Here is a 230,686-nt window from a genome sequence, read left to right as displayed (position 1 = left end):
AAAGGGAACTAACGGTAATTTGTACATAGATTTCTACAAAGATGGTGCTGTTTCATTCGGTAATAACGAGTAAAAGTAATCATAATTGGAGGAGACTGCATGGATTTTCCTGTTGTTCATACAAATTTTTGGGATGCTGTACTTGCTGTGCCAGTTGTACTTGTGTAAAGCAAGAACGAGGAAGCAGGGAGGGAACGGTTTAGGCTTAGCTATTGCGAAAAGACTCGTGAATAAGTATGGAGGTCATATATCACTGAATAGCGTAGAGGGAGAAGGGACAACGGTATCATTCTCGTTTCCTGTTTTGTAATACATCTGAGGGCGATTGTTACTTGTTGAGCAGGTGTTTTGTAAAAGAGGATTGGTACTTGATTTACGCTTATATGTTTGCTGAAAAAATGAACGAGAAACGCAATAGATTTGTATAGACAACAAGAGAGCTTGTGTTATTAGCTTTTTCTTGTTGTCTTATTTTTATTTGCTCATACGGCTTGCAGGGAGATATAGGTTGTATTCTACATTTGTTCAGTGTTTTTAGCAGCTCTTTTTCCTAGAGGAGTAAGCGAAAGCAGCTTTCCATACGTATTTAGGATAAATTCATTTTCACACACCTCGTAAAATTATAGTTAATCCTAATGTAGGGATGAAGTATTTGACAAGCGTGAAAGAATGATAATGAATTCATGAGAAACAGATAAGAACTCTCTCATTTTTTCATGATTTACAAAAACAATATATGGTGTAAAATATAGGAAAAAATAATATGATTATGAGAGGGGAGCAAAATATGGGCGGGATTGTAAAAACGCCTCAACCACCATATTATGCAGTGATTTTTTCTTCGCAGCGGACTGAAGGTGACAGAGGCTACGGTAAAATGGCAGATCGGATGGTGGAGCTGGCTTCTCAGCAAAAAGGTTTCTTAGGAATAGAAAGTGCCCGTGATGAGGGGATAGGAATTACTGTTTCTTATTGGGAATCCTTGGATGATATAAAAGCTTGGAAGGAACATGCAGCACACAAAGCGGCACAGAACAGAGGTAAAACAGAATGGTATAAAAACTTTTCACTAAGAGTTTGTAAAGTGGAAAGGGATAGCTTTTTTGAAATGTAATCATATTATGAGCCATAGCAGCCTTTACATGCTGCAGAGAATGGGTTCATATGTCATACAAAAAGGATAGAGGCAGCAACCCTCGCTGCCTCTATCCTTTTTGTTATAAGGTAGCCGATTTCTAAATCGGATAGTAGGTTAATGTAAAAATAACATTGGATCAACTGCATTAGATTTATCGATATTCCAGCTGCCGTCATGAATTTCGAAGTGTAAATGCTGTCCGCGTGACGCTCCTGTGTTGCCCATGATACCAATTGGCTGACCTTGCTGCACGACTTGTCCTTGCTCAACAGAACGGCTTTGCAGGTGAGCATAAACAGTAGTGTATGTTTTTCCATCTATTTGATGGGAGATAAACACTACATTTCCGTAGCTGTCTGAATAGTCCGAACGGATAACTGTTCCTGCCGCAGCAGCCACAATGGGAACAGTGCCGGAAGCAGCGATATCAATACCTTTATGATTTTCATGTCCTCTCATGCCAAAGCCGGATGTAAATGCACCAGCTGCTGGCTTGATAAAGGCCTCTGAACCTATTAGGAGTTGTTCTTGCCCCTGATTTGTCGCTTGATTCAGTTTTTGCTCTAAAGCTGCTATGGCATCGGCCTTCTCTTTTTGGTTTTTTTCTAATTGCTGCTGTTTCTCTTGGATAGAGGCTTCATATGAATGCAATGCAGCTTCCTTATTTTCTAGGCTGTTTTTTTCTTTTTCAAGTTGTTCTTGGTCTAATTGCTGCTTAGTGATCATGCTCTCATCGGACTGGAAAATAAGGTTGAGTGAATACATGCCATCTAATAAATCAGTCATACTGTTTGTTTGAGTTAATAAATCTGTTACAAGGTTTTCTTTTGGCTGGGATTGTAATGTTACCAATCTTTTCTTTATTATTTCTTGCCGTTGCTGGGTTTTTGTCTCAAGTGTTTCAATGGATTGCTTTTTTAAAGCAATCGCTTCTGTTGTTTCTTGAATTTGCTGCTGTGTAGCTGCTAATTCTGTTTGTGTATTTGCAATCTCCTGATCAAGCTGCCCAAGCTGCTGCCTAAGCTGCTCGAGTTGCTGTTGTTCTGTTATTTCTTCAATTGGTTCATCTGTATGTTCGTGCAATGTATTTTGAAGGGTGTCTAGATCTCCTGAAGCGGTTTCGGCATATGTAGGCATTGTAGCAGCCCCCATTATGATACTTATCAATAGCGCAATACGTATTGCTCTTTCTTTCCTCATTATGATAATCCTCCCCTATATTCTCCATATAAAGTTATAGCATGCCGGGAAGGGACTCAGCCGATTGTAATAGAAGTGTAAATAATCTTTAAAAAAGAAAGAGTATTTTGTCGTTACGTTTACAAATTGATTGCAATTTGTCTAATATGGAAGTAATTATTATAGAATAAACTCTAGAATGGTAAAAAAATAAAGATTTTTATCACGATGTAAGCAGTGCTTAGTGGCTGCTTGTTACATTTTGCATATGCTCCTTCATGGATACAATGATAAAAGGCTGCCCCTATTCGTATAGAAGGGCAGCCTTTTTATGGAGCATTTTTGTTTAAAGAAATAATTCAGAAAGCCATCTCTATCTATTTCAACAACTGTTGGAACATATCAAGATTTTCTTTAGATCCAATATATCTTTGTGATGAAGTCATGTATCTCCGCGGGGAATGAGAGAACTCGTTCCTCGCATCACTTGCAGAATAAGTACGTCTTCAAGAGATGGCAAATTTCTAATTGCAACTCCATCATATTTGTGTTTTGTTAATCAAATTTCCACGTAAGATATTGCCGAGCTATTGTCGCTGTAAACCTATAGCCGAAGCTTTTAGATATTTATGATCAAAATCGATTGTAAAAGGAAATCTAGGAAAGAAATACATAAAAAAATATATTTTCAAACCACGATATATATTGTATGATAATAATCGTCATCGAACAGAACATGTCAATTTGGCAACGCCGGGGTGGCGGAATTGGCAGACGCACAGGACTTAAAATCCTGCGGTAGGTGACTACCGTGCCGGTTCGAGCCCGGCCCTCGGCACTGTTTCATACAATAATATGTTTAATAACATGCGCCCGTAGCTCAATTGGATAGAGCGTCTGACTACGGATCAGAAGGTTATGGGTTCGAGTCCTTTCGGGCGCGCTTAAACGAAAAGTACCTGTTTTGCAAGCGGGAGGGCATCAGTTCCGCTGGGCTTTATTTTCATTTAATGGCGGTGTAGCTCAGCTGGCTAGAGCGTACGGTTCATACCCGTAAGGTCGGGGGTTCGATCCCCTCCGCCGCTACCATACTTAGTTATTCCGCAATAGCTCAGCGGTAGAGCACGTCTGAATTTACTTCGGAGCTTTACATCAGCGCACCGATTGAGCCGCTCCTTGAATCAACATTCTGAAATCGGGGCGATCGTGGAGAAGCAATGTCACAGATCTATGTTTAATTATTCCGCAATAGCTTAGCGGTAGAGCAATCGGCTGTTAACCGATAGGTCGTAGGTTCGAATCCTACTTGCGGAGCCAAATAGAGAAGTACCCAAGTGGCTCAAGGGGCTCCCCTGCTAAGGGAGTAGGTCGGGTAACCGGCGCGAGGGTTCGAATCCCTTCTTCTCTGCCATACATATGGTGAGATTTTTAAGAAGTTCACTCTAAAAGCTACATAGGAATTACGTATATGTAACAAAAGGATAAATTAAAACTTGTTACATGCGGTTCAAGATGGCCGCTGCATCAAAAGTGTTAGCCGAATCAAAGAAAATGTTCTTTCTATTGAGCTATGGTCTTTACATGATCAAGATACCGTATAAATAATATACCCCAATTGGTTGGATAACTAATCTTATATTTAAAGTAGAGGGCAAAAGAAAAAGAGTTGGCTGTACAAGCTGGCTCTTTTTTTATGTTTGATGGAGAATCGATGAAAAAAATTAACCTTTTAAAAATATAAAATAATAATTGAGAAAGAAAACGTTGACAATCAGCTAATCAAAGAATATAATTCAAATTGAAACCGGTTCCGAACGCCGGTTGTTATTTATAACGATCAATGAAACCGGTTCCGAATCTATGGGATGTCCTGTTATTTATTTTTTATTTGTTAACGGAACCGGTTCCTTTGAAAGAATAAAAATGGAGGGGGATTATTATGAACTACAAACACATTGCACAAGATATCTTGGATGCAATCGGCGGCAAAGAAAACGTTTCAGCTGCAGCACACTGCGCTACTCGTTTACGTTTAGTTTTACATGACGAAGGAAAAGTGGATCAAGCTAAGCTTGACAGCATGGATGTTGTTAAAGGAACGTTTTCAACTGGAGGGCAGTTTCAGGTTATTTTAGGATCGGGAACTGTAAATGAAGTATACAAGCAGTTTGCAGGCTTAACAGGGTTGGCTGAAATGTCCACAAAGGATGTGAAAGACGCTGGCGCGAAAAAATTGAATCCGCTTCAACAATTTGTAAAAATGCTTTCTGACATTTTCGTTCCAATTATTCCGGCTATTGTTGCGGGCGGGTTATTAATGGGGATTAACAATCTCCTAACAGCAAAGGATTTATTTGTTGCAGGAAAGTCGCTAGTAGAAGCAAATCCGGAAATGGCAGATTTAGCAGCACTTATTAATACATTTGCCAACGCGGCATTCGTATTTCTTCCAATCTTAATCGGCTTCTCGGCAACACAGCGCTTCGGAGGAAACCCATATCTTGGGGCAGCGCTTGGTATGCTGATGGTTCATCCAGACTTGTTGAATGGATGGGGATACGGCGGAGCTTTAGCAGAGGGCAAAATTCCTGTATGGAAGATATTCGGTTTTGAGATTGAAAAGGTAGGCTATCAAGGTACAGTATTACCAGTCTTGGCAGCATCATTCATCTTAGCAAAAACAGAAACGTATTTACGAAGAGTGATTCCATCAGCTCTCGATAATCTTTTAACACCATTACTAACAATTTTTATTACAGGATTATTAACTTTTACTGCAGTAGGACCTATCACACGTACTGCTGGTAATTTGTTATCAGACGGATTGGCTTGGTTATACGATACAACTGGTTTTGTTGGCGGTGCACTATTTGGTCTTGTCTATGCGCCAATCGTTATTACAGGTATGCATCATAGCTTCATTGCAGTAGAAACGCAATTATTGGCGGATATGGCAAAAACGGGCGGTTCATTTATCTTCCCGATCGCAGCGATGGCAAACGTAGCACAAGGTGCAGCAACACTTGCTGTTCTTCTTATTACTCGCGACGCAAAAGTAAAAGGTGTTGCATCCGCAGCAGGCATTTCGGCACTTTTAGGTATTACAGAGCCAGCGATGTTCGGTGTTAACTTAAAGCTTAGATATCCGTTTATCGGGGCAATTACTGGTGCGGCAATAGCTTCTGCATTCATAACATTATATAAAGTGAAAGCAATTGCGCTAGGTGCAGCAGGTCTGCCGGGAATTATTTCTATCAAGCCGGGTGGAATTGTTCCTTACGTAATTGGCATGGCAATCTCTTTTGCAGTTGCTTTTGCAGTAACAATTTTTTTAGCAAAGCGAGCAGATAAGAAAGCAGCTAATTCTTCTGAAAAGAACGCAGCTTAATTCATGATAACGGAAGAAGGAGAATCTTGAAGGAGAATCTTTTGATTCTCCTTCTTGTTTAAGGAGGTTTGAGAAAAATGATATGGACAAAGGAAAGACGCTATCGCCGAATTGAAGAGGTGAGGCAGGAAGAACTTCAAGAGCTGCAAGCAAGAGTGAATGACTGCTCGTGGCGGCAAACGTTTCATATACAGCCGGAAACAGGTCTCTTAAATGATCCAAACGGGTTTTCTTATTATAACGGCGAATATCATTTATTCTATCAATGGTTTCCGCTTGGACCGGTGCACGGTTTAAAATATTGGTATCACACGAAATCAAAGGATCTTGTTCACTGGGAGAACGTGGGGATAGGAATTGAGCCAACGGACTATTACGATAGCCATGGCGCTTATTCTGGCAGTGCAATTGAGCATGATGGGAAATTATATTTATTTTATACCGGCAATACCCGTGATGAAAATTGGGTAAGGCATCCTTATCAGTGTATTGCCATCATGAATGAAACAGGGGAAATTGAAAAGCTCGAACAACCTGTTATTCACGAAGTTCCAGACGGGTATACAGACCATTTTCGCGATCCTAAGGTTTGGAGGGAAGGCAACACGTTCTATGCAGTGATCGGAGCACAGCGGGAGGATGAGACAGGCTGTGTTGTGCTGTATAGTTCATCAGATTTACTACATTGGAAATTTGAAGGAGAGCTGCAAACAAACCTGAAGACATTTGGATATATGTGGGAATGCCCGGATTATTTTGAACTGCAAAACCAAGGTGTTTTGATGTTTTCACCGCAGGGGCTAGAGCCGGAAGGAGACAAATATCATAACATTTATCAATCTGGTTATATTCTAGGAGACAAGCTGGATATTAACCAAATGTCTATGGCACATGGTCTTTTTCAGGAATTAGATAAGGGATTTGATTTTTATGCACCTCAAACCATGATGGACCCAGACGGACGAAGGATCTTAGTTGGATGGATGGGCTTGCCAGAAATCGATTACCCCACTGACAAAAATGGATGGGCACATTGTTTGACGTTGCCAAGAGAATTGACCTTTCGAAATGGGAAGCTTATTCAACAGCCGGTAAAAGAGCTTCAATCGCTTCGCAAGCAGCAATATGAAATACAAGATGTGATTCATAGCGAAAAGAAAATGTATGATGGATTTACCGGAACAGCATATGAGATGATTTGTGAGTTTGAAAATGGAAATGCAACTGAATTCGGAATCGAATTCAGGGCGAGCGAGACTGAGAAAACCATTATTAAATATGATGCTATCGAGAGAAAAGTAATACTAGACCGTACATCTTCAGGGGAAGCTGTGGGCGAATCCTACGGAACAACGAGAAGGAGCTCTGTAGAAGCAAAGAATATCAAGTTTCATATGTTTATAGATACATCCTCTGTCGAAATTTTTGTAAATGATGGTGAAGAGGTATTTACGAGCCGTATCTTCCCGCAAGCTGAAAGTGAAGAAATTCGTTTCTTTGCGGTAAACGGCAGTGTATCGTTCCAAGCAACAAAATGGGATTATAAATAAAAGTTATGTTATTTATACAGGGGGAATTGAGATGTTTAAGAATTTATTCAAGCGCAAGAAGGTCGAAATAGATGCAGCTATTTTAGCGCCATTAGAAGGAGAGCTGCTTCCGATAGATGCAGTTCCAGATCCAGTATTTTCCCAAAAAATGATGGGGGATGGCTTTGCGGTAAATCCAAAAAATGGAACGGTTGTATCACCGATAGATGGAGAAGTGGTTAGTGTATTTCCTACAAAGCATGCGATTAGCTTGCAGGATGCCAATGGGCGAGAAATCTTAATTCATGTAGGGCTGGAAACAGTTAAGCTAAAGGGCGAAGGGTTCACTGCGTTTGTAAAGGATGGACAGACTGTCAAAAAAGGACAAAAGCTACTGGAGGTCGACTTTGCGTCCATAAAAGATAAAGTACCTTCCATCATTACACCAGTAGTCTTTACAAACTTGAAAGAAAATGAAAAAGTAGTTATAGATGAACAAGGGGTAAAGATTCTTTAATATATCATAATAACTCGGATAGCAATACATGGCAGGAATATAGAAAGGCAATAGCCTGTTAGTAGGCAGATAATCCAAGACAGCTGTATAAATCAGCTCAACCTCATTTTGGGCAACTTCACTTTTTGGTGGAGTTGCCTTTTTTGATGATACGCATAGCCTCGATACCTTTCAAAATTAGGGCAGCCATTTCAAGTCTTAACTAGATTGAAATCTTCCCTTAACTTGTTTTATGTAAGGGAATGAGAAGAGATAGTTTTATGATTAAGCCGATGCTTTCTCCACTACCTTAACTTCCCTTACAAAAATGAATGCAAAGACAATAAAAGTAGCAAATGCTACAATAGCATTATATAAAAATACTTCCCGCATTCCTACATACTCACTGGCAACCCCGCCAGCCATACTTCCTATTATACGGGCTATTCCCAAACTGATTAAGCCATTCAATGTCTGGCCAGATGCCTTCAGTTCTTTTGGAACCTCTTGATTAATGAATATTGCGAGCGTTACCATTAATACGATAAAAATGAAGCCGTGAAGCATTTGAATCGGTAGTACCAGATACGGATTATGGACAAAATAAAGGAACAGCCAGCGAAGTCCTGCGAAGAATGCAGTACTCAGTAATATAGCGGGAATTCCAAAGCGTCGAATGATTTTATGTCCGAAAAGCAAGAAGGGCAGCTCACTCATTGCTGAGAAAAGCATGGCCCAGCCGAGTAATCCGTTATCAGCCCCTAGTTGATGGAAGTAGATCGGAAAAAAAGCATAGTAATACCCCAGGGTAACTTGAACAATGAAATTTAATAGCATAAATTGCATCAGTTTGCGATTTTTCAGTAAGACAAGTATGGAGACCTTGTTGCTATGAGACTGATGGCCCTTTATTTTTGGTAATTGAATACAGATCATGATTGTTAACAGCATAATGATGCAATAGACGAGAAAAATACTGCCGATATGCTTTTGAGCAATTATACCGCAAGCAACAGACATAAAGGCAAACCCAATAGTTCCTGCCAATCGAATTGGACCGAAAGCCCACTTTGTTTTAGAGAGATATTCCAAAGTAATCGCATCACTTAATGGATAAATGGATGTTTGAAAGAATGTAGTAAGACATATAATTATCAATAAATGTATGTATTGATTTGATAGCGGAAACAGCAATACAGAGACAGCGCTCCCCAATAAAAGCATTTGCAGGACTCTATTTTTATTCGCTGAACGATCTCCTATACTTCCCCAGACAGGTTGAGCCAGAATAGCGACAAGCGGACCGAAGCTCAATAAGGTAGCAATGGATGCCTGGCTTAAACCAATATGTTTTAAGTAGACGGGCAGAAAAGTACCATATATAGCATTCCCCATATAAGAAACCGCATACAAACCAAGAAATAAAAGATAAATGCGATTGGAGTTTTCACTCAAGCCACTCACCTCAGCATGCAAAATAATAGTAACAATAATACTACACTCTAAACTAGAAACAGTCTATGTCCTTTTAGAAATTTACAGCTAATAAAATGGAATATTACCTATGGTAATCATAATACAGGTTAAAAAGAAACCGAGTGTATTATTTGTAATGAGTGTACCAACCGAAACGTGGATTGTAACCCAGGCCGAGGATAAAGAGTTTATCATCTTTTTACTATTTTTTAAAATTCGCTATTGAAAAAGCGTTTTCATAGAATTATAATCTAACTAAACCGTTTTACTAAACCGGTTTATGAAAAAGGAGGGAGGGTGTGAATTGAAAAAAGTTATAATACCGTTAAATGCCTACAAATCAGACAGGATGACAGAATTAGAACAGGAGGAGCTGATCTCCGCTATTGCAAAGGCAGGTGCAGATGGAGTAGAAATTCGCCGGGAGTTATTGCCGCTTGAGGCAATTTCTTTTTCGAGGTTAAGAAGCTATATTAGCTTTCAACACTTATTTGCTATCTACTCTGTTCCAATTGAATTATGGAAAGAGGATGGCCGTTTTAATTATGACCTTGTAACGTTGGCGTTATATGAAGCAAAGGAACTCGGTGCAAGCATGATTAAGTTTCCATTAGGACATTTTCAAAACGGAATTTCTTGCCTGCAGGAGTTGAGTGAGGTATGGGAGGAGTATGCTGATTGCATGCTGCTTGTAGAAAACGACCAAACAATGCACGGCGGCAGCATCAACCGTTTGGTAGACTTTTTTGAAAACGCTTCTACTTCTGGTATACCTGTAAGGATGACCTTTGATGTTGGGAATTGGACGTATACGAGGGAGGACGTGTACGAAGCATTAGAAGTTTTGCTTCCTTATACGGTATATGTACATCTGAAGCATGTAGAGAAGAAGGAAGAATCGCTTGTAACGTTGCCTTTGCCGCTTGATGCGGGGGCGGAGTGGAGAACCATCTTAAGTCAGCTCCCTGACAGCACCTGGGTAGCTTTAGAGTTTCCGCTTACAGCTGGGGAGATGACGCAGCGCTATATAGACACAATAAAAGAACAGGAAAAGCAAGGAGAGGCAATATGACAAAACTTGATGTAGTAACATTTGGAGAAGCGATGGCGATGTTTATTGCTAATCAAACAGGACCGTTGCATGAGGTGCAGCATTATACTAGGTCGCTGGCTGGAGCAGAGATGAATACAGCAATTGGATTTTCAAGATTAGGACTGCAGGCAGGTTGGGTTAGCAAGGTTGGAGATGATGCTCTTGGAAAGTATATTATGCAAGCTTTGCGAAATGAACGTGTTAATATTGATCAGGTTTTAGTTGATTCCCGATTTCCGACAGGCTTTCAGTTAAAATCGAAGGTAACAAAGGGAGATCCAGAGGTGCAGTATTTTAGGAAGGGCTCTGCAGCGAGTTATTTAAGTGTTGAGGATTTTAATGAGGAGTATTTTCTGTCAGCCAGACATCTGCACATGTCAGGGATTCCGCTCGCACTTTCCTCTCATACGAGAGAATTTGCCAAGCATGCACTTTATTTTATGAAGAAAGCAGGAAAAACTGTTTCCTTTGATCCGAATTTGAGACCATCTCTATGGAATTCGCAAGAAGAGATGATCCAGGTTACGAATCAAATCGCTTTTCAAAGTGATTATGTGCTTCCAGGCATTGGGGAGGGAAGAACTTTAACAGGATATGAAAAGGCAGAAGATATTGCAGCGTTTTACCTGGAAAAGGGGGTAAAGCTGATCGTTATCAAGCTTGGTGAAAAGGGGGCGTTTTATAAAACGGCGCAGGAAGAAGGGATAGTGGATGGGTATAGAGTAGAGCAGGTTGTTGATACAGTCGGTGCTGGTGACGGCTTTGCTGTAGGAGTTGTTAGTGCTTTGTTGGAGGGGCTTTCGGAGGCGGAAGCTGTTGCACGCGGGAACGCAATTGGTGCGCTTGCAGTTCAGGCAGCTGGAGACAGCGACGGTTATCCGAGCCGGGAGAGATTAGAAGCGTTTATAAAACAAATTCTAACAGGGGTGAGATAATATGCAAAATACAATTGCAAAATCACGTTGGTATCGTTTGATTCCGATTGCTTTTATCACATATAGCTTAGCTTATCTAGATCGTGCCAACTATGGCTTTGGAGCTGCAGCCGGTCTGGCGAAGGATTTGCATATTACAGCTTCTATGTCTTCACTCCTTGGGTCATTGTTTTTCCTAGGTTATTTCTTTTTCCAAATTCCTGGTGCTCATTATGCGGAAAATAAGAGCGCAAAAAAGCTTATCTTTTGGTCTTTAATTCTTTGGGGCGGTTTGGCCACTGCAACCGGCATGGTCAGTGATGTAAAATGGCTTATGGTTATCCGTTTCACATTAGGTGTTGTAGAAAGCGCTGTCATGCCTTCTATGCTTGTATTTTTAAGTCATTGGTTTACGAAAGCAGAGCGGTCTCGCGCAAATACATTTTTGATTCTAGGGAATCCGGTAACAGTATTATGGATGTCTATTGTATCAGGCTATCTAGTCGAGTCTGTGGGATGGAGATGGATGTTTATTATTGAGGGGCTTCCAGCTGTACTTTGGGCATTTATTTGGTGGAAAGTTGTAAATGATCAACCGAAGGATGCGAAATGGTTAACAGATAGAGAAAAACAACAGCTGCAGGAGCAAATGGAGAAAGAACAGCAGGGCTTAAAGCCTGTAAAAAACTATGCGGAAGCATTTAAATCAAAAACAGTTATTTTGCTAAGCTTGCAATATGCGCTATGGAGCATTGGTGTATATGGATTCGTGATGTGGCTGCCTTCTATTATTAAAGCAGCACCTGATATGGATATTGTGAAAACCGGCTGGCTTTCATCTGTTCCGTATGTATTAGCAGTTATTTTAATGCTAGTATCTTCTTATTTCTCTGATAAAACATTAAATCGTTCTGGCTTTGTTTGGACATTCCTTTTCATTGGCGCTTTGGCATTTTCGGCATCTTATATTGTTGGAACAAGCAATTTCTGGCTGTCTTTCATCCTTCTGATTATTGCAGGCGGAGCCATGTATGCACCATATGGACCATTCTTTGCTATTATCCCAGAGATTTTGCCGCGTAATGTAGCAGGCGGAGCGATGGCTTTAATTAATAGTATGGGAGCTTTAGGATCGTTTGTAGGATCATATATTGTAGGATATTTAAACGGAGCAACAGGCGGATTTGGTGCCTCTTATATATTCATGGCAGGTTCCTTATTCCTTTCAGCTTTCTTAACGCTTATTGCAGTAAAAGGATCTGGCGCAGCAAAAGCGAAAAAAACAGCAGAAAAAAGTGCTTGATGAACCGGCATTCACCAAGCACCAAAATAAATAAAACACTACCTATCTAGTATTATACTATAGAATATTGATTTCGGTACAGAAGTATCTTCTCATCTTTGATCATCTATATCCTAGATGATCAAAGATGTTCTTAGTGTATTTGATTTCTTTATACAAAAATAAAATATTGAGCGGAAAGTGAAAATGAATCTGTCTAAGGGGGAGAATGGATGCCCATCTATGAAATAAAGAAACGGAAAATTGTTGCGGTAATTCGGAATGCGGCAATGAATACGATTGTTCCAATTGCACAGGCATTGCGCCTAGGCGGTGTAACGGCCCTGGAGATTACGATGGAAACACCGAAGGCGCTGCAAATTATTGAAAGGCTGCGGATGGAATTTGCACAGGATGTTTTAGTAGGGGCGGGTACTGTATTAGATGCGGAAACAGCAAGAGCAGCTATTTTATCAGGAGCACAATTTATTTTTTCTCCAACCGTAAATAAGGAAACCATTGTCATGACAAAACGATATGGTGTGATAAGTGTTCCTGGTGCGATGACACCAACTGAGATTCTTCAGGCTTATGAGGCTGGGGCTGATCTTATAAAGGTGTTTCCAGCTAACATTCTCGGACCGGAGTATCTCAGAACAGTGGCTGGACCGCTTCCGCACATTCTACTCATGCCGACAGGAGGTATTCATCTTGGGAATGCCAAAGAATATATAGAAGCTGGCGCCGTTGCATTAGGAGTGGGCAGTACCCTAGTAAGTGCAAAGCAGGAGATAGATTCAGCATCTTTGCTTCGTCTGACAGAGAGGGCTCGATGTTTTCTGGAACAAGTTGATGCCGCTAAGCAAATGGTACAACAATGACCCGCCTGCTCCTCGTGCTGGGCAGCTAGATAATGCCATATATAACTGCTACAATGGCTATAGACAATATTTCAGTTAAGAGGAAGAGGTATATATGAAGACAGTGACAATGGCTGACGTAGCCAAAGAGGCGGGGGTCTCTAAAAGCACCGTGTCTCAATTTTTAAATGAGCGTTATGAATACATGGGTGAGGAAACAAAGGAGAAAATCAAACGAGCGATAGAGCTGTTAGGCTATCGTCCGAACTATGTAGCGAGAAGCCTGAAGCAAAAACGGACATATATGATTGGCATCATTGTCGCTAATATTATGCATCGTGTATCTACTGAAGTAAGCAGAGCTATTGAGGACTATTGCCATGAGCATGATATGCATGCGATTGTTTGTAATGCTGATGATAATCCAAGTAAGGAAAAGAAATATATTGAAATGCTGCGGGCAAGGCAGGTCGACGGTTTAATTATTTTTCCGACTGGCGGAAATACAGAGCTGTATACACAGATGGAGCAAGAACGATATCCGGTTGTGTTTGTAGATCGAAAAGTGGATGGCGTCCATATTGATACCGTTGTAGTGAACAATAGGGAAGCAACCTGCGAGGCAGTGTCGCATTTGATTGGAAATGGACATCGAAATATAGCAATTGTCACTCCGCCGCTAACAACTCATCCTCGTAAAGAGCGGTTAGCCGGATATAAACAGGCATTAGAGCAGCATGGTATTCCTTTAAACGAAAATTATATGAAATCTGTGGAGATTAAATCTATTTCTTTCGAGCTGGAAAACATGTTTTCTCTTGCAGAAAAACCCACAGCTTTAGTAGCAGCGAATGATTTATCATTTTTTGAGGCGATGGCGTTTATCAAGAGAAAGCGGATTCGGATCCCAGAGGAGCTGGCAGTCGTTGTATTTGACAATATCCCATTTGCTGATATTGCTACACCGACGATCACAACGATTGCTCAGCCTGCATACGAAATCGGGAAACGGGCATCAGAGCTGCTTATTCGGCAAATTAAGCAAGAAGCGCTGGAGCCTGAGCTATATACATTTCCGTGTGAGCTGATTATACGTGAATCTTCTGTAGGTGGACAATAGTCCTCCTAACAGAAGGGCCGTATTTCTTTTTCATATTTTACTAAATCGGTTTAGTAAGGAGAGTTAAGGTGAAGATACAATTAGCACTTGATCGGATGACGATAGAAGAAGCACTTGAAATAACAGGAAAGGTACAAGACTATATAGATTGGATTGAGGTAGGGACCTCTTTAATTAAAGAATTTGGGATCAATAGTATTCGGGCTTTGAAGGAAGCTTTTCCGAATAAAGTAATAGTTGCTGATATCAAAACCATCGATAATGCGAAATACGAGTTTCAGCTATGCTTTGAGGCAGGAGCTGATATAGCAACAGTCATGGGAGTTGCGCCTCTTGTTACGATTGAAACATGCTTACACGAAGCCGCCAAATACGGGAAGAGAGTGATGGTAGATTTATTGAACACAAATGAGGAGCATATACAACGACTACAGCAATACTCTGCAGCGATTTTTTGCGAGCATGTTAGCAAGGATCAACAAGAGATTGCGGGAAAGCAGACAAGTATGCATACAGGTATCTTGAAACATTCGTCTGTAGAATGTGCTGTCGCTGGCGGTATTTCATTAGATTCACTTGATATGCTAGCAGAGCTGTCACCAACGGTTGTTATTATTGGCTCCGCCATTACGAAGGCTGCTAATCCGACAGAAGCAGCAAAGAAAATAAAAGAGTACATTTTATCGATAGAGGAGAAAGCACATGCATAACGATACAAAAAACATTTTAAATGAAATTCAAGAGGTTTTAGGTCTAGTAGATCCAAATGTAATTGAGGATGCAAGCAGAGTGCTGCAGGAGCACGCACGTATTTTTGTTATAGGGGAAGGGCGTTCTGGGTTGATGGCTAAATCATTTGCGATGCGTCTTATGCATTTGGGGGCACATGTATTTGTAATGGGAGAAACCATTACTCCCGCCATTGGGGAAGGTGATATTCTTATTGCCGTGTCGGGTTCGGGGAAAACGAAAAGTGTGTCCTGGGCTGCAGAGAAAGCAAAGGAATGCGGCTGTCGTGTAATTGTATTTACAACGAATTTAGAGTCCGAGTTGGCTTCTTATGCATCTTTGCCTATCCACGTACCGGCTGCCACGAAATACCGCCGTCAGGATGAAATGAAAAGCATTCAGCCGTTAGGCTCATTATTCGATCAATGCATGCATATTATTTTTGATACAATCTGCCTGCGTTATGCTGCGCTGCAAAAGATAGCACATAGCGATGCTTTTCGTATGCATAGCAATGTAGAATAGCGATTTGGCTTGTCAGTCCTTAGATCAACAATAAGATTCAGACGAATTTCGGTTAGGTCGCGTCCTAACCGTTTTTTTGTTTTTGCTTTCTTAACTATACAAGAAGGAATATATGTTAAAATATAAATCAATTACATAAAAAAGGAAGGGGTTATAGAGATTTAATGAAGTTCCTTTCTATAAAGGCCTAAAAGTCATGGCGAGAATGAGATGTAGCTTCATAGAATGATAGTTCTTTATTCGCTTGATGAAAAAAGGGAGATTTATTTATGGATCGAAGAATAGCGATGTTTTTTCTTCCTGAAGAATAACGAATGTTATTGTATTCTAAAATATTGAAATAACCGGAGGACAAGTTAATGAATAAAATTGTAGAGGCTGCTGTTGCAGATGCTGCGGATTTACAAAAGTTGGCCTTCATAAGCGAAGCTGAATTAGCAGGAGATTATAATATCCAGCCCTTGACACAAACGCTGGAGGAACTAGAGAAGGAATTCGATAATAACCTAATTTTGAAGTATGTATATGAAGATAAAGCAATTGGATCTGTAAGAGCTCGTGAAAAAAATGGAACATGTTATGTAAGTAAACTAATGGTTCATCCTGATTTCCAAAACAGAGGTATCGGTAAGGAGTTAATGAAAGCAATCGAGAGTATGTTTACCAATGTTCGATATGAATTATTTACTGGAAGTGAGAGCAAGAGAAATATTTCGTTTTATGAAAAGATAGGATACAAGAGCTTCAAAACAGAAAGATTAGCTAGGGAAAATACGATATTTATTTTTATGGAGAAACTTTATTAATCCGCACAGACCTATGCATAGGGTGAACCCTAAGAGACGCTTACTAACGCAATTTTTTACATTAATGAATTCAAACAGTTGCTTTCCTCTTTGACAAATGGCAAACTTAAGAAAACAAAGCAATTCATAGAAAAGGATATATAGGTGACTAACATGATTGAGATCAAGGCTTCTACACTTAGCGACGGGGATTTTAATAGAGGAGTATTTGCGACACGCGATATAAAAAAAGGTGAGCTTATTCATGAAGCGCCAGTCATTGCTTATCCGAATAACGAGCATGTTTTTATAGAGAAAACAATACTTGCCGATTATGCATTTGAATACGGTAAAAATCATTCGGCTATCCTTTTAGGATATGGCATGCTGTTTAACCATTCATATAAGCCGAATGCCGTGTACGATATTAACTTTGATAATCATACGTTTGACTTCTACGCTTACACAGATATAAAAGCGGGTGAAGAGATATTAATTAACTATAATGGTGATGTCGATAATGAAGATCCGCTTTGGTTTAATAGTGAAGAGAAGGATAACAGCGACGAAGAAAGCAATTAACGGTTTGAAAGTTGACCAATTGCTTACGTAAAACCATTATATTAGACCGAATCCTCCTTTCCTTAGGTAAAACAATTGTGTATGAGTAAAAACAGGTGATTATAAATAATGACCAATGTTTCTAGAAAAGATGGAACCAAGTGCGCACTTTAAGACAGAGGTTTTTCATCCATAGACACATAATCCTAATAAACTTAGCACATAATACAAGCGTTACAAAAGGAAAGGAGGGTTTTATATGGAACAGCGTACAAATCCAGACAATCGTGCAGATAACGCGGCTCATCTTGCGCAGCATATCCATAACACAGAAGAAAATATGGGGAAAGCGCAAGAAACCATGAGAAATACTGAAAGTCCAACCATCAAAGCACAAATCCAAGCAAAGAACGAACGCAGAGAAGAAGCTATTGAAGGCATGAGACACGAATTGGAAGATGAAAAACAGCATTGAGGCTCCGTGAAAAGGAGTCTTTTTTGCTTCTTATTATTCAAAAGAACGACTTTCTATGTCCTTATGCTGCACATCTTTTTGTAGATTTATTTCTTTTCCGGGTGCAGCAAGCGAGTTAGTTCCTCTCTATCCTGACAGGAAAAACAAAGAATTTCCCCTTGCTCTAAAATAACTCCATTCAAAAATCCATCCAAGCAATAAACATCCTTTTGGCAGCATTTGCATTTTCCGACAAGTTCCCTCATCCAGTTTCCTCCCCTGAGTGAAAATAAAAGAGCTTCTATTTCCTCTGAAGCCTTTTTTGTTATGTTTAAGTGTTTAGAAAGGTCTATTGGTATTATATATTGTATTTTGCATAAACGACACAATATGTAGGAACATAAGGATTTTTAAGTGAACAAAGAGAGAAGGTTTGCTTAACGAAAATTATAGAAAATTCTCTATCGAGTGCAAAGGAAGTCCCTTTAGGGAAAAATCAATGAATGGTATGCTGAACAAACGATTTTTACTTCATGGTGATTTCCATCATTACAATATTCTAATGGCTAGCAGGGAACCCTGGTTGGCGATTGACCCTAAAGGGTTAATCGGGGATAGGGAATATGATGTCATTCAATTTTTACTAAATAAATTGCCAAATGAAAATGCAGCAGCAGTGATTGAGAAGCGTATTAACATATTTGTAGAAGAACTGAACTTAGACAAAAAAAGAATTCTCTCATGGGGGGTTGCGCATGCTGTTCTAGCAACATGTTGGACTATTCAGGAAGATGGTAGTTATAATGAGCCTTTTTTTAATACAATAAAAATTTTTAAGAATTTATATACATCATAATGTATAGTCCTTGGTTAGTTCTTCAGGAGAGGAGTTTTCAATGAAGAGCGGACCTGGGATTAAATATTTTTATTAAAGTTTCTGCATTTTAACTTAAGAATTTTATCAGCTGCATATTTTTCCGGTATTGATGACAATATAAAATGTAAATCAATATGTGGAGGTATAAACAATGTCTAATAGTACTCAACCCCCAAATAATATCGTGGAAAACAAAACGGAAATCTTTAAAAATGGGGTTCAATCGGCAACAAATTATGTACAGGCCGCTATCGAAAATACGGCTGAATTAACCCGAGATGCAACGCAAAACCTGGTAAATAACGTAATGAAAAGACAACGAAATGAAAATGATAAGTAAGTGTATTGAAGGAAATCCAAAGAGTTCTCAACTTGGGGAAACAATGACAGTAGCAACCCGTACTGTAATTAATCAGGAAACAAAATAAAAAGGGAAAGGAGCTTTCCGCTCATTTTGGAGGTTTCCCGTGCAGGAATTCCCTCATTCCCTTAAAAAGTTGTTCTTTGGATTATATATCGACCAAGGTGGTCTCAGCAATCGATTGGTTTTTCGTCAAGAAGATGATTAGAACACATAAAAGCATTCCAATACAAAGGAATGCTTTTATATTTAATTTGTTAATTTTAGATCGTAAATCCTTCTGTAGGCTAAAGGGTGTGTTTCTTTAATAAAGAATGCCTTTTTTAGAAGATAAGAAAACTTTTTGGGTTTTGTCTAACTCCCTTCCTCAGAATAACCTTCCTGATAAATAGAAAAGGCACCTTTTGTGAGGAAGAACACAAGGTCAAATAATTTTGAATTATAGTTGTAATCTTCTCCCCCATAACATCCCGCTAATGATGAGTATACCACCCGTGATTGAAAGAACTGAAAGATGTTCCCCCATAATTAAGATAGAGAATATAGCGGCAAACAGTGGTTCGCTGCTTAGTAATAAAGCAACCCGCGATGGGGAAGTTCTGCGAATCATTGTTAACTGAATATAGAAGGCAAAAATAGTTGCAAAGATCACAAGATAACCAGTGGTAAACCAGAAGGAATATGTAGAAGGTACAGAAATTGGATGCTGAAAAATAGAGAATCCTCCGGCACCGATGGCAACAACAAATAGTTGTATTGTCGTTAAGGCACCAGAATCTAGTTTTTTACCTTCTGTTAATTTCTTCGTAATCGTCATGTGAATAGCTCTACAGATAGCGGCACCAAGGATAAGAACATCACCCGTATTAAAGCCGTATCCTCCTTTTAATGTTAGCAAAGCAGTTCCTAGAATAGATATGAACACAGCACCTAGTAAAGAGAGCTTAGGAAGTTTACGATATATAACACTGTCAATAATAGGGACGAGTACAACACATAAGCTGATAATAAATCCAGCATTGGAGGCTGTTGTATATGCAACGCCAAAGGTTTCTAACATAAATATGGCGAAAAGAAGCAGTCCGAATATCCCTCCATTGATCCATGTTGAGCGATTGGCGGTGCGTATAGCATGGAAGGTAAAAGGAATCATGAATAGAACAGTAAGCGTAAAGCGTATAAATAAAAATTGAAGTACAGGAACTGTATCTACCACACTTTTTGTTGCTGCGTATGTTGTTCCCCAAATAAGAGCGACAAGTAGCAATAAAACATCAGCAGTCCAATGTGATTTCCACATTCGATTAGCAGCTTTAAACCATTGTTGGTACGTATTTTTTTTCTTTACTGAATGCAAAGATGCTTTCCAAATTGGAACCCCCATGTAAAACCCCCTCCCATTGTATAAATATAAATTCCAATTGCTGACCATAAGGTTGGTAACTAGAGGAATAAGAAAATATGCAGCTTATTAGTATTACTTTACAGGTCATTTGGTATGTGGTATACCAGTTATAGAAGAGTATATTGCCTTATTCCATTCTTTGTCAATATATAGGAGTGAAGAACTTGAGTATGGAAAAAATTAAAAAACCCCAATCTTATAAGGAATTAACCTATCAAAAATTGAAACAAGCCATTATCACGCATGTCTTTTATCCAGGAGAGATGCTGTCTGAACGAGATTTATCGGAGCAACTTGGAATTAGTCGTACTCCTCTTCGGGAAGCTCTTTTACAATTGGAGTTAGAGGGATGGTTGTGCTCCATTCCTAGAAAGGGGATTATAATTTCTGTAATTAGAGAGAAAGATGTTATAGAAACCATGCAAATTCGGCTGGCTTTAGAGTTGCTTGTAGTGGATTTATTAATTCCCGTCATTAAGGATGAGCACATAAAAGATATTGAACAACGATTTTTTCTTCCTTTACAGGAGGAAGAAATATTTGAGATTAACGCAGGGGGAGATTTACATATTTACATGGCAGAACTTTGCGGGAATGAACGCCTTCTCCGGTTACTTCAGCTATATAGTGATCAGATTAAATGGTATGGAACGAGTGCTTTGTCACTTCCGGGACGACTCAATGAAGTGATGGAGGAGCATAAGGCTATCTTAGATGGGCTCAAAACAAAAAATGTTAATGCTACCAAGGAAGGTGTCATAAGGCATATTATGAATACACAACAAGCTATTCTTCAAACCTTAAAGATGTAAATGGCGGTTTTGGCATAAGAAACCAGAAGCCTGACTCTGTTTATAAGAGACACCAAATGTAATGTTCTTGTGTCACCACAATTTTGCCGTGAAAACCAGAGGATTGAGATCCAGAACTGTGGGTGCATTCATTGGTGCAAGAACATAGCAGCAAGTATAGGATGAAAAAAGAGAAGCAGAGCTCACACTTCCCCTAATGAACAAAGCCGCTTTGTGTCTCAGAGTCATTACAGGAAGTGTGGGATCTGCCTATTTGTTCTATGAGAAGCCTGTTGAATGGCTCTATATTTCGTCTCTCAAGAGGCAGGTATAGAATCCCGCATTTGACTAACAGAAGTCCCCTGTGGAAAGGGAGTGTTAGCGAGTAGGTGGCGGGCAGTTCAATATTAAGTTTCCTCTCGTAAAATTGGAAGTGTACAACAACGAAAAGAACCTCCAGATTTAATAATTTCTGTAATGTCTACCTCGATGACTGTATATCCACGGTTTTGCAGCTGTTTGTTTACCTTTTCATTGATTGGCAGGCTCAGCACCTTTTTATTGCCGATTGACAGTACATTCGTCCCCAGTGTGAATTGTTCCTCTTCTGTTACTTCAATCAAGTCATAACGGGATGCTAACAAATCTGTCTCTTTTTTATTAATGACTCCAGGGAAAATTAATGCTTCATTGGGAGATAAAATATTAAATACACAATCCAGATGTAAATACTTTTCGGTGAAAGGAATAGGAATTACCTCGTACTCAGGTAACAAGGTTTGTAAATGATGGATTGCCTTTTTATTTGTTCGATTACTTATTCCTACATAGACGGTGTTACGATCAATTATTACATCACCGCCTTCGATATGATCTTCTTTTAAGTTATCAAAGACGATTTGTTCTTTTTCTAACCATTCTTTCAATAATTCTTCTTCTCCTTGTCTAATATGACTTGCCATTTCAGCGACAAACACCTTTTGTCCAATCGTAAAACCGATATCCCGGGTAAATACTTGTTCTGGATATTTTTTCAGTGAAGGAAGAAGAATGACTTCAACCTTATGATCACGTAATGTTTGAACAAATTGTTTGTGTTGTTCCATAGCAAGTGCAATGTGAATATTTTCGTCTTTAAAATGTTTCTGAGTTTCATTTATGACTTCCCGTATTGTCATATACTGAGGCTGGCATAAAATCACTCTAAGTAACCTGTCATATTCGCTGGAGCAAGATGCTTTTAGCGCTGGTTCTGGAATTGTCGGCATAATAAGTCCTCCTGAAAATATTGTTAGTAATACTATTCCCTATAATAGGATGGACATAAGTGAATATAGCACATGTAAACTAAATATATCGGTGATTCAAAAGAGTATTGAAAAATGTTCTGTTCTTATTTGTATCAAGACTGAATGTATCAGTGGCTTCCTTTGGCGCTTTATTGTTTAATGATTCCGTTTTTCACTAAATAACTTTATATGTATAGTCTGGGAGGAGATAAGGAAATTCTTGTTGAACGTTACTTCTTTTGAAAGAAAACACGAGTTTTAGGTGGAATTGTCATGGCAGGAGCGAAGCAAAGTTCCTGCTCTGCTTCATATCATAGAAAAATTACATGTGCTGGTAAAATTTATACTTGTGAAACGATATTCAAATAATGTAACATGTGTATATAAAAAATATATACATAGAATGAGAGGTTAAACATGGCTAAACAAACGAAGAAGCGTACATCAAGATTCAGGATGAATAGTGTAAAAACAAAATTAATTGCGGGTATGGCTGCTTTGGCTCTTATACCAACAATCATATTGGGAATCATTTCTGCTTTCTACGCCGAGAATGTGGTAACGAGAGAAATCAATCAATCTTCTCTCCAAATTACAACAGAAGTGAATCGTGGAATCGATTACTACTTGTCAGGAGTAGAGGGGCAAATTAAACAAATGGCAGATAATCAAGAATTTAAGGAATACTTTTCTAAGCCAGAGAATCAAGCCTACAGGCAAGCTTTATTAGACAGCATGCAATCAAGTCGCAAGGAATATTTGAGTGTATATTTTGGTGCTTCTAATAAAGACATGATGATTTCTCAAAAACAAAAGTTACCTGAAGGTTTTGATCCTACCCAGCGAAGTTGGTATAAGAATGCGGTACAACACATTGGACAGCCCGTTATAAATGAACCATATAAAGATGCAGTTACAAACAAAATGGTGATCGCTATATCCCAGGCGGTAGTGGACAATGGAAAAGTCATCGGAGTATTTGCAGTGGATATTAATATCAATGATTTGAGTGAAGCGACGAATAGAATTGTAGTAGGAAAGAAAGGTTATGCTTTTATTCTATCCTCCGATGGAACAGTTATCTCCCATAAAGATCCGTCTATCATTGGGACAAAAGAATTAACCAAATTATCATTATGGACAGATGTACAGTCAAAAAAACAAGGACGCAGTGAATATGTTTATAAGGGAAAAGAAAAGTTTTCTTCCTTCTATACAAATGAACAAACAGGCTGGAAGATTGTAGCGGCATTAGAAAAGCAGGAGGTGGAAGATACCTCAAAAGGAATTAAGGATATTGCTATTATTCTTATAGTTGTATTTGGATTGACTTCTATGGCGATTGCCTATATATTTGGTCGCAGAATTGCTAAAAATGTTCAAATTGTTCAAGAATCATTGGAGCAAGCAGCTGATGGAGATTTAACAACAAGGGTAACTGTAACATCAAAAGACGAGTTTGAAGATTTAGGAAATAGTTTTAATGTTATGATGGAAAACCTATCAGGAGCATTGCAAAAAGTTGAAACATCCTCAAAAACCGTTTTGCAAACATCTTCTTCTTTATCAGATATGACAGAAGAAACGCTGGCATCTGTTTCAGAAGTGGCACAAGCTATTGGTGAAATTGCAAGCGGGGCAGTCTTGCAAGCAAAAAATATTCAAACAAGCTCTGACCAAATGAATGAGCTTTCTCATAAACTCGATAGTATTTCGCATTTCACGTCTGATATGAATGATGTCTCTAACAACTCTTTTGAGCTCAGCCGCAAAGGATTAGAACAAGTTGTTCTTTTAGCCGAAAAATCAGCTCAAACAAAAGGTTCTACAAGCGAAGTAACAAAAATTGTAAAAGAAGTGGAAGTCAGAATGGGAGAAATCAATACTATTCTTGAAGCTATATCCAATATCACTGATCAAACAAACCTATTATCACTGAATGCTTCTATTGAATCTGCTAGAGCAGGAGAGCATGGCAGAGGATTTGCTGTCGTAGCTAACGAAGTGCGTAACCTAGCAGAACAATCTAAAGCATCTGCTGTTGAAATCCAGCAGATTGTAGAGAATATTAAAGATGTTGTACAAAAAGCAGTGCAGGCTATGGAGAAAACAAATCAAGTCGTAGGAGAACAAGAACAAGTAGTAGGAGAAACGAAAGAAATCTTCACGGAAATCTTATCTTCTGTAAATAACTTGGTACAAAAAGTTGGGCAAGTGAAAGATTCTGTTACAGAAAGCCAGGAGAACAAAAATGTAGTCGTACAAGAGCTAGACAGTATCACGGCAGTTTCCCAACAGACAGCTTCTGGAACGGAGCAAGTATCTGCTTCTGCCGAAGAAATTTCTGCTACTATGGATGAGTTTACACGATATGCAAGCGGATTGAGGGACTTGTCTCAACAGCTTGATGATGAAATCAAAAAGTTCAAATTGCATGAATAGATAGTCGGGAGAGGGTATAGCCTCTCCTTTTTGCATTTTTATCATTTTTAGCTAAGAAGGCTCCCCCCTAATTTGTGTGAAGGTGCGACAGCACTAACAAATCTTTGCTGTTCCCACAATAGAAATAAAAATAACCCCAAATGGGGCTATTTTGTTTACATAAGATTCGATATAGGAAGTCGATCTGTTTAGAAATCTATGAAGTCTTTTCAATTTTGTTGTTTTAACACCCAGTAAGAGATAGAAGCAAAAGAAGCAACAGCGAAATCAAAAGAAACCGTACATTGTTATAATTTTACTCCATGCTTCCTCTTTTTCAATCTCAAGATGAGCAAAAGTAGCAGCGGTTGTAAACCAAATAAAAAGAACGCAACATTGCCCATCATATCCCCGAGTTTAAATACTTCATTGATGTTTTTTGGAGTCATGGCAATGATGTAAATAATCGGAAGTAAGCCATACATAAATAGATGAATGTTCTTTTTAAAGAGTTGCGCGAGCCCCAAAGAAGCAGCATAGTGGCCAAAGGTAAAACAAGTAAACATTTGCATAATCCATATCGCGAATAACAAAGACTCAAATCGTTCAAATAGCAGACCAGGCATTTCAAAACTTCGTATAAGCTCAAGTGTCGGCCAGGTTCGCATTATCACTCCATCGATGGATAACACGCTAATGACCATCACGACAGTAATCACGTAAAAGATCAGTGGGATGGACATTCCAACTAGAACAGCTTTTATTGCTTTGTTTGGCTGTTTCATAAATGCTATTATAATTAACATGCTTTCAAAACCCGTATAGGAGAGAGCTGTTGTTTTGATTCCTTTTAGTACTGGTATGATCCCCAACCCCAGTACCGGACGCAAATTATCCACCTCAAATATTTTGAAACTCATAAAGGTAATCACCAAAAAAATGCCGACCGTAATGGGGAGGATTATTTCAAATAGACGAGCAATCGGATTTATGCCGCCTATAATCAAATAGAGACTCGTCCACATGAATGGCATCAAAACCGCCCAGGATGGAGTGTCCTCCAACAAAAAGAAATTTGTTACTTCTGCTAATGAACGAGCATGAAACCCACACATTATTAAAAAATAACATATAACTAGCAGACTTAGTAACCCGCCCACCCATTTCCCTACAATTTCTTGGCTGTATTGATAAAAGGTTTTTCCTGAGAACTGTTGGCTTAATTTGACTAGGATAATCCCTGCCATCATCGCGATCAACCCACCTAAAATCACAGCTAGCCAGCTATCTGGTGTTTGAATCATCTCTGTGGATGTTCGTGGCAAGGTCAAAATCCCCGTTCCAAGTACATAATTTATGACGATAACAGCTGCTTGAGGTGTCGTAATACGGTCTTTGGAGCTAGTAATCATCGCAGGTCACTTCCTTATTTACAATTCAGGATTACTACTTCCAGAAGATTCATTATGTCTCATTTTCCCACGCTTTCTCTTATAAATGGTATAATTTTACTTTTCCAAAAAAGAGCAAAAATTATGCATACTTCATACTTGTTAAGTTTACATAACACGACATTATCGGAATTCAATGTATTTAGTAGACTACCAAAAGCCCTCCGGTCAAGCGACATGAAAGGCTTTTGTGTTCACATAATCATGTGTTATCGGTAGCTATTAAAAATGACAAAGACGTTTTGTCGGTGTACCCCTTATTGATAGTATAATTGAGGTACAGACAACATTTAGGAAAAAATGTACGTTAAGGCTACAAACCTTGATACGAAAGGAAAGTACCAGTAACGTGCGTTTTTGGAACAAAGAATCGCCCAGTTTAAAATGTCCTGAAAATCGCTAGTTTTTAGAACCAAAACTCATTCCCAAAATCAAAGTTCCGTTAAAACGACTTAAAATCATTTTTGGGAAAGGCTTAGCGTACAAAAATTCCGAAATGTTAGCGAAGCCCCTAATTGTACTTGTTACGATACATTATTCAGTTGAGATTTTTTTGCCATTTCTGTAGTCAAGACAAGAAACCTCAATTAACAATTCGTTAAGTGCCATAAAATAGAAGCCATAACTACTTCCTCTCATCTTGTAAGGCTTTTTATCTATCTCAATTCCTCCTTCAACTAAGCGATTATATACCTGATCAACTTCATTTGAGGATTCCACTAAGAAACCTAAATGAAATGCTTTCGGGTATGGTTCATCCTTCCCACCTTTAAATGCTTTTGGATCACTTAATGCGAGAATAAATCCATCTCTATCACTCATAACGATAAGAGCTTTTCCCTTTTGCTCCAAAAACTTAAAATTAAAATATGTTTCAAAAAAATCTCTCGCTTTTGACAAATCATTTACACATAAATTCAAGTGATTTAGCTTCATTTGTTTCCCTCCAAGTTTGGAAATGGCTTAATCATGTTTCTTGAAAACTAATATTGTTTCTAGGAAACAATATTAACATCTTATTCCCATTTCGTCAATATTGTTTCAAGGAAACTTTATTTAGCTGTCTTTTCTTGTTATACTGGACACAGCAGAAAATGATAGGAGATATTATAATGAATGATTCTACAGAAAAGTCCTTTAGTTTTAACAACTCTAATAAAGATGTATTGATAAAGACACTATTAGATACCACTTCAAAATTGCAGAGGAAATTCCAAGCAGAAGATGACGAAGAGAAACAGTGGATGATACGAAACTGTAAAAATCCTGTTATCATCCAATTGCTGAAAGAAATGACGCTCATGATGTTGCATGTATTGGATGCTATTGGACGACTTGAACCAGTTAATGGTATAACGATTTCGAAACAATTCGATATTCCCAAAGGAAGTGTTTCCAAAATCACCAAAAAGTTAGTTGAAAAACAAATCATTCGAACAGAATTTCTTCCAGGAAACAAAAAAGAAATACTTTTTCGGACTACCTCCTTAGGCAAAGAAATTTTCCATTTGCACGAAGCTCTCCATCGTCAAATCAATATTGGGGTCCGGCAGTTCTTACAAAGATATGATACCAATCAATTACGCTTTCTTATCCAATGCCTTGAGGATACTTTGAATGCTTCATGGGTTAGTTTAGAAGTTCAAGAGGGACCAATTGTAAAGACGGAAGAAGGGCGTACAAACGATTCTAACGCTTTAATTAGAGAACTGCAATCATCAATGGATTCGGAAGAAATGGATGAAATCATAAACATGCTTAAAAAACTCGATACTCGCAGCTTAAAAAAAGCAAAAGTTATCCTAAAAGATGTGTTTTTTACTTCTTTTAATGATTAGTAAAGTGTTTATATATTCGGCTATATTTCTTCCAGCTAAGCTTACTAAAGTATGGTCTTTAGTTGAGCAGGAGGGTGTTCGTGTTCACATAATCCGTGTTATCAGAAGTTGTTTAGTGTTAGTCAAATTCACTGTTTGGGAGGTATTATAATCTCCCGTCCTCTGGTGGCAGGGAGATGAATGGATAAACCTTTCTACTTGCTGCTAGAGGCTTGTTTGCCGCTATTTCGAATTACAGATTATTTCATATAGATTACTGCAAGCATCCATAAAGCCAAAGCACCAATGATAGCAAGTACTATACGCGTAGATAATATCCGTACTTCAAAGTTAGTTTTCTTGGATGGTTCAGGATATGCAATTATGTAAATTCCCTTTAATAGTGCGAGCCATGCAATGACTGTAATGAATCCCTGCCAGTTGAGTGCCCATACACTATGCAGGATAACAGTACCTAACCCTAGGAAAATCGATAGAAAGCCATACATAATCCCAAATCCTCTGTCTTCGACCACTAATTTTTTCAGTTCACGTAGTACCGATGGACGTACGAAAAGTATTCCCGATACAATAACTATCATCCATCCCCAAAACAGTCCTAGAAAGGTACTTGCTTCCATTGTTATCTCACTCCTTTCAGTTATATTTATATTTCAGGCACTGTCCCCTTTAGAATTGAATCTGAAGGGAATTTTCATATTGCGAAAGACCTAAAGCTCTTTCTAGACGCTATTGGAGAAAGAAAGGTACATGTCATCGGCGTGTCCCAAGGGGCACAGTTAGGAACGATTCTTGCCTGGAATCACCCAGAGCATGTCAGGAAGCTTGTTGCTGTTAATTCGTATAGTGAATTTCCTTCCTTGGCTTCCGAATGGATCTTAAAATTATCCAACTTTATATTCTCCCTTCTGCCTATGAAAGTCATATTCAATATCATGATGAATGTGTATAAGGAAGATCCCTACACCCAAGAAATTCTCCGAAAGACTCTCAGCATTGACAAAAAAACGTTAATTGCTATGAAAACCGTACCTTTTCCAACTCATACTCATTTGTTGCCTCAAATCACAGCACCTACATTAGTGATGAGTGGCGCAGGCAAGGTAGTTACAGGTATTGATGAAGGGGTAGGGGCGACTATTATTTTTAATAACGTAAAATGTGAATCCACACTAGCACTTTTCAAGGATGCTTTTGACCCGCTAAATACGATGAGGAAAGATATGGTTCCAGATTTCCTTGAGGGAAAGAAGCTAAGAATGTATGATGGAGTGACATATACATTTAAAGAGGCTGTAGCTGACCCTATAACCGTATTAAATTAAGACCTAAAAATGTTGCAAAGAAGAATGTATAGGCATCTTGTCCAATCTTGCTCTATTGCTATCTGAAGCGTAGTTAATCTCAATGTATATTACATAAATAAATATAGATGAATGAGAGGAAGAATCAGTATGAAAATGAATCATCTTGACCATCTTGTGCTAACAGTAAAAGATATTTTGGCGACATGCGATTTTTACAGCAAGGCTCTTGGTATGAAGGTGATTACTTTCGGAGAAGGACGGAGGGCGTTACAATTCGGACAATATAAAATCAATCTTCATGAGGCAGGGAAAGAGTTTGAGCCCAAGGCATACAACCCAACTTCAGGTTCAGCTGATTTATGCTTTATAACAGATGTACCAATTGAAGAAGTAGTGAAACATTTAGATGCATGTGCGGTAAAGATTGTGGAAGGCCCAGTGTATAGAACTGGAGCTGTCGGTAAAATCCTTTCTGTTTACATAAGGGATCCCGATCTTAACCTTATTGAGATAGCAAACTATGTGGAGTGATATAGCTCAGCAGGCAAAATAGTTATCTATATGTGGTTGAATTTTATCTTCTTGGTTATTTAAACCTACAGGCTGTTGGAAATTTCATATAGTTATGTTGTTATAAAAATAGGAACATACGACTCTATGTACGGAGGAATAAAAAATGGATAGTTCTTTTTTAAAATATCACCATTGGGCTAATATAAAACTAATTAATCATTTAGGTACGATGCCGGAGACGATATTGAATGAAGAGATTCAGAGTGTATTTCCAAGCGTCATGAGAACTTTGCAGCATGTTTATGAAGTAGATAAGATTTGGCTTTATCGAATAGATCAAAGCCTTCCGAATCGTAATGTTCTCCTATTCAATTCAATACTAGAAGCAAAAAATAGCTTTCTTGAGCTGCAACAACAATATCAAGAAATTTTAGAGAACAAAATCAAAATAAACAGCCCTGTTATATACACTAACTCTAGTGGAACTGAATTTACGAACTCTCTTGAAGAGATTGTGATTCACATCGTAAACCATGGTACTTACCATAGGGGGAATATCTCCGCTATGTTACGACAGTTAGGCACAAAGTCTGTATCTACTGACTATATACTTTACTTAAGAGACAATGTGTCGAACGATGCTTAAATAGAAAAATTATAAAAAATCTATACCCGAAACATAAAGATCGTGAAGAGAATGTGTGGTTTGTCTTTGTTTGTCATTTAAATGTCGATTGGATAAAATAAAGGGTCTGTAAGCAAAGAAAAATACGATGCACGATATTCCATCGTGTTTTTCTTTGCTGCTATTTGTAGTGGTTTAAGTACAATTAATTTTTTGCAAGCTGTAATGCTTGCTCCACAGTATTCATGTCTACTTGAAGCTGCTTAGAGGTATCAAGAGGATAATAATATTCTTCACTTATCATATAATCGGAAATTTGCTTATGAAATTTGATACAATCCTCTAAATGCTGAATTAATGTGTTACGCACCTCTGGGGTAGCTGTTTCTGTAATTGCCAATGCATACTGTTTAATTGCAGACTTAGCAGCAATGAGTATATCTGTTGCGATGACTTGGTCTGTTAATGCCGTCATTCCAGTTAGTTTTTCCATAAATTGATTCATTGTAGGCGTCTCCCGTTTGTTAAGTGATTTTTGATATCTTCAGCATGTCGAGAAGACATATCGACATCCTGCTGCATAATTTTCTTTAGTTTTTCGTCTGTTACCAGCTTTTGCATTACAGATGATTTTGTAACACATAGGCTTTTAAAAACTAGCAGCTCATGTAATTCTAAGGATTCATGTATTCCTAAATTTTCCTGCATGTATTTCACCCCAAGTTCATTTAGAATTTTACCTGCTAATTACTGTTGCAAAGCTTCATCCGCGTATACAATATCCTTTTGCAGCTGTTCGGAAACATTGTACGCATCGTAAATTCCTCTATCCTGAAGAAAGTTATAAATCTTCTCATGCTGCGCAATTGCTTTTTGCAATTCCTCATGAAAAAACGTATGGATCTCAGGTGACGCAGCCTCTGTAAGAGCAGCTGCAAAATCTTTAATCGCTGCCTTGGTTTCGAACAGCATATCCGTTGCGATGACTTGGTCTAGAAAGCTTATTTTTCTTTTATTAGGCATCTTTCTTTCCTCCTACTGTTTCATTTGCGCAGCTGCCGTGCGAAGAAATGGTTGCATCTTGCTGATTGTCGCTGTTCCTTGTTCAATCCCTTGCTGGATAAGCTTCTTTAACTCCACATTCTCCGTCTGTTGCAGCCGTGACTTTGCTTCTATTAAACAAGCCGCTTTAAAATTCATCATTTCACGCATATCTGTAATCTCATGTACACCAAAATGCTGACTTTCCATCGTGAACGCTCCTTTGCTTACTGGATGAGTGTAGTTTTTGTTACGGGTAAGGAAGCTATTCTTATACAGGCTATTTTTTCTTCTAAACTGCGGATATACATGCTGTAGTAAACAGTAGTTGTACAACATCCCTCATATCTGCAAAAGAAACATAATTGATCATAATTCAACAATTAGAAGTGCTTTATTGTTTTTTCATCTGTTATTACATTCTGCTTTGATTGATATTTAGCTACCATGGGCTTGATTGGCAAATAAGGACAATAAAAAAGTAATTTATGTTATATTTTTAAACATGCATTTGCTGTATGCTTAAAACCATAATGAAAATAGGTTTATTTGTTTCTACCCTATCTGGTGCTGTATTGCTAATAGCTCTTATTTTAAAAGCGCCGCTGCCAGCCGTCCTTGTTCCTATATTCTTTTTAGTAAGCTCTCTTGGAGTTATTGCTACAACTTCTTTTTCATTAGCGATGGAGACACAAGGACATATTGCGGGAAGCGCCTCTGCATTATTAGGTTTATTGCCATTTATACTTGGCTCATTAGCGGCTCCGCTTGTAGGAATAGCAGGTGAACATACAGCCGTTCCAATGGGAGTGGTTATTTTTTCAGCCAGTTTTTTGGCACTGGCTTCCTACTATGGATTAGTCCGAAAAGCTTCTTTAGCAGTACAAGCTTCAAGGTAATCTGCAGCAAAATGTGTTTTGCGCTGGCATTTACGTTGCTAGCGCGGAGATGTTAGACAAACGCAAAAGGGAATGAAAGTAGCTTGGCGGAGAACTGCACACGCAGCTCTCTTTTTTTGTCACCGAATCTTACTAGAATCCTATCTCTTATTAACCAAAATAAGGTAAAATTTAGGTGTGGAGATATAAAATGAAGGGGGAATACGGAAATGGAAAAAGTGATTGAACGCAGTCCCGCTCCAAAGCTGCTAGAGAAACATTGCCCTAGCTGCGAAAGGACTACTCAGCATGAATGTAGTACCTGGTACCCTAGTGATTTAGAGGTACTCAGTACCTTCAACGCCTGCGCTGTATTAGTCGTTTGCAAGCATTGCGGCGGAACAACTGTACAGATGGAATTTGTTGAAGGGTTACTTTTGCCTTAATTAGATTGGCAGTTCTCCTATTCCTTTCGGACGCGAATAGGGAAAGCTGCCATATTTAGATGTAAACGAAAAAAGGATCCTTTTCAAAAGAGAAAAGCCTTCCAATATGGGAACAAGAGTTGATACTCTATTTCCAACTTTCGTTAATAAATAAACTTAATTATGATAACTAACAAAGTTAGTTGTTACCAAAAAGTACAAATCATGGGGAGCGAAGGAAGAGATATGTGGGAGAATGCTATAGTTATTGGAGGAGGTATTGCTGGTAAATTAGCTGCTAAAGCTTTGTCTCATTCCTTTCAACAAGTGACAATCTTGGAGGCAGGTCAGGAGCATAAAGAAAAAGTTCCTAGAAGGAGGGTTCCACAAAGCTATCATCCACATGTCTTATTAAAAAGAGGAGAAGAAGCAATTGAGGAATTATTTCCGCAGTTCATCGATCAATTGATAGAGGATGGAAGCATTGTAACTGATTTTACTAGGGATCTGAAGTGGCATCATTTTGGTGTCTGGAAGCAACGATTTTCAGGAGAATTCATAATGATTCAACAAAGTCGTCCTATGCTTGAGTTTCATTTGCAAAGACGTGTTGATCAAGCCGTCAATATTGTGACTAGATATGAAACAATGGTTGAGGAACTGTTAGTAGACCATCAGGACAATAAAATACGTGGAGTGCGGGTACGCTGCTTGAAAACAGGAACAGAAGAGGAACTTCATGCATCTTTAGTTGTTGATGCCAGTGGATTCGGTTCAAGGAGCGTGGAGTGGTTAAAAACATATGGTATAGAAGTTAAAGAAGAAAAGGTGTGGATTCAATTATTCTATGCCACTAGATTATTTCATCTAAATCATCAAGAAGATTTGGAATGGGATAACCTTCTTATTTCGCCAAGTTTCCCTGAAAATCCTTACGGCGCATATATCCAAACCATTGAAGAGGATCGATTCTCTGTGACTTTTAGTGGTTATGCCAATGAACGTGCGCCGCAAACTAGTGAAGAGTTTTTGGCTTATGCCCAAAGGTTACCTGTTCCTGATGTACTTCATTTTCTCGAACAAGCAGAGCCTATTACAAGCATAAAAATACATAAGATTCCTTACCAAGTCCGCCGGCGCTTTGACCTAGCAAGGCGCGTACCAGAAGGCTTCTTAGTAATTGGAGATGCGCACTGCCGCTTCGATCCTCTTTTTGGACAAGGGATTTCTGTCGCTGCAATGGAAGTTTTAGAGTTACAAAGATGTCTTCAACAAATTGTACATCTCGATAAAGGCTTAACTCAAAGATTTCATAAGAGGATTGCAAAGTTGATCGCAACTCCATGGGAGATGGCTACCACAGAAGCGTTTCGTCATCCCAATGTAAAAGGGAAGAGGTCTCCTGTACTCCCAATTAAACAGTGGTACAGCAAAAAGATATATCGACTTTCAGCTTTTGAACCAGAAATTTATATCCGATTGGTAAGGGTGATGAATTTAATCCGCACCCCTTTTCATCTTTTTCATCCTAAAGCATTGTTCGCGATATTCACTAGTCAGCGGAAATAGATAGTTTAATAGGCAGAAATGTTCAACTTTTGTTATCCAACTTTAATCGTATACAACGAGCAGTCGATGTAGCTTTAAAAATGAATGGAAAGCTTGTCTTGCTTGGACGGAGTATGGCAGGTTCTGATGCAATGAAAAACCTTCAGGACAGTTGTAATTCATTCTCTAATTCTTAGATATACTTACTGATGCTATTACTCTAAAAAAGCGTAGGGTCAGTATGAAGAAGTAAAATTTATTTAAGTGGAAGCAATAAACAGGAATGCCAAGAAAACGCCCTTTGTATGCAAAAACAAAGGGCGTTTTGTGTCGTGTTTATTCAATCCTAACGTTAGTTTTAGTTATGGCATTATAGCCGTAGCCTTTTCTATTCCAGAATGGGCTGGCAGGTTGGCTTTGATTATATGAATCAGTTGCTTTTGCCATAATTGTGTACTCTCCTTTTTCCAATACAACCCATTCATATGACCAAGAAGACCACCCGTATATGTTTGTATCTTGATTCATAATACTTGCGTCTGACCAGGTGTTTCCAGAATCTGTACTAATCTCAACCTTTGAAATAACCCCTTTACCAGTCCAAGCAATACCTCTAATGATATGCTTACCGGTATTGAGAATTTTCATGTTTAGCGGTTGCTGTATAGTAGAATTCACATTTATTGTTGTAACAGGGAAAGAATCAGCATCATTTTCTTTATTCGGATAATACATATAATCAATCGACTGAAACGGCCCTTTAAATGTAGAATTAATGATGCTAATTTGCTTAACCCATTTTACAGAGGCCATTCCATACCACTGTGGAACAATTAATCTTAACGGATAACCATGCTTAAAAGAAATAGGTTGATTGTTATATTCATAAGCAATTATGGTATCAGGGTGAAGGGCTTTTTCCAAAGGCAGGCTTCTAGTGTAAGTATAAACGTTATCCAAATCAGTTCTTCTTCCATAATCATACCCTTCCACTACAACCTCTTTTGCACCTGTTTGTATTCCTGTTAATTCAAGGAGGGCTCTTAGGGGAACCCCTTTCCATTGTCCCTGACTCATACCGCCATTTTCCCATTGCTCGCCAAATACCTTCGGCTCGAATAAACTGCGCTTATTTCCAGCGCATTCTAGGACAACTTTTATCGTTTTTGAAGGTAACTTAAGGATGTCCTGCATGGAAAATACTCTTGGGATTACAACTGAACCATTTATGGGCAGCCAATAGTTTGAATAAGTAAGTGCTGGATAAGAAAAATGGTTTCTTCTGTAGAACACTTTATGATCAGTTAGAGCTCCCGTAATAAAATGTATCGGTGTTTCTTGATTCTCAGGCTGCAAGCTGCGTACAATGAGAGATGGTTTTGCCAATGGATAGCGTTCATTTGACATGGTTGCCTCCTAGGTAAAAAAGTTGTTGGTTATATATATGCTGGTGAAGCTATAGATTTGTGAGCAGCTTCGTATTTAAAAAAATAATATTTGCTCTTAGTGCAGCTAAAACAGTAGGGTGTTAAAGAAACATAATCTTGTTTTTTATTTTATCTATGCTTTTAAACCCGCCTCCACTTAGCTTTGCTTGAAGTGAAGGAGTCTATTTCCTAAGAACTTCGCTCTATTGAATAGATTTGGTTACTAACATTAGACAACAATTTGGGAAAGCACTCCCTGGCTGTATTCTAAAAACTCTTGGTATGTAAGGGCTTTGGGCTATGAAATTGATTGAATTAAGAAATGTATACAGAATTATTCTGCATTAATTTTAGATTTTCTCCCAACGTGTACAACATATTTCATAAGTTTCCGGTGCAGACTTGGGAATAAAGCGAAGAGGATATCAGTTGTTTTCTTTAGCCCAACGGTAGTTATAATCAGTTTTTGTTTCTCAATTCCCTTAACGATAATTTCTGCACACTTTTCACTGCTAATATTGTTTTTTTGATTTTTATTGAAGATGTTCCTGTCAAAGTCAGACATATCCATTGTTTGAGCTATAGGTGTTGTGACAAAGGCAGGGCAGACTGCACTTACTTTCACACCAAACTCTTCTGCTTCATAGTGTAATGAAGTGGTTAAGGCTAGGACAGCATGTTTGGTGGCTCCATAGGATGCTGTTAGAGGAGCGGGGCCGAATGCAGCAGCAGACGAAGTATTAATAATATAACCATGCCCCTGCGTCCGCATCAATTTATATGCGGCGGTTGTCCCGTAGACAACTCCTAGTAAATTAACGTTTATCATCCTTTTCCATTGTTCGGACGTAATGTTATAAAATTCACTCATGGAAGAAATACCTGCGTTATTAAACATGAAATCTAGATGACCATGTACATCATGCACCTTTTGAACCAGTTCGTTAACCATACTTTCATCTGTTACATCAATGTACTGGAAAGATGCTTTTCCTCCTGCATCATTAATAGAACTGACCACGTTGTTGCCTCCGGTAATGTCTATGTCAGCGATGACAACATGTGCTCCTTTCCGTGCCAACAATTCTGCCAAGGATTTTCCTATCCCGGATGCTCCGCCTGTTATTATTGCTACTTTCCCTTTAAAAGTAACCATGATTGCTCCTCCTAAAAATTATTATCCGCTCCCAAAGAATCGGCTTGTGATGATTTAAAGATTTAAAATATCGAAGTAACTTTATAGTATCATTAGGTTTAAGATATAATAAATTATATAACATTCGAATATTTTTTTGTTATATTATAAAGTGTTGCCGAATTATAGATTAGACAGATTTTTAGGTGAAGCAGTATTGGCTAAAGAATATACAACATGGCGGGAAGGGATCAGGAAGAGTCAACTATATAGATATGGTTTATTTACAGAATGATGATTAAAAGAAGGTGTTGGCAAAGCAGCAGTGTAATAAAGGAGCCGAATAGGAGAAGAGGTCTCAGATCTAAGCAGGAAGAAATAGTCCTTTTTAGATCTGATTTTTTTAATTGTTAGCATCTCTGGGACATCACAACTGGTCATCGACGAATCTGCTGTAAAATGAATCCTCGGGTATAAGATAAGCCAAGGATGCTTGAGCTTTATAAAAAGCAGACAGCACTCGGGTGCCTATCCAACTTGGCGGAAGAAATTCCGGAGGCAGCATCGGGTCAATAGATAATAGTGCCTGGATAGCCTCACGGATTTCTAGATAGCAAATAAATGTAGTCAGGGTGTTATGACTTTGCCTGTTAAAAAGTTGGTAAACTTGAGGTTCAAACTCATCATTAAACCATTTGAATTTCTCTTTATAAAGTTCATTGATATTCTCGAGATCCCATATACTTGCTGCTTCATTTGGTCCTCTAGCACCTGCATTATGTATTTTGTTTAGGATAAACTCATGACTTGCAAGAAGCGTAACATACTCCTCGATTTCTAGGTTATCAACTAGCTTTATAACTTCGGTTGTAATATCCCATGGGTAGACATAAACACTTTTATATAGTGATCCAAACCCTAATTGTATTAGACCGCGCCTAAATGAATCTCTTTTCTTTCTTTCGGTTTCCGGTATTTCCATTAAAACCATATACCACTTTTTATCCCACAATCGGTTATAAAAGTTCTCTTTGTTGTACATAGAGCGTACTGATGCTCGACCTGAAGGGGTTATGGAATAAATAGAACGATCAGGAGAAGTTACATAATTCAGTTTTTTCAACTTTGACAATAGGTTTCTTATGGTCTGAGGTGTATAATTCCTTGCTTCGTATATTTTTATTAGTTCTTTTCCCTCAAGTTGTTCTACTTTTGATAATAAGTATAATATTTGGTTTTCAACAGTCATGAAATGTTACCTCCAAGTGCATGTAGGAACAGAAGGAATATAAATTAAGATACTGATTCCTTACCCTATTGTACTAATCTCTTTTACAATTATCAAAAATACATGTAGGAGACAACGCTTCTTATTGACAAGAAGATATTGGAAAAATATAATTAAGTTATTAACATTCGTTTAATTTTTTGTTATAAGTGATAAAGAGCACTTCAAGTTTACAAAATTAGGGGGGGATTATGAACACTATTCGAGTTCTCAAACAATATGAAGAAGAGTACCTCGAAACATATAATAAGAGCTTGCGGCTTTGGCCTGTAGAGTATTCCGTTTATTATGTTAAAACACCCTTTGGAAAGACGCACATAGTTGAATGCGGAAAACAATCTGCTCCGCCTCTTATTTTGTTGCATGGTGGAAGCATGAGTTCAACGATGTGGTATCCAAATGTATTAAAGTGGAGTAAACATTATCGTGTAATTGCCATTGATATAATGGGAGACAAAAATAAAAGTATTCCTGCAAAAAACTTTTCTAATCGTAAGAGTCATGCACAATGGCTGATGGAAGTTCTTGACGAAATGTCTATAGAAAAAGCAGATTTCGTAGCGTTATCATTTGGTGCACTAAATATTGTTAATTTTCTTTTACACGCTCCTGAACGAGCAAATAAGGCAGTCCTTATGAGTCCGGCAGAAACATTCGTGCATTTCAATCCAGCCTTCTACTCATACGCTTTTGGCATGGTTCAAAATAAAGAAGGTGTTGATAGATTCTTGCAATGGCTTTTTCATGATCGATACGTTTTACATCCGTATATTAAAGAACAATTGGTAGCTGGAATGATGTGGATAGATACGGTGCGAAGCAGTAAACCAAATCATTCAGGTTTTCCTTGTGTCTTTACTGATGAGGAATTAGGCTCCATTCAAACTCCTGTTTTACTGTTATTTGGAGAAAATGAAGTAATGTATGATGCTAAGGAAGCCTATGTCCGAGCTAGCAATACTATCAAAGGTGTAACTGTTGAAATAGTGAGAAATGTAGGCCATTTAATGTCAATGGAAAACCCATCATACATTTCTGATAGAGTGCTAGAATTTTTGGTTGATGAAATGGACTAGGATAAGATTCACCAATTACTTAGATCGGAGAAGAATTGTAATGCAAAAAGGGGATTTATGTATAGTTTTTGAAGCAAGTCCTTTGGGAATAGCAGCAAAAGAGTTGCTTTCAAAAGGAAGGCAACATCAATAAATAGGAGTCGAGTTGCATAAGTTTCGGGAAGTATAGAAGTTATTAAAGAATAAAAACTTACTTTTGGAGGTGGGTATATTGTCAAGAATTGCAAAAAACTTAACAGATTTAATTGGTAATACACCTTTATTGGAACTTTCTAATTATAATGCAAGCAGGGATCTTAAGGCGACAATTGTTGCTAAATTAGAATACTTCAATCCCGCAGGAAGTGTTAAAGACAGGATTGGGTATGCCATGATTAAAGATGCTGAGAGCAGGGGGTTAATCAACAAAGATTCTGTTATTATTGAGCCAACTAGCGGCAATACCGGAATTGCACTCGCTTTTGCAGCTGCAGCATTAGGATACAAACTGATTATAACACTTCCAGAAACCTTTAGTATTGAGAGAAGAAAGCTTTTAAAGGCGCTTGGTGCAACACTCATTCTAACGCCAGGATCAGAGGGAATGAGGGGGGCTATTAAAAAAGCGGAAGAACTAGCCGCCCAGATACCGAATTCGTATATCCCGCAACAATTCAATAATTTAGCTAATCCGGAAACTCATCGGCAAACCACTGCCCAAGAGATTTGGAGAGACACTGATGGTGCAGTTGATATTTTTATTGGCGGGGTCGGAACAGGTGGAACAGTCACTGGAGTTGGAGAGGTATTAAAGCGGAATAAGCCTTCTGTGAAAGTTGTTGCTGTTGAACCTTTTGATTCACAGGTTCTTTCAGGAGGCAAACCAGGAGTGCATAGTATTCAGGGCATTGGTGCCGGGTTTGTACCAAATATCTTCAACAGGTTGATTGTTGATGAAATTTTTACAGTGAAGAATGAAGAGGCATTTGTAACTGCTCAGAAGTTAGCTCAACTTGAAGGATTATTGGTAGGAATCTCTTCAGGTGCCGCTGTATTTGCCGCAACCCAGATTGCCAAACGGAACGAAAACGAAGGAAAGATGATTGTTGTTTTACTGCCTGATACTGGAGAACGTTATTTGTCTACAGCCCTCTTTCAGGAAGACTGAGTAAACACCCTCTATTATAAAGTTAATTTAAAAAAGTTCCTCATAAACAAATAACATTCTAGCTTTATGATCAAATATATAGGAAAAGGAAGTGAATTTTGATGAAGGTATTTGAGCATTCCGGACACTTAGCTTGTTTTGAAGAAGCGAAGATATTCAATAGCATTATGATTCATAAAGTATTAATTAAGTGCTAGAGGTAAAAAAATGCTATTGTTCCAGCAACTAATCCAGCTGCCATTATTATAGCAAAGCTGCGTGTCCATCACTTTACGAACAATATATAATGCTCATGATTCATGCCTCTCAGGAAAAATCCCCCATAAAAAAGACAGATTGTTATCAAGATTTACATGCTAGTGAAGAAATGTTAACAACATGGACGTTCTTATTTTTTGTCTACGAAACTATGATACACTCACGTTGTAATAGACAATTAGGGAATATAGGGGAGAGAGACGACATGAAGAAAACGTGGATCGCAACGCTTGCCACAGCAGCATTTTTAATACTTGGACAAGCTATTCCAGCTGAACAAGCAGAGGCAGCTGTTACGGTACAGACCGGACAGCAGGCAAAAACAACTGCAGCACTGTATATGTATAATTCTTACGGCTATTCAATAGGTGTAGTTCCGCAGGGTACAACAGTTAAAGTAAACTATGTATCTGGTAGCTGGGCGCAAATTACGTATAGCGGCAAAACAGGGTATGTAAATGCAAACTATTTAAAATCGACCGTTGTAGCATCGACACCGACAACAACATCAACAGTTTCAACGCTTAGTGCATATGAGAAAAGAGTAGTTGAGCTAACGAATGCTGAACGGGCAAAAAATGGACTAGCAGCGCTGAAAATCGACACTGAGCTTAGCAAGGTAGCGCGCGCTAAGTCACAGGATATGTCCAATAATAATTACTTTAGTCATACAAGTCCAACATATGGCTCACCATTTGATATGATGCGCTCCTTCGGTATAACATATCGTGCGGCAGGCGAGAATATTGCGATGGGCCAAGTGACACCGGAAGCCGTTGTAAACGCTTGGATGAACAGTTCAGGTCATCGTGCGAACATCTTAAATAGCACGTATACACATATTGGAGTTGGATATGTGTCAGGGAAAAATATTTGGACGCAAATGTTTATTGCGAAATAATGACCAAAGGCCGTTGCTTAGCAACGGTCTTTCAGTCTGTCGTTACATCATTTTTCGAAACGCTCACAAGAGTTACTTACGCCTTTTCGTAAAATAAAAACCTTAAGAAAATAAGCAGCTTGATGAGAGGCTCTTGTAGTTTCTCAATTTTGTACCGGCATGATCAAACAAAAACAAAGCTATACACGAAAAAGCAGAGAATGACGGGAGAAACTGCCCTTCGTCTGACCGTTCATTGTTGCTGCAGAAATAAACAGAACGTGTTTCAATACAAGCAAGAGGCTATTCGCCTCTTGCAATCAACCTCTTGCAATCAACCTCTCCTTTCTAATTTCTCACCTCTTTTCACAGTGCTGTAACGTGCTGCTGACCAGATGCAAAAGCAACAACCTATGTGAAAACAGCCTTTGAAGGAAGTTACCTGATCAAAGAGTAGACTGCACTTCTCCGTTTTAGATGCGTGGAGGACTAGCAGATTCTCGAGGATGAGTGGTATTGGGAGTTTGTAGATCAAAAACTACATATGCATTCAGCTAATTACCAATATAAAAGAAGTGTTACAGTATTTATAAGAGAGATGGTATATTCGGAAAACGAATATGCCTTTTTATCAATGTTATCTAGCGAGTGCACCTTTTTAAATCTCCTCCCAAAGAACTTCGTGTAAGTTTCATGTGCAAGAAATTTTCAGTCTTCATCTATTTAGAACATAGATGAACTCGTTAAAGTACGTAAGATCTGTAATGGAAGTAAATGCTATAGTATAAGGAATGAGAGTATTAACGAGACAGAAGAGAGAAAATGGTTTACAATATATGAGAAGGGCTTGCGGACAAAGGAACTGGATAGAAGGCCGCGTATCCCCCATGTTTGTATATGATAGAATGCTTTTTAGCATCTGTACAGCATTCATTTGTTCCGTATAGCAATGAGGAATGACGAAGTGAAAAGATATGTATTATTCTTAAAAAATAGGCTGAATTGAATCCGAAATGTTTGAGCGCACCTGTAGACATCGACTAAAGGAACAATCATTTATGCTTTGATATGAGAATGATTTCAATCTTAGTATGAGTATATATGAGTTGTTATATTAAAATATTGCTTTCTAACAGGCTTATTTTAATTTTCAATAAAAATACAATACAAAATATTTTCTGAATTTTGTATAATATGTAACATAGAAAATTCGAAGTAAGGCAGGTACGAAACGATGAGAAATGTAAAGGAAGCCATCAAGATCGAGGATATCCTCGTCGCTCACAGCACGTTAAAGGATGTTGTTTATAATACGCCGCTGCAGCGAGACCCGATTTTATCTGAGCAATATGACTGTAACGTGTATTTAAAGAGGGAGGATCAGCAGGTAGTACGTTCCTTCAAAATCCGTGGAGCGTATAATTGTATCAATAATCTGCAGCCCGATCAGCTTAAAAATGGCGTAGTGTGTGCTAGCGCAGGTAACCATGCGCAAGGTGTGGCCTATACATGCCGAAAGCTAAACATACCTGCCAAAATTTTCATGCCGAGCCCGACACCAAATCAAAAGGTATCGCAAGTACGATTTTTTGGCGGGGCTAATGTGGAAATTATTTTAACGGGAGATACTTTTGATAGCGCCTATGCTGAGGCTGTTCAATATGCAAAAGCACACGGTATGGCATTTATCCATCCGTTTGACAATCCAGACGTAATTGCCGGGCAAGGAACAATTGGTGTAGAAATTTTACACGATATTGACCGGCCAATTGATTATATGTTCATGTCAATTGGCGGCGGCGGTTTAATTTCAGGGGTTGGAACGTATGTGAAAAGCGTTTCTCCATCTACGAAGATTATTGGAGTAGAGCCGGCAGGAGCTGCTTCCATGAATGCATCCATGAAGGAAGAAAAAGTCGTTACGCTTCCGCAAATTGATCCGTTTGTTGATGGAGCAGCTGTGAAGCAGGTAGGACATTTAACATATGAGATTTGTAAGGAAGTTCTTGATGACATTGTGACTGTACCTGAAGGCAAAGTATGTACCACGCTTTTGGAATTGTATAGCAAAAATGCCATTGTCGCTGAGCCGGCTGGTGCATTGCCAATCGCTGCGCTTGACTTTTACCGAGATGAAATTCGCGGCAAAACAGTCGTATTCATTGTGAGCGGAGGAAACAATGATATCGGCCGCATGCAGGAGATTAAAGAGCGTTCGCTTATGTATGAAGGATTAAAGCATTACTTTATCGTTAATTTTCCGCAGCGTCCACGTGCTTTGCGCGAGTTTCTTGATGATGTACTCGGACCGAATGATGATATTACTCGCTTTGAATATACGAAAAAGAGCAATAAGGATAACGGACCAGCTCTTGTTGGTATTGAACTGACATGTAAAGAGGATTATGAGCCTTTGGTGCAGCGTATGAATGCGCATGGTATTAAGTATATGGAGATTAATCACGATCCAACGTTGTTTAATCTGTTGGTTTAAAATATGAGAGCGCCCAACCCTTGATAAATAAAGGTTCGGTGCTCTTTTTGTTAGGGTGCCTAGATTGTTTGCTTAGCAGCAGCGATTTCCTTTTTTAGGTATAAGGTTTTAAATTTCATTTACTGTAATGGTTGTTTAGTTAAGGCTCTTTTCTAAACAATTGTTGCTGCAGAAATAAACAGAACATGTTTCGATACAAGCAAGAGGCTATTCGCTTCTTGCAATCAACCTCTCCTTTCTAATTTCTCACCTCTTTTCACAGTGCTGTAACGTGCTGCTGGCCAGATGCAAAAGCAACAATCTATGCGAAAACAGCCTTAGTTAAAGAACAAAAAAGGCATTCCAGAGTACAATTGCACTTCGAAATACCTTTTTTGATGATATTACTATGTTTTTTGAACTTGTCCTTTTACTGCAAGTAACGCAAGTAAATATAAAAGTGTGAAATCAGCAAAGAAATAATCGTAAACGGCAAGCCGATTTTTAAAAAGGTCATGTAGCTGAATCCATGTCCTTCACGGCTGGCAATGCCTGCAACTACTACGTTAGCTGATGCACCAATCAAAGTGCCGTTTCCGCCAAGACATGCTCCGAGAGCGAGTGCCCACCATAGAACTTCGATTTGTGATGCATCGGGAGATAGACCAAGCCCATGAGCCAAATCCTTAATGAGCGGGATCATCGTAGCAACAAATGGGATATTGTCAATTGTTGCTGAAGCGGTTCCGGATACCCATAAAATGAGCAAAGCTGCAGAGGATATGTCACCGCCTGTAATTTGCAGAACATGCTTAGCTAAAGAACCAATCAATCCAATGTCAACCAGCGCGCCGACAAGCACAAATAAACCCGCAAAGAAGAAAATTGTTACCCATTCGACTCCGGCAAACACCTCTTCTAGTTCATGCTGCTTTACGCCGATTAGCATCAGCACCGTTGCACCTGTTAAGGCAATCACAGCAGCATCCACATGGATTACGGAGTGAAGAATGAAGCCGAGAACGGTAAGGGCTAATACGGACAGTGATTTCTTTAAGAGAGCTGCATCGCGTATGTATTCTTCTTCCCGTAAGGACATGAGCGCTTGAATTTGTTCTGGTGTCGTCTGTAAGCGCTTGTAATATAAGAAGTACAAAATAGCAAGCAGGACAGCAGTGATGATTAAAACAACGGGCGCTAAATTCAATAGAAATGCGTTAAAGTCCAAGTGTTTGTTAGCTGCGCCAATCATAATGTTAGGCGGGTCACCGATTAACGTAGCTGTACCTCCGATATTTGAAAAGATAACCTCTGAGATAAGGTACGGTATAGGATTGACCTGTAGAATACGCGTAATGGATAAAGTCACAGGAACCACAAGCAATACAGTTGTAACATTATCCAAAAAAGCAGATCCAACTGCTGTTAAAAGGGACAATAAAAGCAAAATACGAATAGGCTGCCCTTTTGCTGCTTTTGCCGCTTTAATGGCGACAAACTCAAATACTCCTGATTTGCTTGTAATGTTTACAAGAATCATCATGCCAATTAGGAGTGTAATGGTTTCCCATTGAATATGAGTAGTAAAAGCGGAGTGAGTGTCTACGACTCCGATGATCACCATAATCGCTGCTCCAAGCAGGGCGATGACGGCCCTGTTTATTTTTTCTGAAATAATAAGAGCGTACGCAACTACAAATAGTGAGATAGCGGTGTAATATTGCCATGCGGCAACGTCATGAGCAGTATGATCCAATGATGCTTCCCCTTTCTTTCCTAAATCGTAAATTAATTCTAGCAAGTCAAGTATACGGGATAAATGAAATGAGGAAAAGAACTAGAACAGAAAAATTGCATAAAAATCAAAAATATGTCAAGCTAAGTACTATGTTGATATTGTTTGTACATGTATGATGGATAGAAAAGGAGGGATTACCGGTGAAGCGTATTCAAGATAAAACTGCGATTCAGACTGAAATTGAAAGCTTTGCAAATCAGGATGTATATGTTCATCTGGAAACGACGAATGGTGCATATGCTACTCACACAAACGAGAAGGTAATGACAGTGGGGGCATTTATGCGAAATGCTCGTATTTCGTTCGAACGCGGGACGATTGCTGGAACAAATCCATACCGTGTTGGTTTGAAAATGGAGCATGGCTGGGTGTATGCAGAAGGTATTACACATTGGCTTAAGGATGAAAAGGGACGATTGCTGCTATCTGGTCATGATAATATGGGGAGATTGGCAGTAGCTCTTCAGTTAAGCAAGGAGCCATTTTAAAAGGAGGAAACAAGATGGAACGTCATGTACTTGTTGTACTTCCGCATCCGGATGATGAATCGTTTGGAGCAGGGGGAACGATTGCATTGCATACAAAGGCTGGTGTACCTGTTACATACGCTTGCGGTACGCTGGGGCAAATGGGACGGAATATGGGAAAAGACGTCTTTGCCAATCGGGAAACGATACCGCAAATTCGCAAAAAGGAATTAGAGGATGCTTGCAGGGAGCTAGGGATTCAAGATTTGCGCTTGTTAGGATTTCATGATAAGACGATGGAATTTGAGGATATTGATGTGGTAGCGGATGCGATTGAAGAGGTAATTCAGGATACAAATCCTTCTTTAGTTATTACCTTTTATCCAGATCAGGCGGTGCATCCGGATCATGATGCTTGCGGACGTGCAGTGATTCACGCTCTTTCCCGCATGCCTCTTGAGAAGCGTCCTGTCGTATATGCACTAGCTATCACGAAAAATCGGGTAGCAGTTCTTGGGGAGCCTGATGTTGTTATTGATGTAAATGATGTGCTGGATGTGAAGCTTGCAGCGTTGCGTGCGCACCGTTCCCAAACGGAAGCCATGCTTCAGGATATGCAGCAGAAAATAGAGAAGCAGGATGAAACAACACTCAATTGGCTTCGTTACGAACAATTTTGGATTTATAAATGGTAAGGGAATCGGTTTGTGACAGTATATTTTACCTTTAGTACGTTGCAGTGAAAAGAGCAGTATACCTTGACGGAAGGAAAAAGGAAGCAGGAGAGCGTTGTTTTAGGGTTTTCTTATCATATATAAGAGAAAACGACTTGGCGTATATGACAAGGGAACCCGCGAAGGATCATGATACAGCATAATCTTTGTATAACAAAATGGACGGCTGTCTCTGACTGGCTTGTGTATGAAATGATGCGACTTCTTTCTATATTTTCTTTAGATTGTCGATACGCACCTATGCAGAATAAAGAGGAGCATCATTATCGTCAGAATTGACTTGAAAATCTGACACTAATGTAGTACGATATTCTAAACATTTAAAATACGTTGAAGAGGAATAGTAGGATTTTTTGAGCGATCAGAGAGCTGTTGGGTGGTGCGAAACAGCCGCAAGAAAAATTTGAACTCGCCTTGAAGTAGCTCGCTGAAATGACGACAGAGTAGGTGGAGACGGATCCTAACCGTTATAGTAGGAGGATATAAGGTTGCTACAACCTGTATCTGTTAAAGTGCATGCCGTTTTGGTATGAATTAGAGTGGTACCGCGCAAGATGTCAACAGTCTTTCGTCTCTATGGAAATAGAGATGAAAGGCTTTTTTTATTGCGAATTTAGAATGAAAAAAGCAAGTATTACTGACGAAAGGATGATCATTACATGAAAAATTTTGAAAAGTATTCTAGAGGCTACTTTATGCCTCCTGTGAAAAGCATGAAATGGGTTGAGAAGGAGTATATTACTGAAGCTCCGATTTGGTGCAGTGTGGATCTTCGGGATGGAAACCAGGCTTTGGTCATTCCTATGAGTTTGGAAGAGAAGCTAGAATATTTTCAACTATTGTTGAAAATCGGTTTTAAGGAAATAGAAGTAGGCTTTCCGGCTGCATCAGAAACAGAATACGCCTTTTTGCGCACTTTAATCGAACAGGACTTGATTCCGGATGATGTGACGATCCAAGTGTTGACACAGTCGAGAGAACATATTATCCGAAAAACGTTTGAATCGCTGCGTGGTGCGAAAAAAGCGGTAGTGCATTTGTATAACTCAACTTCCGTTGCTCAGCGTGAGCAGGTATTTAAAAAATCAAAAGAGGAAATTATTGATATTGCTGTAACTGGCGCAAAACTTTTGAAGAAATATGCGGCGGAAACTGAGGGGAATTTCCAATTTCAGTACTCCCCAGAAAGCTTTACAGGTACAGAAATTGATTTTGCGCTTGATATATGTAATCGTGTACTTGATGTATGGCAGCCGACAGCTGATAACAAGGTAATTATCAACCTGCCAGCTACAGTATCCATGTCCATGCCTCATGTATATGCAAGCCAGATTGAATACATGAGTGATCATCTAAGCCACCGGGAGAATGTGATTTTGTCGCTTCATCCACACAATGATAGAGGAAGCGGTGTTGCGGATGCGGAGCTGGGATTGCTAGCTGGAGGACAGAGAATCGAGGGAACGCTGTTTGGAAATGGGGAAAGAACAGGTAACGTTGACATTGTTACGCTTGCTTTGAACCTGTATTCACATGGGGTGAATCCAGAGCTTAATTTTGAGAACCTTCCTGAAATTGCTTCCGTATACGAACGTTTGACAAGAATGAAGGTAAATGAGAGACAGCCATATGCTGGTAAGCTTGTATTTGCCGCATTTTCAGGTTCCCATCAGGATGCAATTGCCAAGGGGATGAAGTGGCGTGAGGAAAAGGAATGTGAGTATTGGACGGTTCCTTATCTGTTGATTGACCCTAAGGATATCGGCAGAGAGTATGAAGGAGATATTATTCGTATTAACAGCCAGTCGGGCAAAGGAGGAATTGGCTATCTTCTTGAGCAACAATACGGCCTTGACCTTCCGCCTCAAATGCGTGAAAACTTTGGATATACTGTGAAAAATGTATCAGATCGTTTGCATAAGGAGCTTATGCCTAATGAAATTTATGACATTTTTGTAGAGGAATATGTCAATATTAAAGCTCCAGTTGAGTTTATCAATTATCGATTTACTGAGCATGACAATTTCCAAACTATCGTATCTGTTCGGATAAAGGATAAGATTCAAGAAATTACAGGTGCAGGAAATGGAAGACTCGATGCCATCAGCAATGCTCTTCAAACTGAATTAAATATCAATTATACAAATTTAATTTATAAAGAGCATGCACTAGAGATAGGATCAAGATCACAGGCTGTATCCTATGTAGGTATCACTGCTGCGGACGGCACTGTGTATTGGGGCTGCGGGATTGATGTAGATATTATGACATCTTCTGTAAAAGCTCTATTTAGTGCGGTAAATAAAATGATGAGCAGCATAGCTGCTTCCAACTAAAATAGGCTTCTTTCCTAAGGGCTCTAAGAACGGCTAAGTCCGTTCACCTGCTCTCCCAGCGATAGAAGCGGGTTTTAGAAGAGAGCATTCATTTTTGTCGGACTATTTAAGAACGTATCAAAAGCTAACCGGGCTATAGTCGGTTAGCTTTTGTACTTTATAATGATAAGTACAACTCGTATCATGAGTTCCAAACGAGGCGCTTAATCATTTTGCTTTTTGTTCGAACAATTTTACGATTTCAACGATTACATTCACTGCTTTTAGCATATTATCGACGGAGATGTATTCATATTTACCATGGAAGTTTTCACCCCCCGTGAAAATATTCGGTGTTGGCAGTCCCATGTAAGAAAGCTGAGAACCGTCTGTACCACCTCGAATTGGTTTTACGTTTGGCTCGATGTCCAAGTTTTTCATGGCCTCATAAGCAATATCCACAATTTCCTTTACAGGTTCAATTTTCTCTCTCATATTATAATATTGATCATGTAATTCTAGCACGATGCGATCCTTGCTGTACTTGCTTTGTAAATCCTTTACAGCATTTTCGATGAATACTTTTCTATTTCTAAACATGTCCTCGTCAAAATCTCTAATAATGTAGTGCAGCTTCGTTTCTTCTACATCGCCGTGTATAGAAAGTAAATGATAGAAGCCTTCGTAGCCTTCTGTTTGCTCTGGCGTTTCCTCAGGCGGCAGCTTGCTGTGAAATTCCATGGCCATTTTCGCTGCGTTTACCATTTTTCCTTTTGCGGAGCCGGGATGGACGTTTGTTCCTTTGAACGTAAGCTTTGCTGCAGCGGCGTTGAAGCTTTCGTATTGCAGCTCCCCGAGCGGTCCTCCGTCGACTGTGTATGCATAAGCAGCATGAAAGGCTTCCACGTTAAATCTATGAGGCCCTCTACCAATCTCTTCATCCGGTGTAAAAGCAACCCTTACTTTACCGTGCTTCACCTCTGGATGATTGATAAGATAAGCCATTGCTGTCATAATTTCAGCAATGCCCGCTTTATTGTCCGCACCAAGCAGCGTTGTTCCGTCTGTCGTAATGAGCGTATGTCCTTTATACTGAGACAGCTCCGGAAAGTCCTTTGGTGACAGGTCGATATGTAAAGTTTCATTTAAAACAATGTCTGCTCCACCATAATTTTCTACAACTTGTGGATTAACGTTTGCCCCAGTAAAATCAGTCGCCGTATCCACGTGTGCTAAAAAGCCGATTGTGGGTACTTGTTTATTCGTATTAGCAGGGAGTGTTGCCATGACGTAGCCGTTCTCATCAATTGTTACATCTTGCATACCGATTGTTTGCAGTTCTTCTACCAGCATATGAGCGAGCGTCAGTTGTCCTGCTGTAGAAGGACAAGCGTCATTGCTAGCGTTAGATTGTGTATCTACCTTTACGTAAGAAATAAACCTTTGCATAATTTCGTCTTTCATTTACATCATCTCCCTTTTATTGGTATATGTTTATCCTACCACACTCGCGGAAACGGTACACGTTAGAGGGGGATCAAGTGTGATGTTTTGCCTTTTGCACTGCTGCTGTACTATTATAATTTATGAAGCATAGATAGAAGGGGATGTGCAAGAATGTCAATTGAGCGTGTAAAGCAATACATACATAAATATGATACGAGTTTAGAGCCTCTTGTATTTCAAGAGAGCTTAAAGACATCAGAGGAAGCAGCGAATGTTCTTGGCGTGGAGGTAGGACAAATTGCTAAGTCGATTTTGTTTCGCTCCGGAGAGCAATTTGCTTTATTTGTAACAGCCGGGGATATACGAATTCATAATAAGAAAGTAAAGGCCTTGTTAGGCGGATCAAAGCCTAAGATGGCAACACCGGAAGAGGTGGAAAACGTGACCGGCTTTCGTGTTGGAGCAGTATGTCCGTTTGCCTTAAAAACGGAGGTTCCAATTTATATCGACATTTCGATGAAACGGTTTGATAAAGTGTATACAGCAGCCGGTATTGTGGAATCTGCTCTGCCTATTACGTATGAGCAGCTAATAGCTATTACAAAAGGGATTGAAATTGATCCGACAACGGCTGAGTGAGACCACATGAGAGTAGGATTTGTTCGGTAAGGAACAAATCCCGTGCAGTGGGAGGATGGAGGACAGGAGATTATCATAAGAATATGCTTCGCCAGCATGCTTATGAAAAAAGCATAATACGTTCGTTGTGATCATAATTGAAGTGCTGTCGCGCAGTTAAAGCGATACCAGTCGCAATCGCGCGAGCCATTTCATACACAACATGCAGATTAGTGTAAGGAAGAGCGTTGGAGATCACATCGCCTTCTTCGAGTACAACTCCCATTATACTTGCATCGCCTACAGCGGGAAATTGCCTCCCTAATGCGGACCCGGGACGCATATTGCCTTGACGGACAACGATATGATGAACATAATCAGCTTTGCCAATAATACTGTCCACAGCAAGCAGCCAGGTGTGCGGAGGAAGAGAAAGGTTTTGCACAGTATTCTCTAAGTTGGTTGCATCTATCGGTTGCTTTAAGTTGCCGATTACTTGTAAATGCTCCGGGTATAACCCGTTTAACAGCGTACCAACAAACGGTCCTAGACTGTCGCCATTAATGCGATTACTGCCGATGCATAAGACAGCGATTTGTTCTACATGCTTGGGCAAACAAGAAAATAAGCTGTTTCGAACGAGGAGAGGAGCAATAGGACGGTCATATGGAATGGCTTGCATGTATAATCACCCTTTTCCAATTTATACATGATTGTATTCGGCCTGCAAGCTGCACATTCCTCTTTTCTGAAACACGAAAAAACCGTCCTAATTGAACGGTTTTTCTACATAGAATGGACTTGGCGGGACTCGAACCCGCAAGAGGCGAAGTTATGGAGAACTCCACAACATGCTGCTCTGCCAATTGAGCTACAAGTCCGTAATATTTCAATATCTTTAGCATATCCAATTTGTTTCTTTTTATCCTACAGGAAAACAAAAAACTTAGATACTGTGGATTTATTTGTTCGCAAATAGACAAAAATGCTGTGATAAAAATCATATCTCTTCCTTTTTTCCGGCGGTACAATCATTGTATCTATGAACGGGAGGGCTTGATATGAAACAGCGAGATTTTCGCGAGAATCCTTTTATCGCCATTTGGGAGCTTACAAGAGCATGTCAGCTGCAATGCTTGCATTGCCGCGCTGAAGCGCAATACCGCCGCGACCCGAGAGAGCTGACCTTTAACGAGGGAAAACAGCTGATTGATCAGATTTATGAAATGGAAAACCCGCTTCTTGTGTTTACAGGCGGCGATCCGCTTATGCGAGAGGATGTATTTGAGATTACGAAGTATGCGGTTGAGAAGGGTGTGCGTGTGTCCATGACACCCAGTGCGACACCAAACGTTACGAAAGAGGCGATCCGAAAGGCAAAGGAGGTTGGATTGTCGCGCTGGGCATTCAGTTTGGACGGGCCTACAGCGGCCATTCATGATCATTTTCGGGGCACAAACGGATCATTCGATTTAACAGTGCAGTCCATTCAATACTTGCATGAACTAGAAATCCCGGTTCAAATTAATACAGTCATTTCAAAGTACAACATGCATGTACTTGATGAAATGGTAGAGCTTATTCAGGAGCTAAGATGTGTGCTTTGGAGCGTATTTTTCCTTGTTCCGACTGGCCGGGGGCAAGTGTCCGACATGATTTCACCGGTTGAGCATGAGAAGGTGCTGCGTTGGTTGTACAGCGTAAGCAAGCGCGTGTCGTTTGATATTAAGACAACTGCGGCTCAGCAGTATAGACGCGTTGTTATTCAAGAGAAAATGAGAGAACAAGGCGGGAATAGCCCAATTCAATATGAAACGGTACTACGGCAAGGAACTACGGGACAAGTCGATGGGCTAGGCCGTGCGCCGAAGGGGGTTAACGATGGCAATGGGTTTCTGTTTATCTCCCATATTGGTGATGTGTATCCAAGCGGACTTTTGCCTATTAAAGCAGGAAATGTAAGAGAAACACCGCTTGCTGATATATATCGCAACTCTCCTATTTTTCAACAATTGCGTAATCCAGACGGATATAAAGGAAAATGCGGTGTGTGTAAATTTCGGCATGTGTGCGGAGGATCTCGTTCCCGCGCGTATGCGGTAACGGGTGATTATTTAGAAAGCGAACCGTATTGCGTGTACATCCCGAAAGCATGGAGAACAAAGAAGGAAACATCTTCTTTTTGACGAAGCATTGTATAAAAGAAATAGATTATCTGACAGTTTTCCAACCTAGGTACACTGTCAGATAATCTATATATAGGGTATAGCAGTATAGAACAAAAAGAAACCGCTTTAATGAAGAGCGGATGAGGATTATGTATGACAAAAAAAGTAGCGATTGTAACAGGCGCAACAAGATTACAAGGAATCGGGGCTGCTGTTTGTGAAGAGCTTGCCCGACGCGGTGTTCATATTTTTTTCACCTATTGGAGTGCTTATGATGTAAAAATGCCCTGGGGTGCAACGGAGAAAGAACAACAAATTTTAAAAAATAAAATAGAGGAATATGGGGTAGAGTGCGGACATATGGAGCTAGATTTATCTGATCCAAGCGCTGCATTTTTGCTGCTTGATACAGCAGCGAAAGAAGTAGGGAAGCCGTCCATTTTAATTAATAATGCTGCTCACTCCACACATACGCCGTATGAAACGTTAACAGCTGAGCAGCTCGACGCTCATTATGCTGTAAATTTCAGAGCAAGCGCTCTGCTTAGTGCAGAATTTCTACGTCGTTTCTCCTTACAGCGAGGAGGCAGGATTATTAATCTAACGTCTGGCCAATCTCTCGGACCGATGCCAGGTGAGCTTGCATATATCGCGACGAAGGGAGCGATTGAGGCGTTTACGACATCGCTTGCGCCGGAAGCGGCGAAGAAGGGAGTAACTGTAAATGCTGTTAATCCGGGCCCGACTAATACAGGTTGGATGACAGAAGAGATTCAAAACGGGCTGCTGCCAAGATTTCCATTGGGACGAATTGGCGAGCCGCAGGATGCTGCGCGCCTTATTGCATTTCTAGCAAGTGAAGAGGCAGAGTGGGTAACAGGACAGATTATACATTCTACGGGAGGATTTTGGTAGAAAAATAGTCTTTATGTGACTTTCTATTACGTCCCAAGTTAGTGCAATGTGGATGGTTGATAAAATGATGCTGTGTAAATGACATAGCATTAAAAACCCGCTTCCTTATCGGAAGCGGGTTTTTGGCATTTGCGAAAAAAAGAGAAGCAATTTGAGTTGTGGTAATTTAATTATAAATCTAGCTTAACTTCTCAATTAATTTATTGTGGAAAGAAATACCGCTCCTTTCGGGGCGACTTTTAATTACTATAACATTTAAAACCGGCAATTAACATAAAATTTTGTATTTTTATAGACAATAGGACAAGCATTTCAAATATATTTTCATATTCTATCAACGAGAGTACCTTTTTTATAGAAAGGATATTGTTAACAAAATGAAGAATTTCTTTGTCTTTATGTTAGTATCCCTTTATTCAAAATTGGACAACTCAACTAGTTTAATTTTTAAGAAGGAGGGATAACGATGTGTGGTCGTAATAACTGTATATGCCCTGATGAGGTGGAAGTGGTTAATACTTTCGAAGAACCAGTAGTAACAGAAAGCTCACAAGCTGGAGCTACGGTGGCTGGACGAAATTATTATCTGACAACTCAGCGGCAAACGGTTGCAAGCAATGCTTCACTCTTTTTACAAATTACTAATCCAGCGGGATCAGGCAGAACCCTTCACATTGGTCAAATAGCCGGAACCGCAAATACAAACACAATCGTTACTCTTAATCGAAATGGTTCATTTGCAGCAGCAGGAACGGCTATCACACCAGTTAATGGAAACTTCGGTTCTGCTAATACAAGCGTTGCAACGGCTAAATTTGTAAACCAATTAGCCGATCCTACAGTGGGCGGGGTGATTTTTAGAGATATTCTCCAACCTGCTACAGGAGGGATAACCATATTTAAGTACAAGGGTCGAATTGTTATACCCCCTGGAACAACGTTTGTTATACGTCTAATTAATAATGCCGGTGGAGGTAATGTTTTATCTCTTGATGTTAGTTTTTGGGAAACAACTCGTTAATGTTGTCCTAAGTAATTTGAAAAATTGAATATTTAATGAGAGGAGTGATTAAAATGGCAACAGTTAACAAAATAACGGTTCCAGCTAATACACCAACAGTTATCGTTAATGGTGATGGACGCAGAGTCTGGGTGCAAGGAGGAACATTTTATTTAGGTAACTCCAACGTTGATCCAGACAATGGTATTTTTCTTTCAGGTGGTAATGAATTTATAGATCTTGGAAATGTAGCTTTATTAGAAACCATTTATGCTTATTCCACTGCTGACACCACCATAACAGTTTTTTACTATACAACAGTATTCTAACTTCAATTCACATCAATAAAAGCAAAAAGGTATCTGTATAATCTAGATACCTTCTTGTGCATATTATACAAATATCTAAAAAATCTGCACAATTTGTTTAAGAATTTTAAATCCTAAACTATGCAAGAACACGTTTATATAGAATGATACTCCATTTTCCACTAGCCCCAGCAGGTACTGTAAGAGAAAAATCAGTAGGTTGATCAACTGATTGAGAATCTGAATTTCCAGAGGTAGCACTTAAAGCACCTACTGGAGTAGATGTCATTGTTGCAGTTACTGGTGTAGCTATTGGACTGGAGGCTGAATTGAAAATTTCAAAAGTACCTGAAAAATAAGCGCCAGCAGGAGCAGACCACACTGTTGTTGTAGTAGCTGCTGCCGTTGAGTTATTAAAATTACCACAAATACTTTCTTGAAAAATCTGAGCAGGAGGACACATACAGCAATCCCCATTATTACACATTATATATCTCTTCTCCTTTCGGATGTTTTTTACCGTTTATAGAAGTTTGTACAATATCATTAAATGCATATCGATATGCTTTGTTAATGACATTCGTATATATTTTGTAAGAAAAATGGATGTCTTTAAAAAAATGACGTAATTTACTAATAAAAAAGAGGGAAAATGGAACATGTCAAAGGTTTTGAAATATTTTGTAGTATGAACGTAATTGATGAGGAGGGAGGAATAAGTGAATGTGTGCCAAAAAGAAATGTAAACCAGATCCTTTTTGTTTCGCGCTTCCATATTCATTCCCTCCTCCGCTTCCTGCTCCTTGTCCTCCGTATCCTCCCGTAGGTGATGTTGTAAGCAATAGCTTCAGCGGGAATATTTTATTGAACGATCCGGTTACAACTTTAGAAATTTGGAAAGGGGAAATTTCCAGAAAAGCTACGGTAACGATATCTGTGTTTAATAGTTCCTTAAGCACTTCAGTTATCAAAGTTACCATTACTCGAAACGATGGAAGCCCTGTTGAATTTGCTGTTCCTTCTGGAAATACACTTTCCGCAACTGTCGAGAATGCCAAATCGGTTACTGTTTCAAGGGAAGGTATGGGTATTGTGGAGGGGGAATACTGTTTAGAAGTATGTTTTGCCGTTTCTCTTTAGTGAAATCGGTCTGTTTTTTACTCATAAATTTGGTCACATTTACGCTCTGATAATCTCTCATTCCCATCTTCTTTCTATAATTATATAACTATCCGAAAGGCTCTGTTACTTATAGGAGGGATTCGGCATAAGGGCTCGAATATGTTATTATATTCGAATTTCAAGACTGGGAAGGTGACGAAACGTGACAGCGAAAACAGCAGATTTGTGTGATGCATACAGCGAATACATACAGATATGTGAGCCGATATTCCGATCTTATGGAAAGAAGAAATCCTTTTATGGGCCCATTGCTACACTAAAAGTGTTAGATGATAATGTACTTGTAAAGAAAGCATTGGAAACTTTGCCGGCGGGTACGGTTCTTGTTGTAGACGGTGGAGGCTCCACGCGCTGTGCGCTTCTCGGTGACAATTTGGCGGCTATCGCAGCATCACGACAGCTTGCTGGTATTATTATCAATGGTTGTGTAAGGGACGTTGCCGATTTGAAAGAAATTGGGATTGGCATTTTTGCACTTGCAAGTATTCCAAAAAAAAGCAAAAAAGAAGGCAAGGGGGAAGAAAATACACCTCTGTCATTCGGAGGAGTTGAATGGTATCCGAACCATTATGCATATGCGGATGAAGATGGTGTAATCGTTTCTGATCGTCTTTTAGTTGGATAGAAGAATGAAAGATAAGAAGTAGATGCGGAGCACTGCAATGGCAGTGTTCTTTTTTAACTCAGGATATACTCTGTAATAGAAGATAATTTGAAAGATCATAGCATTAGCTCACTTATGAGAGTCGCTTGTTGTTTCCTAATAAAAGAGTTGTTTTCTAGATTGTCTTTGCAATCGGTAAAGCCTATTTTAAAAATGTAATCGACAAATATAAGAAAAGATAGTAAAATGAAGAGCGAAATTTCGAATATTGTGACGAGTTTAGGTCGTAATGCTTCTATCATTGCGTTAATAGGGAAAGTTTGGTGAAAATCCAACGCGGTCCCGCCACTGTAAGTGAAGAGATCTTTTGCTGCGTGCCGCCGTTTTCAGGAAGGCGCAAAAGGTCAGCGATACACGAGTCAGGAGACCTGCCTAAGCTTGAACGCCAATAAACCTACGAGGCATAGGGAGGTGTTGTGCGCGGCAAAAGTCTAACGATTGGCATTCTGCCGAGCATTGCTTACGCATGCCCTGTAGAGAGGGCCTTTTTTTATGATTTTTTTTACAAGAGGGAGACAAGGTACATGAGACAGTTAAAAAAATGGATGATCGTATCTCTTACAGCGATGCTGCTGGTTGCTTTATCGTTTGTGAATACGGTACATACGGTATTTGCGGAAGCGTCAAATACGATCACTCTTGCGGTGGTTGGAGATGCGGAGCGAAAAGTGATTTTATGTCCGAAGGAAGTGACGGTGCAGCCAGATGAAACCGCTTTGGATGTGTTAAAGAGAGAATTTCCAAACGGTATCGTTACGGAGCAGTCATCTTACGGAGAGATGTTGATGGGGATTGATGGTCTTCTTTCTGGGGCAGAGAGTCCAAATCCAAACAGCTACTGGTCTTTTGAGGTGAATGGAGAAGCTGCATCTGTCGGGGCTGATGCATACAAGGTACAGAGCGGTGATGTTGTTGCATTTCGTTATGTAACAGATTGGAATGTAGGATTAGGGGGGAAAACCCTCGAGGAAAGCATTGCGGAGCTTGGTGGATGCGAAGAGCAAAGTGAACCAACTCCTACAAATCCAGATGAACCTGGACAAACGGATCCAACGGACGGCACTCCAGATGAGCCGGGACAGACAGATCCAACGGACGGTACTGGACAAACTGATGAAGAGCCTGCACCTGTTTTCATGGAAAGTGTTAATAAGACAATTGATAGTGCAGTGCATTTTATGCTAAGCAGAGATCTGCAAAGTGACTGGGAAGTAATCGGGGTATTACAATCTGGAGCGAATGTTTCTGATGAAGCGAAAGCAGCTTACTTGAAATCGTTAGAAGATCGTGTGAATACAAGTGCACGACTGAACAATACGACACTTGCAAGAACAATTTTAGCAATTAATGCACTTGGAGCAGATCCTACTAATTTCGCAGGGCAAAACCTAGTTTCTAAGCTTTACAATGATGCGACAGTGGGTGCTATTAATTCGTATGTATCCGCGCTGCTTGCATTGGACAGCAGAGATTACGAGATTCCAAGCGATGCAAAATGGACGCGCGATGGATTAATTTCAGAGATTTTGAAGGAGCAGCACACTGATGGCGGTTGGTCGTTCGGCGGTGAAGCAGGCGATCCGGATATGACGGGTATGACGTTAACAGCGCTGGCTCCTTATAAAGATCGTGAGGAAGTAAAAACAGCAATTGACAATGCAGTAGCTCTATTAGAAAGGCTACAAACATCAAATGGCGGATACGAGTCTGATGGAGCAGAGGATGCTAACAGTGCAGCACAAGTATTAACAGGTTTATCTGCAGTTGGTGTGGATCCGGCTGGAAGCAAGTTTACGAAGGATGGCCATACTCTCGTTCAAAATCTACAATCCTTCCAATTGTCAGATGGAAGCTTTAAATGGAAAAGTACAGGTACAGAAAGCGATTCTATTGCATCAGAGCAAGCTTTGTATGCCTTTGTCCAATATAAATTTTATACAGAGGGAAAAGGCTCTATTTTCCATTGGACAGGCAAACCGGTTTCTGTCGATAATGGAAGCGGCGAAGATGCAGCTGGCCAGCCTGCAGATGACGTAGCAACTGAAAGCCCGAACACGAGAGAGGAAGCTGCAACGTCGACAGAAACTAACACGGCTACACAAGAAACTATTACGGTGTCGTCACCAACAACTACAACTGCAGAACCTGTATCAGCAGAATCGGCTTCGAAGAATCAGCAGCTGCCGGATACGGCTATGTTTGGAACAGAAACAGTTGTGACAACTGCGGCAGGCGCAGCGCTTATGGTTGCAGGCGTGATTCTTTGGAGAAGAAAAAGAGCCGCATAATTTTATAACTAACTTGATTAGGAGCAAGCATTTGCTCCTAATTGCTTTTAGAAAGGTGCGTGAATATATGAGGCATATAAAATGGTTTTTTTCTATTATAGCTGTGCTCATTCTTTTGACAGGCTGCTCTGAGAAGTCTGCAACAAGCGGAAAAGAGGAGAAGGAGACAGCTGTTGATGCTCCAGCTGCTACGGAACAAGCCCAAACAGAGGAAACTCAGCAGGCAGAGCAAGCTTCTGCAGGGACAACCGAGCAGCCGGCTGAGCAGTCTGAAGAAGGCAATTCGACAGAGAATACGAACAAAGCAGCTTCCTCAAATGCAACAGCTTCCTCAAATGCAGCGTCTTCTACAAACCAGACGCAGGAGAGTAGTAAACCAGCAGCATCTGCACAAACGGTTGTTTCTCAACCTCCCAAAGAGGCAGCAGCATCCCAATCTTCTCAAGTATCAGCAGCGCCAGCTCCAGCTGCTGCACCATCACCAGCTGCATCCCAACCACAGCAGGAGCAAAAGCCAGAAACAGCTGTGGTTACTCTTTCGATACGGGATAACCAAACAACAATCCTTTCCAAAACAACGGTTGAACTGCAGGAGGGGGATACAGTGTTTACTGTACTGGCGCGTACGATGAAGAAAAAGGGAATTCAAATGGAATATACGGGGTCTGGTCAGAGCGTGTATGTGCAGGGCATTAATAACTTGTACGAAATGGACCGCGGGCCGAAAAGCGGCTGGAGATATTATGTCAATGGAGCATTAGCTAATAAAAGCGCCGGTGTGTTTAAGTTAACTAAGGGTGATAAAGTAGAATGGCGATATACAGATGACTACACAAAGGGCGGTCAGTGATAGCGATGAAGTCAGCTTTCTCCTCTGTGCATCCAATTGTCAGTCTTCTGTATTTTATAGGAGTTGCTGTTATGAGCATGACGCTTCTTCATCCCGTGTTTCTAGCTACTTCGGTTTGCTTACTGCTGCTTTTAAACGTACTGCAGGGCAGCAGTGTACTCATGAAAAAAATGATCATGGCATCAATCGGCATGGCAGTCATTGTGGCAGCAGCTAACCCGTTGTTTACGCATCGGGGGAGCACCATGCTGTTTTATTTGTTTGATAATCCGGTGACACTTGAAGCGGTTGTGTATGGCATTACGATGGCGCTTTCGTTTTTAACGATTTCCTTCGCGTTCATTTCATACAATGCGACGATTTCAAGCCATAAGTTTCTCTACTTATTTTCACGTATTTCCCCGAAGGCAGCGCTTTTAACGATGATTGCGATTCGATTTGTTCCTTTGTTTTTAAGTAGGCTGTCTCATATTACGCTCGTTCAAAAAACGAAAGGCGTACAAGTCGAAACGGGTTCGCTTCGAAACAGAGCACAAAATGGAATAAAACTATTGTCCGTGCTGCTTGTTTGTTCGTTGGAGGAAGCGCTGCAAACAGCTGATTCTATGCAGGCGCGCGGCTTTGGCACAACAAAACGAAGCACGTACATTCGGTATCGTATGACCCGAAGGGATTGGATGCTGCTTTCGGTCTTAACCGTTCTCCTGCTTGTATGTCTTGCAGGAACGATATTCGGGGCCGGAGTTTTATTGATTTATCCAAAAGTGGAGACGCTTGCTTTTCAAACGACAGACGGCGTGTTATATGCCGCCTTTTGTTTGTATATAAGCGTTCCTATTATAATAGAAGGAAGGGAGTGGGCATGGTGGCATATGCAGAAATAAAGCAGCTTTCTTTTCAATATGCAAATGAAGAACGCCTGGCCTTATCCTCTGTATCGTTAGCAGTTGAGCAAGGGGAGTTTGTTGTATTGGCTGGTCGATCCGGCTGTGGTAAAACAACACTGCTAAAGCATTTCAAAAAGGAATTGCAGCCTATTGGTATGCGGACTGGAGCGGTGTTTTACAACCAAATGCAATTAGCAGATGTACCGAATATAACATCTGCACAGGAAATTGGGATGGTATTCCAAAACCCGGAAAATCAGCTTGTAATGGATACAGTAATACAAGAGCTCGCATTTTCGCTTGAGAACGTAGGCTGTAGTGCGGCTGTGATTCAAAAGCGGATTGCGGAGCTTATTAGCTTTCTTGGTTTTCAGGATTTGCTGCATCGATCTGTCCATACGCTGTCAGGAGGACAAAAACAGCTTGTGAATTTAGCTGCTGTTCTTATTTTGCAGCCGAAGCTGCTTTTGTTAGATGAACCGACAGCCCAGCTTGATCCGATTGCGGCGAAGGAATTTTTAACATTGCTGAAACGTATTCACGAGGAGCTCGGCATGACGATTATTGTCAGTGAGCATCGTTTGGATGATGTACTTCCCCTAGCGGACCGTCTTGTGTTTATGGACGGAGGAAGCATCATTTGCAAGGGAGCTCCAAAGGAAGTAGTGGCGCAGCTATGGGCACAAGAACCATTTCGTTTGTATATCCCGCAAATCCCGCGTTTGTTTTTGGAATGGGGGAGCGAATCTGTTCCATTTACCGTACGCGAGGGTCAAAAGATTCTTCCGCTTCTCGAGAAGGCTTCACATTCGTTTCAGGAAGCTAACCATCGACAAGGGAAAGAATTGCTTCGGGCACAATCAATAACGTTTCAGTATGAAAAAAATGGAGTGTGCATTTTGGAGGATTTGTCCTTTTCTGTTCAGCAGGGTGAATGGACTGCTCTTGTCGGGAAAAATGGTACAGGGAAATCCACGCTTTTAACAGTGCTGGCAGGATTGCAAAAGTGCAGAAGAGGGAAAGTATTCTTTGATGGCGAACGTATTGATAAGATTCCCCCAGCAGAGCGATACGCGCAGATCGGTTATGTTTCACAGCAACCCTACTACCATTTTACACATGATACTGTTTGGGAGGAGCTATATAGCCGTGCTCAGGAATTAGGCTATGAACAGCCTGAAAAAGCGGCCGGGGAAATGATGGAGCGCTTTTCTCTCTCGTTTCTAAGAGACCGTCATCCGCACGATTGCAGCGGCGGGGAACAGCAGCTTATTGCTATTTGTACAGTACTTCTTTCTAAGCCGCGCTTGCTTCTTTTAGATGAACCGACAAAAGGGCTCGATCCTGAAAAGAAAGAGCAGCTTGGAAGACTGTTCTGGCAGCTGCAGCAGGACGGTACAACTATTTTGATGGCAACGCATGATGTGGAGTTTGCAGCAAGATTTGTCAATCGATGTGTGCTTTTATTTGACGGGCAAATTATCGCTGAGGATACACCGCGCCACTTTTTCAGCGAAAACTTTTTTTATACAACAGCGGTAAATCGTCTCGTTCGCAAACAGCTGCCAAAGGCACTAACATGGGAGGATGTGGTACAGTCGTGTCCAAGTGGTCTTCTCGCTTCATCATAGTTGTTGTTCTCGTTTTTGCAGGGGTTCTCGTCTTTTCCTCCTTTGTTACAGATCGTTATTTTTTGTGGCTAAGCTTATTTCTTCTTATCCTTGCGATGCTGCCGTTTTATATTCGGTTTGAAAGAAAGGCATTTGCCTCAAGGGAAATTGTTCTTATTGCGGTTCTCGCTGCGCTTGCCGCTGTTAGCCGCGTACCGTTCGCGCCGCTTCCAAGTGTACAGCCGACCTCCTTCGTTATTATCGTATCAGCTATTGTCCTTGGAAAAGAGGCTGGCTTTCTTATCGGAGCAACTGCTGCTCTTGTATCCAATTTGTTTTTGGGGCAAGGACCATGGACGCTTTGGCAGATGTTTTCCTGGGGATTAATGGGACTTACTGCAGGATTATTGGGCCAGACGTTTGTATTGCAAAATAAGTGGGGACGCATGCTGTTTGGATTTGTATGGGGTTTTTTATTTGGATGGATTATGAATCTTTCTTTTTTACTTACATTTTTGCAAGAAATCACATGGGTCACCTTTTTCGGTACTTATGCCGCCAGTGTGTATTTTGATTTGGCACATGCGCTTTCGAATGTCTTTTTTCTTGGCTTATTCGGTACGCAATGGATTAAGGTGCTAACTCGTTTTAAAGGAAAGTATGGTTTATTAAATGGCGGGAAGGAGCGGGTTATATGATTCCGATAAAACTAACACGTGATCAGAAGGAAGTACTCATTCAAGGATTGCAAGATTATTTTCAAATGGAAGGGTTTGAAGCAATCGGTAATTTGCAGGCAGAGAGCTTGCTTGATTTCTTTCTACAGGAGGCGGGACCGTATGTGTATAATCGCGCGGTCGAGGATGCCAGAAATATAGTGTTAGAGCGAATGCAGGCTGTGGAGGATGATTTATACACATTGCAGCGGCCTGTGCATCGTTAGTCCGAAAGACGGAGGGCCTCTCCGTCTTTTTTGTGTTTTAAGAAAGTGTAATTAACCTTTACAAGGCTTGGCGTTAGCCAAGTTTTCTTTATAAACAAAAAAAGACCACTCAGCCATAGAAACTAAGCGGCAAAAATGATTAGGGATTCAAAGGAACGCGTTCCTTACAAGATGATTATATAGGTATGTTATGGAAATTACATAGAGTTTGTAAGAAAATCTAACATTGTTTTTTGTAGGGAAATAAGAGTTATTCTAAATCCCTCCTATCATTGTATGTGTTTTTATGTTAGTAAAACGGTATGCTGTATTTTACTAGTTTTAGCAGAATGAATGGAGCACCAGTCAAAAAAAAAAAGACCGCTTAGCAAGGCGAGCTAAGCGGCAAAAAATATGGTCATGATCATAGATTGTGAAGAGGAATACCTTCTTTGCTATTATAAGATAAGATAGCACTTTTGGAAGGTTTGTTGTCAGGAAATCTAACGGTGTTTTTAGGAGGAAAAGGGGCAATTGTATTATTTGTTGTCATTCAGTATTTTTTCTTGAGCGGGTACAATAGGTGTATCTGTCAGTGTCTATCACGTGTTTCCATCTATTACTAGGGAGGCATATCATTTACTGAAATAGGGAAAGGGAGTTGTACGATGGATTATACAAATAAGGTTGTTATGATAACGGGGGCAGCAAATGGGATTGGCAAAGCAATTAGTGGGATGTATGCCGAAGCAGGGGCCATCGTGATTCTAGTTGATAAAGATGGAGAAGCAGGGGAGCGGACGGCTGTTTTCTATCGAGAGCAAGGATATCAAGCTTATTTTTATCAGGTTGATTTGCAAGGTGTCGCTAACATTACTCAGCTGTTTACTTCCGTTCAGAGCGAGCATGGAAAAGTAGATGTGTTAATTAATAATGCTGGTCTCAGTAAATTCAAACCATTTCTAGAGCTGACAGAAGACGAGTGGGATGAGGTGCTTCATGTGAATTTACGTGCATTAGTATTCGCATCTCAAGAGTTCGCAAAGCGAAATAGAGGAAGCTCTTACGGCCGCATCATTAATATTGCATCAACGCGTGCCTTCATGTCTGAGCCCCATTCGGAGGCATATGCTGCTTCAAAAGGAGGTATCGTAGCGGTCACGCATGCGCTTGCCTTATCTTTGGCGGAAGAGAATATTACAGTCAATTGTATTAGTCCTGGTTGGATTCAAACAACAGATTACGAGGAGCTGCGTGTGCAGGATCATGAACAGCATCCATCGCGCCGTGTTGGCAAACCCGAGGATGTTGCGCGTACTTGTTTATTTTTAACAGATGAACAAAATGATTTTATCAATGGAGAAAATATTATCCTTGATGGGGGGATGACGAAGAAGATGATTTACGAAGAATAAATTCTCCATTCAATGCATATGGATATATCGTGTAGAGTCGCGACTACATATTTTTTAGTTTGCCTCTATTGCACTTCTTGCAAAAGAAGTGCTTTTTTTGCTGGGCATTGTTTATGTACAGACATAAAATCTTCATTTTCTGCAGGACGGGATATTATATCTTGGTGATATAATGAAGATGTATAAAACGAAATGACTTGAGGTGGCAGTCCACATGAAACCGATTATCCCGAACCAGCATGGAGCTTGGGCTATGTTATTCATCCCGTTTATTATCGGCATCGCTGCTGGAAGTCCTACATTATATCACCTTCCTTTACTGCTCGCATGGTTATTTGTGTATTTAGGCACATATCCGCTTCTTATGTATATCAAACAAAGACGTAAGAAGCACCTGCTGCAATGGGCTCTTATTTATTTTGCAGCAGGTGCTATTTTCGGCAGTGTTTCGCTTATGCATGAATGGCGAATTATATATGCAGCGGCCATAATACTTCCAATGTTTCTCGTGAATGTATATTTTGCAATGACCAAGAATGATCGGGCACTGCTAAATGATGTAGCAGCTATTATTACGTTTTCATCTGGCGGTGTGATGAGTTATTACTTCGGAGCGGGTATTCTTAACCAACCAGCGTGGTGGATTTTTGCTTTATGCTTCTGTTATTTTATGGGGAGTACATTTTATGTAAAAACGATGCTGCGTGAGAAGCATAACCCAATCTATCAAATTGTTTCATGGAGCTATCATGCATTGTTAGTCATAGGGATGGTTATGATTTCTCCCGCGCTAACTATTGCATTCGTACCAAGTCTTGTGCGGGCTATTTTATTTTATGGAAAGAATATGCCTGTCTTAAAGGTCGGCACTTTAGAAGTTGTGAACTCTGTCTACTTCTTCTTTATAATTTTGCTTATGGTGAACAAGCTGTAAATAGACACCTTCTTGCTCGAATGAGCAGGGAGGTGTTTTCTTTTCCTTTAAGGAACTATAAATGCCCAGATAGAAAGTAATACGGCGTAGTAGCTGGATTTTGGGTATAAAGTATAAGAGTTGGCTGTCTCCAATCTTTACAAGGCTTGGTGCTAGCCAAGTTTTCTTTAGAAGAAAGAGTGATTTTTGGGGGCTTTGTCTAGCTCCCGCGGTCTGCTCATATCCCTATAATAGCCTTGTTTGCCGGAGAACATCTTCGCTCAGGAGCAAAGACAGGCTGCGAGAGCTTTTCTTATCACAAATCCTTGGGCCTCTTCATATGATGTGCACAGGAGGATGACAAAATATGAGGAAGCGTAAGAGCAATGTAAGCATCACATGTTATGCTGCGATTCGTGAGTATAGAAAAAAAGGACGAAAGCATCTTTCGCAGGAAACATCCAGGCTGTTGAAGATGCTGAAACACCTCTATTCATAAAAACACCCGATTTCCGTTTGGGAATCGGGTGTTTTTAGAAAGTATAGCCTTTGGGAACAAAGGCTGGGCCTTACTTCTGCGATGAAATTTGAGCAGTGTTGTTGCATGGCTGAAGTGCACTCTCGACAGCGCGAAGAGATTGCTCAATACATTGGCGATTCCCAGACTCTTCTACTGTTTGCAGTGCAGCTTTTTGCTTGTGTTAGGGCATCGTATGAATCCTGAACGAGACCAGACATCTTGCTTTTTTATATGAGTTACATATGCAGCGTAAAATCAGTTTACTGATGCTGGGAGATCTAGTTGAACATAATTTAGATTGATTGGTGGATGAAAATGGATAATCACTCCAAAGAAATTGTAGGATCATTGCTAGCAGCTGTAGGTACAATTATTGCCGCCATTGGGAATACACCATTAAGTTTTATAAAAAGTGATTTGCGATATAGTCTAGATTTATGGGGAAATATTTTACAAGCAACTGGAAATGCATTAGAGGCTGATGGACAAGGAAATATATCCCTTGAAACGATTGGGAATGAGCTTCAATCTATTGGGAATGTTACTGTAATTGCCGGGATAGTTATTAAATTCGAAAAAGAAACAGAACAGAAATTAATCATTACTGGAAACTGGTTACAAGCTTTAGGTGGACTTGTCAATGTAGCAGATGAATTTGAGGACAACACGCCTGCAGGCATGGCAGAAAATATTATAGGAAACTTATTACAATCTATAGGTAATTCACTCCAGGCCATAGGAGGAGTATATGAGCTAGAAGAGGATAACAACAAAGATAAAAATCATGAAAATAGTCAATTATTAACAGATAGCAGAAATTGGATGCAGGCGCAAACTATAGGAAAAGTGTATAAATCAGAAAATAATTACATCAATCATACAGAAGGTCAATTATTAACAGTTAGTGGAAGTTGGATACAAGCGATTGGATCTGTAATTTCAGTAATTGGACAAATAAAAGAAGAGACCCAAGAAAAGCAGTTAGAAAGCCAGTAGAGACGAAAGAGATGTCGTTTCGTTCAGCCTATTCATTGGCTCAACCAAGACCTTGCCTTTGGCAAGGAGTGAACGGTTTAGAAATCTATACTTTTCATACTGTATCGGTAGATTTATATAGATTTTTAAGACCAGGAGCGGCGATTCTATGTACTGAAAATATCAGGAGACAGGAAGCGAGTATTTCGAGCAGTATTGATAAATAGAAAAAGAAAAGACTGCATAAGGCAGTCTAACAAAATGGTGCTAGGTGTGTAGTGTTCATTTAAATAAAAAAGGCACCTTCGCCAAAAGGTGCCGGCTGTTTTGGTCAAAAAAGACTCGCTCTTTGACAAGGTATAGATTATCATGGCTGCATTTGCTTGTCAAAAGGAAATGTGTGGGGTCATGCTTTGTGCTGCAGGCGGTGAGCCAGCTTCATGTATACATCGGTGAAGGTGTGATGAATGCTGAGAGTATGATTAGCGTTTGAAGAAAAGTGAACAATTACCATATTTGCTATGGGATCAATGTATAGCCGCTGCCCATAGCTGCCTGTGATTTCAAATGCTTCATGCTTGTTATGTGTAAGCCACCATTGGTTATGGTATGAATAGCCGGGCTTGCTTATGCTTGCTTTACTGTTTCGGAATGCACGAGTAGGGCTGCTATTTTGGATTTCCTTTACAACTGATTGAGGGATGATTTGTTTTCCTCTATATAACCCGTTATATATTATCATTTCACCAAAGCGCAGCATATCGCGGGGAGCAACGTTTAAACCTGCACTTGCTTGTTCTGTCCCGGCAGCATCGCTTACGTAATAGGCATCCTCCTCTGCACCGAGCTTAGACCAAATTCGCTCGCTTACTTCTTCGGATAATGACCGTCCTGCAATGCGCTTAATGATCCATCCGAGTGTTTCTGTACATCCATTGTTATAGGAGAAAGCTATGCCAGGAGATTGGACTTCTTTTGCTTCTTGCAGCATGTCATATATCGTTTTTGGTGCGTCATTCGCTTGCGCACGCTGCAGCAGCCCAGATGCTAAATACAATTGTGCATCTTGATTTGATAAGCCATCTTGTTTAAATCCATGGGTCGGGAAGCGTGCAGATACCTCCATATCCATGAGTTGCTGCATGGTTGCGTTTCCAAAGGCTGTTCCTTTTAGTTCTGGGATATATTCATCAGCTGTTTGGTTTAGTGCAATTTTCCCTTCTTCGGCTAGCATACTGATAATGAGACCGGTAAATGCTTTGGAGAGCGAGGCGGTAGCGTGCCGCTGATGGGGCTGCACGCCGTTTCCATATCTTTCGTATACAACCTTTCCCTGATGCATAACGAGAAAAGCATCCGTTTTTGTTTTGTCCAGCAATGCTGTAAGAGGTATCATCTTACCTGTTTCGTCCTGCACAGGCAAGCTATCCAAAGGCTGCAGTTTTGCTGGAAGCGGCACCGTCTGATCCTGTCCGCGCCATACGGGCTTTGTTTGAATAAGCTCTTGCATATGCAGCAGTGACCAGCGAATATATGGATCCTTCAGCCAATTTTCTTTTGTTGCTGTATGAGTCAAAGGAGAAGGAGAGTCGTTTATGGTTAGAAGAGCGCTTTGGACAATTGGTATTTCCTTGTTTGCTTCTTGATATGTGGAGCTTTGGGAGCAGCTGTTAACGAGCAGGATTGCGGCCGCTGTTATAGAGGCTGTAAACAAGCTTTGTTTCATCACCTTTCCTCCATTTCCCAAAGATATGGATTAGTATGAGCAAGTTTCCAATATTCAATCGCTTGTAAGCTATTTTTTTTGCTGTGCAAATGAAAAACTCTCTGTATAATGATAAGGTTGAATGTAGTCATAGGAGTGAGAGAGTTTTTGAATAAAGAAACAACATATTCCTTTTGGGCTATTATTAGTGCAGTAGCAATTTCGGGTTTATCACAAGGCATGCTTTTGCCGACAATTGCAATGATTTTTGAAAAACAAGGCGTAAGCTCAAGCTTTAACGGATTTCATGCAGCGTCCCTATACATCGGAATTTTACTCGTTTCTCCATTCTTGGAACGTCCAATGCGCCGTATTGGTATGAAGCCGATTATGATAACAGGCGGATTTCTGGTGATTGCTTCGCTTTTTTTCTTTACGCAAACCTATTCGGTATTTATTTGGTTTGTACTTCGCTTGTTCATTGGCATTGGAGATCACATGCTGCATGTCGGAACACAAACGTGGATTACAACAACCTCGGTAGCTAGCAAGGTTGGAAAGTGTGTGTCTATTTACGGGGTATTCTATGGTATTGGCTTTGCGATAGGTCCGTGCCTAACAAGTACAGTTCAATATGGCCTGACAGTGCCGTTCATCATTTCATCGGCGCTTTGTCTCATTAGCTGGCTTTTACTGCTGCCAGTTCAAAATGCATTCCCTGAGCAGGACAAAGAGCAGGAGGGAGATTCATCAATTAATCGGTATAAAAAGGTTCTCTCCTATGCGTGGATTGCGCTATTAGCTCCCTTTGTATACGGCTTGCTTGAAGCGATGCTTAACAGCAATTTACCGGTTTATGCCATAAGGAAAGGACTGACTGTACAAGAAATCTCCTTTTTACTGCCTGTATTTGCAATTGGGGGGATTCTTACACAGGTTCCGCTAGGCATTTTAAGCGATCGCTTCGGAAGGGGCAGTGTTTTAACGTGGATTTTTATTTGCAGTTCTGTTGTGTTTCTTTTTGCTGCACTGTTTGAGGGTTATTATTGGGTATTGTTTATGCTGATTTTACTAGCTGGAATGGTTATCGGTTCTTGTTTTTCGCTTGGGATTGGTTATATGACGGATCTGCTGCCGAAATACTTGCTGCCAGCTGGAAATATTTTATGCGGTATTGCGTTTAGTCTTGGCAGCATTACGGGACCTGTATTAGGAGGTCTTTTCATTGAAAATGTGCAGCGGATAAGCTTTTTTATTTGTATCACGCTTTTACTTGGGTTGGTATCTTTGCTTTATATCATACAAGCAAGAAGAATGGGAGAAGATGTACGAGCGAAAAAGGCGAAGAGTTTTTGAATGATGTCCCTTCTTCATGAAATGAAAAAGAAGAGGAAAGCTAAGAAAAGGGGGTGAGCCATTTGCAAGCACTGCCAAAAAAGAAAAAATTTGAAGTACTGCCGGATGAATCGATATCTGGCTGTATTGCAAGAATGGAGCGGGAAGGATATGTCCCGGCGCGACGTACAGAGGAGCCGATTTTTCAGGAAGTGGAACGAAACGGAGAGATGGTCATAGAGCCGTGCGGGAGAAAAATTATGTTTGAAGGAAAGCTAAAAAGCTAGGGGGAACTCCCTAGCTTTTTACACTAAAATCCGTGAATCGTCATTCCCCCGTCAACAAACAATGTTTGGCCGGTAATGTAGCTCGCTGCATCCGAGGCGAGGAAAACAGCTGGACCGACGAGTTCTGGAAGCTGACCAACCCGTTTGAGCGGTGTGACAGATAAAATATCATTTACATATACTTCATCCTGAAGCAATTTCTCTGTAAGCGGTGTTTCAAAGTACCAAGGTCCAATTGCATTTACTTGAATATTATGCTTGCCCCATTCAAAGGCAAGCACCTTTGTCATTTGTATAAGAGCTGCTTTGGTAGAGGCATATACTACACCTGTGCGAAGAGCTACTTGTCCGGCTACAGAAGAGATATTAATAATTTTTCCTCCTGTACCTTGTTCCTTCATTATACGCCCTGTCTCCTGCGAAACGATAAATGCAGACTTTAGGTTCGTATCCATAATCGTTTGCCACTCTTCATCTGTGACATCAAAAGCAGGTGTGCGAATGTTCATGCCAGCATTGTTCACAACAATATGTATAGCTCCGGCAGCCTGTGCAGCTTCTGACACAGCCTGCGCTACTTCCTCCCGCTTTGTTACATCACATGGAAGGATATATGCTTTTTGCCCGAATTCTTCAATACGGGCTGCTGTTTCTTCTAGATGCTCCCTTGTTCGCGACAGCAGCACTACATCAGCGCCAGCTTCAGCAAAGCCAATGCTAATTGCCCTTCCAATTCCGCGTCCTGCTCCTGTAACGAGGACAATTTTCCCTTGTAAGCTAAAAGATGGTAAAAACATCGCTATACTCCTCCTTGGAATATTTTGTATCCGAATTATAGCACAGTTTATTCTGAGAGAAACTACCCTTATATTACATTGGGTTGACGTAATATAACAAAGGTGTATATTTTTTAGAGAAATTCTACTGGATTCTTGCAGGATGATAATGCATCCGGAACGAAACAGTGATAAAATGTTTGTAAGCGTTTTTCTATCATTCGCTCAGATGCATAACCTACAGACAGGGGGAAAACACATGTCCGAAACTTTTCAATTAAACAATCTGCTCACAGAAGAGGAAAACCAAGCATTTATGCAAGCTATTGGCGACGCTGTGATGCAGGCAATTAAAACAGGAGATTCTGTTTTTGTTTCCTTTCCTGGATACGATTTAGTTATGATGGTTGTGCAGGAAGACTTTTCGATTCAAAGTTCATTATTTTTGTTGTCACATTGTGTAAAGACAGAGGATGGACAACTGCAGCTTCCAATGCCGCCGCTGTATGCAGGCCGCCGTCATATTATGAATGTGGAGGATTTTGAAGGGTATTATAATGAGGAGGCAGTAAATCAGTTAGAGCCAAAGGTCGGGCAAGCACTGTTTCTAATTATGAACCTTTTGCGAACAATTCAATTAGGATCTGGTATATACTAAAAAGACCAGCTGCGAGTAGCTGGTTTTTTAGCGTGATTTGTTGCAAAAGAGATAAGTGGAAAGAAAATATACATATATATCAATGGATTACGGGGGAATTTATAAAAGATGTAGATTAGGATACTGCACTTTCGTGTTTTATAGAGGATAGTAAGAAGAGAATTAGGTATATTAAAATAATAAAATGGAATGATCTGTTAACTATTCCGTGTAGTATAAAGGTAATTGCAAACGATTCCATTGCGTGTTGGCGAAAAAGTTCGGAATTCATTGACCGAAATAGCTTTTGTAAGGTATAATTCAGAAAGTTTAAAAAATACGAAAACTCGACAGTTGTCTAGATGAAGGGGGAGGGAATGGTATGGAAAGAGTGTATAACTTTTCTGCCGGTCCATCGATGTTGCCGCTTCCTGTATTGGAAAAAGCGCAAAAAGAATTAATTTCATTCGGAAGCACTGGTATGTCCGTAATGGAAATGAGCCACCGTTCCGGTGTATACCAAAATATTGTAACGGAAGCAGAGACTCTTTTAAGAGAGTTGATGAATATTCCTGAAAATTATAAGGTGTTGTTTTTGCAAGGCGGTGCTTCCCTGCAATTTTCCATGGTTCCGCTGAACTTGTTCCGTAACAAAAAGGCTGACTATGTAAATACAGGATCTTGGTCGAAAAAAGCGGCTTCTGAAGCAAAGAAATATGGTGAGGTTCGTATTGTAGCATCCTCTGAACAGGATCGTTTTACGAACATTCCAGAACTGCATCGTTCTATGTTTGACCCTGAGGCTGACTATGTTCATATTACGACGAATAACACGATTGAAGGAACGTGTTATGCAGAAATTCCAGATACGGGTCATGTACCGCTCGTTGCGGATATGTCGTCTAATATTTTGTCTGAAGTATATGATGTATCCAAGTTTGGCGTGATTTATGCAGGGGCACAAAAAAATATTGGTCCTGCAGGTGTAACCGTCGTAATCATCCGTGAAGATTTAATTGGTCATGCACCAGCGTTCTGCCCGACAATGCTTGACTATAAAATACATGCAGATAGCGAATCAATGTATAATACACCTCCAACGTTTGCAATTTACATGGCCAAGCTTGTATTCGAATGGTTAAAGGATCTTGGCGGTATTGCTGCAATGGAGAAAATCAATCGTGAAAAAGCGAAGCTGCTGTATGACTTCTTAGATGAGTCTGAAATGTTTCAATCGCCTGTTGCACCAAAATATCGTTCCCTTATGAACATTCCATTTACAAGTCCTTCAGCGGAGTTGGATAAAAAGTTTGTTCAAGAAGCAAAGGCAGCTGGTTTAGAAACATTGAAGGGTCACCGCTCTGTTGGTGGTATGCGTGCGAGCATTTATAACGCGATGCCTGTAGAAGGAGTTCAAAAGCTAGTGGCATTTATGAAGGAATTCGAACGGAACAATCGATAGGGGGATTTTCTCGTGTTTAAGATTCAAACGCTAAACAATATCGCTTCCTGCGGTCTGGATATATTTTCTAGTGAACGGTATACGATTGAAAAAGAGTGCGAGTCACCAGACGGCATCCTTCTTCGCAGCTATTATATGCATGACATGGAATTGCCAGAAAATCTAAAGGCAATTGCGCGTGCAGGTGCGGGCGTTAATAATATTCCGGTAGATGCTTGCACGGAAAAAGGAATTGTTGTATTCAATACGCCTGGTGCAAATGCAAATGCGGTAAAGGAAATCGTACTCGCAAGCATGCTTTTAGCATCCCGCAATTTATTAGAGGGCGTATCTTGGGCAAGATCATTGCAAGGACAGGGTGATGTTGTACCGAAGCTTGTAGAAGCCGGCAAAAAAGAATATGTTGGCAGAGAAATTAAAGGTAAAAAGCTTGGAATTATCGGTCTTGGCGCCATTGGAGCATTGGTTGCAAACGATGCGTTGTCATTAGATATGGAAGTAATCGGATATGATCCGTATGTATCCGTAGAAACAGCATGGAGATTATCTCGCCAAGTACAGCGCGCTTTAAGCATCGAGCAAATTTTCTCGACATGTGACTTTATCACAATTCACGTTCCGCTTACAGAGCAAACAAAGGGAAGCATTAACGCACAGGCATTCAGCTTAATGAAAAAAGGCGTTTGTCTCATGAACTTCTCACGCGGTGAGCTTGTAAATGAAGAAGATTTAAGAGCGGCATTGGAAGAAGGAATTGTCGGTTCTTATGTAACAGACTTCCCGAACGAGAATGTTCTTGGCATGAAAAATGTAATCCCAATCCCTCATCTTGGCGCATCCACGCTAGAGTCTGAGGAGAACTGTGCAATCATGGCAGCAAAACAAATGCGCGATTATTTAGAAACAGGAAATGTGAAAAACTCCGTAAACTACCCGAATGTAGAGCTTCCTTACTTCGGACAAAAGCGTATTACAGTTGCGCATAAAAATGTTCCAAACATGGTTGGACAAATGACTGCTGCTTTAGCTGAGCACGGTATTAACATTGCTGATATGATTAACCGCAGCAAAGGCGGCTATGCTTACACAATTATCGATATTGATAACGGTGTTGATGCAAAAATCAAAGAGGATATCGCAAATAGAATCCGCAGCATTGAAGGTGTAGCTGCAGTTCGTATTTTCCAATAAAATTTTCAAGACAAAGTCCATATAGATGGATTTTGTCTTGTTTCTTTACAGAAAAATAAGCTTACTGAACAGGTGGATTACCAGCCGTTCGGTTAGCTTATCTTTCTTTTTTTCTTATATTTGTAAATATCTTTCCTGCAGAATTGTTTTATGGTGGAGCGCATGTCCAGCAATAATATAAGCAAGTGCACGCGCAGTCACAGGACCGCCGTTTGCTGTTCCGCCTCTTGTCCACGCTTCTTCGGGGAGGATACGAAGAAGTGAAATAGTCGCATGTCGCACAGCGGAAAAATCATCTAGCAGCTGCTGCATAGAGAGACGTTCATAAGAAGCATGTTTTACATATACATTTTCATCAAAGCCAGCCAAATCTGTCGTATCGCCGCGCCCAATCCGCAAAAGACGATAGCTCATAATGCGTTCGGTATCCGTTATATGACCAAGTACTTCCTTTATGCTCCATTTTCCTTGAGCATAGCGATAGCCGCTTTGTTCCTCTGAAATCGTACCTAGCAATGTTATGATTTCTTCAGCTTGACGTGTCAGTAAGGAACAAAAATCCCCTTCTGAAATAACATCTACATACTTTTGGTAATACGGCACATATTCTTCTTTTCTAGGTTTTTGAATTATCATGATTCTCTCCCTCTCTAATGATTCAAGTTTATATCACGAGCATTAGGTTATTATAGTGGAAAATGTCTTTAGGCTTATCGATCTGTCTCAAAAAATTCAATCCATTCCCCATCAGGACCCGCAAAGAAGAAATAACGTGAACCGTCTGGGAGTGTTTCTATTTCGTCTGTTAATAAAAATGTTATATCAAGTTGTTTTAAGCGCTCTTTTTCTTCTTCTAAACGATCCACCTTAAAGCAAATATGATGTACCTTTCCTTCTGCTGGAAGATGGTCGTTATAGCCCTGAATAAGCTCGACAATTGTTTCTTCTGCTCCTTCTACACCAAGAAAAGCAAGATTTAAGTCTGGATTGGGATGACCAAGATGCTTAATCAGCTTCAGTCCAACAATATTTTCATAAAATGAAATCGATTTTTCAAGATTCTGTACCATAATGCCAATATGTTCGATGCGCCTAATAGCCAAAAATTTCACTTCCTCTCCTACTATAAATTCCCACTTTTTTAATCATACTATGCTTTCGTATATTTGTCGAAATATTCTTAATTCAAAACCGCTGCTTACTAATAAAGCGGCTGTCACTAAAAGTAATCTTATAGGTGAATATGTGTAAAAAGTATGAATTGACAGAATATAGGTTATATGGTATTTTTAAGTCGTTTCTAATAAACAATACAGGCTGCTATGTTGTTTCAGTATGGGACAAGCAGCATTTATACGATTTTTCGTTTGATTTGAAGTTCCTATAAGTGATGGAGTTCTTGAGGTACATGCCCCCGCTGGCATGTACCTTTTCTTTTGAGAAAGAGCAGAGTTATAATAATGTAGCAAGAAAACTATATTACACTAGGTGATGGTCCTTATCTGTATTGATATTCCAACTGACTGTAAACCATACTAAGGAAAAAATAAGGAGATGAACTCATGTACCATGTATACTCTCATAACGATCTAGACGGTATCGGATGCGGCATTGTGGCAAAGCTGGCATTTGGAAACGAGATTGAGGTACGCTATAACTCAATTGCTGCATTGAATGATCGAGTGAGTCGTTTTTTAGAAACGGCTCAGTTAGAAGACCATTTATTTATTACAGATTTGTCTGTAAGTGAGGAAAACGAAGCGAAAATAAGCGAATTTGTACATAGGGGAGGAAAGGTGAGACTGTTAGATCATCATAAAACAGCCTTGCATTTAAACAAGCATGAATGGGCAGCTGTACAGGTGAAGTGTGAGGATGATAGATTGGCATGTGCGACTTCACTGTTTTATGAGTTTTTAGTGAATCAAGGCTTTTTGCAGCCATCACCTGCTGCTGATGAATTTGTAGATCTCGTACGTCAATACGACACCTGGGAGTGGGAAAGGAATAATAATTTAAAAGCAAAGATGCTTAACGACCTCCTTTATTTGCTCTCGATAGAAGAGTTCGAAGAAAAGATGGTTGATCGTCTAAAGGATGCTGAAGCATTTCAGTTTGATGATTTTGAAGAAAAGCTGTTAGAGATGGAGCAGGAAAAAATTAAAAGATATGTGCGTAAGAAAAAACGTGAGCTTGTACAAACAACGATTAATGATCTTTGCGTTGGAATCGTGCATGCTGAATCATATCATTCAGAACTTGGCAATGAATTAGGAAAGGAGTATGAGCATTTAGATTACATTGCGATTATAAATATGGGAGCAAAGAAAGTCGGATTTCGTACTATTCATGATAGCGTGGATGTTTCTGAGATTGCTGGTGCTTTTGGCGGCGGTGGTCATGTAAAGGCATCTGGTTGCCCTCTTACTGAAGAGGCATTCCGTGTATATGTTACAAACATATTCCATTTGCCTGCTTTAAAGGAAGATGCATCTAAAAATACATGTAATCTAAAACGGTCTGAGCATGGTTCACTGTACCAAAATCATGGAAATGAATTGATTTTCATTCACCCTATAAATGAAAAATGGGGAGTTATTCATCAAGAAAACAAATTGGAGCAGAAGTTTCCTTCCTTTGAAGCGGCAGAACACTTTGTAAAGCGACGCTATACTTGTTGGTTGGCGGATGATGAGAAATTTGTTAATTATGTTCCTGTAAACAAATAGTATAAAGAAAATATAGAATTAGAGCATAGTTTCATTAGCTTGAGACGATATACGGAGACATAATGGCACCCCCTCTCCAGCAGGAAAGGGGATGCCATTATAGAAATAAGCGCACTAACATGGTTACGAGTATAATCCAAATGAAGATGATACATACTGCAGCAAACCAATTTTTTGGCTTCTTTCCAGTTGGCTCCTTTTCGAGCTGCCTGCGGCAGTCCTCTAACACTTGAGAAGGAATAAGCCTTAATGCAATATATACCCCAAGGGGAACGAGAATTAAATCGTCAACATAGCCAAGTACAGGAATGAAATCAGGAATCAAATCAATTGGACTAAACGCATATGCAACTACGAGTATTGTAAATGCTTTGGCGTAAAACGGAACACGTTTGTCCCGATAAGCTAAATATAAAAGGCGAAGTTCACTTTTTAATCTTTTTGCCCATAGTCGAATACGTTGTAGCATAGGAAAGTGTATCATTCCCTTTCAGTTGTTTTTGCTTTACGTTTTACAGATAAACCATAGGCAAGCGTTTCATTTGGCGTAGTAAGCCGAAAGCCGGTTACATAATCTAGTTTTACCTTGCTTCCTAGATAGTCCTTTGCAAAGGAGCTTGCCAAAATTACGAGTTCGCCTTTTTTGAATATAATATCATCATGTTGTAACTCATCCAGAGTTAAGTCGATATCGACGACGGCGCTTCAGCCACCGCCTGGTTTAATGTCGATACGCAGGCAAAATGGCTCTATATCAAGCATTTTGAGCTGCGCTTCTGCTGATTCGGTAAGAATCACTTCCATAAAAATTCCTCCTTTTTTTAATTTGCTAACCAAACTACTTTTATTTTACCTGTTTCAAGATCATTTGTTCAAATTTTTGAGCTGCTTCATCCTGCATATGAGGTACCACATGGCTGTACGTGTTGAGTGTAATTGTTATATTTGTGTGTCCTAAACGCTCGGATACCACCTTTGGGTTGACACCTGCTTGTAAGAGTAAGGTCGCATGTGTATGACGTAAATCATGAAAGCGAATCACGGGCAACTCAGTACTTTTTACGAGTTTATTAAACCATTGTGAAAGGTGGGGATAAACTATGCTAGAAAGCATTTTAGAAAACTCAATGGTCGAATTTAACCGATCTAGTTTGGTTAATTTAGTTCTGAGCATTGATTGCGAAGATGTCCGACCAATCTCTTTTTGTGTCTTCAAAATTTCTTTCATAGTTTTAGCGTGGTTTTCTTGCTCTTTTGATAATTTTTTTCTTAAATTCGTTATGTTTGCTTTTGCTCTTCGGATATTACTTCGAGTTGTTGAAATAGACACTTATATTACCTCCTATGAAATATAAGTTCTGTTTATAGTTAAAAAGAAAAAGCCTTAAAAGGCTGGATTTTACAAACGTATTCTTTAGTTTTGGGCCTGTAATAACTTATTATTTAATTTTGGTATTCTTCATTTGTCATAATTACTTCATCCTATCTGTTTGTTGCTGTATAGAAAACACGCTGTTTAGCGTGTTTTCTTATGTTGTTTATTCATGCTGTGTGCCGCATTTCTATAGATTACTAGCTGTCCAATTATTTGGTGATAGTCTTACTAAATAATCGTTTTGAAGAAAAAGGGGAGAGCGAATCGCTTTCCCTAGAAATGATGTAATGAGTCAAATAAATGAGTTAGTAATATATGAGATGGATAGAAGGATAGTGATATATAACATCTACGGAAGAACCGTGATGTACAAGATAGATAGAAGGGGCAGGAAGATGGTGTACAGGATGTGCAGGAGGATAATAATGTACGAGCTGCGGGGACGGGGAGTGTGATACAGGATGATGGTACAACGGTAGCTGGTGAAGTCCATGAAGTGTCTCCTGTACGGAGGTATAGGTAATGGCTCCTCCGGTACCGAACTGTCGGGGGATTATCATAATAACTTGTTTCTCTCCCTTTTTTTAGAGTAGTTGGTTTTTCTCTTACATGTTATGTCTATATACGCAGCAAAGAGCTTATCTATTGGAGTAGATTATTGACCTTGTGTGTCTATGCTAAAAAGTATTTAGATAAGACCAAAATCCGATTTTGAAGTAAATGGATGGTTCCGATAGAAGATTCGGAGCTGACGGGAGTGAAAAAATAAACCGACTTCCCTTAATGTAGGAAAGTCGGATTTTACTAATTATAACAGTCTAACTCCTCTTGAGAGGAACTAAGTTCTTTTTAAGCAGGTCCCACAGTTCCCGCTAGTTTAGCTGCTATTCTATCTAATGCTTCTTGTACTGTTGTCGGAGGGGGAGCTACCCAATCTCCGGGATTAGAAGGTGTATAGGCTAGTTCAAAAGCATCATCAACTCTCACTAAAGATGTATTAGTTCCTACAAGAGTTACTCGAGAACGAATAGGTATCGAATCAACTGTTGCTCTCACTCTTGTAATAACGTTATTAACACCATTAACAATTAATCTTCCCGAATTAGGAAAGGGATTAAAAATGTTCTCTGTAATAGCAAAACTGGTTAAATTCAAAGGATCGATTGGAACATGACCGGATTGAACATTAATAATAACATTCCCATTTATTCCCCCGCCCACTAAGTTAACTTGAGCATCCGTAGTTGCCTGGGAATTAATGGTGATATTCCCACTAGAGACAAATGAAGCAAACATTACCATGTTAATTCCATTTTGAGTGTAACCAGCTGATAGCATTGAATCGCGAATATTGACTTGATTAACTGAAGTAGTTAAAGCTGTGAAGACTGGGGTAGAAGTTATATTAACACTAACAAAATATAATAAATTTCTAATATTTTTCTCTATACTAAGACCAAATAAAAAATTATAATTATTTTCAATGGCAAACCTTGTGAAAACTTGGGACGCAAAGCTTTAGGGGCTAAAATAGTAAATGCTATCAAGCTAGCCAGCTGCCGTTCACGGGAAAGAAAAATTAGAGGAGTGAATGTATATTTATGAATATTGAAGAATTTAAAGATGGCGCAGAAATGTTAAGGGTAGTAGCCCATCCTACTCGACTCGCACTTGTAAAATTCATGATTGAAAATGGACCGGTAAATGTAACTTCTCTTTACGAGGAACTCGATATGCCACAAAGCACAATTAGCCAGCACCTATCGAAATTGAAGGCTGTAAGTGTTGTGTCAGGCACACGTAAAGGATTGGAGATTTATTACGAGGTAAAGGACGAGCGAGTAGAAACAATCCTTAATGCACTAATCAGTGCTTAAGTATTATCTATTAATAAATGAATTCTTTAGAGGCGAATCGCTACGGCGGTTCGCTTTTTATTTTACTTTACAAATCTTACAAACTTTACGCTTTTTACGTTTTTTGAAACAAGAAGAACAAGAATTGTATAATCGAAGTGTGTATTCGATACATGGACAAGCGGTAGCGGAAAATGCTGTTTGTTTACTGTGAATCACATGAAGAATGGATTTTATCATAATCCATAACCAATTCTTCGGAAAATGCTTCTTGAGTGGAGAGTCGGTACCTCTTCCGTTTTGTTGAGCTATTTCCTGTGAGGTGGCTGAATGAAGCGAAAGATTTGCTCCCTTTTATGCATACCGCTTGCCGATTGGCGAGGGGTTTTTACATTTTAATACAAGGATATCGTTTTCTTTTGTCGAAATGTAAGGTAAAAGGAGATGATAAATATGATACAAACGAAGGTAGTAAAGTCCACAAGTTCAAGTGGTTTGGAGAGCAAAATTAACGGAGCTTTAAGAGAAATAGCGCCTCGGGAAGTTATTGACATAAAAGTTGCTGGATCATTTAACGGCAAAGAGGAGAGTTTTATTGCAGTAGTAATGTATAAAGCGTAAATAGCATCCTCCGTGGTCATCGCCATCAACTTTAGTATATCGCGTCCGATGCCTCAGGCATCGGACGCGTTTTGTTACTGGACATGAGTAAAATCTTGTATTTTGGGCATACTCAAATACAGCTTCCTTCTGGCGCATTTTATGCGGCGGCAGGAAGCTGAAAGGATGTGGAGTCTAAAATACGAATTCTCTTAAAACAATTCGTGATTGAAATGACTGGACTAACCTTTTGCCGGAAAGCATGAAGAAACAACTTCTTTAGAAATTGTACAGTACGGTCATTCCAACGCTTATTCAGTGCTTCGGCAGATATACAGATACCCAGTAGCTTCATTCAACCGGGTACAAAGACGAACTAAGGATTCAGAACTGACAGTCTGACCGAGAAAGATACACAAAGAAACAAGATCTTGTGCTCGAAATTTTCGTTCTCATTGAATCATACCTGTTTGATGTGCGAGTTTCTGTAAATGTGTAATGGAGAATTTTCTTCGGAATTCTTCGCAGAGTATGCGTAACTCTTCAGCTAGTGTGCACTTGTTTGTAGACATAAATTGGGCCACCCTTCCATGCAGTACTGCATGGAAGGGTGGCCCAATTTTATACGTTTTATGCATTTCCTTAAGTTGATGGCGATGGCTGTATAGCTCTCTTTTTTATTTTGAAGGGAGAGGGAATAGTGACAATTGAAGTTGGAGTGTTAATTGCGTTATTTATGCTTGTTATTGCTTCTCAAGGTTATTCTTTGAATAAAAACAAAGCAATAAAGTCTGATGGCCAACAGAGTGCTGAAGTGAAGGCTGAATTAGGGTACATCAGAAAAGGGGTTGATGATATCCGGTGTTGTGTATAAAGCCTTATGCATCAAGGTTTTTCTCACTTCCCGAAAGTAAGAGTAGTTATCATTTTTTCTACAAATAAAAAAGCTCGTCCGCAACTTGGATAGCCTTTTGGAATAATCTGTTTCTATTCTAAAACGTAAAATAAAAAGAACGCTATTATCAGTCCCGCCCCTGGTATCAGCCCCACCTACGCCGCATACCTTGGCAGCCACGCACGCCACCCGACCCACTTACTAGTGTAGCATTGGTTTGTATATTCTAACTTCAATTCACATCAATAAAAGCAAAAAGGTATCTGCATAATCTAGATACCTTCTTTTGCATTTTATACAAATATCCAAAAAGTCTATACAGCCTGTTTTAGCATTATGAACCCTAAACTACGCCAGAACACGCTTATATAGATTAATACTCCATTTTCCACTAGCTCCAGCAGGTACTGTAAGAGAAAAATCAGTAGGTTGATCAACTGATTGAGAGTCAGAATTCCCTGAGGTAGCACTCAAAGCACCTGCTGGAGTAGATGTCATTGTTGCAGTTACCGGTGTAGCTATTGGACTGGAGGCTGAATTGAAAATTTCAAAAGTACCTGAAAAATAAGCGCCAGCAGGAGCAGACCATACTATTGTTGTAGTAGCTGCTCCTGTCGAGTTATTAAAATTACCGCAAATGGTCTCCTGAAAAATTTGAGCAGGAGGACACATGCAGCAATCTCCATTATTACACATTATTTATTTTTTCTCCTTTCGGATGATTTTTACCGTTCTGGTTATATCAGTTTGTACAATATTATTAAATGCATATCGGCGTACTTTGTTAATGAAATTTGTCTATTGTGTAAGAAAAACTGCCATGTTCTTTATAAAATTGATGGAATTCGTTAATAAAAAAAGGGGGAAACGGAACATGTCAAAGACTTTGAAATATTTTGTAGTATGAACATAATTAATGAGGAGGGAGGGATGGTGAATGTGTGCCAAAAAGAAATGTAAACCGGATCCTTTTTGTTTCGCTCTTCCAAGTTCATTCCCTCCTCCGCTTCCTGCTCCTTGTCCCCCCGTACGAGATGTTGTATGCAGTAGTTTAGGTGGAAATATTTTATTGGGCGATCCGGTCACAACTTTAGAAATTTGGAAAGGGGAAATTTCCAGAGAAGCTACGGTAACGATATCTGTGTTTAATAGTTCCATAAGCACGTCAGCTATGAAAGTTACCATTACTCGAAATGATGGAAGTCCTGTTGAATTTACTGTTCCTTCTAGAAATACACTTTCCGCAACTGTCGATCATGCAAAATCGATTGCTGTTTCACGGGAAGGTATGGGTATTGTGGAGGGAAAATACTGTTTAGAAGTATGTTTTGCAGCTTCTCTTTAGTGAAATCGGTCTGTTTTTTAATAAAAGTAAATACGAAGAGGGGAGAGTATAAACTATCTACTTTTTTATTTTAGCGATGTATATTTTGTTCACGTTAAGTTAACATAACACCACATTAGAGGAAGTGAGCATTTTCTCTAAACACAGCAATGATAAGGCCCCTATGACCTTGCGATTTTTATTGCACACGCGTTTGATCGGTAAGATTCCAAACAAAAAAACCGCTGGCATACAGCGGCTTTTCTTATATTACTTGAACACTTTTCATCATCGCTAAAAAGTTGATAAAACTCCCTCTTATTATCTCGGGATCATCGGATTCCTCACGAAAGCTCAAAATCCCTTCTTCATCAAAGATGCACATTCGATACAGTGATTCCTTACCTGGTATCACTGTATCGAATGTGCAGTGTCCAGTAGAGTGATAAAATACATAAACTGCTCTCCATCACTTGCTAAGACATGCGTATGACTTACATCATTCTGTAAAATTGCTTCTACACATCCATTGATAAAAGTTTCCTCACTCAGAGCAACTAATTTTAGCTTCATATGTACTTCTCATTGAGAGGCCTTAAATGCCTAGCAACTGCTTCTTTTTTGCAGTAAATTCCTCTTCAGAAAGTATGCCGCTATCTCGTCAGCCAACTAAATTGAGCTATAGTATAGAAAAAGCTATTAGGAGCACAATAATTGTCGGGAATTTAAGTACCAAAATACTAATCATTTGGAGGCTTTTACTTTATGATACAACAAAATCAACAGCAGCAATTGCAACAAGCTATTCAGAAAGTCCAACAAGCAGAACAACAGCTGCAAAATATTCAAGCTGCTAATTCTCAGCAAAATCAACAAGTGCAACAAACTGTTCAAGCGGTGTATCAACAATTGCAAGTAGAAAAACAGCAATTAGAACAAGCGACACAACAATTGGAAATGGAAGCACAACAGATGCTACAAGCTCAACAACAAGTTAAGCAAGAACAACAAGATGTGAAAGCAGCACAGGAAAAAATTCAGCAGGCCCAAAGCGCTACACCTACTACAATGGCAGCACAAAATAATTCCCTACAATAACGTATCTTATCAAGCGCCTCTTTTGGGGCGTTTTCTTTATGTACACAACAAAAAGCCACTCCTTTCGGCTCGGCTTCCGCTATATTGTTGGAATAACGTTCAACATCACTACATAGTTACTGTAGAAAGTAGGAAAAAATTATTAAATTCGAGTGAGAATAAACGAATTCTAGAAGTCCCGACTGTTGAGTATTCGATTGTCGAAATGAGAGAGACCAGGATCATTGGGAATCACAAAGATGAAATAATAATGATGAATGAAGATAAAATTAGGTTAGCTAATAACTTAATTACCGAGGAGAAGTATGAAAAGGCATTCGATATCTTTCAAGCGCTTTTGATAATATATGAAACAGATTTTCCTTATAAAAAATGTATCGAATTACTGCAAATAAGAAAAAATTATTCAAAATGTATAGATTATTGCAATGAATATTTAGAACGATTTGGAATTAATTTAGATGTTGTATTAGCTAAAGGCATATTATATTAAGTGTGAATGCTATATATCCATAACAAACCAAAGGGGAGTGCAGCGTATGAAAAGACCTGCTGACTTTGTAACTGAATTAATTAACAAATCTTAACCAAAAAGCTATTTTGTAAGAAGAGGCTGCATATGTAGGAATTGGATCAGCCTTCCCATTGTAAGATGTTTGAGTAGTTGAGCAGGTATGCGTAAAAATAGAAAAGACTACCCATAGGTACCGAGGATAGTCCGTCCCATTTCTTATCGCGCGACATGTTTCACAGCATGTAATCTTATTGTAGGTTATGTATTTAGAAAGTATGCAAAAACGTTATAAAGTATACCAAAACGAAATTGAAGGAGGTGAATTCGTGGAAATACACGTGGTACAAAAGGGAGATACCTTATGGGCACTTTCAAGATACTACAGTGTTGATACGGCTCAAATACTCACAACAAATCAACTAGAAAACGCTGATACTTTAGCGGTCGGTCAATCACTTGTGATCCCCACGCCTGATTTGATAAGTCATATTGTTAGACAGGGAGAGACCCTGGCGTTAATCGCCCGGCGATACGGAGTCTCAGTACAATCCATTTTACAAGCAAACAAACTTAATATTCACTCCCCGATTTATCTAGGGCAAATTCTGCTTATTCCTAAAAGGATTCGGACAAAGATCGAGGTGAATATTTATACTACTAACATTAGTGATAAAGCTGGGCAAGAAATCGCAAATGTAGGACGGTATCTTACTTATATTGCACCATTTACGTACACTTTCAAAAATGATGGTACTATTGTCGCAATCAAAGATATATCTATTTTAGCTGCTTCCAAAGCGCAACATATAGCGTCCCTTCTTGTTCTCTCAAACCTTGCGGGTGGAAAATTCGACTCGGATCTTGCTGCCGCTATCCTTCGTAATTCTGATCTACAACAAACACTTATTACAAATATACTTAAAGTAATGAGAGATAAAGGCTACACTGGTTTAAGTTTTGACTTTGAATATATATATCCAGAGGACCGTGAGCACTATAATGCATTCTTACAAAAAGTAGTAGACAAATTGCACAGAGAGGGATTCTCTGTCTCCACAGCAATGCCCCCAAAAATTAGTGATCAGCAAAAGGGCTTGCTATACGAAGCACAGGATTATGCTTCTCAGGGGAGAATTGTGGACTTTGTTACACTTATGACTTATGAATGGGGATGGGCTGGTGGACCACCATTAGCAATTGCTCCAATTAATGAAGTAAAACGGGTTTTGAATTACGCTGTTACAGTTATTCCGCGTAATAAAATCCTTATGGGAATACCTCTGTACGGAAGGGATTGGAAAACCCCATGGGTTCAAGGGACATTTGCCAAGGTAGTTAATCATCAGGAAGCAATTCGGTTGGCTGCAAAGTATGGTGCTACTATCTATTACCATGAAACCTATCAGTCTCCCTATTTTCATTATACCGATGAAACAGGGCAGCAACATGAAGTATGGTTTGAAGATGCACGTAGCATACAGGCAAAATTTGATACAGTGAAACAATATAGTCTTCGTGGTATAAGTTACTGGAAATTAGAAAACCAGTTCATACAAAACTGGGTAGTTCAGGATTATAACTTCATAATACAGAAATTATTATAAAATCTTTAATAATGATAAAAAGTTTATATACAACAAAAAACCGCTTCCTTATCGGAGACGGCTTTTTGTTTTTTGGCATTTGTGACAAAACAGATCACTCAACAGCAATGCTGAGTGGTAAAAAGAGAAGCACTTTGAGTTGGGATAGTTTCATTATAGAGCTCGCTTAACATCTCAACCAACTTATTGTGAGATAATCTAACAGTGTTTTTATAGAAAGACATACCGCTCCTTTCGGAGACTACAACATCTTTATGAAGAAATATAGAAAAAATCTGGTTGTTTGTCCATTATTAGTTGTGAATTTTAGAACTAATGTATGTCTTCCTGATAATAAAGTACTCGTATCTAGGTTAAAAGAGTAATCTGCTTTCTAATTGCTAAAAGCACATACCGAATTTGCAAAATCCATTTAAAGGGGACAGACGAGAGATACATATGAAAAAAGATATTGTGGCTGCGCTGTCCAGGTTCACTCAGTTTGCTTCATTTGATGGAGGATTACAAAAGCATTAAAGTATTTTTTCTAATATATTCCAAATTTATCTTGAATGTTGAAATGGCATCAAGTACTATGAAATTACTATGAAGCGAAAGGGTGACCATAAAACAATGATTTACTAATCCTATTTTCAGAAACTATTGATAATAAAATAAAATCGTTCTGGATAGGATTTATATAGACAAAAAGGGTGCAAGAGCTCTCGGAATGCTCTGCCTTTTTATGATTGCTTTTCCTCCTGTCCAGATTGATAGATAAGGAGTTTTTTTATGACGAAAACACATTCAGATAGTACAATGGGAGGATTGTTTCGGAATCGAGTGATTCGGGTTATTCTGATTTCGGTGTTTTTTCTTCAAATTGGCATTTGGGTGCGCAACTACTCAATTTTGTTATATGTAATTGAGCAAACTAATGAAAATCCGGTCGCAGTCTCTCTTATTTCCGTTGCTGAATTTGCGCCAATTTTTCTGTTTTCGTTTATTGGGGGAGCATTTGCTGATCGATGGCGTCCGAAACGTACTATGATCTGGTGTGACTTGCTCAGCGCGATTTCCATTTTTGTTGTATTATTGACGCTCATGGTTGGGAGCTGGAAAGTCATTTTCTTCGCTACACTTGTTTCATCGGTGTTATCACAGTTTTCGCAACCTTCTGGAATGAAGCTGTTTAAACTTCATGTAGAGGAAGAGTTCATTCAGCTCGGGATGTCTATGTACCAGACAATCTTTGCCGTGTTTATGATTCTTGGCCCGATTATCGGAACATTTGTTTATCAGCATTACGGTATTAGCGTAGCCATTGCCATTATGGGAATCGCCTTTTTGTTTTCTGCTGCAACACTTGTATTACTTCCGCCTGACCCGGAAATTGAGAATGATAAAGAAAATACAACGCTTGTACAGGAGATGAAGGCCGGATTCAGCTATGTATGGAACAGCCGGACGCTGCGCTTACTTGGCGGCAGCTTTGCTGCGGCTGGTTTGGCGATCGGACTGACGCAGCCGCTTGCGGTATTCCTCATTACTGAACAGCTCGGTTTACCGAAAGAGCAGCTACAGTGGCTGATGGCAGCGTTTGGAGCCGGCATGATTTTAGGCGGCGGCCTTACGATGGGGTTAGCAAAAAAAGCCAGTCCTCAAGTTTTACTTGCCCTTGGCATGGGTGTCAGCGCTATTGGCTTTTTAGTGATGGGACTTTCGGAACATCTATGGTTGACCCTTACAGCGCAATTTATTAGCGGTTTGTTTATGCCTTGTATTCATATCGGTATCAATACAATGATTCTGCACAACACGGAGGCTTCCTTTATCGGCCGTGTGAATGGCATTTTAAACCCAATATTTATGGGAACGATGGTTATCACAATGAGTGTCAGCGGCTGGTTGAAAGAAAGGCTTTCACTTCTAGCTCTCTATGAATGGTCAGCGCTGCTCCTTGTTATTGGTGTACTCGCTATTGTTCCACTTTTTAAGCAAGCTCCTGCTGTATTGAACAAAAGTGATAAAGTGTAACTAGGTGGAACAAGCAGCCTAGCGTCCCGTTAGGCTGCTTGTTCCATTGATGACATTGATGTAATTCGGGGCGGCTTCATGGTTTGCGTAAGATTTGTTATCGGGAGTTATGTAAGGTTTATTTGTTATAAATTATTTGAATCATCTTTATTTAGATAATCAGCAGTGTGTTGTGTTAATGGTAAGATAATCTCAATAATCGTTCCTTTATTTATTTCACTTTCTATATGTACTTCGCCAAAGTGGTTCTCAATAATTCTTTTGCTAATCATAAAGCCTAATCCTGTTCCTTTTGCTTTAGTTGTATAGAACGGTTGTCCCAATTTAGAAAGAACTTCTTTTGACATTCCAATTCCTTGATCGATAACACGGACAACAATTCTTTCACTGTCTCTTTTTTTAATTTGAATCACTACTTGACCGCCTTTAGGCATAGCTTCAATTGCATTCTGAGTATAGTTAATAAAAACTTGTTTTAATCGATTCTCATCGCATTCAATCTGAGTAGCTCCAGTTTGAAATTCAGTAACTATTTCAATATTATTCATGATTGCTTGCGTATCCAAAAGATTAATAACTTGTGTCAATAATATTCTAAGATCTTTTCGTTCGAATTTGCTTACTTGAGGTTTCGCAAGAATCAAGAGTTCATTAAGAATCTGTTCAATCCGCTCGATTTCAGAAGACATAACATCAAAATACAATTTTTTCTCGTTAATACCGGACTTCATCAAATCAATGAACCCTTTAATTGCAGTAATGGGATTTCGGATCTCATGGGCGATTCCTGCAGCTAATTGACCTGCGACGGATAATTTTGCGGTGTTTTGCAGCATATCTTGAGATTTTTTCCACTCTGTTATATCCCTTAAAGTAACCGACCAACCATCCATATTCTTTTTTGCACTCTTAATTGGTGAAATTGATATCATAACATTCAAGATTTCTCCATCTTTTCGTAAACGAATGGTCTCTACTTCTCTAATAGAATTCCCTTTTTTGACCTCTGTCTCGAACGTTTTGACTTCATCGATGACTTCAGATGGAATAAATGGCAAATGGTATAACCCAACGTTGACTATCTCCTGTTTCGTCCATCCGAATGTAGTCTCAAATGCTTTATTAACAGATGTAACATTTCCTTGCATATTAAAAATCAGAATGGAATCCACATTATTTTCAATAAAAGATTCTAGTTGTTGTGTTTTCGCTTTGAGAGCATCCTCGGCTTTTTTTGTTGGGGTGATATCACGGCAAATTCCTGTGATCCCGATGACTGCACCTGTACTATCACGGATAGGTGAGAGAGTGGCACTAGCATTAAGCAAGCTTCCATCCCGCCGTTGGCGAATAGTTTCTAAACCAGCTACAGACATTCCTGCTTTAACTTTTTCGTGGATGTCCCGGATAGAATCTTTTAGATTATCTGGGATAATCGGCAAACTTTTCCCAATAATACTATCAGCAGACCAACCAAACATGGTCTCGAATGCCGGATTCACCTCTAAAACTCGATCTTCTAAATCAATTACCCAAATCGCATCCGCATTGTTCTGAACGAAAGATTCTAGCCTTTGTTTTGTCTTCCTCAATTCTTCTTCTGCTTGTTGCTGCTTCTTGATATCATGCCTTATATCTGTTATATTATCAATTTTTCCTTTTTGAAGAATACTCATCTTTGGAAGACATTCCCTTCTAACTGATATATTTTTTCTATAACTATTTCCATTGTTTAGAAGAAAATCCCTTTTTTATAGACCATATTCATGCGGTATTTACATAATATTACATCTTCAGCGGTCCAAACACAGAAAATTAGCAATTTTTGTTATTATAATTGGCAAATAAAAAAACAGAGAGCTAGTAAAAATGGACAAGGCTTCATAGCATAGGACAGTGTATTGACAGTTTTTAACTAAATTCAATTATATGTACTAGACTGAGCTAAAATCTGAATTTTCTAGTTAGGAGGCGACGGAATGAGACGGACGAGGTGTGAAGATGTATTCCTTAGTTATACAGGAGATCAGCATTCAGCCGTACCACCCCATTTTTATAGACATACGGTATTAATCAAAATAAGCCATTTTGAGATAAGAAGGCTGAGGATGTGCGATATATCATCAATGAAAATATGAAACATCAAGGCTAGAGTTTCAAACAGAAGATAACCGTCCATAGGGGCGAGCTTAGCAGCGAACGTAAATTTGAGAAAAGGAACATCGGATATTCTTGATCTGAGCCTTTATATATAGGGCTGCAGGAGGAAAGGGCTCTGCTGACTGTTTGGTAATAAACGGGGCTGAATGAAAATAGCGGAGCAACATTTAGATGTACTGTACTAGAAGGTTATAAACGCAGATATAATTTATTGAACAAGCATAATTTAAGCAAGTACGTGAGTGAATCTAAAATTACTAAAATCCATGAGATTTAAAATGAGTTATTAGTAAACATTTGGATATGAAGAGTATAGGAAGGGAGGCGGCCTTTCAATGACTATATTGTCATCAATGTAAGTATTGAAGTTATGAAGCAGTATGGACATTTCAAGTAATCTAAAAAAATTTAATTTTACAGTAAAAGGAGGGGAGCCCTTGTTTTCGCTACTGGTGGGATTGATACTCATACTCGGCATGATGGTAGCGTTGTGGGTTATAGCAGGGAGGTTAGGAGCCTTTGATTTCGTGGGGAATGTAATTTCAAAAATTAAAAACTTTTTTAAGGAGGAAGAAAAATAATGAGAAGAATCGTAGGAGCGACGGTGCTAGGTGCAGGTCTTTTAGTTGGCGGGATTTTGACAGCGATGAGTGTGGAAGTAATAGAGCAAGGTCATGTAGGGGTAGTTTATAGCAGAAGTACAGGTATTGAGAAGGAAACACTTGGTCAAGGCTGGCATTTAGTTTCCCCGTTCAAGCGTGTAACGGAGTATCCAGTATCTACAGAGACAGTGCATGTACAGGAGTTTAGTGTGCAGACGAAGGATGGAAAACCTTTAGCTATCAGCTTGTCATATGATTATTCAAACGACGCTGAGAAGCTACCTGATATCTATAACAAGTTCAAAGGGCAAGATCCGGAAGTGATTGAGAATGGTTGGTTGCAAACTCGTATCAAGAAAGCAGCGCTAAATGTATTCTCTACATATTCAGTGCTTGAAGTGTTCCAGCATCAAGGAGAAATCAATGCAGCTATTGAAAAGGAGTTCCGTAATGCTGTAGGTGATACCGGATTCATGGTTGATTCTGTAACACTCGAAGCACCTAAACCGGATGAAAACACAGCAAAAGCTATCCAAGGTGTAGTAGATGCACAGCAGCAGTTAGAGAAATTGCAGATTGAAAAGCAGCAGGCTATTGTTGCGGCTGAGCGCGATATCGAAGAAGCAAAGGGGAAAGCAGAAGCGAACCGTATCTTGAAAGAATCCTTATCCCCAGAGATTGTCGAGCTGAAGAAGATTGAGAAGTGGGATGGTAAGCTTCCTCAAGTATCTGGTGATGCTACTCCATTTATTCAAGTTAAGTAAGAGCCAAAATCCATTTTATAAAGTTCTGTATGGAAAGGATAATAAACTGGTTATCTTATTCCTTCTACAAAACTGCTTGAGATCTGTGTGCCAGGTCTGGCGGGTTCGACTCCTGCGCCGTCCCGCTAATCAGACTCAGTCATATCAAAGGTTTGAACAGTTTGTTAGCTATATTTTATCAGGGGTTTGAACTGTAAGTTGAAAATGAAAAGTCACCAGTATTTTTTCTGAAAATTACATAGTACTATTACGACGGATTCTATGTGTACTAGTGTGTCAAATCCACCAAATTCGTGAATAAAGGGTGGATTTTTTTATGGATCTATTTGTTAAAAGCGGGTATTCTCACCATTCTCCTCTTTTTCAATTGCTAATCTGAATACTAAAGCTGCCATCACTATGGTTAATGGAGTAAATATCATTTTTTCAGTGGCAGCACTTGAAGCCAAATTACCTGCTGTATTCAGCAATAAAAATCCAAACATTAACCATATACCAACATTGGCAGTTCTTTTAAACTTTCCAACTAATATATATCCGATTTTTAAGGCGGTAATTAAAATAAATACTAGTTGTATGAATATTGCTATACCTTCAAACCTGATTAAATCTGAATTATCCTTGATTTGCCCGCCCCATATAAAGTCGTAAGGAAGTATTCTGAGCAGTATCAAGATATGTAACACAAGCAGTATCGTGTTAATAATAAGTAACGAATTGCCTGCTAATCTTGCACTAATTAGTTTTTTCATTAAGCTCCCTCCTTTGGTAATAATATTATGTCAATGAAAATATTTACACATTAAAACTGGGGTACACCTTAAATTTTGATTCATTTATTATAGAGGAACCATAGGTGATTATCACATAGTTCGATTTAGTTGATACCAAACCTGCATTCAGCAGGAAAAGAAGAACGGGAAAAACCATCCGGGCTGGGAGGGCTTTCGAAGTGTATTTACGTCTAAGTATGCATGCTTCACAGCGTACTGTTTTATTTTTATGATATATGCTACAAGTTAATTCGTAAGCACCGAACATAGAGTATGAACAACCCATCAAAGAAATGGATAAGCAAGGCTTTTATATCTGTGTAACTCAGGTATTCCGTTCAGAAAATGAAGAAAGCCGCTCCTTTTGGGGACGGCTTTCTCTATTACTAACGCTTTGATTTTCTATATCCTGCAGCTTGAGCTTCTGATTCTGTACAGAACATCTCTTCGGCATCTGTTTTGTCATAGAATGCCTGCCCTGGCATATGGTAAATCTTTTCCCCGCTTGAAGATATATTGCCTTTAATATTGCAGTCCTGTTTCTCTTGTTCAGTATTTTGTTTGGGTTGTGGCACTGGAACAGGAACTTGCTGAGTTTGCTGCTCCTGCTCAGGCTGTTCTTCTTCCTTAGGTTCCTCTTTCGGTGTTTCAATTTGCTCATTTTTCTCTGTGTCTGGAGATTGTTGTACTTGAGGGGTTGATTTGCTCTTTTCTGAGTCATCTTCGTCATCACCTAGACCAAAGCAAGCCCCAAGCCCTACGATTAGAAGCAAGATCACTCCAAAACATCCAAGGCAACCACAACCCCAGCGTTTTTTCTTCTTTTTCTCGTCTTTTTCTGACATGATAGCCCCCCTTTTATGTAAGTACAATCTTTAGTATATGGAATGAATTATCGATTATTTATGGCAAGCAAATTACGGGATTATAGCTCAATTACATAATAATGTAGTGGCAGATGTATATAGTGCATTTGGTTAGGAACAGAAAAAATATGTAATATCGGGTGGTATTCATCCTGCTGTTAAGCGGCATTGGAGGAGCCTTCTGAACAACGGCAACAAGAAAATGAAGAGAGTAAATAATTCTTTTGAAACCATTCCCCTGGGGATGCTTTTTTATTTAGTCAAAAGGATACCATCTTTTTCTGTTGAATTGTAAATGGTAAAAGGAGTGATAAAAGTGAAAGTAAAGGAGCTAATCGAACAACTCCAGAAAGTGTCTAATCAAGAAGCTGAAGTTTTGGTAAATCATTGGGTTGTTGCCAATAAATCAGATAAAGTGATTGTTAACTTAAGCAAAGTGCAGGATGTGGTGTTTCCAGTTGATGGAAAGTTTAATACAATCACACTGAATACCGAAAAGGTAGAAGAAGATATTTGAGTTTTATGAATTGAAATATTCTCTTATTAGTGATTTTGAGGGCAGCTATCGGCTGTCCTTTTCGTATAGGTGCATTTCAAGAATAGTCCGTGGCGGCTCTTTTTTATAGAAGGTGGGAAATCCAAACTCGAATAAAAATGGCCAACAAGGTGATTCTAATTTATAATTCTTTATAGCTTTTAAAAAGAAAATAATGGGGGATTATGTTGATTATTGATAAACTATCCAATGCAAATTTATATTATGGTTTACATCCACGCATAAGAAAGGGGCTCGAATTTCTAATTGAAAACGATGTACATTCATTAGAACCCGGTAAATACGAAATTGAAGGCTCTAATCTTTTTGTCGTAATTCAAGAGTACGAGACGATACAAGCCGAACAAGGGCGTTGGGAATCGCATTATAAATACACGGACATACAATTTATGATTCATGGTGAGGAACGTATGGGGTATGCAAATATTGAGGATTTGGAAGTTGTAGAGCAGCATAAAGAAAAAGATCTTTTGTTTTTAGAGGGAAATGGAGATCTGTTACTGGTGAGCCAAGGGTCTTTTACCATCTTTTCACCAGCAGATGCTCACATGCCAACCTTATGTGTCCATGAACCTCGATATGTCAAAAAAGCAGTAGTAAAGGTACTTTGGGATTAAATAAGAACTGTTTTTTCTTATATAATCTGTAACGCAGCCTTATGCTGCATAAATAGCAGTTCCTTTATTGTGTTTGATTTTCTTGTTCCTTCTGTTTCTCTTTTTTATCCTTTTCTCCAAAAAGTGCCAAAGTCAATGCGAGAGCTATACACGCAGTTATTCCAGAAGCCAAGCTGAGAAGAGGGCTGTTTAGATATATACAAAGGGCACAAGTGCCAATTGAAACAATCAGTATAATCCACAATGTTATTTTTAGCGTTTTTATTGGTAATCCCATTACGAATTGTATTAAGGACTTCATTTGCTTCACCTTAGTTCTTATGTAGTTTTATTCTTATTAACCAGCTGCGGTAAATTTATCCTGCTGCTGTTTCCGAAATATCTTTTCCTTCCCTTATAATGTGCAAATTTATATTTTTACATAAAAATCGATATGGTTAACGTATAAGAATTCAATGACAGTAAACGGATATAAGTAAACAAGTGAATAAAAATAATGATATAAGCAAAAGGAGCGAATGCTCCCTTTGTTGCCCTGCTTATGGAGAGCAGGTTAGAATCCATCAAGTACAATTAAATGCATAAGGCAGCTGAATGAAGCGAAGGAAACTTTGCTTGAAACTCAAAGCCCTTAATCCGCTGCTCATGCTTATGAGCGGTTTTTATTTTGAATAAATCTATATATTGCCAATTGAGCATAGGGAGCGTACAATAAGAAGGGCATTATTTACATTCAAGCCAATACATGGTTTAAAAATGGTCTCTTGAAAAATTATTAAGAAATCATAGAAGAGTAGGCTATCTATATAAGGAGACTTCGGTATATGTATGCTAAAACTAAGCATGTAGTATTCAGACAGCAGAATAATTACAAAAAAGTAAATTTTGCAAGCGTAGGAAAGCGGTCCGCTGCAATCATTATAGATGTGTTTCTTGTAACAGCAGTATTAGTTCTTATATCTTTTTTACTCACAGTAAATCATTCTGATATGTTTTATAAGGGCTGGAAGTCTCTGTGGATTGATGCAATTTATTCTATATTAATCTCCTTAATTCTAAAAGGGAGAACAGTTGGCAAAAATGTGCTAGGACTAAGAGTTATGAAAGCAGACGGGAAACAGCCAGACTTTCGTACAATGATAGTTCGAGAGCTTATTGGAAAAGTAGGATTAGGTATGATTACATTTGGAGCCACATGCGTAATCAGTATTTTTATGGTAATCTTCCGAAGGGACAAACGTGCTATTCATGACTTTGTTGCGAAAACAGTTGTTATATATAGAAAATAATGGAAACGCAGTAAGAAGCGAAAAATGAAAAAGATGTACATAAGACAATGAAAAGCATCCTTTTAAGGATGCTTTTCATTTTGTAAAGTAAAACCCGCATTACACAAAGGAATACTGCTCATTCTCATACAACACAGATTTTACACTTTATCCTTGGCACCATCGTGGTTGGACTAATCTGCTTACTTATGAAAGGGGAGTACAAAAGCATTGGAAATCTCATGACGTTCTCCTAACACCAGCAACACCGCTCTTACATATAATAGGACACGCTATAGTTGTTAGGGGGAATAGGGGGAAATGAGTGTACCCAGGAACAGGTAAAACAGATTAAAGGAGCCTATCTTAGGATGTTCACTCTTTAGAAAAAAGCATACTTTTTAATGAAAGAGGCATTAATGGGATAAAGGAAGATCTCAAGGGAATCAAAAGTAATACTATCCGGCTTTTTCGTCTTATCGTAGATGCCGTTATTATTGGACTATCTAAGCAGCTTTATTTTAAGAAAGTCTGTAGGCTTACTTCATATAGATAGAGCCAGGTTATATGGTTAGCTTTTATTGTAGGAACTATTAATTTAAATAAGGAGGTTTACCATGAAACTTACAAAAGAGAATATTTTAAAACGTCTTCGCAACTGGAAAACATGGGTTGCGCTTTTTGCGTTGACTGGAATGATTGTGAAGTCTCTTGGTTATGTGGATCTTGAGGGGAAACTTGGGCAAATTCAGGAAATTGTATATACATTAGGTGTCCTGCTGGGATTATGGACTGATCATGAAGAAATGAAGAGAGGGGGTGCATGATGGGGAAAATAGCTGGTTTTTCACATCATAATTCAATTGATTGGAGCAAGGTTAAGGATGAGCTAGACCTTGCTATTATTCGTGTACAATATGGATCTTCTACAATTGATACGAAACATAAAGTGTTTGTATCCGGATGCAAGAAATATAATATCCCATTTGGCCATTATGCTTATGCTCGTTTTGTAAGTGTAAATGATGCAATTGTAGAAGCAAATGATTTTTTAAACCGTGCTGATAAGGAGGCGAAGTTTCTAGTTGTTAATGTAGAAGAGATAACGACCAAAAACCCTATGGATATCGTGCCGGCAACGCAAGCTTTCATTGATCGTTGTAAGGCTGAAGGGTGGAAGGTGGGATTGTATACGGGGCATTTCTTCTATAAAAAATACAGTATGAGCCAAGTGAAATCCGATTTTTTATGGATTTCTCGTTATGCTTCAAATGATGTTGGACAATCTACAGGGCTTAAACCAGATATGCCTTGCGATATTTGGCAATATAGCGAAAAAGGAAAGCTTGCCGGGGTGAGTGGGAATGTAGCTCTGAATATGTTAGTTGGAGATAAACCAATCGAATGGTTTACAAAAAACGGAAGTAAACAAGTTGCTGAAAATCCTGCGATAGTAGAAACTGTGACAGATTCCGAATATGTAGGCAAAAATCTCACAATCAAAACAGATGGAATTTGGTTCCATGATACACCGCGCTGGGATGTCTGCGGAGGAACAGGAGCAAAGGGGAATACCTTTACCATTACGGAGGAGCTCCGCGTGAACGGTGTACGTATGTTGAAACTGCATAGCGGGAAGTACATTACTGCGGATCCGCAGCATGTGGATGTAAATCCAAAGCCGCTTGATTGGCCATATAGCGTAGAAATAACTAACATCACTCACTCCGATGCAAAACAAATCGTTGATCTGTTACAAGAGAAATTTCCGAATGCTTCAGTCGAAGGTGTAGCAAAGTAAACGAACAAAGCCGTCCCCTAGGGGGCGGTTTTGCTCTGATCGAAATGTTTTGGTTTATGTACAATAAAAAAGTCGCTTATTAAGCGACCTTAAATACCTAGTAACTACTTCTTTTTTGCGCTGAATCTCTCCTCAGAAAGTATGCCGCTATCTTGCGTATTCCATGTAAGTCAGCTGATTTTTTGATTTGATCTGCAGCATCAACAGGAGCCTGGGGATATGCTGAATGAGGCCTTCTGCTGATTGCACCTTTTGTATGCTCAATAAACTTAGCGATATCACCTGTAAGGATATAGTTCATCATTATTTTATTTTCTAATGCAAAAAGGGAAATTTTGTGTCCTGTTAGTTCTTTTTCTACTTCAATTGCACTGATGTTTTCATATGGATAAACTTCCAAGTCATAGCTGAATTTACGTTTTCCGTAGAATACAATGCGTCGATCCGTCGCAAGAAATATCCCATTGCGCAATGTACCCTTCCCCATATTTTTTATTTTGTACGCACCCATCACAGCAGCAAGGATTGTTTCGTCAGCTTCTAAATGTTCTTTTGCATGTTCCTTCAGTATATCAATTTTAGCCACGTCAATTCCCCACCTTTTTATGTATTTGATACAAGTATAGCAGAGTGATAGGAATTATTTTACATATTTTTGTGTGGTTTTCGGTGTATACTTACAATTTTTCGCCTATATCTGCATAAGTTGCAGCGTAACGCTCACAAGCATTGCTAAGAGCAATGTATTTATATAGTATGATAAATCCCGTGGGATTCTGTGTCCTACGGCATTTTTGTTTATTCATTTAAATCCTTAAAAAACAGACGCATTTTTATGGAATCCTAGTTTTATAAAAAATTTTTTATTAAATTCTATTATATTAGCAACTTGTCCAATCTTTTTAATAAATTTTGCATATAGTGTAACGAATATCGATTAAAAGGAGGTGAATGAATAAAATGGGAAACAATTACAATGAACCAGATTCATTTGTCCGCTCTGCCAACGATGTAGATAATAGAATTAGAATTGTTGACCGTATTACTAACACTAATAATAATACTAATACTGCTTCTGTAGAGAATAGCGGAAATTCCACTGTTAATGTAAACGTAAATATTGACGAAGATGACGAAGATGACGAAGACGTAGCAGGCGTAGCAGATACATCTACACCGCCAAGTTTCTATTAAGTCCAATAGAAGGGAAAAGGATATAAGGAATATCCTTTCCCTTTTTCTACTATGCGTATATAAAAAGAAGGAATGAATGATTATGTTCGATGAAATATTAAGACAAAATCAATATGAATATTTCGATACAGCAACCGATGAGGAGCCAATTCAATTACAAGCAAAAATTGGTCATAGTGGAAATTCAGATGTTGATGTCTTTACTCATATCGAAGTTGATACGAAACCAATTGCTTATGCGATGTTATGTTCGTTGTATGCACAGGGGAAATTATCTAAGAGGGAATTTAATATAGCTGTCAAGAAGCTGGAAGAATTAATGAATAGAAAAAATAAGCAGTCTAATCAAAATAAAAAGCCCGAGAAATGGGATTGGTAGAATGCATCGGATTTATACTCTTTTTATTTATTCTAAATCCAGTAAACAAAAGACACTGATGCATATCCAGTGTCTTTTGTTTACTAAGGAGCCTCAAATTGCATATCATGCCTGTGACTAAATTAAATAATTAATGCAGTCCTAACTCTCATAACAGCTGGCTTTTAGTTGTGTAACCTCTGAGATAATATTACCATCGGAGTCAATCGTAACATGGAATGTACCGTGTATAAGAAAATCAGGAGCCTGAGGTCCCTGTGCGATCGCATGAGCACTAAACGTTCCGGACCGAGTTTCACCGGCTTTGAGGTTAAACATAAGGTTATCCTTCGCTATTAGCACGTATTGTACGCCGCTGGTCAATCCAGTCCCCTTAGCATTTGCATAGTTCCATTGAATCTTTACGTGGTAACCGCCATCGTTATCAATGGTTGCATTTTCTATATAATGTACACTCCCTTCGAAGGCGACTGATTCTTGACATGTTTCAAAGGTAACATCTGATAGTGAAATCCGTTCGTTCGCAAGATTTTCAGCATATGCAGAACTTAATCCAGTCATCAATAGTACAGATGTAACAAGCATTGTAGATAGTTTTTTTCTAAAATACCCCAAATTAGAAACACCTTCCTTTAATTCTGTATTTTTCCTAACCCTTAAATTGTATGATAATTTTAATGTAAATACAGCTAGATTTTATAATTCAAAATAAAATAATTCTAGTAAAAGAGACAAGCAAAATATCTCATATCAAGCCCTCTTTCTTAATGGTTAAGGATTGCATGAATCCTCCGCCTGCTGCTAAGATTCGTCTGTTACGCGCTTCACCACAAAAATGCTTCCTTTGATTGAAGGAGGAGGAATTCTTTTATCATTTCGCTAGATAGAAATTTTATTAGCAGACTGTTTAGATAATCTGCTGTTAGAGCTTGCCTTTTTGACTGCATAGAGACCGAACCAAACATAGCTTCCGCCCCAGCAAATAACAGCCAAGTCACCTAGATGCGGAATGGGAAGAATGTTTAAAATCGGGAACAGTATCATCATAAGAGCTGCCCCTCTTGGAAGAACATTTGCTTTGAAGGTGGCAATGCCGTACAGTAATGTGCTGAGCATGAAGCTCATCATGCCAACCATAGCCATCATGCCTAGCGGGGCAGGCGGACTGTCTGCTTCCAGAAGATTTGGATCAAGAACTTGAAAGGCATACGTCATATAGACGAGGAATCCAATATACGTTGTCCCGATAAGTGTGAGTAAGAAGGTGATAAATCCGAATTTTCCCGCTTCCTTCGCCTGTAGAAGGTAAATTCCTACTGCTCCAGGAACAAGCAGCAATGAGCCGATAATCCCCCCTAAAATAAGAGATACATAGAAATTTGCTCCCCAAGTCAGTTCAATCGGAGACATAGACGCACGAAGGAGCCCGCCGATAATTGCAAACACGCCGAATACTCGGATCATACTATTTAATGTCATCTTGTTTCACTCCTTATTTGAATGGTGTTATTTTGTTGACATCCTTATCATACGAAATAGAAGACGCCTTGTTGTAGAGTAATCCGTTCCCTTAGGTTAGGAACCTTTTCAGGAAGAAGATAAGGAATGAACTTAGGAATGGGCAGGGAAGCAGGGAATCCTATTCGCGATACAATTGGATCTGCGAGTATATTATGGAAGGTCCATACGAGCTCTGATAGCTGTTGTCTGTATATATTTTTTTCACAATATATAATGAGTTTCTTGGATAGAAATCTGATTCCTGACGTATTCCCAATGGCCAGGAAAGTATAGAAGCATGCAGGGAATGAATAGAACAGCTGTTTACCGAATATTCTTGTAACTGATATAATTTTTACAGTTCGTATTTTATAAAGCATGGGGGTAAGAGGGTGAAAACGGGGAAGGAAAAACCGTTTCTAAGGCGATTGCTAAATGTACCATCATTCTCTATTAGATGGTTTCAGGTTAGTACAGTTGTAATAAGCATATTGACAGTTGTACTTTTTTTAATCAGCATTCCGCCTTACTATGAAACTATTAGGGATACATGTATAGACGAGGAGTGCGGTGCTTTTTATAATCCGCCTCCAGGCTCAGAATGGCTGTTGCAACATAGCATTAGTCCATCGTTTTATGCACTTTCTTATGTAATTCTTTATGTTGTATTTGCATGTGCTTATATTGTTGCTGCTGCAGTGCTGTATTGGAGGAAGCGTAATGACTCGATCGGACTATTAGGAACGCTAATGTTTGTTTCGCTCGGATGTACATTTACACCGCTTTTAGAAGGAGTCAAATCGATTCACCCGTTTTTGGGAGTTTTAGCAAATATCACGGGAGCTTCAGGCTTCGCTGCCTTTATATTCTTCTTTTACATATTTCCAAATGGTACATTCTCACCAAGATGGACGATGTATGCAGCACTTTTCATTATAATAACTCGCGTTCCCGGATTGCTTTTTCCCGGCTCGATTGTTGACATAGTTATTCTGCCAAAGTGGATATTTGCTGTCTGGTTTTTTATATGGGTATGCAGTATTCTAGCGATTCAAGTCTATAAGTTCCGGTTTATTATGGATGCTACACAACGCCAGCAAACGAAGTGGTGCGTGTACGGTATTGTGCTTGCTCTTGGCGGTCTAGCTGGAATTACCGCTGTGTTTATCCTGTATGAGCCTGTTATCAATGCGGATCCGTACAAATTGTATGCGGTTGAAGTTATTGTTCATGTAAGTATGGCAATCATCCCTGTTACTATTCTTATGGCAATTTTGCGGCGCAGATTATGGAATATTGACCCAGTTCTGAACCGTACGTTTGTATATGCTATGCTGACAGCATGTGTTGCAGCAATTTATGTGGTTATTGTCTGGTATATGGGCTTGCTGTTTCAGGCAAACCATCATATTCTCATCTCATTGGTAGCGACAAGCATTGTGGCAGTATTGTTTGCGCCGTTGAAGGAACGGCTGCAGCGTTTTGTGAACAAAATAATGTATGGGGAAAATGATGATCCTTACTCTGTCTTATTAAGGCTGGGTAAGCAGCTGGAGGATCCTGCGCCGCCAGAGGCTGTTTTGGATGTTGTGGCAAGGACAATCAAGGAAGCGCTTCGTCTGCAGTATGTGGCTATTTCCCTATATCAGAGCGGGCAACTTGTTATAGTGGCAGAGGAAGGGAAGCGGATCGAGGACTTACATGAGATTCCGCTTATACATCGAGGCGATGAATTAGGGATTTTGCATCTGTCACCGCGTTCACCGGGGGAAACGTTCAACCCATCTGATAAGAAGTTTTTGAATATGATCGTACATCAAGCAGGAGCAGTTGTGCAAGGTGTTAAGGCTTCTATGGATTTAAAACAGCTGGCGAAGGATTTGCAGGAGTCAAGAGAGAGACTTGTACTAGCGCGGGAAGAAGAGCGAAGAAAACTGAGGGGTAACCTTCATGACGACCTCGCTCCCCGATTGGCGGCCCTCGCTTTAACTGCCGCCGCCGCCGAGGAATTAGTAGATAGTAATCCTCAAGTAACAAAAATGATTTTAACAGAGCTCCAGACGACAATTCGCCAGACAGTTTCGGAAATTCGCTCGTTAGTATATGATTTACGACCGCCGGCTCTTGATGAAATGGGGCTCGTCGGGGCGATTCGAGAAAGAATTCATGATGTGTCCGTACCATTACACAGCTATGCGCATGATATCACTCCTGTACAATTTGAACTGATTGTTCCTGATGCTCTGCCTTCCTTGCCTGCTGCTGTAGAGGTTGCAGCGTATCGCATCGTAACCGAGGCAATTGTAAATGTAGTTAGACACGCGAAAGCGAGTAAATGCTTAGTTCGCGTTGCCGTGGTTGGAAATGAAGGGAGTGTACTTGAATTCGAAGTGGCCGATAACGGGCAAGGCATCGTAAAAAGAGATGTAAAAAATCGAAAGGGAGGAATCGGACTAGAGTCCATGAAGGAACGGGCTGCAGAGCTGGGGGGAACGTGTACAGTCAGCAGTACTATACAAGGAACAAGAATATGGGCTCAACTTCCGATTGCCCCTTAAGTGGGAGATGGAGAAATGTGAAGAAATTAAAAATTATTATTGCGGACGATCATCCTTTATTTCGACATGGAGTGCGAACACTTTTTATGACAACGCCGGACATGGAGGTGATTGGGGAAGCAACCTCTGGCGAAGAGGCAATTCAGCTCGCAAGCGAGCTTCAGCCGGACGTGATTCTTATGGATATTCGCATGCCGGGCTGCAATGGGATTGAAGCTACTCGCCGAATTATGGAAACAAGCCCGAACATTAGAATCCTCATCTTAACGATGTTTCAGGATGATGCCTCCGTGTTTACAGCGATGCGTGCAGGGGCGAAAGGGTATGTATTGAAAGACGCAGAGAAGGACGAACTTCTTCATGCGATTCGCGCAGTTGGAAACGGCGGAGCCATCTTTAGCCCGAGCATTGCGTCTAAAATGATTGAATACTTTGCGGCAGCGCGTCCGGCAGCGAGGATAGAGGCATTTCCGGAGCTGACGCTTCGTGAACGTGAGGTACTATATTTAATGGCAGAAGGAGCAGCTAATGCTGCTATTGCCAATAAGCTTGGAATAAGCGGCAAAACAGTTGCAAATTATGTCACAAATGTGTTGAATAAGCTGCAGGTAGCTGATCGGGAGGAAGCTATTTTACTAGCTAAGGAAGCGCGTGCCGGGACAGAAGGATTTCACGAGGGGATATAATGATTTCCATTATGAGGCAGCTTTGTACAATACTAAAATGAGTAAAACTAGAAATTGTTGAGGGGGGTTTTATTTACGAGTATCATATTCGAGCTGTGAAGGAAGGATTAAAAGAGTAAAATCGATACTGGTTCAGCTATGGGTGCTTTAATAAAGGAAGGCTACTTCGGTAGCTTTTTTTTATTCGATTAACGAGCCAGGTTAGTACAAGAAGGTATATTGAGTCTTGTGTAGTCATTTATAGCACATATTTCACCTGAAATCTATAGAAGAAATTGATAGTGAAAGTTAATGAATCATATGTTCAAACTGCAATTCAGCAGGATTAAAAGTTTTTGATAGGGATTGCAAACTAAATTGTTTAGTAGTTTAAGATAAATATAAAATGGTCAAGATTTGACCATAAACAAGCCAAAAAAGGACGGGATTTAGAGAAAAGCTTTTCTTAAAATGTATGTAAGCGCTTATAAATTGAGGGATATCAAATTGATAAGGGCTGTAAGTCTTATGCATTATTAAGAGAGCAGGAGGTAAAGGTAATATGTTAAAGGGAGCTAAAAAAAACGTTAAAGCTGCATTGTTATGTACTTTAGCAGCTGGTACTGTCCTTTCGTTTAGTACAGGGGCAACGGCTAAGGAAGTTAAGACGCAGCCGGGCTCATACCAGACTGTTACAGAAATTGAGGACTGGGGAGCTGCCATAACAAAGGTAATTGTCGATTTAGGCAAGCCGGTTCCGGTAAATTCTGTAACAACAGATACGTTCAATGTGCATGTAGTTAGAAGTGACAGCCGATTAGCAAATCCTTTTTTAGAGGAAGGATACCGAAAAGTAACAAAAGCTTATGTTGCGGACAAGAATGGCAAGCCTGCTGTTAAAACGGGAAAATATGCAGTGTTAGAAATGGAAATTGGCCCAAATGTAACCTTAGGATCAGCAATTAACTTCGATATGGCCACATTTTTAAACGACTGGAATGATAGTGAGTATACTATTACCCAGCAAAAAGATATTCTTACACCAGCAGGGAAAATTTCTGGATTGGTTGTTAATACATTTACAGGGGGAGTAAGAGAACTTGTAGATGATTTCTCAACTGGTAAAGCTTCTTATGACGGTGTTACTTTAACATATGCCGACTATACGCCAGCTAGGGACAATAGAAAGAATCCTTTAATTATTTGGTTACATGGCATGGGAGAAGGAGGCACAGATCCAACTATTCCAATTTCCGGAAACAAAGCTGCCAACTTTGCCTCGGAAGATATTCAATCCTATTTTGACGGAGCCTACGTATTAGCCCCTCAAACTCCAACCTTCTGGATGGACGGTTTTACAGGGTTTGGAGACGGGACTTCTAAATATGAAAATGCCCTTATGGAATTGATTAAAGATTATGTTGATCAAAACAAAGACATTGATCCTAATCGAATTTATATTGGTGGAGATTCCAACGGCGGATACATGACAATGCTTATGATTCGTGATTATCCTGAGTACTTCGCAGCAGCCTTCCCAACATGCGAGGCTTTAAAGAATACACTTATTACGGATGAAGACATTCAGAGTATGAAGAACCTTCCAATCTGGTTCGTTGCAGCTAATACAGATAAGCTCGTTCCTCCTAGTGAGTATGTAGTTCCGACATATAACCGCCTAGTTCAAGCTGGAGCAGAGGATGTTCACCTATCCTTATTTGATAATGTGATTGATACTTCAGGTTTGTACAAAAAAGCAGATGGCACACCATACGAATATGATGGACATTGGTCATGGATTTATGTATATAACAATGAAGTATCTAAAACAATCGATGGAAAAACAACAACTCTTATGGAATGGTTAGCGGATCAGTCATTAAATAATGAAATAAGATAATTCTATTGGACAACCAGTAAGAAAAAGAAAGGGTTTATAACTTGGTAGACATACGAAGGTAATCTCTAAAATAAGAGAAAGAATTGTCAGGGTTATCAAGAAAGATTGATTGAACAAAGTGTTTGAAAGCATTATCAAGCTTTGAAGTGTATGTTATTCTGTATATAAAGAGAATATTTATTAGTTTTTAGGATTGTTGCTGATTAGCAGGCAAAACCTAAATTGCTGTTAGTGTATGATAATTGCTATCGCGCGCTAGCAGTAATTTAGGTTTTTTATTTTTTTCAGCATGGAAGGAAATGAAACGATGGATATTTGTCCTATGAAGAATTAATAAATCAAAACAGATGGTATTTAATCTGGTACCCTTCCATACCGCATGATACGAGTAATACATATTTATTTTTTATACGGAAATACTACCAATAATACTGTGAGTAGAAAACCTTTCTATGGGAGTGAAACAAATGATAAAAGGTAACAGTACAATGTTTCATCTTTTTTTATTACTGGTTGTTACCGCAGTTTTCATATGGTCTGTTATCAAGCCAGCCGGATACTTGGCATGGGCATCGGAGGTTCTTCCTGCCCTCGTCGGGCTAATCATCGTAATTGCGGCATACAATAAGTTTCGCCTCACAACACTCTCTTACATCATTATTGCAATTCTAGCGATTATGATGTTCATCGGCGGTCATTACACATACTCAAGAGTACCTCTTTTTGATTGGATAAAAGATGATTTCGATTTAAATCGAAATCACTACGATCGATTCGGCCATTTGCTAAAGGGTTTATTTGCAATTGTAATAAGGGAAATATTATTACGGAAAACTCAACTAACCAAAGGACCTTGGTTAGTTGCCATTATTATAAGTATTTCGCTTGCAATCGCTGCATTGTACGAAATCGTCGAATGGTTAGGTGTTAAAATAATCAAGGGAAGAAAGGTAGCTAAAAACTTCTTAGGTATGCAGGGTGATATGTGGGATGCACAATGGGATATGTCGCTTGCCTTAGTTGGTTCGCTGCTTACGTTACTCATTCTTTCAAAACTACATAATCGGTTGCTAAAAAAAGAATTAATAAAAGAGTAAATCTGTTTAAAAGTTCCTTTTGATCGGATCATATCGGGGTACCGCCATATCGCTATCATGCTAATATTTTGAATTTCTCCCAAAACGAAAATTTGATCCCCAACAGTGGTTTATGAGAATTTAGTTCATTCTTTTCGTTTTGGGAATATCTTATTTTTTAGCTTAATGGAGCTGTGTTTAACGAAAAGCTCTTCGTAGCACCTCTGTAAATTTCTTTGCATTGTCCATGTACCCGCCATGATGTCCGGGAAAGGTTATCAGGTAGTCAGGTTGATATTGCGGAATACAAAAAGTATTTCTTTTTGTTCTCAAGTCAGAATCTAATACTTATGAACATGGGGTATATACTTCATAGTGTTCCTTGCAGTTGTTACTTTACCACAGCTTATGGTGATATAAGATGGATAGGGGATGAAGAAGCAGCGGTCTCCTTACTATTAGAGTTAATTCAATTACATAATACATAAGGAATATTTCAAGAAACTATATGTAGGGGGGATATTTCCGTGTAGAGAATAGGAGCTTATGGTTTTAGTTTTGATAATTTCATTTACTGTAATGTTTTCAGTTGAAAAAATACATAGGTTGTAAAACAAATTTTATTTTAAATTATACATAAATACTGAAATAATGGAGATGATATAATACGGCACGCAGAAGCAATAACAACGAAGTATTAGTAGGGAGTAGAGAAGCAGCTCTTGACCAAATGAAATACGAAATTGCCCAGGAATTTGGCATCACACCCGGTGCTGAGACAATTTCACGTGCGAACGGATCTAAGTTATCTGATTTCCAATCAGTTTAAATTTTTTATACCAGAACATTCCTTTTTTGAGATTTTGTATTTTTTTATATAATTTTGTAGTTCTAATAATAGACTAGTGGAGAGCAAAAGTAATAGAACCTTTTTAAATAGATGAACAAAGGTAAAGTGTTTGTCTGACACGAAACAAAGATTTACTGGGTAATATTATTATATTAATATTTCATGGTAGTTTATGTATTATGATGAAGAGGGGGAAAAGGAGATGAATATTGAAGAATTTCAGGATGGTGCAGAGATGTTAAGAGTAGTGGCCCATCCTGTACGACTCGCACTTATAAAAGTTATGATTGAAAAAGGGCCGGTAAATGTAACTTCTCTTTACGAGGAATTCAGTATGCCGCAAAGTACAATTAGTCAACATCTAGCAAAATTGAAAGCTGTAAATGTTGTTTCGGGAACACGCAAAGGTTTGGAGATTTACTATGAGGTAAAGGACGTGCGAGTAGAAACCATCCTTGATGTGGTAGTGAGTGCTTAAATGTTATTAGCTATTAGTAAATAAATTATATTATTTGGAAGCGAATTGCGGCGGCGGTTCGCTTTTTGTTTGAAGCCGCTTTGCACAGAACCAATTTCTTAACTTGATGGATGTGTGATGAGACCCTTAGTGAGAGAAACGTTTGTTGACAAGATAAATTATAAACACTAGAATTAGGTAGGAATTCTGGTACTCAAGTTTATTTATATTGAAAATATTTAAGTTTTTACAATTTGATTCAAAGGATTTATTTTCAAAAGCAGTATCAAATAAAGTTTCGTTTAAAAATTTCATACTTTGAAAATAGGTACAAGATAAAACTATTTTAGATTTTATCTGCTTAAATGGGAAGTCGGTTACAATCCGACACGGACCCGCCACTGTGTTGGGTATCAGCATGATATGCTGGTAACTTTCAGAAAAACCACTGGGTTATGCCTGGGAAGGTCTGAAAGATATGCCCTAAGTCAGGAGACCAGCCTATTTTAACATCACTGCTTGACCTACGGGATATTAGGAAGGTGGTTGGTATGCGCTGATGGCCATATGTCTGGACAAATACTGTCTTTGGATCATATAGACATAATGAGTCTTGTTTCGTATGTTAACTTATCAAGCATTTCTGACCTCTTATACTAGGCAGGGATGCTTTTTTTGTTTGTCAAAAATCACAAATGGAGGATTGTACATGAGAAGAAGTAGGAACAAACAACATACATTGGTTATCTGGATGGCTGTCTTTGTTTTCGCTCTATCACTAATCGGATGTGCTGCATCGACTGAACAAACAACAGAAAAGGATAAAAAAGAAGCTTCTGCAGATACAGTTTCTAATAAAACATTGACAGTGGCTTTCGCTTGGAGTCCAGCAACTCTTGATCCACATGGCAGCGATAGCTGGGAGGTCATGCGCTCTGGTACGGGGGAGACCTTGATACAACTAAATGAACAACTGGAGCCAGAACCTTGGTTAGCCAAAGAGTGGAAGCAAGAAAATGAAACGACCTGGATATTTACATTAGAGGAAAACGTACGCTTTCATAACGGAAAGAAAGTGGATGCGGCAAGTGTGAAAAACTCCTTGCTGCGCTCAATGGAGAAAGATCAAAAAGCAAAGGATTTATTGCAAGTGAAATCAATAGAAGTGCTGGCTCCAAGTCAACTGAAAATCGTGACCGAACAGCCGAATGCAGCCTTGATCACGCACTTAGCTGATCCCGCTACTATCATTGTTGATACGGAAACGGTCGAAAATAAGGACAGTTATCCTGCTCTTACAGGGGCTTTCAAATTCAAGCAATTCAATAAAGATGAGTCGCTTGTCGTAGAGCGCTATGAGGATTATTGGGGAGAAAAAGCACTCTTATCAAAAGTGACAATTAAATTTATTGCCGATGGAAATACAAGATTAATGGCTCTGCAATCTGGGGATGTTGATGCTGCAACGGATGTTCCAATTGATTCTATCAAATTACTGAAGAAAGATAAAAACATTGAAGTTTTAACCGCTCCGTCTCTTCGGACGCACATATTGATGTTTAATATGAAGTCTTCTTTATTTAAAGAGTTAGCTCATCGAAAAGTTGTCGATATGTCCATCCCGCGCGAAGCCATTGTCAGCTCGGTTATGAGGGGAGAAGGCACGCAAGCGAAAAGTCCATTCACCGAAGTCTTGCCATTCGGGAAGGTGCAAAAAATCAAAGAAACGCAAACGGTCGACCAATTGATGAAGCAAGGTGGTTGGGAGAAAAATACAAAGGGTATATGGGAAAAAAAAGGGAAGCCATTTGAAGTAAAGCTGTTAACTTTCCCGCAACGACCAGAATTATCCGTCATGGCAGAGATCATTCAAAACGAATTACTGAAGGCGGGCATACAAGTAAAGCTTCGCCAAGTGGAGAATATCGATGAAGCCTTAGCTAATGAAGATTGGGATTTATCCATGTACAGCATGTTAACGGCGCACACGGGTGATCCTCAATACTTTTTAAACATTTTCTATCGTTCTACTAGTGATTCAAATGTCAGTCACTATGTCTCGCCTTCCCTGGATAGCATGATTGATCAACTGAATCAAACAAGCGATGCGGCACAACGTAATCAATTGGCTGTGGAAATCCAAGAGCAAATCAATCAGGATCTTCCGCAGGCGTTTATCGTTCATCCTAAGACGATTTTTGCTGTTAGAAGTGGAGTAAAAGGCTTTATTCCTCATCCGATTGAGTATTACTACAACCATGCACAAATTGATGTAAATGAGTGAGAAACCAAATGATTCGTTTTTGGATAAAACATCTCGCGCAATTGTTGTTTGTAATATTGTTCGTCTCTACCCTGACTTTTTTACTGTTGAGATTAGCTCCGGGTGATCCCGCCTATATTTTGCTCACAACGAATGATATTCCTGTGTCTGAAGAAGCGTTGAACACATTGCGCAAGGAATTGGGATTAACAGAGTCGCTAGGGAGTCAATATATACAGTGGATAACGGATATTTTTACGTGGCAGTGGGGAACTTCCTATGTTTCTAAGGAACCTGTGCTAGAGGAGTTACTTCAACGGTTACCGGCAACCGTTGAACTGGCTGCTGCTGGATTGTTGGTGATGATGTCAGTCACTTTGATTATTGGAATTTCCACTGCTATTTATTCTATTGGCTGGTTGAATCGAATGGGCAGAGCCCTGGCTCTGTTAGGTGCTGCCGTTCCTTCCTTCTGGCTTGGATTTTTATTCATTTATGTTTTTTCTGTCCAGTACGGATGGCTGCCCTCGATGGGGCGTGGTACTTGGCGGCATCTTATTTTACCGGCTTTGACACTTGGATTAGGAATGGGTACTGTGTACGCCCGTATATTGCGATCCAATATGCTGGAGATGATGAATCAAAATTTTGTAAAAGCGGCGAAGGCAAGGGGACTGTCAAATAGCCGTATTTTACTGTTTCAAGTTTTTCAGCATGCCGTCTTGCCTATCGTGACGATGCTAGGGACAAGCTTTGCATTTATGTTGAGCGGAAGTATCATTGTGGAGTCAATCTTTTCCTGGCCTGGTTTAGGTAAATACATCATGAAAGCTATTCAGCTTCGGGATTATCCCGTCATTCAAGGCTATGTCATTTTCGCTTCTTTCTTGTTTGTGACCATTCATATTGTTGTTGATTTTATTTCTGTGCTTATAGACCCGCGTCTACGAGTTTGATAGGAGGAGGGCCCATTTCATGAAAAAGATCTTATCTGCCTTTGATAGAAATTTGCTAGTAGGAGTTGGACTGCTTCTATTGATTGTGTTGATGGGTATTTTTGCTCCGTGGATTTCTCCTCACGATCCTTTAGCAATTAATCTGTCCAATAGATTATCTACGCCTACTTGGGCTTACCCGTTCGGTACAGATCACTTGGGACGCTGCATTTTATCACGTATTCTGTACGGAATCAGAATCAGCGTGACCTCCTCGTTTTTGATTATGATGTTAACCTTACTCATTAGTCTTCCTGTAGGGCTGTTAACAGGATATTTGCGCGGGCGTACTGATCATTTTTTTATGCGGATGATAGATAGCACTCTTGCGATTCCCGATATTGTATTGACAATCGCCATTGTTGGTGTATTAGGACCTGGCTTGTTTCATTTGATTTTGGCTATCATTATCGTTCGTTGGGCTAATTATGTTCGGTTCATTCGTAGCCTTGTCCTGAAAATTTGCCAGGAAGAGTATATCTTGTCAGCTCGGATGTCGGGGAATTCGCGCTTTCGTATCATGCGATGTTATATTCTTCCGCAAATTGCTTCACCTATCGTTGTTTTTGGGGCCTTAGATATGGGGAGAATCGTCCTTTTGGTTGCAGGTCTTTCCTTTTTGGGGTTAGGTCCTCAGCCGCCAACGCCAGAATGGGGTGTTATGTTGCATGATGCCGCGGCATATTTTCAATTGGCTCCCCATGTGATGATTTTTCCGGGTTTGGCTATTTTGTTTTTTGTTTTGTGTTGCCAATTAATCAGTGAACGGTATCGAAAAGCTGGTTTACCGATTCCAAAAGAGGTGTAAAGTGACGACATTCGCTAATTTTTTGTTACGCATTGAGCAGTTAGAAATCTCGTGTCAGGATGCGGGAAAGTGGAAGCCAATTGTCCAAGACGTATCGTTTCAATTATATCCGGGCGAGATGATTGCCCTTACTGGTCCAAGCGGGTGCGGAAAAAGTTTGACAGCACATGCTATCGTCGGGTTATTGGAAACAGGATGGAAGGTAACGAATGGTCAGATTTTTTATCAGGATAAAAATATTCTCGATTATGACACCCGTGCTTGGCAACAGCTTCGGCGTGAGGAGATTGCTTTACTAATCCAGCATTCCTTAAATGGGTTAAATCCGATTCGGACTGTTAAAAAACAGATGGCAGAAACGCTCCTGCAGCGAAGAAAGAGTATTAGCAGAAAAGAGATAGACACGTACTTGTATTCGTTGTTACAACAGGTGGGTTTTACCAATCCGGAATCTGTTTTATCTTCTTATCCCTTCGAGTTAAGCGGAGGTATGCGCCAGCGGATTTTATTGGCGATGATGGTAAGCTTGCAACCGAAGATATTCATTGCTGATGAGCCGACAACCGCTTTGGATGTAATCAATCGAGAAAGGGTGTTGTCCTTGTTGAAGAAGCTGCAGCATGATTTTGGACTAACGGTTCTGTTAATTTCTCACGACCAGCAAAGTGTGAAGAGGTTCGCGGATCGCGTTATCCAAATGGATCGAGGTGGAATTGTTAGATGATACTGCTTGAATTACGTCATGTCACAAAGGAATATCCAGTGAGAGCAAGAAGGAGAGTGTGGTTTCGACCACATCCAACTCTGCAAGCTGTTAGGCAGGTGAATCTAATATTGAAAAGAGGGGAAAGTGTAGGAATAGTAGGGGAAAGTGGAAGCGGGAAAAGTACGCTTGCCAAGCTAATCATGAATCTGGAGCCAGTAACATCAGGGCGAATTTTACTGGGCGGACAAGCGATTAATGGGAAACAAATGCAAATGAAGGAACGCCAGATGTACAAGCGGATGCAAATGGTGCTGCAGGACTCATCTTCTTCGTTATATCCCAAAATGCGTGTGGGTGAGATTCTGGAAGAACCGATTCGCAATTATTTTCCGGAAGAAACCAATCGAAAAGAGCGATGTGTGAAATTGCTGGAGTTAGTGGAGCTAGATCATTCCTTTTTATCCAGATACCCAGATCAATTAAGCGGTGGTCAAAAGCAGCGAGTGTGCATTGCCAAAGCCTTGGCTGTACAGCCAGAACTCATCATTTTTGACGAATCAATTGCCAGCTTGGATCAACCATCTCAAGCATCTATTATCCATATGTTAAAATGCATCCAAAAAGAAGAGCAAATCGCCTATCTATTCATAACGCATGATTTACAATCTACACAGCAATTATGTGATCGTGTTTCTGTTATGTATCAAGGAGAACTTGTGGAAACTTTTACCCAGTGGGATTTTCAACAACTCCAGCATCCGTATTCGCGCTTATTATTTCAAACTCTCAATCTCGATTCATGCGGCAATAAAAGCGAGAATCATATATATTCACCGAGCGTTACGAACTAAAAGAGGTTGCTAGACAGACTCAAAATTGAAGTAAATGAAGTAAAATAGATTGGCGGGGAGCTGCGTGTGCAGTTCTCCTTTTTTTGTTAGTTCCGTTTGTTCCGCTACACTATGAATAAGATATGTCTTATTCATAAACACCCTGTTTTTTGCTTTAGATAGGTGAAGGGATAAAAAAATATACCTATCTACTAACAGAATTTCGATTTGTCAGAATTATATGCATATATTTTTAGTAATTTGTTAAAAAATAAAATAAGCAAGCATCCACCCTTCACATGTTTTGCATTTGAAAGCTATTCAACATGAGTATCGTTTGGAGAGCATATCAAAAGTGATTCGCCTGACGGCTAGAATCAAGGCGAATTTTTTGACTTTCCTTAATCTGAAAGGAGTGGCACTCAATCAACTTCAATCCTTTCTAAATGAATTGTTCATCGACTGCAATCATTTAGGAATGGAGATGGAAAAATGCTTTTTTGGTGAAAAGGAAGAGGAGCTTGCAGAAAGCCTTTTACAGAGAAAGGTTGCATTTGTATGAAGCTGTAAATCTCTCACCTGACACGATCTAGCGATTAGGATGCGATGCTAGTCATGGATGATAAGATTCTATTAAATCCTAGAACAACTTCTCTGCAATTTTGTTACATGTATTCTATCTGAACAGAGGTGGCGCTGAACTTTTTTCGTACACGGATTCCTTTGAAAATTTAGTTTAGATGACTATGAAATCACGGAGTTATACTCGGCAGTTTGCTGATTGGTGAGCGGTTTTCACATTTTTGTCAGAAGGATGATATTTCTTTCTGTGGAAGTGGAAAGATATGAAAAAAGGGGGTGTTGGTATCAACGCGATGGATAAGATTTTAAAAGCGATTTATGAAGAGTTCAATAGAGAGAAACCCGATCTTGGTAACATTAATAGCGTTACAACTGAACTGGAGGGTGATATCTTTAAGGAAGCAGCTCTTCAACTTGAGGAAGACGGTTATTTGATCGGTGTGAAGAAAGCAACAAGGGATCAGGGCAATAAAGTTCTGACAGTTTGGTTCGACTCTAGCACCAGTGTAACCCGCAAAGGTGCAGACCGCCTTACCGAAATACTCTAAGTTAAGCATTCCTCCGGGGGTGCTTTTTATTTTGTGAATTATTTCTTCTCATTTGTTACCTTTTCCAACTTGTTAATTTATTATCGTTTTTCAAGGGATAATCCGAGTAATCTACCAGATCAGAACTTTAATTTCAATGTTATATGAGTATATAGTACAATCCTTTAACCTTGTATTTGTATATCCTGACATTAATTATTGAAAAGGTGGGGATATGTTATGTTTTTTTTGGGCTAGGGATCGCAATGGATATTTTACGTAACGATTCCGCTTCGGAAGAATTGCTGCCATACAGAGTTGGTGATTTTACAAAACTAGACGAGACGAGTTATAAAGTGATGGTTTATAAGGAATACCGCCCTACAGGCAGTAACGGAATAAAGGAAGTTAAAACCTTTAATAGCGAATATGTAATCATAGTGTTAGACGGTCAACTACTTGTTCATGAACAGTTAAAAACCGGATTAATTCATGAAGAGGTTTCAAATCAGTAGTCTCATTGTGAATCTTAATAAGCGGAGAACAAAAAGTAAAAAACTCTTTAATTAACAAAATTAATTATGCTATATTAAAAAGCCCTAACGGAAAATCCGCTGGGCTTTATCAATTATTCGAGTTCTCTTTCCTCAAAGTTATAATCGACTTCTTTTGGTGCAACTTTAGCCTTTCCTAATGCTGGAGTATCAGGTCGAGCAACTTGATATACAGCAGCGCCTACAATATTAGATACTTCCTTTAGCTTATCCAAACTAATCTTGTCTAGGGTGTCCTCTGGAGAATGATACCATGGTTCTACTGGTGCATGAATAAATAACGCAGCAGGAATCCCTATTTCTGTAAATGGAACGTGATCACTTCGTCCTTCCCAACCGTAAGGCGTTGCCTCGCCTATTTCAGATAAACGGGCACCTGCTGATGCTCCTAGACCCGTTACGATATTTTTCTCGCCATCAGCCGTGTACATAATTAATGGTCCAGCATCCTTACTTCCGACCATATCCATTTGGAACATTCCAATAGTACGATTGTAGTCTTCTTCAGTCATTCTTTCCACAAATTCATATGAACCTAATAACCCATTTTCTTCTGCCCCAAAGGTGACAAAACGAACATCGGTATCAGTTGGAGCATTAGCAAATACACGAGCCAACTCAAGTACAGTGGCTGTCCCCGATGCATCGTCATTTGCTCCGGGCGCTCCATCAACAGAATCATGGTGTGCACCCACAAGAACCAATTCACCTGTTGATTTTTGAGTCGCATTTTTTGTGGCTACCACGTTATGGGAAATTGCTTTGGTAGTAACAGCTCCCTCTATTTTCAAGGCGGCGGTTATAGTATCTCCTGAATCCAGGCGGGCTTTCAGACCTTCCCCTTGATCTTTAGTGATGGCTACGGATGGAATATATCCATTATTGGGCTCGCCAAGTGTACCATTGATTACGCCATCGGAATTATTATAAATAACTACAGCGGAAGCTCCCGCTGCGGCTGCATTTAAGATTTTACTTGCGAAGGTATAGGTACCGCGTTTGATTAAGGCAATCTTCCCAGTTACATTTTTTCCTTCAAAATCACTCGGAGCTCCTAAACCACAGTAAATCAAATCACCAGTCACCGTTCCATTTACGCCATATTCAAGGTCTCTTGGTGCAGGATCGAAGTTCATACCAGAGACACTTAATTCAATTAAGCTTGGCTCTGTGTAACTGTAAATATCGAATGCTTGTACTTCTGTTTCGTATCCATAGGACTTAAATTGGCGGTCTATGTATTCCACCGCTCGGTCCTCATCCGGAGTTCCAGCAACACGTGGGGTCTTTGAAAGCTCAGCAATATGTTTGTAAATGTTTTCTACATTAATTCGTTTGACAATCTTGTTGTCAAAAGCTTGATCAGATTGTAGATTTGCCTCCGGTGCCGCCCATGCAGCAGTTGCACCAGAAGAAAGGCTGACTGCAAGTAAAAGCGCTAAAACTGAATTTCTTTTCATTGTGGCTACCCCTCCCTTTTCTGTAAAATATATCCTATTAAAAATTATATATAAATCAAAATAATTTGTCTATTATTAGTATTATTTGTATTTATAATATTTAGATTTTTATTCACGATGGCAAAATAGTAGTGATCTCCCTATCCTGCTACCTTTAGGACAATAAGCAATTCTTATCAAGAATGCATAAAAATTAGTCCGATACAATACCTCTAAGTTTAATAACACATAACGATTTATAAACATACTGCCGAAATATACATAAATTCATTTCCAGAAACAGGAGATAGGAGTTAACCATAATGTTAAAATTTTTTCCTGTTTATTGGAATTTTCCGGGAATTCGGAATAAAAATTAGAATGATTCAAGTGTTAATTCCGAAATTCCGGAATATTGTGATTTTAATTTAGTTATTTTTCTCTTAATTATAATTAATAATTAAGTTAGACAAGTTTTTACTTAATAAATTATCGGTACACAGGTAGGGAAACTGGCATTGAAATATATGAATCTATCTTAATTTTTCAACATATCCACTCCTGTTCATCTGTACGCACTCGATACAGATGAACATTTCTTATATTGAATTTTTAAATTAGGCTTATATAGTTGGTACGAAAATTGCTTTAAGTTTTAATATAAACGCTTAAGGAGGGAGGAATCATTTTCATGAAAAGTGAAAGTCTCTTTTGAAATCGCTTACGTCATAGTGGATGAAAAGTTTTAATGAATGAGCAGCAATTCTAGTATTTTACATGAGATGGAGGGGGATTTGTGTGGATCTTATTGTTATTCTTTTAGCGTTAGGATTATTGATGTTTGTAGCATATCGTGGATTTTCAGTTATCTTATTTGCGCCTATTTGCGCATTGTTTGCTGTTTTATTAACTAGCCCTGATTATGTTCTTCCTTTTTTTTCTAATATTTTTATGGAGAAAATGGTTGGATTCATTAAATTATACTTCCCGGTTTTCCTATTGGGAGCTATCTTTGGTAAGGTTGTTGAAATGTCTGGTTTAGCAGAATCGATTGCTAAGACCATTGTTCAGCTTGTCGGAGCTAAGAGGGCAATTTTAGCAATTGTGCTTATGGGTGCCATCTTAACGTATAGCGGCGTGAGCTTATTCGTTGTTGTGTTTGCTGTCTATCCGTTTGCAGTAAACTTATTCCGCGAAGCGAATATCCCTAAACGCCTTATACCTGGAACGATTGCTTTAGGGGCCTTTACATTCACAATGGATGCTTTGCCGGGCACACCGCAAATTCAAAACGTTATCCCGACGACATTCTTTAAAACGGACATTTATGCTGCACCTACATTAGGAATTATCGGAGCGATTTTTGTGTTTGTTCTTGGCTTCCTATACCTAGAATCCCGCCGCAAAAAAGCAGAAAAGGCAGGAGAGGGTTACTTCGGGTTTGAGGGCTCTGAAATTGCAGCTACGCAATCGGATGCATCCGTTGCGACGGAAAGTTCCCTCTCTGCAACTACAAGTACACCAACGAAATTGTCACGTCAGTTGCTTGCATTTGTGCCGCTTATTTTGGTGGGGGTCATGAATAAATTTTTCACCCTATCTCTTCCGAAATGGTATCCAAATGGATTTGACTTTAACGATATCGGCTTAAAGGCGTTTGGAAAACTCGAACTGCCTGCGGTCTTGGCAGTTTGGTCAGTAGAGATGGCCCTTGCTATAGGGATTGTTGCAACGCTTGCTTATGATTGGAAACGAGTAAAAGTAAACTTTCAAGCAGGACTTAACATGAGTATTAGTGGTGCTTTGCTGGCTGTCATGAATACGGGAGCGGAATATGGATTTGGTGGAGTTATTTCTTCTCTTCCCGGCTTTGGTGTTGTAAGTAAGGGGATCTCAGAAACGTTTACCAATCCGCTTATAAACGGAGCAGTAACAACAACTACTCTTGCTGGAATAACTGGATCTGCGTCCGGCGGTATGGGAATCGCACTAAGTGCTATGTCCGATAAATATTTGGAGGCTATTACGAAATTTAATATTCCACCAGAAGTGATGCATCGTGTCATCTCTATGGCATCCGGCGGCATGGACACGCTTCCTCACAATGGAGCCGTCATTACATTGCTTGCGGTAACTGGATTGACGCATCGGCAGTCTTATCGTGATATTTTTGCCATAACAGTTATTAAAACACTTGCAGTCTTTTTTATCATTGCGGTATACAGCCTAACGGATCTGGTGTAAGCGATAATATAAGGTGTAGAGAAAGGAAAAAACAGAAGCCTCTTTTGGTGATATACGTCTGTAAACAATACTAAATAAAGAAGATTAGGGGGACATTCTATGTCAAGAATATTAGGACAGAACGTAGACCTTGCTGTGAAACAGTATAAGAAAGGCTTGTTAGAAGAGAAAGTAGCATTAATTACCGGAGCAGCGAATGGAATCGGTTTAGAAATCGCTCGTAGTTTTGCTAACGAAGGTGCAAAAATAGTAATTTCCGACTTAAACAGAGATGCTGGAGAAGCAGCTGCCAGGCAGTTGCAAGAACAGGGATATGAAGCATTGGCAGTTGCATGTGATGTTACGGATGAAAATCAAATCCGACACAGTTTTGATAGTACTCTAAAAAATTTTGGGAAACTGGATATATTAGTGAATAATGCTGGGCTCCAATATGTATCTCCTATCGAGGAGTTTCCTACGGAAAAGTTTGAGTTTATGATTAAAGTTATGCTGACTGCACCGTTTATAGCAACCAAATATGCTTTTCCTATTATGAAAGATAAGGGATATGGACGAATCATTAATATGGCATCCATTAATGGGGTTGTTGGCTTTGCGGGAAAAGCAGCTTACAATAGCGCTAAGCACGGTGTGATTGGCTTGACGAAAGTAGCAGCTTTGGAAGGAGCGGCACATGGTATTACGGTAAATGCCCTATGTCCAGGTTATGTAGATACAGCGCTTGTACAAAATCAATTAATGGACCTTGCTAAAACGCGGAATGTACCACTGGACCGCGTTTTAGCGGATGTTATTTATCCTCTTGTTCCACAGAAGCGTCTATTATCAGTCTCAGAAATTGCCGATTACGCTGTATTTTTGGCAAGTGAAAAAGCAAAAGGAGTTACCGGACAGGCTGTTGTTCTGGATGGGGGATATACAGTGCAATAAACAAGAAATAAAAATGATACTGAGCTTTCTTCATTCATTCTATGCAATGTAAGATGTTAGAATATTATAACAAAAGCATATAAAGTCCATATCCACATTTTATTCTAATGTAGAAGAATATACTCTCATACATTGCAGGGAAAAGAAGCGAGGAGAGATGGAAATGAAATTAGGAAACAGTAACCTTCCAAGTGAATGGCTAGAAGAAATTGTAAATTTGGCGGCAGAGTGTATAGTCGTGGTGGACCGCGAAGGGACTATCCGATATATTAATCTCGCATACTGCGAATTCCTAGAGACAACAATGGAAGAGGCGTTGGGAAAACATGTCCAAGAAGTCATTGAAAATACGCGTATGCATATTGTAGCAAAAAACGGTCAAGCGGAAGTGGCTGTTGTTCAACCTATCAAAGGGAGTGAAATGGTTGCCAACCGTTATCCCCTTTATATTGACGATGAATTGGTCGGAGCAGTAGGAACAGTTATGTTCCGTAATCCTCAGGAATGGCTGAATTATTCGAGAAAAATCCAGCCATTACTGGAAGAACTCAAATATTATAAGAACAAATTTGAAAAAGAATTAAAAAGTAAGTATTGTTTTGGAGATCTTGCGGGAGACAGTCCTAAATTTCTGGAAGCGAAGCGATTAGCTGAAAGGGTCTCCAGCAGTCAATCTTCAATATTATTATCAGGAGAATCAGGAACGGGGAAAGAATTATTTGCTCATGCTATCCATCAAGCGAGCCCGCGCGGACACTTTCCCTTTGTCCGAGTGAACTGTGCCTCTATTCCGGAGCATTTATTAGAATCGGAATTATTTGGTTATGAAGAAGGAGCATTTACCGGAGCAAAAAGAGGAGGAAAAAAGGGAAAGTTTGAATTAGCTCAACATGGTACAATTTTTCTGGATGAAATTGGTGATATGCCTATTCACATGCAGAGTAAGCTTCTTCGGGTACTACAGGAAAAAGAGATTGAGAGAGTAGGGGGACAAGCACCTGTTCCAGTAGATGTCCGCATTATTGCGGCGACACACTGTGATCTGGAAAAAATGGTGCAGAATAGGGAATTTCGTCAAGATCTATATTATAGACTTAATGTGATGAAAATTGAAATCCCTCCTTTAAGAGAGCGCAAGGAGGATATTCTTCTTGTAGCAAAAATTCTCTTGAAAAAGCTTGAAGGTAAATTTAATCACCAAGGGATTGAACTTTCCGTTGAAGCAGCCGAGCGCTTGCTGCATCATGCGTGGCCGGGAAACGTACGCGAACTGGAAAATGTATTGGAAAGAGCTGTCAATGTTTTGGACGGAAAAACAATTCGTGTGGTACATTTGCCTCTATATCTTCAAGAGGATAGCGTTGATCACCCTCCTGTCCAGAATTGCTTAAATTTATCACAAGTAAAGACGCATTCAACAAAGAACTCGATTCAACCATTAAGAGAAATTATTGCTTCCGCAGAAAGAGAAGCTATCAGCGAGGCCCTGCACTTAGCAAACGGAAATAAGAAGCTGGCAGCTCAGATGTTAGGAATTGGAAAAACAACTTTTTACGATAAATGTACATTTTACAATATTAAATAGTGTCAAAGCACTTCGCTATATTTCTAAAAATAAAATTAAGAATTTCAAATAAGAGAGCTAGTTTTAACTTAAGGAAAATTTGAAATGTCATTCTTTCAAACTACAGGTTTGTTAAAATATCGAACACGTCTATTTTTTTCATTATATAGAATTAGGAGGGGATTTTTTGCTTAAACGTAAACTGTTGACGATAACAACAGCATCTGCTTTAATACTTCCGCTTGTTCCTCAGAATTTGTTGCAAACAAGTGTTTCTGCCGCCTATTCTTCAGTCATACCGGGGGCACAAGATGTTACGGTGACCAAGTTTGATGGGGAAAATGGAAATTGGTTAACGACTAAAAACCCGGCACAATATGCAGCGGCAACTGTCTTTGGAAATTTAGGATTAACTCCATATAATTGGGGGAGTAAGGAAGGGGGAACCGGTTGGTATAATATGTACAATCCTGCAGCGATAAGCGGCATTCAAGTTAATGGGGCGTTTGACGATGCAAAATTTGTCATTCGTGTACCAGATAAGTGGAATGGAAAGCTAGTTGTATCCGGTATCCCCGCGACTCGAAATGAAACTGCCTCGGATTTACTGTTTAGCGATTTTGTATTAGCAAAAGGCTATGCGTTTGCAGCTACTGATAAAGGGACGCAAGGAGAAATTGATCCTAATGACCCGCTGGCGAAAAGCAAGAATGCCTTAATTGCCGAGGATGACAGTATAGCCGAATGGCATTATCGTTTTAGACAGTTGACGAAAGCAGCACAAAATTACTTGGTTAAAAACTATCCGGACAAGCTCATTCAAGAGAGCGATAAAAAAAACCCGGCCAGCAAGTTGATTACGGCTAATCATAAAGTTCCTACTTATGCGATGGGAATCTCAAATGGCGGGTATGTCGTTCGTTATGCCCTTGAACACGACGGGCTAGATAAGACGGGGGAACCGGCCTTATTTGATGGCGGAGTGGATTGGGAAGGCGTATTATGGAGAGCAAATGAATCGAATTTAATTAGCTCTTTAACCCCGGTTGTCAATAACGCAGAAAAAGCCCTTTACGGTACAGGAGAAGAAAAACAGAAAGCAACGGAGGAAATGTATAAGGCTGGGTTACCGAAAGGCGCTGAAAAACTTTGGGGGTATCATGACCAGGTGTACTGGTTCCTCACATTAAATATTTATCGGGATGAAATCGATCCTGATGCTCCGAACCGGATTGACTGGAAAAATTATTTGAACTATAAGGACGGGCTGCGCGATCGTACATACGACTCCATCTTTAAAGATTACGATTATATGTCACGCCCGAACGAAGTGAAACGAAATGTAAAAACTATTGAAAATACCGGCGATATTGATGTGCCGCTAATCAGTATAACAGGGTCTTGGGACTCTTTAATCTTTCCGTCTATCCATGCTGATGCTTATGAAAAATTAGTAAATCAAGCAGGAAAAGGCAAATTACACCGACTCTATACCATTGAAAAAGGAAACCATGTCGACAGCTTGGTTTGGAACAATGCAACTGATCCGAATAAGGAGTTGCAGCCTTTACTGCCATATGCCCACCAAGCTTTCGACTTGCTCGTGGATTGGGTAGAAAATCATAAAAAAGCACCTAAGAGTAAAACAATTTCGACTCCGCAAAATCATACAAAAGTGTTAGATATTAAAACCAATAAAGAAGTAGAGCCTAGTGTAGCGGAGACAAAATAATCATAAATCTAATAATTTTTCCGTATTTAGGAAAAAATATTTATAAAAAAGGCGAGTGGATACTCGCCTTTTTACATCGTTCTTTCTTCGACCAAAGGGACAGTTTAATTGAAGAAGGAATTGTGAAAGTATCCAAAGAAACAATTCTATCTATAAAAGAGCAAGTTTATGAAAGTGATGAAATGAATGAAAGAAGTTCCTCGCGGTTTAGCAGAATTAATAGGTTGTTATTCCTAGGAAAAGATTACAATTGGTCAATCAGACGCTATGACATTCTTGTTAAAGGGACCTACTTATAATTTCGGTGAGGATCAGATTTCCCTTTTTCTTAAGGAATATGGGATCACAAAACTAGACGAATCAAAAATCTTTTATTATCAATTCATGGATGAGTTTTTTTAATTCGATGAAACATGGGTTTTATTTAACTAATGGGTACTAATTTTAAAATAAACAAAATACCTTTACTTCTTATATCGCCGATTATATGAACAAAAAACCCCTCCATATTGCTTAATTGGAGGGATTTTAGTAGTCTCCTAAATACATTGAAACCCGATAATGTGCGATTCTGTCGACTGAACATGAATATCATATACATCTTTCTAAAGTGTTACTTGTTAGCTGTTACTTATTGATAGAACCAAAGTGCTTAATCACAACATTTTCAAAGATGGATGTACCACCTTCAGAAAAAAGCGTTATTCCTTTATCATTTAAATGAGGGAAGACTTGATTTGAATGGGTTACATTACCATCGTCAATGAATACTTCGATACTTGTTTTATCAACAAGAACTTTCAAATGAACCTTCTTCTTGCTTGCATCGAACGGGGCTTTACTTTCAACATACTTTTTACTCTTATCGGGTTGGTCTGTAAAAGCTCTATTAACATAAGAAAAGTTATCTTGTATAAAAAAGCCCACATCAATATGACGTGTTTTGTCCGTTGACTCTCGAATCCTTAATCCTACATTCTTGACATCTAACCAAGATATATCAGCATCAAGCTGATAAACATCACCTTTTACCTTAAGGGTTTTTGAACCATTAACCTTGATATGTTTAAAATGATTCGTTGAGGAGGGGAATTGGTCTAATGCTTCAATAGGCTGTGAAGTCAGAATGTATGCATCGCTATCTTGTTTTTGTAGTTTAATTTGACGAACAACGGAATCAAATCCGTTAAAACCGTCTTGCAATGTTGGTGTATTGTTCGGATAATCCCAATTATTCATCCAAGCTAAAGCGTAACGTGTATCAAATTTATTTCTGCTTTTACCATCTTCAAAAGTAACGCCGCCATACCAATCGAAGCCATAATCCAGCCATTGTGGTTCACTATAATCTGCGATAAATTTCTTTCCATTATAGTTACCGATCCAATATGCATAGGTATTAGGTTTACCAATAGATTTGCCATTCGCACTGGCACCCAGAATCCACTTATATGTCCCGTCATTTGCCTGCATCATGAAAAGATCGGGACATTCTACAATACCTATATTTTGTGTTAAGAATCCTGCTGTATAGTGCCATTCCTTTAGATTATAAGACTCATAAAAACCTATTTTTGTTCCTTCCGCCATAACCATCACCCATTTTCCAGATTGATGGTCCCAGATAATTTTAGGATCTCTAAAATCTTTTGTCCCTGGATTAGGCATAATGGGAGAGTCACTATAGGACATAAACGTTTTTCCTTTGTCTGTACTATACCATAAATATTGTTCCTGCTTGCCTCCATTAGCAGAGGGTTGTGTTACAATCGCCACAACGGCTTCTTTTCCAAAGCCTGCAGTATTATTTATATCAACGACGGCTGATCCTGACCATATATCACCATTTGGATTTGTATACTTGGGAATGGCAACTCCTTCATCTTTCCAATGCACTAAATCATTTGATGTCGCATGCCGCCATTCTGTACCATTACCACTTGGATAATCACGATTATAGAGATAATAGTAATGATACTTTTCATCAAAATAAATGGGTCTCTGAGGGTCATTTTTCCATTTGTCGGGAGTGCTGAAATGATAAATTGGTTGATAAGTTGGCTGATGATGAGGGATCTTTTTTTTAATCTTCTTTGTATCACGATCCAATAATCCTGTAATAAATATTATACTTAGACAGATCATTAAAACACTTAACCATTTATATGCTCTCTTATTAAATACTCTTTTTTTCAAATAGATTCATCCCTTTTTATTTTTGGCATGTCTTGTTGCGATTTATTTGTTTTGGGAGAAGGTTCTTTAAATCAAGTTAATCTTGCCTATATTATTATTTAGAAGTTAGCTTCTTAAATAGCTAAAATAAAAGGAAATGGCAATGTACTATCACCATTTCCTTTTCCCTACATTGAGGATACTTCTTCTTTCAGTATCCTCAAACATAAGGCTGTAAATTTTGTAAAATGATTTGACCTTACTCCGCTGCAGTTTCTACAGAAACTGCAGCTTCTTTTCTTTTTCTTTTTAAAGGATTAATAAAAGGAAGCAAACATTCTTTGTTATTCGTTATTATTGTCAATTGTTAACTGCCCTTGTTCAAGGATACTATCCTTTACGACAGAAGTTTTTGATCCTTTAATGTTAAGTAAAAAGCTTGGTGCAAAAGTAGAATGATGATCTTCAAAGTAACCTCTATTGGTCATATAACTTGTGATGACCACATTATTTCCTTTCACTTGCGGAATTGCAAAGTGAGCATAAGTCCAAGTAATATCATATGGATTAAGATCCTGGTGCAGTACCAGTCCTGTACCATTCAACGGCTTATATGGACCAGTCAAAGAATCGGATACGTAACCTAACATGTAGATGTCTTCTTTATCAATTCCATCAACGAACATTTTAGATCCTCTTGAGCTTGTGAACAAATACCATTTGCCATTCAATTTAAATACGTTAGCTCGTTCAATTTCGTCTGTTACTGTATTGGATGCAATCAGAGGTTTCATTTCTTTTTTCAACGTATAATCGTCATTTAATTCAATGATACCTAGTGCACCATTCGCTATTTCTACAGATTTTTTGCTAGGACTTTGCAGCAACTTATTTTTCTCAGCTTGGAAGAAGACTTCACTTCCCCCATAGTAAGCTTTATTAAAAAGGGATTTCTCTCCTTGGTAACCCGTTTCCGTTCCAGTATTCGCTTCAAAAACAAGGTACTTATGACCGTTTTCTTCTACATAGTGAGGATCTCTTAACGTATGATTATCCGAATAATCCCCTCCACTGAAAGCTTGATCAACATTTTGATAGGTTTTACCGTCTCCGCCATCATAGATCGATTTGAAATCTTCTACACCATCGATCTTCAGTGTTTCAGCATTAGGTTTAGATACGTTAATTTGAGCCGTTGTTAAGGTTTGTTTACCAAAAAATCCTTTTTCCGGCTCCCAAGGATGCCTATTTGTATAAAACAGACGAACTTTTCCATCAGAGGTTAAAGTTGCAGAACCAGACCATTCTTCTGCTTGATTGTTGAGAATAGGATCGTTTGGACCAAATTTATCACTATCCTTAAATACTCTTCCTGCATTTTTCCAGCCATCAAGGGATGTGTCGCCTATTTTTTTATAGAACATGTAGATAAATGTGTCCGATCCTTGTTTAGGATCTCCCGCTAAACCAAAAACGATTTGGTAGCCATTATAATTTGCCACTGTTCCATCAGCATTTTGTAGTGGCCAGGTATCCCACACATCTAATTCAATTTTGTTACCTGACTCATCATACTTGATGGCAGAAGGAACGTTCTTTATAGTTGATGCATCGAATTGAGGCACTTTAAATTGATCACTGTTTTGCTGTTCAGGTATTTTAAGCGTGTCATAACGTGTAATATGGGAAATTCCATAATTGTTGTTGAAATCCTGACTGTCTTTTTCTGCAGCAAAAGCTTGAATTCCGCCACTCATTACTAATGCTGTAGTAAAGGTGAAAGCTGTTGTTTTTCTAATTACTTTTTTGATATTCATAAATTTTATCCTCCTCTTAATCTTCATTAGATGTTAATTCCAAGGATTCTTCATTCATTTCTTAGCTTAAAAGAATAAATTCTAATAAAATACTGACTAATACCATCTACGTGTTTTTGGAAGGCTGCAGGACTAGTCATTGCAGCAGGATGGACAAAGTTATTCATTATGGCTTCATGCATCTGAAAAACTACCGTACTCATTAGACAAGAAAGACATGAACTAAAACAAATCATTGAATGGGGTGCACCCATTGATAAAGGGAATAGATTTCTCAAAACGATCAGTTGAATGTTTTCCTATCCCTGTATTTTCTTAAGAATGTTTTACGGAACCGATTCCGCTATTAATTTACATTCTTCCCTAGAAGGAGTCAACCGGCGCTGTAAATCAACAGCAAAAATATCTGAAAATTTAAATGGGTCGTTAAAACTGAGCTCTAGGCAATGAAAGCGAATAAAAGAGAAAAGAGTAACATAAAAAATTAAAATCAAAAAAATTTTTTCGACAAATTTTGCAGTGTTCAATTGTCGCTAATATGAAAAACGGATAATATTACATTTTTTGGATGGTTAAAATGCGGCTGAAATTGCTCTCTATAATGTAAAGCAGGGAGAAGAATGAGATTTCTTTCTGGGAAACAGGGCCACAATTACCAAGCGTGCGCATACTCCAGGTTCTGTTGCAGTTTGGAATGGGCGTCCTTGTTTTATTGAAATGCCCTACTTATTCGTTATATTAGAAAAGTAATTTGTGAGGTTAGAAAATTCTATCAGCAGTATTGGAAACAGTCTAAGTTATGGGAGAGGGGGATGGCATAAGCTGAATTAGAAGAGCTTTCCACATGTTTTTCTTAGCACACAAATAGGTGTTACTAAAGATTTATGGTTTTTGTATCTATCAGGATATGCAAATTTCGATGATACATGATTTTGTTATACGGTACAACCTTAGTTTTCGTAACCTAGTGGACATGATGTAAGAACAAGAACATGGCTTATCAATGGCTCATATGATTTTTATCTTAGTAAAACAAGAGATAAACAGGCTGCAAAGCGCTTCTTCAAGAAAGCTTTGCAGCTTATTTTAGTTATTTTTTACAACGATATCCTTATATAATCGATCAATTGTATCGACAATCCCCATCACTTCGTTTCGCTCTAAGTAAATGGGGGAACCGTCCGCTCTTAGTAATACGACCACGTTAGAGCTGTGAACAAACAACGTACCGTATTCCCATTTTATATAAAGCTTTTTTTCTTTTTCTTCTTCAAATAAAATGCGAACAATTTCAACTGCTTTTGAATTAAGCTTTCGCAACAAATTTTCATAATCATCGCGCGCTTGTTCATAATCTTCAACTTTTACTTCAAATGCCTCCACCATAACCATCCTTTCTCTACTGTCCTATATTATTATAAAAGGGGAGAGGAATAGGAACTGCTTTTATTATCAGAGTGAAGCGTAACTGTAAAATTCCTGTAATTTTTTTGTTGTTTACGTAAAAGTTTAATAGGAAAGTGCTATGCATCATACAGAGAGGCGATGTATGAATGACTTGGAGTAGTGTCATCATTCATCAATGAAAAGGATAGTTAAAAAATCATATTGGCACCAGAAGAGAATTAGATACCATTCTATTTTTCTTAGCGTAGATTTTTGTTGAAATATAAGCGGATACCTAATTTATTTAGTTCTAAAAATATATAAAGTTTTTAAAAAATATTAGAATTTCCAAACTCCTAAAATCATTTTAATATTATAAATGTAAACGTTGTCAATAGAGAGAAACTTTGAAAGGGGTGATACATTACTAAAATAGTCGATTTTATTAAATCATTTATGTTGTTGGATTGCCATTAGTAGTCGGTATTCTATTTTAGGTTTTATGTGTGGGCGTTGTCAAAAAACACAAAAAGAAAATGAAGGAATAATCCCTTCATTAAAAATGAAAAGTGTGTACTTTTAAAAATTACCTAATTAAATTTTAACAAATTTATGAAAAAAATAAAAGATTCTAACTAAAAGAATATGAAAGAGGAAAAAATATGAACGTTTGGGAACCAAATAGTCCTTTAGGAGGATTACCAATTATAAAGGATGCACGTACAAAACGGGAGTCAAGCTGGGATCGTACAGGTGGAAACAGAGATTTTAAGGTTGTTGAACCAGGTGAAACAGCAGTAATGGCCGACATTAAAGGGGCAGGATGTATTAAGCATATTTGGATGACAACACGCTGTTATGCAGAGAAATATTTACGGAAGCTCGTTCTTGAAATGTACTGGGATGGAGAAGAAAATCCAAGTGTACGTGTTCCGCTTGGCGATTTCTTTGGGATCGGACATGCAACATGTAAACATTATGTTTCACTTCCATTAAGCATGGTCATGGGGGAAAAAAGAGGACCAAAAGGACCATTTGCGGCGGCAATGAACTGCTACTTTCCAATGCCATTTTCTGATGGTGCAGTCATTAAATTAATTAATGAAAGTGAAGAGCGTATTGAAAACTTATTTTATTACATCGATTATGAACTTTATGAAGAGAAGGATAGAATCCCGGAAGATATGGGAAGATTTCATGCGACTTGGAATCAAGAGAATCCTTGTCAGAAGGTTGTTCATCCTAGTGATATTGAAAATCCAGCACCATGGGATCTTCCGGGTGAGAATCTAACTGGGGATGAAAACTATGTAATTTTAGAGGCAGAAGGCAAAGGGCACTATGTTGGATGTGTGTTAAACATTGATAACTTTGACGCATCGAATCAAGAGTTTACATGGCCAGGAGAAGGGGATGACATGTTCTTTATCGATGGTGAACAATGGCCTCCATCCCTTCATGGTACGGGGACGGAAGATTACTTTAATGCAGCATGGGGATTTCCAAGTGGAGAATATGCTGGACCATATCATGGTATTTCACTAGGAAGTGATGTACAGGAGCACTTTGGAAAATGGAGCCTTTATCGTTTCCATATTGAAGATCCAGTTCGTTTTAATACGTCCATTCGAGCAACAATTGAACACGGTCATGCAAATGATCAAGGAAATGAATATTCAAGTGTAGCATATTGGTATCAGCTTGAACCTCATAAACCATTGCCAGAGCTTCCGCCTGTGAAGGAACGGTTACCTAGAAGATGGCCGGAACATGGTTTATGGGATAGATAATATTTCGTAGAAAAAACTTTCAAGGGGGGAAATGGATTTGTTTAAAAGAAAAGCTATTGCAGGTTTGATGACATGTTCAATGCTTCTTTCCGCTTTCCTCACTGGATGTTCTAGTACCCAGACATCCGGTGAGGAACAAAACAGCAGGAATAATTCAAGTAGTAGTGATAAGTCTTTAACGGTGCTTGTTGAAGGCGGGAGCCCTGCCTTTAAAGTGGCTGAGAAAACAGCAGATGAATTTAAACAATCAACTGGTTATGAAGTGAAGATTGAGTCTGTTCCTTATGTCGGTGTGTATGACAAGCTAAAGGCAGAGCTTGCTTCAAGGGCAGGTTCTTATGATGTTGCGACTATTGATATTCTTTGGTTTCCTTCACTTGCGAGTGGTCTACTCCCTCTTGATAAATTAATGACAGATGGAGTGAAAAATGATCTTTTCCCTGGACTTGTTGCTGGTGGTAGTTATAAAGGGCACACATATGGAATGCCTGTTTGGACAAATGCAAAAACGTTAATTTATCGTAAGGATTTATTTGAGGATGCAGCTAATAAGAAAGAGTTTCAAGAGCAGTATGGTTATGAGCTTCAACCGCCAAAAACGTGGAAGGAGTATCAAGATATAGCTAAATTTTTTACTCGTGATACAGACAAAGATGGACAAGTAGATCTGTATGGTACAACTGTTTTTGGCGCGAATAATGGTGATACTGTTGCGAGTTGGCTGGATTTGGCAACACAAGGAGGGGCAAGGCCGCTAGTTGTGGATGATAGTAAAGTAATTATAAATACTAAGCCTTATGTCCAAGCACTCGAGCTATTAACGAACATGTTAAATAAGGATAAATCTGTTCCTCCTGGTGCACTCGAAATTTCTTCTGCAGAAACTGCTGAATTATTTCAGAACGGAAAGGCAGCAATGATGCTAGCTTGGGGACACTTTTATGTACCATCAAATGACCCGAGCAAATCAAAAGTTGCTGGTAAAGTCGGAGTTGCGCCAATGATTGCTGGAACTGAGGGGATTGGTGCTGTTCCAGGCCCATGGTACCAGGTAATACCAAAGTCGTCTAAGAAACAAGAAATCGCTAAGAAGTACATTCAATTTCTTTATGATAAAAATGCATTATATATGGAAGCACTAGGTGTAGCAGCAAGAAAATCAGTATTTGAAGAGTATAGTAAAAAAGCGGGATACGAGCATTTAGAACCGCTAATGGCAACTTTATCTGGGGAACAGACTCAAAATCGTCCCGCTATTAAAGAATGGCAACAAATTGAAAATGAAGCATTAATCCCTGCTGTTCAATACGCGTTATCAGGTGAGAAAACACCCCAGGAAGCACTTGACTGGGCCGCCAATATTATTAAAGGTATTGTACAACAGTAAGAATGAAGAAAGTTTACTGCTCCTAAAAAAAAGAGTTTGTATTTAATTAATTTTAGACAGAATTCTCCTCAAAACTCTATTGTAGTTAACCTGATTTTTGTAAATGAGGAGATTCTGTTCTTCATCTATTGAAGATAGGGAATGCATTATCCCGTGGATTTGTAACTAGATTATTTATCTGTTTGTTTATTTAATTTGATAAAACATTATTTTAATTGAGGAAGAGGTGGTCAATATGAAAATGAAAAATGGAATGTTAGCCTTCTTGTTTTTTTTGCCCGCAGCAGTGGTCTTGCTCCTGTTTTTCGTCTATCCGATTTTTCTGCTTATAACAGATAGTCTATTTACTTTTGATTTATATGATCCGTCTTTAAAGGAATTTACAGGTATCAAACACTACATTGATGCCTTTACTTCTGAGCGCTTCCTAAAATCAGCACTTAATACGGTTATCTTTATCGTTGTAGCTGTAGCATTTGAGTTTACAATAGGTCTTATTTTAGCCTTATTGTTAAGTAATGGTTTTAAGGGCAGTCAATTTATTCGAACATTATTGTTAAGTCCATTAATGTTAGCTCCATTGGTATCAGGATTAATATGGAAGTTCATGCTCAATGATCAATTCGGTATCATAAACTGGGGACTTTATAAGCTGGGAATTATTTCGGATCCTCATCAAATTTTATGGTTATCCGATTCGAAGTTTTCTCTACTGTCTACTATTATTGCAGATGTTTGGTTAACAACGCCGTTTATGATGCTTGTCTTTCTTGCTGGGATTCAAGGAATTTCAAAGAGCTTATATGAATCGGCACAAATTGATGGTGCGAATAGATGGCAAACATTTCGCTATATTATCATCCCTTCCTTAATACCGGTTGCGACTGTTGCGCTCATCATTCGGATCATTGATGCAGCGAGAACATTTGACATTGTATGGGTATTAACGCAAGGCGGACCCGGTTTTTCATCGGAGGTATTAAGCACATATATGTACAAAACGTTAACAAGGTATGGGGCTGTTGGTGAATCTAGTGCAATGGCAGTTATCTTTATTGTCCTTTTACTCGCATTGAGTTCGTTCTTTATGACAAAAATGTGGTCTCCAAGTAAAAAACATGCTTAATAATTGTGAGGTGATTTTAATATGTTAGATAGACCTTTAAATAATTCTAGACTAACACAAAAAATAAATAGTGCAGGAGCAAAGTTGAGTTCAAAAAATATCTGGCAGTTATTTGTTATTTTATCGACTTGTATGCTAGCTCTTGTATTCTTAGGTCCATATATTTACTTGCTTCTTACTTCCTTAAAGCCATCTTCAGAAGCTATAAGTTCACCACCCACGTTATGGCCTTCAAGGTTTTCTTTAGAGAATTACTTTAGGATGTTAAAACAATTACCCATAGGAAAATATTTCCTTAACAGCTTCGTTGCAGCAACAATTAGTATGGTATTGAGTGTTTTTATAGGATCCTTAGCAGCTTACGGCTTTTCACGATTCTCATCAAGAGTGGGGAATATCTTTTTGCTTATAACGTTAGTAATCCGTATGGTTCCGATGATTAGTATTGCAATACCCACGTATGCGATTATTAATGATATGGGATTAATTGATACAAAGCTTGCGTTAATTTTAGTTTATACCAGTATTAATGTTCCTTTTGCAATCTGGATGATGATTGGTTTCTTTGACGGAATTTCCAAGGAGCTTGACGAAGCAGCTCGTATTGACGGATGTAGTCGTTTGGGAGCGTTCCTTCGTATCATTCTCCCTGTTTCGCTTCCAGGACTTGCCACGACAGCTATATTTACCTTTATGTTAGCGTGGAATGACTTTTTATTTGCTTTACTTTTAACGAGTACAAATACTAAAACGGCAACAGTCGGGATTTCACAGTTTTTAACAGCATATAATCTTGATTTGGGACCTATGACAGCAGCTGCTATTACATTTAGTTTACCAGTTATGCTTTTTTCTCTTTTAGTTCAACGGTATATCGTAAGCGGAATGACTCTCGGAGCTGTAAAGGAATAGAAGTATCTTGTTAATAAATAATCCGGACGACATTTGCAACTATACCTTTCATTTTTTGAGGTTATTAATAAACAATATGTACAGTAATGAATTCTAATAGTTCCACAGCTATAAATTTAAAACGAGATTGGTGGAGATAAAAATGTATGATGTAACAGCGATAGGAGAATTATTAATTGATTTCACAATGTCACATCCATCTAAATTAAATCGCTTTGATGTGGAAAATATCACTGCATTTGCTAATACTGTGGCTGCAATTTCTACTACCAAAAACGGAGGCATTCCTAGTGTACCTTCTCTTTCAGAGATCGAATCATTTTCCGGAAATATATTATTAAAGTAATATTTAAATTTAGTAAGGGGTTATTCACTATGAAATTTGGATTTAAAGTTTGCAAATCCAAAAATGAAGAGACACTTATTGGATATGACGTTAATCAAAGGCGGCTATTTGTGGATCGTACGAAATCTGGTGATGTTCAATTTAACGGCTCCTTTGCGGGCAAACATACGGGGAAAGTAACAGCTAAGGATAATAAAGTGAAAATGCATTTCTTTGTTGATTGGTCATCTATTGGAGTATTTGGGAATGATGGGGAAAGTGTAATAACAGAATTGATTTTCCCGGACAATGAAAGTGATGGGTTAGAATTGTACACAAGGGACGGAGATGTGAAACTTACTTCGTTAGAAATGTATCAATTAAAATCAATATGGGAATAACCTAATTTTTCTACAAGTATGTCTTTATCCGCTGCTAATTTATAAATAAGTGGATAAAGACATACCAGTATAAAATGATATAAAATAGACTTATGTAAATATTTAATAGAAACGGAGATTAGTAACAATATTAATTATTATTTCTTATAATTTGAAAGCGTTAACAATAAGATTGTTGCTTTTTGAGGCTTTAAACAATAATGAGGGATGCCATATGATTAAAAAGTTGTCCGTTAAGCGAAAAATTATTCTATTAGCCCTTTTTTCAACGTTAATTCCATTATTCCTAATTGGCCCATTTACTTTTTTATATTTGAATAAGGTTATGGAAAATAAGGTTTCGACAACAACCTCAAATTTTTTAAGTGTAGTGGATTGGAATATTAATACATTCGTTGCCGATGTAGAGAATCTTTCCAATATAATTTTCTCTTCAGATGATATTCAAGGGTATTTAAGCTATCCAAAAATATCAACTAGGTTATATATCTTAGAAACCCGCTCAAAAGATCTTTTGAAAAACATTACTATCGTTAATAAACCATATATCAATGCGGTATACATCGGGAATGAACAACATGAATTTCTAAAATTAAATAAAGGAGAAAGTAATTATACAGGTCATATTTATAATCATATTAAAGAGACAAGTTGGTATAAAGTTTTAAAACAAAGTGAATGGGCAGGCGTTTGGATCAAAGGAAATGAAACAAGTCTTGTAAAAGGGGATAATAACCAATTAATGTTTGGAAGAGTTATTAGAGATATTGGTACGTCAGAGGAGATTGGCATATCTATTATAAGTGTTAATAAAGCTGTTTTTAATAATATGTTCAAAGACATTAAAACAGATGGCGATATTTTAATAATGAATAATAAGAATACAATTTATTTTAGCGAAAGCGGGAAAAAGTTTAAAGCAAGGGAGCTTGCTAACATATTAGAAAACGTTGGTACTCAAGGTAAGATCATAAAAAAAATTAATGGAACAAAATATAGTATAAATTTTCATACAAACGTAAAAACAAATTGGAAGATTGTTAGCATCATTCCTTATCAAAGTATTGTTAAAGAAATTAATTATATACGAATTATCACTGCATCATTATTAGTTATATCTTTTCTTCTAGCGATACTTAGTGCTTTATTGATATCAAAAAAAATTACAAAGCAACTTGCGTTATTAAGAATCATAGTCCAAAAAATGAAATCAAGAGAGTATATCTCTGGTATAACGTTTGATAATGAAGATGAAATTGGGCAAATAGGAAATCGTTTTGTTGAATTGTACAATCGAAATAATGAATTAACTGTAAAGTTATATGAATCACAATTAAAGGAAAAAGAAGCAGAATTATTAGCATTACAAAGTCATATTAACCCACATTTCCTATATAATACGCTGAATTCTATATTCTGGATGGCAGAAAAGGCAAAGGTAAAACCAATTGCTAAAATGGCAGTAAGCTTATCCAAATTGTTTAAATTAACACTAAATAACGGTAGTCATATTACATCAGTAAAAAATGAAATTGAGCAGGTAAAAAGTTATCTGCAGATACAAAATATTAGATTTGATAATAAAATTGAATATTCAATTGATATTGACCCAGGTATTCTTGATGAAAAAATAATTAAATTGCTTTTGCAGCCCCTTGTAGAAAATGCTGTTCAGCATGGGCTGGAACAACAAAACGGGCAAGGTAAAATAATGATTAAAGGAAGAAAAAAAGAAGGGATGATGATATTTGAAGTAATCGATAACGGAATTGGATTTAATAGTGAAGAGTTTTTTTGGGGAAATCAAGGATATGCTCTAAAAAATATTAATGAGAGAATTGGGCTTTATTATGGACCTGAATTTGGATTAAGCATTACAAGTAAATTAAATATAGGGACAAAAGCTGTTTTAACAATTGGAATTAAAAGAGAGGAATATGCATGATGTAAATATATAAGAGGTGAAAAGTGATGTATAAACTTCTAATAGTAGATGATGAAAAAATTGTAATCGAGGGCTTAACATCTGCAATTGACTGGAAAGAACATCAAATTGAGATTGTCGAAACTGCTTCAAACGGGCAGGAAGCGTTGCAGTGTATTATAAATAATCCCCCTCATATTGTATTAGTAGATATCCAAATGCCTGGATTAAATGGTTTGGATTTAATACAAAAAGTTAAACAAATTCATCCCGATATTGTATTTATTATTATTAGTGGTTATACAGAGTTTGACTATGCTAAAAGAGCAATTGAACTAGAAGCCGTTGATTATTTAGTAAAGCCTATAGAGATTGATGAAATTATCAGTGTAGTAAAAAAAGGGCTCATTAAATATGAAAAAGTGAAAGCAGAAAAGGAAAACAATTATCAGATTCAAAAATATCAAACGGAATTAGAAGAGAAGGATGTATTAAACCTTATTTTAGGTCGAAAGATTGATAATGTTGAAACAGGTAATAGATTTAAAGGATGGAAATTATTAATTACGGGTTTTAAAAGCACAACATGGAAACAAAATATTGGAAAGGAAGGTCAGAGAATTTTTGAGCGTTTAAAAATGCCTTTTGAAGAAAGAGGATATGAAACATTTATTTACATCATTGAAGACTTTATTGTTACAATGTATGCCAACCCTAGCCAAGAAGAAGTTCAAGATTCCTTTTTAATTGAATTTTCGTCTCTTTTACAACAGGAATTGAATACAACTCCTATTATTGGGGTTAGCAATACTTATTATGATTTTTCATACATTCGCCAATCATATCAAGAAGCAGAAGAAGCGTTTCAAATAGGGATTTATTTAAATCAATTGTTTACTCACTACAAAGATTTAGAAAAGATAAATAATACTGTTGGTAATGAGATTATTAATAAGATCGATTATTGTTTTAAAAAAGATAATTTTAGCTTAGATAAAATGAATTTATTAATACATGATATATTGAGTTATTCAATTGAAAATATGCTTTCTCCGGTAAAGGCTAAATATCTATGTTTTAAGCTAATCAATTATGTTTTCGAATATGTTCAGCATGAATTTGAATTAGAAATTGAAAATATTTTAGGAGAGGAATACCAGTTATATGAAGAACTGAATAGATTGCGATCAATTGAAGAAATTAGCCATTGGCTCAAAAATTTGATTAGTCAAATTTTTGATTATATGAATGATAATAGAATTTCACATAAAGATAAATTGATTTCAGATGTGAAAAATTATTTGCAAAAAAATTTTAACCAATCAATCATTTTGGATGAAGTAGCGGAAAGTTTTCATATAAGTCCACCATATCTCAGCAGTTTATTTTCAAAAAAAGTTAGTATGACTATTTTTGAATATATTACTAATATTAGAATAAATAAAGCGAAAGAGTTATTACGAACAACGAATTATAAAATTCTTGATATATGTAATGAAGTTGGTTATAAAGATCCAAGATATTTTAATCAAGTTTTTAAAAAACAGGTTGGTTTAGCACCAAGTCAATACCGTTCCAAACATTTAATTGGCAGTAAAAATTAGTTTATTTTAGGAATTAGCTGCTTATTACTTGAATGGGTTCTGATGCAAGAAATGTAGTGAACTTGGACATACTATTACTCTAAAAAAGAACGTGATCAGCATGGAAAAGAAAAGTTTGTTCAAGCGGAAACATTATCAACCTGAATTGTTTTTAAAATAAAAAAGAATAATGATCGACAAATACGAAAAAGCCATCATTCATAGTTTAAGCACTATGTAATGATGGCTTTTCAATGGATCGCCTACATCATCCAACCTGTTTATTTAACTGTTCCTCTTCAACCCATGCTTCTAAATGCTCACGTCCTGGAAGGTTTGGAATACTATCAGCATGGAAAACAGGATCTAACCCTTGTTTCTTTTGTACAATATAATCTTTTAATAAAGCTTTAGCAACTTTAGATAAGCGAGTAATGGCATATAAATTAACCAAAACCATACAGCCCATGAAAATATCTGCTAAAGACCAAATTAATTCAGCGCTGTATAATGCTCCGAATAATACCATTGCAATTACAGCGAAGCGGTATAGATAAATTGACTTTTTGCCATGTTTCATGAAGCTGATATTTGATTCGCCATAGTAGTAGTTACCCATAATTGTACTTAAAGCAAATAAGAATACAGAAATTGACACAAATGTTGCAGCGAAGTCACTAAGTCCTATACGTAAAGATTCTTGTGTTAAAGGAATACCTGTCAGCTTAGATGTTTTATATACACCTGAAACTAAAACAATCATCGCGGTAGATGAACAGATTACAAACGTATCTACAATTACACCTAAAGCTTGAACAAAACCTTGTTTTACAGGGTGAGTAACATCTGCAGCAGCTGCTGCGTTTGGTGCAGATCCCATACCAGCTTCATTTGAAAATAATCCACGACGAATCCCGTGGAGTACAGCAGCACCCATTACACCACCAAATAATTGTTTAAATGTAAATACACCTTCGGAGAAAATTGCACCAAAAACAGTTGGCAATATTTCGTAGTTCGAAACCATAATCCACAGTGATAATAAAATATAAACGCCGGCTTTAATAGGTACTAAGACTGTAGAGAATTTTGCTACTGAGTGTACGCCGCCAAAGATAATGAGAGCAGTAATAACACCAAGTACAATCGCAGTTGTAGCCGTGCTTACCCCAAATTCATTTTCAAGTGAAGCAGCTATTGTATTTGCTTGTACAGCATTAAAAATTAAACCAAAAGATAAGGTAAGTAAGATACTAAATGCAATTCCAAGTTTTCTGTTTCCTAAAGCTTTTTCCATATAGTAGGCAGGTCCGCCACGCCAGGAATCGCCATCTTTCACTTTGTAAACTTGAGCTAATGTACTCTCTACAAAAGCTGAAGCTGAGCCAATTAACGCTATTAGCCACATCCAAAATACTGCACCAGGTCCGCCTAATGCCACTGCTGTTGCAACACCGGCAATATTACCTGTACCAATACGAGCAGCCATCCCAATCATAAATGCTTGTAATGATGAGACAGTTTTTTTGTCTTTATCTTTACCTTTGCCGCTATCCCATAATAAACGAATCATTTCAGGGAAGAATCGTATTTGTAAGAAGCCTAAATTAACTGTTAAAAATAAGCCAATTGCAACTAAGAAAATCACAATTAATTTAGCCCATAAATAATCATTAATAATTGCAACTAATTCTGTCATGAACTCATCTCCTTGTTGTAAAAATTCTTCGCAAAAAATGCAACAGTACTGATTATAAACTGAGCTATATCATTATGTAAACTACCCGATGCAGTACAGTTTTGGAAGTGTGGTTGTTCTTATGTAAGAGTGCATGAAAGAAAACCGCGATATACTTACAAAGTAAACCCTTACAAAAACTTTTTATTATAAGTTATTTTAAAATTCCGAATAAAAAAGAAGTGATAGAATGTGATGTTGAGCGGTATTTAGGAAGGCAGAAATTGCATTCATCATATGTGATTTTTTGAGGGGAATTCAGAAGAATTGAATAATGAGCAACATAGAACCCCAATATCCTTTTTATTTGTGAATTATGATACTTTGAAGTTTTTGCACCAGAACCTTTATTGCCAATAAGAAATCAGGACAATTTTTATACTAGAATCAGGTGAATCTAGTGAAATCTCGGGATGGAGAAGTTCATCAATAGTAGTGGAGAACTTGCAAACTTCTTTGATGGTGAATCTAGGGTTTGGGTACGATATCCTAAATCGAATGAGGAACCTAGACACCACGGCGATTTCGATACTAACATGGAAAACCTGAATGCCACCACTGCTTGGATTACTAAAACTGTAAATAAAGCTCCTAGTTCAATACAGTGATATCATGGAAATCAAGCAGAGGAATAGGCAACGTATTTAATAAGATTATGGGGTATGGCTTATCCAAGGAAAGAAGAATTTAGCCCTTGATTATTTATTTGAAAAGATTAGCGGTTCCTTAGCTAAAAGAAGTTGGATAATCCTTTACCTTCTATAATTCTGTGTTATCTTGCTAAAACAAGCGCTATAACTGATGAATATCCCATTATATTGTCTCGAATACTAGGCGCATGGTGAGCGTATGTATATTCATGCTAAGAAACTAAATGATACAATGGATGGAGTAGGAACTTTGATCCTACTCTAATTTTTATCATTGGCAGTTTTAAAACAACGTATATGTTCTCGACCAAACGCCATGCATGATCATAATGCGAAAATAACATAAATGGATACTCCAGGTGATGAAATGATACATACATATTCAGGTGAGACAATTAGTTTTGATATAAATTACAAAAAACGAAAAAATATGGGTGTTTATATAGATGTTTATGGAAATATTGAAGTCCAAGCTCCTAAAGGGACATCTGTTGAATGCGTGCTCCAATTACTAGAGGAAAAATGGGATTGGATTCAGCAAAAATCAAAAGAAATGAAGGACCGAACGCTTGGGCCGAAGGAGAAGGTCTATGATCATGGTGAGAACTTTCTTTATTTAGGAAATGCATATCCTGTACAGATCTCTCAAGATATCAATGCCAAGCAGGACTATGTGGTGTTTGAAGGAGATAAGCTGCATATATATGTAAAACAACTTGAGGATGAAAAAGTAAAGCAAGCTTTAAAGAGATTTTATTATCAGCAGTGTAAAGCGTTGGTAGAGAGGAGTATTCAGTCTTATCAAAGCAACTTTAAAACAAAACCACGTTCTATCCGCATTTCTGATAATAACAGGACCTGGGGAACCTGTGATTCAAAGCTGCAGCTAACATTTAATTGGAGGCTGGCAATGGCGCCATTAAAAGTAATCGACTACGTAGTGGTTCACGAGATGTGCCATATGGTCCATCTAAATCACGATCGATCCTTTTGGCGCCTTGTTGGGAAAATAATGCCCGATTATAAGGAACAGGAAAACTGGTTGGCATTATCAAGCTGGAAAATGACTATTTAGCAGTAGGCATCATGTGTAGGAAAGGATTCATTAAATAGAAATTAATGGTATAAAACAGACTTGTCCGTTTTGGACAAGCCTGTTTTATACCGGTATTATCAAATGGCTCGGGGATGACCTTAAACATTGAGGAAAAACGAAACCATTAGAATATTCGAAGATTTGGCCGTGGATAAGATTGACTCATGCCTCGTAAAGTCTTATATAAACAAATATAAACCAATATAAACGAACTAAATAGAAACTGCAGCTTCCTTTTTGAGTTCTAATTTCTGATAAACAAGCGCAAGCAGCATCGATGGAATCGTACAAACAATCATCCCGATAAAGGCGTATCTTGGCTCAATTTCGTATAAATAGCCGCCGAAAATCGTGAACACCGCAGTGCTCCAGCTAAGTGCCAGCGCTGAATACATGCCTTGTACTTTCGGAATTTGTGAACTTGGAATATTTTGGATTAAATATTTCATAAAGGCATAATGTCCCATTGCAAATGAGCATGCATGCAATGTTTGCGCGATACAGAAAACAATAACATTTGGAAAGGCAAATACTAATATCCAACGTACAGATGAACCAAGCGCCGCTAGTGTTAGTAAAGAGCCTACTGAAAATTTATGAAAGCTCTGATCTGCGATTGAGAAGAAAATGATTTCTGCGATCACGGCAATGTTAATAATTACACCAATTAAATATTTGGGTGCATGGATTTCTTGTAAAAAAATATAGCCATAGTTGTAATAAGAAGCGTGTGCCGCTTGCAGTAAAATCACAATGACGAGCACCAAACCAAAGTGTTTAATACGAAATAATTTCAGCATGCCGGCTTTTTTTGTTTGATCCATTTGCGGTTTTTCAGATAAAACAACAGGTGCACGCATAAAACCAAGACACACGAATACCAATGTGCCGAGTAACAGCGCCCATAAAATCACATCATCCCCAAGCGCCCCTGTAAAGACGGTTAAGATCATGCCGGCCACGACAAACCCGATGGATCCCCACGAGCGGCTCTTCCCATAATGTCTTAATTGTTTACTTTGCACAAGGACGCCAGCCGCGCTATCTAAAGCAGGCATCAACGTTGGATAAAAAAAATGCAAAAGTAACGTTACCACAAGTAAGCCAGCAAAGGAACTGGCTGGAATACAACACAGAATAGCAATTAGCGTGCCGATTGCCATCCCATTTAATAAGGTTTTACTACTAAATTTCCTCGATAAATAAGGAAATGCAATTAAGGTAGAAAGGCCTCTTGCAACCAAACCTAAGCTCATAATCAAACTAGCTTGTGAAACCGTAATCCCTTTTGTATGAATCATCCATCCTGTCCAATAAGGTAGAAAAACGCCCCATGTCATATAAAAACTAAAAAATTGTCTACTCATCCAGCGTTGTGTGTTCACTCTGTATCCCTCCATTGTTTGCATGATATCATGGAGATACGTACAATAATATGAGATATCTCATATTTTGGGGTGGATTATGGAAATTTATAAAAATGAGAAAAGGCAACGCTATTTGGAGGGATACTCCATTGCGCATTTATTTTCTTTTCCGATTGAAGAGTTTATAGAAGTGCATGAATATAAGCGCGATGAATGGATTATTCAAGAAGGCATGAGACCGGATTTTTTATTTTATGTCATTGAAGGAAAAGCAAAAATTTACGTAACTCATCAAAATGGGAAAGTTTCTTTAATAAATTTTATCAACGCAAATGATTATATTGGGGAAATGGAATTATTAAATGAGGTGTACTATACAAAAGGGATTCAAACCTCCACTAAGACCATTTGCTTTGCGCTTCCTTTTCATCGCTACCGCGCACAAATGCTAGAAGATGCGACATTTCTACGTGAACTAACCAAGTTTTTAAGTGTAAAAGCAACACAAATGGCTGCAAAGTATTCACAAAGTCTCGCCTTCCCCCTTGAAAACCGGCTTGCGGATTTTATTTTGCAAACCGCTGATGAAGAGGTCTATAAGGAGAAACATGTAACTGTTTGTGATTTTTTAGGCGTCTCCTATCGACACTTATTGCATGTGCTTGCACAATTTTGCGATAAAGGGTATTTGCAAAAGGAAGGACGTCACTATCGTATTCAGCAGAACAAGCCGCTATATGAACTTGCTGAGATGTTGAGGAATAAGTAACTAACTTGCGAACGGGTGCTTGAGTGTAATAAGTGGATTGCTGCGGCAGTCCTCTTTCTTATTTAGCTTAAGTACAGGTTAGTACAATAACTATGATATAGTTATCTCAATTAATGAAAAGGAGTTGAAGTTTTATGTTTAATAAGCATATGGCTGAGATTGTAGTGAACGGGGAGGGTTGTGCAAAATAATACCTGCATAAGACCTCCCAGAGGTTACAATTGAAACTTTAGGAGGCTATAACATTGAATACAATAGATATGAAGTTGATGATCTTGCGGCTCAATGTCGTTTTAACGACTGTTCTCATAAAAGTGAACCGAACTGCGCCGTGCAAAAAGCTATAGAGCATGGTCATTTGTCAGTTGAACGGTTGGAGAGCTATTGGAAGCTAAAAAAAGAAGCGAAGTACGATGGCTTGAATTCCAGAATGATTGAAAAAGAAAAAATAAATGACATCTTCGGCAGCATGAGTGGCATGAAAAATGCAAGGAAATTCTTTAGAGAACAAAACAAAAACAAAAGAAGATAAAAAGTTGTTTAGGAGCTGGTCTCATATAGAGACAGCTCTTTGAAAAAAGTCATGAAGATAGAATCAAAGTATCATAAGGTGGAAGTGACTGTGACGGAATCCGGCAAGATCATGCTACTTTTTGAAATTTTAATCAAAAATCCATTGAAACGTTTCCAAAAAGGTGATATATTGAAAATATGAAACCGCTTTAGTAATGGAGGTAGTAGTAGTGCCAAGTATAAAGGATGTTGCAGACCTAGCGGGAGTTGGAGTTGGCACTGTTTCACGAGTCATTAACAACCATCCAAATGTAAAACCCGAAACACGGGAGAAAGTAAACGCAGCTATCAAACAATTAAATTATGTACCGAATGAAGTGGCAAGAAACTTTAAAATGCAAAAATCGAAAATGGTTGCGCTTTTGCTTCCAAGTATATGGCATCCGTTTTTCTCGGAGCTCGCTTATTATATCGAAGACGAGCTTGATAAAGAAGGGTTTAAATTGATGCTCTGCAATAGTGGAGGCAGACCTGACAAAGAGTTATATTATTTAGACATGCTTAATCAGAATAAAGTGGCAGGCATCATTGGGATAACCTACAATGATGTCGAAGATAACGTAAGTACTGATATTCCTATCATCAGCATCGATCGCCATTTTGGAAAAAAAATCACATGTGTAACTTCTGATAACTATACCGGCGGCCGCATTGCCTTAAAAGAGCTCGTGAAAGCGGGCGCTAAAAAGACAGCGTATCTAGGAATCAATTCCTCTGCTTATAGTGAGGTCAGACTTCGTAAAACAGGGTTTATCGATGAAGCAGAGGCTCAAGGAATCGAATATATCATCTATGAGGAGCATGATGAGACTTTTAGTGATGATAAATACTTTGGAGATTTCTTCAAAATCAAGGAACATCAGGGTGTGGATGGCGTATTTGCCAATACAGATATACTTGCCGCCAAATATATTGCTGCAGCTAAACAACATGGATTACGAATTCCTGAGGATGTAAAAGTAATAGGTTATGATGGAATTCAAGATAATAAGCTGTTTCGCCCGATTTTATCAACGATTCGACAACCTGTCGAAGAAATGGCCAGGATGTCTGTAAGACTTCTCTTAAGAAAGATTGAAGGTAAAACGTTAGAGCAAGATATTTATCGAATCCCTGTTACGTACAGAGAAGGGGAAACGACTAATTGTTCAATTTTTTTAAATCTTTAATTGGAAACGTTTCAATATCGGAATACTTGAGTAAAGCATCTATCGGATCCTCTTCATATAAAAAGAGGAGGAAACGATTTAGATGTACAAATTTTTTGGCTCTAATTTGGAAACGTTTCAACAAAAACGTTAGAATAAGCCAATTATTGAAACAGCGTACATAGTTAATTTTTTTAATTTTTATTGGAAACGTTTCACTTAGAACACTTGAGCAAGACATTTTATCGAATCCTCTTCTATAAAAAGAGGAGGAAACGATTTAGATGTATAGATTTTTGTAGCTCTAATTGGAAACGTTTTAATTGGGATATTTGAGCAAGATATTTATCGAATCCTCTTCATATAAAAAGAGGAGGAAGCGATTTAGATGCACAAACTTTTTTATCTTCAATTGGAAACGTTTCAATTTAACTGTTGGAATAACTAAAAACCATAATTGAAAGTGAGGCAAGGGTATGGAAACAGCAAGGAAGGCAAATTCGATAATCAATTCATCTATCCAAGTAAAAAAAGGAATAAAACTAAAGAAGATTTTGAGTAATTATCAACTCTATTTATTTCTTTTACCTGCGTTAATCTATTTCATCGTATTTCATTATGTTCCAATGTATGGAGTGTTAATTGCTTTTAAAGATTTTGTGGCAACAAAAGGGATTATGGGAAGTCCCTGGGTCGGATTTAAACACTTTGAGCGTTTTTTCGATTCCTACCAATTTTGGAGCTTAATTAAAAACACTTTGGGTCTTAGTGTTACCCAGTTAATCGTTGGTTTTCCACTTCCTATTTTTCTTGCTTTGATGTTGAACCAAATTAGAAGTGAGAAATACAAACGTTTTGTTCAAACCGTAGTTTATGCACCGCATTTTATCTCAGTGGTTGTATTAGCCGGAATGATCTATGTTTTCTTTTCAAACAACGGACTTATTAATAGCTTAATCGTGATATTTGGTGGCGATCCGATTTCGTTTATGGCAAAGCCAGAATGGTTTAAACCATTATATATCGCTTCAGGTGTGTGGCAAGAAACAGGATGGGCTGCAATTATTTACCTGGCAGCGTTAGCAGGAGTAAGTCCTGAACTGCATGAAGCTGCGGTAATGGATGGAGCCAATAAGTGGCAGCGGATTTTCCATGTGGATATTCCTGCGATTATGCCAACAGCTGTTATTCTATTAATTTTATCCGTTGGTAATATTATGAACATTGGTTTTGAGAAGGCTTACTTGTTACAAACACCAATGAACCAGCCGGCTGCAGAAATTATCCCAACCTATGTTTATAAGATGGGTTTACAGCAGGCGCAATATAGTTTTGCAGCAGCAGTAGGATTGTTTAATTCAGTAATCAACTTAGTTTTATTAGTTGCAGTAAATAAGTTCGCGAAAAAATTATCCGGTACAGGATTGTGGTAACAGGGGGGTGTAGTGAAAATGAGTTTATTAGCCTTGAAAAATAAGAAAGTCACAAGAAGGTCTAAGGAAGACAAGGTTTTCGATATTATTAACGTTTTCCTAGTAGCGATTATGCTAATATTGGTAATTTATCCACTGTACTTTATCGTGATTGCCTCCTTCAGTGATCCAAACATGATTTACGAAGGAAAGGTATGGTTTATACCGAAAGAACTGACCCTTGAAGGATATGAACGAATCTTTAGAGACAGCAAGATTTGGCTAGGTTATAAGAACTCCATCATCTATACGGTGGTTGGAACAGCTGTCAATGTATCATTTACTTTAATGGCTGCCTATGCATTGTCTAGAAAAGATTTGTATGGAAGAAACGTCATCATGTTTTTATTCCTCATCACCATGTTTTTCTCAGGCGGATTAATTCCTACATATCTAGTTGTTAAGAATCTAGGCTTGCTTAATACAATGTGGGCACTAATCCTGCCGAAGGCTGTAGCCGTCTGGAATGTCATTGTGGCCAAAACATTTTTTGAGTCCTCTATTCCTAGTGAGTTATTAGAATCAGCAAGAATAGATGGGTGTTCTGATGTGAAATTTTTCTGGAAGATTGTCCTGCCGCTATCAAAACCAATTGTAGCTGTTATGGTGCTATTCTATGCAGTTGGACACTGGAACTCCTATTTCGACGCTTTAATCTATTTAAATAATGAAAACCTATATCCTTTACAGTTAATTTTACGAAATATTTTAATTCAAAATCAGGCATCTACGATGATGATTGGTGACTTGGACTCATTAGCCGCAAAGCAAAGAGTTTCTGAGTTAATTAAGTATGGTGTGATTATTGTAGCTTCCATCCCGCTTTTAATCGTATATCCATTTGTCCAAAAGTATTTTGTAAAAGGTGTTATGATTGGCGGAATTAAAGGTTAATAGAAAATACCTGCGTTAAGGAGGTGATGGTAGACTCAATTACCAGTTTGCCATCCAATTCATATCCTAGGGGGAAAATAAATGATTCGATCAATCAAGAAAAATATCCAAAAGAATAAGAAAAAGAACATGGCAATGACGTTGGTTTTAGGATTAAGTGCTTCATTAGCGTTAACTGGCTGCTCAAGCAATAGTTCCGCTGGTGCAAAGGAAAAAGCAGATGTTGCCTTTCATAAAACAGGGTTACCGATTGTCGACAAATCTGTTACGTTAAACATTGTTTCACCAAAGGCAGCTCTGGCACCTGACTATTCGAAAATGGTCATTTTTGATCGACTTGAAAAAGCGACGAACGTCCAAATTAAATGGAATAATATCCCTGGCGATGGATATCAAGAAAAGAAAAATTTAATGCTGGCAAGCGGCGACCTGCCAGATGCGTTCTATTCATCAGGCTTTTCTGATCATGACCTTATCCAATATGGTCAGAATGGTACCATTATACCATTAGAGGAGTTAATCGATAAATATGCGCCTAACTTAAAGAAATTATTTGAACAAAGACCAGAATTGAAAAAGCTTGTAACAGCACCGGATGGTCATATTTATTCCCTGCCGCGCGCAGAGGAAATGGATCTTATCGGCATGCCAAATATTATGTTCATTAATAAGGTATGGTTAGACAAGCTTGGCTTGCAAATGCCGACTACATTGGAAGAATACCATGATGTGTTGAAGGAATTTAAAGAAAAGGATCCAAACGGAAACGGTAAGAAAGACGAAATTGGATTGACGTTCTGGTATAACGGCTGGTGCGGTAATGAAGGAGATTTAATTGGTTTATTCGGATTGCCGGACACTCCTTTTGAAGCCGACCACCGTATTGTAAGAGATGGAAAAGTTCTTTATGCGGCGATTCAGCCAGAATTTAAAGAAGCAATTAACTATTATAATGGCTGGGTAAAAGAAGGTTTAATTGACCCCGAGGTTGTAACGCAAAAGACGGATCAGCTGTTTGCAAAAGGAAAAACACAAGATCCAACACTAGGCTCTTTCATTTGGTGGGAAAATACGGAGGTCGTTGGAACCGACCGAGCGAAGGATTATGTCGTATTGCCTCCATTAAAAGGGAAAGATGGAAAAGTAGTGATTGGGCGCTCAAACTATTCCGAGTATGGAAGAGATGCCTTTGTTATCACCTCAGCGAACAAGAACCCTGAAATTACGATGCGTTGGGTTGATCAATTGTATGAGCCAAAAATGTCAGCACAAATTAACTGGGGCCCAATCGGTGAAATTTACGAGGAGGATGCAAATGGCATGTTAGTTAATAAAGAGCTTCCTGCGGGCGTAGCAATGGGTGAATTGCGTCAGAAGGTTGCTCCAGGCGGTCCGTTTGCAGTCTTAAAGGAGCACTTTGGCAAGGTTGTAGACATGGAACCAAGGGCGAAAGAAAGATTACAAATTCTTGATCAGTACTATAGACCACATATGGTACAAGAAAACTATCCATCTATCTTCTTTAGCCCTGAAGAGCTTGAAGTCATTAATACGATTGAGCCTGAAATTAAAGCATTTGTGAAGCAGAAGGAAGCGCAATGGTTAATCGAGGGCGGCATTGAGAAAGAGTGGGATGCATATGTGAAGCAGCTAAATGATATGGGACTTGATAAATTAATGAAGGTTTACCAAAAAGGATTAGACCGCTACAACAAACAGTAACTCCAACTATACAGCCAGACATCCTTTCTCGTCTGGCTCTTCTTTTCAAAAATAAGAAGTAGGATGATGTACATGTTTGATGTCACAGCTTTAGGAGATTTTATACCCTCCGGTCATTCAAAAAAGGTGGAATTCCCAGGGAGCTGGCAGAACGATTAAAAAAAGAAGTCCTTAGAATGGAAGAAAAGGAGAATGGAAGAATGAGTAATGCCTTAGCAAAACAGCAATATTATATGGAAAAATACCGCCCGCAGTATCACTTCTCACCAGAGAGTCAATGGATGAACGATCCGAATGGGATGGTGTTTTATAATGGGGAATATCATTTATTCTATCAATATCATCCTAATGGAACAACATGGGGACCAATGCATTGGGGACACGCAGTAAGTAAAGATCTTGTTCATTGGGAGCATCTACCAATTGCATTAGCACCTGATGAACATGGAGCAATTTTTTCAGGAAGTGCCGTAGTGGATTGGAATGATACTAGCGGTTTCTTTGAAGGAAAGTCAGGGTTAGTTGCCATTTTCACTCATGCGGATACATATCCTGATTCTGATCGTCCAAGGCAAAGGCAGAGCCTTGCACATAGCAAAGATAACGGGCGTACATGGGTGAAATACGAGGGAAACCCTGTACTGCAAGAAGATATCACAGATTTTCGTGATCCAAAAGTCTTCTGGCACCATAAAACCAATCAATGGGTCATGGTATTAGCCGCAGGTCAAACGATTCGAATCTATACTTCACAGAACTTAATAACATGGGAGTTTGCTAGTGAGTTCGGAGAAGGACATGGCTCACATCAAGGAGTTTGGGAGTGCCCAGATCTTTTCGAATTATCAGTTGATGGTGATCCTACACAAAAAAAATGGGTGCTCTTCGTCAGTATCGGTGATAATCCGAACTATAAAGAAGGATCTAGAACACAGTATTTTATTGGAGAATTTAATGGAACAACATTTGTAAATCAACACACTCCAGAAACGACTCTTTGGATTGACCATGGACGCGATAATTATGCGGGCGTTACCTGGTCTGATGTTCCAGCCGAAGACGGAAGAAGGATATATACTGGTTGGATGAGCAACTGGCGCTATGCAAATGTTACTCCTACAAAGGAGTGGCGAAGTGCGATGACGATTCCTAGGGTACTTACGTTAAAGAATACAGAACAAGGTGTGCGGCTCGTTCAAACACCCATTTGCGAATTACAGGCTCTTCGCAGCGAAAAAGTATCAATCCAAAACGAAGAAGTGATACCAGGAAAAAATCTTTTAGAAAATGTAAAAAGTAATACGTTCGAAATCATTGCTGAGTTTGAAATTGGATCGGCAGTGGAATTTGGCTTCAAGATTTGTAAGGGAGCCGGTGAAGAAACGATTATCGGATATGATGTAGAAAACAACACGTTATTTGTAGATCGAACAAATTCAGGAAAGGCTGATTTTCATGAGGCATTCGCCGGAAAACATGGGAGCAATCTAGTACCACAAAATAACAAGATCACCTTACATGTTTTCGTTGATAGGTCGTCCGTAGAATTGTTCGGGAACGATGGGGTGTCGGTCGTAACAGACTTGATTTTCCCGAATCAGGAAAATAAGCAAATTGAACTTTATGCAAAAAATGGAGAAGTTAAGCTACATTCTTTAGAGCTTTATACATTAAAATCTACCTGGCGCTAATGTAGTGAAAAGGTAATAGGGGGAATGATGGAATGAACAATTTACACAACAGGCTATTTCACACATTGAATACAATCGTAGATTTATTTCTTCTAAATTTATTATGGGTTGCTACTTCACTCCCTCTTATTACCTTTTTTCCGGCTACAGCAGCTTTGTTTAGCGTTGTCCGTAAACGAGTTTTACAAAAGGAAACAGAAGGCATTTTAAAGAGCTTTTTACGAATGTTTAAGGAAAATTTTAAACAAAGCTTTATGATCTCGACTATTTGGTCGGTACTAGCGCTTTTCTTATATTTTGATTATAGATTTATCAATCCGAACATATCTGTTGGTCAACTCATTTTGTACATCATCTTAGTCATTGGTATTTTGTTGTTTTGTTCGATATCCATTTATCTTTTTCCGATTATGGTCCATTTTGAACTCAACTGGAAGCATGTTATTCGAAATGCCTTTTTCTTTTCACTTATGAATCCAGTCTTAACCATTCTTTTATTAATTATTTTAGGTGTTTGTACTACCTTATTCTATTTTTATCCAGTGACGATTTTATTCATTGGCAGTTTCGCAGCATATGCAGTTTATTACTTATGTCAAATGTGCTTTAACCAGCTGCTAAAAATAAAGGAAACGAATTGAGGAATTCTTTTGTTTTAAGTTTCTTAAGCGGTGCATTTAACCGCATACATACTAACATCCATTCTTATAAGCTAACACATTATTTCTTATAAGTTGTTTTGTATGCACCTTCTTTTTTGTTTGTATATAAAAGACAAATATTTCTGCCATTAGGTAAAGATGCAAAAGGTGTTGAAAAATATGTCTTCTTTTTCAATCCTTGGTTTGATGGGTACAGTCCACACAATGTAAAATATGTTTGGTATTGGATTGGAACATGGGATAAAGAAAAATTAGAGTTTGTTCCTGACCACGCGGATCCAAAACAATTTGATTACGGTGAACACTTTACAGGGCCAAGCGGGATGGTTGATGGAAAAGGACGTTCCATTCTCTTTAGTATAGCTCAGGACCGCAGGACAGAGCAGCAACATTATGATGCTGGCTGGGCTCATAATGCAGGGTTACCACTGGAGCTTTCATTAACTTCAGAAGGCTCATTAGGGATTAAACCAATTTCTGAATTAGATTCCTTAAGGAAGAAGGAACTTGTTTCAATTAAGAATATGAAAACAGATAAAGTCAATCGATTATTAGAGACTGTTAAAGGCGATATGTTGGAAATTCAACTCGAAATAAATCCAACCTCTGCAAAACAAGTAGGTTTGAAGCTTAGAAAGTCATTAAATGGAGAGGAAGAAACATTACTGTTCTTCGATGTAGATAAGCAATTACTTAACATTGATAGAAACAAATCTAGCCTCGATCCGGATATACAAAAAGGTATACAGGGCGGGAAGCTTAAGATCGGAAGGGATAATCTTAAGCTTCACATTTATCTGGATCGTTCAATGATTGAAGCCTATGCAAATGGTGAAAAAAGTATCACATCACGTGTATATCCAACACTTTCCGATGCACTAGGCTTGGAATTATGGAGTAGTGGTGGAAATGCCATTGTCAAGTCAATGCATGTATGGGAAATGGGTTCTGCATACGGGAAAACAGTTCCTTCCTATTGGCCTGAACCTAATGAAGACGATGCTGTTGGTCCTGATAGTACAGAATTAACCAACCATGATTTCCAGTCAGGGGATTTAACAGGATGGACTGTTGTAGAAGGAAATGCTTTCTGTCATGAACACGTAACCAAGGCAACTGATTGGGGATGGGGTGGTCCTTTTAACCAAGCTTCAGACCGAATTGATTCAGAAAGATATCATTTATGGGGATTTAATGGAGAAAAAGGCGGAGATTCACTGACAGGAATCTTAAAATCTGAGAACTTTGTATTAGGAGGAAATGGAAAAGTTGACTTCCTTATCGGTGGAGTAGCTAATCTAGATCGATTATATGTGGCACTTGTCCGAGCTTCGGATGAAAAAATTCTGTTTAAAGCAACAGGAGCGAATTGGGAAGCCTATAGAAGGGTTTACTGGGATGCTTCTGACTATCTCAATGAAGAATTATATATTAAAGTCGTAGATTATGAAACAGGTGGTTTTGGCCATATCAATCTTGATGATGTAAATGTACCTGTGACCATAAAAAAGTAAATAGTAACCTTAACGTATTCTAATTGGAAGTCATAGAAGAATAGAGAATGGGAAGGAGATAACATTTCAAGTGTTGAACTGCGCCCCAATAGTTAGACAAACAAATCTAACTATCGGGGCGCAGTTTTTTTATGACAAAACATTCTTTTTGTTATAAAACATGCACTACCAATCCAATGATGATCGCATTGGGCAATGAATCTTCAACGAAAAGGAATTGAGTACATCGTTGAAGTAACACAAGAAAGCATGACTTCCCTTGTGGATAGCTGTCAATCTGCCGCGATGTAAACACCACTTTAAGGAAGGAGATTCGCAATAATCATTCGTACTTCTGGTAATTACAAGCCCCCACTTTCGGCCAACGGAAGTCTCCTTGCGGGAAAGAAGCGTTAGCGAGTAAGTGGTGGCAGTTGACGCTAAATAAGACGCTTTACAAACTCATCCTTGTATAAGAATTACTCTTTAATACTTTCTCCATCACAGGGATTCTTTCTTGTATTTTTGTAGCATAGGTAAAATCACCAAAGCAATACGGATAACGGAAGTTTCCTTTAAATCCGCCGCAAGTGTACAGGTCTGGATGATTATCCACCTGCATTTTTGAATACTCCTTTGCAAGTTTCTCGCTATGCTTGAAGCCATTTGCAGCCACATAGTGAATATATCCCGGACCCATGTTGTAGCTTTGTATAATCGTATTCATGTCTACATGCTCTTTTACTCCAAGTGTGTACATTTGATAAAAATGTAGGACCCCTTGTTGGATGCTGAGAGAGGGTTCTTGAATTTCATTTCTTTTTAATCCGGCTGATTCAGAAGCTTGCATAGGATCACTTCCTTCTCCACGGCTTTCCTGGTACATAATAGACAGCAATACTGGAGTGAATACAGTTAAGTCATATTTGCCCAGTTCTTTCTCAATTTCAGACTTATAAGACAGAACCCTGCCGGTTAGGTATGAATAGAAAGAATGACTTAACATATTTTTTAGATCATTTCCCCATATTGCAAAAGTCATGAAGAAAGTAAGCGATAACGCGAGAATGGAAAAAAAGCATCCAAATCTCTTTATCATGTTCTTTCCTCCATAATTGTAAGTAATGCTTCACAAAAGAAATTACGAAAAGCGTTATGCTTGTATTATCGTAACATATCTCATCTCAAGTATTGTTACATGTATCTTACAAATAAATGATATACAGGAGAAAGGACTGATTAAAAAGGGGTTATACCTATTAATGGAAGAGGTATTGACTGGTTGAATGTTTAATATTGGATTAAAGAAATATAAAATTAAATACCAGAAACATCTGAAATAGACTAATAAGGCCCATTACAAATCTTTTGAAATAGACTTTCCTTTAATCATTTACGTTTTCAGTTTTGTAATAGAATTAGGTAAACAGGAAATGATATCTACTAAAAACAATTTGGAAGTGGAATCATTTGAACATTATACAAAAAAGTGGCATCTACATCTTGGTATTTTCAATTTTGGCGGCCTTTTTACCGTCTTCCTCCAATTCATATGCAAATGAATTAGATCAAAGTTTTCAAGCAGAGATCAATCGGCTCTTACAGGAAGAACCACTTTTAAAAGGAGGGCTTGCGGGAATAAGCATTCGATCTGCAAGTACTGGGGAAATCTTATATGAGCATAATGGGGACATCCGTATGAGACCTGCCTCAAATATGAAGCTCTTTACCTCAGCAGTAGCCTTATCGGTCTTAGGAGAAGAGTATCAATTTAAGACTGAAATCAGAATAGAAGGAAAGAGAGATGGAAGTATCCTAAAGGGGAATCTGTATTTAAAAGGTTTTGGCGATCCAACACTTTTAAGAGAAGATCTCAATCAAATGGCTAAGGATATTGCCAATTCCGGAATCAGTATCATCGAGGGAGACCTCATAGGGGACGACAGCTGGTTCGACGATGTTCGTTTATCTCCTGATTTAATTTGGAGTGATGAGTACGCTTATTATGGATCTCAAATTTCGGCACTTACAGTTTCTCCAAATAAAGATTTTGATTCTGGTACCATCCTTGTCGAGGTATCTCCAGGTTTGAAAATAGGGGATCCCGTACAAATTCAACTCTCACACAAAACAAATTATATACATATCATCAATCAGGCAGTGACCATACCTCCTGATGGAGAAACAGACCTTACAATTGACCGAAAACACGGTTCAAATACTATAATTGTTAAGGGCTTTCTTCCTATCGGAGCAAACATTGAAAAAGAATGGATAGCAGTTTGGGAACCGGCTCAATTTGTGCTTGATCTCTTTAAGCAAGAATTAGCAAAACAAGGGATCAAACTTTTGGGAACTTCTAAGGTTGGTGAGACACCTAAGGATGCTAATATCCTTACAAGCCATCTATCTATTCCATTGTCTGAACTTCTCATACCTTTTATGAAGCTTAGCAATAACGGACATGCGGAAATCTTAGTTAAGGAAATGGGGAAATTAAGGAAAGGAGAAGGCAACTGGGAAAAAGGGTTAGAAGTGTTAAATGAGCAGCTGCCCAAATTGGGTGTGAATCCAAATACATTAGTTATCAGAGACGGTTCAGGCATTTCTCATGTTAACTTAATTCCAGCTAATGAAATTTCGAGCCTTCTGTTTCATGTTCAAAAGGAAAAATGGTTTCCCTCTTTCTTAAAATCCTTGCCTGTCGCTGGTAATAATGACAGGATGATAGGAGGAACCTTGAGAAAGAGAATGGAATCCTTAAACGTAAAAGCAAAAACAGGAACCATCACAACTGTTACTTCCTTATCTGGTTATATAGAAACGAAAAAAGAAGAAACACTTATATTTTCCATTCTATTAAATAATCTGCTTGATGAAGAAAAAGGAAAAGAAATCGAGGATAAAATAGTAGAAATAATAGCGCAACATTAAATATATGTAAGAGAGCCGTATACAAACATTCAGCTCCTTTAACTATGGTAGGAGTAGGCCGATTAGCTGAAGCTTTAAATGCTCGAGGGTGGATAAAAAATTGATCGATGCCCATCTAATATTAAATATATTGTACTTGATTAAAGGGTACAGTTACTGCAGCTGAAGCAGAAATGGAAACAGAAGAGTTCATTGCAGTTTTAAAGGGAGAAAATCCTTTCCGAATTATTTTCTAAAAGAGAGGGAGAGTAGCCCTCTCTTATTTACTGTCGATTTTTAGTATTTAATATCTAGAGTAAAAATTCCCTCTTTAACGGACTTAGTCCAGAAGTCCCCTTCTTCAAGTGCGTAAAGGGAGGAGCCCAGCGGTAAGAGGGGGTAGTTCACGTTTATTTAAAAAACCCAAAATATTACTACTTGATTTTTATAGTCTAAATTTAGATTTAAGGTAATGGTACACTCCGTCTTCATCACAAGTGAATTCTGTTATGTCGTGGACTATTTCTTTAATGCGGTCTGAAGCATTTTTCATAGCCACAGCATAACTAACAAACTGTAACATTGGTAAGTCATTGTCACTATCACCAATAGCCATAGTTTCACCCTCAGATAAATCAAAATGCTTTAACATCTGTTTTATTCCTGTTGCTTTGTTCACGTTCGCAACCATCACTTCGACATTGTGCTCGGAAGATATGGAGGTAGTAAAGTCTATTTCTAGCTTTATCTTATCAAGCTCATATTTCCATCTATTTATATGTTCTTTTGTTCTAGAAAAGAAATAAAATTTCGAAAATTCATTTCCCTCTATGTTATCCTTCCAAGCAATGTCTTCTTTAATCGCATGTTTACGTGAAAGCCACTCATTAATTCCAACACTGTCTGGCTTTGGATCTCTAATTTCATCCTCAACATATTGTTTATCTTGCTTTAATGTAACTCGAGATGTTCCATATGGGAAAAGCTCATAATACACTTTGTTTTGTCTTGCTTTTTCAATAAGTGTTTCCACTAACTCACGTGAAAGTGAATGTTTAAATATTACTTCTTTTTCTACATACCCCGCCATACCATTTGAAGTAATTAGCCCATCCACTTGAAAACCTTGAGGTACTAATCCCTCTATTTCATCAACAGCTCTACCTGTAGCTACAAAAACGAATATTCCTTGGTTTCGTAAATCATCAATAATTTCTTTTGTACGAATGCTTACTTTATTTTGATGATTTAATATTGTACCATCCATGTCCAAGAAAATTGCCTTAGGTTTCAATACCATCACTATTCCCCCTTATTTGGTAAAAAGAGTTTATTTGGCAAGTATACACCTCGTTATTTCTAACATCAATGAATTACTTCCTCACCAAAAAAGAATTCCAATCCCTATGCATATAGAATATCAAATCATATCAAAGATAATATTGGAGTACTTGCGGCATATGAGAAGTACGTAAGGCAGTTTGAGCAGCTTTTAGGTTGAGTTTTACCTTTTTTATTTGGGGATCGTATGAGGTACTTATACAACCTTTCTTAAATGTAAGAAGAGGTTTTATTTGGAATAAATACAGAAATACTTAAAAAGTTAATATTTCTAAAATTTCAACTTGTCCGAAAGCGTTTCCTGTTGATAAAGTCATAGGAAGATATTGAAGAAATGGTTCTGGTGCAAAAACTTCAAAACAATTACAATTAATCTTTAAAATATAGTGGAGCAAGATCATCGTTTTATCAAGAAACGAATCCGTTCTATGCTAGGATTCAAAACGTTTCGAACAGCCAAACAGGTCCTCTGTGGAGTAGAAGTAATGCATAGGCTAAAAAAGGACAACTTCAACAAGGGGTAAAGTCTTTCCAGAGTGAGATTGAATTCATCCATAAATTATTTGGAGCAGTATTATAATTCACAGTTGAAAAGGATATCGAGATTCTATGCTTCTAAAAAATCATATTTGTACCTGAACCTGCTTGTCCTCAACGTTGTAAAATCGCAAAACTTTGATGATACCCCTCTAGGAGGAAGATAAATGATGAAAAAGAAGTGGATCATCCTATTGATTAGTTTGGTCTTTCTAGCTACTGTAATAGGATGTATAGTCAAGTTCCTTAGAAAAGATGATAGACCTAAAGTAACCGTTGTTTTACAAGACCTAGACACACAGTATTGGAATATTGTGAAGGCGGGAGCAGAAAAGGGGTTTCGAGAATTTGATATAGATGGTAAAGTTGTCGCACCAGGTTTCAAATCAAAAAAAGATGTACAGGAGTATGTGTTAAAAAATATTCTTAAAGAACATCCGGATGTATTAGTTGTCTCTCCATTACAATCACCTGCGGTCATGTCTGCCTTAAGGAAATTTGTCGAACATAAGATTCCCGTATTACTAGTAGATACAGATATTCCTTTGGAACATAAAACTGCTTATATTGGTACCAATAACTTTGAGTTAGGCAGAAAAGCAGGTGAGCTATTAGCTTCAGGGCTGCAGCCTGGAGATGAAGTGGCCCTTATTGCTGGATCTTTAACCGGTCCCGTTTCGGTTGACCGGATAAAGGGAGCTACACTTAGTTTAGAAGATGCAGGAATTAAAATTGTAGCAAAAAAAGTAGATTTACCAAACGAAGCTTTGCCGGTTAGAAAAGCAATGACAACAATTTTACAGAATCATCCTGATGTGAAAGGTATCTTTGCTACAACCGACATCATGGCACTAAGTGCTGTAAAGGTGGTTAAGGAGCAAGGATATAAAATGCCAGTCATAGGAGCAGATGGAATTATTGAAATGAATAAGTTAATAGAAGACGGAACGTTAACTGGTACAGTAGCACAGAACCCTTATGATATGGGGTATATAAGTGTTGAAACTGCATGGAAAGTGCTAGAGGGGGAACAAGTTAGAAAAAATATTGATACTGGTGTAGATCTTATCACCAAAGATAATGCGAAGCAAAAACTGGATTTCCTAAAAGAATTGTTGGAGTGAAGTTTCGCTATTGGTCATTCATAAGTTATGAGATTTTTATTGGAAGTGACTGGGGTGGATCAGGAATTAACATGCAAGGGTTGTATATCACGAAAATCTGGATGTAATGGCTTCGTAATTCAGCTATGGCACGTGTTCAAAAATCGCAAGTCCCAACAGGGTAACCCTTGTTGGGACTTTTTTGTTTTTACGGGAATGCTGTAATAGTAGTTTCCCGTAGCACTTATCCCAACATAGAAGTAGAAATGTATGAGGTAATGTTAAATCAGCTTGTTCAATCCCCCGGTAAACAAACTATAAAGAATGAATGAAAAAGCTCTAGTTTGCTTAATGTGAGTTGCGCTCGCTCATGATGGTACTACACAACCTGTTTTGAGCTGCCTTTATAGTTTAAGTTTATTTCTTCTAAAAAAGTGTGCATATTTATAAAAAGTAGCACGCCTATCTTACTTAACTTGCTAGTTTTCTTTTAATTTTTTGAAAAATAGTCTTAATACATAGGAATTTTAGGGTGATAACAATTTGAGGTTTTTGTGCCAGAACCCGTTGCGCTTTAAGCGAAAAAGGGCAGATTTCACAAACGGGTGAAATCTGCCTGAAAATGTAGGAAAAACTATTTGGATTGCATATTGAATTTTAAAAACTTAATTGAGGTATAAATCTATGAAGCAATCTTTGTGATTGCTTTCTCATCCCAAAACGCTGAAACAATTATTTCAAACTGCGGTTTAGGAAAGTTTTTGTCCGTTCAAATTGCGGTTTTATAAACAGCTGTTCAGGAGAACCAGATTCGACAACTTCTCCATTGTCCATGAACATGACCTTGTTTGCGACTTCCTTGGCGAAGCCCATCTCATGAGTTACGACAATCATTGTCATTTGCTCTTGAGCAAGATCTTTCATTACCTGTAATACTTCACCGGTCAATTCTGGATCCAAGGCTGAAGTAGGCTCATCAAACAGCAAAATTTCCGGGTTCATCATCAGCGCCCTTGCAATGGCAACCCTTTGTTTTTGACCACCGGAGAGCTTCGCCGGGTAGGATGTTGCCCGGTCAGAAAGGCCGATTTTTTCTAACAGCTCTTGGCTTCGCTGCTGAATATCAGCCGAAGCTTCCTTTTTTAGCATTTTCGGAGCAAGCTCCAAGTTTTCTTTGACAGTCAGATGAGGAAAGAGGTTAAAATGTTGAAACACCATTCCCATTTTTCCTGTGATTTGTTTAATCTCATGAGGTTTTGCGTATACTCCATCTTTCACCAAATGATTACCGGACACACAAATGCTGCCGCCGTCAATTTCTTCAAGGTGGATTAGGCTGCGAAGCATCGTGCTTTTTCCAGAACCAGAGGGACCGATGACTGCTACCACATCGTTTTTATTTACATTAAAGGTAATTTGTTTTAATACATCAAGCTTGCCATACGACTTTTTTAAATTGGATACCTCAATGATCGCCATATTCATCACTCCTTCTTATTCAAATTTGAACCGGTTCTCAAGCCATTTAAAGAACATCGTTAATACGAGAGTCATGATCAAATAAATAAGACCTGCAACGAAAAATGGCACAATAGTAAAGTCGCGATTGACAGCCGTTTGAGCAAAGTGCAGCAATTCAGGTACAGCAACCGCATAAAGCAGCGCCGTATCCTTGACCAATGTGACAGATTCATTTGCGACGGCTGGCAGAGCAATGCGGAACATTTGAGGCAGGATAATCTTTGTCATCGTCTGCCATTTGTTTAAGCCGAGAACTTGAGCTGCCTCATATTGACCTTTATCAATAGCCAGAAGACCACCGCGAAAGATTTCTGCAAAGTAGGCCGCATAGTTTAAAATAAAGCCGAGGCAGGCAGCGACAAAACGATCCAGTACCAAATATTCGCCAACCACAGGCAGCATCGGCAGCCCGAAACATATAAATAACAGCTGGAGCAAGAGCGGGGTTCCGCGCAGCAGATAAACATAGCCTTCAGCAAACATGGAAAGAGGCTTAAAACGGCTCTTCATAGCAAGTGTTAATAAGAACCCTAGCGGAATTGACACCACAATGGCAATCAAAAATAAGAGGATTGTCATTTGTGCCCCTTCCAAAAGGGGTGCAAGGATTGAAATAACATAATCAAAAGACATAAAGAGATTCCCCCAAAAACAAAACAGGGTTTCCGAAGGAAAACCTGTTTTGTCTTATATTCATTATTACTTTAATACTTTATCTTCACCAAACCATTTTTTCGAAATTTCAGCGGCCGTGCCGTCTTCATTTAGCTCATCAAGTGCTGCTTGAAGCTGTTTCAGCAATTCTTCATTTCCTTTTTTGACACCTACTCCATACTCTTCCGGAGCAAGAGACTCATTCAGCACCTTAAATATGTCTGCTTCTTTCGTCATATAATAATTAATAACAATTTCATCAATAATGACTGCATCCAAACGTCCGCTTTTTAAGTCGTTCAAGGCAGAAACATTGTCGGCAAATTCTGTTACCGTCTTAATTTTAGATTTGATCGGAGCAGCATTCAAGGCATCCGCTGCTGAAGAAAGTGATTGAAGACCTACAATTTTTCCTTCTAAGTCAGCTAGTTTAGTAATATTGGAGTCAGCTAACGTAACAACAACCTGTGCATTCTTTAAATAAGGCTTTGTGAACAGAACTTTCTTTTTACGTTCTTCTGTAATGGTATATCCGTTCCAAATGAGATCAATTCGTCCGCTGCTTAGCTCAGCTTCTTTTGTTTTCCAATCAATCGGTTGGAATTTTACTTCTTTTCCCATCTTTTCCGCAGCTGCTTTCGCATAGTCGATGTCAAAACCAACAATTTCATTATTTTCATCCCGGAATCCCATCGGTGCAAATTTGTCATCGATCCCGATTACCAGCGTATTGTCCGTTTTCTCAGCTGTTTCCGTTGATTTAGAGCACCCGGCGATAACTGTGAATACCGCTGCTATTACTAAGATAATAGTTGCTAAATGTTTCATGTTGTACAATACCACCTTTAATTGAATGTTATTTTGCTTTAGTGCATTAATATATCGGTAAACTATAACAGTTTAACACTATAATACTATAAATTCAATATTAAGTGGATTTTATACGCTTCCTTATATATTATATGCTCTCTTTTAAAGCTCAATTAAAAATGGCAGGAGCATAAAAAAACACTCCTTATTCATTTTTAGAGCAGTGGTTAGCCATTTACATTTTAGGCGCTCTATAAGACTAATACGAAAGAGAACTCTTAGAATTCTCTAAAATGTCGATATATCAATAGATATGGAGCATAGGGGGCTCGAACTCCTGCCCTCCACGCTGCCAGCGTGGTCGGTACTATTTTCTATAGTTAACTAAAGTGTCCAAAAATGGGTTTATATCAGGGTTTCTTAGAGTTTTGTAAGTTTTAAAATGAACTGTAGTTTCCGTTAGTTTTCTATATTGTATGACCAAAATGTTACTAGAGTGTAGCCGATATTTTATTACGAAAAATATCTAATGCATGGGGAATAGTAAGATTTTGAGATGTGATAGTATGCCAAATATAAAAATATAGATCTCTTTGCTTAGCAGCCAGGGAGGGCTTTTTTATAAGAGTAATTGTTGAATGGGTAATACCTATTACCAGAACAGATGTTGACATATTGAATGATCAGCATTGAATTATGGTAGGGCAGATTAGAGGATTTGCAATGGTGCTTGCGCTTTCTTACCCCCAATTCCTTTCCTTTAAGGAATTGGGAGTGTTTTTATTTGTATAGGAAATAATGAAAACTTATGAAATAGCAATGTATAATAAATGCAGCCTAAGCAAAGGGGAGTATAGTTTTGCTGTCATTTATGGGAGAAGAATTGTTTCCCTCTACAGCTGCGGCTGCTTCTTGAGCATAAACTTTAGTCGGAAAATATAGAAATATGGCCGCGGGTGATGGGAATCCGCGGCCTTTTTTTGTGGCAGGGAGAAAGTATATAAAATCGTCTAAAAATTAAAACAATTATTTTCTTTTTTGCCATGTTATGTTAATGTATATGTAAATGAAGTGTAAACTTCGTTAAATTATAAAAATGAAGTGTTTACTTCATACGAGAAAGGGTTACGAGGATGGAACAGCTTCCTTTTCAAACGTTAGTAAAAGAAAAGTTTCCCCAGTTATCAGCGGGACAAAAGAAAGTGGCCGCCTATTTGGTGGAAAACCTTGAGGAAGCGGCCTTTTTCACTGCTTTTCAAATCGGGCGGAAGGCGGAAGTGAGTGAGACGACGGTCATCCGCTTTTCGTATGCATTAGGATTTGAAGGGTTCAGTGAGATGCAGGACAAAATTCAGAAGCAGGTGCTGCTGCAGCATAAAACGGATGTACCCGATGAGGGTTTGCAGTCCCATGATGAAAGTGATCCGTTTACGAAAGTGATTGAAAGTGAGATTTATATTTTACGGCATCTGCTGGATCACACGAATGTGCAGGACATATGGAAAGCAGTCGATGCCCTCATCCAGGCTGACCAAGTGTTGATCGTCGGGCACCGTATCTCCCATGCGGCCGCTTATTGGTTTTCCTATACACTCGGTTCGCTGCGGGAAAATGTCAGCCTTTGCTCGCCAACGGGGGATTTCTATGAGAAGTTTTGCAATCTCACCGACAAGTCGGTTGTCGTTGTTTTTTCTTTCCCGAGATACGCCAATGAAACTTTGAAAGTCGCCGAGTGTACGAAGGAGCAGGGAATTTGTTTAATTTCTGTGACTGACCGCCTCCTTTCTCCGGTAGGCCGGATCTCTGACATCGCTCTGACAACGGAAGAAAATGTCGAAGCTGGAAAAAACTCTATCGCTTCCGTAATCAGTCTATTGGATTTGGTGATCGCCGGCATTCATGAAAGGGATCAAAAACGAATCCAAACCTACCAGCAAAAGCTGGAGAAGCTGTATTCCAGCTATGAAGTGTTTGTCGAATAAAGCGTTACAGCGACAAGTCATAAACAAAGAGGTGTACCGAGCATGAATCCAATTCAATATATCGAAGAGCAGCGAGAATCATTGCTGCAAACATACCACGACCTTCATTCCTTAGCCGAGCCGAGCTGGGAGGAGGAACAAACATCCCGCTATATTGCCGAACGCTTGAAGCAAGCGGGGTTCGTGGTGAAAACGTTTCCGGGTCATTGCGGAATCATCGCTGAAATTCCCGGCCAGACGAATACGGTTATCGCGCTGCGGGCGGATATGGATGCGCTCGTTCAGGAAGTAGATGGAGTCATCAAACCGAATCATTCCTGCGGGCACGACGCCCACAGCACGATGGTGTTATATGCGGCATTGTCCATCGCCGCCAGTGGCATCCAACCTGTACATATGCTCCGGTTCATCTTCCAGCCTGCCGAGGAGAAAGGGGAAGGGGCTCTGCAGATGGTGAAGGAAGGGGCTTTGGAGAATGTCGCCTGCTTGTTTGGCGTCCATGTCCGCCCTCATATAGAAGTTCCTTATGGGAAGGCCGCCCCAGTCATCATTCACGGCTCGGCCGGGACAATCAGGGGAACGATTAAAGGGCTTCAAGCCCATGCCTCCCGTCCACAAGACGGCATCAATGCGATTGAGGCAGCCGCTTTGCTCGTCCAAAAGCTAAAACAAATCCAGCTCGAAACAGATGCGCCATATTCGATTAAAATGACGAAGCTGCGAACGGAAAACGAGGCATCGAATGTTATTCCGGAAACAGCCTCCTTCACAATCGATGTCAGGGCACAGACGAATGAGGTGATGAGCGAATTGCAGCGGCTTGCGGCAGAAAGTATGGCCGAGACAATGAACGAAACTGATGCTGCGATTTCATGGTCGATGAACGAATATGTACCTGCGGCAACGACAAACGAAGGAGCGATTGGCTTAGCTGCGACCGCTATCGCCGATATTCTCGGGGAGGAAAATGTGACGCCGGCCTGTGTGTCACAAGGAGGCGAGGACTTTCACTACTACACATCGACAACTCCAAGCGTTGCAGCGACGATGATCGGGCTTGGGTGCGATCTTGCGCCGGGTCTTCATCATCCGCATATGAGATTCAATTTAGAGGCGCTCGTTTACGGCGCAAAGATTTTAACGCAGACGATGCTGTTGGCTTCAAAAGAATAGATAAAAAACAAAAGGAGAGGTGTTTATATGCAAGATGCTGAGCGTGCAACGGAAGTTTATGCAGAGACGGTTTCCTATGAAAATCACTTGGAGCGAAGGCTGAAAACAAGGCACTTATCGATGATCGCCATCGGCGGGACGATTGGGACAGGATTGTTTCTGGCGAGCGGATCGACGATTGCCACCGCCGGCCCGGGCGGAGCGCTCGCAGCGTATTTCATCGCGGGGCTTATGGTCTTTTTCTTGATGACAAGCTTAGGGGAAATGGCGGCCTTCATTCCGATTACCGGTTCCTTCAGCACATATACTTCAAGGTTTGTGGATCCTGCCTTAGGATTTGCGATCGGCTGGAACTATTGGTACAACAACGCGATTATCGTGGCTCTCGAATTATCGGCCTCCTCGCTCATCATGAAATATTGGCTTTCGGATGTGCCGGGAATCGTTTGGAGCGCCATCTTTTTAGCACTCATTTTTAGCTTGAATATTTTATCGGTAAAAGGCTACGGAGAGTCGGAATTTTGGTTTTCGATTATTAAAGTGGCGACGATCATCATTTTTATCGTCATTGGTTTATTGATGATTTTTGGCATTATGAACGGCCATACGGGCGGATTTGAAAACTTCACAAAAGGAGACGCGCCGTTTCATGGCGGCTTCTTATCGATCATCAGCGTCTTTATGATCGTCGGCTTCTCCTTCCAAGGAACAGAGCTTGTCGGGGTTGCGGCGGGTGAGAGTGAGAACCCTGGGAAGGATATGCCGAGAGCGGTCAAACAGATTTTCTGGAGACTTCTATTGTTCTATGTATTGGCCATTTTTATCATTGGCTGCTTGATCAGCTACAAAGACCCACAACTGTTAAGATCGGATTTAGAAAACATTGCGGTAAGCCCATTCACGCTCGTCTTTAAAAATGCCGGTCTCGCGTTCGCAGCGGCAGTGATGAACGCGGTCATCCTGACGTCTGTTTTATCAGCTGGCAATTCCGCGATGTATGCGGCATCCCGTGTCCTCTGGGTATTGGCGAAAGAAGGAAAGGCGCCAGCTTTCTTGAAAAAGGTCAACAAAAGCGGCATTCCGGTGAACGCTTTGTACATGTCCGCATTTATTGGGATGACAGCGTTCCTTACCTCCTTGTTCGGAGACGGGGTTGTGTACTCCTGGCTGTTGAATGCAGCTGGCCTTGCCGGCTTTATCTCTTGGCTCGGCATTTCTATCACGCATTACCGCTTCCGCAGAGCGTTCATCGCACAAGGAAGGGACTTGAACGAATTGCCGTATGTATCAAAATGGTTCCCGTTCGGCCCGATTTTGGCTACGGTTCTATGTACCGCCGCAATCATTGGACAAAACTATGGTGCCTTTTTCGGTCCGAAGATTGACTGGTACGGTATCTTAGTTTCCTATATTGGCCTGCCGTTGTTCTTGCTGGCGTTTCTCGGTTATAAGATTGTAAAGCGAACGAAGATCGTTCCATTGGAGCAGGCTGATTTCAGCCGGGAATAATGTTTTAGGAGGTAGCTATGGCGAATACAGAAGAAATCCAAATTCGCTCTCTTCACCGGATTGAAGAACTTGAGGAAGTAAAACGACTGGAAAGTAAAGTGTGGGGAGCGGACGACTCAATCCCGACCCACCAAACGATTACCGCAGTAAAAAACGGCGGCTTGGTACTTGGCGCTTACGCTGGAGGAAGGCTCGTCGCCTTTCAATACAGCTTTCCCGGCTTTAACGGGACATCTGTCTATCTCTGTTCACATATTTTGGCCACTGACCCAGAGTTCCGCAATAGGGGAATCGGGGAGAAGCTGAAGCTTGCCCAGCGCGAGGAAGCGCGAAAGCTCGGCTATTCCCTCATCACCTGGACGTACGATCCGCTGGAAAGCATCAATGGCTATTTAAATATCGCCAAGCTGGGCGGCGTTTGTTCCACGTATATTGAGAATTGCTATGGAGAAATGGAAGATCTCTTGAATAAAGGCATCGCCTCCGACCGCTTTCTCGTCGAATGGCATATCGGGGAGGAGAAAACGGAGACTGCCAGAGGGCAGGAAGCGGAGCTGGATGTATTGTTGGAGAAATCATTGCTTCGATGGGAGAGAAACGAGAAGGGCCTGCCTGTCCCTTCTTCTGTTCTTCCGCTGTCTGAGCAGGAAGAGGAGACAGTGTTCGTTGCTGTTCCGAAAGATTACCGGACGATACGGGAGACAAATTTAGAAGCGGCGATACAATGGCGGATGACAACGAGAGAAGTGTTCACAAATCTGTTCCAGCAAGGATGGCAGGTCACAGACTTCAAGAAAAACACCAAGACAGACGTTGTTGTTCAGTTTTATGTGCTTTCCAAAAAGGCGCGATAAATGAACTGAATATAAACAGTTTTGCTTGAAAAGGAGAATGTGCGGTATGAAAATTAAACAAGTCATTTTGCGGTATTTGAAGCTGGATTTGCTGCACCCGTTCACGACCAGCTTCGGAACGGAATATGATAAGGATTTTATTCTTGTTGAAGTAAGAGGAGAGGACGGCGCTTCTGGCTGGGCGGAGTCCGTCGCGATGCTCGATCCTCTCTATAATGAAGAAACGGTAAAAACGAACTGGCATATTCTAGAGGACTACTTAATTCCAATTCTATTAAAAAATGAAATCGAGCACCCCGATGAAATTTCTGAAAAACTCTTCGCCCACATCCGCGGCAACTACATGGCGAAGGCAGCGCTAGAAGGTGCGGTTTGGGACTTGTACGCGAAACAGCAAAATATCTCCCTCGCAAGTGCGTTAGGCGGAACGAAACAGACTATCGATGTCGGTGTCAGCATTGGCATTAAGGATTCGATCGAGGAAACACTGCAAGCAATTGAAGGTCGCTTCCGGGAGGGCTATAAGCGCTTCAAGCTGAAAATCAAGCCGGGCTGGGATGTGGAGTTGATTGATAAAGTACGGAAAGTGTATCCGGACATCCCACTCATGGCTGATGCGAATTCCGCTTACACCTTAGAGGACATCGACCGTTTGACAGAGCTTGATGACTACAACCTCATGATGATCGAACAGCCGCTGGCCTATAATGATATCATCGACCATGCCGATCTGCAGGCAAAGCTGAAAACGCCGCTCTGCCTTGATGAAAGCATTCACTCATTGGAGGATGCGCGAAAAGCGTTGAAGCTCGGAAGCTGTAAAATTATCAATATCAAAATCGGCCGCGTCGGCGGTTTGACACAGTCTAGAAAAATTCATGATCTCTGCCAGGAGCACAGCATTCCGCTCTGGTGCGGGGGCATGCTGGAATCCGGTGTCGGAAGAGCGCATAATATCGCGATTACCTCCTTGCCAAACTTCGTCCTGCCGGGTGATACCGCGGCTTCATCTCTGTACTGGGCAGAAGATATCATCGATCCGGAAGTCACAGTGAAAAACGGAACAATTACGGTGCCGACTGCGCCCGGGATTGGCTATGAGCCGAATTTGGAGAAGATTGAGAAGTATACGATATACAGCCAAACCTATAGCTGATAGTTTTGGGGCACATCAAGGTTTAGGCTGCTGCAGTTATCCATAGAGGGAGCTTATTAGCGAGTCATATCATTTTCGTGAAGCCAGTTGACTTTGTGATGGCAGCAGGTTTGTTGCGGAGCCGGAGAGATTCTCTCGTAGATGAAGGGTAGCTGATTAAGGGAAGACTAGAGCTTATTTGTTTTCTCCTCCCTTGCTCCAATTAATAGTTCAATGTACAGGGAAGAGGGGAAGGTACATTGTAGAATGACACCATTCTCCTCCCATCAAAATCCGCATTTAAAGCGGATTTTTTTATTTAAGAGAGCATAATTCCGTCACAAGAAATGACACAATTATACTCTTATAAATGTAGCCTAAGCAAAATGTCACTTATGGGAGGAGAATTGTGTCACTCTACAGAGGGGGGAGAAAGATATAAACAAGGAAATTTTTGACCTTTCAATTTGGCATTAAATTCTAATTTAATGCATGATAGTTTACATAATAATTTTATGGTTAATAATTATGAGATAAGGCTTGCCTAACAAACTCTTCATAGTTATCCAGATGATTTTCAATGATCTTTTGTACAATTTCTAAATTTACCGCTTGGTAATCATGAACGACAATATTACGAAACCTCACCACCGCTTTCAATTTAAAAGGGAGGGGGAGCAGTAATCACATTGTTATTAGCTAGCAGCTCAAATGCATCCCGGCTAGCCTGGGGAATTCCAAACTTTTTTCGGCTACGCTATGCATTGCAATATCAATGCTCGCTTCACAAGCACGCTGTATATTAAGGATGATAGAGTCTTGTTTCGTATACCACCCATGTATGTCACTACAGAATGCCTTCTGAGTTATAAATAATGATTACAACGCATAAAACAAAAATGATTGTTTGAGGAAAAAGGGTACTGTAGAAATTCTTCTTTTTTCTTTGGGGTTAATCTTGTAAATAGTATTTTAACAATCCTCGGCTACTTCACAACAAGGGAAAGGGAGGTAATTCAAAAGGACTTATTTTGTAAGAGTTGTCTCTGTGTCTTAGGAAAATATAATTAATTTTTACTAATACTTTGATGGAGACTGTACATTTCCTAATTATATCCTATAAAATTTCCTATTTTATCCCATGATATCCTATATATGGAATGTTATAATACACAGGAGAAGGATTTCATTAGCAAAGGGAAATAAGGCAGTGTTAAGAAAGGGGGAATGATGTTTGAATAAGTATCAAAAAGATATAGCGGTTGTAGGACTTGGTTGTGTTTTGCCCGATGCGTTTACGCCGCAGCAATTTTGGGAGAATAATAGGAAGGGGCATACAGCATTACGGCTCCTGAGCGTTCACCATAGGTGGAATTGGGAAGCTTTTCACGATTCAGATCCTAATACGTTAGATAAAACGTATACAATCACAGCTGGGGCGATTCAGAATTATGAGTTTAATTGGAGAAAGTTTCGTATTCCACCGTCTGAGGTAAAGGCAAGCAGTCCGATGCAATTTATGATTTTAGATGCAGGTGCGCAGGCACTAGAGAGTGTTCGACTGCTGCCGACAGACCGGACCGGAATTTACATCGGGTCCATTGGTTCAGGTTGGCAAAAAGATACTGGTCTGCAGATTCATAGAGATGTGATGCTTGAGGCTCTTAAGATAAGCAAAAGTTTTTTATACTTACCTAATGACATTCAGGAAAAAATTATACATTCTATAAAACATGATATGGGCAAAACCTTAAGCTCGGCGGCGGTTGAAAATTTAATTGTTCACTCACTTGCAAGCGTTGCGTGCGGCCGAATTGCACAGTTTTTCGATATAAAAGGTCCTCACGTTTCTGTTGATGCTGGGTATGCCTCCTCGCTGGCAGCACTGGAGATGGGAATTCACTCGTTGCAGGATGGAAGTGTAGACCTTTCACTTGTCGGAGGGGCGAGTGAAATTTTGACTCCGCTGAATATGGTTGCTTTTTCTAAGCTAGGCGGCCTGTCGAAGTCTAACATTCGACCGTTTGATGCGGAGGCGGATGGGACGCTTCTTGGAGAAGGAACCGCCATGTTTGCCTTAAAACGGCTGGAGGACGCAACGAGGGATGGGGAGCATATTTACGCCATCATTAAAGGAATCGGCAGTTCCTCTGATGGCAGCGGAAAGTCTTTGCTTGCGCCGGACCACCGGGGCCAGGCTCTTGCGATGAAACGAGCTTATGAAGACGCTAATGTCGACCCGAGAACAATTAGCTACATTGAATGCCATGCTACGGGCACACAATTAGGAGATGTGAGTGAAGTAAAAGCCCTCTCCAGCTTTCATGAGGACGCTTCGTATCGTATTGCCCTTGGTTCAGTGAAAGCGAACATTGGCCACTTGGGTGCGGCCGCAGGAGCAGCAGGGCTGCTGCGAACGATACTGACGCTATACCATGGCCTCATTCCTCCTCAAGCCGGATTTCATACGTCAAACCCGCAAATGCAGCTATCATCAACCCCATTTAGCGTCCCCTCACACCCGGTTGCATTGCAGCCGCAAAAAGGAACGCTTTTACCACGGGCAGGCGTCAGTTCTTTTGCGTTTGGAGGCATCAACTATCATGCTGTGTTGGAGGCATACTCTCCTGAGTATACAGCATCCAACACAGGGGTATATTCTGATTTTGAGGAGGAGTCAATCGCTATTATCGGAATGTCAGGGATATTGCCGGATGCCGCCGATCCAGAAGCATTTTGGTCAAACTTGCTGGAAGGAAAAGATTCGGTCACAGAAATCCCGCATGAACGATTTGATAGTGACTTATTTTATGACAGCTCCCGGGCAGCTCCTGAAAAATCCTACACGAAGCTAGGAGGATTTCTTTCCCGTACAGAGCAAGATCCTTTAAAGTGGAAAATCCCGCCATCCTCCGTCCCATATATCGATGAGGCTCATTACCTTGCTTTAGTTTGCGCTGAGCAAGCCCTTCAGAATGCCGGTTATGATCCGAACATATGGGATGGAGAACAAGTGTCCGTTATATTAGGATTTTTACCTTATCAAAATAAAAAGCTTCTTGCAGATGTCCGTGTGAACTATCAAGAAATCCATGCTATTTTTGCGAGAGTTCTAGAAGAACAAGAATACGCCATTTCTCCTGCTCTGCAGCGGTGTATTTTGGATGAAGCGGAACAATGTTTTACAGCCCAGCTTCCAAGGGTTACGGAAGACACGTTGGCAGGCTATTTAGGAAGCCTTGCAGCAGGCCGCGTTGCGAAGCATTTCAATTTTAAGGGAGCGCAACTGGCGATCGATGGCGCCTGCTGTTCGACTCATCTTGCCTTTTTAGCCGGCGTACAATCTCTCCGTCATAAAAAAAGCGACGTTGTGTTGGTCGGAGGCATCAATGCTGATATGACCCCGGAGTTTTATGTGGGGGGATGTGGAATCCAAGCGTTATCAGCTGATGGGATTCGGCCGTTTGATGCACGGGCGGATGGTTTTGTTCCTGGAGAAGGAGCGGGCTTCTTTGTTTTGCGCCGATTATCGGATGCGCAGCGCGACGGTCAGAACATACTTGCTCTTATTCGCTCTGTTGCGGCTACATCTGACGGAAAAAGCGGTTCTATTCTCTCGCCATCGCTCGAAGGCGAATCAAGTGCAATGCTGCAGGCGCTTTGGCAGGCTGAAGTATCTCCAGAGCAAGTTGATTACGTCGAGTGTCACGGCACCGGAACGGTAATGGGGGATTCGACCGAGATAGAGGCGCTTCTGAAAGCGTACGGTACGGATAGAACGAAGCCATTGCGCATCGGATCCGTAAAATCAAATATGGGCCATCTATTGGCTGCTGCTGCTGTTCCAGCGGTAATGAAAACTGTGTTTGCTTTGCGGGAGGGAGTCATCCCGCCATCTATTAATATAGAAGTTGTAAATCCGAAACTTAACAGTACCAGAGAAATTATCCAAGTTGTGACGTCTTGTGAACGGTGGGAGATGGAATATAATGAGCCGCGGCGGGCTGGAGTAAGCGGCTTTGGTTTAGGCGGAGCTAACAGTCATATGATTCTCGAAGAATATAAACCAACCGAGCAGCAATCTTATTCCCTCTCTTCTTATGAAGCCTCAAAGTGCAGCGATATTCTGCCAATTGCAGTGACACAGGGGGTGAGCCTATTAGATTGTGCCCTAAGCTTGCTCCAGGCTGCGCAAAATATGGAGAAATGGTCTGGTGAGCAGTACCTTTCAATGATACGCGAGATGCAGCAAGCCATTCCTCCGATGCACCCTGGTTTGTACCGGACAGCAATTGTCGCCAATGATTCGCAGGAGCTATTGCGAAAGGCAAGATTGCTTGTAACAGCTGTTTCTAAAGGAATAGATCTTAACTTTTTACGGCAGCAAGGAGTATTCACAGCTAAAATCGATCCAAAATTGCAAGTTGCGGTTGTGTTTCCTGGTCAAGGAGTCCAATACCCGAACATGCTGAGAGAAGCGCTGGGGCACTTCCCTTTAGCGGCGGAATTTATGGAGCGTATGGATGAAGAATATAAGGTGCTATGCGGGAGATCCTTAAGCAGTACCTTTTTTACGGATTACCCGGAGGATTTTCAGCAAACGGATGAGGATATTCATTGTGCTGTTTTCGCTGTAAATTGTGCTATGTTTGCATTATTGCGGGCGTACGGATTGGAATTTGACGCGGCAATCGGGCAGAGTGCAGGGGAATTGGCCGCATTTGTCGCTACCGAGGCCCTGTCGATGCGGGATGCTTTGAAGGCGGTAAGAGAAAGAACAATGTCTGTTCTCTCCCTTTCAACGCAAGATGCCGGAAAAATGCTGGCAGTTTACTGTGATGCTGGAGAAGCGAGAGGGTATTTCAAGGAAGTGGGCGGCTATTGTGATATTTCCGCCGATAATAGCCCGCGGATGTGTATCGTGTCAGGAGAAACTGCAGCAATTCAGGAATTGTGCGGTATATATGGAAAGGCAGGCATCCAGACGGAGCTGCTTCCTGTCTCGCACGGCTATCATTCTTTGCTCATTTCAAATGCACGAAAGCCATATCGGCGGACGTTAAATACATGTACGTTTTATAAACCAACGTATGATATCATTTCAACGATTACAGGAAGCAATCTCCGCCATGTACATGTTGATGATTATCCGGCATTGCTAGAAAGCCAATTTGTTGAGCCTGTCCGCCTCCAGCAGGCAATTGAAAATGCCTATGAAGCTGGTATTCGATTGTTTATAGAATGTGGTCCTAAGTGGGCAATTAGTTCGTTTATTTCAGAAATATTGGAGGGTAAGGATTTTTATGTGCAAGCTTCCTTGCATCCTAAGATCGGGGAAGTCGAACAAATTCACCGAACGCTAGCTTGTATGTTTGTACATGGAAAAGGCCGGTTAATTCCTATATATCTTAATGAAGAAAAGGTGGGCAAGGGCATGGAATATAAAAACCAAACGAATGAAGAGACAATTGCAGCAGCCCGTTTGCTGCAAGGAGTGTCCCAAATTGTTTCGGGAAAAGGGGAAGATGATGCAACTCTTCTATTCTTAAAATCGTTGCGGGATATGATTGATGCATTTGTACAATTGAAATCCAGCAGTAAAGAAGGAAAGGTACCAATACCGGAACGTCTAAAGGTTACAGAAGAGCCGACAGTGTTGCGAGATGCAGCGCAGCAGCCGCCATCGGAAGAACCGGAGGTATGGAAGGTGCTGGAGCAGCCTTCAAGACGAAGAGAGAAGGCAAATGCAGCAAGGGAAACCTTTGTAAACGAACTGCCGCAACAAGGTAAGAACAGCTTGCAAGAAGAGGTAATACAATACTTGCTTTCCTTAATGGCACAGCGTACAGGATACCCAAGGGATATGCTCGAGCTTGACTTGGATATGGAGGCTGATCTTGGAATTGACACCGTGAAACAAGTGGCTGTCTTTGCTGAAGCACATCGGCACTTTGGCGTGGAGCAAGAACTAGGATTTAAAGTTCGCAATTACCCTACATTGCAAAAGATGGCTGACTATCTCATCTCCAGACTTGACGGAGCCAAGCAGCAAGCACCTGAAAGCAGCGTTGCGGAATCTATATCATTTACGGCGGGGGATGTACGTCAGGTTATTGTGGATTGTATTGTAGAACGCACAGGATACCCGGCAGACATGGTTGAACTCGATATGGATTTAGAGGCTGACCTTGGCATTGACACGGTTAAGCAAGTCGCCATCATGACCGATATCCGTCAGCACTTTGGATTGGAGCAGGAACCAGGCTTTCGTGTCCGAGATTACCATACCCTTCGAAAAATCATGACTTATTTTCAAACTAGATTAGGAGAAGTGAAGAACTCGTCTTTTTTCGGATAATGCCCCCTGATTCCGTACTTGAATCAAAGGATTGGATCGTAACATACAATCCAAAGACTGGTATGTTACGATCCGATGTTACAGAAACGATTCGTGCTATGGAGCGATACGCAACCCGAATGCGGCATGCTGGGGTAAAGGAAGAGAGCGGGGCGTTTTTAGGAGAAGGCATAGCTATCGAGTGGTTGCAGCGTGATAGCAATTGGAGCATGATTGCGAAAGTGAACGTGAAAGACATGTATAAAACTCTCGCTGAACGATTTCAGTCATTGACCGAGCTCGCATGCTGTGTTGCCGTTTACGCTTGGCAGTATCAGTATGGACAGAAGGTCAGAATAAGCGGTATAGGAGATATGATATGCTGCAGTGATGATATACATCAGGAAGAAAGCTACTTAATTGTGGAGCTGCTGTCAATACGGTATACAGAGTACCGGGCTGATCTTACCCTTGTTGATCGGAACGGACGTACACTGGTTTATTGGAAGGAAGTGTCTGGAAGCAGATTGGGGAGAATGGATGACACAGTAATCCAGACGGATAAGCAGTTGGCAATTTGTGAAACAAATAGGAAGGAAGAAAGAGAATGAGCGTGAAAACACGAATTGCAATTGTCGGTATGTCATGTAGGGTACCTGGTGCACATACATTACAGGAATTCTGGAAGCTAATATCAGAAGGCAAACGAGTAATGGAAAGTATCCCGCAGGAGTGTTTTGATGCAAAGATGTATGAAGACTGTTGGGGGCTGGGAGGAAAAGGGGAGATTGTTGGGAATTTCGTTGAAATACCCGAGATTCATTACCGGGATTTCCTGATTCCACCAGAACAAATTCGTCATATGCATCCAATGGAGAAGGTGGGGCTTTTCATTATGAATGAAGCGCTGCGCGATGGAGGAATCGAACGGGGAACGAAGCTTGCTGCAAAGGGGAGGGTTTACATTGCATCAAATACATTTGGTCCTTCATTGGAAACGGATCATGGTCCGCGTATTCGACAAGGAGAGTTCACTCGCATATTGGAGTTGGCGCTGCAGGACGTATCTTCTGATTTGGTAAGCATACGCGATGAAGTGTTGAAGCTGCATAAGCAAACAGTTCCCCCCATCCTTCCTGATACAATGACAACATCTGCTAGTATCGTCGCTGGGAGAATTGCAAACTTGTACGATATGCATGGCGGTCATGCCGCAATTGATGGCGGAGCGTGCAGTTCTTTGGCTGCAGTGGAGGAAGCTGTTCTTGCACTTCGTGCAAACGCGTGCGAGTTTGCTGTAGTTGCTGGAATTTCCCCCCTTATTACAGCGTCCAATATTGTAGAGTATATGGGGGATTCTTCTTTTTCTGCTATACCGTCTTTATGTGAAGGAGGAGCAGCAATTGTCCTTATGCGTGAGGATGATATTGGAGAAAGGAGAGTATACGGGTATATAGAGGGGATTGCATCTTCCGTCATACACAATCGTACGAACAAACAACACATTGCGCTTGCCGCAGCAAAGGCCGCCCAGCAAGCATTGCAACGAGCAGAAATTGCCCCTAGCAGTGTAACAAGAATAGAAAGTCGAAATGGCGGTCTTGGCCTTTGGGAGAAGGCAGAGTTAAAAGGGCTCTCTTCAGTATACGCAGTTCAACAACAGGGTGGGAATGTGCCGGTTACATCCTGCATTCCTCATATTGGATTTTTGCAGGCTGCATCTGGGATGATGGCTATGGTAAGGGGAGCCTTGGATTTATTCTACAATCAAGGTGCTCCAAGTTTCAGTGCGGTAAGCGATACGGGAATTGCTCCAGCTGCTTATCATGCGCTTTTAAGCTCTCCTGCTGCCACGGTAAAACGTCAAAGTGTGGATTCTGGTGTGTCGATGGAGCCAATTGCTATTGTTGGTATGGGAGCTATTGTTCCTGGTGCGAGGAATATTGAGACGTTTTGGAAGCATACGAAGCTTGGATATCGAAGTATTGGTGATTTGCCGGAGAGAAAATGGAGCTTTGACAAAATCATTGCCAATAATGAAGAATTGAGCGCTTATGCTCCATCACGTCTGGCGGGAGTTGTACAAATACCAGAGTTTAAAGCAGAGAGCTGGGGAATTTCTGTAGAGGAGCTAAACAGTCTGGATGGGGGAGTTACCCTTTCGCTGCTAGCTGGTATGGAGGCAGCCGAGCAAGCAGGGCTAACAAATACAAAAGCGGACAAAAGCAGAACTGACATTGTATTTGGGCAATTACCGATTCGGGAGTCGGAGAATATTAAAAATAAGCTAATGTTTTTTACAGATTATATGAAACTTGTTCGTACCGTTTTTCAAAAACAAGGTGTATCCGGCACTGTAAGTTCGGAGGTGCTTAAGAGCATGATCTCTCATTACAAGGGAGAGAATGTGCAAACGTATGATTTTCATATAGCAAGCACGGGTATAACAAATGCTCACTATGTGGCAAAGGTTCTCGGTACAGGCGGGAGTGTTCTATCCGTCGATGCTACTTGTGCTTCATCTCTTGCTGCGGTGGAAGCCGCCATTCATCGCCTGCGGGCAAACCTTGCTGATGCTGTTATTGCTGGAGGAGTCGCGCATCATCTGATTCCCGAATATAACTTAACACTGCATGTCATAGGTGCCCTATCTACCAAAGGTATACCGCCATTTCATCAAGATTCTGATGGATTTGTGCCGGCGGAAGGAGCAGGAGCAGTCGTGCTAAAAAGGCTGTCCGATGCCATTCGCGATAACAACCAAATTTATGCTGTCATTGGTGGAATCGGTGCTTCCAGTGATGGCAGAGGGACCTCAGTGCTCGCGCCGAGCAGCCAGGGACAAAAACGCTCTATTGAGAGAGCGCTGCAGGAAGCACATCTTAAAGCGGAGGATCTTTCGCATATAGAAGCGCACGGTACGGGAACCCGCTTAGGTGATGAAACTGAAATGAACACATATCGAATGGTATTCGGGGACTATCATAAGTACAAACCATACTCCATAGGTACCATCAAATCACAAATCGGACACCTCAGTTCCGCGGCTGGCATAATTGGTCTCATTAAAACGGCGCTAGCCTTACATGAAAAGGTTATTCCTCCTAGTTATACGGACGATCGTTCTCCTGTATTGCTGTCTAATCTAGCTACGGAGGCAAGGATATGGGGAAGCAGGGAGGGCTGGAATCGGCGCGCAGGGGTGAGTGCGTTTGGGCTCGGGGGCATTAACTATTTTCTGATTTTGGAAGAGTGGAAGGGCGGTAAGGAAGCCATGCCGGCTCTATTCTCGCAGCCTATCCACCGACCACTCTATCCTCTGAAGTCTGACCGTTTTACTGTGGAACTCGTACCAGTAGCACTTCCCAAAAGAGCAGCATTATTTCCGCTTCATGGAAAGCGAATCCTTCTTATACAGGATACAGCCGATAAATGGCGCGCATGTCAAACAGCTCTCGAGCAACGAGGTGCAATTGTTCTTTCCATCCTTCCATCCGAAATGACAACGGAGGATGTTCTTCATGCAAAGCTTACCTTATGGGAGAGGCGGCATGGAGAGTTAACCGGTATTCTCGATCTCCGCGCGCTACAAGAGAGACCGGAATTACTTAAGATGCCGGCTGATAGATTATCCGAAGAGATAGGTAAAATAAGTGATTTCACGTTTATGCTGCTGCGATATTTTTACGACCGCTTCGAACAGGCAAAGCCATTTACCTCCTGCTATATTGCTGCTACATGTTTAGGAGGAAACCTTGGTCTAACAGATTGTGACTATGGTAATATATTAGGTTCTTTTTTGCAGGGATTGCTGAAGTCTGTCAAACAGGAGCTGCCATCTGTTATGACAAAAACAATTGATTTTCCTGCACACGAATCGATAGAGGTTATTATTTCTAGCATGATACGGGAGATAGAAGATGGAAATGATCGGATGGAAGTGGCATATGCAGATAGGCGCTACGTTGTTCACCATAAACAAAGCAATTTTTCTCATCAAACGCCGTTGGCGCGTTTTGTCCGTGAAGGAGATGTATATTTGTTTTCTGGCGGCGGACGCGGTATTGTATTTGAATGTGCTGTCGCACTTGCCCTATTAGGAGCGACAGTCATCGTCTGCGGTCGGACAAAGATAGAGGATGAATTTGCTCCGTGGTTGGAGATGGATGATGAAGAATTTGCTGCTTACGAACGAGAGGAGCTTATAAAACAGCATCGGGTAGGAGCCTCATTTACTCCTGCCAGTTTTAAAAAGGCGTTTATCCGCTTAGTGAAGGAACGAGAACTCTATCAAAATATGAAAAAAGCGAAGCAGCTAGGCATTGTGTATGAAGTATGTGATATAAACAATGCTGATCAGGTTCACAATATGGTTCAGGGCATCCTCAAGCGATATGGACGACTGGACGGGGTTATTCACGGAGCAATGGTCGAATGGTCAACCATTATTCCGAAAAAGACAAAGGAAATCATTCAGCGTACCATTGAAACAAAAGTCATCGGAATGTGTCATCTATTGGAAGCGACAAAGGACATCCCGTTGCAATCTTTTATTTGCTTTGGTTCTGGGGCTGGAAGGTTTGGAAACAAAGGCCAAGCTGATTATAGTGCGGCGAACTCCTTGATGTCAGCCTTGCTTGTTGCGAAATGCCGGAAACGGATAGGGTTACACTATGCTACACTTAACTGGACAGCGTGGCAATCTGTCGGCGCAGCTGTTTCTGATCCATCTGTGACGGAAGTATTGAAAAGGAATGGTGTCCCGTTTACATCTACAGAAGAAGGTGTTTACTGGTTTATAAGCGAATTAATGCTGGGACGGGATAAGGAAATTTTAAATGTTGGAGAGGAGTTTTTAAGAAGATGGCCCTTTGACGGTGCTGAGGCAGATGGGAAGGGGGAACGTTTGTTATCGTTTCAAGATCGGCATATTCCCATTAATCCTGGAGATTGGCCGTTTATTGACATGCTTAAGGAAAACACGCTGCAAACAACAGTTGTTGAGCGAAAGATTACGAGAGAGAAAGATTTGTATTTGGAGCAGCACTGTCTGGATGGAACCCCTATTTTTCCGATGGTTTGCCACTTAGAAATGCTTGCTGAGGCCGCTGCTGTTACCTCACCCGGGTGGACTCTTCGTTCTGTTCAACAATTTAAAGTCTTTCATGCTGTAAAATTGTTTTCTGATCAGCCTGTAAGCGTACGGGCGGAAGCTTCTCTTGTAGAAGAGAAAAATGGACAGCGAATCATAGCGGTGAAGGGGTTAACAGATTTATTCGTAAAAGGACGAATTTTGCAAAAGGATCGTGTAACAGCTTCTGCCCTGTTTACTTTTACAAAACAGAGAACGGATGTAACAAAGAGGTGCATTCCTTCTGTTAATGGTACTGCTTACGCAAGTGTATACGATAACTTACATTATGACGCTCTGCAAATCGGTCCTCTGTTTTGCCGGGCTGGACAATATATGGTGAACGAGAGAGAGGGGACCGCAGAAGCGGCACCTCCCATTCAACGGAAGCTGTTTTCTTTTACAAGTGCACCGACTTTTCAGGCTGATCCGTTTTTAGTCGATATTGCTATGCAAATTGCCGTAAATGTTGATTCCTTTCACTCCTCGGAGGTTAGCCTGCCGATTTCTATTGGTACGGTTTTGTTCGGCAGAAGAAGAGGAGATGACGAGCGAGTCAAGGTATACAGCCGAATATACGAGAGAAACGATACAGACATTACCTCGGATATATATGTGGTTGGTGAAAATGGAGATACGCTTATGGAAATTGAAAAGTTCCTTGCAAGGAGGATTACACGATGACAGAAGATTTTTCACTTACTTTCTGTCCAGTAATGCCGTTGCTTCAAGATTTGTCGGTTATAACAGTGAGTGAGAGAAAATTATTAAGTAAAAAAGCAACATCCAAACGTATCGGAGATTTTATTGCGGGAAGATTGGCAGCTAAAAAGGCAATCCGCACGTATCTATCTCTTCCAGATTATCTTCCACTTTCCATTTTGCGGACGGAGCATGGAGAAGAAGCTGGAAAGCCGTATGCTGTGACTGATTCAGGAACAATATTGCCAGAGATTCACCTTTCGATTACACACGCCGATAAAAAAGCATATGCAGCAGCCTCGCATACCCGAATAGGAATTGATAACGTAACCATAGAGAAATACAGTCCCGCTTTCGTTGAAGATGTGTTTCAATCGGAAGAAGTGCAAGCATGGGCAGATTGGTTCGGGGTTGACTCGAATCATCCGCTTGCAATATGCACTGGTTTTGCTGCAAAGGAGGCTTTTCTAAAATGGATGGGCATCGGTTTACGCTGTACCTTACCGATGGTGAAAATTGCTCCCCTTTCCCAAAAAGTCTCCCAACGATTATTTTTCCAGAAGCAGTTTCGTGCCGCTTGCTGTATTCATCATGAAACAGGAGATATACAAGAATCAACGGTACTTGATGGATATTTCTCCGTGAAGGATGAGCAGGTTATTATACTGTTGACGGGAGATAGATAAGGTTTGGTGCAAATAGTGATGGAAGGAACAGAGATATAGTTAAGTCGAGAATAAATGAAACTACGACTATGGGGAGAAGTAGGTATATACATCACTTCTTCCCTATATCTTCTATATGATTGATTGACATTTAGTTCTTGTAAACTGTTAAAATATTATCCTTTCTCGTGCTAAAAAAATCCCTTCTACCCAGAAAATACCGCTATCTGCATAGAAGGGGGGAGTTATGTATTTTTATGTAGATTTTTTGTAAATGCTTTTATTGAGCAGACCACTTTGAACCACTTGACCGTTTTGTGTTACTGTTTTGTAAGTTACAGCCACTATGCTTTTATTGGTTTCACTTACCACTTTGGAAGAGATATTGACGCTTTTCCCTGTGCTTGTTCCAAAAATACGAACAACAACCTGATTACCTTCAATACCGGCTTGAAGATAGATATAATGCCCTGTATTGTTTTTAAACTTAAAGTCTGGTCCGTAATCCGCTACAGTGGCGTCCTGACCCAGCGGCACGTAATGAACGGGCATGGAGTGATTGCTCCTCTCTTCAATGGAAAGATCTGCACGTAAGACAGCACCATATAACGTACTGCTCACTTGGCAAACACCGCCCCCTGCACTTTGCTGAACTTTTCCGTTTACATATACAGCAGCTAACTTGTATCCATTAGCAGCATCGGTTACGCCAACGCGGCCATTAAAGCTGAATACCTCATTGGGCGCGATAATTGCATTGCTTAACGCTGCGGCTGCTCGACTTTCATTAAACAGTTGATTTCCATTTCTGCCGCTCGTAGGTGTACGATATTCTGCAATGAGCTCTTTAATTCCCATATTTTGCACATCTTCTGTTGTGCGCTCTGGTTTTACTGCAGCAACAGGCACTTGAATATCTATATCCATTGATTTCACAGCTTGTTCTGTTAATATTTTTAGTTTTTCCTTGTCTACTTTTTCTCCATCTTTACTTGGGGTAATAGTGATATTCGTTCCTGTAACAGAAAGAGAAGCGTTTTGCGGGTTTGATACAAGTTCATTATATTTGTCTTTTATAAATACATCGTATTTCGAAGAATCCAAGTAGGCATCTAGATGATATTTTTGCTGCGCTTGCCCTTTCTCAGATTGTTTACGCATTTTGTAGCGTTCTAGAATCGTTCCTTTTTGCTTCTTAAAGATTTCGTCTGCAACATTTATACCTTTGTATTGAACTCCCATATCCTTCCAAGTATAGGTACTCGTGGTAGTTGGTAAAGAATATTTCACAGCTTGTTGATTTAGTTTGTCTATTCTTTGTTGTACAATTTCCTGAACCTCTTGCTTTGTTTTTCCGCCTAATGGGATATCTTCAAAAGTTGTATGGGGCAAAACATAGGTATCTAACTGTTTGTTCATGTTGGAAACATATTGGTAGGCTAATCCTCCTGTAATACAAAGGCCAATTCCGCCAGCTGCTACGGATCCGATAATCAACTTTCGTACATTCATTTGTCTCCCCCTATAACAAACTATTTAGTGATGTAGTATAATATAAAAGTGGTATGAATATTTAGAATATTCGTAACTATTATACCATTATCATGGTAAAATTTGTAATAAAAAAATAAGGTTTGTTATTTTTTTGTTATATTTAAGACGGCTATTTTATAAAAGAAGAGATTTCATTTGAAATTATTTCATACTGCTATTGAGTTTGAAAGACATTGAAGCATCCGCATGATATAGAAAACTCATCGATTGGCGAGCCCTTAGACGAAGACAGAGTTATACTTTTAAAATTCTTGCTGCGTCGAATGAGCTTTTAGCTGGAATTTATGCTTTTTTAAGAATAAAAAAGGGGCAGCTTCACCAAAGTGAAATCTGCCCAAAATCGAAAAAAATTCACTAATAAATTATTTGATATTGCATCATAATCTGTAAGTGAAGAAGAAATAGATGTCCTGCGTTTTTTTGTAAATTATCTTTGCACCAGAACTTTTTTCAATACGAATAAAATTCCTATTTGTTTTTCGGTTCTCTAGCAATTCGTTCTTTAATTTTATTCTCTAAATCTTCGGGTTCAAACGTATAGTTATATAAACCAAGAAACGTTTGCGTTAGGTTAGGGTCAGAGGCGATGATACTATTTATGAAATGCTGCTGGTCTGAAAATGGAATATTTTTTGTGAATTGGCATGCCATTTCAAATCGTGTTTTCATTTTGGATTCCATCAAGCTCTGGTAAGTATCTGCCATTTTCTCCCAACCATCGTTCCAAGAGCTATGTGTATTTAATATTTCGCTTAGTATTCGTGATTCATAAATCGCATCATGCATACCTTGGCCTACAGCAGGATCTTTAAAGGATACGGCATCCCCGATTAATGCCCATCCTTTGCCCATTCCTCTATACCAATCGTTGTCATAGCCCAAAAGCCCTCTAATCGGTCCGACGAAGCGGGCATCTCGCATCCGAACGGGAAGCTCCGTATTTCTGAATTCGGTATCAATGAGAGAGCGAAAGCCTAACTCAGGATTAGACTTAAAGGTTTCTCTCCATTCCATATCCTCAAGAGGAAACATAACGCCCATGACACACAAATTATCACTCGTTGGAAACGAGATTAATAATTTATCGTTAATTTTATAGAGTTCAGTACATATTTCATTTTTCTGGGGATAATGATCTAAATAGGCTACATAGGACGCAAAATCTGTGGGAACAGATTTTAATCGCTCACTGTTTACTAATTTACGAATTGTGGAGTTTCTGCCATCTGCCCCAACTACAATTTTGGACATATAGCTATTAGTATTTCCTGCTTTATCAATTGCTTTGACTCCTTTGATTACACCATTCTCAGCAATTACGTCTGTAACACGAACTCCTTCCAGTGCAGTTACTTTTTCGTGTCCTGAGGCATGCTCGAACAAAATCTGATCAAGATATGTACGACGTATACATAAACAATCCGTTTCGCCATTTGCCTCAGGAAAGTGTCCATCAATTATATTATGGTCGAATTGCACATAAGCGCGTTTGTATGTGGGTGTGCCAGTTGCGAGCAATCGATCTAATACACCCATTTCCCTGAGCATTCTAAGAGAATTATTAAAAAAGTTATGAGTTGATAAAATATCACTTGGAAATGTACTTCGCTCTAAGAGAAGAACCCCATATCCTCTTTTTGAAAGCTCATAAGCTAACGTAGATCCTGCAATACGAGCTCCAACAATAATGACATCATAGTTTTGTTTCATCTTTTCCTTGCCTCCTATACATAGGTACTAGTGTTACAGTCAATCGTCAGAATAAAAGTAACTATTTAAATGGTACCAATAAGTGTTAATTTGCATTGCAGTCCTTTTGATAATATTTTGTGAAGCCTATCTCTTGACACATGGTGAATAGAAGTATGCGGTATATAGAGCTTGATTGATAGCAGTGAATCTCGATTGTTATATTTCTTTGCTTTTTCAAAAGGCGGCTCTGAATTTATTAATTTTAATACCGCCCTTTCGAAGGTTAACTAATATGATGTAATATATCCCAATGCCTGTGTTGTTTCATAGCGGGATAATGGTTATATTTACATTTGTAATTATCGCAACAAAGGAACGGCCAGTTGGCATGAAAAAAGCAGCTGTTACGCTGCTTTTTGTTTAAAGAGGTTTATATTATTAGTTTTTATAGGCTGGATGCTTTACTGATATTAACAACGTAGTTTATTAACCGATTAAATGGAATTTCTGCAAGCTCTGTAGCTTTTGCTCCATATTCTTCTTCTAAATTTTTGATACATTTGTCTAGCTGCTTTACTATATCCAACAAAATTAAAATATTATTATCGTTTATAGGCTGTTGAGAAATTGTTTCCTTCTCTGTCTGTGGGTCTTGGTGGCTGAATGCGTCATCCCATTCGGAAAATATCATCTTTTTTACCCCTCTCCCATTAAAAATCTACGTACATTGTATTATAGTTCGCTGTTTAGCGTATTCATTCCTGCTAATTGATCGCTAGATAATTTTATGGGGAAATATTCCTGTTCATAGCTTAAAATAGGGCGTCCAAATGGATATATTTTTAGTAAAGGGTGTAAGTACTAAGCTTTATTGCAGAAAATAAGATTTGTGATTGTGCAGCAACAAAAATATGTACAGTAGTGAAGGGATTTGTTTCTTTCATATCGAACTGAAGCTAGTGGTATAAGGAGGTTTAACATGAATTATATTCAAGATTTAAGATCTGTTGTAGGAACCCGTCCATTAATATTAACTGCAGCAGCTGTAATTCTAATCAATGCTGAAGGTAGAATTCTGTTACAGCATAGAGCAGATACAAATGATTGGGGACTACCAGGCGGTTTTATGGAAATTGGTGAAGCTATTGAGGATACAGCGAGAAGGGAGGTTTTCGAAGAAACGGGGTTAACGGTAGGAGAGTTAAGGTTTTTCCACATTTTCTCGGGGGATCAGATGTATTATGAATACCCCAACGGTGATCAAGTATACAATGTTATTATTTGTTACTATTCTTCTGATATTACTGGAGAGATTCAAATTGATGAAGAAAGTAAGGAACTTAAATATTTTCATGTTCAGTCCTTGCCAGAGAACATCATTAAAACAAGTAGAGTAATGTTGGACAAATATATAAGCGAAAAGGTCAAATGCTAATAAGCTTAACGCCTTGATGTAGTAAAGCAAACGAAGCCGCCCTTTTGAGGCGGCTTCTCCTGTTTTGATATATATTTGTGTTACCCTTCATCGTGACAGCGGGTCAAGTTATTCTAGTGCACATTGTATTTTATAATTTGCTGACAATTGATGCGATCGCTTCTTGTTCATCGGTTCCTATAGCGGTTACTGTTACTTCTGCTCCTTTGTGTAATGGCAGCGATAATAATCCAAGTATGCTTTTTAAATTAATCCTTTTGTTATAGGTAGGGGTGTATAAGGTCATTTCACTTTGAAATTTGCTTGCCTCTTGGACAATTTCGGAAATTCGCTTCATATGGTGGTCTCCTTGCAATGCTACCGTTTGTTTCACCATGTGTATCCCTCCTTATTAAATTTCTCCTTATTGTAGCATACTTAGAGCAGGAGTTAACCTTGATTTTCATAATTTACATTATTTTTACTTTTTTTTATTGTGTACTAAAGAGGAAAAATATGAATGTGTTAGGGGCTTCAAAGAATGGATTCTTCCTTATCATTACAAGAGGTGGGATAATCTTACTAGTACTAGAAAATAGTAAACAGCTTCTAAGGTGAAAGACCCCGGCAATGAAGAGTGGTTTCAATCGTTCTTTTTGTTTTGTACAAAAAGAACGGAGTATTAGTCTCAGGAAATGCTATGATTACGGAATGGGATAGGATAGAATGAAAGGTAATTATTACCTCTTTTGGAATCGACTACATTATAATAAGGGGAAGGGGAGGGGAATTTATGAAGCTTATTAAAACAAAAGTATGTATGAATAGTGGTAGAGAATATGAGATTGATATGCACCCTGAGGAATTTTTAAAGGAGCTTACGAAAAAGGCGGGTGTTTTAACTGACGAGTTTATTTATTGCTCTGGAGTATTTATCAATCCAAAGCACATTTCATCGATTGAAAAAGTAGAGGTAACAAGATCAAATTCAGAATTCCAATACGGACATCCAATTTAGTCTCTAAGTATTCAATCTTAGACTTAGAGAAGGTATGATGATAAGGTTAAATATGAATATTTTGTAGGAGGTTGAATGAAATGAAGCTAGCATTTATATCTGACATCCATGGCAACGCAGTTGCACTTGATGCCGTATTAGAGGACATAAGTAAGAAACAGGTTGATAAGGTGTATGTACTTGGTGATCTTTGTTATCGCGGTCCAGAACCTAAGCGTTCGCTCGATTTAATTCGCTCATTACATACAGAGGTTATTAAGGGAAATGCAGATGAATGGGTAGTCCGCGGGGTTCGGCAGGGGGAAGTGCCGGATAAAGTATGGGAAATAATGAACAAGGAACGTGAATGGACTGTAGGCCAGCTAGTCCAATCTGATATTGAGTACTTAGACAGCTTGCCTAAAGAAATAAATTTTACAGTTGAGGGTATATCATTCTATGTATTTCATGCGACGCCGAACAGCTTATTTGATATCATTCCGCCAAACGCGGATGATGAAACTTTGCAATCTAAGATGATGTCAGCTGTTGAAGTGAATCTGTATGTATATGCTCATATTCATAAGCCCTATATTCGATATCTTAACGGCAGGGTGATTATGAACATCGGCAGTGTCGGCTTACCTTTTGATGGACTAAATAAAGCTTCCTACGGTATTGTCGAGATACAGGAGGATGGCTTTAGAACATCTATTGAGCGGGTGAATTTTGATGTGGAAAAGGTGATTCAACAGTATCGAGAAAAGAACTATCCTAACGTAGATATGATGACGCAAGTCTTACGTAGAGCTAAAATATGAAATAAACTCCAAGGGATCTTTTATTTTTAATTATAGAACCAAAAGGGCGTTTTTATAAAAACGAACTTATTCAACCTAATTAACAGGGAGCTGACATATATGCAGCTCTCTTTTTTTTTTGCAGCTTTCTTTCATTCATTCAGGATTCTAAAAACGTAAAATGGGCTTTAATATTGGAAAAACTAGTTGAATGCCCTATCACTCATCAGCCTTGTTTGCCGTACTATAGGGTAGGGAGAGATAATTGCTTTTTATAACTCACCTGACTGCTGGTATGGTACTAAGAGCTTGGACAAATCATAAAAATACGAAAGGGGAAGATGTGTAATGGCATTTCAGATGACATATGACAAACGGAACCGAGCGAATTTGGACAAGTTGGCTCCAAATACGAGGGCTGCTGCTTATAAGTGGTACCAGTATTGTATTGACCATAATGTGGATATATTAATCTATGAAACCACTCGTACTTTAGAGCAACAACGTGCAAATGTCGCAAGAGGGGTATCACAAACACTGCGATCTTATCATCTTGTAGGTCAAGCTTTGGACTTCGTTCCAATTATTGACGGAAAAGATGTTTGGTCAGGAGCTGCTTATCGAAGAGAGCCATTTCGTTCTGCAATTGCTTATGCAAAATCCATTGGCTTTGAGTGGGGAGGAGAATGGAGTGGCTTTGTCGATAATCCGCATCTTCAGTATAATTATAAAGGCTATGGGACAGATAAAGTGTTAGAAGGTGTAAGCGATGGTACACCTTATAAAGTAATTATACCGAACACTGCTTTTTGGCAAGCAAAGGCCCTTGTACAAGAATTTGAGAATAGAGGGTTTAAGTGTGAAGGTGTTGCTCTTAAAACGTACAGAGCGAACCAAGTCCCTGCGGAAAACGACCCTTATTTGTTCGTTATTCATACAGATCTACAGAACGCGAAGCATCTCGTGATCGAATTAAAGAATCGTGGATATACCCTAACATACGGCGAAGAGGAATAAAAGCTTGTAGGATTCCGTTTCCTACGGGCTTTTTGTGTTTTATCGTCTAATATCTGATTGTACCTAGTGCGTATGTTCAACTTTATCAAAGAGCACTTGTAAAATGAATTCAAGTTTGCTTGAAATTAAAAGAAATATGAATAATGGTAAAAAAAGTAAAGAAAAATAATTATACAAGTGAAATCTATTTAGGCGGCAAAAAGGAGAGATAAAGGTCTGGCATTCGGGCAATTTCATAAAAGGCTGGGAGGCTGCTATATTGCGTAATTTTGAAAAGAATATAATCACGATTGTAAATGAATTAAAAAAAGTAGTAAGCAGGAGTAGATAATATGAATCAATTTTCTACTTTCCGAAGACAAAGGGCTTATCTTTCACAATTTAACACTTCACAGCTCCATTTACGAAATCCTTTGGTTGTCGCTTTTTTTGCCTTTTCGTATCCGGGGTTTGGACATTTATTATTAGACCGCTATGCGGCTGCGTTTATTCTCATTGTATGGGAAGCATTTATTAACAATCATGCGCATATCAATTCAGGAATACTCTACTCCTTGCTAGGGGACTTCGAAACAGCTAAAGAAGTTCTCGATAAAAAATGGTTAATTTTATATATAGGAATCTATATGCTTGGAATATGGGACGGCTATCGGAAAACCGTGGATCATAATAAACTTTTTATATTAGCTGATTGGGAAGATGCTCCTATCCCTGTTCTAAGAATAAATGCCTGGGATATTAATTTTTTAGATAAGCGTATACCGTGGGTTGCCTTAGTATGGTCGGCCTTAATTCCCGGGCTCGGGCATCTATATATCCATAAAATTATTACGGGTTTTTTTATGTTTGGCTATACAGTCATAATCCTGTACTTCGGACATATCCCGCAGGCAATTCATTTTACGATGGTTGGAGAGTTTATACAAGCTAAAAATGTAATGAATATGCAATGGGCGCTATATCTTCCTTCCATATATTTATTTATCATATATGATGCTTATGTTTCTGCAATTGAATATAATAAATTGTTTGAAAAGGAGCTCTCTACATATTTACGTCAGAATTATCAAAATCCCAATTTTAAACTACCTGTATGATTAAGAAAAGGTGAATACATATGTTAGTGATCAGTACATTTGAAAAATCCATTTTCATTGAGCTCGCCATTGCTGCACTAGAGAAAAATGGGATTCCAAAGGAAAAGATATTGGCAGCTCCCCTAGATAAAAAAACTGAACCAAGACAATTATTCGATACGATTCACCGAGCGGATGGATTAAGCATGTTTGACATAGCAGCAATACTAGGTACGTGTTTCATGCTTTTGGGGACGATTTATGGATATGTATTAAAATGGGGACCTATTATTTGGGGAATTATTGGAGCTGTTACAGGATTATGCTTAGGATTCTTAATAAAATTGTGGATTGTTAAAAAGAATAAGCGAGGACGTAAAAAAATAACATCAGAGGTTGTACTCATGATTCGATGTGAGCATCACCAATGGGAAACTGTTGAAAAAATTTTGTGGGATCATACGGCATTAGGAATGACCAGCATTAGAAATGATTAAAAAGTAAAGAATTCTGAAGTGGAATGAGACAAGCGTTTTGGGACGGAGAAAACGCTTTGGCTTAAGACCTTTTTTGAAAAATAAAGAAATAGACGCGCTCATGTTTTCTTTATAGGCGTATGATATATTGTATCCGTTCAAAGCGTCCCTCCTTACAAACGAAGGGAAGAGCTGCAATGATGTCAAATGCACATACTTATAGCAACAATGCGCCTCATAGTCATTACGGGGAAAATATACCTCCTGTTCAGCCTGTTCCGTTTTATAGCTGTTACACTATACCTGCTTATGGCTATTGCGGTTATGGACACGGTTGTGGAGGTTATGGTTACAGCTTCGCGATTATAGTTGTACTCTTTATCTTATTGATTATTATAGGCGCTTGTACCTTCTGTGGTTATAATGACTAAACAATAACCACAGGCATTTCTCTCTAACTCCTGTAGTCGTACAGGGGTTTTTATTTTCTGAATGATTTTTATACAGGAATCTAACATAAATTTCATTTACTGTAATTAAATAATGTTATAATTTTAAGCAATTTTCCTTTACAAATCCTAAAGTCTTGAGTGACAAAGAAATTTTGGGTTTCACTTTAAAGAATTCTATACAAAGATACCTTATAGGTATTCATCAGAGGAGATATTGGATGATTCTTCCTACGATATTTTTCTCTATTTAAACAGAAATTAGATAGGAAAATAGTTAAAGGAGGAGCAACATATGACAGAAAATAAACCAAGTTTATTTATGACGGATCTATTGCACTACAATCCAGCTGAGCACCATACCGATACGGAAAGCGTGCAAGGCTTTGCGATTACACACAGACAAGTAAACAGCATGTACGCGGATGGTACAATTGATACGATGCCTTTGCAAAAAAACACAGCAGAAGTGTTAGAGGATGGCTTAGAAACATTTGAATAGACAGAAAGGGGCATTTGCTGTGCTCCTTTTCGTTTTCTATGATTTATGTAGTAATGTTTCAGCAAAAAATAGCGAACTTTTAATTTTCGTTCTTTGGCAGGATAACCTGCAGTTAGACGTCTTGTAAAAGCTAATAAAACTCTGTACAAGAGTAAAACGAAATAGGTACAATAACCACAAAAAAAGACGAACAAAAAGGACGAGATACATATGGAAGAAAACAGCTTTCAGGCATGGATAAGACAAAAGCTTGAACAAGAAGGATATACAGGGGATGAACTAGAGGGAAGGGTGAAAGAGCAGCTTTTGTTTGTACCAAAGGATTTGCAGAAGCTGGCAGAAGAAGCGAAGTTTCGGGAAAAAGCGAGGGCTGCAATCCATTTATATATTGATTCCTTACGTGATCCTGACAAGCATGTACAAATGAAAAAACAGCTGCTAGATGGGTACTTGCAGTACAAGGGATAAGGTTTCTATGTGAAAATGCAGCCATGCAGAATTGTTTGAAGCCAAAAAAAATTGTGCATCCTAGAGACATTATATGTGGAGGTGGTAACATGGAATCTTTTACTGTATCATTTCACGATGAAGATGAAATGCCGGCAATAACGGTACAAAAGTTAAATGAAGATGATTTTGAACGAGTCACAGAGGGTGGAACTAGACATTTGTTTGAGCTTGATACAAATATCGGTTTTTTCGTGTTTTTTGATGCGGAAGATGCAGATGGGAGAGAATATTACTTATCTTTGCAGTATGAAGAAGACGGAGAAGATCCGATTGCTTGTTATTCGTTTCAGCTTAAGGATTTTTATGAATTCATGGCATTATATTTAAATGATCTTGAATTCCAAGAGGAAGAGGATGAAAATGAAGAGGAGCAGGAATATGGTTCTATTCATCATCTTGCTCATTTGCTTTATCATATAGCAGAAGAGGGGAAGAGGGTAGAAGTGTGAGGCGGGATTGTGCCCGCTTCTTTTTCTTGCAAAGTTTAATTTCACGCACCGTAATAAAACTATAAAATAATATTTCAAACAATAAACACTACATGGATATCAATGTTCTTATTATTTTTAGGAATTTCATGTATCGTAATCAAAAACTAACTAGTTAGTTTTTTACATTCCTCATAATCATATACAAACACATTTGTAAACAAGCCATTTATACAGTAATATTAAAGTCGTGAGTTTAAATCAGGAAGGATTGAGATGTTTGAAGGGCAAACATGCAGTAGAATTATTAGCACCTGTTGGCAATTGGGAGTGCTTGCGCGCCGCTGTTGCTAACGGAGCAGATTCCGTATTTTTTGGAGTAGATAAATTTAACGCCCGTGTACGTGCGAAAAATTTCACGATGGAAGAATTGCCAGACGTGATGAAATATTTGCACAAATACAATGTAAAAGGATACGTTACGTTTAACATATTAGTATTTGAACAAGAGCTAGAGGATGCGCGCAAGCTAGTAGAAGCGTGTATAGATGCAGGAGTGGATGCACTTATTGTGCAAGATATGGGATTAGTGCAACTGATTCGCGAAATTTCGCCTGACTTTCCAATCCATGGTTCTACTCAAATGACGATTACATCTCCAGAAGCTGTACAATTTTTAAAGCCGTATGATTTAGAGGTTATAGTGCTTGGTCGTGAAAACAACTTAAAGCAAATTCAAACCATCGCAAATAAAACAGATGTGCCGCTCGAAGTATTTGTGCACGGTGCATTGTGTGTATCATACTCTGGGCAGTGTTTAACCTCAGAAATGTGGGGTGGACGCTCTGCAAATCGCGGGGAATGTGCACAGGCATGTCGCCTGCCGTACGATTTAATTGTAGATGGTGAAAAGCGAGAGATGGGGAATATTGCATATTTGTTGTCTCCAAAGGATTTGGCTGCATTAGAACTGGTACCCGATTTGATTGAAGCAGGCGTCTCTACGTTTAAAATCGAAGGTCGTTTGAAATCTCCGGAATACGTAGCAAACGTAGTAAGTAAGTATCGAAAAGCAATTGATGAGTATATAGCCGGTCGAGATTACAGCCCTACAAAAGAAGAATTGCGCGAGCTAGAGCAAAGCTTCAGCCGTGGTTTCACATATGGATTTTTAAGCGGAACGAATCATAAACAGCTGCTTGATGGAACATTTCCAAAAAGCCGCGGCGTGTTTTTAGGTACGGTGAAAAAGGTATTAAAGGATGCTGTATTATGTGAATTACAAGCACCGGTAAAGCGCGGTGACGGCATTGTCTTTGATGCTGGTCGTCCTGAGGAAAAAGAAGAAGGAGGCCGCATCTATGACCTTCGTAAAAAGGGACAAAAAGTAGAGGGCGAAATACAGAATGGCTTGATCGAAATTGTTCCAGGTCGTCATGATGTAAATTTAACGAAGGTACGTGTTGGCGATCGTATTTGGAAAACGAGCGATCAAGAACTAGACCGTCGTTTGCGTAAAACATTTGAAGTTGAGCATGCGTATAAGCTATTCCCTATAACGATTGATGCATATGGAAAAGCAGGAAAGTCCCTCGTTTCCGTGTGGCGTGATGAAGCGACAGGTCATACTGTAACAATTGAATCAAAAGAACTGCTGCAGGAGGCTTTGAAACGACCGCTAACATCAGAATACTTGCAGGAGCAATGGGGCCGCTTAGGAGGCACTGTGTTTGAACTGGCACATGTTACTGCGCATTTTTCAGGCAATGTCATCGTTCCTGTAAAGGAATTGAATCGTATGCGCCGCGAAGCTTCCGATGCGCTGCTTGCGCTGAGACAGCAACCGAAGCAATATAAAAAGCATTCAGTATCAACAGCAGTTCAAACACAGAAACGCGCAAATGCAGAAGCTCCTCAACTGTTTGTGCTTTGCCGCACAATGGAACAAATTTATGCAGCATGTGAAACAGACGTTACCTTTATTTATGCGGATTTTGAATTTACAACAGATTATCCGAAGGCAGTACAAGCTGTACGCAAAGCAGGAAAGCAAATAGCTTTAGCAACACCACGCATTCATATGCCGGGGGAAAATGGCATTTTAAACGGTATTGTAAAGGCGAGTCCAGATGCTATTCTCGTAAGAAGCTTAGGAGCAGCGCATTACTATATTGAACAACAGCTATCCTTACCGCTCATTGGAGATTTCTCCTTGAACATTGCAAACCATAAAGCAGTTGAGATGTTTTTAGAGCGCGGATTAGACCGGGTTACACCATCCTACGATTTAAATATTCAACAGATGATGGATATGCTTGAAATAGCAAAGACAGACCAAATGGAGATTGTTATCCATCAACATTTACCAATGTTCCACACAGAACATTGCGTATATTGTACATTCTTAAGCGAAGGTACTGATTTTACAAACTGTGGTCGCCCCTGCGAAACGCATCGAGTTTCTCTTCAAGATCGTATTGGTATGTCTCACCCGGTAAGAGTAGATATCGGTTGTCGTAATACCGTATATAATGCGATTGAACAATCAGGAGCTGAATACTTAAATCATTTCATACAGCATGGTGTTCAGTATTATCGTATAGAGTTTCTTGAAGAAGGCGCAGATAAAGTGAAAGAGGTAATAGCATTATACCAAGAAGCGCTGCAAGGGAAACGAAGCGGAACGAGCGTATGGCGCACTTTAAAGGCAACAAACCAGCTCGGTGTTACGCGAGGACAATTAATTAAGGCAAATCACAGTTCTAAGACGTTGCAAAAATAAAATATGGTGTTTAAAAAACTTTCTCATACGCTGAAAAGAGGAACAAAGAACATAGTGTATTTGCTGAAGTGGAGAGAACAAATCGACTGTTCAAAAGACCGAATCGTATTGATAAATTTTAGAGGCAAAAACCATGCTTTTTATTGAGCATGGTTTTTGTTTTATTTGTAGTAGATATAATTAGTAGTTAGTACGAACAAAGGTGTGTACGATGAAAAGAATTTAATTTAATACGTTTGGGGATAATGGAATCTCCACCTTCCGCCCAATCCTCTCAATCACATCCTCCATTTTCTCAGGCTTTAAAAACTCAATCGATGAAAATCCTTTTTCAAACAACAGCGTATCCGCCTCAATCATGAGCATATACCGTTCATTCACCTTCGCAATATGAATCTGCTCCCAAAAATCTACAAGCAAATCCTTCACAAAAATATAGCCTTCACTATCTTTCAACAGCCGTACATAAAATATTGCATATATGATTTTAAAGGAGATATTTTCTTGAACGAAAAACAGAAAGTAAAAAGAAATTATGACAGCGACTATCAGGCGTTTGCTCCCTTTATCAGTCCCAATCCTATTACTTCATTTAATCCGATTCAACGTTATCCCCAAATTGATAAAACAGCTTTCATCAGTCCCTTTTCTAGTGTGATAGGCGATGTGAGAATTAAGGATAATGTATATGTAGCTCCTAATGTGAGCATTCGTGCGGATGAAGGAACTCCGTTTTACATCGGTTCAAACACAAATCTGCAAGATGGAGTTATTTTACATGGTTTATTGAACAAATTCTTTTGTGTTGATGGTAAAAGGTATTCAATCTATATCGGGAACGAAGTAAGTATTGCACATGGCGCTCTCATTCATGGTCCTTGTTATATAGGAAATAAGACATTTGTCGGTTTTAAGTCAATTGTGTACAATGCAGTTGTTGGAGAAGGAACATTTATTTCATATAATGCAGTAGTAACAAATGGTGTGCGTATTCCGGCAAATAGATTTGTGCCTCCCGGAGCTAACATAGACACGCAAGAAAAAGCAGACGCGCTCTGTCGAGTGCCAAAAGACGATAAAGAATTTGCACGAGAAGTACAACGTGTAAATCAAGAATTTCCTGCTTCTTATAACTTACTATTTGGTTCGCATCGCTGTTCTTGCGGAATGCCCTATAATCATTGAGAATTAGGAGTTTTTATAATACTAAAGAAGCTGTATAAAGAGAATGTACAGCTTCTTTAGTATTATAAAAACATATTAACTCCAAAGAGCAAAACGAAGCAAGACAAATTGAGACGATGAAAGCCGAGGGTATCGGAGAACGTGACCTATTCATCGATAAGGCAAGCGGAAAAAGATTTCGACCGTCCCCAGTATCAATTGTTAAAGCAAATGATTCGAGAAGGGGATACAGTCGTGTTTGATTCCATCACTCGCATGGGTCGCAATATGAATGAGACTATGAGCGAATATGATTGGTTCGTTAAAAATGGAGTACAGCTGCGTTTCATCAAAGAACCGATGATAAACACGAGCAACGAGCAGGACGACATCATGAAACAGGCGATTCAAAAAATCATCCTTACGTTGCTTACTGCATTCGCTGAAAAAGAACGTGAGGAAATCAAGACAAGGCAAGCCGAGGACATCGCAGTAACAAAGAAGCAAGGAGTCAAATTTGGTCGTTCTACTATAGCGATGCCAAAGAACTGGGAGAGGTTCTACAAGCAGTGGAAAGCTGAAGAGATAACAGCGGTACAATTGATGGATTGTGGGACGGAACGTTCAATTCTTATATGCGGCATCACTGACTGTATTGAACCAATTGGTGAATTTCACGTACTGTATTATAATAAAAATTACAAGCTACCAGTGAAATAAGAAATGGTATAATCATTTCTATTAAGTTCCTTTTTTTAGGTGAGGTGGTTCATTTGGAAATTAGAAAAGCAAGTAAACAGGATATAGAGGGTGTAGCAAAGGTCTATGTTGATGGATGGAAGACTACGTATCGGGGCTTAATGCCAGACCAATATCTCGATGAACTATCATACGAAGAGGCTGAAAAACGCTGGAATCAGTTTTTAGATAACGAAAATGAGCCGTTTATGTATGTAGCCATGAACGGTGAAGGGAAAATTATAGGCTTTGCAGCAGGAAGAAGCATTGAAGAGCAACATTTTGATGGTGAATTATATGCACTCTATCTTTCACAGGATTGTAGAGGGTTAGGTGTAGGCAGGCAACTGCTTTCAGTTATTGCTCAGCATTTTAAAGAAAAAGGCATATATTCTATGATGGTTTGGGTTATGGAACAAAATAAGTCTGGACTTGGTTTTTATAGACGAATGGGAGGAAAGGAATATATTCGTAGGACCAGTACGTTTGGAGAAACCGTAGTAGACGATGTGGCTTATGGTTGGAATAACGTTTCGGTATTGTGTAATGAGGAATTAAATAAAGTAAACTGACTTCCAATAACAGGCGTTATGGTAACTAGAAGCTTCCGAAATGAGAATGTTTTTCGTTGTCTTACTGCAGCAGTAACGGGGATACCCAGTATGAAAACATTGAATAAAGTTCTTGATACGTATAGGAATACTTTGCTAAAATTAAGACAATCACACAAGAAACCCTTGATATCACTGAGTTCCTATGATGTTTACAAAGCGCTGCAAGGGAAACGAAGCGGAACAAGCGTATGGCGTACTTTAAAGGCAACAAACCAGTTGGGTGTTACGAGAGGACAGCTAATTAAAAAAGAAAATGTAAATCGTACAAATGTCCATTAGGCTATACGTTAAAAATCAGAATAAAGGATATTAAAACGTACGGGTACGGTTCGTTCCGTAACGTTCTCTTTTCGACTGAGGGCCTTTCAAGAAGCGTTTGAAGTATGATACTTCCTGCTTTGGCACAGGTTACGCGGGAAAGTGCGCACGAGGTATCTAAATAAAGCGAAAGCTTTGCCCATTTCATCTTACTATTGCAGGCGGTTTTTCACTCTAAATTGTATCTATTGAACAAAAGGGGGAGATGCTAACTGGAAGAGATGAACGAAAGGGGTGAAGTAGGGTGAAGAAGCGTAAATATTTATTCGCTCTCATGTCGGCTCTCTTGTCTTTTGGGATTTTGACTGGATGCGGAGTGGATGATGATGAGCCGGACCCAACAGAGGAACCGTCTGAACAACAGCAGGAAGAGAATGAAGAGATAGAAGAGGAGAATAAATAAGTCTTTCGAGAGCACCTTTCATGGGTGCTTTTTATTTTGTTGAGAGGGAGAAAGATAGTAGATAACCTAAACACATTGAACGGTTCAAAGAGTTATCACAATTCTGCGATCTTGAAAATTTCAATGACCATATTATAATTCGGGCAATAAATATTAAAAAATTCTATAAGAACTGAATTAGCGGCTGAAAATCTTCTCAAAGATTAATTATAAGTACAGATTTAAAGAACCAGCATGTTAATGAAATATCAATTACCGCAATAATTTGAAAAACAAAAAAATAAAACAACAAAGAAAATATTGATCATTTTTTTACTTTTACTATTCTAATTTCTAATAATAGTCTAGTATTTTCTCGTGCAGTTCATGGAAAAAAGGTTATCGGTTACCACTGTTGATTCAAGTATTGTTTCGTTTGGAAATCCTGTATAGATGCAAAAGCATGGGAGCGCTAAAGCAATTGATACGGGAGAAGCCATTAAAGGAAATTGGGGAATTCGTATCGTAGAAGTAAAGATGTATCAATGAGCAGGGATTTCCCTGCCCACTTTTTTCAGTTGAATATTCCGCTTTTTTGTATATTTTTTAATGCAAGACGAAGCTTATCTTCTGTTTGAACAAGAGCAATCCGTACAAAGCCTTCTCCTGAAGGTCCAAAAGCATGCCCCGGCGTTACTACCACATTAGCACGATCTATGAGTGCATAGACAAAATCGAGAGAACTCCACCCGTTTGGAATTTCAGCCCAAATAAACATGCTGCCTGCAGGTTTATCAACCCTCCAGCCAAGGGCCTCCAGTCCATCTATAAGTATATCCCTTCTTCGTTCATACATCCTTCTGCTTTCTTCGCAAAATATCGCTCCTTCTCGCAAGGCCGCTGCAGCCGCCTGTTGAATTGGATAAAACACACCATAATCTAAATTAGATTTTAGCTGTCCGAGGGCAGAAATAATTTTCTCATTCCCAATTGCATAACCAATTCGGCATCCGGCCATGTTAAAGCTTTTAGATAATGAGTTTATTTCAATCCCCACTTCCTTCGCGCCAGAGACTGATAAAAAGCTAATTGGCTTCTTTCCATCAAAGTACAACTCACCGTATGCAAAATCATGAACAACGATAATATTATGCCGCTTCGCAAAAGTAATAACCTCAGAAAAAAAAGCTGCATTGGCCATAGCCGGAACTGGATTTCCTGGAAAGTTTAAAATCATGAGTTTTGCACGTTTTGCAGTATCCTCTGGAATAAGGGATAAATCAGGAAGAAAACCATTCTTCTTTTGCAGCGGCATTAAGTAAGGAATAGCTCCTGCCATTGCAATTCCAGTTGCATATGCTATATAACCAGGATCAGGAACAAGAATGTAGTCTCCTGGATTGGCGAATACCATCGGCAAATGAACGAGACCATCCTGCGATCCCATCAGCATTAAAACCTCCTGTGATTGCTGAAGAGTAACGCCATATGTGTTTGTATAATAATCAGCAATTGCTTTATGCAACTCCTCAGTACCCGCAAGAGAATATCCGTACTCATTACCATTTTTAGCAGCATTTGACAACATATTTGTTACAAAGGAAGGTGGAGGCATATCAGGGCTGCCAATGCTTAAATCTATCATAGTGCAGCCTTCCTCGATTTTTTTTCGCTTATAAGCTGCTAATTCGCTGAAAATGGAAGGTTTGAATGCTTCCATACGATTAGCTAATATCATTTCCATAAATGTACCTCCCAAAAACCGGCTTCCGTGTTTTCTATTTTTTAAAACTTCAGACACTTTCAGTATTTTAACAGGTTATATATGTTTTTTCCATTACAGACTTAAAACACCTATATATCAAACGTTATTAGAAAGGGAATGTACAATGCAATAAATTAAATATAAAGCTAGTTATGTGTCCCTATGCGGAAAGTGTCAGGGAAATAAAGATGACTTTTCTCAAAAAAAATTGCAAACTTTTACTAAATTATGCTCTTGTCCTAGGATATTTGTCCAATCGTCGTCCATTTTTCCGCGTATACATAATATTGAAAATGCAACATAAACAAACGAAAGGATGGCTTCCATGTCAGAAAAACATTCTAAAGGTTCTTTAGAGGGCAGACAACAATGCTCAAGTACTTTACCAACTCCGTTTTTTCCTGGCCTTCATTCTAATAGTGTCCTTCCAGAATTATCAAATCGTAACGTAGAGCCAGATATTACAGAAGGCGATGTATTTGCGAAAATACCGGTTGTATTAGGTGAAACAAAAGTACAAATTGATGTAGACACAGTGATCAATTTCCCAGAGCCAGTTTTGGAAATTAAAGAAATTAAAAAGAATTTGAAAATTGTACAATGTCGTTTATTAGTTCCAACTAACAAGCTTTTTATTAAAGGATTTGTACGTAAAAACATTCAATATGCTACTCCGACTATGGGAACAAGCAACTCTGTTTTATCTAATATCCGTTCCTTCACAATTGACATCCCGTTTACTGGTGTAACTGCAATCGACTTCTTAAACTTCCCTAAATTCAAAACAAATCCAGATACACGCAACTTTACATTCTTTAACCAATCACCACTTCCACAAGGATTTTCTCAAAAAGAGCACTTGCTCTCTGGCGACTTCTCTCAATTTGACCAGCTAAGCGGAGAGCACTTTAATGAACTTCCGTTTTGTGAGTTAATCGAAAGCCGCTTCATTGAGTACGATGAAGCATTAGATCGTCAAATGGGCCGTGTTATGAACGCTCGAGGCGAAGTATTAACTTCTCCGTTTGAAGAAGGAACGTTCACTAGAGTAGAAGAAAAAATGGTAATTGAATTAACTGTAAAAGTATTGCAAAATCAACAAGTCAATGTGAAGTCTAAAAAGAGATATTGTTAATCTAATTGAGAAGCCTGCGAATATCACGCAGGCTTTTTATTTAGAATTTCGTGCTATTCATGAAAATCGGTAAAAAGAACATTTCGAACATACTTCAAGTCCACTTCGTACATATTATGTGGTAAATAGATATTGATGATAGCGAGGAAAAAATATGAGGGCACATTATGAATGTATCATTATTGGCGGAGGTATAGCAGGTCTGCAAGCGGCTGTCCAGCTCGGAAGATACAAACACAGCATACTTGTAGTTGATTCCAATGATGGAAGATCTAATCTTTGTAAAGGATATCATAATATATTAGGATGGCCAGATGGTGTGAGCGGAGAAACACTTCGATCTTTAGGAAAAATACACGCTCAGCGTTACCAGGTACAATTTCAAACAGATAAGGTCATACAAATAGGAAAAGAACAAGAACTATATATTTTAACAACGGAATCTGGTACAATATATCGGGCAAAAATTATTTTACTTGCAACAGGTATTATGGATAGGCTTCCAGATATTTTACACATCAAAGATGGGTTAGGGCTGACCGTGTACGTTTGTCCAGATTGCGATGGCTATGAGGTTCAAGATAAGCGTGTACTTGTGCTCGGTGCCGGTAAAACCGGAGCAGAAATGGCACTTGCCCTTACATATTGGACGAAGGACATCGTATACATTAATCATGACAGTACTCCGTTTGAAGATGATGTGCAAGAAAAACTTCGTGTTGCTGAAATTTCTTGCATAGAAGAAAAAATCGAAGAGGTTCTCGTACAAGACGGCTCTTTATTTCAAGGTGTTCGATTGCAAAGCGGAAAGATCGTAAATGGCGAGCGGGCTTTCATTGCGTTTGGCGGCAATCATGTCCGCAGCGAGCTCGCTAATCAACTTGGTGTTTCTTTGTTGCAAAATAAACATATTATAACTGATCCTCGAACAAAAGAAACAAATATTAGGAATATATGGGCAGCTGGTGACGTTGCCGTTCATTCGGAGCAGGTCACAATTGCAATGGGGGAGGGTGCGCAGGCTGCCATTTGGATTCATAAGCGATTGCTCGAAGAAAAAAAGATGTCTTAGTTAGACATCTTTTTTGTTTATTGTAAATATATTATGTAAACATGACATGATAGGTTCGAAATTTGTAGGGTAAAAGCATGCACACTTCTGAAGGGTGTACATGTTTTATGTAGAAATAGGATAGCAGGTGATAATCAGTTGAAGCAGATACCATAACAAAGGATATCTCAAACAGTAATTTTCAACTGCGTTTTCATCATGACACCGATTGTGTAAGCAGATATAATAATAAAGAAACCATACTACATACAGAAAGGGCGTGCGATGTTGAAGAAAATATGCGTGTTTTGCGGTTCTAGTTTCGGCAAAAGCGGCAAGTACATAGATGATGTGAGGCTTCTTGGAAAAACTCTAGCAGCCCGTGACATCGAGCTCATTTATGGGGGAGGAAATGTTGGGTTGATGGGGGAATTGGCCCGATCTGTTTTGGAACAAGGCGGAAAGGTTACCGGTATCATTCCAAAAAAGATTTACGAAAACGTTAACCATATCGAGCTCACAAATTTAATTGTTGTTGAACACATGCATGATAGAAAAGCAAAAATGTATGCGATGGCAGATGCTTTTATCGCGTTGCCTGGAGGAATTGGTACATTAGAGGAACTTGCTGAAGTCATGACATGGCAACAAATCGGTTATCATTCAAAACCGGTTGCTTTGTTCAATATGCACCGATACTATGACAGCTTCATGCAGCTCCTTTTTAATATGGAGGAAGAAGGATTTTTGAAGAAGCAATATATTGAAAATCTGGTCATCGATAGTGACCCGGTCTCGCTTTTGAAGCTGCTAGAAGCAAAAGAAATCTCAAAGCTGAACAAATGGGAGATGAGTGAATAGGCAACACAGCCACTCATATAAAAAGGGAAAATTCCCTTTTATTTTTTATGGATAAGAAAGACAAGATTTGCGTTTAAATGGGAATAAATAAAAAACTCTTCCGTAAATGATATGCGGGAGAGTTTTTTTATTTATTATTATTTATTGCGCGCATTTGAGTACCTGCTTTTCTTTTACTATATGTTTTAACTTGAACATCAGAGTGCTCCATAGTTCATTTTTATAGGTACACAAAACCGCTGGTGTTAAACGAACTGTTAGAAAGAAATGATCCAACTTTCTACGAGCATAGCTTAAAATTTGTTCCTCATAAAACAAAACCTTTTTCTGAATTTTTGTCGCAATCTCATCAAGCAGGCAAAAAATAAAGTCCATTGCTGCAAAATGAAATTCCCCGCAAAACGTTTTAATTTCCATTGCTATCCCCACTCTACAAAAAATAATAAATCGTTTACATTATATTAACATAAAATTAATAATGTTCAACAAATTTCATTTGTGTAAATTTGTATTTATATCACTATACAATGACTTTTTCTGTAGAGATACACAGCTGTAATCGGGTATATGTTTACTAGATTTATAGGCTTTAGTTGAATTTTCGATAAATCAAGACATTTGTTTATAGCAAACATGCTCTAGGGCACGTATATATGCAGTGTAAACAACCCTTATGGATAAAAACAAGGAGGAAATGGTTTTGTCGACAAGTCACCATAATCATGAGTCATTTGGTTCTTATCTTCATTATGATTTTTTGAAATCCTTAATCGGGAGAGAAGTTCAAGTATATAGAAAGGGACCAGATTGCAAAATCGGAAAGCTTCTTGATGCTCACTCCGATTACATTACACTATATGTACAAAAGCCTAGATCTATTGTTTATTATAATATACATCATATCAAAAGTATTACTGAGAATGTAAAAGAAAATTTAAGCTCTTGTTATGAACACAAAGAAGATGATATCCCGTGTGTACAAGCCGATAATTTCCGAGGCTTGCTAAAGCAACTTATCAATCAACATGTTCGTGTAAATCAAGGGCCAGATTCAAGAGCAGGCCGAGTAGTAGATGCTGTTGCGGATTATATTGTTTTGTTCACAGAAGATGATGGATGTGTATTTTTCAATACTACTCACATAAAAAGTATTACCATAGCACCTGACGAAGAAACTGCGGAAGAAAGTATAAAGTTAGATGAAGAGACTATAGAAGAAAGTATGAAGCTGGATGAAGAGACTATAGAAGAAAGCATAAAGTTAGATTATGTAGCAGCTAGCAGCTTTCATAATGTATTTAGCCACATGATTCATAAATGGGTAGCTATTAATGGTAAAGGCCCAGATGCAGTTGAAGGGGTTCTTTCTGAAGGTACAGGAGGACATTATACACTTATTAACAATGACGAGGTACTTCGTATTTATCCTTATCATATTAAAAGTATCAGCTGCGGACCAAAGGGTTCATTTAAGAAAAGAATGGGAAATTATGGGGGGGACACACAAAATTACGAGAACGAAAAAAATCAGGATAACACTACTAGTGAATATGTCCAAAATGAAACAGATAAGCAGGATAGCAACAACGACAACGACAAGTACAACGATAAGTCCAGTGACAAATATAACGACAAATCCAGTGACAAATCCAGCGACAAGTATAACGACAAATCCAGTGATAAATCCAGAGACAAGTATAACGGCAAGTACCGAGACAAATCCAGCGATAAATATAAAAACAATAAAAGCAGCTATGGTTATACACGTGAAACAGTAGTTGAATCTATTGACTATTATTGGAAACAGGGAAAACGTTATTAACAGCAGGCTATAAACACGGCGGTGGATGTGCATGCATTGCATCTCCATCGCTTTTCACAATTTGTTTAGTTTGTTTAGAAGGAAGGAAAGTATGTACCATTTAAAACAACTTGTCGGGAAACAAATTGATTTGGAGATTTCAGGAGGAATAATTTTACAAGGGATTCTAGTAGATTTAGGCTTAGATATCATCGTCCTGTACAATGGGAGGGATTATTTATATATCCCTCATGTGCATATTCAAAATGTAAAGCTTAGTACAGAATTGAATAACGAGCTACAAGGCGTTAAGATAGAAATCCCGTTCCGTGACGATGAAAATGACATTTCTTACCGAAAAACGCTATTAAATGCAAAAGGACGTTTTGTACAAATATATGTAAGCGGAAATAAACCTATTCATGGATATATTACCAACATACTCAATGATTATTTCGTATTTTATTCCCCAATATATAAGACAATGTTTATATCGCTAAATCATTTAAAATGGCTAATCCCATATCGTTCTGATCTTACTCCGTATACATTAGGAAATGAGGCGTTGCCTGTTAAGCCTACAAACTCGCCAATGCAAAGGTCATTGGAGGAACAACTGAAGAAATTCGAAGGAAGCCTCGTTATATTTGACTGTGGGGATCATTTGATGAAAACAGGTCTATTGAAGCAAGTGCAAAATAGCATGGCACAGCTTGTAATGGCAAATGGGGAACTTGTTTATTGGAAAATTTCTCATGTTAAGTCTGTTTATTTTCCATAACTATTCAATGGGTTATGTTTTGATTTGGAGACAAGCGAAATTCTGCTTCTTATGTTTTTATTTTACCGTTGCGATCACAAATAAAAAACACCGTTCCTCATAAACAGGAACGGTGTTTTTATTTTAATTTTCTGCTTCTAGCGGTTTAAAAATATAAAAGGTGTCCTAACATTTAGTTATTGAATTTTCTTGACCCGCCCTTCAATTGGAGAAGTAAATGGCTGCTTCAGCTGCTTCAAATAATTTTCAAACACATCGATGTCAACCGGACCGTCCACCTTGTCTGTTCCTTCAAGTAAAACGGTGAAATCGTCACCACCGTTAGCCAGGTAGCTGTTTACTGTAACAGTGTATTTTGCTTTAGGGTCAATAGGGATCCCATCAGTGCGGAAGATATCAATGACTTTGTTTCCAAGACCTCTAGTTCCGTCCCAGGTGTATTTCAAACCGGAAATTTGCAGCATACGAACTATTCCCTGCTGCTGCCATTGCTGATTCAAGAGGCGGCGAATTTGGTCGCCGGTCAAAGTCAATTTGACGAGGTTTTCTTTAAACGGTTGAATGGTAAACAACTCTCCCCAGGTGACTTCTCCAGCTTCGATGTCGTTGCGGATTCCACTAGGATTCATAAAAGCAAAGTCAGAATTCATGGCTGTTCGTTGAGAATCGGCAATCAGATTTCCCAAAGCGGACTCACCGTTTTTGTTCCGAACGCTGGTAACGTCGGTTGCAGCCGTTCCAACGACTTTATTAACGATGGAAGCGACTTTAGCTTCGTACTTTTTCATCATTTCCTTGATTTCCTCATCCGGTTTGATAGCGTCCTGATAGACGGTCACAATTTCAGCTTTTTTGGTCACGATATCTTTAGTGATCGGATCAATCTCTAGGTCGACATCGGAGAAAGCTGTTGCGTAAGAATAAGCTTCAACAAGCAGCTTTCCATCTACTTTCGTGTTAAGATACGTGTGGGTATGACCGGCAAACATCACGTCTACTTCATCGTCTACCTTTTTGGCCATATCAATGATTTCTCCTGTAGCGGCACCATCCGGGGTAGACTGGCTGCCGCCATTGTGTGCAAGTATGACAATAGCTTTAACGCCTTGTTTTTTGAGTTCTGTAACCGCTTTATTAATGGCTTGCACTTCATCTGTGAACTTGACTCCCGTTAATGTACTTGGAGACACAATCTTGGGTGTATCGCTCAATACAACACCGATAAATCCGATAGGTATGTCATTAAACTTTTTAATTTCAAAGGGAGGGAGAATCGGCTTACCAGTCTTTTCATCAATTACATTCGCACATATATAAGGGAATCGAGCACCTTCAAAGTACCCTGTCTTCGGATTGGTCCCGCCGTAGATCAGCCGCATCATTTCTTTTACCCCCCGATCGAATTCGTGATTCCCTAATGTTCCTAAATTAAAGCCCATTTTGTTCAACACCTCAATCGTCGGTTCCTCCTCCAGAAGCGAAGATACAGGTGCGCTGCCACCAACCATGTCACCAGCATGGACCAAAAGGGTGTTTTTGTTTTCCTCTTTCCTTTGTTTCAAATAGGCAGCGAGATATTCCACTTTGCCTATATACCTTCCGTTAAATTTGCGGGTCATTTCCAATTGTCCATGTAAATCGTTAATGCCGAGTAATTGCACTTGAATGAAACGGTTCTTATCATTCTCGATGTTTTTGGGTACGCCTGTCGTTTTAGAATTCCCGAAGGCCAAAATAAAACCCGCAGATAATGTGGTCGTAAGAACAAAAGCAGGGATTGCTTTTTTCAATGCGTTCCAATTCAAAGTTTCTCTCACTCAGTTCTCTCCTCCCAAACTTCTATTAGGTTACTACTTTAGCATAAGGAGGGATTGTTAAAATTAGTTAATATTTCCATAAATATTAAGTTAAATATATAATTTATCAGCGATAATTTTTAGGTAAAAACACGCGTCACAAACCAATACGTTCCAGCAAATCCTACAAGGATGGAACCGATCCGTACGGCTCTTGGCCACCAATGGGTGTTTTCCAGGTTCCCCAATATAGGATAGATGCAAAGCACAATGAGTAATTGCCCCAATTCAACCCCAAGGTTGAATGTAAGCAGCGCAGGGAGCTCGTGACTTTTAGGTAAATCAATTTCCTGCAGCGCTCCGGCAAAACCAAATCCGTGAATCAATCCAAAGGCAAACGCTAAAGCCCAGCGGTGCTGATGATCCTTTGACCAAAGATTTTCCAGCGCCACGTAACAGATGGTTAGAGCAATCGTTGCTTCAATAAAACGGGAAGGCAGGGACACTATGTCAAAAGCTGCTAGCATGAACGTGATGCTGTGCGCAAAAGTAAAGGACGTGACAACGGCCGCTATACTTCGAAATTTCATTTTTACCAATAAAAGGGCAAGCAAAAACAAAATATGGTCGTACCCAGTTAATATGTGTTCAAGTCCAAGCTGAATAAACTGCCGAGCCACGTCAAAAAATCCTGGGGCTTGCCCAAATGTCCCTGTCCATAAATTTTTATCCTTAGAAAATATATATTCGAACGATTGTCCGTCTAACGATTGAAAAGCGGCTACATTTGTATGCTTGTTTTCGGACCGTTCAAAAAACAAATTATAAAGGATTGATACTGTCCCGAGCTTTGAAGAATCCTTAAATAATAAATCTATCTGAATCATTGCTAGTTGGGGGACCGATTGATCTACATGGGTCATAGGTAAAACGCGGCCGTTATTTTTCACTATCAAGCCTTTTTCAATGTAGGGACGGATCACTTTGTCGTAGGCGTTTTTCAATTCACCTTGATCGACTATCTCATCATGATTGGTATCCACACCTGGGAATTCGGTGATGGATAATGAATCGATAAGGAGGGTGATTTTTACTTTATCTCCGTCCGATGCGATTTTAGCAAAGCCGTAGCTTCCGGCATGTGCGAACGCCTTATAGGTATTGGAGGATAAACCGAACAATCCTAGAAAAGTGATAATCGAAATGAGAAGTAAATATGTTCTTTTCAATGTGCTCTCCCCTAAGATTTATTGAATAAATAAATTTAAATATTAAAATGTCATCAGTGTAAGAAAGGTTTAATCGAGAAGAAAAGAATATTATTTATGCTGGAAAATAGGTTTCAATGGTTCAAAATTGATTTGTTCGATAGGAGCATTATCGCTCATGGTTTCCATTTTGCTAATCAAGGCACAAGTCTTCGACAATCTATTTTAATCAGCACGAAAAAAACATATGATACTGTTAACAAAATAATGTTAGGATGATCATATTTCCACTTGAACAAATTTTGCTTTTCCATACTGATCACACCTCTTTTTTAGAGTAATAGTATCGGTATGTCCGAGCTTTAGAGATTAGTTACAAATGTTTTTGGGGTTTTGCACCAGAACTGTTTATAGCACTCAGTTTTATTCTTTTCTCCACTTAATAATTTACATATCTTCTATTTGAACTTCATAGAATATCAAGACCCACTTTATTAACAAAATATGTGAGAGTATTAGAGAGGTTAAAGACGATTGAACGAATGGAATCTTTAACCGAAATATCAAAATATCACCAATCGAAATGTTAGTTACCAGTTGCATTATGACAGACAGGAAATCTGGACTTTCATTTCAGGTAAAGGGGAGGTTGTTTTAAACGATCAGTTACTACCGATCAAGGCTGGTGATGTTATTCAAATTCCAATTGGTACCAAACATGGTGTAAAGGCTATAATCCCGCTTGAAATTATTGAGGTACAACTGGGATCCAGACTTGTAGAAGAGGATATCCTACGGATTACCTGCTCCTGGGAAGAAGCGATACAATGCTGTAAATAAGGTGGAGATATCAATGATCTCAATTATATGCTGTACGATAAGAGAGCATTTTATGGAAAATGTATTTAAAAACTATAACAATCAAGTTTGGAAAGATAAAGAACTCATTATTATTTTAAACCAGGATGATTTAAATATAAGCAAATGGAAATCGAATGCAAGAAATTATAAAAATGTTTCTGTTTATCAATTACCAGAAGTATGGACCTTGGGAGAATGTCTTAATTTTGCCATACAAAAAACGAAGTACGATTATATTGCAAAATTCGATGATGACGATTATTATGCACCTAATTACCTCGAACACTCAATAGAAGCTTTAAAAAAGACGAAGGCAGATGTAGTTGGTAAAAGAACAGTCTACATGTACTTTGAAGATGAAAAAATACTTGCCATAAATAAGCCTGGTAAAGAAAATATGTTGGTAAGACAAGGATTAAAGGGAGCTACACTGGTCTTTAAGAAAAAAATTTGTGAAAAAGTAATATTTCCTAAATTAAATCTTGGGGAAGACACCATTTTTTTAAGGCAGTGTATAAAAAATAATTTTAAATTATATTCCACAGATAAAAGGAATTATGTATGCTTAAGAACTTCGAAATTAGGACATCATACGTGGAATGTTAGTAATATGATCCTCTTGAGAAAATCTTCTTTTGTTTGCAAAACGGACGACTACAAGCCGCTCATTCTAGATTAGATTGTATGCCTAACGATTAACATAAGGAGGGGAAACTATGGAAGACTATCAAGTTGTATGGAGAGGTCCCGTAAAGGATGCAACAGGATACGGGATAGCAAGCAGAGAATATGCATTGGCCTTAAAGCGGCAAGGCGTTGATGTCAAAATTGAAACATATACATGGGGATTTCCTTTTACAATTCATGAAAAGGCAAAAGAGGAAAGATTAAATCAATTAATTGAAAAATCTTATTCAAAGAATAAACAAAAGATATTAATCTATCACTCTCCTCCAGGAAATATTGACGTAAAAGAAATAGAAAAATTTGATCGAAGCATTTTAAATACAGCTTGGGAAACCACAAAAATACCCGATTATTGGCTCCCAATCATCAACAAATTTGATGCGGTTTGCGTTCCGAGCACTCAAAATATTGAAGCGATGCTCAACAGCGGTGTTCATGTTCCAATTTTCTTGGCACCTCATGGAGCGGATACAAATACGTTTCATCCCAATAATTCGAAACTCATTTTTAGCGAAGCTAAAGGGAAATTTGTATTTGTATCCGTTTTTGATTTTCAGCATCGAAAAAATCCTGAAGCATTATTACGGGCTTACTGGGAAGAGTTCACTGCTAATGATAATGTACTGTTGGTGATCAAAACTTATGGTAACTCACGTAAAAAAATAAAAAATGCGATAATGACATATAAAAAAAGACTTGGCTTTGGTAATCATACAGCCCCATTTATTGTTATTACTGGTATATGCAATGAAGAGCAATTAAAAGGGATCTATACATTAGGAAATGCATTTGTTCTTCCCACAAGAGGAGAGGGAGTAGGGCTGCCAATGATAGAAGCATTATCTAGCGGTACACCTGTAATCGCAACAGGATGGGGTGGACAGATGGATTATTTAAATGCACAAAACTCATTTCTAATCAATTATGAGCTTAGTAACCCAGTGAAAAGCATGGATAGTGAAAATGCAATTTCGACCATTTACCGAGACTTGTTTGAAGATGCAGGACAACTCTGGGCTGAAGTGGATCTGAATCATCTAAAAAAACAAATGAGGTATGCCTATAATAACCCGGTTCTCTGCAAACAGAAAGGAGAACGAGGTAGAAAGGATATGCTCAAAATGACTTGGGATCGGTCTGGTTTATTATTGAAACAAGCTGTTGAGAGAATAATGGGTTATTGATCTATGATTTGTTCAATTTCAGTATGCATACTTTTAGCTATGTTACTCCATGAATAATGTTTATTAATATATTTTTGTCCGTTTAAAGAAATTTCCTTTAATAATTTTATATCACGGCAATATTGATTGATTTTATCAGAGAAATTTTCTTTTTCAGCATGGATGTAGTGTTTTTTATCAATAAGATTTAACCCTCTTATACCACACTGAGTCGAGAACAAAGGTATTCCCGCCGACAAAAATTCCAGAGTTTTCAGGTTTACACCTGCACCTGTAAACATCGGATTTATCGCCACATCTGCATCTGCTAATAGTTTTAATTTAGTTTTGTTATGAACTCTTCCTAATAATTTAACATTTGATTTATTAAACTTTAAATAAGGATTACAGCATCCGCCTGCTATAACGAATTCTACTTCTGGACATCTATCCGCAAGATGATGAATGATATATTGAACTGATTCAATGTTCGGAGGGTATTCCGCTCCAATGAAAAAAGCTATTGGCTTTACATTGGATTCTTTTTTATGTGGAAGCCACTCATCAGGTTGTATGCCATTTGGAGCTAACTTCACTTTATTTGGGCTCTTGTTGTACATGGAAATAAAATGATCTCTTTCAATTTCAGATGTTGAAAAAACCAAATCCGCGTATTTAACTAATTTCTTCTCAAGTTCATAAATGACGGGAAGATAATTTCTAGCCTTTTGGCTCTTCCAAATTTGATCTGCTAGCATGTATTCGTGGTTATGGCTGTTATATATCCTTGGTTTATGATCCAAACCAAAAAACTGATCATATCCAAGTAAAAAGGGAGATTCATGAATAATGAGATCACTTGTCTGATATAGAGTATCAAAATGTTTTTTATATAGTGTAGGATGTTTGGAAAGTTCGATATTTATAATTAATGCAAACTCATAAGTTAATTCATTATTTTGCAGATCTTGAATGATCTGTTTGTACAAAGGATCTTTTTTGACTTTATATTCCCTAAATGTGGATGAATAATTAAAAAGCCCTCCTTTGTGCTTATAAGTTTGGGATAAGAGTGTAATATCATAATATTGGCTGAGTTTATGATAGATATGGAAATACCTTAAAGTACCTCCGCTTGTTGGAGGATAAACAATCGGAAAATGATTAAGAACAAGAATTTTCTTCATCTTCCTTCTCTCCTAGGAGAACCATTTGTAACAACGCTGCGGAAAACATGCAGGGTTTCTTGAGCGCATTTTTCCCATGAGAAAATTTTCGCCTGCTCTTTTCCTTTTTTAATTAGAACTTTCCTTGTCTTAAAATCCATTAGTTTTAACATTTTTGAAGCTATGTCTTCAGGGTCGTCAGGGTTAAACTGCAAAGCAGCGTCCGCCACAATCTCAGGTATGCTTCCCCTATTTGAGCAAACAATCGGACACTTTGCTTTCATCGCTTCCACTAAAGGGATGCCGAATCCCTCATATAAAGAAGGAAACACCATAAAGGAGGAATTGAAATAAAGATATGGCATTTCTTCTGAAGGGATATATCCCAATATATTCACTTGATTTTCTAAAGCGTAATCTTTAATAAAATTTAAAACAGACTGATAAATCATATTCTCTTTATGTGTAAAGCCTGTAAGAACAAGGGGAACTTGCGTTTTATAGTTGTCTCGTAGCAAAACAATAGCTTTAAGAAGATTGAGATGATTTTTATGCGGATTATAGCTGGCTGGATAGATAGCATATGCATCCTGTAAATTATATTTGTTTTTGATTTTTACTTTGAGATCCTCGTCAGGAAAATTATAAAATACCATTGGTACGTCAAGATAAATGGCGTGAATTTTTACTTCTGGGATGTGAAGGTGCTTTGTAATTGCTTTTTTAGAAAACTCGGAAACGGTGAGGACTGCATCGAAGGAAGGGGAAAAATGTTGATAATATTGATTGTTTCCTTCTAATTCCCCAGGTACAAAATGGGGATAACTTGCGTGTAGAACATCATGAATCGTTACTACAGTTGGAATCGGAATATTTGGAATATATGACCTGTGTAAAGGCGAAAACCATAGGTCTAATCGATAATCATCTATATTTTTATATAAAGATTGTTTAATTTTATGTTCCTTTATCATAACCTTTTTAATACGTGTTTGAAAATCAGGAAATATATCCCTGTGTGGTCTTGTGAGAAATAGAAATAGCTGTAATGTCTCTTCGTTATTGACTAAATGCCAAATTAAATTTTTTACGTATTGTTCAACTCCGCCAAATCTGTCCTGTGAAAGATTTAACAGATTTACCCCGATTCTCATATATCTCCTCCTCAGTTCACGATCTTCTAGCCCATTCGTAAAAAAGATATCCAATAGGATTATATTCCAACTAACTTGACTCTATAGTTAAAAAAACATCGAACTGGAACTTTTTGTAATAGAACACGATTGCATCTAATATGTTGAAATGTAAAGAAAGAGAAATAAATGATGGAGCTAAAGGAGTGTGTCAAATGAGTGATAAGTTCCATGATGATCGCGATAAACATAACAAGGTAATGATTATAACTGGTCCGTTTCTTATTCCGTCTAACTTGACTCTATAGTTAAAAAAACATCGAACTGGAACTTTTTTGTAATAGAACACGATTGCATCTAATATGTTGAAATGTAAAGAAAGAGAAATAAATGATGGAGCTAAAGGAGTGTGTCAAATGAGTGATAAGTTCCATGATGATTACGATAAACATAACAAGGTAATGATCACAACTGGTCCGTTTCTTATTCCGTTGGAAGTCGATTCGGAACTGCAAGGGGGTCGGGACAATGACAGAGTGATTATTATTCTAAAAAACCCGACTAACAAAGAACTAAAAGTAAAAGTCAAATTAGGTGTATGTCTAGCGCCTAGAAAAAGCGCTAGTGGTCCCTTAAATGTATATAGGAATATCAAAGAAATAGAAGGTGATTTTAGTACGTTTCGATTAGAGCCACACACCTGTACAAGAATAGAAAGAAATATTCCTGGGGAATTTGGAACAGGGGTAGATGAAAGGAATAGCGTTTATCGTGTAACAGCATATGGGGATTTCAATGTCTGTTCTCGTACGAATCAAGTACTTTCCGGACTTGCAGAAATATCTGTCACTGGTGGCAGTGTGTTTAATTTTGAGGAGCCAGGTCTTGAACAGGCGGATGCTACGTTATTCTTCCGCTTTAAAGATTTCGTCCCCGTCGTATGAGAGGTATTGCCACGCGCCCCAAATAGGGACGGTCTAAAGTCAGCAATTGAACGACGAGGCGCAAATAACCTCTAAAAAGGAAACGGAATAAAATTTGGTCGAAAAAACCGAGATGAATGACACGTTTCTATCCATCTAGCAAGAATGGAAACAACATAAGATAATGGCTGTAGAAGCTATGATACGTCTTGGAAATAAAGTTGAATCATTTATAAAAATCATTGGTTTTCTCTTAAGATAAAAATGCTAATTTAGCGCATAATTGAGTGTAAGAAAGGAAAAGAAATCAGTAATCTTGAAGCAGCTAAAAAGCTGCTTTTTTTGTTGAATCCTTCGTCATTATATAAGATCGACGAGAAGGAAATAGTTGCCGACAATGATATCTAAAGATGAGTTTGTACAAAAATATATCAATATGTATATTATTGCAGCTTTGTTTCATCGTAATATAAATTTAACAGGCAACATTATTTTATTGTAGTATAATATTTATGCATAGTTATTAATAATAAGATAAAAAGGAGCGAGTACATTGAATACAGAAAAAGTCGCAATGATGGATTTACATGTTGAGGATGCTGAGTTACTCAAGGTACTGGCTCACCCAGTACGACTTGGATTAGTGGAATTTATGTTAAATCAAGGTCCTACAAATGTAACTACACTGTATGAGGAGTTTGAAATGCCGCAAAGCACCATCAGTCAACACTTAGCAAAGATGAGAACAGCTAAGGTCATTGCGGGAACACGAAAAGGCTTAGAGATTTTTTATGAAGTGAAAGATAAGCGTGTTAAAGCTATCCTTCAAGCAATGGCGGCATAACATTGTAGGGATTGCTAACAAAAACTGGATTTAGAGAAGAACCGGACGTGAGATGCTCCGGTTTTTTTGTATTTGTAGTGATTGGAAAATATTTTATATTAATGAAGAAACTCATTTATAGAATATCAAATCATGATTGTTGTTATGCATGCCATTAAGTTAAGAATAAAGGATGCCCCCAAAACAATATCGTTTTTGGGGCATTATTTCTTTGTTTTGAAGGCCATTTGCACTAGGAGTAACAGACAGTTACTCCTCTATTACTTCATACTCATCATCTTCTAAAAGTAAAATTTGTTTTCGTCTTTCTTTTTGTGATATGTCAATTACATCGTATGCTCCTAATGCTCGCAATTTCTTGCTTGAAACATTCACCATTGCTTCTACAGAAGAAAGTAAAATATCCTCATCATCGAATGCACCAGGTAAATTCATTTCATCTGTCTCAAATACACAAGTATAGTATGTATTTAACAGTTCCTTATTAGGATTTTGTTCTTCTACATCAATAAATCGTTTTACTTCTGATATGTATTCTTCTTTTGGCTGATATACACGTAATGTTGCCATTCTTATTTCTCCTTTATTTTATTAGTCAAGCATTTATTATACATTCTTTAGTATACATACGCCAAGAAGGAGTACTTATAATCCATACCGTACAGCTATTAGTACCTTTTGAAGGATAAATCCAACCATTAACCCTGGAAGTGTACAAATCATTGGAAACCATACTGGTCCTAGCTGATGATCGAATAGATGTGCATGTGGTGAAAGCATGATTCCAGTTGTCACAGTATAAGCAGCAAACCCAAACGGTAAAAAAGAGTAGAGAGGAGTCTCACCCGCTGCATTCTTATATGCATCATACATCGAAAAAAAATATACACAGGGATAGAACATAAGCCATTGAAAATCTGTAACTTTTAGTGCTGCATCAATTTCACCAAGAAAGCTATATTGAATTGCTCTGTTAAACTGACTTTGGGAATTAATTAAAAATTCCAGCAATAGAAATACAACTCCTTTGAACGGTTGGCTGTTCAGGAATTGACCAAATCCCGGGAAAGCAACACTCCAAATAATCGCTTCTAACTTTGCATGTCTATTCAAAAAAATCCCCACTTTTACATTCTTCTATCTTTATATATAGTATGTACTTTTTGAACTGTAATTAGAACGCATAAGAAAATGAAATACGATAAAACCACTTTCTTAGCAGGAAAGCAGCTTGTTTTCTGTCTCAAGGCTTTCTCCTTTGGTTTTTGCCATTAAAAGGTTAGAATATAGGATAGAAAAAGCGAATTATCTGTTCTATTCTTTTTCGAGAGGAGAAGTTAAGGTTGAGACTAAAAAGAAAAAGAGTATATGTACTGACCGCTTTGCTTTTACTTATAGCTTTCACTTGGTATTATTTTCTCCCGATCGATAGAGGGCAATATAAGACAATATCTAATATTACATATGGAGGAAATGGACAAGCTCTAGATCTGTATACTCCTAAAGGAACAAATATACCGGTAATCCTCTACGTGCACGGAGGCGGATGGTCAAGAGGCGATAAAGGCAATGTATCGGCTAAACCTACATTTTTCGCTCAAAATGGTTATGCGTTCATATCTGTGAACTATCGTCTGCATCCGCAAGCATCATACGAAGAGATGGCTCTGGATGTTGCAGCATCCCTTCGTTGGGTATACAAAAATGCTCATAAATATAATCTAGATCAAGAACGGATTAACTTAATGGGGCATTCCGCCGGAGGTCATCTTATTATGCTTATCGGTATGAATCCTAAGTATTTACAAGCAAGCGGCTTACCAGCAGATGTTATTCGCTCGCTTGTAGATTTAGATGGGCCTGTTGATCTCGAATCCTTCATACAAAGACTCCCATCCTACAAAAAAGTATTTGGAGAGAACAAAGAAGAATGGGCTATTGCCTCCCCAGTCACATACGCAGGACACCAACAGCTCCCGCCCGCTTTTTTTGTCACACGTGAGCAAAACACCTCGACTCTTCGATTTATTGACATTCTAAAGCAGAACCAAAATGAAGCATCGTTCTATGGATATAGGAGTATTTCTCATAGTGATGTAACAAAGCTGATTGGAGTTTCTTCTGCAGGAACTGAAGCAAGGGAGATAACTAATGCTGTGCTTACCTTTTTAAATGAACATAATAAATAAGTAAATGGCAAAAGAGATGCTAATCAAAGCATCTCTTTTATTTAAGGTCGTAATGCTTTATATGACTCATAATAATGGATTCCGTTCCCTTTAAAGTAGATGTATTTTTTAAAGTATTGATTTACTTTATCTAACTCTACATTCATAGCTTGCTCACTTTTGCCATAGAAGGTCACCTTTTCGCCTTCCTTCGATTGCATCGTTTCCACCGCAAGAATAACTGGAGTTTTATTTGCATTAGCCAGTTTAATTTCAGATTTTGCAACTGAAATTATCCCGTCATGACCGTCCGCTTTGTTGCGATATGCCATTACAACAATGTGATCAAAACGATGTATCATCCATTCACTTAACGTTTTAGCAAATGGATATGTAATTGGATGTTGTAACGGAAGTGTATCAAGCCAGAAGGGGATGACCGCACTCACAAGAAGTCCATTTTTTTTGGCCTCGGTAACGATTGTATTAGATACCTCAATCCATTCCTTTACTACTGTATTCCTATTAGTGTTCCATTGTGGAAGCATGTATGGTTCTATATCAACCTGCAAGCCGTCAAACTTATACCGAGGTGCAGTTTGATTATGGCTGGCGACCCATTTTACAAACTGCAATGGCTGCGAAACATTAGCTTTTAATCCCCATTTGGGATTTCCATCAAGAGCAAATACACGAATACCGTCTTGGTGTGCTTGTTGAATAAATGCACTATAGCATTTAGCTGTTAGATTTGTGTCAATTTGTACATAGACTTCCTTTATTCTTTTCTGTGAGGCAAACAAAAAGAATTCCTTCGGCACGCAAAGAGTAGTTGCATCCCAAATCCATGTTGCCTTTATCGGAGCGGATGCTAATGGTTTGTTTGTCATTGTTAGCTGGGAAGCGGTCCATACTATCATAACCATAAGATATCCGATTTTCCCCATACTAACTCCCTCATTTTATTTAATCTAAGTATACTTCTTAATACTATAAGCAGACACCTTTATTGTGTCTATAAAAATCTTTAATGTTTTGTATACATTGAAAGAGAGCTTTGCGGCTCTCCTTCAGTGTAGATAACGTCCTTTCTCTGGCAACGCAATTTCATCAAAGTGTTCCGCAAGTTGATGCAATTCATGTAATAACTCTTTCCCCATTAAAGGGAGCCCGTGCCCTGTAATAGCTACAGCGGGTTTTAAAGCCGCAAGATGCCATACCGACTCTCGGGCGGCTTCCCAATCCGTTGTGAAGTACTTTGGAGGGCCGCTGACTTCTTGCTTTTGGGTGATAACCTTGTACAAGGATTCTTGTTTAACAGTTACAAATGCATCTCCTGCAATAAGCGCTCGATCCTTGTCACGAAATAGAGACACATGTCCTGGTGTATGTCCGCCTGTATGAATCCAACGCCAATCAGGCATCTCCCGTATAGTACCGTCAGCTGGAAGTGATTGAACACGGCTTCCAACATCAATCCCATGGTTCGGAAACATCGGTGATATTTTAGCGATTAAACCTTCATCTACAGTTGGATCAGCAGGAGGATAATTTTCTTTCCCGGTTACATACGGTAATTCTAACCTGTGCGCATAAATAGGAGCATTCCAAGCTTCAGATAATTCTATAAGTGAACCAACATGATCAAAATGACCATGTGTAAGGACGATAGCTTTTGCTTTACAATTTTGTCCGAATCGCTCTTTTGCAGTGTCCATGATAACATCGGCACATTTGGGCATTCCGGCATCTACTAGAACAAATTCATTTGTTTCCTTTGGATTCCCAATGAAGCATACATTTACAATTTTTATAGGTAAACAAAATAAATCAGGTAGAACCTCCAGACCAACTCCACTTGTTATAGTCGTCATCGGTGGAATAAAATCACCTGCAAACATATTCTCATGTGTAGGATTCATTCTCTAATACCCTTTCTTATGTAAGTTGTAGTTCTTGTTATTTATTGTTTGTATCTATGTGTGTCATAATACTTATATGATTGAAACGAAAAAAGAGCCTCTAAAAAAGCTTATTATATCAAGGTTTTCAGAGGTTTTTTAAAGCGGTCTACGGATTAGCAACTAATTACATCAGGTGTATCTGTCATTTTAGGATAAACTAACAGAAACTAACTTTATGGCTTTAGGAGTGATCATATGTTGCTAAAGGGGAACATTATTTCCGGAGAGTTTGATGAAGTCCTAAATGAATTTTCTTTACAGGAAGTAAAACATTTCACGGTAGAATCTACTATCAAGGAAAGTCAGATAAAAATACTTTGCGATTTTTTAAAGAAGCACCAAAATGACATAGATGGCCAAATCATCACTTTATATGATCAGATGCCTGTACGTTTGAGTCAAGAGGAAGTAAACCTTTTGGTAAGCGACCTTGAAAAAATTCAGTCCATGTACCACTAATAAAAGGTAAATTATTATAGTTATTATGAGGAAAGGCATAAACGAATATAGTCCGGCTAGAAAACTAGCGGGTAAGTCATTGAAAAATAGTTTGCCCAAAGATATAATCAAGATACATATTGGTCATGCTAAATAACACCAAGAGATGCATAAGATAACATATAGTGCATTTAAAAATATAAGGTGGTGTGGCATATGGCTGATTTTGAGGGGGAAGAGATTATGAAAGCTGAAGTAAAACCAATTCAACCTATTAATATTGAATTTGAAAATCACATAGAGCTGCAAAAGTTTGTGAATTGGGCTAGCGGCCGAGAAAAAACACAAGCGACTCAAAATGTAAGAAATAAATTTGCTGCATATATTGAGAAGAAAAAAAGAGGCTAGGTTAGTAAATGAGTTCACTTTTAAAAATCGAATCTCTACGAGAAGAGCACATGGAGGCAATTCAAAATTTTGTATGTGAAGATGAACCGGATGTTGAAGAGTTTCTAAAGGAGAAGGCTATGATTTATCATCTTAGCAACATGGCGCGAACCCGATTATTTTTTGATGAAGATCATAATCTAATCGGGTATTTTTCTATATTCAATGACCATGTCCTTGTAGGGAAATCTAAAAGAAAAAAAGAAAATATAACTTCTCCTGCTGGAGAAAGCTATTTTCCGGCAATTCGTTTGCATTATTTAGGTGTCGATAGCCGATATCGAAAGAGAGCCTATGGCGAACAGATTTTAATGTCTGTTTTTGAGCATTGTTACAAGATATCATTGATTACTGGGTGTAATTTAATTACTGTACAAGCCTTAAAAAATGCTGTTAGTTTTTATATTAAGTATGATTTTACGATCTGGAAACGTGAATCATCAAAGTATGTTGATCTATTTTTTAGTATACAGAATCTTGAAGGAATTCTACACGAGGATAACGAAAGGGAATTTTTAAACACTTTTGTTTAAGGCCCTTTTTTGTTTTAAGGAGTAAAACAAGCCTTTAGTGTACATTAGTCTTGTTGATACGGCAGCGGAGCAGCTGTGAAAAGAAGTGCGCTTTCATCTATTTTAAAAAGAAGGGGATGTTTATAGAACATAGGTATTGTAATCAGTCTTTTACTGGTCCAGTCTATCTAGAAATTTTTATATAAAACAAGGGTGGGATTTAAAATGAAAATCCGAATTATTACAGATAGTGCTTCAGACCTGCCAAAAGAATTAATAGACAAATATGATATTGGTTTTATTCCTCTTCGTGTTTACAATCATAATACAGAGTATTTGGACGGTGTGACATTAGCTCCTAGCACATTATTTCAGAACATGAGAGAGGGAACTATATATAAAACATCTTTACCTTCTTATGAATCAATATATGACGTCTTTGCTGGCTGCGCTAGCCAAAAGGTTCCTTGTATATATATAGCGTTTTCTTCAGAATTATCCGGTACATATCAAACATCGCTGTTAGTAAAGGAAGAATTACGAGAAAAATACTCTGATTTTGATTTAGAAATTATTGATACAAAATGCGCTTCCCTTGGACAAGGATTGATTGTCTTACAAGCAGCTGAAATGGCTCGTAACGGAGCCGCCAAAGAAGATATCGTAAAGAAGATCCATTTTTCACGTACGCATATGGAGCATATTTTCACGGTAGGGGATCTAGATTACCTTGTTCGCGGCGGGCGGGTAAGCCGTGTGGCGGGCTTTATTGGCGGAATGCTGAATATTAAACCTATTCTTCATATGGAAGAGGGAAAGCTAACCCCAATTGAGAAGATACGGGGACGAAAAAAAGTTCTTCATCGTATGTTAGAAATAATGAGAGAGCGAGGAACAAGTTGGGATAACCAGATCATCGGCATTAGCCATGGTGATGATAAAGAAGGTGCAGCTGCATTACAAGAAATGATTGCTGAAACATTTGGCTGTAAGGTCTTTGTTACCAATATAATCGGTGCTGCCATAGGAGCTCACGCCGGACCAGGAACATTGGCCGTATTTTTTTGAATAGAGCATAACGAAAAAAGAGAGAGGATCCTCTCTCTTTTTATGGGAGGTTTCCGCTGCCCGTCTTCACTTTTTCTTTCACAGTTCCAATAAACTTTGATATATGCTGCTCCTTCTCAAGCCATTGTGTAAATTCGTTTAAAAATTCTTCTTCAGTTAAATGTGTATACACGGTTCCCTCGATTGTAAGCTCGAGGCGTTGCACTGGCTTGGCGCGATGAACAGCAACGCGCTGCATAATTTTATCATATCGATCCATTATTTCGATTAGTGATTCTCGATCCTTATCTTGCTTTCCCATCAACTCAGCCCCCTCTTCTTATCATTTTAACAGAAGACTGCCATTAATCGTCAAAAAACTGAAAGGATTTCATAATTATTCCTCCTACTATATCCCATAATTATGCTTCGGTTGGGGGAATCGTCGCTTTTTATAGCATGCATGACACATGCCATAGGGATAATCCAACGCCATTGGTTTTTTACAAGAGCTGCATGTTTTCGTGTGCGAGCGAAGATTTGTTTTTAAATAGGATTGGATTTGTTGTGATACAGTCTGTCTTTGACGCTCCCAAATATATGCATCTCTCCGCATTCCAAGAGAATATAAAAATAATAAATGCAGGCCTATTTTTTTGTAATTTTGTTCAAAGTGCTCCAAGGTTGTTCCTGATAAATCCGGCTCCGGTATTTCTAAATCATTTACGATTGCAGTAAGCACAAGCTTCCATTGGTTCCGCAAATCTTTTTCGTAATGGGAGAACGGCATGGACAAATAACGATACAACTCAGGGAGACTAAGTCGATCTACAATGACTGTATTCTTTACCTCTTCGTACAATTCTTTTTCCTGTGTTAAATCGGATTTCATCATTCCTGTTGGCGGCTTATAATTCTCCCATATTTCAAAAAACTTGGTTAAATCATGAGAAACAGCCGCATACTCTTTTAACATTCTTACGGTAGGCTTGATCGTAAAGGATTCAATAGGTTTGTCCTTAGATGTAAGAGCATTTCGAATTAATCCTACGTTTTCAGATGCCGCCACAAAACCAGTGTCGTACATTCCTTTTCGACCAGCGCGGCCGCCAATTTGCTTAATCTCCTGCGATGTTAGGTTACGCCGCATGGTTCCATCAAATTTTGTGGTTTCAAGAAAGACAACGCGTCGAATCGGTAAATTTAATCCCATACCAATCGCATCTGTACTTACCACGATCTCCGTGTTTCCAGACAAGAAATCCGCCATTTGTGCTTGTCGCGTTTCAGGCGGCATACTCCCGTAGATTACACTAACCCGATGACCTTGTTGTTCGAGCGCGGCGGCTGTTTGTAATACGCGGCTGCGGGAAAATACAACCAGCGCATCTCCAGCCCGGGCTTTTTTTAGCTGAAATGGTATTGTCTCTGTAACAAGTGGTACTGATTGAGAATATGTAAGGATTTTTACTTGTTTTCCGTCTAAGAGATGAAGCAGAACATCTAAGGCATGCGGAGCAAGGATAATATGGACTTCATCAGCTTTTGTTTTCGTAATAGACCGATACCATGAAAAGCCGCGTTCGCGATCAGCAATCATTTGGGCTTCGTCAATTACTGCAACTTCATATGTCTGCTCTAAATTTGCAACCTCAATTGTGCATGATGTAATAGTTGCTCCGTTTGTGTATCGTTCTTCTTCACCTGTTTTCAAATGGCAAGGTGCTCCGTCTTCATTTAATGTCTGATACACTTCTAATGCTAGTAGACGAAGAGGGGCCATATAGATACCGGTTTCTGCACGCTTTAGCCTTTGCAGTGCATGATATGTTTTACCTGAGTTGGTTGGTCCTACGTGCAATACATACAAGGTTTGTTCAGCCGTTTTTGTGAAGGAAAACTCATCGTGAAACAATGATTCCATCAGCAACTGCTCCTGTTTCCGTCTTTTCTCAATCGCAGCTGCTTTTCTTTGATAAGCCTCCCATAACTTTTGTCCACGTTCTGTATGAAGGGCAATCTGAATAAGGTTCTCTGTGTTCTCTTGTTCCAGTCTTTCGATAAACCCGCTTGCTATTTCAGTAATTTTTACATGTATATCGTGCAGATCCTCTAACATAAACAGTTTAGATTCGGCAGCTTCTGATTCATTAACATGATGATAAAAGAGATATAACTCCTGGTATTCTGTTTTTATATCTGGATTTAACGAATCAGAAATCCTTTGAGAAAGACTTGTATAAAGAAAAGATTCCAGCATATCTCCATAACGGTCATAGTAGGTAGCATGTTGCAGCTCTCCCCATTGCCAGCTAGCTGCTTCGCCTGTATATTCTTCTAGAAATTCTCCGAATAACGGGTAATCCTGTAGAAAAAATGGGTCTCCTTTTTTTAAAGGGGCATAGTAGGATGAACGATTCGAAGGAGGGAGACGTTTTACGCGCTTGCTAATATCCCGTACAAAAGCGAGTGCAATATACTCCTTTGCCTGTTCGTAGAAGTTTTGCTGCAGCTGTTCTAATAGACCTGCAGCATTTTCTGCCAGTTCCTCCCGAATCTGCTGATAGCGGAATTTTTTCTTTTGGCGCTCATACTCATTTCTTGCTTGCTCCCGAAGCTGCTCCCAATTTACCTCCTGTACAAAAGTAGAAATCCACTCGTCTATATCCCAATGCAGCAATTGCTTTAGTAATTGAATGAACTTGTCCTGTTGCTGTGACTTTGTAGAAATTTCATTCTTCTCATACAACTGTTCTAATGCTTCGTATCGTTCCTCTCTTGAAAAACGTTGTAATGCTGTATGCTTCCAAATTCCGTTCCAAATTTTCTCTATACTATCTTTTTTAGCAGTAACATATTGTTCAGTCGTATAAAGTTCATTTTCCCCTTCCATTTGTCTTAGTAATACCTGTGTAAAATGGTGCTGCACTTGTTTGAAAGCTTGTTCAGCCCAGTTCGGATACAGTTGCTTTACCTTTTCAACGGTTCGATGATGGATATGCATGAAAATCTCCTTTCATACGTTTTTTTTAGTATGCGATGAATACGTCTATTGCATGAAGAATATTGCAGAGGGAGAGGGGAAGATAAAACCCTGTTAAATTGTACCATAGTATCTACATATATGTAGGGTCCTATTTTCTGAAAGTACACAGCTTTTTCTTCCGCTTCTGGTATAAAAAAAGTAAAATATAGACATGAAACAAAAGATATATTTTGTTTCATTATGAAAATGATATGAAAGCTTATTATATATGGGTTTAGATGAAACAGGGAATAAAAGGAAAGAAACATATTGAGTCAATGTTTCTTTTTTTAAATGTACAGAAGAAAGGGGAGAATTGACCTTGGAGAAGAGATTGTATGGTGAATTTGTTTCTTTAACAGACGGGGAGTATATGTATTTGTCCGAAAAATACGGTAATCAGGAACTTAAACAGAGGATTGCAAATTTGGATAGAAGTAAGAGAGAGGACCCAAAGAGGCGAGAAATTAAGTCTGATTTCCGGGCAATTATAAGCGAAGGCATGAAGGTCGTTGAACCTATTCGTGATAAATATATGATTGAACGCATGAAGCGCGTATTAAAGCAGCAGTCAGAGCGAAATTGGTTTCTGTTTGTTATGGGTATTAATACCGGACTTCGTATCTCTGACTTACTTAAGCTTCGAGTACGAGATGTACGTCATAAAACACATATTGAGCTAAAAGAAGAGAAAACAAAAAAGGTAAAACGATTTCTGATCAATTATGAATTACGTAAAACGATTGAGGAATATACGGCATTTATGGAGGATGGGGAGTATTTGTTCCCGTCTAAAAAAACAGAGGGACCGCTCAAGCGCATACAGGCTTATAAAATATTAAAAGCTGCAGCGGAGAGTGTGGGGTTAGAGAACATCGGCTCTCACACTTGCCGAAAAACGTTTGGCTATTGGCATTATCAAATGTATCAGGACATCGCTTTGCTGCAAAATATCTTAAACCATTCGCACCCGAGCATTACACTAAAGTACATAGGAATTAATCAAGAGATGATGGATAAAAGCTTGGAAAGTTTTAGTTTATAACGCTTGAAGGAGTGCTGCTGCGAGATGTAGCAGGCAAAACAACGAAGTAAAAGCCCCTTTAGAACAAGGGGCTTTTACTTCGTTGTATACGGTTTATCTTCTGGATGGAGGTCTCTTGCCTCTTCGATATTCTTATGATTTTCTGTCATTTGAACCTTCCCGCCAGCAAGCCCTTCGTTAATCATTCGATCTACATCTAACGAGACCTTGTCCCTTCCTTCATAAAGTGTATCATTAGTATCCTTTTTCATTTTTCACCCTCCTATTTCACGTATTAAGTTACTTGTAGTTTATGGAGGGGAGAGGAGGATTATTTATTAATCGCTATTTCTTTTTTGTGAATACAGATTGTACCAAATGCTACTGAACAGAACGGCTGCTATACCAATCACTTAGCTGGACTAACCAAAAAAGTAACTAATATAAATCATCATAAGCAATCCGATAATAAAGGAATACGTAGAGACTCTTTCATTTCCATTCCCATGACTTTCAGGGATCAGCTCTTTATATACAATAAAAAGCATTGCACCTGCCGCAAAAGCTAAGCCATACGGAATAATCAGCTGTACTACAGACGCCCCAAAATATCCAGCCACTGCGGAAACCATTTCGACACATCCTGTAAGAAACACCAGCCATAATGATTTTGCTTTGGATACGTCTGAATTTAATAAAAACAAAGCAATAATGAGCCCTTCAGGTGCATTTTGCGAACCAATCGCAATTGCTACCATCGGCCCTAGCTTTGCATTTTCACTCGAATAGCTTAAACCTGTACTTAATCCCTCGGGAATATTATGAAAAAACAAGGAAGCGAGGACAAGAAGCGCTTTCGAATCGAAATTCACGCTCATTTTGTCTTCCACATCAATATGAGGGACGTTCTTTTCAATGAGATCTAGTACAATAATGCCAAGCAGAAGGCCTATTGTAACGGTGAGCAAATTGGATTCAGACAATGCTTGCGGAAGCAAGCCGAATGTCGATGCCGATACCATAATTCCAGCGGTAAAGGCGATTAAAATGTCTCTTAATTTCAAGGGAATGCGTTTTAATACGAAGAGCGGTAATGCGCCCAGTACTGTAGCCATTGCAGAAATAAAGCTTCCTAATAAAGCAGAGTTCATGATGTCACCTTCTTCATATACGCGATATAGTATGCATTGTTATTATAACAATAACTGTACAGAAGTGTTATGTTGTGCTATAAAAGGGATTATTCGTTTATGTAGGGAATATAAATAAGATAACAATTTAAAAAAGGGTATTTATTCTACTAGGAGGATGTTATGTCTTTGCTGATTCTGGGGGCTTTTCTTATTGTTATAGTTGCAGTTATATTTGGTGTAAGTGTATTTATTCGAAATCGAAAACAGGAAGGTACACAACTTGAAGGGGAGTCTGAACATATGGTAAAGCATTTATATTATTATTTAGTATTGTTTGCTACGCTAATGATGTCTATAGGCGGATCAGTCGGTATTTTTATGTCTGTTGCTGATTATGTATCACCAAACTCATATTATCAATCGTTTGCAGACTATAAATCGATGACGGTAAAGGAATCTGCTCCAAACAATCCTGTGCCAACAGAAGAAGAACTAAAAAAATCGTATGAAGAGATGGTCCAAAGCGAAAAACAACGTATTAAAGATAATGCATTAAACGGAATTATCAAGAGCTTTGGATGGGTTATTATCCCGCTCCCGGTATTCTTTTATTTTCAAAGACAAATCCGCAGAAAAGAAAGTCATTAAAAACAGCTTGTTTGATGCAAGCTGTTTTTCTTTATGTAATGAGTGAGCCGTTTCTACTTATGTAAGTAGCCTATATACGAAAAAGGAAAGCAATCATTTGGTTCATTGCCTTCCTACATAAACTCTATTTTTTTCCGTATTACAATTTTATCCTCTTCCTTTTCTTCTTCTCCTATATACAAGCCGCGTTCCTTTAAATATTCTATAAAGTATAAGTCAGCTTCTGTTTTTTCGTCATAAGGCTTCACAGATAGTACAAATCCAAGCTTCTGCTGCTCCTCTAAATGTACAGCAGAGATATAAGCTGGAATTTGATGCCGCAAAAAAAGTTCCTTTGCAGGTATTATCATATCCTTCATTAGTTTGACCAACACATTCATCTCAAACTCAAAGGTAAATCGTTCAATTTCCAGTAAGTCCGCAAATACCACGCCGATAAAACCAGTATTAAATATTTCCGGAAGGTTTGTTTCATCCTCTGTTCCTATGTAGAAATTTTTCTCCATTAAGTAATTAGTGAAATAAGCAATTCCTTCTGTTTCATCAAAAGGTTTAATAGATAAAACAAATCCGATTTTTTTCTGTTTATGTAAATAGACACAAGACAAGTGGACTGGATGATGATGTTCAGAGAAGAGAGCACTGATTGCTTTTGCTAATCCGTCCAGTACATGGTGCGCAAATTGCATATTTTTGCGTGAGAAATAATATTGCCTTTTTTGCAGATCATTCGTATTCACGAATACAGATCCGATAAAGCCGGTGTTTGAAATAGAAGGGGAGGGCAGCTTGCGTCCTTTTCGATTTTTTTTCATGATGCATTCGATCCTTCCTATACGTAAGATAAAACGAACGTTTGTTCTATATGTAATATAGTACCACTTAATGAAATAAAAGTAAATTGATTTTGTGTAGAAACAACGAATAAAAAAAGATGCCGTTCCATAGGCATCTTTTAAGGGGGAGAATATCTCCAAAGTATTGAAATGTTTAGGAAACAGCAACTTCTTCAATTTCTTCGTCTTCTATATAACAGTCCATTGTGCGCACATCTTTATCATCATGACTTCCAAAATAAATTGTAATGTTCATTTAGCATCTCTCCTTTATTTTAGGAATTCCTAAAACAATCGATCCTTATAGTATATAATACCATCTATTATACAATACTTTATTATC

Annotated in this window: 212 protein-coding genes, 6 tRNA genes, 8 pseudogenes, 3 riboswitches and 1 other annotated feature (1 of these 230 running past the window's edge); of the genes and pseudogenes, 157 read left to right on the top strand and 69 right to left on the bottom strand. The window is 39.0% G+C overall.

Features of this window, described 5'->3' with window-relative positions:
* The 3 genes and pseudogenes from AC6HZ4_RS15575 to AC6HZ4_RS15565 form a co-directional block, all read left to right on the top strand.
* Positions 1-73, top strand: the 3' portion of a protein-coding gene (locus AC6HZ4_RS15575; RefSeq protein WP_497490507.1) for a DUF421 domain-containing protein. It extends 635 nt beyond the left edge of the window; 73 of the gene's 708 nt are visible here — the last part of the coding sequence; its start codon lies off the left edge, out of view; the stop codon is at positions 71-73.
* A gap of 93 nt (positions 74-166) precedes the next feature.
* Positions 167-310 (top strand): annotated as a pseudogene (locus AC6HZ4_RS15570) (ATP-binding protein); the annotation flags it as partial.
* 477 nt (positions 311-787) lie between these two features.
* Entirely contained in the window at positions 788-1,114 is a 327-nt protein-coding gene (locus AC6HZ4_RS15565; protein ID WP_497495733.1) for an antibiotic biosynthesis monooxygenase family protein, read from the top strand.
* 138 nt (positions 1,115-1,252) lie between these two features.
* On the opposite strand, the gene AC6HZ4_RS15560 is transcribed toward AC6HZ4_RS15565, so the two are convergent.
* Positions 1,253-2,338, bottom strand: coding sequence for a murein hydrolase activator EnvC family protein (locus AC6HZ4_RS15560; RefSeq protein ID WP_497490505.1), 1,086 nt, complete (start codon positions 2,336-2,338; stop codon positions 1,253-1,255).
* A gap of 731 nt (positions 2,339-3,069) precedes the next feature.
* Between AC6HZ4_RS15560 and AC6HZ4_RS15555 the strand changes: the two genes are divergently transcribed.
* The 8 genes from AC6HZ4_RS15555 (at position 3,070) to AC6HZ4_RS15520 (ending at position 7,751) form a co-directional block, all read left to right on the top strand.
* A tRNA-Leu gene (locus tag AC6HZ4_RS15555) sits at positions 3,070-3,155 on the top strand.
* Between the two features lie 31 nt (positions 3,156-3,186).
* Positions 3,187-3,260 (top strand) — tRNA-Arg (locus AC6HZ4_RS15550).
* Between the two features lie 69 nt (positions 3,261-3,329).
* Positions 3,330-3,406, top strand: a tRNA-Met gene (locus tag AC6HZ4_RS15545).
* Positions 3,407-3,559: 153 nt separating this feature from the next.
* Positions 3,560-3,634, top strand: a tRNA-Asn gene (locus AC6HZ4_RS15540).
* Between the two features lie 3 nt (positions 3,635-3,637).
* Positions 3,638-3,728, top strand: a tRNA-Ser gene (locus AC6HZ4_RS15535).
* Between the two features lie 528 nt (positions 3,729-4,256).
* Positions 4,257-5,705: a sucrose-specific PTS transporter subunit IIBC gene (locus AC6HZ4_RS15530; protein WP_497490504.1), complete on the top strand. Its 1,449-nt coding sequence runs from the start codon at positions 4,257-4,259 to the stop codon at positions 5,703-5,705.
* Positions 5,706-5,782: 77 nt separating this feature from the next.
* Positions 5,783-7,255: a glycoside hydrolase family 32 protein gene (locus tag AC6HZ4_RS15525; RefSeq protein ID WP_497490502.1), complete on the top strand. Its 1,473-nt coding sequence runs from the start codon at positions 5,783-5,785 to the stop codon at positions 7,253-7,255.
* 31 nt (positions 7,256-7,286) lie between these two features.
* On the top strand, positions 7,287-7,751 hold the full coding sequence (locus AC6HZ4_RS15520) for a PTS sugar transporter subunit IIA (protein WP_497490501.1): 465 nt from the start codon (positions 7,287-7,289) through the stop codon (positions 7,749-7,751).
* A gap of 264 nt (positions 7,752-8,015) precedes the next feature.
* Here AC6HZ4_RS15520 and AC6HZ4_RS15515 read toward each other — a convergent pair whose 3' ends face one another.
* Entirely contained in the window at positions 8,016-9,185 is a 1,170-nt protein-coding gene (locus tag AC6HZ4_RS15515) for an MFS transporter (protein WP_497490500.1), read from the bottom strand.
* Positions 9,186-9,510: 325 nt separating this feature from the next.
* Between AC6HZ4_RS15515 and AC6HZ4_RS15510 the strand changes: the two genes are divergently transcribed.
* From AC6HZ4_RS15510 to AC6HZ4_RS15465, 10 genes are all read left to right on the top strand, one after another.
* The gene (locus AC6HZ4_RS15510; protein ID WP_497490498.1) at positions 9,511-10,278 is read left to right on the top strand and encodes a sugar phosphate isomerase/epimerase family protein; all 768 of its coding nucleotides are present in this window, start codon (positions 9,511-9,513) and stop codon (positions 10,276-10,278) included.
* Entirely contained in the window at positions 10,275-11,234 is a 960-nt protein-coding gene (locus AC6HZ4_RS15505; protein ID WP_497490497.1) for a sugar kinase, read from the top strand. The genes AC6HZ4_RS15510 and AC6HZ4_RS15505 overlap by 4 nt, the downstream gene beginning before the upstream one ends.
* A 1-nt stretch (position 11,235) precedes the next feature.
* Entirely contained in the window at positions 11,236-12,516 is a 1,281-nt protein-coding gene (locus AC6HZ4_RS15500) for an MFS transporter (RefSeq protein WP_497490496.1), read from the top strand.
* Positions 12,517-12,728: 212 nt separating this feature from the next.
* Complete coding sequence (locus tag AC6HZ4_RS15495; RefSeq protein WP_497490495.1) at positions 12,729-13,376, top strand: bifunctional 4-hydroxy-2-oxoglutarate aldolase/2-dehydro-3-deoxy-phosphogluconate aldolase; 648 nt, start codon at positions 12,729-12,731, stop codon at positions 13,374-13,376.
* Positions 13,377-13,470: 94 nt separating this feature from the next.
* A complete protein-coding gene (locus AC6HZ4_RS15490; protein WP_497490494.1) occupies positions 13,471-14,475 on the top strand; it encodes a LacI family DNA-binding transcriptional regulator in 1,005 nt (334 codons plus the stop codon).
* 68 nt (positions 14,476-14,543) lie between these two features.
* A complete protein-coding gene (hxlA, locus tag AC6HZ4_RS15485; protein ID WP_497490493.1) occupies positions 14,544-15,185 on the top strand; it encodes a 3-hexulose-6-phosphate synthase in 642 nt (213 codons plus the stop codon).
* Entirely contained in the window at positions 15,178-15,729 is a 552-nt protein-coding gene (gene hxlB / locus AC6HZ4_RS15480) for a 6-phospho-3-hexuloisomerase (RefSeq protein ID WP_497490492.1), read from the top strand. Before hxlA ends, hxlB begins: the two co-directional genes overlap by 8 nt.
* Before the next feature lie 359 nt (positions 15,730-16,088).
* Positions 16,089-16,535 (top strand): GNAT family N-acetyltransferase, encoded by a 447-nt coding sequence (locus AC6HZ4_RS15475; protein WP_497490490.1) that lies wholly within the window; start codon positions 16,089-16,091, stop codon positions 16,533-16,535.
* Between the two features lie 153 nt (positions 16,536-16,688).
* On the top strand, positions 16,689-17,096 hold the full coding sequence (locus tag AC6HZ4_RS15470) for an SET domain-containing protein (RefSeq protein WP_497490489.1): 408 nt from the start codon (positions 16,689-16,691) through the stop codon (positions 17,094-17,096).
* 238 nt (positions 17,097-17,334) lie between these two features.
* Positions 17,335-17,550, top strand: a complete 216-nt coding sequence (locus AC6HZ4_RS15465) for a small acid-soluble spore protein Tlp (protein ID WP_497490488.1) — start codon at positions 17,335-17,337, stop codon at positions 17,548-17,550.
* A gap of 86 nt (positions 17,551-17,636) precedes the next feature.
* Here AC6HZ4_RS15465 and AC6HZ4_RS15460 read toward each other — a convergent pair whose 3' ends face one another.
* The gene (locus AC6HZ4_RS15460) at positions 17,637-17,795 is read right to left on the bottom strand and encodes a hypothetical protein (RefSeq protein WP_497490487.1); all 159 of its coding nucleotides are present in this window, start codon (positions 17,793-17,795) and stop codon (positions 17,637-17,639) included.
* Between the two features lie 233 nt (positions 17,796-18,028).
* On the opposite strand from AC6HZ4_RS15460, the gene AC6HZ4_RS15455 reads away from it, so the two are divergent.
* Positions 18,029-18,385, top strand: a complete 357-nt coding sequence (locus AC6HZ4_RS15455; RefSeq protein ID WP_497490485.1) for an aminoglycoside phosphotransferase family protein — start codon at positions 18,029-18,031, stop codon at positions 18,383-18,385.
* Between the two features lie 172 nt (positions 18,386-18,557).
* On the top strand, positions 18,558-18,746 hold the full coding sequence (locus tag AC6HZ4_RS15450) for a hypothetical protein (RefSeq protein ID WP_497490483.1): 189 nt from the start codon (positions 18,558-18,560) through the stop codon (positions 18,744-18,746).
* 460 nt (positions 18,747-19,206) lie between these two features.
* Here the strand turns inward: AC6HZ4_RS15450 and AC6HZ4_RS15445 are convergent, their stop codons facing one another.
* Positions 19,207-20,151, bottom strand: a complete 945-nt coding sequence (locus AC6HZ4_RS15445; protein ID WP_497490482.1) for a DMT family transporter — start codon at positions 20,149-20,151, stop codon at positions 19,207-19,209.
* A 191-nt stretch (positions 20,152-20,342) separates the two neighbouring features.
* Here AC6HZ4_RS15445 and AC6HZ4_RS15440 point away from each other — a divergent pair, with 191 nt between their 5' ends.
* On the top strand, positions 20,343-20,984 hold the full coding sequence (locus tag AC6HZ4_RS15440; RefSeq protein ID WP_497495732.1) for a GntR family transcriptional regulator: 642 nt from the start codon (positions 20,343-20,345) through the stop codon (positions 20,982-20,984).
* 386 nt (positions 20,985-21,370) lie between these two features.
* Here AC6HZ4_RS15440 and AC6HZ4_RS15435 read toward each other — a convergent pair whose 3' ends face one another.
* Entirely contained in the window at positions 21,371-22,231 is an 861-nt protein-coding gene (locus tag AC6HZ4_RS15435; RefSeq protein ID WP_497490480.1) for a dimethylarginine dimethylaminohydrolase family protein, read from the bottom strand.
* 438 nt (positions 22,232-22,669) lie between these two features.
* Here AC6HZ4_RS15435 and AC6HZ4_RS15430 point away from each other — a divergent pair, with 438 nt between their 5' ends.
* Positions 22,670-24,694, top strand: a complete 2,025-nt coding sequence (locus tag AC6HZ4_RS15430; protein ID WP_497490479.1) for a methyl-accepting chemotaxis protein — start codon at positions 22,670-22,672, stop codon at positions 24,692-24,694.
* Positions 24,695-24,981: 287 nt separating this feature from the next.
* Here the strand turns inward: AC6HZ4_RS15430 and AC6HZ4_RS15425 are convergent, their stop codons facing one another.
* Together AC6HZ4_RS15425 and AC6HZ4_RS15420 are read right to left on the bottom strand one after the other, a co-directional pair.
* Positions 24,982-26,085, bottom strand: a complete 1,104-nt coding sequence (locus AC6HZ4_RS15425) for a spore germination protein (protein WP_497490477.1) — start codon at positions 26,083-26,085, stop codon at positions 24,982-24,984.
* A 573-nt stretch (positions 26,086-26,658) separates the two neighbouring features.
* Positions 26,659-27,060, bottom strand: a complete 402-nt coding sequence (locus AC6HZ4_RS15420; RefSeq protein ID WP_497490476.1) for a VOC family protein — start codon at positions 27,058-27,060, stop codon at positions 26,659-26,661.
* A gap of 176 nt (positions 27,061-27,236) precedes the next feature.
* On the opposite strand from AC6HZ4_RS15420, the gene AC6HZ4_RS15415 reads away from it, so the two are divergent.
* The gene (locus AC6HZ4_RS15415) at positions 27,237-27,962 is read left to right on the top strand and encodes a MarR family transcriptional regulator (protein WP_497490475.1); all 726 of its coding nucleotides are present in this window, start codon (positions 27,237-27,239) and stop codon (positions 27,960-27,962) included.
* A gap of 239 nt (positions 27,963-28,201) precedes the next feature.
* On the opposite strand, the gene AC6HZ4_RS15410 is transcribed toward AC6HZ4_RS15415, so the two are convergent.
* The gene (locus AC6HZ4_RS15410; RefSeq protein WP_497490473.1) at positions 28,202-28,582 is read right to left on the bottom strand and encodes a hypothetical protein; all 381 of its coding nucleotides are present in this window, start codon (positions 28,580-28,582) and stop codon (positions 28,202-28,204) included.
* A gap of 24 nt (positions 28,583-28,606) precedes the next feature.
* On the opposite strand from AC6HZ4_RS15410, the gene AC6HZ4_RS15405 reads away from it, so the two are divergent.
* From AC6HZ4_RS15405 to AC6HZ4_RS15395, 3 genes are all read left to right on the top strand, one after another.
* Positions 28,607-29,287: an alpha/beta fold hydrolase gene (locus tag AC6HZ4_RS15405; protein WP_497495731.1), complete on the top strand. Its 681-nt coding sequence runs from the start codon at positions 28,607-28,609 to the stop codon at positions 29,285-29,287.
* A gap of 129 nt (positions 29,288-29,416) precedes the next feature.
* Positions 29,417-29,800 carry a VOC family protein gene (locus AC6HZ4_RS15400; RefSeq protein WP_497490472.1) on the top strand — a complete coding sequence of 128 codons (384 nt, stop codon included), beginning with the start codon at positions 29,417-29,419 and terminating at the stop codon, positions 29,798-29,800.
* 145 nt (positions 29,801-29,945) lie between these two features.
* Positions 29,946-30,428, top strand: coding sequence for a DinB family protein (locus AC6HZ4_RS15395; RefSeq protein ID WP_497490470.1), 483 nt, complete (start codon positions 29,946-29,948; stop codon positions 30,426-30,428).
* A gap of 184 nt (positions 30,429-30,612) precedes the next feature.
* Here the strand turns inward: AC6HZ4_RS15395 and AC6HZ4_RS15390 are convergent, their stop codons facing one another.
* From AC6HZ4_RS15390 to AC6HZ4_RS15375, 4 genes are read right to left on the bottom strand one after another with little or no spacing between them, the layout of a single operon-like run.
* A complete protein-coding gene (locus tag AC6HZ4_RS15390) occupies positions 30,613-30,912 on the bottom strand; it encodes a spore coat protein (protein ID WP_497490468.1) in 300 nt (99 codons plus the stop codon).
* On the bottom strand, positions 30,909-31,115 hold the full coding sequence (locus AC6HZ4_RS15385; RefSeq protein WP_497490466.1) for a hypothetical protein: 207 nt from the start codon (positions 31,113-31,115) through the stop codon (positions 30,909-30,911). Before AC6HZ4_RS15385 ends, AC6HZ4_RS15390 begins: the two co-directional genes overlap by 4 nt.
* A gap of 39 nt (positions 31,116-31,154) precedes the next feature.
* Positions 31,155-31,430, bottom strand: coding sequence for a spore coat protein (locus AC6HZ4_RS15380; protein ID WP_497490465.1), 276 nt, complete (start codon positions 31,428-31,430; stop codon positions 31,155-31,157).
* A gap of 12 nt (positions 31,431-31,442) precedes the next feature.
* Entirely contained in the window at positions 31,443-31,658 is a 216-nt protein-coding gene (locus AC6HZ4_RS15375; RefSeq protein ID WP_497490464.1) for a hypothetical protein, read from the bottom strand.
* 308 nt (positions 31,659-31,966) lie between these two features.
* Here AC6HZ4_RS15375 and AC6HZ4_RS15370 point away from each other — a divergent pair, with 308 nt between their 5' ends.
* The 3 genes from AC6HZ4_RS15370 to AC6HZ4_RS15360 all read left to right on the top strand — a co-directional run bounded on the left by AC6HZ4_RS15370 (position 31,967) and on the right by AC6HZ4_RS15360 (position 34,320).
* Positions 31,967-32,347 carry a hypothetical protein gene (locus AC6HZ4_RS15370; RefSeq protein WP_497490463.1) on the top strand — a complete coding sequence of 127 codons (381 nt, stop codon included), beginning with the start codon at positions 31,967-31,969 and terminating at the stop codon, positions 32,345-32,347.
* Between the two features lie 209 nt (positions 32,348-32,556).
* A complete protein-coding gene (locus AC6HZ4_RS15365) occupies positions 32,557-32,772 on the top strand; it encodes a hypothetical protein (protein ID WP_497490462.1) in 216 nt (71 codons plus the stop codon).
* Positions 32,773-32,997: 225 nt separating this feature from the next.
* Complete coding sequence (locus AC6HZ4_RS15360) at positions 32,998-34,320, top strand: FAD-dependent oxidoreductase (RefSeq protein ID WP_497495730.1); 1,323 nt, start codon at positions 32,998-33,000, stop codon at positions 34,318-34,320.
* Between the two features lie 315 nt (positions 34,321-34,635).
* Here the strand turns inward: AC6HZ4_RS15360 and AC6HZ4_RS15355 are convergent, their stop codons facing one another.
* The 3 genes from AC6HZ4_RS15355 to AC6HZ4_RS15345 all read right to left on the bottom strand — a co-directional run bounded on the left by AC6HZ4_RS15355 (position 34,636) and on the right by AC6HZ4_RS15345 (position 38,110).
* Positions 34,636-35,706 carry a sulfite oxidase gene (locus AC6HZ4_RS15355; RefSeq protein ID WP_497490461.1) on the bottom strand — a complete coding sequence of 357 codons (1,071 nt, stop codon included), beginning with the start codon at positions 35,704-35,706 and terminating at the stop codon, positions 34,636-34,638.
* A gap of 354 nt (positions 35,707-36,060) precedes the next feature.
* On the bottom strand, positions 36,061-36,882 hold the full coding sequence (locus AC6HZ4_RS15350) for an SDR family NAD(P)-dependent oxidoreductase (protein WP_497490460.1): 822 nt from the start codon (positions 36,880-36,882) through the stop codon (positions 36,061-36,063).
* Positions 36,883-37,288: 406 nt separating this feature from the next.
* Positions 37,289-38,110 carry a PaaX family transcriptional regulator C-terminal domain-containing protein gene (locus AC6HZ4_RS15345; protein ID WP_497490459.1) on the bottom strand — a complete coding sequence of 274 codons (822 nt, stop codon included), beginning with the start codon at positions 38,108-38,110 and terminating at the stop codon, positions 37,289-37,291.
* A gap of 230 nt (positions 38,111-38,340) precedes the next feature.
* Between AC6HZ4_RS15345 and AC6HZ4_RS15340 the strand changes: the two genes are divergently transcribed.
* The 4 genes from AC6HZ4_RS15340 (at position 38,341) to ilvA (ending at position 44,004) form a co-directional block, all read left to right on the top strand.
* A complete protein-coding gene (locus AC6HZ4_RS15340) occupies positions 38,341-39,225 on the top strand; it encodes an alpha/beta fold hydrolase (RefSeq protein ID WP_497490458.1) in 885 nt (294 codons plus the stop codon).
* A gap of 211 nt (positions 39,226-39,436) precedes the next feature.
* Positions 39,437-40,372 carry a cysteine synthase A gene (cysK, locus tag AC6HZ4_RS15335; protein WP_497490457.1) on the top strand — a complete coding sequence of 312 codons (936 nt, stop codon included), beginning with the start codon at positions 39,437-39,439 and terminating at the stop codon, positions 40,370-40,372.
* Positions 40,373-40,835: 463 nt separating this feature from the next.
* The gene (locus AC6HZ4_RS15330) at positions 40,836-41,531 is read left to right on the top strand and encodes a CAP domain-containing protein (protein ID WP_497490455.1); all 696 of its coding nucleotides are present in this window, start codon (positions 40,836-40,838) and stop codon (positions 41,529-41,531) included.
* A 1,213-nt stretch (positions 41,532-42,744) separates the two neighbouring features.
* Positions 42,745-44,004 (top strand): threonine ammonia-lyase IlvA, encoded by a 1,260-nt coding sequence (gene ilvA / locus AC6HZ4_RS15325; RefSeq protein WP_497490454.1) that lies wholly within the window; start codon positions 42,745-42,747, stop codon positions 44,002-44,004.
* Positions 44,005-44,413: 409 nt separating this feature from the next.
* Here ilvA and AC6HZ4_RS15320 read toward each other — a convergent pair whose 3' ends face one another.
* Positions 44,414-45,739: an ArsB/NhaD family transporter gene (locus AC6HZ4_RS15320; protein WP_497490453.1), complete on the bottom strand. Its 1,326-nt coding sequence runs from the start codon at positions 45,737-45,739 to the stop codon at positions 44,414-44,416.
* A 182-nt stretch (positions 45,740-45,921) separates the two neighbouring features.
* On the opposite strand from AC6HZ4_RS15320, the gene AC6HZ4_RS15315 reads away from it, so the two are divergent.
* The 3 genes from AC6HZ4_RS15315 to AC6HZ4_RS15305 all read left to right on the top strand — a co-directional run bounded on the left by AC6HZ4_RS15315 (position 45,922) and on the right by AC6HZ4_RS15305 (position 49,318).
* Entirely contained in the window at positions 45,922-46,269 is a 348-nt protein-coding gene (locus AC6HZ4_RS15315) for a YojF family protein (protein WP_497490451.1), read from the top strand.
* 14 nt (positions 46,270-46,283) lie between these two features.
* A complete protein-coding gene (gene bshB2 / locus AC6HZ4_RS15310; protein WP_497490450.1) occupies positions 46,284-46,943 on the top strand; it encodes a bacillithiol biosynthesis deacetylase BshB2 in 660 nt (219 codons plus the stop codon).
* A gap of 360 nt (positions 46,944-47,303) precedes the next feature.
* Positions 47,304-47,561: a binding site (T-box leader), on the top strand.
* Positions 47,562-47,641: 80 nt separating this feature from the next.
* A complete protein-coding gene (locus AC6HZ4_RS15305; RefSeq protein WP_497490449.1) occupies positions 47,642-49,318 on the top strand; it encodes a 2-isopropylmalate synthase in 1,677 nt (558 codons plus the stop codon).
* A gap of 207 nt (positions 49,319-49,525) precedes the next feature.
* Here AC6HZ4_RS15305 and pepT read toward each other — a convergent pair whose 3' ends face one another.
* Positions 49,526-50,761 carry a peptidase T gene (pepT, locus tag AC6HZ4_RS15300; protein ID WP_497490448.1) on the bottom strand — a complete coding sequence of 412 codons (1,236 nt, stop codon included), beginning with the start codon at positions 50,759-50,761 and terminating at the stop codon, positions 49,526-49,528.
* A 153-nt stretch (positions 50,762-50,914) separates the two neighbouring features.
* On the opposite strand from pepT, the gene AC6HZ4_RS15295 reads away from it, so the two are divergent.
* Positions 50,915-51,382, top strand: coding sequence for a YbaK/EbsC family protein (locus AC6HZ4_RS15295; protein ID WP_497490447.1), 468 nt, complete (start codon positions 50,915-50,917; stop codon positions 51,380-51,382).
* Positions 51,383-51,482: 100 nt separating this feature from the next.
* On the opposite strand, the gene yyaC is transcribed toward AC6HZ4_RS15295, so the two are convergent.
* The gene (gene yyaC / locus AC6HZ4_RS15290; protein WP_497490446.1) at positions 51,483-52,043 is read right to left on the bottom strand and encodes a spore protease YyaC; all 561 of its coding nucleotides are present in this window, start codon (positions 52,041-52,043) and stop codon (positions 51,483-51,485) included.
* 114 nt (positions 52,044-52,157) lie between these two features.
* A tRNA-OTHER gene (locus AC6HZ4_RS15285) sits at positions 52,158-52,242 on the bottom strand.
* A gap of 180 nt (positions 52,243-52,422) precedes the next feature.
* On the opposite strand from AC6HZ4_RS15285, the gene AC6HZ4_RS15280 reads away from it, so the two are divergent.
* The 4 genes from AC6HZ4_RS15280 to AC6HZ4_RS15265 all read left to right on the top strand — a co-directional run bounded on the left by AC6HZ4_RS15280 (position 52,423) and on the right by AC6HZ4_RS15265 (position 55,773).
* Positions 52,423-53,547, top strand: coding sequence for a TIGR04053 family radical SAM/SPASM domain-containing protein (locus tag AC6HZ4_RS15280; protein ID WP_497490445.1), 1,125 nt, complete (start codon positions 52,423-52,425; stop codon positions 53,545-53,547).
* 135 nt (positions 53,548-53,682) lie between these two features.
* Positions 53,683-54,444: an SDR family oxidoreductase gene (locus AC6HZ4_RS15275; protein WP_497490444.1), complete on the top strand. Its 762-nt coding sequence runs from the start codon at positions 53,683-53,685 to the stop codon at positions 54,442-54,444.
* A 466-nt stretch (positions 54,445-54,910) separates the two neighbouring features.
* On the top strand, positions 54,911-55,465 hold the full coding sequence (locus AC6HZ4_RS15270) for a hypothetical protein (RefSeq protein ID WP_497490443.1): 555 nt from the start codon (positions 54,911-54,913) through the stop codon (positions 55,463-55,465).
* Positions 55,466-55,518: 53 nt separating this feature from the next.
* Positions 55,519-55,773, top strand: a complete 255-nt coding sequence (locus AC6HZ4_RS15265) for a hypothetical protein (protein ID WP_497490442.1) — start codon at positions 55,519-55,521, stop codon at positions 55,771-55,773.
* A gap of 118 nt (positions 55,774-55,891) precedes the next feature.
* On the opposite strand, the gene AC6HZ4_RS15260 is transcribed toward AC6HZ4_RS15265, so the two are convergent.
* On the bottom strand, positions 55,892-56,239 hold the full coding sequence (locus tag AC6HZ4_RS15260; protein WP_497490441.1) for an S-Ena type endospore appendage: 348 nt from the start codon (positions 56,237-56,239) through the stop codon (positions 55,892-55,894).
* Between the two features lie 236 nt (positions 56,240-56,475).
* On the opposite strand from AC6HZ4_RS15260, the gene AC6HZ4_RS15255 reads away from it, so the two are divergent.
* The 12 genes from AC6HZ4_RS15255 (at position 56,476) to AC6HZ4_RS15200 (ending at position 67,999) form a co-directional block, all read left to right on the top strand.
* A complete protein-coding gene (locus tag AC6HZ4_RS15255) occupies positions 56,476-56,892 on the top strand; it encodes an S-Ena type endospore appendage (RefSeq protein ID WP_497490440.1) in 417 nt (138 codons plus the stop codon).
* A gap of 184 nt (positions 56,893-57,076) precedes the next feature.
* Complete coding sequence (gene rraA, locus AC6HZ4_RS15250; RefSeq protein WP_497490439.1) at positions 57,077-57,559, top strand: ribonuclease E activity regulator RraA; 483 nt, start codon at positions 57,077-57,079, stop codon at positions 57,557-57,559.
* A gap of 243 nt (positions 57,560-57,802) precedes the next feature.
* Positions 57,803-57,988, top strand: a riboswitch (cobalamin riboswitch).
* Positions 57,989-58,122: 134 nt separating this feature from the next.
* Positions 58,123-59,886: a DUF4430 domain-containing protein gene (locus tag AC6HZ4_RS15245; protein WP_497490437.1), complete on the top strand. Its 1,764-nt coding sequence runs from the start codon at positions 58,123-58,125 to the stop codon at positions 59,884-59,886.
* Between the two features lie 67 nt (positions 59,887-59,953).
* Positions 59,954-60,736 carry a DUF4430 domain-containing protein gene (locus AC6HZ4_RS15240; protein ID WP_497490436.1) on the top strand — a complete coding sequence of 261 codons (783 nt, stop codon included), beginning with the start codon at positions 59,954-59,956 and terminating at the stop codon, positions 60,734-60,736.
* 5 nt (positions 60,737-60,741) lie between these two features.
* Entirely contained in the window at positions 60,742-61,620 is an 879-nt protein-coding gene (locus tag AC6HZ4_RS15235) for an energy-coupling factor transporter transmembrane component T (RefSeq protein WP_497490435.1), read from the top strand.
* Positions 61,593-63,254 (top strand): ABC transporter ATP-binding protein, encoded by a 1,662-nt coding sequence (locus tag AC6HZ4_RS15230; protein ID WP_497490434.1) that lies wholly within the window; start codon positions 61,593-61,595, stop codon positions 63,252-63,254. The genes AC6HZ4_RS15235 and AC6HZ4_RS15230 overlap by 28 nt, the downstream gene beginning before the upstream one ends.
* Positions 63,203-63,931 carry an ECF transporter S component gene (locus AC6HZ4_RS15225; RefSeq protein WP_497490433.1) on the top strand — a complete coding sequence of 243 codons (729 nt, stop codon included), beginning with the start codon at positions 63,203-63,205 and terminating at the stop codon, positions 63,929-63,931. Before AC6HZ4_RS15230 ends, AC6HZ4_RS15225 begins: the two co-directional genes overlap by 52 nt.
* Positions 63,928-64,176, top strand: a complete 249-nt coding sequence (locus tag AC6HZ4_RS15220; RefSeq protein WP_497490432.1) for a DUF2164 domain-containing protein — start codon at positions 63,928-63,930, stop codon at positions 64,174-64,176. Before AC6HZ4_RS15225 ends, AC6HZ4_RS15220 begins: the two co-directional genes overlap by 4 nt.
* Before the next feature lie 647 nt (positions 64,177-64,823).
* Positions 64,824-65,570, top strand: coding sequence for an SDR family NAD(P)-dependent oxidoreductase (locus AC6HZ4_RS15215; RefSeq protein WP_497490431.1), 747 nt, complete (start codon positions 64,824-64,826; stop codon positions 65,568-65,570).
* 214 nt (positions 65,571-65,784) lie between these two features.
* Positions 65,785-66,504 carry a YwiC-like family protein gene (locus AC6HZ4_RS15210; protein WP_497490430.1) on the top strand — a complete coding sequence of 240 codons (720 nt, stop codon included), beginning with the start codon at positions 65,785-65,787 and terminating at the stop codon, positions 66,502-66,504.
* A gap of 346 nt (positions 66,505-66,850) precedes the next feature.
* The gene (locus AC6HZ4_RS15205; protein ID WP_497490429.1) at positions 66,851-66,982 is read left to right on the top strand and encodes a hypothetical protein; all 132 of its coding nucleotides are present in this window, start codon (positions 66,851-66,853) and stop codon (positions 66,980-66,982) included.
* Between the two features lie 336 nt (positions 66,983-67,318).
* Positions 67,319-67,999 (top strand): DUF6944 family repetitive protein, encoded by a 681-nt coding sequence (locus AC6HZ4_RS15200; RefSeq protein ID WP_497490427.1) that lies wholly within the window; start codon positions 67,319-67,321, stop codon positions 67,997-67,999.
* Between the two features lie 385 nt (positions 68,000-68,384).
* On the opposite strand, the gene AC6HZ4_RS15195 is transcribed toward AC6HZ4_RS15200, so the two are convergent.
* Positions 68,385-69,704 (bottom strand): serine hydrolase domain-containing protein, encoded by a 1,320-nt coding sequence (locus AC6HZ4_RS15195; protein ID WP_497490426.1) that lies wholly within the window; start codon positions 69,702-69,704, stop codon positions 68,385-68,387.
* 108 nt (positions 69,705-69,812) lie between these two features.
* Between AC6HZ4_RS15195 and AC6HZ4_RS15190 the strand changes: the two genes are divergently transcribed.
* Positions 69,813-71,039: an MFS transporter gene (locus tag AC6HZ4_RS15190; RefSeq protein ID WP_497490425.1), complete on the top strand. Its 1,227-nt coding sequence runs from the start codon at positions 69,813-69,815 to the stop codon at positions 71,037-71,039.
* Between the two features lie 62 nt (positions 71,040-71,101).
* The gene (locus AC6HZ4_RS15185; RefSeq protein WP_497490424.1) at positions 71,102-71,305 is read left to right on the top strand and encodes an NETI motif-containing protein; all 204 of its coding nucleotides are present in this window, start codon (positions 71,102-71,104) and stop codon (positions 71,303-71,305) included.
* 23 nt (positions 71,306-71,328) lie between these two features.
* Here AC6HZ4_RS15185 and AC6HZ4_RS15180 read toward each other — a convergent pair whose 3' ends face one another.
* A complete protein-coding gene (locus AC6HZ4_RS15180; RefSeq protein ID WP_497490423.1) occupies positions 71,329-72,102 on the bottom strand; it encodes an SDR family NAD(P)-dependent oxidoreductase in 774 nt (257 codons plus the stop codon).
* 238 nt (positions 72,103-72,340) lie between these two features.
* On the opposite strand from AC6HZ4_RS15180, the gene AC6HZ4_RS15175 reads away from it, so the two are divergent.
* From AC6HZ4_RS15175 to AC6HZ4_RS15165, 3 genes are all read left to right on the top strand, one after another.
* On the top strand, positions 72,341-72,739 hold the full coding sequence (locus tag AC6HZ4_RS15175; RefSeq protein WP_497490422.1) for a hypothetical protein: 399 nt from the start codon (positions 72,341-72,343) through the stop codon (positions 72,737-72,739).
* A gap of 361 nt (positions 72,740-73,100) precedes the next feature.
* On the top strand, positions 73,101-74,180 hold the full coding sequence (serC, locus tag AC6HZ4_RS15170; RefSeq protein WP_497490421.1) for a 3-phosphoserine/phosphohydroxythreonine transaminase: 1,080 nt from the start codon (positions 73,101-73,103) through the stop codon (positions 74,178-74,180).
* Between the two features lie 12 nt (positions 74,181-74,192).
* Positions 74,193-75,371, top strand: a complete 1,179-nt coding sequence (locus tag AC6HZ4_RS15165) for a phosphoglycerate dehydrogenase (protein WP_497490420.1) — start codon at positions 74,193-74,195, stop codon at positions 75,369-75,371.
* A 114-nt stretch (positions 75,372-75,485) separates the two neighbouring features.
* Here the strand turns inward: AC6HZ4_RS15165 and AC6HZ4_RS15160 are convergent, their stop codons facing one another.
* Positions 75,486-76,007, bottom strand: a complete 522-nt coding sequence (locus AC6HZ4_RS15160; protein ID WP_497490419.1) for a DinB family protein — start codon at positions 76,005-76,007, stop codon at positions 75,486-75,488.
* Between the two features lie 74 nt (positions 76,008-76,081).
* A complete protein-coding gene (locus tag AC6HZ4_RS15155) occupies positions 76,082-76,474 on the bottom strand; it encodes a VOC family protein (RefSeq protein WP_497490418.1) in 393 nt (130 codons plus the stop codon).
* A 459-nt stretch (positions 76,475-76,933) separates the two neighbouring features.
* On the opposite strand from AC6HZ4_RS15155, the gene AC6HZ4_RS15150 reads away from it, so the two are divergent.
* Positions 76,934-78,100, top strand: coding sequence for a DHH family phosphoesterase (locus AC6HZ4_RS15150; protein ID WP_497490417.1), 1,167 nt, complete (start codon positions 76,934-76,936; stop codon positions 78,098-78,100).
* Positions 78,101-78,197: 97 nt separating this feature from the next.
* Here the strand turns inward: AC6HZ4_RS15150 and AC6HZ4_RS15145 are convergent, their stop codons facing one another.
* The 4 genes and pseudogenes from AC6HZ4_RS15145 to AC6HZ4_RS15130 all read right to left on the bottom strand — a co-directional run.
* Complete coding sequence (locus AC6HZ4_RS15145) at positions 78,198-78,569, bottom strand: YkvA family protein (RefSeq protein WP_497490415.1); 372 nt, start codon at positions 78,567-78,569, stop codon at positions 78,198-78,200.
* 11 nt (positions 78,570-78,580) lie between these two features.
* Complete coding sequence (locus AC6HZ4_RS15140) at positions 78,581-78,724, bottom strand: hypothetical protein (protein WP_497490414.1); 144 nt, start codon at positions 78,722-78,724, stop codon at positions 78,581-78,583.
* Positions 78,725-78,944: 220 nt separating this feature from the next.
* Positions 78,945-79,328 (bottom strand): site-specific integrase, encoded by a 384-nt coding sequence (locus AC6HZ4_RS15135; RefSeq protein WP_497495729.1) that lies wholly within the window; start codon positions 79,326-79,328, stop codon positions 78,945-78,947.
* A 996-nt stretch (positions 79,329-80,324) separates the two neighbouring features.
* A pseudogene (locus AC6HZ4_RS15130) lies at positions 80,325-80,900 on the bottom strand (exosporium leader peptide); the annotation flags it as partial.
* Between the two features lie 50 nt (positions 80,901-80,950).
* A riboswitch (cyclic di-GMP riboswitch) is annotated at positions 80,951-81,039 on the top strand.
* Between the two features lie 37 nt (positions 81,040-81,076).
* Between AC6HZ4_RS15130 and AC6HZ4_RS15125 the strand changes: the two are divergent.
* The 3 genes from AC6HZ4_RS15125 to AC6HZ4_RS15115 all read left to right on the top strand — a co-directional run bounded on the left by AC6HZ4_RS15125 (position 81,077) and on the right by AC6HZ4_RS15115 (position 82,805).
* On the top strand, positions 81,077-81,352 hold the full coding sequence (locus tag AC6HZ4_RS15125; protein WP_497490413.1) for an ArsR/SmtB family transcription factor: 276 nt from the start codon (positions 81,077-81,079) through the stop codon (positions 81,350-81,352).
* A gap of 432 nt (positions 81,353-81,784) precedes the next feature.
* The gene (locus AC6HZ4_RS15120; RefSeq protein WP_497490412.1) at positions 81,785-81,952 is read left to right on the top strand and encodes a hypothetical protein; all 168 of its coding nucleotides are present in this window, start codon (positions 81,785-81,787) and stop codon (positions 81,950-81,952) included.
* A gap of 679 nt (positions 81,953-82,631) precedes the next feature.
* Positions 82,632-82,805 carry a hypothetical protein gene (locus tag AC6HZ4_RS15115; RefSeq protein WP_497495851.1) on the top strand — a complete coding sequence of 58 codons (174 nt, stop codon included), beginning with the start codon at positions 82,632-82,634 and terminating at the stop codon, positions 82,803-82,805.
* A 369-nt stretch (positions 82,806-83,174) separates the two neighbouring features.
* Here the strand turns inward: AC6HZ4_RS15115 and AC6HZ4_RS15110 are convergent, their stop codons facing one another.
* On the bottom strand, positions 83,175-83,498 hold the full coding sequence (locus AC6HZ4_RS15110; protein WP_497490411.1) for an S-Ena type endospore appendage: 324 nt from the start codon (positions 83,496-83,498) through the stop codon (positions 83,175-83,177).
* 265 nt (positions 83,499-83,763) lie between these two features.
* On the opposite strand from AC6HZ4_RS15110, the gene AC6HZ4_RS15105 reads away from it, so the two are divergent.
* A complete protein-coding gene (locus tag AC6HZ4_RS15105) occupies positions 83,764-84,171 on the top strand; it encodes an S-Ena type endospore appendage (protein ID WP_497490410.1) in 408 nt (135 codons plus the stop codon).
* A 574-nt stretch (positions 84,172-84,745) separates the two neighbouring features.
* On the opposite strand, the pseudogene AC6HZ4_RS15100 reads toward AC6HZ4_RS15105, so the two are convergent.
* A pseudogene (locus tag AC6HZ4_RS15100) lies at positions 84,746-84,811 on the bottom strand (SHOCT domain-containing protein); the annotation flags it as partial.
* A gap of 104 nt (positions 84,812-84,915) precedes the next feature.
* Here AC6HZ4_RS15100 and AC6HZ4_RS15095 point away from each other — a divergent pair.
* From AC6HZ4_RS15095 to AC6HZ4_RS15080, 4 genes are all read left to right on the top strand, one after another.
* On the top strand, positions 84,916-85,248 hold the full coding sequence (locus AC6HZ4_RS15095) for a hypothetical protein (RefSeq protein ID WP_497490408.1): 333 nt from the start codon (positions 84,916-84,918) through the stop codon (positions 85,246-85,248).
* 250 nt (positions 85,249-85,498) lie between these two features.
* On the top strand, positions 85,499-85,741 hold the full coding sequence (locus AC6HZ4_RS15090; protein ID WP_497490407.1) for a hypothetical protein: 243 nt from the start codon (positions 85,499-85,501) through the stop codon (positions 85,739-85,741).
* A 347-nt stretch (positions 85,742-86,088) separates the two neighbouring features.
* On the top strand, positions 86,089-87,366 hold the full coding sequence (locus AC6HZ4_RS15085) for a glycosyl hydrolase family 18 protein (protein WP_497490406.1): 1,278 nt from the start codon (positions 86,089-86,091) through the stop codon (positions 87,364-87,366).
* Positions 87,367-88,137: 771 nt separating this feature from the next.
* Positions 88,138-89,382, top strand: a complete 1,245-nt coding sequence (locus AC6HZ4_RS15080; RefSeq protein ID WP_497490405.1) for an MFS transporter — start codon at positions 88,138-88,140, stop codon at positions 89,380-89,382.
* Positions 89,383-89,507: 125 nt separating this feature from the next.
* On the opposite strand, the gene AC6HZ4_RS15075 is transcribed toward AC6HZ4_RS15080, so the two are convergent.
* On the bottom strand, positions 89,508-91,058 hold the full coding sequence (locus AC6HZ4_RS15075) for a PAS domain-containing sensor histidine kinase (protein ID WP_497490404.1): 1,551 nt from the start codon (positions 91,056-91,058) through the stop codon (positions 89,508-89,510).
* Between the two features lie 921 nt (positions 91,059-91,979).
* Between AC6HZ4_RS15075 and AC6HZ4_RS15070 the strand changes: the two genes are divergently transcribed.
* Together AC6HZ4_RS15070 and AC6HZ4_RS15065 are read left to right on the top strand one after the other, a co-directional pair.
* Positions 91,980-92,123, top strand: a complete 144-nt coding sequence (locus AC6HZ4_RS15070) for a hypothetical protein (RefSeq protein WP_497490403.1) — start codon at positions 91,980-91,982, stop codon at positions 92,121-92,123.
* Complete coding sequence (locus AC6HZ4_RS15065) at positions 92,123-92,908, top strand: prohibitin family protein (protein WP_497490402.1); 786 nt, start codon at positions 92,123-92,125, stop codon at positions 92,906-92,908. The genes AC6HZ4_RS15070 and AC6HZ4_RS15065 overlap by 1 nt, the downstream gene beginning before the upstream one ends.
* 329 nt (positions 92,909-93,237) lie before the next feature.
* Here AC6HZ4_RS15065 and AC6HZ4_RS15060 read toward each other — a convergent pair whose 3' ends face one another.
* Together AC6HZ4_RS15060 and AC6HZ4_RS15055 are read right to left on the bottom strand one after the other, a co-directional pair.
* Positions 93,238-93,660: a hypothetical protein gene (locus tag AC6HZ4_RS15060; RefSeq protein WP_497490401.1), complete on the bottom strand. Its 423-nt coding sequence runs from the start codon at positions 93,658-93,660 to the stop codon at positions 93,238-93,240.
* Between the two features lie 407 nt (positions 93,661-94,067).
* On the bottom strand, positions 94,068-94,526 hold the full coding sequence (locus AC6HZ4_RS15055; protein WP_497490400.1) for a sunset domain-containing protein: 459 nt from the start codon (positions 94,524-94,526) through the stop codon (positions 94,068-94,070).
* Between the two features lie 337 nt (positions 94,527-94,863).
* Between AC6HZ4_RS15055 and AC6HZ4_RS15050 the strand changes: the two genes are divergently transcribed.
* The gene (locus tag AC6HZ4_RS15050) at positions 94,864-95,064 is read left to right on the top strand and encodes a hypothetical protein (protein ID WP_497490399.1); all 201 of its coding nucleotides are present in this window, start codon (positions 94,864-94,866) and stop codon (positions 95,062-95,064) included.
* A 203-nt stretch (positions 95,065-95,267) separates the two neighbouring features.
* Positions 95,268-95,720, top strand: coding sequence for a NanQ anomerase/TabA/YiaL family protein (locus tag AC6HZ4_RS15045; protein WP_497490398.1), 453 nt, complete (start codon positions 95,268-95,270; stop codon positions 95,718-95,720).
* Between the two features lie 64 nt (positions 95,721-95,784).
* Here the strand turns inward: AC6HZ4_RS15045 and AC6HZ4_RS15040 are convergent, their stop codons facing one another.
* Positions 95,785-96,021 (bottom strand): hypothetical protein, encoded by a 237-nt coding sequence (locus tag AC6HZ4_RS15040; RefSeq protein WP_497490397.1) that lies wholly within the window; start codon positions 96,019-96,021, stop codon positions 95,785-95,787.
* 523 nt (positions 96,022-96,544) lie between these two features.
* Here AC6HZ4_RS15040 and AC6HZ4_RS15035 point away from each other — a divergent pair.
* The 3 genes from AC6HZ4_RS15035 (at position 96,545) to AC6HZ4_RS15025 (ending at position 98,789) form a co-directional block, all read left to right on the top strand.
* The gene (locus AC6HZ4_RS15035; RefSeq protein WP_497490396.1) at positions 96,545-97,009 is read left to right on the top strand and encodes an RDD family protein; all 465 of its coding nucleotides are present in this window, start codon (positions 96,545-96,547) and stop codon (positions 97,007-97,009) included.
* Between the two features lie 596 nt (positions 97,010-97,605).
* Positions 97,606-97,815, top strand: coding sequence for a hypothetical protein (locus AC6HZ4_RS15030; protein WP_497490395.1), 210 nt, complete (start codon positions 97,606-97,608; stop codon positions 97,813-97,815).
* Positions 97,812-98,789: a GH25 family lysozyme gene (locus AC6HZ4_RS15025; protein ID WP_497490394.1), complete on the top strand. Its 978-nt coding sequence runs from the start codon at positions 97,812-97,814 to the stop codon at positions 98,787-98,789. Before AC6HZ4_RS15030 ends, AC6HZ4_RS15025 begins: the two co-directional genes overlap by 4 nt.
* Positions 98,790-98,886: 97 nt before the next feature.
* On the opposite strand, the gene AC6HZ4_RS15020 is transcribed toward AC6HZ4_RS15025, so the two are convergent.
* Positions 98,887-99,375, bottom strand: coding sequence for a PH domain-containing protein (locus AC6HZ4_RS15020; RefSeq protein ID WP_497490393.1), 489 nt, complete (start codon positions 99,373-99,375; stop codon positions 98,887-98,889).
* A 365-nt stretch (positions 99,376-99,740) separates the two neighbouring features.
* Between AC6HZ4_RS15020 and AC6HZ4_RS15015 the strand changes: the two genes are divergently transcribed.
* Both AC6HZ4_RS15015 and AC6HZ4_RS15010 read left to right on the top strand, forming a co-directional pair.
* A complete protein-coding gene (locus AC6HZ4_RS15015; RefSeq protein WP_497490392.1) occupies positions 99,741-99,983 on the top strand; it encodes a hypothetical protein in 243 nt (80 codons plus the stop codon).
* Positions 99,984-100,059: 76 nt separating this feature from the next.
* Positions 100,060-100,362 (top strand): hypothetical protein, encoded by a 303-nt coding sequence (locus tag AC6HZ4_RS15010; protein WP_497490391.1) that lies wholly within the window; start codon positions 100,060-100,062, stop codon positions 100,360-100,362.
* Between the two features lie 141 nt (positions 100,363-100,503).
* Here AC6HZ4_RS15010 and AC6HZ4_RS15005 read toward each other — a convergent pair whose 3' ends face one another.
* Both AC6HZ4_RS15005 and AC6HZ4_RS15000 read right to left on the bottom strand, forming a co-directional pair.
* Positions 100,504-100,977: a hypothetical protein gene (locus tag AC6HZ4_RS15005; protein WP_497490389.1), complete on the bottom strand. Its 474-nt coding sequence runs from the start codon at positions 100,975-100,977 to the stop codon at positions 100,504-100,506.
* 264 nt (positions 100,978-101,241) lie between these two features.
* Positions 101,242-101,841: a hypothetical protein gene (locus AC6HZ4_RS15000; RefSeq protein WP_497490388.1), complete on the bottom strand. Its 600-nt coding sequence runs from the start codon at positions 101,839-101,841 to the stop codon at positions 101,242-101,244.
* A gap of 413 nt (positions 101,842-102,254) precedes the next feature.
* Between AC6HZ4_RS15000 and AC6HZ4_RS14995 the strand changes: the two genes are divergently transcribed.
* The 13 genes and pseudogenes from AC6HZ4_RS14995 (at position 102,255) to AC6HZ4_RS14935 (ending at position 116,594) form a co-directional block, all read left to right on the top strand.
* On the top strand, positions 102,255-104,420 hold the full coding sequence (locus tag AC6HZ4_RS14995) for a GAF domain-containing sensor histidine kinase (protein WP_497490387.1): 2,166 nt from the start codon (positions 102,255-102,257) through the stop codon (positions 104,418-104,420).
* A gap of 17 nt (positions 104,421-104,437) precedes the next feature.
* Positions 104,438-105,106, top strand: a complete 669-nt coding sequence (locus AC6HZ4_RS14990; protein WP_497490386.1) for a response regulator — start codon at positions 104,438-104,440, stop codon at positions 105,104-105,106.
* A 541-nt stretch (positions 105,107-105,647) separates the two neighbouring features.
* A complete protein-coding gene (locus AC6HZ4_RS14985; protein ID WP_497490384.1) occupies positions 105,648-106,985 on the top strand; it encodes a prolyl oligopeptidase family serine peptidase in 1,338 nt (445 codons plus the stop codon).
* A gap of 467 nt (positions 106,986-107,452) precedes the next feature.
* Entirely contained in the window at positions 107,453-108,082 is a 630-nt protein-coding gene (locus AC6HZ4_RS14980) for a DUF2238 domain-containing protein (protein ID WP_497490383.1), read from the top strand.
* A 652-nt stretch (positions 108,083-108,734) separates the two neighbouring features.
* Positions 108,735-108,863 (top strand): annotated as a pseudogene (locus tag AC6HZ4_RS14975) (alpha/beta-type small acid-soluble spore protein); the annotation flags it as partial.
* Positions 108,864-109,113: 250 nt separating this feature from the next.
* Complete coding sequence (locus tag AC6HZ4_RS14970; RefSeq protein ID WP_497490382.1) at positions 109,114-109,389, top strand: ArsR/SmtB family transcription factor; 276 nt, start codon at positions 109,114-109,116, stop codon at positions 109,387-109,389.
* A 288-nt stretch (positions 109,390-109,677) separates the two neighbouring features.
* Positions 109,678-109,887, top strand: a riboswitch (cobalamin riboswitch).
* Between the two features lie 190 nt (positions 109,888-110,077).
* A complete protein-coding gene (locus tag AC6HZ4_RS14965; RefSeq protein WP_497490381.1) occupies positions 110,078-111,652 on the top strand; it encodes an ABC transporter substrate-binding protein in 1,575 nt (524 codons plus the stop codon).
* A gap of 8 nt (positions 111,653-111,660) precedes the next feature.
* Positions 111,661-112,587 carry a nickel ABC transporter permease gene (gene nikB / locus AC6HZ4_RS14960; protein WP_497490379.1) on the top strand — a complete coding sequence of 309 codons (927 nt, stop codon included), beginning with the start codon at positions 111,661-111,663 and terminating at the stop codon, positions 112,585-112,587.
* A gap of 19 nt (positions 112,588-112,606) precedes the next feature.
* A complete protein-coding gene (gene nikC, locus AC6HZ4_RS14955; RefSeq protein WP_497490378.1) occupies positions 112,607-113,434 on the top strand; it encodes a nickel transporter permease in 828 nt (275 codons plus the stop codon).
* A gap of 1 nt (position 113,435) precedes the next feature.
* Complete coding sequence (locus tag AC6HZ4_RS14950; RefSeq protein ID WP_497490376.1) at positions 113,436-114,158, top strand: ATP-binding cassette domain-containing protein; 723 nt, start codon at positions 113,436-113,438, stop codon at positions 114,156-114,158.
* Positions 114,155-114,991 (top strand): ABC transporter ATP-binding protein, encoded by an 837-nt coding sequence (locus AC6HZ4_RS14945; protein ID WP_497490375.1) that lies wholly within the window; start codon positions 114,155-114,157, stop codon positions 114,989-114,991. The genes AC6HZ4_RS14950 and AC6HZ4_RS14945 overlap by 4 nt, the downstream gene beginning before the upstream one ends.
* A gap of 824 nt (positions 114,992-115,815) precedes the next feature.
* A complete protein-coding gene (locus AC6HZ4_RS14940) occupies positions 115,816-116,100 on the top strand; it encodes a hypothetical protein (RefSeq protein WP_497490373.1) in 285 nt (94 codons plus the stop codon).
* A 245-nt stretch (positions 116,101-116,345) separates the two neighbouring features.
* On the top strand, positions 116,346-116,594 hold the full coding sequence (locus AC6HZ4_RS14935; protein ID WP_497490372.1) for a TcaA NTF2-like domain-containing protein: 249 nt from the start codon (positions 116,346-116,348) through the stop codon (positions 116,592-116,594).
* A 113-nt stretch (positions 116,595-116,707) separates the two neighbouring features.
* Here the strand turns inward: AC6HZ4_RS14935 and AC6HZ4_RS14930 are convergent, their stop codons facing one another.
* Positions 116,708-118,093 (bottom strand): M28 family peptidase, encoded by a 1,386-nt coding sequence (locus AC6HZ4_RS14930; protein WP_497490371.1) that lies wholly within the window; start codon positions 118,091-118,093, stop codon positions 116,708-116,710.
* Positions 118,094-118,870: 777 nt separating this feature from the next.
* Here AC6HZ4_RS14930 and AC6HZ4_RS14925 point away from each other — a divergent pair.
* The 4 genes from AC6HZ4_RS14925 to AC6HZ4_RS14910 all read left to right on the top strand — a co-directional run bounded on the left by AC6HZ4_RS14925 (position 118,871) and on the right by AC6HZ4_RS14910 (position 124,545).
* Complete coding sequence (locus AC6HZ4_RS14925; protein ID WP_497490369.1) at positions 118,871-120,316, top strand: GntP family permease; 1,446 nt, start codon at positions 118,871-118,873, stop codon at positions 120,314-120,316.
* A 99-nt stretch (positions 120,317-120,415) separates the two neighbouring features.
* Positions 120,416-121,249, top strand: a complete 834-nt coding sequence (locus tag AC6HZ4_RS14920; RefSeq protein WP_497490368.1) for a 3-hydroxybutyrate dehydrogenase — start codon at positions 120,416-120,418, stop codon at positions 121,247-121,249.
* Positions 121,250-121,412: 163 nt separating this feature from the next.
* Positions 121,413-122,834 (top strand): sigma-54 interaction domain-containing protein, encoded by a 1,422-nt coding sequence (locus AC6HZ4_RS14915; protein ID WP_497490367.1) that lies wholly within the window; start codon positions 121,413-121,415, stop codon positions 122,832-122,834.
* A gap of 166 nt (positions 122,835-123,000) precedes the next feature.
* Positions 123,001-124,545, top strand: a complete 1,545-nt coding sequence (locus AC6HZ4_RS14910) for an alpha/beta hydrolase (RefSeq protein WP_497490366.1) — start codon at positions 123,001-123,003, stop codon at positions 124,543-124,545.
* Between the two features lie 627 nt (positions 124,546-125,172).
* Here AC6HZ4_RS14910 and AC6HZ4_RS14905 read toward each other — a convergent pair.
* From AC6HZ4_RS14905 to AC6HZ4_RS14895, 3 genes are all read right to left on the bottom strand, one after another.
* Positions 125,173-126,690 carry a glycoside hydrolase family 32 protein gene (locus AC6HZ4_RS14905; protein ID WP_497495728.1) on the bottom strand — a complete coding sequence of 506 codons (1,518 nt, stop codon included), beginning with the start codon at positions 126,688-126,690 and terminating at the stop codon, positions 125,173-125,175.
* Between the two features lie 374 nt (positions 126,691-127,064).
* Positions 127,065-128,537: a levansucrase gene (gene sacB, locus AC6HZ4_RS14900; protein ID WP_497490365.1), complete on the bottom strand. Its 1,473-nt coding sequence runs from the start codon at positions 128,535-128,537 to the stop codon at positions 127,065-127,067.
* A gap of 1,086 nt (positions 128,538-129,623) precedes the next feature.
* Complete coding sequence (locus AC6HZ4_RS14895; protein ID WP_497490364.1) at positions 129,624-129,929, bottom strand: hypothetical protein; 306 nt, start codon at positions 129,927-129,929, stop codon at positions 129,624-129,626.
* A 656-nt stretch (positions 129,930-130,585) separates the two neighbouring features.
* Between AC6HZ4_RS14895 and AC6HZ4_RS14890 the strand changes: the two genes are divergently transcribed.
* The 8 genes from AC6HZ4_RS14890 (at position 130,586) to AC6HZ4_RS14855 (ending at position 139,392) form a co-directional block, all read left to right on the top strand.
* The gene (locus AC6HZ4_RS14890) at positions 130,586-131,713 is read left to right on the top strand and encodes a glycoside hydrolase family 172 protein (protein WP_497490363.1); all 1,128 of its coding nucleotides are present in this window, start codon (positions 130,586-130,588) and stop codon (positions 131,711-131,713) included.
* Positions 131,714-131,744: 31 nt separating this feature from the next.
* Positions 131,745-133,100 (top strand): ABC transporter substrate-binding protein, encoded by a 1,356-nt coding sequence (locus AC6HZ4_RS14885; RefSeq protein WP_497490362.1) that lies wholly within the window; start codon positions 131,745-131,747, stop codon positions 133,098-133,100.
* Positions 133,101-133,335: 235 nt separating this feature from the next.
* Positions 133,336-134,226, top strand: a complete 891-nt coding sequence (locus AC6HZ4_RS14880) for a carbohydrate ABC transporter permease (RefSeq protein WP_497490361.1) — start codon at positions 133,336-133,338, stop codon at positions 134,224-134,226.
* A gap of 21 nt (positions 134,227-134,247) precedes the next feature.
* Positions 134,248-135,138 carry a carbohydrate ABC transporter permease gene (locus tag AC6HZ4_RS14875; protein ID WP_497490360.1) on the top strand — a complete coding sequence of 297 codons (891 nt, stop codon included), beginning with the start codon at positions 134,248-134,250 and terminating at the stop codon, positions 135,136-135,138.
* Positions 135,139-135,280: 142 nt separating this feature from the next.
* Positions 135,281-135,484 (top strand): hypothetical protein, encoded by a 204-nt coding sequence (locus AC6HZ4_RS14870; protein ID WP_497490359.1) that lies wholly within the window; start codon positions 135,281-135,283, stop codon positions 135,482-135,484.
* Between the two features lie 29 nt (positions 135,485-135,513).
* Complete coding sequence (locus tag AC6HZ4_RS14865; RefSeq protein WP_497490358.1) at positions 135,514-135,864, top strand: glycoside hydrolase family 32 C-terminal domain-containing protein; 351 nt, start codon at positions 135,514-135,516, stop codon at positions 135,862-135,864.
* A gap of 214 nt (positions 135,865-136,078) precedes the next feature.
* Positions 136,079-137,809, top strand: a complete 1,731-nt coding sequence (locus AC6HZ4_RS14860; protein ID WP_497490357.1) for a sensor histidine kinase — start codon at positions 136,079-136,081, stop codon at positions 137,807-137,809.
* 26 nt (positions 137,810-137,835) lie between these two features.
* Positions 137,836-139,392 (top strand): response regulator transcription factor, encoded by a 1,557-nt coding sequence (locus AC6HZ4_RS14855; RefSeq protein ID WP_497490356.1) that lies wholly within the window; start codon positions 137,836-137,838, stop codon positions 139,390-139,392.
* Positions 139,393-139,639: 247 nt separating this feature from the next.
* Here the strand turns inward: AC6HZ4_RS14855 and AC6HZ4_RS14850 are convergent, their stop codons facing one another.
* Entirely contained in the window at positions 139,640-141,070 is a 1,431-nt protein-coding gene (locus AC6HZ4_RS14850; RefSeq protein ID WP_497490355.1) for an alanine/glycine:cation symporter family protein, read from the bottom strand.
* A gap of 1,056 nt (positions 141,071-142,126) precedes the next feature.
* On the opposite strand from AC6HZ4_RS14850, the gene AC6HZ4_RS14845 reads away from it, so the two are divergent.
* Complete coding sequence (locus AC6HZ4_RS14845) at positions 142,127-142,834, top strand: M48 family metallopeptidase (RefSeq protein ID WP_497490353.1); 708 nt, start codon at positions 142,127-142,129, stop codon at positions 142,832-142,834.
* A 233-nt stretch (positions 142,835-143,067) separates the two neighbouring features.
* On the opposite strand, the gene AC6HZ4_RS14840 is transcribed toward AC6HZ4_RS14845, so the two are convergent.
* Positions 143,068-144,240 carry an MFS transporter gene (locus AC6HZ4_RS14840; protein ID WP_497490352.1) on the bottom strand — a complete coding sequence of 391 codons (1,173 nt, stop codon included), beginning with the start codon at positions 144,238-144,240 and terminating at the stop codon, positions 143,068-143,070.
* Positions 144,241-144,319: 79 nt separating this feature from the next.
* On the opposite strand from AC6HZ4_RS14840, the gene yeiL reads away from it, so the two are divergent.
* The 8 genes from yeiL (at position 144,320) to AC6HZ4_RS14800 (ending at position 154,667) form a co-directional block, all read left to right on the top strand.
* Positions 144,320-144,991, top strand: coding sequence for a transcriptional regulator YeiL (yeiL, locus tag AC6HZ4_RS14835; protein ID WP_497490351.1), 672 nt, complete (start codon positions 144,320-144,322; stop codon positions 144,989-144,991).
* Positions 144,992-145,734: 743 nt separating this feature from the next.
* Positions 145,735-146,733, top strand: coding sequence for a LacI family DNA-binding transcriptional regulator (locus AC6HZ4_RS14830; RefSeq protein ID WP_497490349.1), 999 nt, complete (start codon positions 145,735-145,737; stop codon positions 146,731-146,733).
* Between the two features lie 455 nt (positions 146,734-147,188).
* Positions 147,189-148,145: an ABC transporter permease gene (locus AC6HZ4_RS14825; RefSeq protein ID WP_497490347.1), complete on the top strand. Its 957-nt coding sequence runs from the start codon at positions 147,189-147,191 to the stop codon at positions 148,143-148,145.
* A gap of 18 nt (positions 148,146-148,163) precedes the next feature.
* Positions 148,164-149,078: a carbohydrate ABC transporter permease gene (locus tag AC6HZ4_RS14820; RefSeq protein ID WP_497495726.1), complete on the top strand. Its 915-nt coding sequence runs from the start codon at positions 148,164-148,166 to the stop codon at positions 149,076-149,078.
* A gap of 129 nt (positions 149,079-149,207) precedes the next feature.
* A complete protein-coding gene (locus tag AC6HZ4_RS14815) occupies positions 149,208-150,800 on the top strand; it encodes an ABC transporter substrate-binding protein (RefSeq protein ID WP_497495725.1) in 1,593 nt (530 codons plus the stop codon).
* Between the two features lie 200 nt (positions 150,801-151,000).
* A complete protein-coding gene (locus tag AC6HZ4_RS14810) occupies positions 151,001-152,491 on the top strand; it encodes a glycoside hydrolase family 32 protein (RefSeq protein ID WP_497490346.1) in 1,491 nt (496 codons plus the stop codon).
* A 32-nt stretch (positions 152,492-152,523) separates the two neighbouring features.
* Positions 152,524-153,132, top strand: coding sequence for a YesL family protein (locus AC6HZ4_RS14805; protein WP_497490345.1), 609 nt, complete (start codon positions 152,524-152,526; stop codon positions 153,130-153,132).
* A 116-nt stretch (positions 153,133-153,248) separates the two neighbouring features.
* A complete protein-coding gene (locus AC6HZ4_RS14800; RefSeq protein ID WP_497490344.1) occupies positions 153,249-154,667 on the top strand; it encodes a glycoside hydrolase family 32 protein in 1,419 nt (472 codons plus the stop codon).
* 433 nt (positions 154,668-155,100) lie between these two features.
* On the opposite strand, the gene AC6HZ4_RS14795 is transcribed toward AC6HZ4_RS14800, so the two are convergent.
* A complete protein-coding gene (locus tag AC6HZ4_RS14795) occupies positions 155,101-155,745 on the bottom strand; it encodes a lysozyme family protein (RefSeq protein ID WP_497490342.1) in 645 nt (214 codons plus the stop codon).
* A 395-nt stretch (positions 155,746-156,140) separates the two neighbouring features.
* On the opposite strand from AC6HZ4_RS14795, the gene dacB reads away from it, so the two are divergent.
* Positions 156,141-157,580 (top strand): D-alanyl-D-alanine carboxypeptidase/D-alanyl-D-alanine endopeptidase, encoded by a 1,440-nt coding sequence (dacB, locus tag AC6HZ4_RS14790; RefSeq protein WP_497495723.1) that lies wholly within the window; start codon positions 156,141-156,143, stop codon positions 157,578-157,580.
* A 424-nt stretch (positions 157,581-158,004) separates the two neighbouring features.
* On the opposite strand, the gene AC6HZ4_RS14785 is transcribed toward dacB, so the two are convergent.
* On the bottom strand, positions 158,005-158,859 hold the full coding sequence (locus tag AC6HZ4_RS14785; RefSeq protein ID WP_497490341.1) for an HAD family hydrolase: 855 nt from the start codon (positions 158,857-158,859) through the stop codon (positions 158,005-158,007).
* Positions 158,860-159,280: 421 nt separating this feature from the next.
* Between AC6HZ4_RS14785 and AC6HZ4_RS14780 the strand changes: the two are divergent.
* A pseudogene (locus AC6HZ4_RS14780) lies at positions 159,281-159,480 on the top strand (DDE-type integrase/transposase/recombinase); the annotation flags it as partial.
* Between the two features lie 124 nt (positions 159,481-159,604).
* Positions 159,605-160,561, top strand: a complete 957-nt coding sequence (locus tag AC6HZ4_RS14775) for a sugar ABC transporter substrate-binding protein (RefSeq protein WP_497490339.1) — start codon at positions 159,605-159,607, stop codon at positions 160,559-160,561.
* 711 nt (positions 160,562-161,272) lie between these two features.
* On the opposite strand, the gene AC6HZ4_RS14770 is transcribed toward AC6HZ4_RS14775, so the two are convergent.
* The 3 genes from AC6HZ4_RS14770 to AC6HZ4_RS14760 form a co-directional block, all read right to left on the bottom strand.
* Positions 161,273-162,019, bottom strand: a complete 747-nt coding sequence (locus AC6HZ4_RS14770; protein WP_497490338.1) for an amino acid ABC transporter ATP-binding protein — start codon at positions 162,017-162,019, stop codon at positions 161,273-161,275.
* Positions 162,020-162,034: 15 nt separating this feature from the next.
* Positions 162,035-162,694: an amino acid ABC transporter permease gene (locus AC6HZ4_RS14765; protein WP_497490336.1), complete on the bottom strand. Its 660-nt coding sequence runs from the start codon at positions 162,692-162,694 to the stop codon at positions 162,035-162,037.
* Positions 162,695-162,760: 66 nt separating this feature from the next.
* On the bottom strand, positions 162,761-163,543 hold the full coding sequence (locus tag AC6HZ4_RS14760; protein ID WP_497490334.1) for an amino acid ABC transporter substrate-binding protein: 783 nt from the start codon (positions 163,541-163,543) through the stop codon (positions 162,761-162,763).
* Positions 163,544-164,658: 1,115 nt separating this feature from the next.
* Here AC6HZ4_RS14760 and AC6HZ4_RS14755 point away from each other — a divergent pair.
* The 5 genes from AC6HZ4_RS14755 to menC are packed head-to-tail and all read left to right on the top strand — an operon-like array spanning position 164,659 to position 170,199.
* Positions 164,659-165,507 carry a MurR/RpiR family transcriptional regulator gene (locus AC6HZ4_RS14755; protein WP_497490333.1) on the top strand — a complete coding sequence of 283 codons (849 nt, stop codon included), beginning with the start codon at positions 164,659-164,661 and terminating at the stop codon, positions 165,505-165,507.
* Between the two features lie 42 nt (positions 165,508-165,549).
* Entirely contained in the window at positions 165,550-166,680 is a 1,131-nt protein-coding gene (locus tag AC6HZ4_RS14750) for an amidohydrolase (RefSeq protein ID WP_497490332.1), read from the top strand.
* Between the two features lie 27 nt (positions 166,681-166,707).
* Positions 166,708-168,189 carry an amino acid permease gene (locus tag AC6HZ4_RS14745; protein WP_497490331.1) on the top strand — a complete coding sequence of 494 codons (1,482 nt, stop codon included), beginning with the start codon at positions 166,708-166,710 and terminating at the stop codon, positions 168,187-168,189.
* A gap of 17 nt (positions 168,190-168,206) precedes the next feature.
* Entirely contained in the window at positions 168,207-169,043 is an 837-nt protein-coding gene (locus tag AC6HZ4_RS14740) for a GNAT family N-acetyltransferase (protein ID WP_497490330.1), read from the top strand.
* Positions 169,044-169,089: 46 nt separating this feature from the next.
* On the top strand, positions 169,090-170,199 hold the full coding sequence (gene menC, locus AC6HZ4_RS14735; RefSeq protein ID WP_497495722.1) for an o-succinylbenzoate synthase: 1,110 nt from the start codon (positions 169,090-169,092) through the stop codon (positions 170,197-170,199).
* Between the two features lie 498 nt (positions 170,200-170,697).
* Here menC and hepT read toward each other — a convergent pair.
* Positions 170,698-171,048 (bottom strand): annotated as a pseudogene (gene hepT / locus AC6HZ4_RS14730) (type VII toxin-antitoxin system HepT family RNase toxin).
* 364 nt (positions 171,049-171,412) lie between these two features.
* Between hepT and AC6HZ4_RS14725 the strand changes: the two are divergent.
* From AC6HZ4_RS14725 to AC6HZ4_RS14710, 4 genes are all read left to right on the top strand, one after another.
* Positions 171,413-176,536 (top strand): beta-ketoacyl synthase N-terminal-like domain-containing protein, encoded by a 5,124-nt coding sequence (locus tag AC6HZ4_RS14725; protein WP_497490329.1) that lies wholly within the window; start codon positions 171,413-171,415, stop codon positions 176,534-176,536.
* 62 nt (positions 176,537-176,598) lie between these two features.
* Positions 176,599-177,126 (top strand): hypothetical protein, encoded by a 528-nt coding sequence (locus AC6HZ4_RS14720; protein WP_497490327.1) that lies wholly within the window; start codon positions 176,599-176,601, stop codon positions 177,124-177,126.
* Complete coding sequence (locus AC6HZ4_RS14715) at positions 177,123-182,330, top strand: SDR family NAD(P)-dependent oxidoreductase (protein WP_497490326.1); 5,208 nt, start codon at positions 177,123-177,125, stop codon at positions 182,328-182,330. Before AC6HZ4_RS14720 ends, AC6HZ4_RS14715 begins: the two co-directional genes overlap by 4 nt.
* Complete coding sequence (locus tag AC6HZ4_RS14710) at positions 182,327-183,034, top strand: 4'-phosphopantetheinyl transferase superfamily protein (protein WP_497490325.1); 708 nt, start codon at positions 182,327-182,329, stop codon at positions 183,032-183,034. The genes AC6HZ4_RS14715 and AC6HZ4_RS14710 overlap by 4 nt, the downstream gene beginning before the upstream one ends.
* 234 nt (positions 183,035-183,268) lie before the next feature.
* Here AC6HZ4_RS14710 and AC6HZ4_RS14705 read toward each other — a convergent pair whose 3' ends face one another.
* From AC6HZ4_RS14705 to AC6HZ4_RS14695, 3 genes are all read right to left on the bottom strand, one after another.
* Positions 183,269-184,525, bottom strand: a complete 1,257-nt coding sequence (locus tag AC6HZ4_RS14705; protein ID WP_497490324.1) for a VanW family protein — start codon at positions 184,523-184,525, stop codon at positions 183,269-183,271.
* A 510-nt stretch (positions 184,526-185,035) separates the two neighbouring features.
* Complete coding sequence (locus AC6HZ4_RS14700) at positions 185,036-186,277, bottom strand: NAD(P)/FAD-dependent oxidoreductase (RefSeq protein ID WP_497490323.1); 1,242 nt, start codon at positions 186,275-186,277, stop codon at positions 185,036-185,038.
* Between the two features lie 427 nt (positions 186,278-186,704).
* Complete coding sequence (locus tag AC6HZ4_RS14695) at positions 186,705-186,950, bottom strand: hypothetical protein (protein WP_497490322.1); 246 nt, start codon at positions 186,948-186,950, stop codon at positions 186,705-186,707.
* A 288-nt stretch (positions 186,951-187,238) separates the two neighbouring features.
* On the opposite strand from AC6HZ4_RS14695, the gene AC6HZ4_RS14690 reads away from it, so the two are divergent.
* The gene (locus tag AC6HZ4_RS14690) at positions 187,239-187,694 is read left to right on the top strand and encodes an NUDIX hydrolase (protein ID WP_497490321.1); all 456 of its coding nucleotides are present in this window, start codon (positions 187,239-187,241) and stop codon (positions 187,692-187,694) included.
* Between the two features lie 130 nt (positions 187,695-187,824).
* Here the strand turns inward: AC6HZ4_RS14690 and AC6HZ4_RS14685 are convergent, their stop codons facing one another.
* Positions 187,825-188,070, bottom strand: a complete 246-nt coding sequence (locus tag AC6HZ4_RS14685; RefSeq protein ID WP_497490320.1) for an HPr family phosphocarrier protein — start codon at positions 188,068-188,070, stop codon at positions 187,825-187,827.
* 396 nt (positions 188,071-188,466) lie between these two features.
* On the opposite strand from AC6HZ4_RS14685, the gene AC6HZ4_RS14680 reads away from it, so the two are divergent.
* The 10 genes and pseudogenes from AC6HZ4_RS14680 to AC6HZ4_RS14635 all read left to right on the top strand — a co-directional run bounded on the left by AC6HZ4_RS14680 (position 188,467) and on the right by AC6HZ4_RS14635 (position 196,710).
* Positions 188,467-188,691 (top strand): hypothetical protein, encoded by a 225-nt coding sequence (locus AC6HZ4_RS14680; RefSeq protein WP_497490319.1) that lies wholly within the window; start codon positions 188,467-188,469, stop codon positions 188,689-188,691.
* A gap of 80 nt (positions 188,692-188,771) precedes the next feature.
* Positions 188,772-189,491, top strand: coding sequence for a metallophosphoesterase family protein (locus AC6HZ4_RS14675; protein WP_497490318.1), 720 nt, complete (start codon positions 188,772-188,774; stop codon positions 189,489-189,491).
* 339 nt (positions 189,492-189,830) lie between these two features.
* A pseudogene (locus AC6HZ4_RS14670) lies at positions 189,831-190,277 on the top strand (M15 family metallopeptidase); the annotation flags it as partial.
* Positions 190,278-190,819: 542 nt separating this feature from the next.
* Positions 190,820-191,584: a hypothetical protein gene (locus AC6HZ4_RS14665; protein WP_497490317.1), complete on the top strand. Its 765-nt coding sequence runs from the start codon at positions 190,820-190,822 to the stop codon at positions 191,582-191,584.
* 20 nt (positions 191,585-191,604) lie between these two features.
* A complete protein-coding gene (locus tag AC6HZ4_RS14660) occupies positions 191,605-192,060 on the top strand; it encodes a hypothetical protein (RefSeq protein WP_497490316.1) in 456 nt (151 codons plus the stop codon).
* A gap of 119 nt (positions 192,061-192,179) precedes the next feature.
* On the top strand, positions 192,180-192,470 hold the full coding sequence (locus AC6HZ4_RS14655; RefSeq protein WP_497490315.1) for a YjcZ family sporulation protein: 291 nt from the start codon (positions 192,180-192,182) through the stop codon (positions 192,468-192,470).
* A gap of 313 nt (positions 192,471-192,783) precedes the next feature.
* Positions 192,784-192,990 (top strand): YozQ family protein, encoded by a 207-nt coding sequence (locus tag AC6HZ4_RS14650; RefSeq protein WP_497490314.1) that lies wholly within the window; start codon positions 192,784-192,786, stop codon positions 192,988-192,990.
* A 210-nt stretch (positions 192,991-193,200) separates the two neighbouring features.
* Positions 193,201-193,458 (top strand): hypothetical protein, encoded by a 258-nt coding sequence (locus AC6HZ4_RS14645; RefSeq protein ID WP_497490313.1) that lies wholly within the window; start codon positions 193,201-193,203, stop codon positions 193,456-193,458.
* Positions 193,459-193,547: 89 nt separating this feature from the next.
* Positions 193,548-193,949, top strand: coding sequence for a cytosolic protein (locus AC6HZ4_RS14640; RefSeq protein WP_497490312.1), 402 nt, complete (start codon positions 193,548-193,550; stop codon positions 193,947-193,949).
* A gap of 259 nt (positions 193,950-194,208) precedes the next feature.
* Positions 194,209-196,710, top strand: a complete 2,502-nt coding sequence (locus tag AC6HZ4_RS14635; protein ID WP_497490311.1) for a U32 family peptidase — start codon at positions 194,209-194,211, stop codon at positions 196,708-196,710.
* Between the two features lie 222 nt (positions 196,711-196,932).
* Here AC6HZ4_RS14635 and AC6HZ4_RS14630 read toward each other — a convergent pair.
* A pseudogene (locus AC6HZ4_RS14630) lies at positions 196,933-197,166 on the bottom strand (DUF3900 domain-containing protein); the annotation flags it as partial.
* A 48-nt stretch (positions 197,167-197,214) separates the two neighbouring features.
* Here AC6HZ4_RS14630 and AC6HZ4_RS14625 point away from each other — a divergent pair.
* The 4 genes from AC6HZ4_RS14625 (at position 197,215) to AC6HZ4_RS14610 (ending at position 199,947) form a co-directional block, all read left to right on the top strand.
* The gene (locus AC6HZ4_RS14625; RefSeq protein ID WP_497490310.1) at positions 197,215-197,895 is read left to right on the top strand and encodes a gamma carbonic anhydrase family protein; all 681 of its coding nucleotides are present in this window, start codon (positions 197,215-197,217) and stop codon (positions 197,893-197,895) included.
* Between the two features lie 141 nt (positions 197,896-198,036).
* On the top strand, positions 198,037-198,594 hold the full coding sequence (locus AC6HZ4_RS14620; protein WP_497490309.1) for a recombinase family protein: 558 nt from the start codon (positions 198,037-198,039) through the stop codon (positions 198,592-198,594).
* Between the two features lie 44 nt (positions 198,595-198,638).
* Positions 198,639-199,184: a GNAT family N-acetyltransferase gene (locus AC6HZ4_RS14615; protein ID WP_497490308.1), complete on the top strand. Its 546-nt coding sequence runs from the start codon at positions 198,639-198,641 to the stop codon at positions 199,182-199,184.
* A 604-nt stretch (positions 199,185-199,788) separates the two neighbouring features.
* Entirely contained in the window at positions 199,789-199,947 is a 159-nt protein-coding gene (locus AC6HZ4_RS14610) for a hypothetical protein (RefSeq protein WP_497490307.1), read from the top strand.
* 553 nt (positions 199,948-200,500) lie between these two features.
* Here the strand turns inward: AC6HZ4_RS14610 and AC6HZ4_RS14605 are convergent.
* Positions 200,501-201,670 (bottom strand): LL-diaminopimelate aminotransferase, encoded by a 1,170-nt coding sequence (locus tag AC6HZ4_RS14605; protein ID WP_497490305.1) that lies wholly within the window; start codon positions 201,668-201,670, stop codon positions 200,501-200,503.
* Positions 201,671-202,016: 346 nt separating this feature from the next.
* Between AC6HZ4_RS14605 and AC6HZ4_RS14600 the strand changes: the two genes are divergently transcribed.
* The 3 genes from AC6HZ4_RS14600 to AC6HZ4_RS14590 all read left to right on the top strand — a co-directional run bounded on the left by AC6HZ4_RS14600 (position 202,017) and on the right by AC6HZ4_RS14590 (position 204,738).
* Entirely contained in the window at positions 202,017-202,826 is an 810-nt protein-coding gene (locus AC6HZ4_RS14600; protein ID WP_497490304.1) for a CsxC family protein, read from the top strand.
* 154 nt (positions 202,827-202,980) lie between these two features.
* Positions 202,981-203,898 carry an NAD(P)/FAD-dependent oxidoreductase gene (locus AC6HZ4_RS14595; RefSeq protein WP_497490303.1) on the top strand — a complete coding sequence of 306 codons (918 nt, stop codon included), beginning with the start codon at positions 202,981-202,983 and terminating at the stop codon, positions 203,896-203,898.
* Between the two features lie 264 nt (positions 203,899-204,162).
* Positions 204,163-204,738, top strand: a complete 576-nt coding sequence (locus tag AC6HZ4_RS14590) for an LOG family protein (protein ID WP_497490302.1) — start codon at positions 204,163-204,165, stop codon at positions 204,736-204,738.
* A gap of 141 nt (positions 204,739-204,879) precedes the next feature.
* Here AC6HZ4_RS14590 and AC6HZ4_RS14585 read toward each other — a convergent pair whose 3' ends face one another.
* Entirely contained in the window at positions 204,880-205,155 is a 276-nt protein-coding gene (locus AC6HZ4_RS14585; RefSeq protein ID WP_497490301.1) for a hypothetical protein, read from the bottom strand.
* A gap of 283 nt (positions 205,156-205,438) precedes the next feature.
* Between AC6HZ4_RS14585 and AC6HZ4_RS14580 the strand changes: the two genes are divergently transcribed.
* Positions 205,439-206,560, top strand: coding sequence for a hypothetical protein (locus AC6HZ4_RS14580; protein ID WP_497490300.1), 1,122 nt, complete (start codon positions 205,439-205,441; stop codon positions 206,558-206,560).
* Positions 206,561-206,651: 91 nt separating this feature from the next.
* Complete coding sequence (locus AC6HZ4_RS14575; protein ID WP_497490299.1) at positions 206,652-207,320, top strand: YwrJ family protein; 669 nt, start codon at positions 206,652-206,654, stop codon at positions 207,318-207,320.
* Between the two features lie 176 nt (positions 207,321-207,496).
* Here the strand turns inward: AC6HZ4_RS14575 and AC6HZ4_RS14570 are convergent, their stop codons facing one another.
* Positions 207,497-209,137: a bifunctional metallophosphatase/5'-nucleotidase gene (locus AC6HZ4_RS14570; RefSeq protein ID WP_497490298.1), complete on the bottom strand. Its 1,641-nt coding sequence runs from the start codon at positions 209,135-209,137 to the stop codon at positions 207,497-207,499.
* A 119-nt stretch (positions 209,138-209,256) separates the two neighbouring features.
* Positions 209,257-210,345, bottom strand: coding sequence for a HupE/UreJ family protein (locus AC6HZ4_RS14565; RefSeq protein ID WP_497490297.1), 1,089 nt, complete (start codon positions 210,343-210,345; stop codon positions 209,257-209,259).
* A gap of 549 nt (positions 210,346-210,894) precedes the next feature.
* On the opposite strand from AC6HZ4_RS14565, the gene AC6HZ4_RS14560 reads away from it, so the two are divergent.
* The 3 genes from AC6HZ4_RS14560 to AC6HZ4_RS14550 are packed head-to-tail and all read left to right on the top strand — an operon-like array spanning position 210,895 to position 213,056.
* Positions 210,895-211,164, top strand: a complete 270-nt coding sequence (locus tag AC6HZ4_RS14560; protein ID WP_497495721.1) for a phosphomannose isomerase type II C-terminal cupin domain — start codon at positions 210,895-210,897, stop codon at positions 211,162-211,164.
* 13 nt (positions 211,165-211,177) lie between these two features.
* Positions 211,178-211,864: a glycosyltransferase family 2 protein gene (locus AC6HZ4_RS14555; protein ID WP_497490296.1), complete on the top strand. Its 687-nt coding sequence runs from the start codon at positions 211,178-211,180 to the stop codon at positions 211,862-211,864.
* Between the two features lie 37 nt (positions 211,865-211,901).
* Positions 211,902-213,056 carry a glycosyltransferase family 4 protein gene (locus AC6HZ4_RS14550; protein ID WP_497490295.1) on the top strand — a complete coding sequence of 385 codons (1,155 nt, stop codon included), beginning with the start codon at positions 211,902-211,904 and terminating at the stop codon, positions 213,054-213,056.
* On the opposite strand, the gene AC6HZ4_RS14545 is transcribed toward AC6HZ4_RS14550, so the two are convergent.
* On the bottom strand, positions 213,050-214,222 hold the full coding sequence (locus tag AC6HZ4_RS14545) for a glycosyltransferase family 4 protein (protein ID WP_497490294.1): 1,173 nt from the start codon (positions 214,220-214,222) through the stop codon (positions 213,050-213,052). The genes AC6HZ4_RS14550 and AC6HZ4_RS14545 overlap by 7 nt on opposite strands.
* Entirely contained in the window at positions 214,219-215,355 is a 1,137-nt protein-coding gene (locus AC6HZ4_RS14540) for a glycosyltransferase family 4 protein (protein WP_497490293.1), read from the bottom strand. The genes AC6HZ4_RS14545 and AC6HZ4_RS14540 overlap by 4 nt, the downstream gene beginning before the upstream one ends.
* 395 nt (positions 215,356-215,750) lie before the next feature.
* Here AC6HZ4_RS14540 and AC6HZ4_RS14535 point away from each other — a divergent pair, with 395 nt between their 5' ends.
* Together AC6HZ4_RS14535 and AC6HZ4_RS14530 are read left to right on the top strand one after the other, a co-directional pair.
* Positions 215,751-216,278, top strand: a complete 528-nt coding sequence (locus tag AC6HZ4_RS14535; RefSeq protein WP_497490292.1) for a hypothetical protein — start codon at positions 215,751-215,753, stop codon at positions 216,276-216,278.
* A 553-nt stretch (positions 216,279-216,831) separates the two neighbouring features.
* Positions 216,832-217,101, top strand: coding sequence for an ArsR/SmtB family transcription factor (locus AC6HZ4_RS14530; RefSeq protein ID WP_497495720.1), 270 nt, complete (start codon positions 216,832-216,834; stop codon positions 217,099-217,101).
* Positions 217,102-217,350: 249 nt separating this feature from the next.
* Here the strand turns inward: AC6HZ4_RS14530 and AC6HZ4_RS14525 are convergent, their stop codons facing one another.
* Both AC6HZ4_RS14525 and AC6HZ4_RS14520 read right to left on the bottom strand, forming a co-directional pair.
* On the bottom strand, positions 217,351-217,671 hold the full coding sequence (locus tag AC6HZ4_RS14525) for a hypothetical protein (protein ID WP_497490291.1): 321 nt from the start codon (positions 217,669-217,671) through the stop codon (positions 217,351-217,353).
* A gap of 75 nt (positions 217,672-217,746) precedes the next feature.
* Positions 217,747-218,214: a hypothetical protein gene (locus AC6HZ4_RS14520; RefSeq protein WP_497490290.1), complete on the bottom strand. Its 468-nt coding sequence runs from the start codon at positions 218,212-218,214 to the stop codon at positions 217,747-217,749.
* Positions 218,215-218,444: 230 nt separating this feature from the next.
* Between AC6HZ4_RS14520 and AC6HZ4_RS14515 the strand changes: the two genes are divergently transcribed.
* On the top strand, positions 218,445-219,290 hold the full coding sequence (locus tag AC6HZ4_RS14515) for an alpha/beta hydrolase (RefSeq protein ID WP_497490289.1): 846 nt from the start codon (positions 218,445-218,447) through the stop codon (positions 219,288-219,290).
* 41 nt (positions 219,291-219,331) lie between these two features.
* On the opposite strand, the gene AC6HZ4_RS14510 is transcribed toward AC6HZ4_RS14515, so the two are convergent.
* Positions 219,332-220,216: a hypothetical protein gene (locus AC6HZ4_RS14510; RefSeq protein ID WP_497490287.1), complete on the bottom strand. Its 885-nt coding sequence runs from the start codon at positions 220,214-220,216 to the stop codon at positions 219,332-219,334.
* Between the two features lie 123 nt (positions 220,217-220,339).
* Positions 220,340-221,191 carry an MBL fold metallo-hydrolase gene (locus tag AC6HZ4_RS14505; protein ID WP_497490286.1) on the bottom strand — a complete coding sequence of 284 codons (852 nt, stop codon included), beginning with the start codon at positions 221,189-221,191 and terminating at the stop codon, positions 220,340-220,342.
* Positions 221,192-221,428: 237 nt separating this feature from the next.
* Between AC6HZ4_RS14505 and AC6HZ4_RS14500 the strand changes: the two genes are divergently transcribed.
* From AC6HZ4_RS14500 to AC6HZ4_RS14485, 4 genes are all read left to right on the top strand, one after another.
* The gene (locus tag AC6HZ4_RS14500) at positions 221,429-221,692 is read left to right on the top strand and encodes a hypothetical protein (RefSeq protein ID WP_497490285.1); all 264 of its coding nucleotides are present in this window, start codon (positions 221,429-221,431) and stop codon (positions 221,690-221,692) included.
* Positions 221,693-221,887: 195 nt separating this feature from the next.
* Positions 221,888-222,079 (top strand): hypothetical protein, encoded by a 192-nt coding sequence (locus tag AC6HZ4_RS14495; protein WP_497490284.1) that lies wholly within the window; start codon positions 221,888-221,890, stop codon positions 222,077-222,079.
* A 50-nt stretch (positions 222,080-222,129) separates the two neighbouring features.
* Positions 222,130-222,651, top strand: coding sequence for a GNAT family N-acetyltransferase (locus tag AC6HZ4_RS14490; protein WP_497490283.1), 522 nt, complete (start codon positions 222,130-222,132; stop codon positions 222,649-222,651).
* Between the two features lie 204 nt (positions 222,652-222,855).
* On the top strand, positions 222,856-223,698 hold the full coding sequence (locus tag AC6HZ4_RS14485; RefSeq protein ID WP_497490282.1) for a DegV family protein: 843 nt from the start codon (positions 222,856-222,858) through the stop codon (positions 223,696-223,698).
* 40 nt (positions 223,699-223,738) lie between these two features.
* On the opposite strand, the gene AC6HZ4_RS14480 is transcribed toward AC6HZ4_RS14485, so the two are convergent.
* Positions 223,739-223,999, bottom strand: a complete 261-nt coding sequence (locus tag AC6HZ4_RS14480; RefSeq protein ID WP_497490280.1) for a hypothetical protein — start codon at positions 223,997-223,999, stop codon at positions 223,739-223,741.
* Positions 224,000-224,086: 87 nt separating this feature from the next.
* A complete protein-coding gene (locus AC6HZ4_RS14475) occupies positions 224,087-226,681 on the bottom strand; it encodes a helicase-related protein (RefSeq protein ID WP_497490279.1) in 2,595 nt (864 codons plus the stop codon).
* 523 nt (positions 226,682-227,204) lie between these two features.
* On the opposite strand from AC6HZ4_RS14475, the gene AC6HZ4_RS14470 reads away from it, so the two are divergent.
* Positions 227,205-227,747 (top strand): site-specific integrase, encoded by a 543-nt coding sequence (locus AC6HZ4_RS14470; protein ID WP_497495718.1) that lies wholly within the window; start codon positions 227,205-227,207, stop codon positions 227,745-227,747.
* 74 nt (positions 227,748-227,821) lie between these two features.
* Here the strand turns inward: AC6HZ4_RS14470 and AC6HZ4_RS14465 are convergent, their stop codons facing one another.
* Together AC6HZ4_RS14465 and AC6HZ4_RS14460 are read right to left on the bottom strand one after the other, a co-directional pair.
* Positions 227,822-227,998 (bottom strand): hypothetical protein, encoded by a 177-nt coding sequence (locus tag AC6HZ4_RS14465; protein ID WP_497490278.1) that lies wholly within the window; start codon positions 227,996-227,998, stop codon positions 227,822-227,824.
* A gap of 150 nt (positions 227,999-228,148) precedes the next feature.
* A complete protein-coding gene (locus AC6HZ4_RS14460) occupies positions 228,149-228,877 on the bottom strand; it encodes a ZIP family metal transporter (protein ID WP_497490277.1) in 729 nt (242 codons plus the stop codon).
* A gap of 162 nt (positions 228,878-229,039) precedes the next feature.
* Here AC6HZ4_RS14460 and AC6HZ4_RS14455 point away from each other — a divergent pair, with 162 nt between their 5' ends.
* Positions 229,040-229,507, top strand: a complete 468-nt coding sequence (locus AC6HZ4_RS14455; protein ID WP_497490276.1) for a hypothetical protein — start codon at positions 229,040-229,042, stop codon at positions 229,505-229,507.
* A 113-nt stretch (positions 229,508-229,620) separates the two neighbouring features.
* On the opposite strand, the gene AC6HZ4_RS14450 is transcribed toward AC6HZ4_RS14455, so the two are convergent.
* On the bottom strand, positions 229,621-230,322 hold the full coding sequence (locus AC6HZ4_RS14450; protein WP_497490275.1) for a hypothetical protein: 702 nt from the start codon (positions 230,320-230,322) through the stop codon (positions 229,621-229,623).
* Between the last annotated feature and the right edge of the window lie 364 nt (positions 230,323-230,686).

This window comes from Ectobacillus sp. OTK (genome assembly GCF_059698935.1).
Note: the sequence above shows the minus strand (reverse complement) of the source record. Positions and strands in the feature narration are given on the sequence as shown.

Coding starts and splice junctions, on each gene's coding strand:
- AC6HZ4_RS15565 (WP_497495733.1), top strand. CDS start 788: ATGGGCGGGATTGTAAAAACGCCTCAACCACCATATTATGCAGTGATT.
- AC6HZ4_RS15560 (WP_497490505.1), bottom strand. CDS start 2,338: ATGAGGAAAGAAAGAGCAATACGTATTGCGCTATTGATAAGTATCATA.
- AC6HZ4_RS15530 (WP_497490504.1), top strand. CDS start 4,257: ATGAACTACAAACACATTGCACAAGATATCTTGGATGCAATCGGCGGC.
- AC6HZ4_RS15525 (WP_497490502.1), top strand. CDS start 5,783: ATGATATGGACAAAGGAAAGACGCTATCGCCGAATTGAAGAGGTGAGG.
- AC6HZ4_RS15520 (WP_497490501.1), top strand. CDS start 7,287: ATGTTTAAGAATTTATTCAAGCGCAAGAAGGTCGAAATAGATGCAGCT.
- AC6HZ4_RS15505 (WP_497490497.1), top strand. CDS start 10,275: ATGACAAAACTTGATGTAGTAACATTTGGAGAAGCGATGGCGATGTTT.
- AC6HZ4_RS15500 (WP_497490496.1), top strand. CDS start 11,236: ATGCAAAATACAATTGCAAAATCACGTTGGTATCGTTTGATTCCGATT.
- AC6HZ4_RS15495 (WP_497490495.1), top strand. CDS start 12,729: ATGCCCATCTATGAAATAAAGAAACGGAAAATTGTTGCGGTAATTCGG.
- AC6HZ4_RS15490 (WP_497490494.1), top strand. CDS start 13,471: ATGAAGACAGTGACAATGGCTGACGTAGCCAAAGAGGCGGGGGTCTCT.
- hxlB (WP_497490492.1), top strand. CDS start 15,178: ATGCATAACGATACAAAAAACATTTTAAATGAAATTCAAGAGGTTTTA.
- AC6HZ4_RS15475 (WP_497490490.1), top strand. CDS start 16,089: ATGAATAAAATTGTAGAGGCTGCTGTTGCAGATGCTGCGGATTTACAA.
- AC6HZ4_RS15470 (WP_497490489.1), top strand. CDS start 16,689: ATGATTGAGATCAAGGCTTCTACACTTAGCGACGGGGATTTTAATAGA.
- AC6HZ4_RS15465 (WP_497490488.1), top strand. CDS start 17,335: ATGGAACAGCGTACAAATCCAGACAATCGTGCAGATAACGCGGCTCAT.
- AC6HZ4_RS15460 (WP_497490487.1), bottom strand. CDS start 17,795: ATGAGGGAACTTGTCGGAAAATGCAAATGCTGCCAAAAGGATGTTTAT.
- AC6HZ4_RS15455 (WP_497490485.1), top strand. CDS start 18,029: ATGAATGGTATGCTGAACAAACGATTTTTACTTCATGGTGATTTCCAT.
- AC6HZ4_RS15450 (WP_497490483.1), top strand. CDS start 18,558: ATGTCTAATAGTACTCAACCCCCAAATAATATCGTGGAAAACAAAACG.
- AC6HZ4_RS15445 (WP_497490482.1), bottom strand. CDS start 20,151: ATGGGGGTTCCAATTTGGAAAGCATCTTTGCATTCAGTAAAGAAAAAA.
- AC6HZ4_RS15440 (WP_497495732.1), top strand. CDS start 20,343: ATGGAAAAAATTAAAAAACCCCAATCTTATAAGGAATTAACCTATCAA.
- AC6HZ4_RS15435 (WP_497490480.1), bottom strand. CDS start 22,231: ATGCCGACAATTCCAGAACCAGCGCTAAAAGCATCTTGCTCCAGCGAA.
- AC6HZ4_RS15430 (WP_497490479.1), top strand. CDS start 22,670: ATGGCTAAACAAACGAAGAAGCGTACATCAAGATTCAGGATGAATAGT.
- AC6HZ4_RS15425 (WP_497490477.1), bottom strand. CDS start 26,085: ATGATTACTAGCTCCAAAGACCGTATTACGACACCTCAAGCAGCTGTT.
- AC6HZ4_RS15420 (WP_497490476.1), bottom strand. CDS start 27,060: ATGAAGCTAAATCACTTGAATTTATGTGTAAATGATTTGTCAAAAGCG.
- AC6HZ4_RS15415 (WP_497490475.1), top strand. CDS start 27,237: ATGAATGATTCTACAGAAAAGTCCTTTAGTTTTAACAACTCTAATAAA.
- AC6HZ4_RS15410 (WP_497490473.1), bottom strand. CDS start 28,582: ATGGAAGCAAGTACCTTTCTAGGACTGTTTTGGGGATGGATGATAGTT.
- AC6HZ4_RS15400 (WP_497490472.1), top strand. CDS start 29,417: ATGAAAATGAATCATCTTGACCATCTTGTGCTAACAGTAAAAGATATT.
- AC6HZ4_RS15395 (WP_497490470.1), top strand. CDS start 29,946: ATGGATAGTTCTTTTTTAAAATATCACCATTGGGCTAATATAAAACTA.
- AC6HZ4_RS15390 (WP_497490468.1), bottom strand. CDS start 30,912: ATGAATCAATTTATGGAAAAACTAACTGGAATGACGGCATTAACAGAC.
- AC6HZ4_RS15385 (WP_497490466.1), bottom strand. CDS start 31,115: ATGCAGGAAAATTTAGGAATACATGAATCCTTAGAATTACATGAGCTG.
- AC6HZ4_RS15380 (WP_497490465.1), bottom strand. CDS start 31,430: ATGCCTAATAAAAGAAAAATAAGCTTTCTAGACCAAGTCATCGCAACG.
- AC6HZ4_RS15375 (WP_497490464.1), bottom strand. CDS start 31,658: ATGGAAAGTCAGCATTTTGGTGTACATGAGATTACAGATATGCGTGAA.
- AC6HZ4_RS15370 (WP_497490463.1), top strand. CDS start 31,967: ATGCTTAAAACCATAATGAAAATAGGTTTATTTGTTTCTACCCTATCT.
- AC6HZ4_RS15365 (WP_497490462.1), top strand. CDS start 32,557: ATGGAAAAAGTGATTGAACGCAGTCCCGCTCCAAAGCTGCTAGAGAAA.
- AC6HZ4_RS15360 (WP_497495730.1), top strand. CDS start 32,998: ATGTGGGAGAATGCTATAGTTATTGGAGGAGGTATTGCTGGTAAATTA.
- AC6HZ4_RS15355 (WP_497490461.1), bottom strand. CDS start 35,706: ATGTCAAATGAACGCTATCCATTGGCAAAACCATCTCTCATTGTACGC.
- AC6HZ4_RS15350 (WP_497490460.1), bottom strand. CDS start 36,882: ATGGTTACTTTTAAAGGGAAAGTAGCAATAATAACAGGCGGAGCATCC.
- AC6HZ4_RS15345 (WP_497490459.1), bottom strand. CDS start 38,110: ATGACTGTTGAAAACCAAATATTATACTTATTATCAAAAGTAGAACAA.
- AC6HZ4_RS15340 (WP_497490458.1), top strand. CDS start 38,341: ATGAACACTATTCGAGTTCTCAAACAATATGAAGAAGAGTACCTCGAA.
- AC6HZ4_RS15330 (WP_497490455.1), top strand. CDS start 40,836: ATGAAGAAAACGTGGATCGCAACGCTTGCCACAGCAGCATTTTTAATA.
- ilvA (WP_497490454.1), top strand. CDS start 42,745: ATGAGAAATGTAAAGGAAGCCATCAAGATCGAGGATATCCTCGTCGCT.
- bshB2 (WP_497490450.1), top strand. CDS start 46,284: ATGGAACGTCATGTACTTGTTGTACTTCCGCATCCGGATGATGAATCG.
- AC6HZ4_RS15305 (WP_497490449.1), top strand. CDS start 47,642: ATGAAAAATTTTGAAAAGTATTCTAGAGGCTACTTTATGCCTCCTGTG.
- pepT (WP_497490448.1), bottom strand. CDS start 50,761: ATGAAAGACGAAATTATGCAAAGGTTTATTTCTTACGTAAAGGTAGAT.
- AC6HZ4_RS15295 (WP_497490447.1), top strand. CDS start 50,915: ATGTCAATTGAGCGTGTAAAGCAATACATACATAAATATGATACGAGT.
- yyaC (WP_497490446.1), bottom strand. CDS start 52,043: ATGCAAGCCATTCCATATGACCGTCCTATTGCTCCTCTCCTCGTTCGA.
- AC6HZ4_RS15280 (WP_497490445.1), top strand. CDS start 52,423: ATGAAACAGCGAGATTTTCGCGAGAATCCTTTTATCGCCATTTGGGAG.
- AC6HZ4_RS15275 (WP_497490444.1), top strand. CDS start 53,683: ATGACAAAAAAAGTAGCGATTGTAACAGGCGCAACAAGATTACAAGGA.
- AC6HZ4_RS15270 (WP_497490443.1), top strand. CDS start 54,911: ATGTGTGGTCGTAATAACTGTATATGCCCTGATGAGGTGGAAGTGGTT.
- AC6HZ4_RS15265 (WP_497490442.1), top strand. CDS start 55,519: ATGGCAACAGTTAACAAAATAACGGTTCCAGCTAATACACCAACAGTT.
- AC6HZ4_RS15260 (WP_497490441.1), bottom strand. CDS start 56,239: ATGTGTAATAATGGGGATTGCTGTATGTGTCCTCCTGCTCAGATTTTT.
- AC6HZ4_RS15255 (WP_497490440.1), top strand. CDS start 56,476: ATGTGTGCCAAAAAGAAATGTAAACCAGATCCTTTTTGTTTCGCGCTT.
- AC6HZ4_RS15245 (WP_497490437.1), top strand. CDS start 58,123: ATGAGACAGTTAAAAAAATGGATGATCGTATCTCTTACAGCGATGCTG.
- AC6HZ4_RS15240 (WP_497490436.1), top strand. CDS start 59,954: ATGAGGCATATAAAATGGTTTTTTTCTATTATAGCTGTGCTCATTCTT.
- AC6HZ4_RS15235 (WP_497490435.1), top strand. CDS start 60,742: ATGAAGTCAGCTTTCTCCTCTGTGCATCCAATTGTCAGTCTTCTGTAT.
- AC6HZ4_RS15225 (WP_497490433.1), top strand. CDS start 63,203: ATGGGAGGATGTGGTACAGTCGTGTCCAAGTGGTCTTCTCGCTTCATC.
- AC6HZ4_RS15220 (WP_497490432.1), top strand. CDS start 63,928: ATGATTCCGATAAAACTAACACGTGATCAGAAGGAAGTACTCATTCAA.
- AC6HZ4_RS15215 (WP_497490431.1), top strand. CDS start 64,824: ATGGATTATACAAATAAGGTTGTTATGATAACGGGGGCAGCAAATGGG.
- AC6HZ4_RS15210 (WP_497490430.1), top strand. CDS start 65,785: ATGAAACCGATTATCCCGAACCAGCATGGAGCTTGGGCTATGTTATTC.
- AC6HZ4_RS15205 (WP_497490429.1), top strand. CDS start 66,851: ATGAGGAAGCGTAAGAGCAATGTAAGCATCACATGTTATGCTGCGATT.
- AC6HZ4_RS15200 (WP_497490427.1), top strand. CDS start 67,319: ATGGATAATCACTCCAAAGAAATTGTAGGATCATTGCTAGCAGCTGTA.
- AC6HZ4_RS15195 (WP_497490426.1), bottom strand. CDS start 69,704: ATGAAACAAAGCTTGTTTACAGCCTCTATAACAGCGGCCGCAATCCTG.
- AC6HZ4_RS15190 (WP_497490425.1), top strand. CDS start 69,813: ATGATAAGGTTGAATGTAGTCATAGGAGTGAGAGAGTTTTTGAATAAA.
- AC6HZ4_RS15180 (WP_497490423.1), bottom strand. CDS start 72,102: ATGTTTTTACCATCTTTTAGCTTACAAGGGAAAATTGTCCTCGTTACA.
- AC6HZ4_RS15175 (WP_497490422.1), top strand. CDS start 72,341: ATGTCCGAAACTTTTCAATTAAACAATCTGCTCACAGAAGAGGAAAAC.
- serC (WP_497490421.1), top strand. CDS start 73,101: ATGGAAAGAGTGTATAACTTTTCTGCCGGTCCATCGATGTTGCCGCTT.
- AC6HZ4_RS15160 (WP_497490419.1), bottom strand. CDS start 76,007: ATGATAATTCAAAAACCTAGAAAAGAAGAATATGTGCCGTATTACCAA.
- AC6HZ4_RS15150 (WP_497490417.1), top strand. CDS start 76,934: ATGTACCATGTATACTCTCATAACGATCTAGACGGTATCGGATGCGGC.
- AC6HZ4_RS15145 (WP_497490415.1), bottom strand. CDS start 78,569: ATGCTACAACGTATTCGACTATGGGCAAAAAGATTAAAAAGTGAACTT.
- AC6HZ4_RS15135 (WP_497495729.1), bottom strand. CDS start 79,328: ATGAAAGAAATTTTGAAGACACAAAAAGAGATTGGTCGGACATCTTCG.
- AC6HZ4_RS15125 (WP_497490413.1), top strand. CDS start 81,077: ATGAATATTGAAGAATTTAAAGATGGCGCAGAAATGTTAAGGGTAGTA.
- AC6HZ4_RS15120 (WP_497490412.1), top strand. CDS start 81,785: ATGATACAAACGAAGGTAGTAAAGTCCACAAGTTCAAGTGGTTTGGAG.
- AC6HZ4_RS15110 (WP_497490411.1), bottom strand. CDS start 83,498: ATGTGTCCTCCTGCTCAAATTTTTCAGGAGACCATTTGCGGTAATTTT.
- AC6HZ4_RS15105 (WP_497490410.1), top strand. CDS start 83,764: ATGTGTGCCAAAAAGAAATGTAAACCGGATCCTTTTTGTTTCGCTCTT.
- AC6HZ4_RS15095 (WP_497490408.1), top strand. CDS start 84,916: ATGATACAACAAAATCAACAGCAGCAATTGCAACAAGCTATTCAGAAA.
- AC6HZ4_RS15090 (WP_497490407.1), top strand. CDS start 85,499: ATGATGAATGAAGATAAAATTAGGTTAGCTAATAACTTAATTACCGAG.
- AC6HZ4_RS15080 (WP_497490405.1), top strand. CDS start 88,138: ATGACGAAAACACATTCAGATAGTACAATGGGAGGATTGTTTCGGAAT.
- AC6HZ4_RS15075 (WP_497490404.1), bottom strand. CDS start 91,058: ATGAGTATTCTTCAAAAAGGAAAAATTGATAATATAACAGATATAAGG.
- AC6HZ4_RS15065 (WP_497490402.1), top strand. CDS start 92,123: ATGAGAAGAATCGTAGGAGCGACGGTGCTAGGTGCAGGTCTTTTAGTT.
- AC6HZ4_RS15060 (WP_497490401.1), bottom strand. CDS start 93,660: ATGAAAAAACTAATTAGTGCAAGATTAGCAGGCAATTCGTTACTTATT.
- AC6HZ4_RS15055 (WP_497490400.1), bottom strand. CDS start 94,526: ATGTCAGAAAAAGACGAGAAAAAGAAGAAAAAACGCTGGGGTTGTGGT.
- AC6HZ4_RS15045 (WP_497490398.1), top strand. CDS start 95,268: ATGTTGATTATTGATAAACTATCCAATGCAAATTTATATTATGGTTTA.
- AC6HZ4_RS15040 (WP_497490397.1), bottom strand. CDS start 96,021: ATGAAGTCCTTAATACAATTCGTAATGGGATTACCAATAAAAACGCTA.
- AC6HZ4_RS15035 (WP_497490396.1), top strand. CDS start 96,545: ATGTATGCTAAAACTAAGCATGTAGTATTCAGACAGCAGAATAATTAC.
- AC6HZ4_RS15030 (WP_497490395.1), top strand. CDS start 97,606: ATGAAACTTACAAAAGAGAATATTTTAAAACGTCTTCGCAACTGGAAA.
- AC6HZ4_RS15025 (WP_497490394.1), top strand. CDS start 97,812: ATGATGGGGAAAATAGCTGGTTTTTCACATCATAATTCAATTGATTGG.
- AC6HZ4_RS15015 (WP_497490392.1), top strand. CDS start 99,741: ATGAATAAAATGGGAAACAATTACAATGAACCAGATTCATTTGTCCGC.
- AC6HZ4_RS15010 (WP_497490391.1), top strand. CDS start 100,060: ATGATTATGTTCGATGAAATATTAAGACAAAATCAATATGAATATTTC.
- AC6HZ4_RS15000 (WP_497490388.1), bottom strand. CDS start 101,841: ATGACATTAAATAGTATGATCCGAGTATTCGGCGTGTTTGCAATTATC.
- AC6HZ4_RS14985 (WP_497490384.1), top strand. CDS start 105,648: ATGTTAAAGGGAGCTAAAAAAAACGTTAAAGCTGCATTGTTATGTACT.
- AC6HZ4_RS14980 (WP_497490383.1), top strand. CDS start 107,453: ATGATAAAAGGTAACAGTACAATGTTTCATCTTTTTTTATTACTGGTT.
- AC6HZ4_RS14970 (WP_497490382.1), top strand. CDS start 109,114: ATGAATATTGAAGAATTTCAGGATGGTGCAGAGATGTTAAGAGTAGTG.
- AC6HZ4_RS14965 (WP_497490381.1), top strand. CDS start 110,078: ATGAGAAGAAGTAGGAACAAACAACATACATTGGTTATCTGGATGGCT.
- nikB (WP_497490379.1), top strand. CDS start 111,661: ATGATTCGTTTTTGGATAAAACATCTCGCGCAATTGTTGTTTGTAATA.
- nikC (WP_497490378.1), top strand. CDS start 112,607: ATGAAAAAGATCTTATCTGCCTTTGATAGAAATTTGCTAGTAGGAGTT.
- AC6HZ4_RS14945 (WP_497490375.1), top strand. CDS start 114,155: ATGATACTGCTTGAATTACGTCATGTCACAAAGGAATATCCAGTGAGA.
- AC6HZ4_RS14940 (WP_497490373.1), top strand. CDS start 115,816: ATGAAAAAAGGGGGTGTTGGTATCAACGCGATGGATAAGATTTTAAAA.
- AC6HZ4_RS14935 (WP_497490372.1), top strand. CDS start 116,346: ATGGATATTTTACGTAACGATTCCGCTTCGGAAGAATTGCTGCCATAC.
- AC6HZ4_RS14930 (WP_497490371.1), bottom strand. CDS start 118,093: ATGAAAAGAAATTCAGTTTTAGCGCTTTTACTTGCAGTCAGCCTTTCT.
- AC6HZ4_RS14920 (WP_497490368.1), top strand. CDS start 120,416: ATGTCAAGAATATTAGGACAGAACGTAGACCTTGCTGTGAAACAGTAT.
- AC6HZ4_RS14915 (WP_497490367.1), top strand. CDS start 121,413: ATGAAATTAGGAAACAGTAACCTTCCAAGTGAATGGCTAGAAGAAATT.
- AC6HZ4_RS14905 (WP_497495728.1), bottom strand. CDS start 126,690: ATGATCTGTCTAAGTATAATATTTATTACAGGATTATTGGATCGTGAT.
- sacB (WP_497490365.1), bottom strand. CDS start 128,537: ATGAATATCAAAAAAGTAATTAGAAAAACAACAGCTTTCACCTTTACT.
- AC6HZ4_RS14895 (WP_497490364.1), bottom strand. CDS start 129,929: ATGGTTATGGTGGAGGCATTTGAAGTAAAAGTTGAAGATTATGAACAA.
- AC6HZ4_RS14890 (WP_497490363.1), top strand. CDS start 130,586: ATGAACGTTTGGGAACCAAATAGTCCTTTAGGAGGATTACCAATTATA.
- AC6HZ4_RS14885 (WP_497490362.1), top strand. CDS start 131,745: ATGGATTTGTTTAAAAGAAAAGCTATTGCAGGTTTGATGACATGTTCA.
- AC6HZ4_RS14880 (WP_497490361.1), top strand. CDS start 133,336: ATGAAAATGAAAAATGGAATGTTAGCCTTCTTGTTTTTTTTGCCCGCA.
- AC6HZ4_RS14875 (WP_497490360.1), top strand. CDS start 134,248: ATGTTAGATAGACCTTTAAATAATTCTAGACTAACACAAAAAATAAAT.
- AC6HZ4_RS14870 (WP_497490359.1), top strand. CDS start 135,281: ATGTATGATGTAACAGCGATAGGAGAATTATTAATTGATTTCACAATG.
- AC6HZ4_RS14865 (WP_497490358.1), top strand. CDS start 135,514: ATGAAATTTGGATTTAAAGTTTGCAAATCCAAAAATGAAGAGACACTT.
- AC6HZ4_RS14860 (WP_497490357.1), top strand. CDS start 136,079: ATGATTAAAAAGTTGTCCGTTAAGCGAAAAATTATTCTATTAGCCCTT.
- AC6HZ4_RS14855 (WP_497490356.1), top strand. CDS start 137,836: ATGTATAAACTTCTAATAGTAGATGATGAAAAAATTGTAATCGAGGGC.
- AC6HZ4_RS14850 (WP_497490355.1), bottom strand. CDS start 141,070: ATGACAGAATTAGTTGCAATTATTAATGATTATTTATGGGCTAAATTA.
- AC6HZ4_RS14845 (WP_497490353.1), top strand. CDS start 142,127: ATGATACATACATATTCAGGTGAGACAATTAGTTTTGATATAAATTAC.
- yeiL (WP_497490351.1), top strand. CDS start 144,320: ATGGAAATTTATAAAAATGAGAAAAGGCAACGCTATTTGGAGGGATAC.
- AC6HZ4_RS14825 (WP_497490347.1), top strand. CDS start 147,189: ATGGAAACAGCAAGGAAGGCAAATTCGATAATCAATTCATCTATCCAA.
- AC6HZ4_RS14820 (WP_497495726.1), top strand. CDS start 148,164: ATGAGTTTATTAGCCTTGAAAAATAAGAAAGTCACAAGAAGGTCTAAG.
- AC6HZ4_RS14815 (WP_497495725.1), top strand. CDS start 149,208: ATGGCAATGACGTTGGTTTTAGGATTAAGTGCTTCATTAGCGTTAACT.
- AC6HZ4_RS14810 (WP_497490346.1), top strand. CDS start 151,001: ATGAGTAATGCCTTAGCAAAACAGCAATATTATATGGAAAAATACCGC.
- AC6HZ4_RS14805 (WP_497490345.1), top strand. CDS start 152,524: ATGAACAATTTACACAACAGGCTATTTCACACATTGAATACAATCGTA.
- AC6HZ4_RS14795 (WP_497490342.1), bottom strand. CDS start 155,745: ATGATAAAGAGATTTGGATGCTTTTTTTCCATTCTCGCGTTATCGCTT.
- AC6HZ4_RS14785 (WP_497490341.1), bottom strand. CDS start 158,859: ATGGTATTGAAACCTAAGGCAATTTTCTTGGACATGGATGGTACAATA.
- AC6HZ4_RS14775 (WP_497490339.1), top strand. CDS start 159,605: ATGATGAAAAAGAAGTGGATCATCCTATTGATTAGTTTGGTCTTTCTA.
- AC6HZ4_RS14770 (WP_497490338.1), bottom strand. CDS start 162,019: ATGGCGATCATTGAGGTATCCAATTTAAAAAAGTCGTATGGCAAGCTT.
- AC6HZ4_RS14765 (WP_497490336.1), bottom strand. CDS start 162,694: ATGTCTTTTGATTATGTTATTTCAATCCTTGCACCCCTTTTGGAAGGG.
- AC6HZ4_RS14760 (WP_497490334.1), bottom strand. CDS start 163,543: ATGAAACATTTAGCAACTATTATCTTAGTAATAGCAGCGGTATTCACA.
- AC6HZ4_RS14755 (WP_497490333.1), top strand. CDS start 164,659: ATGGAACAGCTTCCTTTTCAAACGTTAGTAAAAGAAAAGTTTCCCCAG.
- AC6HZ4_RS14750 (WP_497490332.1), top strand. CDS start 165,550: ATGAATCCAATTCAATATATCGAAGAGCAGCGAGAATCATTGCTGCAA.
- AC6HZ4_RS14745 (WP_497490331.1), top strand. CDS start 166,708: ATGCAAGATGCTGAGCGTGCAACGGAAGTTTATGCAGAGACGGTTTCC.
- AC6HZ4_RS14740 (WP_497490330.1), top strand. CDS start 168,207: ATGGCGAATACAGAAGAAATCCAAATTCGCTCTCTTCACCGGATTGAA.
- menC (WP_497495722.1), top strand. CDS start 169,090: ATGAAAATTAAACAAGTCATTTTGCGGTATTTGAAGCTGGATTTGCTG.
- AC6HZ4_RS14720 (WP_497490327.1), top strand. CDS start 176,599: ATGTTACGATCCGATGTTACAGAAACGATTCGTGCTATGGAGCGATAC.
- AC6HZ4_RS14715 (WP_497490326.1), top strand. CDS start 177,123: ATGAGCGTGAAAACACGAATTGCAATTGTCGGTATGTCATGTAGGGTA.
- AC6HZ4_RS14710 (WP_497490325.1), top strand. CDS start 182,327: ATGACAGAAGATTTTTCACTTACTTTCTGTCCAGTAATGCCGTTGCTT.
- AC6HZ4_RS14705 (WP_497490324.1), bottom strand. CDS start 184,525: ATGAATGTACGAAAGTTGATTATCGGATCCGTAGCAGCTGGCGGAATT.
- AC6HZ4_RS14700 (WP_497490323.1), bottom strand. CDS start 186,277: ATGAAACAAAACTATGATGTCATTATTGTTGGAGCTCGTATTGCAGGA.
- AC6HZ4_RS14695 (WP_497490322.1), bottom strand. CDS start 186,950: ATGATATTTTCCGAATGGGATGACGCATTCAGCCACCAAGACCCACAG.
- AC6HZ4_RS14690 (WP_497490321.1), top strand. CDS start 187,239: ATGAATTATATTCAAGATTTAAGATCTGTTGTAGGAACCCGTCCATTA.
- AC6HZ4_RS14685 (WP_497490320.1), bottom strand. CDS start 188,070: ATGGTGAAACAAACGGTAGCATTGCAAGGAGACCACCATATGAAGCGA.
- AC6HZ4_RS14680 (WP_497490319.1), top strand. CDS start 188,467: ATGAAGCTTATTAAAACAAAAGTATGTATGAATAGTGGTAGAGAATAT.
- AC6HZ4_RS14675 (WP_497490318.1), top strand. CDS start 188,772: ATGAAGCTAGCATTTATATCTGACATCCATGGCAACGCAGTTGCACTT.
- AC6HZ4_RS14665 (WP_497490317.1), top strand. CDS start 190,820: ATGAATCAATTTTCTACTTTCCGAAGACAAAGGGCTTATCTTTCACAA.
- AC6HZ4_RS14660 (WP_497490316.1), top strand. CDS start 191,605: ATGTTAGTGATCAGTACATTTGAAAAATCCATTTTCATTGAGCTCGCC.
- AC6HZ4_RS14655 (WP_497490315.1), top strand. CDS start 192,180: ATGATATATTGTATCCGTTCAAAGCGTCCCTCCTTACAAACGAAGGGA.
- AC6HZ4_RS14650 (WP_497490314.1), top strand. CDS start 192,784: ATGACAGAAAATAAACCAAGTTTATTTATGACGGATCTATTGCACTAC.
- AC6HZ4_RS14645 (WP_497490313.1), top strand. CDS start 193,201: ATGGAAGAAAACAGCTTTCAGGCATGGATAAGACAAAAGCTTGAACAA.
- AC6HZ4_RS14640 (WP_497490312.1), top strand. CDS start 193,548: ATGGAATCTTTTACTGTATCATTTCACGATGAAGATGAAATGCCGGCA.
- AC6HZ4_RS14605 (WP_497490305.1), bottom strand. CDS start 201,670: ATGGAAATGATATTAGCTAATCGTATGGAAGCATTCAAACCTTCCATT.
- AC6HZ4_RS14600 (WP_497490304.1), top strand. CDS start 202,017: ATGTCAGAAAAACATTCTAAAGGTTCTTTAGAGGGCAGACAACAATGC.
- AC6HZ4_RS14595 (WP_497490303.1), top strand. CDS start 202,981: ATGAGGGCACATTATGAATGTATCATTATTGGCGGAGGTATAGCAGGT.
- AC6HZ4_RS14590 (WP_497490302.1), top strand. CDS start 204,163: ATGTTGAAGAAAATATGCGTGTTTTGCGGTTCTAGTTTCGGCAAAAGC.
- AC6HZ4_RS14585 (WP_497490301.1), bottom strand. CDS start 205,155: ATGGAAATTAAAACGTTTTGCGGGGAATTTCATTTTGCAGCAATGGAC.
- AC6HZ4_RS14575 (WP_497490299.1), top strand. CDS start 206,652: ATGTACCATTTAAAACAACTTGTCGGGAAACAAATTGATTTGGAGATT.
- AC6HZ4_RS14555 (WP_497490296.1), top strand. CDS start 211,178: ATGATCTCAATTATATGCTGTACGATAAGAGAGCATTTTATGGAAAAT.
- AC6HZ4_RS14550 (WP_497490295.1), top strand. CDS start 211,902: ATGGAAGACTATCAAGTTGTATGGAGAGGTCCCGTAAAGGATGCAACA.
- AC6HZ4_RS14545 (WP_497490294.1), bottom strand. CDS start 214,222: ATGAAGAAAATTCTTGTTCTTAATCATTTTCCGATTGTTTATCCTCCA.
- AC6HZ4_RS14540 (WP_497490293.1), bottom strand. CDS start 215,355: ATGAGAATCGGGGTAAATCTGTTAAATCTTTCACAGGACAGATTTGGC.
- AC6HZ4_RS14535 (WP_497490292.1), top strand. CDS start 215,751: ATGAGTGATAAGTTCCATGATGATTACGATAAACATAACAAGGTAATG.
- AC6HZ4_RS14530 (WP_497495720.1), top strand. CDS start 216,832: ATGATGGATTTACATGTTGAGGATGCTGAGTTACTCAAGGTACTGGCT.
- AC6HZ4_RS14525 (WP_497490291.1), bottom strand. CDS start 217,671: ATGGCAACATTACGTGTATATCAGCCAAAAGAAGAATACATATCAGAA.
- AC6HZ4_RS14510 (WP_497490287.1), bottom strand. CDS start 220,216: ATGGGGAAAATCGGATATCTTATGGTTATGATAGTATGGACCGCTTCC.
- AC6HZ4_RS14505 (WP_497490286.1), bottom strand. CDS start 221,191: ATGAATCCTACACATGAGAATATGTTTGCAGGTGATTTTATTCCACCG.
- AC6HZ4_RS14500 (WP_497490285.1), top strand. CDS start 221,429: ATGTTGCTAAAGGGGAACATTATTTCCGGAGAGTTTGATGAAGTCCTA.
- AC6HZ4_RS14495 (WP_497490284.1), top strand. CDS start 221,888: ATGGCTGATTTTGAGGGGGAAGAGATTATGAAAGCTGAAGTAAAACCA.
- AC6HZ4_RS14490 (WP_497490283.1), top strand. CDS start 222,130: ATGGAGGCAATTCAAAATTTTGTATGTGAAGATGAACCGGATGTTGAA.
- AC6HZ4_RS14485 (WP_497490282.1), top strand. CDS start 222,856: ATGAAAATCCGAATTATTACAGATAGTGCTTCAGACCTGCCAAAAGAA.
- AC6HZ4_RS14480 (WP_497490280.1), bottom strand. CDS start 223,999: ATGGGAAAGCAAGATAAGGATCGAGAATCACTAATCGAAATAATGGAT.
- AC6HZ4_RS14475 (WP_497490279.1), bottom strand. CDS start 226,681: ATGCATATCCATCATCGAACCGTTGAAAAGGTAAAGCAACTGTATCCG.
- AC6HZ4_RS14470 (WP_497495718.1), top strand. CDS start 227,205: ATGAAGGTCGTTGAACCTATTCGTGATAAATATATGATTGAACGCATG.
- AC6HZ4_RS14465 (WP_497490278.1), bottom strand. CDS start 227,998: ATGAAAAAGGATACTAATGATACACTTTATGAAGGAAGGGACAAGGTC.
- AC6HZ4_RS14460 (WP_497490277.1), bottom strand. CDS start 228,877: ATGAACTCTGCTTTATTAGGAAGCTTTATTTCTGCAATGGCTACAGTA.
- AC6HZ4_RS14455 (WP_497490276.1), top strand. CDS start 229,040: ATGTCTTTGCTGATTCTGGGGGCTTTTCTTATTGTTATAGTTGCAGTT.
- AC6HZ4_RS14450 (WP_497490275.1), bottom strand. CDS start 230,322: ATGAAAAAAAATCGAAAAGGACGCAAGCTGCCCTCCCCTTCTATTTCA.